This is a genomic window from Leifsonia sp. 466MF (assembly GCF_900100265.1).
GTDB lineage: Bacteria > Actinomycetota > Actinomycetes > Actinomycetales > Microbacteriaceae > Leifsonia.
The window spans coordinates 1,981,333-2,207,104 of record NZ_LT629696.1 but is presented as its reverse complement, the minus strand read 5'-3'; the positions used below and the strand labels follow the sequence as shown (position 1 = coordinate 2,207,104).

Below are 225,772 nucleotides of genomic sequence, written 5' to 3'. Positions count from 1 at the left end.
GGCCGAGCCCGTCCAGGCTGACGGCGGCGTGACGGTGGTGACGGTGCCGGTCGTCGTGCCGGACTCCGCCTCGACCACCGTCAGGCCCTGGGTCGCGGTCGTGCGGGTGAGGGCAGTGGCGGCGCGGGCGATGGCGGGATGCGCATCCAGCGCGAGCATGCTCAGCTGGGTGTGGATCACCGACTCGGCTCCGCAGTTGCGGTTCACGGTGCCGTCGGCCGCGATGCCGTCGACGCAGACACCGGTCGCCGGGTCGTAGGCCGGGACACCGGCGCGGTTGGCTCCGAAGTACCAGGCGGCCTGCGCTCCGGCCAGGGCGGCGAGCCCGCCGGCGCCGGTCGCGTCGGCCGCGGCGACGAGGCCCTCGAGACGCGAGTCGACGCCGTACGCGATCTGGGTGCGGTCGGCCGGGGTCGGCGTCCAGCCGTTGTCCGGTCCGCCGGTCGCGAGCAGCTGCGCGGTGAACTGGGCGAGGTCGGTGGTCGCACTGCGCTGCAGGGAGGCGTCGCCGAGGGTGGTCGACGCCGCGGTGAGGGCGGCGGGCTGCATCCCGGCCCAGGCGTGCCAGAAGGTGGGGGAGTTCGCCTCGGGCAGGAGGGCGCCGAACGGCCACTGGCCGATGCCGCCGCTCTGCAGCTTCGCGATCCCCTCCGAGTAGTGGGCGAGGGCGGTGCGCGCGGCTGTGTCCACCGGACGGGCGGAGACGTACGCGCTCAGGCCGAGCACGGCCTCCGCCGTCGCCCCGGCGCTGCCGACGATCAGCCAGCCGGGGACGGTGACGCCGTTCGCGACCTGCGTCTGCGGGTACTGGGCGAGCGACTGGCGGCCGAGGGCGCCGAGCGCCAGCTGCATGCGATCGCCGAGGAACGACGCGAAGGCGGGGTCGGCGTCGCGGAAGCCCGCGTAGCCCTCGCCGAGTGCCCAGACGGTGCGGGCGAGCCAGAACGACTCGGCCGAGTCGGACGGGTCGGGCAGCTCCTTCGGGATGGCGGACGGGTTGAGCGTGCCGTCGTGCTGCTGCCAGAGCACCACGTTGCCGGCGTTCGGGCCCTCCGTCGTCTGCAGGTAGGTGAGCGAACGGAGCAGTTCGTAGGCCGACGTGCGGCTGGATGCCGTGCCGTTCTGCTTCCAATCGCGGAGGTAGACGACCGCGGCGCGGGAGATGTCGTCGGCGTCGTACGCGCCCTGGGCGTACCAGCCGCGCGCGGCATCGGTGATCGGGCCGCCGCCGACGCGGTGGAAGGTGCCGTCGGACTGCCGGTCGGCGTACACCCAGGGGGCGCGGGCCACCGGCTCCTCGGCGGCACGGTACGTAGTGTGGCCGGCGACGCCCGCGAGGAGCGGGACATCGTCGAGCAGGAAGTCGAGGTGCGCCAGATTGGTGAGCTTCGGCGGTGCGGCGTCCGCGGTGGCGGAGGCGCTGCGGACGGTCGCCGGAGCGGTGGTCGCGGCCTGCGCGGGCAGGGCGACGGCGGTCACCGCCAGCGTCGCGCCCAGCGCGAGAGCGAGCGCAGCCCGCAGTGTCTTCAGTTCTCGGTTACGCATCGTCGCGACCCCTCATGGTGGAGCGGCCCCCGAGCGGGGGTCATTATCTAAACCGGTTTAAAGGACGGTAGGCGCGCTGGCGGCAAAAGTCAACGTGAGTCTTGTGAAGGCCCCTGTCGCGCGACGAGACTGGCCGCACCGTACCGCGATCGACCACGCCATGACGGCGGGGCAGGAGGACTTCCGTGGAGTACAAGGACATCCCGACCCAGGCCGACGTCGAACGGATAGCCGGCTTCCGGCAGCCCGGATGCGTCAGCGTCTACCTGCCGACCGGGACGACCCCGGCCGAGGCCGACCGCGCCCGCATCGAGCTGAAGAACCACCTGGCGTCGGCCCAGCGGGCACTCGAGAAGCTCGAGGTGCCGCGGTCGCGCATGCAGACCATCCAGGCCGAGGGGGAGCGGATCCTCGACGACCGCGACTTCTGGCGCTACCAGTCGCGGTCGCTCGCGGTGTTCCTCGACGGCGAGCTGGCAGAGACCTTCCGCCTACCGAACCGGCTGACCACCGCGTGCGAGATCGCGGACCGCTTCTACGTGAAGCCGTTGCTGCGTGCGCTCACGTTCCCGCAGACCGCGCTCATCCTCGCCCTCGCAGGCAACTCGGTGCGCCTGCTGCGGATCACGCCCGACCAGTCGCCCGAGCGGATCGACGTGCCGGGGATGCCGACGGATGCGGCCTCGGCCGTCGGGCTTCCGTCGATCAGTGGACGGCAGGCCGACGGGCGCATCCAGGGCTCCGAAGGGCACAAGGTGCGGATGCTGGAGTACGTGCAGGCGATCGAGCGCGCCCTGCACCCGCTGCTCGCCAACTCGACCGAGCCGCTCATCCTCGCCGCCGCGGAGCCGCTGCTGGGCATCTTCAAGGGGGCGGGGGAGCATCCGCACCTCGTCTCCGAGGTGATCGGCGGCAATCCGGAGGACAAGACCGACGAGGAGCTGGCGGCAGCCGCGCGCGGCGTGCTCGACCGGCTGTACGCGAGCAAGGTCGCCGCGCTCCGCGAGACGTACGAGGCGCGCATCGCCGCCGGGACGGCCCTCGTCGATCTCAGCGACATCGCGCGCGCCGCGACCTTCGGCGCGGTCGAGTCGCTCGTCATCGACATCGACCGCAGGGTGCCGGGCACCGTCGACGACGAGACCGGCGCGATCACGTTCGGCGATGACGACACCCCGGGCGAGTACGGCGTGGTGGATGAGATCCTCCGCCGCGCGCTCGCCTCGAAGGCGAAGGTCTATGCGCTCCGGGCGGAGGACGTGCCGGGCGGCGGCGCGGCCGCTGCCGCGGTCCGCTTCCCGGTCTGACGTCGCTCCGTGTGACCTCCCTTTCCGACGCCGTCGGAAACGGAGGTCATCGGGCCTGATCCCGGCCGCATCCCCTCCGTCCCCGGCGAAAAAACCGATCGACCGGGCGTTTCTCCTCCGTTTCCGGCGGCGTTGGAAAGGGAGGAGAAGGGAGACGACGCGCCGGCGCGAGGAGGGAAACGGAGGCTCCCCGGACCGGGTTTCGCCCGCATCCACCTCCGTTTCCGGCGGCGCGCGTCAGCGACGGGGACGGAGCGCCAGCACGAGGAACTCCTGCACCGCGGCCAGCCAGTCGTAGACCGCGCGCTGCATCGCCGACTCCTCGTCGTGGATGTCGCCCTCGTCGCCGTCCTCGTGGATGCCGAGCCGCGCCGCGAGGACCAGCCGGAGGTCGGTGATCGTCCGCAGCCACGCGCTCGCCTCGGCGTCGTCGAGCGCTACCTCGGTCCGTCTGCCGGCCGGCTCGCCGAGCGTCCGCGCCATCAGCCGCGCGTTGTGCTCCTTGCGGTCGGCGAGCCCCTCCGCGGTGAAGCGGCGGAACTCCGCCGACGCCTCCGGGTCGTCCGGATACGCGTCGGGCAGCAGGCGCCCGAGCGCGGGGTCCGCCTGCGGTCCGTCGGGGGTCGCGGCGGCACGCGCCAGCCCGGCCGCCTCGTCGGCGAGCGACAGCAGCAGCCGCGCTTCGTCCGCGGTGAAGGAGGCGACCACCCGACCGTCGCGCCGCCGCCGGTGGAACGGGATCACGCGTCCGCCTTCTGCAGCGTCGCCCACAGGCCGTACTCGTGCATGGCCTCCACGTGCCGTTCCATCTCCTCGCGGGTGCCCGTCGCGACGACCGCGCGGCCCTCCGTGTGCACCAGCATCATGCGCCGCTCCGCCTCTGCCTTGGGGAAGCCGAAGTACGTCTGGAACACGTAGGTCACATAGCTCATCAGGTTGACGGGGTCGTTCCAGACGATCGTCACCCACGGCGAGCCGAGTTCGAGAAGCTCATCCGTCTGCTCTCGCGTTCCGGTCTGCTCCAGAGTGCCGGCGTCGGTCATCCGGTTGCCTCCGCGATCGCGTCCGCTGCCCGCACCAGCGCCAGGTGGGTAAGCGCCTGCGGTGTGTTGCCCGCGTGGGAGCGGCCATCGACGTCGTATTCCTCGGAGAGCATACCGACATCGTTCGCCAGACCGACCAGCCGGTCCATGAGCCGCGTCGCGTCCTGAACACGGCCGGAGCGGGCGTACTGCTCGACCAGCCAGAACGAGCAGGCCAGGAAGGGATGCTCCCCGGGCGGCAGCCCATCCACTCCGGATTCGGTGCGGTAGCGCAGCAGCAGGCCGTCGCGCAGCAGATCCTCCTCGAGTGCGCGCACGGTGCCGAGCATCCGCGGGTCGTCCGCGTCGACATACCCGACCTGCGCCAGCTGCAGCAGCGAGGCGTCCACGGCGGTCGTGCCGTAGTGCTGCACATAGGTGCCGCGGTGCGGATCCCAGCCGTTCGCCTCGATGTCGGCGCGGATGGCGTCGCGCTCGCGCTTCCAGCGTTCGACCGGGCCGTCGAGGCCGTACTCCTCGACGCCGCGGATGGCGCAGTCGAACGCCGCCCAGACGAGCGCGCGCGAGTGCGTGAACTGCTGCGGCTTGTCGCGGATCTCCCAGATACCGTGGTCCGGGTCGCGCCAGTGCTGCTCCAGGTAGCCCATCAGCGCGCGCTGGAGTGCCCACGAGAAGCGGGTCTCGGCGTTTCCCGCGCGGCGGCCGCGGTCGAGGCCGAGCATCACCTCGCCGATCACGTCCGCCTGGAACTGAGTGGATGCGCCGTTGCCGATCCGCACGGGATGCGCGCCCTGGTATCCGGGCAGGCTGTCGATGATCCGCTCGGCGAGGTCGCGCTCCCCGGCGAGCCCGTACATGATCTGGACATCGCCCGGGTCGCCGGCGATCGCGCGGAGGAGCCAGTCGCGCCAGTGGTCGACGTAGTCGTTGTAGCCGTGATCGAGGAGCACGCCGATGGTGAGCGAGGCGTCCCGCAGCCACACGTAGCGGTAGTCCCAGTTGCGCTGACCGCCGAACGCCTCGGGGAGGGATGTCGTGGCCGCGGCGACGATGCCGCCGGTCTCCAGGTGCGAGAGCGCGCGGAGGAGGAGCAGCGACCGCACGACCTCGTCGCGGTACGGCCCATCGTGCGCACAGCCGCTTGCCCAGTCGGTCCACCACTCGCGGGTGTGCTGCAGCGCCTTCTCGACGTCGAGCGCGGGCGGGGCGTCGCGATGCGAGGGGAACCAGGTGAGCACGAGGTCGACGGTCTGGCCGGCGCGAACCGTGAACGACCCCTCATGCGAGTGGTTCGCCGCGTGCAGCTCGGAACCGCGCACGACGATCGCGTCAGGCCCGGCGACCGCGATGAGGGCGTGCGGCCGCTCGGACTTGTCCTGGCGGACCCAGGGGATGGCCGTCGCGTACCCGAACCGGATGCGCAGGTCCTGGCGCATCCGCACCGTGCCGCTGACACCGCGGACGCGGCGGATGATGTCGGCGCGGTGATCGCCCATCGGCATTACATCAACGACCTCGACCTCGCCGTCCGCGGTGCGCCACCGCGTGACGAGGATCATCGTGTCCTTCTCGTACTGACGCGTGCTGGTTGCCGAGGCGTCCTCCGGGGCGACGAGCCAGCGGCCGTGGTCCTCGGTGCCGAGGAGGGCGCCGAACATGGACTGCGAGTCGTAGCGGGGCAGGCACAGCCAGTCGATGCTTCCGTCCTTCCCGACAAGGGCCCCGGTGAAGCAGTCACTGATCAGGGCGTAATCCTCGATGGGGAGCGACATATTCCCAGTATGGACGTACTGTGAACGGCATGACGCAGTCCGTGGACACTCTTGTGATTCTCGGAGCATCCGGCGACCTCACGTCACGGCTCCTGCTCCCCGCCATCGGACAGTTGCTCACCGATCAGCCGGATCGCGCGTTCGCCCTGGTGGGTTCGAGCAGTGACGACCTCGACGACGACGCGTGGCGGAAGATCGTCACGACGTCGTTCGCGACGGTCGACGCGAAGGGGGATGCGGTGGAGCGTCTGCTCGCCGGCACCCGCTATGTGAAGGGCGACGCCACGAGCGCGGACGACCTGAAGTCGCTTCTCGCGAGTGTGGACGGCGTCCCGGCGCTGTACTTCGCCCTTCCGCCGGCCGTGACGGCGAAGGCGTGCGACGCGCTCGGCACGTTCGACCTGCCGAAGGGTCTCACGCTGGCCCTCGAGAAGCCGTTCGGCACGGACCGCCAGAGCGCCATCCGCCTGAACGCGCAGCTGGCGAAGCTCGTCCCGGAGGACCAGATCCACCGCGTCGATCATTTCCTGGGGCGTTCCAGCGTGCTCAACATCCTCGGCGTGCGGTTCGCGAACAGCATCCTGGAGCCGCTCTGGGACGGTCTGCACATCGAGCGCGTCGACGTCGTCTACGACGAGACGCTGGCCCTGGAGGGACGCGCGCGTTACTACGACGGCGCCGGCGCCCTCATCGATATGATCCAGAGCCACCTGCTGCAGGTCATGGCGGTGCTGGCCATGGAGCCGCCGTCGACGCTGGGCGAGGCGGACCTGCGCGACGCCAAGCAGCTGGTGCTGCGTGCGACGAAGGTGTGGGGCGGCGACCCGGTGACTGCGAGCAGGCGAGCCCGCTACGCGGCGGGGGAGATCGACGGCAAGACCCTGCCGGCCTACGCCGACGAGAGCGGCGTCGACCCGAAGCGGGAGACGGAGACCCTGGCCGAGGTCACGCTGCAGGTGGACACGTGGCGCTGGAAGGGCGTGCCGTTCACCCTCCGGTCGGGTAAGGCCCTCGGCAGCCGCCGACGCGAGATGGTCATCACCTTCGTGCCGGCCCAGCACGTGCCGACCGGGCTGAAGGGCGCGACCGAGCCGGCCCAGCTGCGGCTGATGTTCGCCCCGGATTCGATGTCCCTGGACATCAACATCAACGGCACCGACAACCCGTACGAGCTGGAGCGTGCCAGTCTGACCGCCGACTTCGGTCCCGGTGCGCTGCTGGCCTACGGCGAGGTGCTGGAGGGCATCCTCGACGGGGACCCGTCGCTGTCGGTGCGCGCGGACACGGCCGTGGAGTGCTGGCGGATCGTGGAGCCGGTGCTGACCGCGTGGCACGACGATCGCGTGCCGCTGGAGGAGTATCCGGCAGGGTCGGAGGGTCCGGAGGACTGGGCGCCGCTGAGTTGATCGGGGAGTGGGCTGATCCGGGAGTGGGTCGATCGGGGAGTGGACCGATCCGGCCGGCTCAGGCCGCGGAGCGGTGCGAGACGACCGGGAACTCGCCGGTGACCGGCTTGCGGAGGTCCGTCCACTGCGTGATCGGCGCGGGCTCCCAGCCGAAGGCGGCGGGCTCGGCCTCCGGCGTCGCAACCTCTGCGGCAGCGGTCTCGACGACAGGTGCGGCGGCCGCGGTCTCGACGACCTCGGCCGTGACGACGACGGGCTCGTCCGCGACGGCCGCGGCCAGGTGCTGCGGCTCGGTGAGGCTCTCACCGGCCTCGAGACGACGACGGGCCTCTGCGATCGCGGCGGCGATGCCGACCGAGACCGACTGGGCGAGGATCGAGTGGAAGATGGTGTCGGTGTCGTCGTGAGCGCGGCGGACCACAGTCCACTCGCCCTTCTCGCCGATGAGCTCCGCCACCTTGGTGTGCACGAGCTCGAGGATCTGGGCGTCCGTCAGCTGCGGAACAGGAGCCGCCGGCACTGCCGCAGCGTGTCGCCTCCGACCAAACATCGCGCACCCCTTCCAGGTTCACCGTTGTATACAAGTGTCCTGGACACATGTGTTGCGACACGGCGCAACACGCCGGGGATTTCGGCGGAAATCAGCGGGTCAACGCCCTTTTCGCGAACCGAGGGGGGTGGATTCGCGCTCGGACGCCTCCTTCGACTCCTGCAGCACCGCTCCGATCGCCAGCGTCAGCGAGATCGCCGCGTTGATCCACATCAGCGGGATGCGCCAGTCGCGCGGTCCGCTCTTGGACGACTGGATGGTGGTCCACAGGCCGATCGCCGCACTGATCACGGCTCCGTTGAAGAGGTACTTGCGCATGCCGGTCCTTTCGGGGTCGTCCCGTAGCGTACGCTTCCAAAGTCGGGACCGGGAGGAGGAGGATGCGCACCGCGATCGTGGGCGCCGTGCTCCTCGTGCTCGGCGGAATCGCCGTGGCCACCGGGCTGCTGCCCGTCCCTGAGGCCGTCGAGCTGTGGGACCGCGTGTGGCCCATCCTGCTGTTCGTCGTCGCCATCACGGTCGTGACGGAACTCGCGGCGGAAGCCGGCGTCTTCACCGTCCTCGCGCAGCAGACGGCGCGCTGGGGGCGGGGGCGCGCCTGGGTGCTCTGGCTGCTGGTCGTCGTGGTCGCCGCGCTCAGCACGATCTTCCTGTCGCTCGACACCACAGCGGTGCTGCTCACGCCCGTGGTCATCGTCATGGCGCGGCACGCCGGGCTCAACCCGCTGCCGTTCGCGTTGACGACCGTGTGGATGGCGAACGCCGGATCCCTGCTGCTCCCGGTCTCCAACCTCACCAACCTGCTGGCCCAGCACGCCATGGGCGACCCCACCCCTGCGGCCTTCGCGGCCCTCATGCTGGCGCCCGCGCTGGTGGCGATGATCGTGCCGATGGTCGTCGTGTTCGTGATCGCGCGGAAGTCGCTGCTGGTCCGGTACGAGACGGGCGAGGAGGACGGCATCGAGGACCCGGTGCTGTTCTGGATCTCCGGCGCCGTGGTCGTCGCGCTCGTCCCGCTTCTCGTCTCGGGTCTGCCGGTGTGGCTGCCGACGAGCATCGCCGCGGTCGTCCTCGGCGTGGTCTTCCTGTTCCGCCGCCGGCAGGTGCTGCGGTTCGGGCTGGTGCCCTGGCAACTGGTGCTGCTCGCCTCCGGCCTCTTCCTGTTCATCGAGGCGCTCCACGCAGCCGGCCTCGCCACGCTCATGGCGACGGTCTCGGGCACGGGGGAGTCGCCGCTGGCCCTGCTGCGCCTGTCGCTGACCGGGCTGGTCGGCGCGAACGCCATCGACAACCTGCCCGCATACCTGGCTCTGGAGCCGGTGGCCGACACCCCTGCGCGGCTGGCGGCGCTGCTGATCGGCGTCAACGCAGGTCCGCTGATCACGCCGTGGGCGTCGCTCGCGACCCTGCTCTGGCACCAGCGGCTGACGTCGTTCGACGTGGAGATCCGCTGGAGCCGGTACATGCTCCTCGGGCTGATCGTGGCGCCGGTCACGGTCGTCCTCGCGACCCTGGCGCTCTCGCTGACCGTCTAGCCCGGCCCCGACGGTCTGTGGGCCGCAACACGCCGTTATCGCCCGGCGATAACGGCGCGTCGCGCCCCACGGATGCGGCTACTCGGCCGGCAGCAGCTGCGCTGCGCGCACGACCCGGCGTCGGGCGACGGCGATCAGCGCGAGGGCGAACCCGAATGCGGCCCACAGCAGGAGCCCGCCCAGGCCACGCCAGGCGTCCGCCGAGCCGTCGATCGCCCCCTGCAGCGCGGTGATGGCCGGTGCGGTCGGCAGCCAGGGGAGGGCGGCGTCGAAGAAACCGGGAGCGGTCGACACGATGCCCGAGGCGAGGGTCACCACGACGACCAGCATCGACAGGAACCGTCCGACACCGCCGAGGAGGGCGACCAGGCCGTGGTTGACCGCGGCGAACGCGATGCCGGCGGCGGCCGCGAGTCCGGCGAAGCCGAACCAGTGGCCCGCGTCGACCGCGAGCGCCGGTGCCAGCACGGCAGCGACCAGCACGCCCTGCACGACGCCGAGTGCTGCGGCGGGGAGGAATCCGTCGAGCGCGATGCGTCCGGCCGCGCGCGAGGTCAGCAGCGCGCGGCGCGAGAGCGCCTGGAGCACGAGGAATGTGGCGAGCGCACCGAGCCACAGTGCGACGGAGGCGAACAGCGGGATGCTCGCCGTGCCGAACGCGGTCTCGCCGGAGGCCTTCTGCGTGACCGGCTCGGCCGCGACCTTCGCGAGGCTGGTCCGCTCGCCGCTGTCGTAGCTCGGGAGCTGCTTGACCGCGGTGTGCAGGCCCGAGGCGAGCGACGACGCGCCGGAGGCGGACTGGTCGGCGCCGGAGGCGAGGGCGGGGATGCCGTCGCTGAGCTGCTTCACGCCGGTCGCGAACTGCTGCGCGCCGTCCGCCGACTGGGATGCGCCGCTCGCCAGCTGCTGCGCGCCGGACGCCGACTGCGATACCCCGCCGGTGTACTGCCCGAGCTGGCCGGCGAAGGTCTGCGTGCCCGATGCGAGTCCGGCTCCATAGGCCTGCGCTGTGTTGAGGTCTTTCAGCTGCGCGGACAGCTGGGCGCACAGGGCGCCCACGGCGGGGTCGGCCGGCGGCGCGCAGTTCTGCGCGACGGCCGCATTGATCCCGTTCGTCGCGGTGGTGAGACTGGAGGACATCGTGGCGGCCGTCCCCGCGAGCTGTTGTGCACCTCCGTCGACCGCCGCGCCGTTGGACGCGAGCGTGTTCAGCCCGTCGGCGAGCCCCGATGTTCCGTCGGACAGCTGCGAGATTCCGTCGGCGAGCGACGACGCGCCCGTCGAGAGCTGCGCTGCGCCGTCCGCGAGCTGGTGCGTGCCGCTCGCCAGCTGTGTCAGGCCGCCGGCGAGCTGGTCGGCGCCCGTCGCCGCCTTGCCGAGCTGCTCGCCGAGGGTGTTGAAGCCGACGTAGACGTTCTCGATGTACGTGGAGGTCAGCTGCTTGTTGAGCACGGAGGTCGCCGTCGTCGTGACCGCCTGGCTGATGGCCGGGTCGACCAGCTTCGAGTCGGGACTGGTGCGGACGTCGATGGTGGCCTGCGTGGCGTCGGCCGCGGCTCCCGCGGTCGAGGTCGCCGCCTTCGAGAAGTTCTCCGGGATGGTGACCACCGACACGTACTCGCCGCTGTTGATGCCCTTGTCGGCATCCTTCTTGTCCGTCAGCACCCAGGTGAAGTTGTCGTTCTTGGAGTCGAGGAGGCCGGCGGAGAGCTGACGGCCGAGCGGCACCGTCTGCCCGTTCACCGTGACGGGCTGGTCGAGGTTCACCACGGCCGCCTTGACGTCGTGCAGGCGCTCGGTCGGGTTCCACAGCGCCCAGACGAGCAGCCCGCCGATGGTGATGGGGACGAGCAGGAGGCCGACGATCGTCAGCCAGGTGACGCGCTTGTCGGAGCGCATGCGCTCCAGCGAGAACAGCGAACGCGGGCGGCGGAGGCGGGAGGAGGGGGTGGTCATCAGGCGTTCGTCTTCTCGAGGTGGGCGCCGTGCTCGGCGCGGTCGGGGTCGGTGAGGTCGGGAGCCGTGACGGCGCGCGGGCCGGGGCCGGCAGAGAGGTCGACCTCGGTCGGTTCGGCGCTCTCGGGCAGCAGATCGTCGAGGCCCGCGGGCTCGACGCAGCTGACGACGAGCGCGAACGGGCGCTCCTCGACCCGGGCGCGGCTCAGCGCCGCGGTCAGTTCTGCCCGGATGCGGCGGCGTTCGATCGGGTCGGTGACGGAGTCGACGGCGTCGAGGGCCAGCAGCTGCGGGCGGCCGGCGAGCGCGTGGCGGAGGTCCTCCACCGGCGTCTCGGCCGCATCCAGCCGCACGATGGCGGTGCGCGAGCGGACGGCGGCGCCCCGGACGGGCAGCACCAGGCCCGCGACCTTGACGGTTCCGCCGTCGACCGGCGTGCGGCCCGTGACGGCCATCAGCAGCGCGACGGCCGCCGTGCGGTCGTCGCCGTGCACGACGAGCACCTCGCCGTCGGCGAGCCGGAAGGACACGTCGCCCACCAGGCGCCGCTTGCGGGTGCTGACGGTCAGCCCGTCGGCCGCGGCGACGAGGTTCTGCCCGCCCACCGGCCAGTTCGCGAGCTCCAGCTCCTTCTGCAGGCCGTCGCCCTCCACGTCGAACGAGGGGAGGATGCGGTCGAGCCAGCGCGGCATCCACCACGCCTTCTCGCCGAGCAGCTGCAGCACCGCCGGGACGAGCGTCATCCGGACGATGAAGGCGTCGACGAACACGCCGACGGCGAGGCCGAGCGCGATGGGTTTGATGGACGCGTCGCCCTCCGGGACGAAGGCGGCGAACACAGAGATCATGATGATCGCGGCCGCGGTGACGACCTTGGCGGAGCTGACGAACCCGCTCTGGATGGCGCGCCGGGCGTCGCCGCCGTGCACGTAGTCCTCGCGCATGCGGCTGACCAGGAACACCTCGTAGTCCATCGCGAGCCCGAACAGCACGCCCATCAGGATGATCGGCATGAACGAGATGATCGGCCCGGTCTTGTCGACGTGCAGCAGGTCGGCCAGCCAGCCCCACTCGAACACGACCGTGACCGCTCCGAACGCGGCGCCGACCGAGAGCAGGTAGCCCAGTGCGGCCTTGATCGGGACCGCGATCGAGCGGAACACCATCGTCAGCAGGATGAGGGAGAGCCCGACCACGAGGATGCCGAAGGGCAGGAGCGCGCCGGCCAGCCGCGACGACACGTCGATCTGGGCGGCGGTGTTGCCGGTGACCTTGAGGTCGACGCCGTACTCGTCGAGGAAGTGCTGGTGCTTCGCGCGGATCTCGGCGACCAGGTCGGCGGTCTTCTGGTCGTTCGGCCCGGTGGTCGGGACGACCTGCACGATGCCGGTGTCGGCGGTCGCGTTCGGCGTGGCGAGCGGGACGGAGGCGACGCCGGGGAGGTCGGCGATCTCATCCCCGATCTTCGTCATCAGACCGACCGGGTCGGTGCTGGAGATGATCGAGCCGGTGACGATCAGGGGACCGTTGTAACCGGGGCCGAAGTGGTCGGAGACGAGGTCGTAGGCGACGCGCGCCGGAGCGCCCTCGGGCTGCGAGCCGGCGTCCGGAAGCGCGAGCCGCAGCTGCAGGGCGGGAAGGGCGGCGATCCCCAGGGCGACGATGACGGCGACCACGGTGACGATCGGGAAGCGGATGACGGCACGCACCCAGCCGCGGAAGAACCCGGGCGGGATGTCGGCCTTCGCGGCGTGGGCGAACGACGGGGCGGACGCATCCACGGAGGCATCCACGGGTTCGGGGGAGTCCGCGGCGGAAGGAGCGGCCTGTGCCGTTCCAGCCTCCGTCGCCCCCTCGACCGCAGCCGCCGTCGCCCCGCGCTTCGCGGCGCGCGCCGCCTTCCGGCGACCCGGCGTGAGCCGCGCCCCGGCGAAGCCGAGCAGCGCGGGCGTCATGGTCAGTGCGACGAGCACGGCGACCGCGACGCCGACGGATGCCGCGATGCCCATGGTGGTGAGGAACGGGATGTTGGCGACGGCGAGGCCGGCCAGGGCGATGATGACCGTGATGCCGGCGAACAGCACGGCGGATCCGGCCGTCGCAACCGCCCGCGCGGCGGACTCCTCCGGCGGCACCCCCGACTTCAGCTGCGCCTGGTGCCGGGAGATGATGAAGAGCGAGTAGTCGATGCCGACGGCCAGGCCGAGCATCAGGGCGAGCATCGGCGTGGTCGACGAGATGGAGCCGAAAAGCGTCGCGATGAAGATCAGGCACATCGAGATGGCGACGCCCAGGATCGCGGTGAGCAGAGGCATCCCGGCCGCGAGGAACGAGCCGAACGTCAGGATGAGCACGACGAGCGCGATGAGCACGCCGACGAGCTCGATGACCGAGAGTGTCGGCAGGTTCTGCGAGAACAGCTGACCGCCGACGGCCGACTTCGAGCCGTCCGGCAGCTGCTTCGCCAGATCGGCCCCCGCATCCTTGACGGCCGTCTTGGTGGCGTCGGTGACCGTGGTCATCTGGCCCTTCAACTGGACCGTGATGATGGCCGCCGAGCGGTCGTCGGAGATCAGGTTCTTGACCTGAGTGGAGTAGGGCGAGCTGACGCCGGAGACACCATTGACGTCCTTCAGCTGGTCGACCGTGTCCTCGATCGGCTGCTTGATGTCGCTGTCGTCCACCGTCTGGCCGTCCGGCGCGACCACGACGATCTGGGCGGTGGTGCCGCTGACCTGCGGGAAGGTGCGGCTCAGCGTGTCGAGTGCCTCTTGCGACTCGGTGCCCGGAATGCTGAAGCTGTTGTCCGTGCCCTGATTGAAGAGGAGAGCGCCGCCGCCGAGGAGGGCCAGCAGGCCGATCCAGACGATGACGACGAGGGCGCGGGCGCGGTAGGCCCACCGGCCGACCGAATACAGGAGCGAGGACACGCGTTCTCCAGTGGATGAGTACCGAAAAGGGGTGAGGAGCGGTTCGATACACCTTTGTATCCGTACACGACCGTATCGGATACACTCCTGTATCGATAGCTCCTTCAGGAAGGTTTCAGCTTGGACAGCACGACTCTCAGCGAGGGCGTCACCACCGGCGTTCCCGAGGACATCCCGGCCGAGTCGGCGCGGCGTCAACGCACCCGCGCGCGCCTGCTCGACGCGGCCTTCGACGTGTTCGCGGAGCAGGGCGTCCGCGCCGCCAGCGTCGAGACGATCGCCGAGGCGGCCGGCTTCACCCGCGGCGCGTTCTACTCCAACTTCTCCAGCAAGGAGGAGCTGTTCTTCGCGCTGATGGAGCGCGAGAAGACCATGCGGCTCGAACAGCTGAACACCGGCGTCGCGCAGTTCCTGGCACCGCTCGTCGGTGCCGGGGGAGCCGGGCTCTCCGACGAGGATGTGCTGCAGACCATCACGCACATCCTTGAGCTGCAGTCCGACGACCGGCGATGGTGGCTCGTGCAGGCCGAGTTCCAGCTCATGGCGCTCCGCGACCACGCCATCGCCGCCGACTACCTCCGCTATCACGACGAGTTCTTCGCCGACCTCACCGAGATCGTCGTCGAAGCGCTCGCGAGCGCGCGGCGCCGCTTCACGATCGCCCCGGAGGAGGCCGTCCGCGTGATCGCCGAGCTGTGCGCGAGCGGCGAGGCCCGCGCGGTGCTCGCCGGGGACGAGCGGACGTTCACCGAGCGGCTGTCCGAGTCGGTTCCCGCGATCCTGCTGGCGCTGACCGAGCGCGTTTGAGCGTTCGCCAAGCGTCGGCGACTACCCTCGATGGGATGCGACCCGAAGCATCCCGGACCTCCCGTGCGCCCCTGCGCGCGCCGCGCTCCTCGCGTGTGCTCTGCTCGGTCGCACTGCTCGCCGCGGCGGCCGTCCTCACGGTCCTGACGGCGTGCTCGTCCGCGCCGACCAGCGCCGACACGCCGCATGCCGAGTCGACCGCCGTCCCGACGCCGACGGCGACTCCCGACCCGTTCCCCAAGGAGCCGCTCACCGCATCCACCCGGTACGTCGCCCTCGGCGACTCGTTCGCCGCGGGCATGGGCGGCGGCGACGAGAAGGGGAAGTGCCGGCTGAGCCCGCGCGCCTATCCCACCGTGTTCGCGCGCGACGCCGGCATCGACCTCGTCGTCAACGCGGCCTGCGCCGGGGCCACCACCTCCGACCTCCTGAAGCACCAGCTGATCGCGCTCGACGACCGTACGGACCTCGTGACCGTCAGCATCGGCGGCAACGACCTCGGCGTCGCCGCGATCGCAGGGGACTGCGCGGCGGGCAAGGCCACGGCGTGCCGCAACGAGGTCACGGCCGCCCTCTCGCTGCTGAACGTGCTGCCCGACCGGCTCGACACGGTCTACAGCGCGATCGCGCAGTCCGCGCCCAACGCGCGCATCGTCGTGACCGGCTACACCCTCCTGTACGACGCGTCCGACCCGAACGCACCCGACTTCGGCACGGCGGCGGCGATCAATGCCGCGACGCTCGGGCTGAACGAGGTGATCCGCCAGGCGGTCGACGAACAGAGGGCGGCCGGCAAGGCGATGACCTACCTTCCCGTCGACTTCGCCGGACACGCGATCGGCGATCGGAAGCCGTGGCTCAACACGACCGGCCCGGACGTCTTCCACCCCACCGGCGCCGGATACGCCGAATACGCGAGCCGGCTCATCCAGCTGCTCGGGAAGGCGCACTAGCCGCGAACGCCCCCTGAGGGGGCTCGGAGGACGCTGGTACCCTGGCTGGTGTCCACGTCCCGACCCCTCGAGGGAGTTGACCCACCATCACCGCAACGCCTGAATCGACGACGACCGCCGCGAGCACCACCGAGAACGACGACACGTACGACCTGGTCATCGTGTCCAACCGACTGCCCGTCGACCGGGTGATCGACGAGAGCGGTAACGCCGACTGGCGGCCTTCGCCCGGCGGCCTGGTGGCGGCGCTCGAGCCGGTGATGCGGTCGCAGGACGGCATCTGGATCGGCTGGGCCGGCGTCGCGGGGGAGGAGATCGAGCCCTTCGAGGCCGGCGGCATCAACATCCTGCCCGTCCCGCTGTCCGATCAGGAGCTGCAGGAGTACTACGAGGGCTTCTCCAACGACACCCTGTGGCCGCTGTATCACGACGTCATCGCGCAGCCGAGCTACCACCGCGAGTGGTGGGAGACCTACGTGAAGGTCAACCGCCGGTTTGCCCAGGCCGCCGCCTCCGTCTCGGCGCCCGGCGCCGTCGTCTGGGTGCACGACTATCAGCTGCAGCTCGTCCCCGCGATGCTGCGCGAGCTGCGGCCGGACCTCGTGATCGGCTTCTTCAACCACATCCCGTTCCCGCCGTACGGCATCTACTCGCAGCTGCCCTGGCGCCGCCAGATCATCGACGGCCTGCTCGGAGCAGACGTGATCGGCTTCCAGCGCGTCGCCGACGCCGGCAACTTCTCGCGCGCCGTCCGACGCCTGAAGGGCTTCGAGACGCGCGGCCCCATCATCGAGGTGCCGATCGACACGGACGACCCGGAGGCCGGCTCGCACCGACACGTCACCACCGACCGCCGCGGCGGCCTGGTGCGCACGGTCCTCGCCCGCGCGTTCCCGATCTCCATCGACGCCGACCAGTACCAGGAGCTCGCGCGGAAGCCGGAGATCCAGGCCCGCGCCCGTGAGATCCGCGAGGAGCTCGGCAACCCCGAGAAGATCATGCTCGGCGTCGACCGCCTCGACTACACGAAGGGGATCGGTCACCGGCTCAAGGCCTTCGGCGAGCTGCTCGAAGAGGGCCGGCTGAACGCGGAGGACGTCACGCTCGTCCAGGTCGCCAGCCCCAGCCGGGAGCGCGTCGAGACCTACCGGCAGCTGCGTGACGAGATCGAGCTGACCGTCGGCCGCATCAACGGCGACTACTCCACCCTCGGCCACACCGCGATCGCGTACCTCCACCATGGCTACCCGCGCGAGGAGATGGTGGCGCTGTACCTCGCCGCCGACGTCATGCTCGTCACGGCGCTCCGAGACGGCATGAACCTCGTCGCGAAGGAGTACGTGGCGACCCGGGTGGACGAGGACGGCGTGCTCGTCCTGAGCGAGTTCGCCGGCGCCTCCGACGAGCTCCGGCAGGCGCTCCTCATCAACCCGCACGACATCGAGGGCCTCAAGGAGACCGTCCTGCAGGCGCTCGCGATGCCGCGGCGAGATCGCACGCGGCGGATGCGCGCCCTGCGCAAGAAGGTGCTGACGAACGACGTCGCCCGCTGGTCCGCGTCCTTCCTCGACGCGCTGACCCGCAGCGCGCACGGCGACCACCCGCTGCAGAACCCGCCGGTCAACCGGCGCTGAACCGGCCGGCGCTGAGCCGCATCCCTCGCCCCACTCCCTGCAGGAAAGACGCATGACCGACACCGCTTCGCACCGCCCGCCCGCCTCCGCCATCGCCCTCGCGTCGGCCCTGCAGGAGCTGGCGCGTGCCGACCGACTGCTGCTCGCCCTCGACTTCGACGGGACACTGGCCCCCTTCGTGGACGTGCCGCGAGGCGCCCGGGCGCTGCCCGAGTCGAAGGCCGCGCTCGACCGGCTCGAGCACCTGCCGGACACCTGGGTCGCGTACGTCTCCGGCCGCCCGCTGTCGAGCCTCGAGACCGTCACGGAGGCGGACGAGGACGCGCTGCTGATCGGCTCGCACGGCGTCGAGATCCGCTTCGGCCGCGACGGCGTCTCCCTCGACCTGAGCCCGGAGGAGCAGGAGACCCTGGGGCGGCTCGGCGAGACGCTGCAGGCGCTCGTGGACGACATCCCCGGCACCAAGCTCGAGATCAAGCCGGTCGGCTTCGGCGTGCACTACCGCCTCGTGGCCGCCGAGCGAGGACCGGAGGTCGTCGCCCGCGCCCGCGAGGCCGCTGCGGCGGTCAGCGACGGCCTCACCATCCGCGACGGCAAGGACATCATCGAGTTCTCCGTGCGCTGCGCGAACAAAGGCGACGGCGTCGAGCGCCTGCGCGAGTACACGCACGCGACCGCGGTGCTGTTCGCCGGCGACGACGTGACCGACGAAGACGGCTTCGCTGTGCTGCACCCCGAGCGCGGCGACGTGGGCATCAAGGTCGGGACGGGCGAGACGGCCGCGCAGTACCGGGTCGCGGACGAGCGCGCGATCGCCACCCTGCTGGGCCTGCTGGCGCAGGCGCGCGAGGCGCACACGAACTCGTCCACAGACTGACGCCTTCGCGAGCTCTCCCCAGGCACGGGACGCATGGTCGGAGCGGCATTCGAGACGTCCTAGAGTTGTTCCATGCCAGAAGTCGATTGGAAGCCGCGTTCGCGCGTCGTCACGGACGGGATCGAAGCCACCACCAGCCGCGGGATGCTCCGCGCCGTCGGCATGGGTGATGAAGACTGGGAGAAGCCGCAGATCGGCATCGCCAGCTCCTGGAACGAGATCACCCCCTGCAACCTCTCCCTCGACCGACTCGCGCAGGGCGCCAAGGAAGGCGTCCACGCGGGCGGCGGGTACCCGCTCCAGTTCGGCACCATCTCCGTCTCCGACGGCATCTCGATGGGCCACGAGGGCATGCACTTCTCGCTCGTGTCGCGCGAGGTCATCGCCGACTCGGTCGAGACCGTCATGATGGCCGAACGCCTCGACGGCACCGTCCTGCTCGCGGGATGCGACAAGTCGCTCCCCGGCATGCTGATGGCGGCCGCCCGCCTCGACCTCTCCGCGGTGTTCCTCTATGCGGGCTCGATCGCCCCCGGCTGGGTGAAGCTCTCCGACGGCACGGAGAAGGACGTCACGATCATCGACTCCTTCGAGGCGGTCGGCGCGTGCAAGGCCGGCAAGATGAGCGAAGAGGACCTCAAGCGCATCGAGTGCGCCATCGCCCCGGGCGAGGGCGCGTGCGGCGGCATGTACACCGCCAACACCATGGCCTCCGTCGCCGAGGCGCTCGGGATGAGCCTTCCGGGCTCGGCCGCGCCGCCCTCGGCCGACCGCCGCCGCGACTACTACGCGCACCGTTCGGGCGAGGCCGTCGTGAACCTTCTCAAGAAGGGCATCACCGCGCGGGACATCCTGACGAAGGAGGCGTTCGAGAACGCCATCGCCGTCGCCATGGCGTTCGGCGGCTCGACCAACGTCGTCCTCCACCTGCTCGCGATCGCGCACGAGGCCGAGGTCGACCTCACCATCGACGACTTCAACCGCATCGGCGACAAGGTGCCGCACATCGGCGACCTGAAGCCGTTCGGCAAGTACGTCATGAACGACGTCGACCGTCACGGCGGCGTCCCGGTCGTCATGAAGGCGCTGCTGGACGCGGGCCTCCTGCACGGCGACTGCCTCACCGTCACCGGCAAGACCGTCGCCGAGAACCTCGCCGAGATCAACCCGCCCGCACCGGACGGCGAGGTCATGCGCTCGCTCGACAACCCCATCCACCCCACCGGCGGCATCACCATCCTCAAGGGCTCGCTGGCCCCCGAGGGCGCCGTCGTCAAGACCGCCGGCTTCGACGCCGAGGTGTTCGAGGGCCCCGCACGGGTCTTCGAGCGCGAGCGTGCCGCCATGGACGCCCTCACCGAGGGCAGCATCAAGGCCGGCGATGTCGTGATCATCCGCTACGAGGGCCCGAAGGGCGGCCCGGGCATGCGCGAGATGCTCGCCATCACCGCCGCCATCAAGGGCGCAGGCCTCGGCAAGGATGTACTACTATTGACGGACGGACGATTCTCAGGCGGCACAACCGGCCTGTGCATCGGCCACATAGCACCCGAAGCGGTGGACGCAGGTCCCATCGCCTTCGTGCGCGATGGTGATCTGATACGGGTCGATATCGCGGCTCGCTCCCTCGACCTACTTGTCGACGAGTCTGAGCTGACCGCCCGCCGTGAGGGCTGGGCGCCTCTTCCCCCGCGCTATACCCGTGGCGTTCTCGCGAAGTTCTCCAAGCTCGTGCGCTCCGCAGCTGAAGGAGCCGTCACCGGGTAGGGGCCGTTCGCACCACCACCCACCACCGCAGTATGTAAGGACTGATGACAGGCATGTCCACGGATGCAACCCCCAGCAGTGTGTTGCCGTCCGCGACGCCGTCCAAGGCGTCGCCCGAGATCCTGACCGGCTCGCAGTCGGTCGTCCGCACCCTCGAGCTCCTCGGCGTCACCGACGTCTTCGGGCTCCCCGGGGGTGCCATCCTCCCCATCTACGACGCGATCATGGACTCCACCCGGATCCGTCACATCCTCGTCCGTCACGAGCAGGGCGGCGGCCACGCCGCCGAGGGCTACGCGGTGGCGTCCAACAAAGTCGGTGTCGCCATGGCGACCTCCGGCCCCGGAGCCACCAACCTCGTCACGGCGATCATGGACGCGCACATGGACTCCGTCCCCGTCGTGTTCATCACCGGCCAGGTCTTCTCCACGCTGATGGGCACGGACGCGTTCCAGGAGGCCGACATCGTGGGCATCACGATGCCGATCACCAAGCACTCCTTCCTGGTGAAGGACGTCGAGGACATCCCCGCGACGATCGCAGCGGCGTACCACATCGCCGGCACCGGTCGTCCTGGCCCCGTCCTCGTCGACATCACCAAGGACGCGCAGCAGAACACCGCCCCGTTCGTGTGGCCGCCGAAGGTCGACCTGCCGGGCTACCGGCCGATCACCAAGGCGCACGGCAAGCAGGTCCTGGCAGCGGCCCAGCTGCTCGCCGAGGCCAAGAAGCCGGTGCTCTATGTGGGCGGCGGAGTGATCCGCGCCCGCGCGTCGCAGGAGCTGTTCGAACTCGCCGAGGCGACGGGCGCCCCCGTCGTCACCACGCTGACCGCGCGCGGCGCCTTCCCGGACACGCACAAGCAGCACCTCGGCATGCCCGGCATGCACGGGACGGTGCCCGCCGTGCTCTCCCTCCAGGAGTCCGACCTCATCGTGTCGCTCGGCGCGCGGTTCGACGACCGCGTCACCGGCAACACCTCCCTGTTCGCGCCCAACGCGAAGATCGTGCACGTCGACGTCGACCCTGCCGAGATCTCCAAGATCCGTGTCGCCGACGTCCCCATCGTCGGCGATGCCAAGGACGTCATCGTCGATCTGACCGCCGCGTTCCAGGACGCGACCCGCTCCGCCAAGCCCGACCTCGTCGAGTGGTGGACCTACCTGAACGGACTCCGCGAGGAGTTCCCGCTCGGGTACTCGGCCACCAGCGACGGCCTGCTGGCCCCGCAGTACGTCATCCAGCGGATCGGTGAGCTCACCGGGCCCGAGGGCATCTACACGGCGGGCGTGGGCCAGCACCAGATGTGGGCTGCCCAGTTCATCAAGTACGAGCGCCCCAACTCGTGGCTGAACTCGGGCGGAGCCGGGACCATGGGCTACTCGGTCCCCGCTGCCATGGGTGCGAAGGTCGCCCAGCCGGACCGCGTGGTCTGGTCGATCGACGGCGACGGCTGCTTCCAGATGACCAATCAGGAGCTCGCCACCTGCACGATCAACAACATCCCCATCAAGGTGGCGATCATCAACAACTCGTCGCTCGGGATGGTGCGGCAGTGGCAGACCCTGTTCTACGACGGGCGCTACTCCAACACCGACCTGAACACGGGCCACGACACCGTCCGCGTCCCCGACTTCGTGAAGCTGGCCGAGGCGTACGGCGCCCTCGGCATCCGCGTCACCAAGGAGGAGGAGGTCGACGCCGCCATCAAGCTGGCGCTGGAGACCAACGATCGCCCCGTCGTGATCGACTTCGTGGTCAGCGCCGACGCCATGGTGTGGCCGATGGTCCCGCAGGGCGTCAGCAACAGCTACGTCCAGTACGCCCGCGACCACAGCCCGTCGTTCGGAGGGGAGTGACCATGAGCACGCACGTTCTGAGCCTCCTCGTGGAGGACAAGCCGGGTCTGCTGACCCGCGTGGCCGGGCTGTTCGCCCGTCGCGGCTTCAACATCCACTCGCTCGCGGTGGGCACGAGCGAGGTCGACGGCCTCTCGCGCATCACCGTCGTGGTGGACGTCGAGGACCTCCCGCTCGAGCAGGTGACCAAGCAGCTCAACAAGCTGATCAACGTCATCAAGATCGTGGAGCTCGACCCCGCGCAGTCGGTGCAGCGCGAGCACCTGCTCATCAAGGTGCGGGTGGACAACTCCACGCGTTCGCAGGTGCTCGAGGCCGTGAACCTCTTCCGCGCCCGCGTCGTCGACGTCGCGACGGATGCGCTGGTGATCGAGGTCACCGGCGACAGCGGCAAGACGCAGGCGCTGCTCAAGGTGCTCGAGCCGTACGGCATCAAGGAGATGGCCCAGTCGGGCCTCCTCGCGATCGGCCGCGGCGGCAAGTCCATCACCGAGCGCGTCTTCCGGAACTGAGCCCGCCGCACGGCGAGCCGACCATTTCACGCACGAACCAACAAGCAAGGAGAAGCAGCAGTGGCTGAGATCTACTACGACAACGACGCGGACCTCTCGATCATCCAGGGCAAGAAGGTCGCCGTCATCGGTTACGGCTCGCAGGGCCACGCGCACGCGCAGAACCTCCGCGACTCGGGCGTCGAGGTCGTCATCGGCCTGAAGGAGGGCTCGAAGTCGAAGCCGAAGGCCGAGGAGGCGGGCTTCCGCGTCCTCAGTGCCTCCGACGCCGCGGCCTGGGCCGACGTCATCGTCATCCTCGCGCCGGACCAGGTGCAGCGTCACCTGTACGCCGACGACATCAAGGACAACCTGCAGGAGGGCAACGCCCTCGTCTTCGGGCACGGCTTCAACATCCGCTTCGGCTACATCGAGGCGCCCGAGGGCGTCGACGTGATCATGGTCGCCCCGAAGGGCCCGGGCCACACGGTGCGCCGCGAGTACGAGGCCGGCCGTGGCGTCCCCGTCATCGTCGCCGTCGAGGAGGACGCGTCGGGCAACGCCTGGCCGCTCGTGCTCTCGTACGCGAAGGCGATCGGCGGCCTCCGCGCCGGCGGCATCAAGACCACGTTCACCGAGGAGACCGAGACGGACCTCTTCGGCGAGCAGGCCGTGCTCTGCGGCGGTGTCTCGCAGCTCGTCCAGTACGGCTTCGAGACCCTGACCGAGGCCGGCTACCAGCCGCAGGTCGCCTACTTCGAGGTGCTGCACGAGCTCAAGCTCATCGTCGACCTCATGTGGGAGGGCGGCATCGCCAAGCAGCGCTGGAGCGTCTCCGACACGGCCGAGTACGGCGACTACGTCTCCGGCCCGCGCGTCATCGACCCGCACGTGAAGGAGAACATGAAGGCGGTGCTCTCCGACATCCAGGACGGCACCTTCGCCAAGCGCTTCATCGCCGACCAGGACGCCGGCGCGCCGGAGTTCCTGGCCCTCCGCAAGAAGGGCGAGCAGCACCCCATCGAGGCCACCGGCCGCGAGCTGCGCAAGCTCTTCGCGTGGAACGCGTCGAACGACGACGACTACGTCGACGGCGAGGTCGCGCGCTGATCGCAGCACGCACCACGCAGTAGTCTCAGGGTGCCGCACGCGACGCGTGCGGCACCCTTCTGCGTCAGGAGCCACATGGGCATCGCCGTCGAGATCGCCGTGCAGGACGTCGTCGGCGTTCGCGTCGCGCTGGCGGGGGGAGCCGACCGGGTCGAGCTGTGCAGCGCGCTCGGGATGGGCGGGCTCACGCCCTCCGCGGCCCTGATCGCCGGCGCGGTCGCCGAGGCGCGCGACACAGGTCGTGACGGATTCGTCCACGTGCTGGTCCGCCCGCGCGGCGGCGGGTTCGTCTACGACGCCGACGAGGTGGCGCTGACCGTCGCCGATGTGCGGTTCGCCCGCGAGGCCGGCGCTGCGGGCGTGGTCGTCGGCGCGCTGAACGACAGCGGGGCCGTCGATGCGGAGGCCGTCGCGGCCATCGTCGACGCGGCCGGCCCGCTCAGCGTGACGTTCCATCGCGCGATCGACGTCGCGCCGGACCCGGTGCGTGCGGCGGAGCGGCTGGCGGAGCTCGGCGTCGCGCGCATCCTCACCTCCGGAGGCGCGGAGCGCAGCATCGACGGCGTCGGGATGCTGCGGCAGCTGACGGACCGCGTTGGCGGCCGGGTGCAGGTGATGGCGGGCGGGGGAGTGCGCGTCGACGACATCCCCGACATCGTGGCGACCGGGGTGGATGCGGTGCACCTGTCTGCGCGCGACGCGGTGCACGGGTCGCCCAGCGGCCCGGGCGGAGGCGCGGCGACCTACGACATCACGGATGCCCGGATCGTCCGTGCGGCGGTGGAGACGGCGATGCGTCGGCGCTGAGGCGCTCCGCTGAACATGCGGCTACAGCGCGCAGAACACGCAGAGCGCGATCAGCACGATCTGCAGGACGAGGCGCGGGACGAGGGGCGTCGCGAACGCGCCGAACCGCTCGGTCTTGCCTGCGGCGTAGGCGTTGGCCGGGAAGACCGCCACCAGGAAGACCGCCAGGCAGAGGGCGGCGGGGACGCGCGTGGCCGGGATCAGGAGCCCGATGCCGCCGAGGATCTCGCAGACGCCGGTGAACGCCACCAGGAGGCCCGGACGCACCACCCGCAGGGCCGGCGGGACCATCGCCGCCATGCCGCGAGCCGGCCCCGGAACGAAGTGCAGCGTCCCCATCGCGACGAACACCACCGCGAGCAGGATGCGGACGATGAGCTGTGCGATCTCGAGAAGTGTCACCATGCCATCCTCCCCTGCGGTTGTCCACAGGCGGGCGTAACGCGGCGAAAGGCGGGGGTGGCGTCCCGCTAGAGTTAAGCCGTTCCGCGCCCCACCGACCGTGGCGCAGTCCTCCCAAGCCAGCCCTCGCACTCTGTAAGGAACTGCCACGTGACAAAGCCGGTCGTCCTGATCGCCGAAGAACTCTCGCCCGCCACCGTCGACGCCCTGGGGCCCGACTTCGAGATCCGCTCGGTGGACGGGACCGACCGGCCGGCGCTCCTCTCGGCGGTCGCCGACGCCGACGCCATCCTGGTGCGCTCCGCGACCAAGGTCGATGCCGAGGTCATCGCGGCCGCACCGGTGCTGAAGGTCATCGCCCGCGCGGGCGTCGGGCTCGACAACGTCGACATCAAGACGGCGACCAATGCCGGCGTGATGGTCGTCAACGCGCCCACGTCGAACATCATCTCGGCCGCGGAGCTGACGGTCGGTCACATCCTGAGTCTCGCGCGCCACATCCCGGCCGCGCACAACGCGCTCGCGCAGGGGCAGTGGAAGCGCTCGAAGTACACCGGCGTCGAGCTGTACGAGAAGACGATCGGCATCATCGGCCTCGGCCGGATCGGCGCGCTCATCACCGCACGCCTGCAGTCGTTCGGCACCAACGTCATCGCGTACGACCCCTATGTCACGAGCGCGCGGGCGCAGCAGCTCGGCGTCCAGCTCGTCACCCTCGACGAGCTGCTCGCGCAGTCCGACTTCATCACCATCCACATGCCGAAGACACCAGAGACGACCGGCATGATCTCCGACGACCAGCTTGCTCTGATGAAGAAGACGGCCTTCATCGTCAACGTCGCCCGCGGCGGCCTGATCGACGAGGATGCGCTCTACCGCGCCCTGACCACCGGCACGATCGCCGGCGCCGGCCTCGACGTGTTCGTCTCGGAGCCGCCGCAGGACTCGCCGCTGCTCGCGCTCGAGAACGTCGTCGTGACACCGCACCTGGGCGCCTCCACCGACGAGGCACAGGAGAAGGCGGGCGTCTCGGTCGCGCGCTCCGTGCGGCTGGCGCTGTCGGGCGAGCTCGTGCCCGACGCGGTGAACGTCGCCGGCGGCGTCATCGACCCGTACGTGCGTCCCGGCATCCCGCTGGTCGAGAAGCTCGGCCAGGTGTTCTCCGGGCTCGCCAGCAGCCCGGTGACGAGCGTCGACGTCGAGGTGCGCGGCGAACTGGCCGACTACGACGTCAGCGTGCTGAAGCTCGCTGCGCTCAAGGGCATCTTCACCAACATCGTCAGCGAGACGGTGTCGTACGTGAACGCACCGCTGCTCGCCGACCAGCGCGGCATCGAGGTGCGCCTCATCACCGACTCGGTGAGCGAGGAGTACCGCAACCTGATCACCCTGCGCGGCGCGCTCAGCGACGGCTCGCAGATCTCCGTGTCGGGCACCCTGACCGGGCCCAAGCAGATCGAGAAGATCGTCGGCATCAACGGCTACGACGTCGAGGTTCCGGTCGCCGAGCACCTCGTGGTCATGGTCTACGACGACCGCCCGGGCATCGTCGCGGTCTACGGCCGCGAGTTCGGCGAGGCCGCGATCAACATCGCGGGCATGCAGGTCGCGCGGACGTCGGCCGGCGGCAAGGCGCTCAGCGTCCTCACCGTCGACTCACGCGTGCCGGACGGCCTGCTCGAGAAGGTGCGGCTCGCGATCGACGCCGACCTGATGCAGGAGATCGACATCACCGAGTCCTGATCGGTGTCGCGGGTCTCCGGCCGCTACAGTCGGAGGCCGCCTCGCGCCAGCCGGGCTGAGCTCCGCGTGCGCTCAGACGTCGCCGGCGAACCGGCGGATCAGGGCGACCAGGTCGTCGATGTCCGTCTCGTCGCGCAGCACGTTGTTCGCCGCAGGGAGCAGCGCCGTGTTGTAGTACATCCCGTCGCCGATCAGCATGATGGTGCGCGCGACCAGCGGATCGCCGACGGCCTCCTGCAGCACCTCCAGCCAGCGCCGCTGTGCGCGGGCGAGCGCATCCCGGGCCTGAGGGTCGGCTGCCTGCGCGAGCCGGGCGATCGCCACAATCGCGCGCTCGAAGCGCGAGTCCGTCGGGATCGACGTCCGGAGGAAGTAGTCAACGGGGCCGTCCGGCGCTGCGCGCATCGCGGCGACATCCTCGTCGATGAGCGCGGCGAAGCGGTCGAGCACGCCCGCCGCCAGGGCCTCCTTGGAGGCGAAGTGGTAGAGCAGCCCGCCCTTGGAGACCCCGGCGCGGGCAGCGACGGCGTCGAGGGTCGCGGCACGCTCGCTCTGCTCGGCGAGCAGCTCCTCGAAGGCGTCGAGCACGCGGTCGCGGGCGGAGACCCGAGCGCCCGACGGCGTGATCGCAGCAGCTGCGGCGGCCGTGGCCGCAGCGGGTGCGGCGGACTCGCGCGGAGCGGGGGAGGAGGGCGCTGCGGCAGGCGGCATGACCCCATGGTAGCCGCATCGCCTTGATGCTGTACCGTCCAGACGGTACAGTAGTCCGCATGACCACGACACCGACCCTCCCGGCCCCGGCGATCACGCGTGCGGGCGTGCGCGGCTGGGCGGCGCTCGGCGTCCTCATGCTGCCGACGCTGCTCGTCTCCGTCGACAACACCGTGCTCAGCTTCGCCCTGCCCGCGATCTCCGAGGCGCTGCGCCCGTCGGCGACCGGGATGCTGTGGATCGTCGACATCTACCCGCTGGTCCTCGCCGGCCTGCTCGTGGCGATGGGCAGCCTCGGCGACCGCATCGGCCGCCGACGGCTGCTGCTCATCGGCGCCACCGGCTTCGCCGCCGTGTCGGCCGTCGCCGCCTTCGCCCCGACCGCCGAGCTGCTCATCGCAGCCCGGGCCGCGCTCGGCGTCTTCGGCGCCATGCTGATGCCGTCCACCCTGTCGCTGCTGCGGAGCGTCTTCCTCGACCGCGAGCAGCGCCGCCTCGCGATCGCGATCTGGGCGTCCGGCTTCGCGGCCGGCTCCGCGCTCGGCCCGATCGTCGGAGGGGTGCTCCTCGAGCACTTCTGGTGGGGCTCGGTGTTCCTGCTGGCGGTGCCCGTCCTCATCCCGCTGCTCGTGCTCGCACCCCTGCTGGTGCGCGAGTCGCGCGACCCGGCGCCCGGTCCGGTGGATGTGCCCGGCATCGTCCTCTCGCTCCTGACCATGGCGCCCATCGTCTACGGCATCAAGGCGCTGGCGGTCGACGGCTTCTCGCCGGTCGCGGTGCTGGCGATCGCGCTCGGCGCCGGCTGCGGCTTCCTGTTCGTGCGGCGGCAGTTGCGGCGCCCTGTTCCGATGCTCGACATGCGGCTGTTCACGCGACCCGCCTTCAGCGGAGCCGTCGTGGTCAACCTGCTGAGCGTGGTGTCGCTCGTCGGCTTCCTGTTCTTCGTCTCGCAGCACCTGCAGCTCGTGATCGGGCTGACGCCGCTGCAGTCGGGGCTCGTGCTGGTGCCGGGCCTCCTCACGATGATCGTCGCCGGCCTCGTCGTCGTCCCGATCGCCCGCCGCGTCCGGCCGGGTGTCGTGATCGCGGGCGGGCTGACGCTCTCCGCCGCGGGCTACCTGCTGGTCGCGCTGACCGGCGGGGGAGCGCCGTGGAGCATCCTGCTGGCCGCCTTCGTCCTCCTGGGCGCGGGGATCGGCGGGGCTGAGACGGTCTCGAACGAGCTCGTCATCTCGACCGCTCCCGCAGCCAAGGCCGGCGCCGCGTCGGCGGTGTCGGAGACGGCGTACGAGCTGGGCGCCGTGCTCGGCACGGCGACGCTCGGCACACTGATCACGGCCTCGTACCGGGCGACGCTCGTCGTCCCGGAGGGGCTGACCGCCGCGCAGGCCGACGCCGCGGGGGAGACCCTGGGCGGCGCGGTCACCGTCGCGGCCGGCCTGCCGGGCCCGCTCGGCGAGCAGCTGCTGGCCTCGGCGCGCGCCGCGTTCGACAGCGGCGTCGGGGTCACCGCGGTGATCGGCATCGTCCTGGTGGCGAGCGCCGCGCTCGTCGCCCTCATCACCCTGCGTCACGTGCGCTCCTGAGCGCGGGTGGATGTCGTGGCGCGGCGATAGGGTGGCACTACCGGTTCCGCCCATCGACCAGCGCAGGAGTGTCATGTCCCGTACCGTCAAGCTCGCCGTCATCCCCGGGGACGGAATCGGTCCGGAGGTCATCGCCGAGGCCGTCACGGTGCTCGACGCGGTGACGGAGGGGAGCGGGCTCTCATTCGAGAAGACGCACTTCTCGCTCGGGGCGGACCGCTACCTGGCGACGGGCGACGTCCTGACGGATGCCGACCTGGAGTCCATCCAGGCGCACGACGCCATCCTGCTCGGAGCGGTCGGCGGTGTCCCGGGCGATCCCCGCCTGGCGGGCGCGAACATCGAGCGGGGGCTCCTGCTGAAGCTGCGGTTCTCCCTCGACCACTACGTGAACCTCCGCCCGACGACGCTCTTCCCGGGCATCGCCAGCCCGCTCGCGAACCCCGGCGATGTCGACTTCGTCGTCGTGCGCGAGGGTACAGAGGGTCCGTACGTCGGCAACGGAGGCGCGATCCGGCAGGGCACGCCCCACGAGATCGCCAACGAGGTCTCGGTGAACACCGCCTACGGCGTCGAGCGCGTCGTGCGCTACGCGTTCGAGCAGGCCGCGCAGCGGAGGCGGAAGCTGACGCTCGTGCACAAGACCAATGTGCTCACCTTCGCGGGCTCGCTGTGGAAGCGGATCGTGGATGCGGTGGCCGCCGAGCATCCCGACGTCACGGTCGACTACCTCCACGTCGACGCCGCGACGATCTTCCTCGTCACGGATCCTGCTAGATTCGATGTGATCGTCACGGACAACCTCTTCGGCGACATCCTCACCGACCTCGCGGCCGCGATCAGCGGCGGTATCGGGCTGGCGGCCTCGGGCAACATCAACCCGGCCGGGGCCTTTCCGAGCATGTTCGAGCCGGTTCACGGATCGGCCCCCGACATCGCCGGCCAGCAGAAGGCCGACCCCACCGCCGCCATCCTCTCCACGGCGCTCCTGCTCCGCCACCTCGGCGAGAAGGAGCTCGCCGAACGCGTGGAACAGGCGGTGACCGCCGACCTCGCCGCCCGCACGGGCGCTGCGCGAACGACCTCCGAGATCGGCGCAGCGATCGCCGCGCGAGTGGCGCAGAATTGATTCACCGTCGCATAAAGGACCTGTCATGACTTCGACCAGCATCTCCCTCACCAGCGGACCCACCGAGACCTCGGGCCTGCTCTGGAACGTCACCCGCAACGACGCCGCCCGAGACGCGGCGACCCGGGCCGAGATCCTCGCGGACCCCGGCTTCGGCAACCACTTCACCGACCACATGGCCGACATCTGCTGGTCGGCCAAGGGCGGCTGGCACCGTCCGCGTGTCTCGCCCTACGGCCCCATCCAGCTGGAGCCGTCGGCCGCGGTGTTCCACTACGCGCAGGAGATCTTCGAGGGCCTGAAGGCGTACCGCCACGAGGACGGCTCGATCTGGGGTTTCCGTCCCGAGGCGAACGCCGCCCGCATGCAGCGCTCGGCCTACCGCCTCGCGCTCCCCGAGCTGCCGGTGGAGCACTTCCTCGACTCGATCAAGCAGCTGATCGCCGTCGACGGCGACTGGGTGCCGGACGCGCCGGAGACGAGCCTGTACCTCCGGCCGTTCATGTTCGCCAAGGAGGCGTTCCTCGGTGTGCGCCCGGCCAACAAGGTCGCGTACTACCTGATCGCGAGCCCGGCGGGCGCGTACTTCCCGAGCGGCGTCGCCCCGGTGTCCATCTTGCTGTCCGACCGCTGGTCGCGCGCCGGCAAGGGCGGGACGGGTGCGGCCAAGACCGGCGGCAACTACGCCTCGAGCCTGCTCCCGCAGTCGGAGGCGTACGAGCACGGTTGCGCCCAGGTGCTCTTCCTCGACTCGGTCGAGGGCAAGTACCTCGAAGAGCTCGGCGGGATGAACGTGGTGCTCGTGCGCAAGGACGGCACGCTGGTCACGCCCGAGTCCGACAGCATCCTCGAGGGCATCACCCTCGACTCGGTGCTGCAGCTGGCCCGCGACCGCGGCCACGCCGTCGAGCGCCGCAAGGTGACGCTCGACGAGTGGCGCGACGGCGTGGAGTCGGGCGACATCGTCGAGGTGTTCGCGTGCGGCACGGCCGCGGTGATCACCCCGATCGGCGAGCTCAAGTCGGACACGTTCACCGTAGGCGACATCACCGCGCCTCCCGGAGAGCTGACCATGTCGCTGCGCCAGGAGCTGACGGACATCCAGTACGGCCGCGAGCGCGACCGCCACAACTGGATGTACCGCCTCGACGCGTAGTTCTGACTTGTGCGGACGGAGGAGTTCGCGGTCCGTCCGTCGGTGTTTCGCGTGAAAGGGAGGAGTCTGCGGCCGGTTCGGCCGCAGACTCCTCCCTTTCACATACCGCCGGAACGCGATGCCCTCGGGCCGAACCCTGGCTAGCATCGAGGCATGGGTAACGGGACCGTGTTCGCCGTTGTCGGACCGGGCGCGGTCGGCGGCCTCCTCGCGTGGTTGTTGCACCGGGCCGGACACGACGTGGTCGCGGTGGGCCGCCCGGCCACCGTCGAGGCGATCCGGCGCGACGGCATCGAAGTGCGGAGCGAGCTGTTCGGCGACGGCGTCGAGCGTGTCCCGGCCGCGACGGAGGTGCCCGCCGGCGCGAGCGTCCTGCTCGCGACGAAGGCCTACGGACTGGATGACGTGCTTCCCGGCGTCGTGGCGGCGCGACCCGCCGAGGTGATCTCCTTCCTCAACGGCGTCGAGCACATGGAGCCGCTGCGTTCTGCGCTTCCGGGTGTGCCGGTCGCGGGCGCATCCATCGCGGTGTCGGCGCTGCGCGCATCCACCACCGTCATCGACCACCGGAGCCCGTTCGTCCGCATCGAGGCGCCGCAGGCGGCGGCCGGCTTCGCCTCGGTTCTCGCGCTCACCGACGCCGGCCCGAGCGTCCGCATCGGCGGGAGCGAGGCGGAGGTGCTCTGGGCGAAGTTCCGCCTGCTGGCCTCCCTCGCGCTCCTCACCTCGTATTGGCGGCAGCCGGCCGGGCCGGCCCTCAGCGAGGACCCCGAGCTGACCGAAGGGGTCGTCCGTGAGGTGGTCGCCTGCTCGGCCGCCGAGGGGGTCCCCGCGTCCGAGCTCGACCTGGTCCGAGCCCTCCACAGCGTCCCCGGCGGGATGCGCACCTCCCTCCAGGAGGACCTCGCCGCCGACGCCCCGAGCGAGCTCGACGCCATCGGCGGAGCGCTCCTGCGCATCGGCGAGCGGCACGGCATCGCGACTCCCTCCCTTGCGCGCATCCTGTCGGCGCTAGGCTCGAACGCGTGAAGATCGCACGTTTCAGCCACACCCGCGAAGGCTCGTCGACGCCCGCCATCGACTACGGCATCGTCGACGAGGACGCCCTGGTCGTGCTCGCCGGCGACCCGATGTTCGTGGGATTCGAGACCACAGGGGAGCGCGTCCCGCTGGGCAAGGTCGGCTCGCTGCTCGCTCCGGTCATCCCGCGGTCGAAGGTCGTCGCGGTCGGCAAGAACTACCGCGAGCACGCCGCCGAGATGGGTGGAGAGGCGCCGGGAGAGCCGCTGCTGTTCCTGAAGCCGAACACGGCCGTGATCGGCCTCGGCGACGCGATCGTGGTGCCGCCGCAGTCCGAGCGCGTCGACTACGAGGGCGAGCTGGCCGTGGTGATCGGCAAGATCGCCCGCAACGTCCGGGCGGAGGACGCCGCCGGCCACATCTTCGGCTACACCGTCGCGAACGACGTCACCGCCCGCGACCTGCAGGAGAAGGACGGCCAGTGGACGCGCGCGAAGGGCTTCGACACCTTCTGCCCGCTCGGCCCGGTGATCGAGACCGAGCTCGCGCCCGACGCCGTGCTGCGGACCCGCCTCAACGGCGAGCTCAAGCAGGAGGCGCCGATCTCGGACATGGTCCACGACATCCCGTCGATCATCGCGTACGCGTCGAGCGTGTTCACGCTGCTGCCGGGCGACGTCATCCTCACGGGGACGCCGTCCGGGATCGGCCCGATGAAGCCCGGCGACACCGTCGAGGTGGAGGTCGAGGGAGTCGGGTCGCTGGTGAATCCGGTGCGCGCCCCGAAGTAGCCTCCCCGGTAGGATCGAAGACGTATGTCTGACTCGATCGCTCACCCGTTCTCCGAGGCCACCGGCGCCGATGTGCGCGTGCGCTTCTGCCCGTCGCCGACCGGTACTCCGCACGTCGGCCTGATCCGCACCGCCCTGTTCAACTGGGCGTATGCGCGCCACACGGGCGGGAAGATGGTGTTCCGAATCGAGGACACCGACGCCGCCCGCGACAGCGAGGAGAGCTACCAGCAGATCCTGGATGCGCTGCGCTGGCTGCGCCTCGACTGGGACGAGGGCATCGACGTCGGAGGCCCTGACGGCCCTTACCGGCAGTCGCAGCGGTACGGCATCTACCGCGACCTCATCCAGAAGCTGCGCGATTCCGGCCACATCTACGAGAGCTTCGCGACGGCGGAGGAGATCGAGGCGCGCAACGTGTCGCTCGGCCGTGACCCGAAGCTCGGCTACGACAACTTCGAGCGCGATCTCACCGACGAGCAGAAGGCCGCCTACCGCGCCGAGGGCCGGGAGCCCGCCCTGCGGCTGCGCGTGCCGGACGACGACCTCAGCTTCGACGACCTCGTGCGCGGCGAGATCACGTTCAAGGCCGGCTCGTTCAGCGACTTCGTCGTGGTGCGCCCGAACGGCCACCCGCTGTACACGTTCGTGAACCCGGTGGACGACGCACTCATGGGCATCACGCACGTGCTCCGCGGCGAGGACCTGCTGTCGTCGACCCCGCGCCAGATCGCGCTGTACCACGCGCTGATCGACGCGGGGGTGACCACGTTCGTCCCGCGCTTCGGCCACCTCCCGTACGTGATGGGGGAGGGCAACAAGAAGCTCTCCAAGCGCGACCCCGAGTCGAACCTGTTCCACCACCGCGACCGTGGCTTCATCCACGAGGGCCTGGTCAACTACCTGGCGCTGCTCGGCTGGTCGCTGACGCACGACCGCGACGTCTTCTCGCTGGAGGAGATGGTGGCGGCGTTCGACGTGAAGGACGTCAACCCGAACCCGGCCCGCTTCGACCTGAAGAAGGCGGAGTCGATCAACGGCGACCACATCCGGCTCTTGGATGTGGCCGACTTCGCCGAGCGCACCATCCCGTACCTCGCCGCGGCCGGTGTGGTGGAGGAGCCGCTGACGCCTGCTCAGCACGAGGTGCTCGCGAAGGCGGCGCCGCTGGTTCAGGAGCGCGTGCAGCTGCTGGGCGAGACGCCCGGGATGCTCGGCTTCCTCTTCACCGACGCCGCCTCGCTCGTGGTCGAGCCCGACGCGCGCGCCTCGCTGCCGGACAACGCGGGAGAGGTGCTGGCCGCCTCTCTCGGCGCGCTGGAGCTGGTGCCCGAGGCGGAGTGGAACCACGAGGCCATCGAGTCCGCACTGCGCGACGCCCTGGTCGAGGGGATGGCGCTGAAGCCGCGCGTCGCGTTCGGCCCGCTGCGGGTGGCGCTCTCGGGCCGCCGCGTGTCGCCGCCACTGTTCGAGTCGATGGAGATCCTGGGCAAGGCGGAGACCATCGCCCGGCTCGACCGGCTGTCGGCGGACCTGGGCTAGCGCGATGACCGGTGTGACCGCGCCGCCGGCTCTCGAGCCGTCCTACGAGGTCGTCGTCATCGGCGGGGGACCCGCTGGCCTGTCCGCGGCACTCAACCTGGCCCGCGCCCGGCGCCGTGTGCTCGTGGTGGACGGCAACCGCCCGCGCCATGCTGCGACACTGCTCGCCCACGGGTTCCTCACCCGCGACGGGGTCAGCCCGCTGGAGCTGCGCCGCATGGGCCGGGAGGAAGTGGACGCGTACGACAACGCGACCGTCGTCTTCGCCCAGGTCGGCGCGGTCTCGGTGGAGGGCGACGGCTTCCGGGTCACGGCCCGCGGGGTGCGCGGCGGCTCTGACGTCGACGTACGCGCCGACACGGTGCTCATCGCGACCGGTGTGACGGAGACGATGCCGGCCATCCCGAGCATCCGCGCGTTCTACGGCACCCAGCTGCACAGCTGCATCGAGTGCGACGGTTTCGAGTCGGCCGGTCAGCCGCTCGCCCTGATCGGCGAGACCGACGACCTGGCCGAGCGGGCTCTGCTGCTCACCCAGTGGACGGACGACCTGATCGTCTTCACCAACGGCGTCGCTCCCATCGGCGAGGACGAGGAGCGCACGCTCGCCCGCCTCGGTGTGCGGGTCGAACGCCGCCCGATCGACGACGTGGTCGGCGAGAAGGGCGTCATGACCGGCGTCCGTCTCGCGGACGGCACCCTCGTCGAGCGGGCCGGCGGGTTCCTGCGCCCGGTATGGTCGCCCTCCCTGTCATTCGTGGATGCGCTCGACCTCGATCGCGACGCCGACGGCTACCTGCTGACCGACGCGGACGGCCGCACGTCGCTTCCCGGCGTGTACGCGGCGGGGGAGACGTCGGCACCCGGACCGCAGCAGCTGATCGTCGCCGCAGGCTCCGGTGCAGTGGTCGCCGCGGCCGTCAACCGCGACCTCATCGGGCTCTCGCTGGAGGACGCCGCCGTTTTGTAGTCCGGCCTGCCGGTAGGCTAGAGTTGTTTCTCGTGCCCGGACTACGGTTCAGGCCGGTGGGGTATGGTGTAATTGGCAACACGGCTGATTCTGGTTCAGTTGTTCTTGGTTCGAGTCCAGGTACCCCAGCAAGAAGCGCCCCGGTTCTCCGGGGCTTTTTTGTTGCCCTCGTGAGGGGTCAGGCGGCCCGTCCAGCCGCAGCGAGGATGAGGTCGGAGACCTCCGCCGGGTGCGAGACGAGCGAGACGTGGCTGGCGGCGAGTTCGATGGTGGTGGCGCCCATCCGTTTCGCCATGAAGCGCTCGAGGTCGGGGTTGATCGTCCGGTCCTCCGTCGAGACCGCGTACCAGCTGGGCTTGTGGCGCCAGGCGGCGTGCGTGGTCCTGCCGGAGAAAAGCGTGTCGGAGATCGGTCCCTGCACCGCACACAGCACCCGCGCCTCCTCCGGCGGGAGGTCGCCGGCGAAGTCGCGCAGGAACGCCTCCTCGCTGAGGCGGCCCCACCCCTCCGACCACACCACCCCGGCGGACGCGGGCGGCAGAGGGTAGGTCTTGGCGAGCGCGCCATAGTCTTCGCCGGCGTCGGGGGCGCGAGCCGCCACGTAGACGAGCGCTGAGACGGCCGGGTCGACCCCGGCCTCTGTGACGATCATCCCGGCGAACGAGTGCCCGACGAGCACGGTCGGACCGGGGTTCAGGGCGATGGCGCGCCGGGTGATCTCGACGCCGTCCTGGAGTGTGGTGAGGGGATGTTGCACCGCCGTCACCCCGAGACCGGCGGCCTGCAGGCGGGGGATCACCTTCGACCAGGACGATCCGTCGGCATAGGCGCCGTGGACGAGGACGACGTTGGTGGCAGCTTCAGGCATTCCGACCTCTTTCAGCCGAGCGGGTGGAGCGTGGCAGCACGGTAGCAGGGAGGATCGCTGCGACAACAGAAGCAGATCGTGGCGGATCTGGCGGGACGCTGGCGGAACCTGCTACTTTGGCGGCCACCCGAACGAGCACCGCTCCGGCACCATCGCCCCAGGGGAGATCGACCCATGACCGACGAACCGTCTCCGATCGGCCCGATGTGACCGGTACGCCGGAACTCGTCCAGTCGACGCATCCCGGACGGGTGCGCCGCATCCATCTGGCCCTGGTCCTGCTGTCCTTCTCGGCGGGCGCGGCCGACGCCTTCGCCTTCCTCGCCCTCGGCGGGATCTTCACGGCGAACATGACCGGCAACCTGATCCTGAGCGGTATGTTCACCCGGCCCCAGTTCGCGCTGACCCTTCTGACGGCCGGGGTGGCCATCGTCTCGTTCGTCGGCGTGCTCTACACCGCCTTCCGGCTCACGCGCGCCCCGACGACCGTCTCGGCGACGGCACGACGGGCGTTCGGTCGCCTGGTGCTGCCGTCTGCGGCCGTGCAGACCGTCGTCGTCGTGATCTGGATGGTGCTGCCGGGTGCAGAAAGCACGGTGGAGCGTTGCGTGGTGATCGCTCTCTCCGCGGCTGCGCTGGCACTGCAGACCGTGGCGGCGAAGAAGCTCTCCGATGTGGATGGCGTGACCACCACCTACGTCACGGGAACGCTGACCACCACGATGCAGGATCTTGCGCTGCGCACCGCCCACGGCCAGGGCGTCCGGGTGCTCTCGGTGCTCGCTCTGCCGGTCGGCGCGGTGTGCGCGACGGCGGCCCTGGCGCTCGCGCCGATCCTCGGACCGGTCGTCGCGTGGGTGGCGGCTCTCCTTGCGACGGGCCTCCTCATCCCCGGCCCCGGTTCGGACTTCGGCGAGTGACGATGGCTGACTGGGGTGTGTTCGCCACCATCGTCGGCGGCGCGGCGGCGGCGCTCCTCGGCCTGCTCTTCGTGGCCGTGTCCATCCGGATCCAGGTCATCGCCGGGTCCATGGAACTGCGTCTCCGGGCGGCTCAGACGCTGAGCCTCTTCACCGCGATGCTGCTGGTGGCGGTGCTCCTCGCCGTGCCCGGTCAGCCTGCGAGGGTTCTCGGCATCGAGGTGATCGTCCTCGCGGTGCTGACGGCTGTCACGCTGCTCGTGCTGGACCGGCGGGCGACTGCGCCGTCGCCGACCCCGCTCGGGCGCGCGATTCAACGGATCAACCCGAACGTGGTGACCTCCGTGACTCTGCTCGCGGCAGGCATCCTCATGGTCGTCGTCGGGGAGGCCGGCGTGTATGTGCTCGTCCCGGCGGTGTTCGTGGCCTTCGTCGGTGGGGTGCTCAGCGCCTGGGTGTTCCTCATCCACGTCGACGCGTGAGTCGGCCGGGCCGGGTTCCGCGCGCAACATGTACGGACTCTCAGGAGCCGTATCGTTGTTCCGCCTGCCGGGCAGGAGTTGGATTGACGCGCGCCGATCAGCGCGATTTCGCATCGATGAAAGGACATCCGTGCGCACGTCAACGAGAACCCTCCGGGCCGCAGCCGTCACCGCCGGCGCGGCCCTTCTGTTCGTCGCGGCAGCCGCGACACCGGCTGCTGCGGCATCCGGTCGCAGTGCCCTGCCGGGCAGTCAGCCGGCCTGGGCGAATGCGAAGGCGCTCCGCTCCGCCGCTCCCGCGACCGACACCGTCGACCTCCGGGTGTACCTCCCGTGGCAGAACGCCTCTGCCGCAGCGCAGACCGCGCTTGCCGTATCGACCCCCGGCTCATCCAGCTACCGCAAGTTCCTGACGCCGCAGGCGTTCCGGCAGCAGTTCGCTCCGAGCCAGTCGAGCGTGGTGGCGGTGCAGCAGTTCCTGCGCAGCGCGGGCTTCACCATCGTGGACACGCCCAGCAACAACCGCTACGTATCGGCCGAGGGCACCGTCGCCCAGGCGCAGAACGCGTTCGGCGTCACCCTCGGCGAGTACAGCGCGTACGGGACGACCCTGCGGGCTCCCGAGTCGGCCGTCACCGTCCCCGCGTCGCTCGCCGGCATCGTGGAGAGCGTCGCCGGCCTCGACCAGGGCGCGTCGCTCATCCAACCGACGAGCACCGACGGCTACGGGAACGGCAACAGCCCGAAGCAGAACCACGGCGCTCCCTCGGTCGGCTTCCGCGCCGGGCAGCCCTGCTCGCTCTGGTACGGCGAGAAGACGGTGGCCATGCCGAACGCCCCGGCGTACGGGACCAGCACGAAGCCCATCGCGCCGTGCGGCTACACCCCGGCCCAGGTGCGCGGGCTCTACGGCCTCGACCAGGTCGCCGCGAACGGCTCCGGGCAGACGGTCGCGTTCGTCGGCGCCAACGCGAGCCCCACGCTCGTGCAGGATGTGACGAAGTACAGCAGCCTCCACAACCTTCCCGCTCCGAAGATCACCCAGCTGGTCGCGCCCGGTGTGTACAAGCACCCGGACACCCCGCAGCAGGTGCCGGGGGACTACTACGGCGAGGAGACGCTCGACGCCGAGGCCATCCACACGACGGCCCCGGGCGCCGACCTGCTGTACGTCGCCTCCGCGAACGCGCGGCAGGACTTCGACGCGTCGGTGAACCACATCGTCGACAAGCACCTGGCGAGCATCCTCTCGATCAGCTACGGGTTCGCCGGTGAGGCGGTGCCGCAGGGCTTCGTAAACAGCCTCAACAACACCTTCATCGAGGCTGCGGCGACCGGGGTTGGCGTGTTCGTCTCCAGCGGCGACAGCGGTGACGAGGTCGGTTCGTTCGGTACGCCGACGGTGGACTTCTACGCCGACAGCCCGTGGGTGACCGCGGTCGGCGGCAGCTCCGCCTCCGTCGTGCCGACGGCCGCTCCGTCGGGGCTGAGCTACTCGGCCATCGACGACCCGGCGTCCCCGCTGAACAACACCGGCTGGAAGCGGTCGTTCGAGGTCGGGTGGGAGACCGGGCTCGACGCGGTGAATCCGACAGCGACGGACCACATGTCCGGCGCTCCGTACGAGTTGGACGGTACCCTCGCGTCACCGCTGCCCGGCACGTTCAACGGCGGCGGAGGCGGAGGCGTGAGCCGTCTGTTCGCGCAGCCGGCCTATCAGGCGGCGGCCGTCGGAGCGGCGTCGGGACGCCTGGTGCCGGACATCAGCGCCCTCGCCGACCCCAACACCGGGCTGCTCGTCGGTCAGACGCAGACGTTCAGCAACGGCACCTACTACGACGAGTACCGGATCGGCGGAACGTCGGTCGCCGCCCCGCTCACCGCGGGTATCGCGGCGGTCGCGAACCAGGTGGCCGGTGCGCCGCTCGGGTTCCTGAACCCGCGGATCTACGCGGCATACGCGGCCGGTGGCTCGGCGTTCTACGACGTCGACCAGGCGGACATGTTCGGCACCACCGTGCAGTCCCCGCTGCCGTCGGTGCTTCGCGTGAACTACGTCGACAGCGAGAGCGCTGCGGGAGGTCTGAGCTACAGCCTGCGCACGCAGGAGGAGCCGAACCAGACCCTCCACAGCACCAAGGGCTACGACACGGCCACCGGAGTCGGGACGCCCAACGGCGCCGCGTTCTTCGCAGGCATCACGAAGTAGTCCGCTCAGCCGAGGTGCACGTTGTTGCGGTCTCGCACGGCGTGTCGACCGCAACAACGTGCACCTCGGCGGCTTAGGGGGCGGCGGCCTCTTCGGCCTCCTCGCCGTGTTGGACGATGTCGCCGTGCTGGAACAGGATGCCCTTCGCCGTCTCCCGCCACTGCGGCTTCGCCCGCAGCAGGAACTCGAGCTCCATGCTGAAGTGCTTGTACTCCTCTGCGAGCGAGTCGAGCATGATCGCCTTCGCGACCTCGTCCTTCTCGACGGCGATGCGCTGCTCGTACCAGCCGATCGCCTCCGCCTCCTCGGACAGGCTCGCGCACATCCGCGCGAACGTCCGCGTCTCCTCGCTGAGCTCGCTCGGCGGCTCGTGGTACTGATCAGTCGACATCGCCTGTCGTCCTTTCGTCGTGGGGACTCCATCCAATGTCCGGATGCCGGATCCCTCAAGGGCCACCCGCTGCGAATGCGCAGAGGCACGGCGGGATCGTCGTCCGCCGCTCGATAGGGTTGCGGCATGGCAACGAGCGTGATCGTCATCGGCGCGGGTGTCGTCGGCGCGGCGACGGCCTTGTCGCTGGCGCGCGAAGGAGCGTCGGTGCTGCTGCTGGAGGCGTTCGAACGCGGCCACGATCGCGGGTCGTCGCACGGTGCGACCAGGATCTTCCGTCACGGCTACGCAGAGCAGGACTATGTGGAGCTGTCCGTCCGCGCGCTCAGCGGGTGGAAGCAGCTGGAGCGGATCAGCGGCCGCACGCTGCTCGACGCGACGGGAGCGGTCGACCACGGCGATCCGGTGGTGCTGAAGGCGATCGCCGAGGCGCAGGATGCGGCGGGGCTGCCCTACGAGTGGCTGACAGGTGCCGAGGCCGAGACGCGCTGGCCGGGCCTCCGGTTCGAGGACCACGTGCTGTTCAGCCCGGGCGGCGGCCGATTGCGGGCAGCCGACGCTCTGGATGCCCTGCTCGACGCTGCCGAAGGCGCGGGAGCAGAGCTGCGCTTCGGCGTCCGCGCGACGGGAGTGGAGGACTCCGGCGACAACGTGACGGTGGTGACCGACGGTGGCACCCATACAGCTGACGTGGTGGTGGTCGCGGCAGGCTCGTGGACGCCGTCACTCCTGCGTCCCTGGCTCTCGGCTCACGGCGTGGAGCTTCCCGAAGTCCGCGTGACGGAGGAACAACCGGCGCACTTCCCGGTACTTCCTGGCCTGGCGGACGCAGAGACGGCCTGGCCGAGCTTCGTGCACCACCCCACCCGCAACGCCGTGGCCAGCGCCTACGGACTGCTGACACCGGGGGAGGGCGTCAAGGTCGGTTTCCACGGCGTCGGCCCGGAGGTGGACCCGGACGGTCGCGATCGGCGCATCGATCCCGACAGACTGGAACAGTTGAAGCAGTACGTGGCCGAGTGGGTGCCGGGTGTCGATGCGACGCATCCCGAGGGCATCAGCTGCCTCTACGACAGCACCGAGCAGGAGGACTTCGTGCTCGACCGCGTCGGGAAGGTCGTCATCGCAACCGGGTTCTCGGGTCACGGATTCAAGTTCGGTCCTGCGCTCGGCGATGTGCTCGCCCGTCTGGCGCTGCACCGCGAGCCGGCCGCGCCGCGCTTCCGCGTGGCGGTCGCGCCGCCCGACGCATAGCCGCATCGTCCGCTCGTCGCGGTGGCGGCCCTCCCCGCCGGGCGCTCGATGGTGGAGGATGTCGCGCATGACGGACACGGAAGGCGCCGGCATCGTCGGCGTCAGCACCATCGGCATCCCGGTCTCCGACCAGGATCGCGCGCTCGCGTTCTACCGCGATGTCCTCGGGTTCGAGGTGCGGGTCGACGCGCCACTCCCGCAGCTCGGGAGCCGCTGGATCATGCTCGCGCCACCCGGCTCCGCGGTGTCGGTGTCCTTGGTGCCGGCCCAGCCGGATGCGCCCGCGGGCGTCGAGACGGGCATCCGCTTCGAGACGCTCGACGCGGAGCGCACCCACGAGACGCTGTCTCGCGCCGGTGCCGACGTGGGAGAGATGCTCCGTTGGCCGGACGTCCCGGCGATGTTCGCGGCACACGACCCCGACGGCAACCGGTTCGAGGTGGTCGAGCGCGTCTGAGGCCCGCTCACTCCCCGTTGCGGAGGTCAGCGAGCCCGTCGTGGCGGAGCGCGATCCGGTCGAAGGTCGCGGTGCAGGTGTCGCCCATCGGCGCCTGCGACAGGAAGCCGACTCTCCAGCCGTCCGCGCCGGCATCCAGCCGGAACAGGCGGACGAAGTCCCACTGGATGCCGTCCGCCGACGAGTGGAATGCCCATGCCTCCCCGATGCGCGCGACGCGCAGGAAGACCTCGCCGCTGGTGACGTGGGTGCTGTTGCAGTCGTCCGAGTACCGGTCGGTGACGACGCTCACCACCATCGGCTGACCCTGCGGCGAGAACTCGAAGCACAATTTCGCCCAGTGGTCGTCGTCGCTCCACAGCACGAGCGCGCCGGCATCGAACGTCGTGCGGGGCTCCGCGACGCGAACCCGGGCGGACAGGGTGAAGTCGCCCGCGGGCGCCTCGAGCGTGAGCGCGGTCGCGGCGTGCTGCGAGTGCGCGCCGAGCGCGTCGTTCGACCAGTCGACCCCGGCGGCGGCCGTCAGAGCGAGCACCTCGGTCGAGGGGTCGAAGTCGGCGTCGCCGGGCGTGTGGGTCCAGGAGAGCTCGGGCAGGGTGGGGATGCTGATCGGCATACCGAGAACGCTACGGCACGGGCCCGTCATAGGGTGGCGGGATGGGCGATATCGACGTGCGGCCGGCGCGGCCGACGGAGTGGGCGGCGGTCGGCGGGCTGCGCTGGGATTCGGTGTTCGAGTTCGGGGGTGAGGCCCTCGATCCGCGCGACGTGTTCGCGGAGCAGTTCGCCGAGTGGGCGCGCGACCATCAGGACACGCACGAGTGCTTCGTCGCCGTCGCGGACGGCGCGGTGATCGGGATGACGTGGCTGGCCGTCATCCCGCGGGTCCCGAGCGCACGCGCGTTCCACCGCGCATCCGGCGACCTGCAGTGCGCGTACGTCGCCCCCGAACATCGCAACCGCGGGATCGGCGGCCGGCTGATCGACGCCGTCGTGGACAGCGCTCGCGAGCGGCGGCTCGAGCGCGTGACGGTGCACTCCAGCCCACGGGCGGTGCCCGTGTACGAGCGGCACGGTTTCAGCTCGGAGGGGCGACTGCTCCATGTCTACGTCGTGCATCGGGATGCGCCGGGGGCTCCGGCGGGAGTGTTGAGGTGACCGGCGCACAGGTGCGAGCAGCGCGTAGCGAGGACGCCGAGGCGATGGCCCGCGTGCACGTGGACTCGTGGCGCGAGACCTATCGCGGCGTGATGCCCGATCGGGTGCTCGATGACCCGGGGATGCTGGAGATGCGTCGCCGGTTCTGGGCCACCGTGCTCGCCGACCGGCGCTTCGAGGGCACGACAGCCGTCGCGGAAGAGAACGGCCGGATCGTCGGGATCGCCCTGGCCGGACCGTCGCCGAACGCGGAGGAGGACGGCGCGGCCCAGCTGTATGTGCTGTACCTGCTTCACGGGCATCACGGCAGCGGTCTGGGCCGCGGGCTGCTCGACGCGGTGCTGGACGACGAGAGTCCCGCGACGCTGTGGGTGGCCGATCCCAATCCGCGGGCCCAGGCGTTCTACCGCAAGGCCGGCTTCACCGCCGACGGTGAAGAGAAGGTCGAGGACGGTGTGCGGGAGCTGCGGATGATCCGCCCGGCCGGGGGAGCGTCGCGCGTCAGCGGTTCGCCGGGTCGAGGGTGATCTCGACGTCGTACTTCAGCTGCGGTTCCGGGGAACCGAACAGGAGGGCGGGGTTCAGCCAGACGAGCTCGACCTCGGTGAGGCCGAAGCGACGCGAGACGGCGAAGAGGGTGTCGTAGGGGTTGGGGACGTAACCGGTCAGCACGCCGTCCTTCACGATCGCCTTCCCCCGGGCAAAGGACACGGGGCCGTGGTCGACGGCCTGGAGCTTCGGAAAGGGGGAGGGCAGGGTCCACGTCAACGGCGCGGCCGCGACGACGCCGGAGCCGTCGACCGTCTCCTCGATGGAGTGCAGGTACGATGGATCGCCTTCGGACGTGAAGCCCGGCGGGATGGGCAGCACGAGCTCGCCGTCGGGCGTGACGCTGACGAGGTCCGAGTCCAGGCCGAACACCATGGGCTGCACCGGATCCGGCTTGCCATCGTGGCGGGCGTTCGTCACGAGGAGGGAGTAGCCGTGCAGGCGGGATGCGTCGGCGCTCCCCGCCGGCAGCGGGGCGTCGGGCCGCACGTGCACCTCGACCCGGAGCGAGGAGTCGACCACCACTCGCACAGCACCGGTCAGTGGCGGCGCCACGGGCATCCCATCGCCGGGGTCGTGCTCCACGGCCTGCAGCTGACCCGTCGCGATGGTCTGCCCGGCCACGCGCAGCTCGGGGAGCTGCTGCGCGATGGGGACGGGATCCGGGGTCTCGGTCGACGTCGACGTCGGGCGGGATGCGGCAGGCGCGAGCAACGAGCATCCCGAGACGACCGCGGTGACCGCCACGATGAACAGAGCCGCGGCGACGCGACCCACCCCCCGATGAATCATGGCTCGACCCTAGCGCACCCCGCCGGCCCACGCAGAAGCCCGCCGGACGCACGCCGGACTACACCTGCGCGCCGAGCTTGAAGCCCTGCGCCTCTTCGCCCTTCCGGGTGTAGGAGAAGCCGTCGGCGCCGATGGTGACCTCCATCTCGGAGTCGTCGGTGCGGCTCGTCAGCGGCTGCGGGTTGCCGTCGAGGTCGAGGACGGTCGACGCCTCCGTGTACCAGGACGGTACGACGGGGTTGCCCCACCAGTCGCGGCGCTGGTTGTCGTGCACATCCCACGTGACGACCGGGTTGTCCGGGTCGCCGGTGTAGTAGTCCTGCGTGTAGATCTCGACGCGGTGGCCGTCGGGGTCGCGCAGGTACAGGTAGAACGCGTTGGAGACGCCGTGACGGCCCGGTCCGCGCTCGATGCAGTCGCTGCGGCGGAGGGCGCCCAGCTTGTCGCAGATCGCGATGATGTTGTGCTTCTCGTGGGTGGCGAATGCGACGTGGTGCATCCGCGGGCCGTCGCCGCCGGTCATCGCGGTGTCGTGCACGGTCGGCTTGCGGCGCATCCACGCGGCGTAGGTGGTGCCGTGCTCGTCCTGGATGTCCTCGGTGACGCGGAAGCCGAGGTCCTCCATGTACTTCACGGCTCGCGGCACGTCGGGCGTGACCTGGTTGAAGTGGTCGATCCGGACGAGCGCGCCGGGCGTGTACAGGTCGTAGCGCCAGGCGAGGCGTTCCACGTGCTCCACCTCGTAGAAGAACTCGTACGGGAAACCGAGTGGGTCCTCGACGCGGACCGAGTCGCCGACGCCCTTGGTGAAGCCCTCGGAGCGACGCTCCACCCGGCAGCCCAGCTCGGTGTAGAACGCGACAGCGCGGTCCAGGTCTTCCGGCGTCCGCACCCGGTACGCGAACGCCGCGACGGCCGCCACCGGTCCCTTGCGCAGCACGAGGTTGTGGTGGATGAACTCCTCGAACGACCGCAGGTACACGGCGTTCTCGTCCTCCTCGGTGACGACGAGGTCGAGCACGTCGACGTAGAACTCGCGACTGGCGGCGAGGTCGGTGACGACGAGCTCCATGTAGGCGCACCGCACGACATCCGGCGGGGTGGCCTTCGGCGTCGGGATGCGGTCGGTCGGCGCCGGGATGGGGTCGCTGCCGGTCACGGTGGGCTCCGGCGAGTCGGGGGTGATGGTCATGGTGGTGCGTCCTCTGCGTTGAGTCTGTGCGGGGTTCGTGATGGATGCGAGGTCAGGCGTCGCCGGCGTCTTCGGCCGCTTCCGCCGCTTCCTCCGGCTGGTGCGCGCTCGCACCGAACCGGGCGGTGTGGACGGGGCCCAGCGTGATGTGCACGGCCTGCTGGTCCGTATAGAAGTCGATCGAGCGGTATCCGCCCTCGTGCCCCAGCCCGGAGGCCTTCACTCCGCCGAACGGCGTGCGCAGGTCGCGGACGTTGTGCGAGTTGAGCCACACCATCCCAGCCTCGACGTTCTGGGCGAAGGTGTGCGCGCGCTCCAGATCGCTGGTCCAGATGTACGCGGCGAGGCCGTACTTCACGCCGTTGGCGAGGTCCAGCGCCTCCTCGTCCGAGTCGAACGGGGTGATCGCGACGACCGGGCCGAAGATCTCCTCCTGGAAGATCCGCGCGTCGGGCGCGACATCGGCGAAGACGGTCGGCGCGACGTAGTTGCCGTGCTCGAGACCCTCCGGGCGTCCGCCGCCCGCGAGCAGACGTCCCTCCTGCTTGCCGAGCTCGACGTACGACATGACCTTCTCGAAGTGCTCCGGGTGTACGAGCGCGCCGACCTCGGTCTTCGGGTCGTGCGGATCGCCGACGACGATGTTCTTCGCCCGCTCGGCGTAGCGCTCCAGGAACTCGTCGTAGATCGGACGCTCGACCAGAATGCGGGAGCCGGCCGTGCAGCGCTCGCCATTGAGCGAGAACACACCGAACAGCGTCGAGTCGATCGCCGCATCCAGGTCCGCGTCGGCGAACACGACGGCCGGCGACTTGCCGCCCAGCTCCATCGACAGGCCCTTGAGGTACGGCGCCGCGTTCGCGAAGATGATCTGTCCGGTGCGGCTCTCGCCGGTGAACGAGATGAGCGGGACATCGGGATGCTTCACCAGCGCGTCACCCGCCTCCTCGCCCAGCCCGTTGACCAGGTTGAACACGCCGTCCGGCACGCCGGCCTCACGGAAGATCTCCGCCCACAGGCTCGCCGACAACGGCGTGAACTCGGCCGGCTTCAGCACGACCGTGTTTCCGGTGGCGAGCGCCGGGGCGAGCTTCCAGCTCTCCAGCATGAACGGCGTGTTCCAGGGGGTGATGAGCCCGGCGACGCCGATCGGCTTGCGGTTGACGTAGTTCAGCTGGCTGCCGGCGACCTTGTAGGCGTCGTCGGCCTGCGCCACGATCAGGTCGGCGAAGAAGCGGAAGTTCTCCGCGGCACGCTGCGCCTGACCGAGCGCCTGGGTGATCGGGAGGCCGGTGTCGAAGGTCTCGAGCTCGGCGAGCCGCTCGTCCTGCTCTTCGACCGCGTCGGCGATGCGGTTCAGCACCCGCGCCCGCTCGCGCGGCTTCATCCGCGGCCACGGACCCTCGCGGAAGGCGCGGCGGGCGGCGGCCACGGCCAGGTCGATGTCCTCCTTCTGACCCGCTGCACCCTGCGCGTACGTCTCGTTCGACACCGGGTCGAGCACGTCGAACGTCGCGCCCGAGACGCTGTCGACGAAGCGGCCGTCGATGAAGTGCCGGATGGTGTCCGGGAGGTTCTCGGGGATGTGGTGCTGCGCCATGCGCGGCCTCCTGTCGGTCGTAATGGTCACGGCTGCTGCTGTTCGCTCGCGGCCGCCTGCTCCTGGCGGCGGTGGAGGGCGTCCAGGGTGGCGAGCCGGTGGCGCCGGGCGGCGAGCTCGATCTCGAGCGGCTCGGCGCCGGATTCGATCAGCTCGACGATGTGCTCGTGCTCGTCGACGGACTCGCGGGCACGGCCGGGCACGAAGCTGAACGTCGAGTCGCGCAGCACGGTCAGGCGGTTCCAGCCGCGGTGTACCAGGTCGAGGATGTGCGGGTTCGGGCACTCCTCGAAGAGGACCGCGTGGAACTGCTGGTTGAGCTCGGTGAACCGGTGCGGGATGAAGTCGTCGAGGCACGCGATCATCTCACGGTTGATCGCCCTGGCCCGCTCCAGGTGGTCGGCGGTCAGCAGGGGAGCGGACATCTGGGTCGCGGCGCCCTCGACGAGGGCGAGAGTCTCCATCGTGTACGTGTACTCGGCCTCGTGCAGCAGGGCGACCTGGGCGCCGACGTTCTTCTCGAACGTCACCAGCCCCTCCGCCTCCAGCCGGCGGATGGCCTCCCGCACGGGGACGACGCTGATGTCCAGCTCGCCCGCGATCTGCCCGAGGACCAGCCGGAATCCGGAGACGTACCGGCCGTCGTCGATGCGGGCCCGGATGAACTCGTATGCGAGCTGCGACTTGCTCGGGGCCGCGGCCTTCAGCGCTGCGTCTGCCATGCGCGGTACCTCTCTCTCCACTCGGCGTTCATCGGGAACAGCCCGTCGACGGGGTGGCCGGCCGCCACCTGCTCGGCGATGAACTCCTCTTCGCGTTCCTGCTCGATCGCGTCAGTGACGACCTCCTCGACCAGGGCGGGCGGGATGACCAGCAGGCCGTCCGCGTCGCCCACGATCACGTCGCCAGGCTGCACGGCCGCGCCGCCGCAGGCGATGGTCACGTCGGTGTCCCACGGCACGTGCTTGCGGCCGAGCACGGCCGGATGCGGGCCGTTGTGGTAGGTCGGGATGTCGAGGGAGGCGACCACCGCGAGGTCGCGCACGCCGCCGTCGGTGACGATCCCGGCCGCGCCGTTGACCTGCGCCCGCAGCGCGAGGACGTCGCCGACGGTTCCGCTTCCGCGCTCGCCGCGGGCCTCGATCACGAGCACCTCACCCGGCCCGACCGAGTCGAACGCGCGCTTCTGCGCGTTGTATCCGCCGCCGTGCGAGGCGAAGAGGTCCTCCCTGTTCGGGATGTAGCGGAGCGTCCGCGCCGTGCCGACGACCCGCGCGCCGGGCCGGGTGGAGGTCAGGCCGTCGATGGAGACGTTGTCGAGCCCGCGCTTGCGGAGCTGCGAGCTGAGGGTGGCGGTGGCGACGCTCGCGAGCTTCGCTCGCAGCTCGTCCGTCAGGGTGAACGACGGCTCCGGGGGTGTGCCGTACGCCTCGGAGCGCTGATGGTCGTCGACGCTGGGCTGGGTTCCGAAGTCGCCGAACGGGATGCTGCCCTCGGTGATGCGGGTGACCAGGCGGCCGGTGGTCGGCGCGCCCGGCGCTCTGGGCGCATCCACTTCGACCTCGACCGTGTCGCCGGGGGTCGTCACCGACGAGCCCGCCGGGGTGCCGGTCAGGATGACGTCGCCGGGCTCCAGGGTCATCAGCTGGGAGAGGTCGGCGACGAGGCGGCCGAACGGGAAGAGCAGGTCGTCGGTGGTGCCCTCCTGCACCAGGTCGCCGTTGAGCCAGGTGCGGACGCGGAGGGCGTCCGGGTCGAGGTCGGCGGCCGAGAGGACCGCGGGGCCGAGGGGTGTGAAGCCGTCGCCGCCCTTCGAGCGCACGTTGGAGCCCTTGTCGGCGGCGCGGAGGTCGTAGAGGCCGAAGTCATTCGCGGCGGTGACGCCGGAGACGGCCGCCCAGCCGTCCTCGGGGGAGACCCGGCGGGTCGGGCGGCCGATGATCAGCGCGATCTCGCCCTCGAAGGCGAGGAGTTCGGTGCCGGCGGGGCGCTCCAGCTCGCCGCCCGATTCGGCGATGGAGGAGGAGGGCTTGAAGAAGTAGGAGGGCTGCGCGGGTGTGCGTCCGCGCTGTGCGGCGCGCGAGCGGTAGTTCAGGTGCACCGCGATGATCTTGCCGGGGCGGGGGATGTCCGTCACGGGTGGTGCCTCCTCATCGTCGGGGACGGTCTGGGACCGTATTCGAGATCATATACAATCGCTGGAGCCTGTTCAAGCTAATACGCGGCCGGAGCGGGAGAGTCGGGCGTCGCGCCGATGAAACGGTCCGCAAGTGCCTCCGACGCCTGCGCGAGCAAGGTGACGTCGGCGCCGACGAGCACATACGCGGCACCGGCGGCCGCATAGCGGTCGGCCGTCGCCGGGTCGAAGGCGTTCACGCCGACGGGGGTGCCCGCCGCGCGGCCGGCGGCGATCACGGACTCGACGGCCGCGACGACGTCCGGATGGTTCTGCTGCCCGAGCAGGCCCATCGAGGCCGCGAGGTCGGCGGGGCCGACGAGCAGCGCATCCATGCCGTCGATCGCCGCGATCGCCGCCGCCTGCTCGAGCCCCTCTGTCGTCTCGATCTGCACGGTCAGCGAGACGAGGTCGCTCGCGCGGGCGAGGTAGTTCGGGATGCGGCTCCAGCGCGACGATCGTGCGAGTGCGCTGCCGACGCCGCGCACGCCGTGCGGCGGGTAGCGCACCGCGCGCACCATGGCCTCGGCGTGGGCGACGCTGTCGACCATCGGGACGAGGATGTTCTGGGCGCCCAGGTCGAGCAGCTGCTTGATCACGACCGGGTCGCCGATCGGGGCGCGCACCACCGGAATCGCCGGGTACGGCGCGACCGCCTGCAGCTGGGCGAGGATCGACTCGAGGTTCACGGGGGAGTGCTCGCCGTCGATCAGCACGATGTCGAGCCTGCTGCCCGCGCAGATCTCGGCGACCAGCGGGCTGCCCGCGCAGGACCACATCCCGAACAGCGTGCGGTCGGCGTCGCGCAGACGGTCGGCGAACGTCGGCGCGGCATCTAGACGAATCGGCATGTGACGGCTCCCAGGGTTCCGTAGTCGGCGTGGACGGTGTCGCCGCGCTCGACCCACATCGGGCGGGTGAACGAACCGGCGAGGACGATGTCGCCGGCCTCGAGGCGGCCGCCGTGCTGGGCGAGCTTGTTCGCGAGCCAGGCGACGCCGGTGGCGGGATGGTCGAGCACCGCCGCGGCGACGCCGGACTCCTCGATGGTCTCGTTGCGGTACAGCAGGGCGGAGACCCAGCGCAGGTCCACCGCATCCACCGCCACCGGCCGGCCGCCGACGACCATGCCGCCCATCGCCGCGTTGTCGGAGATGGTGTCGACGATCGTGCGGCCCTGCATCTCGATGCGCGACGACAGGATCTCGAGGGCGGGCACGACGTAGCGGGTGGCGTTGAGCACGTCGAACAGGGTGACGTCCGGGCCTTCGAGCGGCTCGGCGAGGACGAACGCGAGCTCGACCTCGATGCGCACGTTCGAGAACTGGTCGAACGGGATGACGGAGCCGGTCTCGTAGACCATGTCGGCGAAGATCGCGCCGTAGTCGGGCTCGGTGATGCCGGTCGCCTGCTGCATGACCTTGGAGGTGAGGCCGATCTTTCGGCCGATGAGCCTGCGTCCCTCGGCGAGTCCGCGTTCGACCCACAGGCGCTGGACCGCATACGAATCCTCGACCGTCATGTCCGGATGGCGGGCGGTGAGCAGCGGTACCGTCGTGCGGTCGCGTTCGGCGGTCGCGAGTTCGTCGGCGATGGCCTGGATGGTCGGGCGATCGAGCACTCGGAGTCCCTTCGACGTCGGAGGAGGGGCGCGATGCCCCGAGTGGATCGTATATCTTCCTGTACACCGCGGCCAGGCGGTGTGCCTGTGAATGCGCTCCGGCCGGGGAGGCGGGCGGCGCGGTCAGGCCGCGGGAGCGGGGAGCGCCGCGCGGATGAGGACCCGGGCGGCGGCGCGCGCGTCGGCCGCGGCGTCGGGTGTCCCGGCGATCGCGGCCGTGGTCTGCGCCCCCTCGGCGAGGATCGCCAGCTGCGGCGCGAGCGAGGGCGACGCCCCCGCCTCGGCGGCGAGCTCGGCGACGAACGTCTGGAACGACTCCTTGTGCCGCCGGGCGGCCTCCGCCACGCGCGGGTCGGCCGCGCCGAGCTCGCCGAACGCGTTGATGAAGCCGCAGCCGCGGAAGGTGTCCTCGATGAACCAGTCCGCCAGGTAGTCGTAGATCGCGAGCAGGCGCGCCTCGGCGCCGTCGACGGTCGCGACCCTCGCGGCGACGCCGTCGGTCCAGAGGTCGTGACGCTTCGCGAGCACCGCGAGCACGAGGTCGTCCTTCGAGGGGAACAGCTGGTACAGCCGTCGCAGCGACACGCCCGCCGCATCCCGTACCTGATCCATGCCGACGGCGTGGAAACCGCGCGCGTAGTAGAGCGCGTCGGCAGCGTCCACGATCCGGGTCCGCATCTCTTCATCCGCCATTCTCCGATTGTAGCTTGACTGAGAACGATAGTTCTCGCTAGAGTCGGATCACCGGCGAGAACGATCGTTCTCGCCCAGTCGAAGAAAGGATGCGACACGATGTCGTACATCACCGTCGGGACCGAGAACAGCACCCCCATCGAGCTCTTCTACGAAGACCACGGCTCCGGCCAGCCGGTCGTGCTGATCCACGGATTCCCGCTCGACGGCCACTCGTGGGAGAAGCAGACCGCCGCACTGCTCGACGCCGGCTACCGCGTGATCACGTACGACCGCCGCGGATTCGGCCGCTCCAGCCAGGCCACTACCGGCTACGACTACGACACGTTCGCCGCCGACCTCAAGGTCGTCCTCGACACCCTCGACCTGCGGGACGCCGTGCTCGTCGGCTTCTCGATGGGCACCGGCGAGGTCGGCCGCTACCTCGGCCTCTACGGCTCCGAGCGTGTCGCCAAGGTCGCCTTCCTCGCCTCGCTCGAGCCGTACCTGCTCAAGACCGACGACAACCCCGACGGCGCCGCGCCGCGCGAGTTCTTCGAGGGCATCGTGGACGCGGTGAAGGCCGACCGCTACGCGTACTTCACGCAGTTCTACAAGGACTTCTACAACCTCGACGAGAACCTCGGCACCCGCATCAGCGAGGAGGCCGTGCGCAACAGCTGGAACGTCGCCGCCGGCAGCGGGGCGGTGGCTTCGGCCGCGGCTCCGCTCACCTGGTTCACCGACTTCCGCGCCGACATCGCGAAGATCGACGTCCCTGCGCTCATCCTCCACGGCACCGCCGACAACATCCTCCCGATCGACGCGACCGCCCGTCCCTTCCACAAGCTCTTGCCGCAGGCGGACTACGTGGAGGTCGAGGGTGCGCCGCACGGCCTGCTGTGGACCCACGCGGCCGAGGTCACCGAGGCGCTCCTGACCTTCCTCCGGAAGTAACCCGCCCCCACGGGCCAGGAGTGGCGCGGCGCGGACCTCGGGCGGTCCGCGCCGCGCTTCGTCGTGCGTGCGTCAGGTGCGCAGTCGCCTGCGCTCCGCCCACACGTAGAGCGCCGCGTAGACGACGAACGAACCGACGAGTCCCCAGACGAGCAGAGCGGCGGACGGCCGAGACCACAGCAGCTCGCCGCCGCGGAGCAGGAGGGCGAGCAGCATCAGCGCGAGCGCCACCAGCTGCGCCTGGAAGATCTGCCGGAACGCGCTCCACCGGGAGTCGCCCAGCATCCACAGATTGACCATGCCGGGCAGAGTCAGGATGGCACCGCACACCCGCGCGGTGAGCGGCGTCAGTGGCCAGGCCCAGATCGAGATGGCCAGCTGCGGAGCCACGAACAGCACCAGGCCGACGACCAGCGAGCAGAGCCCGATGAGGGCGAGCAGGATGCGCACCCAGCCGGGCAGCACGGCATCCTGCCGGTCGACCGCTCCGGAGTCCTCCCTGCGGTTCACGATCATGGCGGCGAGCACCAGGAACGGCGTTGTCACGTACAGCGTCACCCAGACGATGAACGACAGGTGCCCGAAATGGAAGCGGTCCCAGTGCAGGAACGTCGCGACCGCGAGCAGGGTGGCGAACAGCAGGACAGCGGGGAAGCCGTGCCGGACGGCGTGCCAGCGGTTCGGCCGCACCACGTGGACGAAGAACACGATGCCTCCCGCATAGGCGCTGCCCAGCAGCATCGCGGTGATCGGCGGGCGGATGGTCCAGGCGAACAGCCGGTCGGTGGTGTCGGCCAGCGGGTAGAGCAGCACGAAGGCGGCGACCAGGAACGGGATGATGATCGCGCCGACGACGCGCGTGTACGGGTGCACGCGGTCGCTCATGCGTCGTGTCCCTCCGCTTCGGCGACGGCGCGATCGGCGGGCAGGGACCGGCCCTCCCCAATGGCGGACTCGAAGGCGACGGCATCTGCGGGCGAGGCGGCAGCCAGCATCCGGTCGACGAACAGCTGATGGAAGGAGAACACGGGCACGTTGTACAGCCCGGTGCGTTCCCGCAGCGAACGCGACGCCCCGAGCAGGCGGCCGGCCCGGCGGACGTCACCGGAGAGCGCGGCGACCGCGACCATCCCCTCCAGACCGTAGGCGATGCCCTCGACGTGGCCCAGCCTGGTGGAGAGCGCCAGGCAGGCAGAGAAGTCGGATGTCGCCCCGGCTGCATCGCCGAGGAGCAGCCGAGCCCAGCCGCGGTGGTGCTGGGCGATCGTCACGCCCAGCTCGTCGCCGTTGTCGTGGGCGAGGGCGAGGCTCTCCTCGAAGTGCCCGAGTGCCGCATCCACCCGTTCGCGCAGCAGGGCGACCCTCCCGAGCATGACGAGCGCCATGGCCTGGCCCCAGCGGTCGCCGCGGCCGCGGAAGAGCCGCAGGCTGGTGTCCATCGCGTCGTCCGCGGCGGACGGATCCGGTTGCGGCGAGGCGAGCACGGCCAGCGCGAACGAGATGAGGGCGAGCGCTTCGCCGTCCGGGTCGTCGGAACGGCCGAAGAGCTCGGCGCTCTCGGTGAGGCCCGCGGCGACGGTGCCGCCCGGATCCTGCCAGAACGTGATCGCCTGGGTGAAGTAGAGGGCGATGGCGCGCGTCCGGTCGTCCAGCGGTTCGTCGGCGGCGAGGACCTCGTCCATCCATCCGCGCACCTCGCCGAGCAGCCCCGCGACCCACCAGTACACGTAGAGCGCCCAGGCCAGATGTGCGGCCCGTGACCAGTCCCTCCGGTCGAGGAGGTGCCGGACGGCGGCGCGGAGGTTGCCCGTGTCGGCGCCGAGCCGCACCACCCAGTCGTGCTGCGCGGCGCCTTCGAGCCCCGCGTCGGCCCGGTCGGCGAGCGCGAGGAAGAAGGCGGCGTGCGCGTCGCGGACGGCGGGGAGCGTGCCCTCCCGCTCCAGCTGCTCGATCCCGTACTCGCGCACGACGGCGAGCAGCGAGAAGCGCGCGGCGGCGGTGTCCTCGTGCTGGCGCACCAGGCTGTTGTCGACGAGGACGGCCAGGGCGGAGAGCACGTCGGGTGCCTCGCCGTCTGCGGCCACCGCCCCGGCGACGGACTCCGCTGCCTCCAACGAGAAGCTGCCCGCGAAGACGCCGAGCTGGGCGAGGAGGGCGCGCTCGGGCGGGTCGAGGAGCTGGGCGCTCCAGTCGATCGTGGCGCGGAGGGTTCGCTGGCGCTCCGGGAGGTCGCGGGCGCCTCCGACGAGCAACGGGAGGCGGTGGTCGAGTCGTCGCGCGAGTTCGGACGGCGGCAGCACCCGCACGCGCGCCGCGGCGAGTTCGAGCGCCAGAGGGACGCCGTCCAGTGCCGTGCAGACGCGGCCGACGTCGCCACGGTTCGACGACGTGACCTCGAAATCCGGCCGGACGGCGTGGGCGCGTTCCACGAACAGCGACATCGCCTCGTCGGGCGGGAGGGGCTCGAGCTCGTACCGCCGCTCGCCGCCGACGCGGAGCAGCGACCGGCTGGTGACGATCGCCGAGACGCCGGGCGCTGCAGCCAGCAGGGAGGTGACGACCGGAGCCGCGGGGAGCGCCTGCTCGAAGTTGTCGAGCACCAGCAGCACGCGGCGATCGCGCAGCGCGGTGGTGACCTTGTCCGCGAGCGGTGCGTCGCCGGTGTCGCGGACCCCGAGAGCTTGCGCGAGCGCGCCGACCACACCGGCGGCATCGTGCGCGGGGGAGATGTCGACGAACACCGCGCCGTCCGGAAAGCGGTCGCCCGGGTCGGAGGCGGTCGCTATGGCCAGCCGGCTCTTGCCCATCCCGCCGGGACCCGTGATCGTGACCAGCCGGGCGCCGCCGCCGAGCATCGCGCGGACCGCCTCGACGTCGGCCTCGCGCCCGATCAGGCGGGTCAGCGGCGACGGAAGGGCCGGCGACGTGACGGGCGCGGTCGAGGCGACGGGATACGGCGGAGAGGTCGCGAGCCTGCTCAGCTCGAAACGTTCGGCGAGGAGGGTGGCGAGGTCCGCCTCCAGCAGCACCTGCAGCTCCTGGGCCGACTCGACGTACTTGAAGGAGGCGCGGTCGTCGGCACGGATGCGGTCGAGCAGCTCGGTCAGCCGCGGCTCGCGGGCGGGCGCCGGATCCTTGATGTAGATCAGGCGCGGCAGCTGCGGCGGGCACAGGTTGTACTCGTCCTCCAGGCCCGAGACCTGTTCGTCCGGCGCGACCCAGCCGTACCGCTCCCAGTAGAGCCCGACGAACACGTCGCTCTGGTCGAGGTAGGCGCGGTACAGCTCCCGCGGGGGATGCGGCCGGGCGCCGAGCTCGAACATGACCGGAGCGAGATGCAGGCGCTCGATGGCGGCTCGCGCGGCCCGGCGTTCCGGGGCGAGCTCTTTGAGGGTCGAACTGACGAAGACGCGCAGCCGCTGGTCCGGCGTGCGGATCACCCGCGGGACGCCGTTCATGCACGCATTCTGTTGCACGCACCCCGGGGTGCACCAGAGGTCTGTGCTGACGGCCCCGACAGGTCGGACTCAGCGCGAGTGGTGGGACGAGCGGACGGGCGCGGGCTCCGACTGCGTGGTCGCTTCGAGGGCGGACGCCGACGCACCCAGCTCGCGCAGCGCTGCGGCGGACGCCGAGCCCGCCTCGGCGTGATAGATCACCAGCAGCTGCCCGCCCGAGTCGCCGATGGGCAGCTTCTGCCGGGTGAGCTCCAGCATCCCGACCCGGGGATGGTCGAGCCGGGCGGCCCCACCGCCGAGCCCCCGCACATCGTGCCGCGCCCAGAGCTTGCGGAAGTGCTCGCTGCCCAGCGAGAGCTCGCCCACGAGCTGGGCGATGCGCGGGTCGTCGACGTCGCTGCCGATCGAGGCGCGGAACGACGCGATCAACCCGGCGGTCGCCTGCTCCCAGTCCGGGTACAGCGCCCGCTCGTCCTCGTCGAGGAAGAGGGAGCGCAGGCGGTTCTCGCCCGGGCGGATGCTGGGGGAGAGCGCGGTCGCGAGCGGGTTCGCGGCCAGCACGTCGAACATCCGGTCCTCCACGAACGCGGGAAGCTCGACCACCTCCAGCAGCTGGAGGATGCCCTTCGGCACCGTCCGACGGGCTGGGCGGCGGACGCGCGCGGGCTGCGGCTCGCCGAGACTCAGGAGGTACTCGGTGGCCGCCGCGTCGAGCGCGAAGACGCGCGCGAGCGCGGTCAGCACCTGCGCGGACGGGTGGCGGTCGCGGCCCTGCTCGAGCCGCAGGTAGTAGTCGGCGCTGATCCCGGCGAGCGTCGCGACCTCCTCGCGGCGGAGCCCGGGTGTGCGTCGGACACCCGTGACCCGGAGGCCGACGGACGCCGGATCGACGAGCTCGCGCCGGGCGCGGAGGTACTCGCCGAGGGAGTTCGGTTCGGAGCGGGAGGTGGCCACAGCGCGAGTCTAGGAGCGCGCGGTGAGCGCATCCAGGTCCTCCCATCCCCAGGATCGTCGCGGTACTGCCTGGCGCGCGGGCGAGGCCGGAGAGTGGATGCCATGACAGACATCGACACCACTCGCGCCGCCCTCCCCGGCGGCAGCTATCGCACCGGCGACCTCGACCTCACCCGCTTCGGATACGGCGCCATGCAGCTCGCCGGTCCGGGTGTCTTCGGGCCGCCGGCCGACCGCGACGGGGCCATCGCGGTGCTCCGAGCCGCTGTGGAGGCGGGCGTCACCCACATCGACACGGCCGAGTTCTACGGCCCGCACGTGACCAACGAGCTCATCCGCGAGGCGCTCGCGCCGTATCCCGACACGCTCCACATCGTCACGAAGGTCGGGGCGGAGAGGGACGCGGAGGGCAACTGGCCGCACGCGCGCTCGCCGCAGCAGCTGCGCGACCAGGTGCACCAGAACCTGCGCTCGCTCGGGGTCGACGTGCTGGATGTGGTCAACCTGCGCGTCGGCGGCTTCGACCGCCCGGAGCCCGGCTCGATCGCCGAGCAGTTCGGCACCCTCGCCGACCTGCAGCGGGAGGGGCTCATCCGGCACCTGGGGCTGAGCACCGTCAGTGCGGAGCAGCTGGCCGAGGCACAGGCCATCGCCCCGGTCGTCACCGTGCAGAACTTCTACAACATCGCCAACCGGGAGGATGACGCGCTGGTCGACCGGACCGCCCGCGAGGGGATCGCGTACGTGCCGTACTTCCCGCTCGGCGGCTTCACGCCGCTGCAGTCGGGCACGCTCGCGTCGGTCGCCGAGCGGCTCGGTGCGACGCCGCTCGCCGTGGCCCTGGCGTGGCTGCTCCACCGCTCGCCGAACATCCTGCTGATCCCGGGCACCTCGTCGGTGGCGCACTTGCGCGACAACATCGCGGGCGCCGGGCTACAACTGTCGGAGGACGCGATCGCCGAATTGGACGCGGTCGGCTGACCCCTGGGGGGATGTGCTCGCTCGATCTCACGGACCCCATTGCTTCGAATGCGAAATCGTATATCATTGGCGGATCGGAGCGCCGCTCCGGGACAACGATGTCGCAGCACTGGGAGTACACAACGATGAGCACATCCCCCTTCACGCCAACGGGCAGCATCCGCTCGCAGACGGATCGCCGCCGGGTCGTCTTCGCCACCGTCATCGGAACGACGGTCGAATGGTACGACTTCTTCATCTACGCCTCCGCGGCCGGCCTCGTCTTCGGCCAGCTGTTCTTCGCGCCCGCCGGGCCGCAGTTCGCCACGGTCCTGTCGTTCCTGACGGTCGGCGTGAGCTTCCTGTTCCGTCCGCTGGGGGCATTCCTCGCCGGACACTTCGGCGACCGCTACGGGCGGCGCCAGGTGCTCGTCGTCACGCTGATCCTGATGGGACTCGCCACCGCCCTCGTCGGCCTGCTGCCGACGTACGAGGCGATCGGCATCGCGGCTCCCATCCTCCTGGTGCTGCTGCGCGTGCTCCAGGGCATCTCCGCAGGCGGCGAGTGGGGCGGCGCCGTGCTCATGGCGGTCGAGCACGCGCCGACCGCGCGGCGCGGGCTGTTCGGGGCTTCGCCCCAGATCGGCGTTCCCCTCGGCCTGCTGCTCGCCTCCGGCGCGATGGCCCTGATGACGGTCATCGCCCCCGGCGACGCCTTCCTCGCCTGGGGCTGGCGGGTGCCGTTCCTGTTCTCCGTGGTGCTCATCGCGATCGGATACTGGGTGCGGCGTCGCGTCGAGGAGAGCCCGGTCTTCACCGAGATCGCGGAGCGGCGCCAGCGCACCCGCATGCCGATCGTGCAGGTGTTCCGCAAGCACGCGCTGCTCGTGATCGTCGCCGCCCTGGTCTTCGCCGGCAACAATGCGGTGGGCTACATGACGACCGGGGGATACATCCAGAATTACGCGACCAACCCGGAGGGGCCGCTGAAGCTCGACCGCGGACCGGTCCTCTGGGCGGTCGCGGCCTCCGCCGTGACCTGGCTGGCCGCCACCTGGTTCGCAGGCTGGCTGAGCGACCGCATCGGCCGCCGCACCACCTACATCATCGGGTGGATCCTGCAGCTGGTCGGCGTGTTCGCCCTGTTCCCGCTGGTGAATACCGGGAACATCGGCCTGCTGTTCCTCGGCCTCGCCATCCTCACCATCGGACTCGGCTTCACGTACGGGCCGCAGGCGGCGCTGTACTCGGAGCTGTTCCCGGCATCCATCCGCTTCTCGGGCGTCTCGATCTCGTACGCGATCGGCGCCATCCTCGGCGGTGCGTTCGCCCCGACCATCGCGACGGCGCTGGTGCAGGCCACCGGGAGCACGCTCTCCGTCACGTGGTACCTCGCCGGGATGACGCTCCTCGGTCTCATCGCGACCCTGCTGCTGCGCGACCGCACCGGCATCCCGCTCGGCCCCGACCACGAGGCGGAGCAGGCGGCCAGCCCGATCCGCGGCGTCGGCCGCCGCGCCGAGGCGCCGGAGCCCGTGCGCGGCTGAGCCGTCTCGCCTCCCTGCGTCGCCCATCCACGCGAGATTTGCGCCAAATCTCGGTTCTGAGCGCCCCAGAACCGAGATTTGCGCCAAATCGTGACGCGGTGGCGTTCAGGGACGACTGAGATTCGTGCCGAATGTGCGGAATGGCGCGCTGAAAGCGCACATTCGGCACGAATGTCGAGGGGTCAGCCCGCGACGAAGTGGATGAGATGGGGCGCCACGGCCTCGCCCGACACGTCATGCGTCTGGCCCGCCACGATCGCGAACTCGCCGTCCTGGGCGGCAGCGGCCACGCCCTCCGCGCCGAAGCGCAGGAAGCCGGGGCTCTGCTCGCCCGCGAGGCCGAGCACCGGCACGCTGATCGCCTGCAGCAGGTCGTCCGGGATGCGGCTGTCGCCCATCGCGGCGTCGTCGTAGGCGAGGGTCGGCGCGAGGGCGAGCGTGCTCTCCCACCCGGGCGAGCTCCGCATCCCCTCGATCCCGGCGTCGGGCACACCGACGCGGCGGAGGAACAGTTCGACGGCGCCGGCGCGGTCGTCCTCCGCGAGCGCCGCCCCGAGCTCGCTCGTGTAGGCCGTCGCCGAGGAGAGCATCGGGTCGGGCAGGTACGGCGGCTCGTAGACGGCGACGCGCGGGATGCGGTCCGGCCCGAGGGCTGCGGTGGCGGCCAGGGCCAGGGCGCCACCCGACGACATGCCGAACAGCGTCGCCGAGCCGCCCGCAGCATCCACGAGCGCGGCGATGTCCTCGATCTCGCGCGCGACCGCGTCCGCGCGTGCGGTCGGATCCGCGAGCCGATCCTCGCTCTCGCCACGACCGCGGCGGTCGTAGAGGACGACCGTGAGCCGGTCGCGGAGGGCGGCGGCGATCGGGCGCATCGGCCCGGCATCCCGGAAGCACATCGCGCCGTCGACGAGGATCACGGCGGGACCTGTCCCGTCGATCTCGTACGCGATCGTGCTGCCGTCGGCGGAGGCGAGGGTGCTCATGGTGTGCAGCGTAGCCCTGTCCTCAGGAGTGCCGACGCCGGCGCGAGCCGACGAGCGAGACGAGCCCGAGCATCAGCGCCGCGATACCGAGCAGCCCGGCCGGAGCGAACGCCCCTGCATCCGAGCCGCTCTCGGCGAGCTCGACCGTCGCCGACGAACCCGTCCCCGCCCCGGGACCCGCGGGGCCGGCGCCCGTCGGCGGCGGGGTGACCGGTGCGACGAGCGCGAAGTCCTGGTCGTCGACCGCCTCGCCCGCCGCGGTGATCGTGAACGTGCGCGTCGCCGCACCCGTGACGGTGTAGCCCGGGGGAGGCGTCACCGTGAGGGTGTAGGTCCCCGCAGGCAGGCCGCCGAGCGCGAAGGCTCCGTCGGCGCCCGTGGTGAACGCAGCGTTGACCGGGCCGGTCAGTTGCACCGCGGCGCCGGCCACGGGAGTGCCGACGGCGCTCACCACACCCTCGACCGCACCCGCGCGGGCGAGGGCGAAGTCCACGTCTCCGATGTCGGTGGATGCGACCGTCACGCTCTGCGACGCAGGGCCGACCACCGTCGTCCCGGGCGGGGGCGTGACGGTGATCGTGTACGAGCCCGGCGTCAGGCGCGGGAGCGTGTAGCTGCCGTCCGCGCCCGTCACGACGCTCACCGTGCCGCCGCCGGCGAGCACTGCGGTGACCACCGCACCGGCCACCCCGCCTCCCGCGTCGGTGACGCGGCCGGTGACGTCCGCGTTCTCCTGGAGCACCGCATCCACGCCGTCGATCGGGTCCTCACTGCCGATGGGCACGGCGAACGGCGGAGGTGGCACGGCCAACGTGTACCCGGCCGGGACCGTCACGGTCGCCGTGTGCGGACCGGTCGGCACCTCCTCGAACCGGTACACGCCGTCGGGGCCGGTGGTGGTCGTCGCGCCGGTGTCGAGCTGCACGGTGACTCCGGCGATCGGATCTCCGGCCGTGTCGCGCACGGTGCCGCTGACGCCGACCGGGATGATCACGTGGATGCCGAAGTCGGCCACCGCATCCTGCGTCGACAGGTCGGCGGGCAGGGTGACCGCGCCGTCGGCGATCGACCCGGCGGGCGGGGTAACCGAGACCGTGTAGCCCGAACTCGCCTGCACGCCCGTGAAGGCATATGTGCCGTCGGCGAGCGGCGTCGTGGTCGCGACGACCTCGCCGTCGGCGTCGCGGAGGGTGAGCACGGTGCCGGTGATCGACCCCGTGGAAGCGGTGACGGTCCCGGTGATGTCGCGTGTCAGTGCTGTGAACCAGGTCTGGAACACCGGGAATCCGGAGCGCTGCCGGTACACGAAGGTGAGAGCGCTGATCGGCGCGCTCGGCTCGAACCACGCGGCGGCACCACTGGTGTCGATCGCGGCTGCGTTGCCGGTCAGAGTCGTCGTCGCGGCATCCCAGACAGGCACGTCGGTGGCCGACCCGGTGCAGGACGGCTTGCCGGCGAGTCCGGGAGCGCAGTAGTTGAAGCCGCCGCGGAAGCCCAGCTGCGCGGCCGTCAGCGCGATCCCATCCGGCCCGATCGCGCGTACCTGGACGGCGTCGGCGTCGATGTCGCCCAGCACGAAGGCCCAACCGCTGATCGGCGTCGCTGCCGCGAACGCGTAGGTCGTCGTGGATGGCGCGGTCGGGGTGTCCGCCTTCGGCCGCAGGTTCAGGTACGGCTGGTTCTGGCTGGAGCCGTACTTCTGGCCGACCGGGGTGCCGGCGGCGAGCCAGGTGCTGGTTCCGGAGATCACGCCGATCTGCCCGCTCCGGGAGTCGGTGCTGACGGTCGCGCTGAGGCGCGGGGTGTTCGCGACCTGCATCGTGTACGACCCCGGTCCGGTGGTGGACCAGGACGCCCACTGGGCGACGGTGGCCGCGGAGGCGGGGGAGGTCAGGAGGACCGACGCGGCGACGAGGCCGGCGGCTACGGCGCCGGCGAGGGCGGATCGGGCGGTGGTGCGCGTCGGACGGCTCACCCGGCGAGGCTAGCCGTTGGTCTCAGGCCGCGTCTAGCACCAGCGGAGCAGGCGCCGACGAGGACCTCAGCGCCCCTGCCGCCGCCGCACGCCGAATCCGATCAGCACAGCACCGCCGATCGCCACGAGCACACCGGCGCCGCGCACGAGCCACTGCGTCTCTCCGGCCAGCGCATCCACCAGCAGCGGACCCGCGAGCCCGATGACGACGAGTGCGACTCCCAGGATGAAGAACCAGGGGGAACCGTTCGTCCGCTCGACCATGCTCCGAGCCTATCCGGGCGGGGATGGTTCGGTCACGGCCGAGCGGACGGCGGGTTACGGCAGGTAGTACGTCGGGTTCGGCAGCTTCACGGTCCGGTCGGCGTAGCCGCCGATCAGGTCGCTGAACTGGTCGCCGAAGTTGGCGACGATGTCGTAGCGGCCGCCGGAGGGCGACTCGATGTGCGCCCGCGTCTGCGACTTGTACTCGATGGTCGTGCACTTGGCGGTCGCGCAGGTGATGTACGACGGCTGCTGCGAGGCGCCGACGCCCGTCCACTTCGTGTAGAAGTTCTGCGCGGTGAAGCCGGTGTAGCCGACCTTCGCGAGGTTGGCGAGCGTCGCCGCCTTCTGGTCGTCGTTGCGCCCGGTGAGGCCGATCAGCGTGCAGCCGGCCTTCTGGGCGACGGCCGCCAGGGTCGTCATGTGCGGCGTGGCCGGGAAGCGCTGCTGCTGCACCCACACATCCTGCTCGGCCGGGTTGAACTGGAAGTGCATGTCCGCGACCTCCATGTCGTACGTCCAGAGCGTGGTGTCGTCCGTGTCGAGCACGATCGCCGGGTTCTTGTGCAGCTTCTTCTCGACGAAACAGGTCGCGGCCAGCACCGGCGCCTGGCGCAGCACGATGGAGCGGAGCTCACGGATGTAGGGCGAGTCGGTCTTGTTCGCGATGCCCGTGCCCGGGTCGCCGTAGTAGGTGGCGATGGTCTTCTTGACGGAGTCGATGTTCGGGATGCCCTCGCCGCCCTCGGTGGCTCCGCTCGAGCCGTCGGGTGCCATGGTGAAGTGGGTGCGCGGGGCGAGCTGCGGCTCGGAGACGCCGGGCAGGTCCGGAGACGGCAGGTAGTAGGTCGGGTTGGGGAGTTTGAGCGCCTCTTCCGCGTAGCCGCCCTGAAGGTCCGACCACTGGTCGCCGACGTTGAGTGTGATCGTGTAGCCGAGGTCCTGGATGTGCTTCCGCGTCAGCGCCTTGTACTCGACGGTCGTGCAGCTGGCCGCCGCGCACGTGATGTACGAGGGCTGCTGGGAGGCGCCGGTGCCCGTCCACTTCGTGTAGAAGCGGTCGGAGGTGAACGCGGTGTAGCCGACCTTGTCGAGGTTGCCGAGGGTGGCGGCCTTCTGATTGTCGTTTCGCCCGGTCAGCCCGAACACCGTGTACCCGAGCGCGGCGGCCTGGTTCACGAAGTCGACCATTCCGGGAGTGGCAGGGAAGCGCTGACCCTGGACCCACACATCCTGCTCGGCCGGGTTGAACTGGAAGTGCATGTCCGCGACCTCCATGTCGTACGTCCAGAGCGTCGTGTCGTCCGCGTCGAAGACGATCGCGGGCTTCTGACCCTGCTGCACGGCGCGGTCGTACTCGGCCTTGAGCTCCGTCTTCTCGCGGCCGAGGATGCCGCCGAGCTCGCGGATGTACGGCGAGTCGGTCTTGTTCGCGATGCCGGTCCCGGGGTCGCCGTAGTAGGTGGCGATCGTCTTCTTGTCGGAGTCGATGTTCGGGATGCCTTCGCCGCCCTGGGTCCCTCCGCTCGAGCCGTCGGGCGCCATGGTGAACGAGGTGCGCGGCGTGAGAGCCGTGTCGCCGTGGCCGTGCCCGTTTCCGGGCCCCGGATCCCAGGCGAGCGCTGCGGGGGCGTCCGCCAGGCCGACGCCGAGCGCGAGCACGAGAGCGCTCGCGGCGCCGACGAACACGCGGCGGAACCGGGAGGGGGAGTGGAGGGAGTCGGACATGATCGCACCTTCGCCATCGGGCGGCCGTCGTGTGGCCTGGATGTCTGCCCCCGTTCGGGGGCCGGGAGCAGCCTAGCGAAGGGTCGACGCGAGCGGAAGCGAAGGGACGTCGCCGGCGGTCGCGAACCGAACGACACACTCAGCGGGATTGAAGTCGGCGCCGGTAACGTTGACGCCCGTATGAGCACCGACACTCTCGACACGGCCGCCCTCCGTGCGGACTTCCCGATCCTCTCGCGAGAGGTGAACGGGCACCCCTTCGTCTACCTCGACTCCGGCGCCACGTCGCAGAAGCCGCGCCAGGTGCTCGACGCCGAACGCGAGTTCGCCGAGCGCTTCACCTCTGCCGTGCACCGCGGGGCGCACACGGTGGCGGGCGAGGCGACCGAGCTGTTCGAAGACGCCAGGGCGCGCGTCGCCGGCTTCGTCGGCGCACAGCCGGAGGAACTGGTCTGGACCTCCAACGCGACCGAGGGCATCAACCTGCTGGCGTACGGGATGTCGAACGCCTCGCTCGGACGCGGTGGCGCGGCGGCCGAGCGCTTCCGTCTCGGCCCCGGCGACGAGCTCGTCGTGACGGAGGCGGAGCACCACGCCAACCTCATCCCCTGGCAGGAGCTCGCCGCGCGCACCGGCGCGACCCTGCGCGTGATCGGCCTGACCGACGACGGGATGCTGCGGCTCGACCAGGCCGCTGAGATCATCGGTCCGCGCACGCGGGTCGTCGCGTTCGCGCACGTCTCCAACGTGCTCGGCGGCATCACCCCCGTCGCCGAGCTCGTCGCGCTGGCCCACGAACACGGCGCGCTCGTCGTGCTGGACGCCTGCCAGTCCGTCCCGCATCTGGCCGTCGACCTGCCCGCTCTGGACGTCGACTTCGCCGTGTTCTCGGGCCACAAGATGCTTGGCCCGACCGGCGTCGGCGCCCTCTACGGCCGCAGCGAGCTGCTGAACGCCCTCCCGCCCTTCCTCACCGGCGGCTCCATGATCACGCAGGTGACGCTGGAGGGCGCCGAGTACCTCCCGGCGCCGCAGCGGTTCGAGGCCGGGACCCAGCGCGTGTCGCAGGCCGTCGCCCTCGCCGCCGCCGTCGACTACCTCGATGCGGTCGGAATGCCCGCGATCGAAGCGCACGAGGAGGCGCTGGGGGAGCGGCTGCTCGCGCGCCTCGACGAGGTCGAGGGCGTGCGCGTGCTCGGCCCGGGTGCCGGTGTGCCGCGGGTCGGCCTCGCGAGCGTCGTGGTGGACGGCATCCACGCGCACGACGTCGGCCAGTTCCTCGACGACCGCGGTATCGCGGTGCGGGTCGGCCACCACTGCGCGCAGCCCGTGCACCGCCGTTTCGGCGCGACCGCCAGTACGCGCATCAGCACCTATCTCTACAACACCGCCGACGAGGTGGATGCGGCCGTCGAGGCGATCGCCGACGCCCGCGCCTTCTTCGGCGTCACGAGCGGAGGAGTCCGATGAGCGACCTGCAGAACCTGTACCAGCAGGTCATCCTCGACCACGCCCGCGAGAAGCACGGCTACGGCATCGCGGGCGACGAGGCCGCGACCTCGCACCAGTTCAACCCCACCTGCGGCGACGAGGTGACGGTCGGTGTGCGCACCGCGGCCGACGGGCGCATCCTCTCGATCGGCTGGGAGGGGCACGGCTGCTCGATCTCGACGGCCTCCGCGTCGCTGCTGAGCGACCTGGTCGAGGAGGTGGACCGCGAGCGGCTGTCCGCATCCATCGCCGCCTTCCGCGAGCTCATGCACTCGAAGGGCGCACTGGAGGGCGACGAGGAACTGCTCGGCGACGCGGTCGCCCTCGCCGGCGTCTCCAAGTACGTCACGCGGGTGAAGTGCGCGATGCTGCCGTGGGTGGCCCTCGAGGACGCGCTGCTCAAGTCCGCCTGATCGGAGCGGTAGCCGTCACGGCACCGGTGCCAGGTCCACCTCGTCGGCGATCGCCTCCAGCGCGGACGGCAGCGACGGGAACGTCGTGCCGTAGACGAGCCCCGAGGGGCCCGCGGCCGTCCACGCCTGGGCGCCCCGAGTGACGCGTCCCACGAGGTAGCGGCGATGGCCGCCCAGCACCTGCCGCTGCGCGAGCGGCAGGGTGAGCGGAAAGGCGTACACGTCGCCCTGCGGGCTGACGACCAGCTCCCAGCGGGCCCGTCCCGGGCTGAACTTGCTCGTGAAGATGCGCGACATGATCGACCGTTTGTACCGCGTGGCCGCGCGCCGCCGCCATGAAGATGACGACCTGTTGCGAAAACCTGCGTCGCGTTACGCGGGAGGTGTGTCGGGGCGTCTTCCGCGGGTGCTTCCGGTACCGGTCAGGGCTCCAGCCGGGAGAGCCAGACGGTGAGGATGCGCTCGAGCTCGGCCGCATCCCGCGGGCTCAGCTCGTCGACCAGGCGGTGCTCGTTGGCGAGGTGATCCGTGAACGCCGCGTCGATCGCCTCGCGTCCGCGCGGGGTGAGCGCGACGACCCGGCCGCGGCCGTCGGTCTCGGAGACGCGGCGGGTGACGAGGCCGGCGCGCTCCAGCCTGTCGATGCGTTTCGTCATACCGCCGGTCGTGATCATGGTGTGGTCGGCCAGTTCGCCGGGGGTCCGCTCGTAGGGCGCGCCCACGCGGCGCAGGGTGGCGAGCACGTCGAAGTCGCCCTCGGCGAGCCCGTGCGCGTCGTAGACGGCCACCAGCTCGTCGGTGAGCCGGGCGGCGACACGGTGCAGTCGGCCGACGATGCCCTGCGGCGACGGGTCGAGGTCGGGACGCTCACGGCGCCACTCGGCCTGGATGCGCGCGACGGCGTCGGTCTGCTCTCCGGTTTCCTGCTCCATCCCTTCACAATACCTTCCTTGGAAGCTAAAGTAGCTTCCATGGAAGATAATCGGTTCGCCGCGACCTGGCGATGGATGCTCGTCACCGCCATCGCGCCCGTCGCGTGGGGCTCCACCTACGTCGTCACGCGGGCCGTGCTGCCCGACCAGGCGCTCTGGGGAGCCGTCATCCGCGCGCTCCCGGCCGGGGTGATCCTCCTGGCGATCAGCCGTCGCCGTCCGCACGGCGCGTGGTGGTGGCGGTCCGCCGTGCTGGGCGTGCTGAACACCGGCGGCTTCTTCGCGCTCGTCTACGCGGTCGCACAGCGGCTGCCCTCCGGTGTGGCCTCGACGGTCATGGCGGCGTCGCCGCTCGTGATGATGGCGGCCGGACGGGTGATCCTCGGGCAGCGGCCGCGCGCGCTGGCACTCGCGGGAGGTGCCGCGGGCATCGTGGGCGTCGCGCTCATGCTGTTCGGGGGAGCGGACGCCGTCGACGGACTCGGTGTCGTCCTCGCGGTGACCGCCCTGGTCGGCTCGGCGATCGGTTACGCGCTCGCGACGCGCTGGGGAGCGGTCGATCTGGTCGCATCCACCGCCTGGCAGCTGCTGGCCGGCGGACTGCTCGTGCTGCCGCTCGCCGTGATCGTCGAAGGCGCGCCTCCGGCGCTGGACGGCGCGGCGATCGCCGGATTCGCCTACGTCACGGTCGTGGCGACCGCTCTGGCGTTCGTCGCGTGGTTCGCGGGTCTGCGGCACCTTCCGGCCGGAACGGTCGGACTGATCGGGCTGCTCAACCCCGTCACCGGCGTGGTGCTCGGTGCAGTGGTCGCGGGGGAGGCGCTGAACGGGCGGCAGCTGCTCGGACTCGCGATCGTGCTGGCCGGGATCGCGCTCGGTCGGCTGCCGAGGGCCGGTCAGCTGCCGAGGGACTCCAGGAAGCTGCGGGTGGGCGCGAAGAACGTCGAGCCGGTCGCCGCGGTCGAGAAGTCGAGGATGCGGTCGTAGCTGCCTGCTCGGCGTTCAGCTGCTCGGGCGGCGGAATCGGTAAATCTCATCGAGAACCCGCATCACGATCCGCCAATTCCCTCGTCGTATTCATACGACGGGATATCCCGTCCGGTCGTGGACGAAGCTCCTTCCGCTGAGCGGGTGAGGAGCAACGGGTCCGCGCGTTCGACGACGAACGAGAGGGAATCCATGCGGAAAGCTCCTGCCATGAGGGCGGTTGCGCTGCTCGCGTCTACGGAATCGGGGGCGCTGTGGTGCTCAGCGCGAAAGGTGCCGTCGCCTGGTTGGGGCTGGGGACGTCGGTTTACGGCCTGAAATAGTGTGCGGGATAACCCATGGGACCGACACAGGAAGTCGCCAGAGGGAGACGTTTGCGAGTCGCGGAGACTGTTGTGGCGGCGGCCATGGGCAGCTTCCTGGCGCTCCGCGTCATCCTGTCGATGACAGGCACTCTCCCTGGGTTTCTCAACAGCCCATTGGACGTTGCGGTGTACGCCCTGTTCTCACTTCTCTGCGTCCTGATGGGCGTGGAACAGGCAAGCCGAGGTAAACCGAAGCACGCGATGGCGTGTTTCGTCGGTGCTGCAGCGTGGTTGACGTTTGCCGCTCTGATTCTGACGTGACGTCGCCCTCAGCTGCCGAGCGACTCCAGGAAGCTGCGGGTCGGCGCGAAGAAGGTCGAGCCGGTCGCCGCGGTCGAGAAGTCGAGGATGCGGTCGTAGCTGCCCTCCGGGTCGCCAACGAACATCCGCTCCAGCATCCGCTCGATCACCCAGAGCGCGCGGGAGTACCCGATGAAGTAGGTGCCGAACTCGCCGTGTCCGGGGCGTCCGAACGGCATGTTGTCGCGCAGGATGTCGTGCTCGGTCCCCGCCTCGTCGACGATCGTCGCGAGGGTCTTGTGCGACTTCTGGCCGTGCTCGGCGTCGTCCAGCTCGATGTTCTCGACCTTGGTGCGGCCGATCACGCCCTCCTGCGACGGCACGGGCAGCCGGTTCCAGGCGCCCAGGTCGTGGAGGTACTTCTGGACGACGACGTAGCTGCCGCCCGCGTGCTCCGGGTCCTCGTCGCCGACGACGGTCGCCTCCGTCATGTCGCCGCCCGCCGGGTTGGCGGTGCCGTCGACGAAGCCGAGCAGGTCGCGGGCGTCGAAGTAGCGGAACCCGACCACCTCATCCACGACCTCGACGGCGCCGGCGAGGGAGTCGAGGAGCTGACGCTCCAGCTCGAACGTGAAGTCGCTCCGCTCGGCGCGGATGTGGAACAGCAGGTCGCCCGGCGTCGAGACGGCCGTGTGGACCGATCCGGCGATCTCGCGGAAGGGGTGCAGCTCGCGCGGGAGGGGCGTGTCGGTGAGGCGCGGCCAGAGGGCGGCGCCGATGCCGACGTTGCACGAGAGCCGGGCGCCGAGGTCGCGGAAGCCGACCGTCTTCACTTGGTCGGTGATGCCGCCGAGCACGTCCTTCACGGTGGCGAGCGCCTCCGGCGTGTCGTTGACCGTCACCACGAGGAAGACGGCGGCGCGCGACAGGGGTGCGTCGACGCTCTGCGGATCGATGGGGACGCGCTGCCAGGGCTGGTCGCCGGTGTTCGCCATGCCGCCATGCTGCCGTATCGGGGCGTCGCGTCGCCACTCGGGCGGACGCGCGGGCGTGCCGTCCGCGCCGACCTAGGCTGGAGGGATGAGCCTGCCCTCCATCGACACCGCCGTCACCTATCCCGACGGCGACCTGACCTCCACCGGAACCGTCGTCCTCGTCCAGCCTCTGCCCGACGGCCGCTCGGCCGTGGTGCTCGACCGGACCGCGTTCCATCCCGTCGACCCGGTGTGGCCGGATCAGCCCGCCGACGCCGGGACGCTGACCGTCGACGGGCGTGCGTACGAGGTGGTGGATGCGGTGGTCGGCGCGACCGACGGCACCACCCTGCACGTGGGCGACGCGCCGGTCCGCACCGGAACCGAGGGCTGGGCCTTCGTCGTGTGCCACCTGGTCGAGGATGCTGCGGGCATCGAGCCGGGAGCGGGTGTCGCCGTCAGCGTCGACCCGGCCCGACGCCGAGCCCTCTCCGCCGGGCACACCGCCTGCCATCTGGCGTCCCTCGCCCTGAACGACGCGCTCGCCGGCCTGTGGACGAAGGAGGTCGCCGTCGACGGTCGTGGCCGCCCCAACTTCGACCAGCTCGCGATCACCAGCTCGCGCATCCTCGAGGGCGGCTCGCTCGACGAGTACCGCATCGGCAAGAGCCTGCGGAAGAAGGGCTTCGCGGCCGCCGACCTCCCCGCGCAGTTGGACGAGGTGACCGCCGCGGCGAATCGCACCCTCGCCGACTGGATCGCGAGCGGCGCCGCCATCTCCATCGTGCGGGAGGGCGCTCGCCAGGGTCTCGGCGACCGGCGCCGCTGGCGGGCCGAGCTGCCGGAGGGCGTTGTCGAGATCCCGTGCGGCGGCACCCACCTGCGCTCGCTCACCGAGCTCACCGGCGCCGACATCCAGCTCGACCTCGCCGAGGCGGAGGGAGCCGTCACTCTGACGATGCGCACGACCGCGCACCTCGCCTGACCCCCGCGGCGCCTCTCACACCAACGGCTCCTGAGTTTTTCGGCCTTTCTTCGTCGAAAACGCGGAAAAACTCAGGAGCTGTCGGCGTGGGACCGTCAGTGGGGGACGAACGGGAGGGCGACGGCGAGGAGGCCGAGGCCGGCGGCGAGGCCCCAGCCGGCGCGCACCAGCTGCGCGCTGCGCACCTCGCGCTCGATCGCGCCGAAGCGCTCCGCGGTGTCGCCCGGCGACTCGACGGCCCGCCAGCTGGCCGGGTCGTCGAACAGGCGAGCCGCCCGCGCGACGGTCTCGTCATCCAGAGCCGCCGGCCGGCGGGTCAGCCAGCGCACGAGCGACTCCGAGCGCACCACGGCGGTGCGGACCGGCTTGCGATGGAGGCGCACCTCCTTCGCCCCGACGACCACGATCACCGCGTGGACGGGCGCCTCGATCCCGGCACGCAGCAGAAGCCCGCGGACCCGCGAGGCCTCGAGGTCGGAGTTGCGCAGGTACGGCTGCTTGACGCCGTTGACGAGCACCGACCGGTCGTACACCGCCAGGCGCGCACCGCGGTGATGCTTGGTGTTGACCACGAACACGCCGCCCGGGCCGACGACGAGATGGTCGACGTCCGCCTCACCGGAGCCGACCGGGACGGCGTGGAACGCGCTCCATCCCTTGGGGAGCCGTGCGAGCGTCGCGCCGACCTGACGCTCTCCGAGCGCACCGGCGAACCACGGCTGGGCGTCGGCCGGCAGCGGGTCCACCCCGAACGCGCGGGCCAGCGGTGAGCGCGGCGGAGACGCCTCCTGCAGCCGCACAACCTGCTCCATCACGGCCGTCCCGGGGGCGCGGTCGCGCATCCGCTGTGTACTCATCCGGCCACGGTATCGAGCCGGCGGGCGGTGCCCCAGTCCCCGGTCGGGGACGGATCGACGCGGCTACCCCTGCCCGGGGGTGCCGTGGGTGCGGGGGAGGTCGCTGTTGTCCGGGAGGCGTTCCTCCAGCGAGTCGTTCCGTTCCTGCACCGTCTCCAGGCGGTCGGTGTCGGTCTTGCCGAGGTCGCTGACGGCGTCGGTGAGCTCGTCGGCGTCGCGGGGTGCTGCGGTGTCATCCGATCGATCGGTCATGCGGGGCACTGTACCCGCGTCGGTCGCACCGGCCCACGCCCGCCGCCCTGGCCCGCGCCCGCGCCGGATCGGGGAGCCGGTTGACGATTCGCGGCCGGGACGGGCTAGCATGCGGCACATGAGCCGCATTGAAACCGGGATCGTCTCCTACACGCTGTCCGGCGACTATTACGCGCGCGTCGGCGCCGACTTCGACACGGAGGCGGTGGACGACGCCATCCTGGCCGAGCTCAACCGGATGCTGCCGCGCGGGGTCGTGGTCGAGCGCTCCGGACGGGTGCTCGCCGACGAGGAGGTCGCCGACGAGGCGCGCGCGATCGACTGGGAGGCGCTGCTGCGCAGCATCGATGTGGACCAGATCCTCGCAGAGCACGGACGCTGAGCGCTCGCTCGCGTCAGCGTGAGCGTTTGACCACGTCGTAGGCGGCGAGGGCCGCGCGACGCGTCTCCGCGAGGTCGACGATCGGCTCCGGATAGTCGGGGGTGTCCCATTCGGGAACCCAGCGGCGCACGTAGTCGCCGTGCGGGTCGAACTTCTGTCGCTGCAGCTCCGGGTTGAAGATGCGGAAGTACGGCGCGGCGTCCGCACCGCTTCCGGCGACCCACTGCCAGTTGAAGGCGTTGTTGGCGGGGTCGGCGTCGACCAGGGTGTCCCAGAACCACTGCTCACCGTGGCGCCAGTCGATGAGCAGGTTCTTGATCAGGAACGACGCGGTCACCATGCGCACCCGGTTGTGCATGACTCCGGTTCTCCACAGTTCGCGCATCCCCGCGTCCACCAGGGGCACGCCGGTGCGACCCTGTTCCCAGGCCCGCAGCGCAGACGGATGCAGCCGCGGCCACGGGAAGGAGTCGTACTCGCGATGGATGTTCACGGTCGCCAGATCTGGGTGCTCGAAGAGCGTGTGATAGGCGAACTCGCGCCAGCCGACCTCCGAGAGGAAGGTGGACGCGCTCTGCGCCGTCGCGCCCTGACGCTTCTCGATCGTCGCGTGCCACACCTGGTGGGGGCTGAGCTCGCCCCAGCGGAGCCGGGGAGAGAGCCGCGAGGTCGCGTCCACACCGGGTACGTCGCGCTGTTCGCGGTAGTCGCTCAGATCGTCGGCGAGAAAGTGCTTCAGCTGTGCGTGCGCCGCCTTCTCGCCCGGCTCCCACGTCTCGCGCAGGCCGCCGGCCCAGTCGGGATGGGTCGGGAGCAGTCCGAGCTCGTCGAGCGTCACGGTCTCGAGCGACCGGGGCAGGCTTCCGCCATGCACCCCCTGCGGCGCCGGGCCCGGCTTGCGCGGCGCAGGGGCCGCGAGACAGGCCCGCCAGAACGGCGTGTAGACCGAGAACGGGGTGTCCTGGCCGGTCCGGATCGTCCACGGCTCGAAGAGGAGGGTGGCGGCGAAGCTCGCCGCCTCGACGCCGGAGGCACGCGCCGCGGTCTTCACCGCCTCGTCGATGCGTCGCTCCGCCCCGCCGTACCGCCTGTTCCAGAAGATCGCCGATGCGTCGGTCTCCCGCAGCACCGTCTCGATGACGGTCTCGCTCCGCCCGCGCAGCAGGACGAGCCCGGCGCCCAGGCGCTCCAGCGACTGGGTCAGGGACGCCAGGCTGTGATGCAACCACCACCGGCTGGCGGCGCCGGGAGCGCGGAGCTCCGGCGTCTCGTCGTCCCAGACGAAGACGCAGAGCACCGGGCTGCCCGTCTGGACGGCTGCGTGCAGGGCAGGGTTGTCCGCGACCCGCAGGTCGTCGCGGAACCAGACGACCGCGGGGCGTTCGCTCACAGGTCGAGGGAGTCGCCGGGCTCCAGCGGGTAGAAGGTGCCGCCGTTCTGCTCGGTCGCCCAGGTCAGGCGTCCGTTCGACATGTCCTTGCCCGCCCGCGAGAGCACCATCTCGTGGATGGGGAAGGCGCGCTTCGGCTTCACCGCGAGCACGTAGTCCATGGTCTCGGCGATCTTCATCCAGGGTGCGCCCGCAGGGGCAGCCAGCACATCCACCTCGACGCCCTCCGGCACCGAGAACGAGTCGCCGGCGTAGTAGAGCACGTCGTTGACGAGCACGCCGACGTTGTCGACCACCGGGATGCTCTCGTGGATGACGGCATGGCGCCCGCCGAAGAAGCGGAGGGTGAACGGGCCGGCCTCCACCGTGTCGCCCGGGTGGACCACCGTGATGTCGAAGTCTGAGGCTGCGGCGGCCACGCCTTCCGGGCCGAAGATCGTCACGTCGGGGGAGAGGTCGAGAACGCGATTCAACTGCTCCGGGGTCCAGTGGTCGGGGTGCTCGTGGGTGATCACCACGGCGACGGCGTTCGCGGTGTCGGTGAGGGGAGAGGTGAAGCTGCCCGGGTCGACGAACAGCTTCTGTCCGTCCTGCTCGAGGAGGAGGCCGGCGTGCTCGAACTTGGTGAGTCTCATGGTTCCCAGGAAATACCGGATGGGATGCGCATGCAAGGACGACACGATTGAGGAATATACCCCTAGGGGGTACTGTTGCCGATGACATGGACGAGAAGAACAAGCACACGACGGTCCACGACGACGCCGGGCACGATCACGAGCACGATCACGCTGCGCATGACCACGCCGCGCACGCGGAGCACGATCACGCGGCGCACGACCACTCCGGGCACGACCACTCCGGGCATGCGGGCCATGACCCGGCGATCTTCAAGCGGAAGTTCTGGCTGACGCTGGTCTTCACCATCCCGACCCTCGTCTTCTCGCAGGGCCTGCAGGAGATCCTCGGGCTCGACGGGCCGCGATTCCCGGGCAGCCAGTACATCCCCGCGGTCTTCGGCGTCATCATCTTCTTCTACGGCGGGCTCGTCTTCCTGCGGGGCGCCGTGGATGAGCTGAGAGCCAAGCAGCCGGGCATGATGACCCTCATCTCGCTGGCCATCGTGGTCGCGTTCGGCTACAGCGTCGCCGTGACCCTGGGCCTCCCGGGCATGGACTTCTGGTGGGAGCTCGCCACCCTCATCCTGATCATGCTGCTCGGCCACTGGATCGAGATGTCCGCCGTCATGGGCGCGCAGGACGCGCTCGGCGAGCTCGCGAAGCTCCTGCCCGACACGGCCGAGCGCGTGTCCGACATCCACGCCGAGCCCGTCTCCGTGCCGGTCTCCGAGCTGCGCGTGGGGGAGCTGGTGCGCGTGCGCCCCGGTGCGGCCGTGCCTGCCGACGGCGAGATCGTCGACGGCCGGAGCGATCTGGATGAGTCCCTCCTCACCGGGGAGTCGAAGCCGGTGACACGCGGGCCGGGGGAGCAGGTCGTCGCCGGAAGCATCTCCGGGAGCGGTTCGCTCGTCGTCCGGGTCGGTCGCACGGGCGGCGACACCGCGCTCGCCGGCATCATGAAGCTCGTCGCGGATGCGCAGGCAAGCAAGTCCGGAACCCAGGTTCTCGCCGACCGCGCGGCGGCGTGGCTGTTCTACGTCGCGCTCGCCGTCGCCACCGTCACCCTGATCGTGTGGACGCTGCTGCGGCCGGGCGACCCCGCATTCATTCTCGAGCGGGTCGTGACCGTGCTCATCATCGCGTGCCCGCACGCGCTCGGCCTCGCCATCCCCCTGGTCGCCCAGATCTCCACCGCCATCGGTGCTCGCAACGGGCTGCTGATCCGCGACCGGCATGCCATGGAGGACGCCCGCCGCGTCGACGTCGTGCTGTTCGACAAGACCGGGACGCTCACCGAGGGCCGCCAGGGCGTGGCCGCAGTGGTCGCCGACGACGGCGACGTCGACGCCTTGCTGGCGCTCGCCGCGTCCGTGGAGGCGCCGGCGGAGCACCCGATCGGCGCTGCCATCGTCCGCGAGGCGCGCCGGCGCGGCCTGACGATCGCACCGGTCTCCGGGTTCGAGGCTCTGGGGGGCCGCGGAGCCGCCGCGACCGTCGACGGCGAGCGGGTCGCCGTCGGCGCGCCCCGGCTGCTGACCGAGGGCGGCGTGACGCCGGGAGACGCCGTCCGCACGGCCGCCGATCGAGCGTCCACCGAGGGGCAGACCGTCGTCTACGTTCTGCGCGGCGACCACGTCGCCGGCATGATCGCTCTCGCCGATGTCGTCCGACCGGAATCGCGGGAGGCCGTCCGGTCGCTGCGGGATCGCGGTGTCCGCGTGGCCATGCTGACCGGCGACGCGCATGCTGTGGCCGACGCGGTCGCCGCCCAGCTGGGCATCGACGAGGTGTTCGCCGAGGTCCTGCCTGGGGACAAGTCCGGGACGGTGGCCCGGCTCCAGGAGGACGGCTCCCGCGTGGCCATGGTCGGTGACGGCGTCAACGACGCCCCGGCCCTCGCGCAGGCGGACGTCGGGATCGCGATCGGCGCCGGGACGGACGTGGCCATCGAGTCGGCCGGCGTCGTCCTCGCCTCCAGCGACCCGCGCGGTGTCGCGAAGGTGATCACGCTCTCCGCCGCGACCTACCGGAAAATGCTGCAGAACCTCGCCTGGGCGACCGGCTACAACGTGATCGCCCTCCCGCTGGCGGCCGGTGTCGCGATCGGCGTCGGCATCGTGGTGTCGCCGGCGTTCGGTGCGGTGCTCATGTCGCTCTCGACGATCGTCGTCGCGATCAACGCCCAGTTGCTGCGCCGCGTCCGCCTCTGACGGCCGGCCGTCTGCTCCGACGCACCGGCGCCCCGCCTTCGGCAGGCGGGGCGCCGCCTGTGCCATCATCGGGACCGTGACCGCACTCCCGCGGGCCGTGGTCGTCGCGGTCAACCCCATGGCGTCCTTCGGCCATCGCCGCGAGGTCGGCCCGCGTGTCATCGAGCGCCTACGCGACGCCGGTCACCGCGTCGTCGCGATGGGGGAGGCGAACATCGAGCTGCTCCGTCGCGAGACCGCCCGAGCGCTGGCGGACGGCGCCGACGCGCTCGTCGTGGTCGGCGGCGACGGGATGGCCAACCTCGGCATCGACCTCGTCGCGAACACGGGCATCCCGCTCGGCATCGTCCCCAGCGGCACCGGCAACGACCTCGCCGACGGCCTCGGCATCCCGATCGACGACACCGAGGCGGCCATCGACCGGCTGCTGGATGCGCTGCAGCGCGAGCCGCGGACGATCGACGCGGGGACGATCCGTCACGGCGAACTGACCACGTGGTTCGGGTGCGTCGTCTCCGCCGGTTTCGACGCGACCGTCAACGAGCGGGCCAACCTGATGTCGCGACCGCGGGGTCGCAGCCGGTACATCATCGCGCTGCTGCGCGAACTGGCGACGCTGACGCCACGGCCGTACCGCATCCACGCCGACGGCCGGACGATCGACGTGGATGCCATGCTCGTCTCGGTCGCCAACAACCGGTCGCTCGGCGGCGGGATGCGCATCGTCCCGGACGCGGACCTCTCCGACGGCCTCCTCGACCTCTTCGTCGTCGGGCCGATGTCGCGCGTGCGCTTCCTCCGCATGTTCCCGAAGGTCTTCCGCGGCGAGCACACCGGCCTTCCGGAGGTCAGCATCCTGCGCGTCTCGTCCGTCCGGATCGAGGCGGAGGGCGTCGTCGCCTACGCGGACGGCGAGCGGATCGGACCCCTCCCCATCGAGGTCTCGGTCGCCGCCGGCGCGCTCCGCGTGCTCGCCTGAGCGACGCGCCCGGGACGCCGTCCCCGTTTTGGCACAGCACGCCCATCTGTGGCATGATCTTCTAGTTGCCAGACGGCCCCATCGTCTAGCGGCCTAGGACGTCGCCCTCTCACGGCGGTAACGCGGGTTCAAATCCCGCTGGGGTCACCAACAGCCCGGATGCCAGTCACTGACTGGCGTCCGGGCTTTTTTCTTGGGTCAAACCGGGCCGTCGGGAGCTTCCCACGCATGGACCTGCGGCCAGCCGGATGGGATCTTCCCCGTCGTGCGGCGATGCAGCCGGCCGGACTCGTCCACCCGAACATGCATCGTGCGGTAGACCGTGGGATAGATCGGTCCCAGAAACCACGCCACGGGGTTGACCAGCTCGAGGGCGACTCGCCAGGCGGGCGGCGTGACGAGGTGGACCAGCCGCATCTCCTCGGAGCCCATGTCGCCGTCGAGGTGCCAGCCGTCATTCATGCGGCGCATCATCTCCGAGCGCAGTCGCTGAGCCGATGTCGTGTACATGTCGACAATCATGCCCGGCGGGGGTTCAGCGCGGCTCCACACGTTCGAGGCATCACGGGGGCGACGGAGGCGAGCAGCAGGTGCCTCACAGCGTGATGACGCTGACCTGGTCCTTGCCGCGATCCTTCGACCGGTACATCGCCTTGTCGGCGACGCGCAGCAGCTCCGGGCCGCTCAGCACGCGGGCGGGTCCCGCCGCGTGGACGGTCACGCCGACGCTGGCGGTGATGACACGCTGCCAGCCGTCGTCGTGGAGGGGCTGCTTGACCGCGACGCGGATGCGCTCGGCGATCGCGGATGCGCGCTCGTGGTCGGTGTTCTGGCAGACGATGATGAACTCGTCGCCGCCGTAGCGGCACACCAGGTCGTCGCCGCGGACCGCCGAGACGAGGCGCGCGGCGATCAGCTTGAGGACGGTGTCGCCGGCGGTGTGGTCGAGTTCGTCGTTGACGGACTTGAAGTCGTCCAGGTCCACGAAGATCAGGGCGAGCGGCTCCTGCCGTTCCATCGCCGAGGCGACACTCGCCGTGATGTGGCTGCGGAGCAGCACCCGGTTGGCGAGCCCGGTCAGCGGGTCGTGCAGGGCGATCGCGGCCAGCTGCGCCTGCAGCGTCAGGCGGGCGACGGTCTGCGCCGCCTGACGGCACAGCGAGCCGAGCAGCTCGACCGCATGCTCGTCGAGCTCCGGCGGCCGCGAGAAGTAGCAGGCCAGCGTCCCGATCGCCGCGCCCGCGTGCACGAGGGGAGCGGTCAGCATGGAGTCGAGGCGCGCTGCGCGGAGGGCGGTCGCCACGTCCGGGTGCGCCAGTTCATCCCGCACGGACCAGGTCGCGAGCGCGGGGCCGACCGCGCCGAGCGCCGGCAGTCCGCCGGGCAGCAGAGCGGCATCCAGCGGGACCGTCCCTCCGACCAGGTGCGGTTCGTGGCCGTCGAGGAAGACGGCGGCCGCCATCGCGCCCAGACCCTGCTGCGCGCTCTCCGCCAGAGCCTGCGCCAGCATCTCCACGGTGTCGCTCTCGCCGAAGGCGGTGGTCGCGTTCTGGAGCACGCGGGTGCGCGCCTCCGACCCCTCCGCGATGCGGCGCGCGGCGAGCAGCTGGCGCTCGTAGTCCTGGCGGCGACTGGCATCGAAGACGGCGACGTGGATGAGCGGGCCGGCCTCGGCCTCGTCGACCACCGCGTTGACGAGCACGGGCAGGGCGTCGTCGTGGGCCGTGCGCAACGACAGGGCGACCTCGCGCACCTCACCCTGGAGATGGAGGACGGGGAGAAAGCGGGTCTCGTAGAAGATCCGCGCTCCCGGCTCGAGCAGATCGGTGAGAGGCGCCCCGACGAGTTCGTCGGCCGGGCGACCGGTCCACGCGGCGAAGGTGGCGTTGACGCGCAGGATGCGGCCGCCCTCGGTCAGCGTGACGAGACCGCACGGCGCGCGGTCGTAGAGCGCATCCGCGGCGGGTCCCTCGGACGTGATCTCCTCCGCCGTCATGCCAGCGAGCTCCGGATGGCCGCGGCCAGCTCGTCGGGACCGGACAGGTTCGGGCAGTGGCCGGTGGCGTTCAGCTGGACGAACACGCTGCCGGGGATTCGCTCGTGAACGTAGCGCCCGACCGGGCCGGGGGCGATCGCGTCCTCCGCGCACTGGAGCACGACGGTCGGCACGGTCACGTCGGGGAGGTCGGCGCGGTTGTCGGAGAGGAAGGTGACGCGGGCGAAGTGGCCGGCGATCGCCGGATCCGTCCGGCAGAAGCTCGCGGCCAGTTCCGCGCCGAGCTCCGGTCGGTCGGGGTTGCCGGCGATGACGGGCGCGATCGCCTCCGACCATCCCAGATAGTTGTCGTCGAGGGTGTCGAGCAGGCCATCGATGTCGGAACGCGTGAAACCGCCCACATAGTCGCCCTCGTCGATGTAGCGCGGCGACGGACCCACGAGCACCAGGCGCCCGAAACGTTCGGGGGAGCGGTTGGCGGCCAGCACGCCGATCATCGCGCTGACGGAGTGGCCGACGAAGACGGCGTCGCGGAGGTCGAGGGCCTCGACGATCTCGAGCACGTCGTCGGCGTAGCCGTGAAGCGAGTCGTACTTGGCCCGGTCGTAGGCGCTCACATCGGAGTCGCCCGCGCCGACGTGGTCGAAGACGATCACCCGGAAGTCGGACTCGAAATGCGGGACCACCCGCCGCCACATCTCCTGGCTGCAGCCGAAGCCGTGCGCGAAGACGATCGGGCGGCCGGACGGATCACCGGACTCGCGAACGCTGTTGCGACGTCGGACGTCGACAGCTTCGGTCGGTTGCAGCATCCCGGGTCCCATCTCGGTGTGAGGAACGGCCCCTCTCCGGCGTCACTGGGCCGTCTCCGCATCCCGAGCCTATCCGGGTTCGCAGGCGACCGGGAGCCGTGCCGGTCAGTCCGTCGCGCCGCCCGGCATCCACTCCTCCGGGTAGTGGTCGCGCACTGCGGCGTTGAAGTAGGAGCCCGCCGACTCGGCGCTGCGCAGCTCACGCCACACCCGCGCGGGCACGAGGAAGTAGCGGTACACCTCGCCCGACACGAACTCGACCTCGAGCGTCCGCACGGACGGGTCGTAGCCCGCCGTCGCGATCACCGTGCTGTCGAATGCCACCCGCTCCACGTCCGCACCCTACGCCGGACCTCCGACGGCACTAGGATGTCCGAAGCGAAGGGGAGTATCCCGGACGGCTCGGCGGCAGGTGAGAACCTGTGCCCGGTCGGCGCTGTGCACGTCAACACGGTCTGCGAGGCAGCGGACCCGGGCACAGCGGCACTCACAAGGTGCAGGAGAGACTTTCGGTGTTTTTCCGCGCCCTCCGAAAGGTCCCCCGTTGCACACCGCGCTTCCCCTCTGGTTCGAGATCGGCTCCTTCGTCGTCCTCCTACTGATCCTCGCCTTCGACCTCCTGATCATCTTCAAGAGGCCGCACATCCCGAGCCCGCGCGAGTCCGCCCTCTGGGTCGCCTTCTATGTGGCGCTTGCGCTGATCTTCGCCCTGCTGATGCTGGTGGTAGGGGATGCGGAGCACGCCGGGCAGTTCCTCGCCGGGTGGTTGACGGAGTACAGCCTCAGCATCGACAACCTGTTCGTGTTCGTGATCATCATGGGCCGGTTCGCGGTGCCGAGGAAGTATCAGCAGGAAGTGCTGATGGTGGGCATCATCCTGGCGCTGATCTTCCGCGGGGTGTTCATCCTGCTCGGGGCCGGTCTGATCGCCAGCTTCAGCGCGATCTTCTACCTGTTCGGCGCGTTCCTCCTGTGGACGGCGTTCAACCAGGCCTTCGGCAAGCATGACGACGAGGGCGCGGAGGACTCCTGGTTCATCAAGTTCGCCCGCAAGCACCTGAAGGTGTCGACCCAGTACAACGGCAACAAACTGCGCACGGTGGTGGACGGCCGACGGATGTTCACGCCGCTGATCATCGTGTTCATCGCCCTGGGCACCACCGACCTGCTGTTCGCCCTCGACTCCATCCCCGCCATCTTCGGCATCACCCAGAGCCCGTTCATCGTGTTCACGGCGAACGTGTTCGCGCTGATGGGCCTCCGGCAGCTGTACTTCCTGCTCGGGCACCTGCTCGACAAGCTGGTGTACCTCAAGTACGGGATCGCGTTCATCCTCGCCTTCATCGGTGTGAAGCTGGTGTTCCACGCCATGCACGAGAACGAGCTGCCGTTCATCAACGGCGGCGAGCACATCGAGTGGGCGCCCGACATCAGCACCTGGACCTCGCTGCTGGTGATCGTCGGCGCCATGGTTGTCGCTACGATTGCAAGTCTGGTGAAGCTGCGGATGAGCGGCACCAGCGTCGCCGAGGCCATTCACGGTGACGAATCCGACGAGGACGAGGCCGAGGAAACGGTCGCCGACGGCACGCAGGAGGACCCCCGCACATGAGCTCTCTCGTCGGCGTGACCGTCCGCAGCGACACGGGTGCGGTCCGGCACGTCAACGAGGACAGCGCTCTGGCGCAGGATCCGGTGTTCGTCGTGGCCGACGGCATGGGCGGTCACGCGCGCGGCGACCTGGCCAGCCGGACGGCCGTGGAGAGCCTGGCGCGCACGCTGCAGCCAGGCTCTCGGCCGACACCGGACGAGGTGATCCGCGCCATCGACGAGGCGAACGCGGCGGTGCGGTCGCTGTCGGGCGCCGACGAGTCGGGTGCTGCCGTCGCGGGCACCACGCTCGCCGGGATCGTCCGCGTCCGCGTGCCGGAGCTGGCGGCCGAGCAGTGGATGGTCGTCAACGTCGGCGACTCGCGCGTCTACGCATGGGACGGCCGGCAGCTGCGGCAGCTGACCGTCGACCACTCCGCCGTCCAGGAGCTGGTGGATGCCGGCCTCATCACCGAGGCGCAGGCGGCGGTGCACCCGGAGCGCAACGTCATCACCCGCGCGCTCGGGGCTGAGGATTTCGTGGACACGGACAGCGGGCTGGTCGCCGAGACCGGCCGGCAGATCTTCCTGATCTGCTCCGACGGACTGACGCGCGAGCTCAGCGATCAGCGGATCGCCGAGATCCTCGCGCAGGGGCCGTCCGATCCGGCGTCCGCGCTGGTGGATGCGGCGAACGAGGCCGGTGGCCACGACAACATCACCGTGATCGTGGTTGAATCGGTGACCGGGGAAGACGCCCCGGCCCCCGTCGACACGCGCGAACGCGCCGACGGCAGCGGTCGGGAGTTCGAAGACACGCAGCCGAGGGAGTAGGTCGTCCGTGTTCGAAGTGCAGCAGGCGGCAGCCGGGGAGTGGGCGGTCGTCGCGGGGGGTGCGCGGGCACTGCTGGTGGCCGAGTCCGACCCTGCGCGGCTGCGGGCGCTCTTCGAGGCGGTCCGAGCGGGCTTCGCCGAGACACTGGATGCCCTGGTAGCCGGTGGGCTGAGCCGCACGCCGTCCTTCGCGCTGCTGGACGCATCCACCGGTCCGGTGCTGCTGGCGGTGCGGGGTACGGCCAGCGCGACCATCGCGGACGGCGGACCCGAGCGCACCGTGCGGGCCTCCGGGGTGTCGTCGTGGGTCGAGACGCAGCTGACCGACGCGACCGCCGTGACGCTAGGCGCTGCCTCGGGGGAGACGCTCCCGCTCGTGGAGGGCGTCGTGCGGTCCGGCGGTGTGGTCTGGTCCGCCGCGGAGCAGGCGGAGGATGTCGGCGCGACCGTCGCGGCCCCGCCGCGTCGCGAGCGCGAGACCGGACCGGTGGATGCGCTGGCTGTGGATGTCGGCGCGGCCGGCTCCGAGCCGGTGATCGCCGGACCGGCCGTCGAGGCGTTCGAGCCCGCGCCCGCGGAGCAAGCGCCGGCCGAGCCCGACCCGCATACGCGCGTCCCCGAGGCCACATTCGCCGACGTCCCGTCCGCCGACGCCGCCCCGGCGCCTGCGCAGCCGTCAGAGGCGCCCGGCTACGACCACCTCTTCGGGGCGACGATGGTAAGGAGCGTCGAGGACGCGGCCGTCCGCCCGGAGGAGGAGGACGCGGCCCCGCCGAAGATCGACCTCCCCGGCTTCATCACCGACTCCTTCCCGCCGGCCGCCGGCCGCCTCGCGGGCGATCACGACGGGCTCACCGTCATGAGCGGCGACCTGCCGCAGCGTGCGCGACTGACGGAGACCGAGCAGGAGCCTGCGCGCGAGCCCGCGCCGCAGACGTTCGCGGTGCTGCTGTCCGACGGCCGCCGGGAGCCGCTGTCGGCGCCGGTCGTCGTCGGCCGCGCGCCGAGCGTGTCGGCCGTCCCCGCCCTCCGCGGCGCGCGTCCGGTCACGCTGACCACCGCCGAGGACGACATCTCGCGCTCCCATGTCGCTGTCGCGGTCGAGGGCGACAGTGTCGTGGTCACCGACCTGCACTCGCGCAACGGCACCGTGATCGTCCTGCCCGGCAAGACGCCGCAGAAGCTCCGCAGCGGCGAGCCGACCACGGTCGTCCTCGGGACCGTGATCGACCTGGGCAGCGGGGCGACGCTGACCGTCGAGGCAGCCGGATGAGGCGCATGGCCTCGCAGCCGCCCGAGCTCGACGGCTTCCACTTCATCCGCCTGCTCGGATCCGGTGGCTTCTCGGACGTCTTCCTCTACGAGCAGCAGCTGCCGAAGCGCAGCGTCGCCGTGAAGGTACTGCTGACGGACGGCGTGGACGAGTCGGCGCGCGCCCGCTTCGTCGCCGAGGCGAACGTCATGGCCCGGCTCTCCGCGCATCCCTACATCGTCACGATCTTCCACGCGGGCGTGGCCGGAGACGACCGCCCCTTCCTGGTCATGGAGTACTGCTCGGGGCCGTCGCTGGCCGACCGGCTGAAGCGCGAGCGGATCGGCGTCGAGGACGCCCTGCGCACCGGCGTTCGACTGTCCAGCGCGGTCGCGACCGCCCACGCGGCGGGCATCCTGCACCGCGACATCAAGCCCGCGAACGTGCTCACCAACGCGCTCGGCTGGCCGGCGCTCACCGACTTCGGCATCGCCTCCGCGCTGGAGGAGCTGCCGGTGCACACCACGACGCTGTCCGAACTGCGGAGCTCGCCGTCGGACACCGCGACCTCCGGCAGCCGCAGCGTCGGTCTCAGCGTGCCGTGGTCACCGCCCGAGATGTTCTCGGACGACCCGGATCCGGATGTGCGCAGCGACATCTTCTCGCTCGCCGCGACCGTGCACACCCTCCTCGCCGGGCGGACGCCGTTCGAGGTGCCCGGGCGCTCCAACGGCACCCTCGACCTGATGGGACGCATCGAGCGGGGGATGATCACGCCGCTCGACCGGCCGGATGTGCCGGCGTCGCTGGCCGCCGTCCTGCGGCGGGGCATGGCGACCCGCCGGGAGGACCGGTACCAGACGGCCGTCGACTTCGCCCGGGCACTGCAGCGCGTCGAGCTGGAGCTGGGCCTCGCGCCGACCAGCATCGACGTGCCGAACCTCAGCGTGGGCGATGCGCGGCCGGGACCGTCCGCGGACGGCGGGGAGCAGGAGACGCGCGCGCGGTCGGTGGCCACGATCCGGGCGCAGCAGCCGGCGCCCGCGCCGAGTACGGTCGACGCGCGCTCTGCCGAGCGGCCGCCCGCCCCTGCCACACCCGCAGCGCCCGAGCCCGAGGCCACCCGCGTCCGCGGGGTCGTTCCCATCTCGGCGCAGCCGCCCGCGCGCTCCGCCACGACCGACGACAAACCGTCGGCCGAGCCCGTGCAGGACCACACCATCCTCCGCTCGCGCCCTTCGTCCGAAGAGGGCGACGGGACGGCGCAGTCCGGCGCGGACGACGCATCCGACCCGGACGCATCAACTGGTCCGCGCGACCCGCGTCGACGGCTCCTCACGTGGATCGGCGTCGGCGCCGCAGCGGTCGTCGTCCTGGCGGTCGCGGCGGCCGTCGTGGCCAACCTCGTCGCCGCTCCCTCAACCTCCACCGGCCCCGGAGCGCAGCCGAGCGACGGCGGCAGCATCGCCGTCACCGTCGTGCCGCCGCCGGTGCTGGTCTCGGCCGTCCGCGCCCCGGACGGCGCCAGCGCCACCTTCACCTGGAAGACGGCGGACGCGCAGAAGGACGACCAGTTCACCTGGCAGCAGGAGGGCACGACCAACGGGCCGTCCGTCACCGCCGAGCGGAAGGTCACCCTCACGAATCTGACGCCCGGCGTCCCGGTGTGCATCGACGTCGCGACGGTCCGCGCCGGCCGCACCTCCGAGCAGCTCAAGGCGTGTGCGCCGTGACCGCCGCGAAGCCGCTCACGGTCGAGTTCTGCGGCGAGCTCTACAGCGTCGAGCCGGGCACGGAGTTCGGGATCGGCCGCGAGGCCGAGCTGACTATCGACGACAACCCGTACCTGCACCGCCGTTTCCTCACCGTCGGGCACGATTACGGGATGTGGTGGCTGAGCAACGTCGGCACGCTGCTGACCGCGACGGTCACCGACGCGACGGGGACGATGCAGGCCTGGCTCGCACCGGGAGCGAAGCTGCCGATCGTCTTCCAGACGATGCACGTGATGTTCAGCGCGGGTGCGACGACCTACGACTTCACCATCTCGAGCGACGAGGACTACTTCAACACGGCGGTCCAGGTGGATGCGGCGGCCGGCTCCACCACCGTCCTCCCGGTGACGCTGACCACCAGCCAGCGCCAGCTGATCGTCGCTCTCGCCGAGGGGGTCCTGACGCAGACCGTTCCCGGCCGCGGCACCATCCCGACCTCCGCCGAGGCGGCCGAGCGCCTGGGCTGGAGCATGACGACGTTCAACCGCAAGCTCGACAACGTCTGCGACAAGCTCGACAAGCTGGGCGTCGCCGGGCTGCGTGGCGGCCGCGGCAAGCTCGCGACGAACCGCCGGGCGCGGCTCGTCGAGTACGCGGTGACGACGCGTCTGGTCGGCGTCGAAGACCTCCCCCTGCTCGATCAGCACGACGACACCGATGCCCAGGCCGCACTTGACCGGACGGCATCCGGGGAGGACCGTGGCACCGACGACTGAGGCGCTTCCCGCGTGGCCCGGCGGGATCGGCCCGGTGTGCATGGGGAGTGCTCCCCATTCCGGACGCGTCGGGGGGTCGTGTTAGCGTAGACGCGTTTTCCGGCCCGAGGGATTGCAGAGTCTTGGTTTCAGTGAGTGCGTGGTTCCGGCAGCGGAAGACCGCCGCCGTCATCACCGCAGTCGCCGTGGTCGCCGGGGTCCCGCTGACGATCGCCGTCCTCCACAAGGGCTTCCCCGTCAACGCGGTCGAGCTCGACACCCGCGACGTCTGGGTCACCAACGGCGAGAAGCTGCTCGGCGGTCGGCTCAACCATCAGATCGACGAGCTGGATGCCGCCGTGACCGGCGCGAGCGCCGACCTCGACGTCCTGCAGGACGGCTCCGCGTACTTCCTCACCGACCTCCCGCACGGCACGGTGGACAAGATCGACCCGGCCTTCGTCTCGCTCGGGGGACGCATCCAGGTGCCGGAGGACTCGCAGGTCGGCTACGGCGGGACGACGCTCTCCGTGCTCGCGCCGAACGGCAACCTCTGGGTGCTGGATGCGTCCGGCCGTCTCGACTTCGACAAGTCCAAGACCAAGCCGGTCGTGAAGGCGGGAGCCGGCGCGAAGCTCGCCGTCGCGAAGTCGGGCACGACGTTCGTGGTCGCGCCGAAGGGCAAGCGGCTGATCACGGTGGACGGGCCGGGCGCGAAGCCGCAGACCCGCGACTTCGCGGTGCCGGGCGCGTTCCAGGTGAGCGCCGTCGGCGACCAGGCGGTCGTGCTCGACACGCAGCGCAACCGGATGATCACCGGCGGCGGAACCACGGTCGACCTCCCCGCGAAGGGCCTCAGGCTCCAGCAGCCCGGGCCAGACGACCACGCCGCCGTCGTGGCGACCGCGAACAGCCTCCTCAGTGTCCCGCTCGGCGGCGGGACCGTCACCGCGAGCCCCGCCGGCGCGACCTCCAAGGGCGGCGCCGACGCGGTGTCGGCCCCCGTGCGTCTCGGGACCTGCTCGTACGGCGCATGGTCCGGCTCCGGCCGCTACCTCTACGCGTGCGACGGCAAGAAACCGGTCGGCATCGACATTGACCAGCCGGTCGCGGGCGACGACCTCGAGTTCCGGGTCAACCACGGTGTCATCGCGCTGAACAACCTGCGCGACGGCAACGCGTGGGTCGTCTCCTCCAACATGCGGCTGGTGCAGAACTGGGCGCAGTTGAAGCCGAACGACACCACCGTGCAGGGCGAGACCGGCGAGGAGAAGCCGGTCGTGCAGTCCTTCGCCGACACTCTCGCGCAGCGGACCGACCAGAACCGGCCGCCCATCGCTGTGAACGACACATACGGCGTGCGCCCGGGGAGGTCGACGGTGCTGCACGTTCTCACGAACGACACCGATCCGGACGGCGACGTCCTGACGATCTCGGACGTCTCGGCGATCCCGGTGGATCAGGGCGTGTTACAGCTCGTCGAGGGCGGCCGCGCCATCCAGTTCACGCCGAAGGACGGCCTCAGCGGCACGATCTCGTTCCGCTACTCGGTCGACGACGGCCGCGGCGGAACGTCATCCGCCCAGGTGGATGCCACGCTCAAGCAGCCCGCCGTGAACGAGGCTCCCGCATCCACCCGGTCGAGCACGGCCCAGACCGAGGTCGGCCAGTCGGTCACCTACAACGTACTCAACGACTGGGCGGACCCGGACGGCGACGACCTGAGCCTGGTCGCCGCGTCCGCGACCACCGAGGACGACGTGCGGTTCAAGCCCAACGGCGACGTCATCTTCACCAGCAAGACCGGTCAGGCGGGCTCCAAGGAGGTGCGCGTCACCATCTCCGACGGGCGCGCGTCGGCCACGGGCAGCCTGATCGTGACGGTGAAGCCCGCCGGAACGCTCGACCCGGTCGCCGTGACGGACTTCGCCGACGGGTTCACCGGCCGTCCGGTCGTGCTGCATCCCCTCGACAACGACCAGTCGCCGTCGGGTGAACCCCTGTCGCTGGTCGGCGCGGGCCTCGACGGCGGCAGCGGCGCCCAGGTCACCGCGGACAGCACCCGCGGCACGATCACGGTCCGCAGCAACGCGCCGGGGGAGTACTACCTCGTCTACACGCTCGGGGCGGGGCCCAAGACGACGACGGGACTCGCGCGCGTCGACATCGCGCCGCAGGGTGCGAGCGAGGCTCCGCCGATCGCCGTCACCGACAAGGCGTACGTCCGGCCCGGCGAACCGACGTCCGTCGCCGTCCTCGAGAACGACGTGTCACCGTCCGGCCGGGTGCTCGCCGTGCGCTCGGTGTCGGTCGGCAAGGGCGCCGAGGACCTCAACGTGGAGGTGCTCGACAACGCCGTGGTCAAGATCACGGCGCCGACCGTCCTCACCCAGCAGGTGCAGCTGTCCTACGTCGTCTCGGATGGGATCAACGAGGCGACCGCCGGCATCACCGTCGTGCCCGTCCCGCCGCTCGTGCAGCACCAGCCGCCGGTGGCCGTCGACGATCAGGTGCCGGTCCGCGCCGGCGACGTCGCGACTGTTCCCGTCATGGACAACGACTACTCGCCGGACAACGCCCCGTTCACCCTCGACACGCAGCTGCGGGATGCGAGCGGCGCCGGTCAGGGCGCGACCGCGTTCGTCAGCGGCGAGACCGTCCGCTACCAGGCGCCGACGACGCCCGGCCAGTACAACGTGGTCTACGGGATCACCGACAAGTACGGCCAGAAGGCGCAGGCGACCGTCACCTTCGTCGTCGGCGCCCCCGACAAGGGCTCCGACCGTGCGCCGCAGCCGCAGCCGCTCACCGTCCGCGCCTTCGCGGGCTCGTCGGTGCCGGTGGAGGTGCCGCTCGACGGCATCGACCCGGACGGCGACTCCGTCTCGCTCTCGGGGCTCGCGACGCAGCCGACCCTCGGGCGGATCTCGGACTCCACCAGCCGCTCGTTCACGTACCAGGCGTATCCGGACTCCGCGGGCACCGACACCTTCACGTACCAGGTGAAGGACACCTACGGGAAGACGGCCACCGGCACGGTGTCGATCGCCGTCATCCCACGCCCGGACCAGGTGCGGCCGCCGATCGCGGTCAACGATCCGGTGCAGGTGAAGCCCGGCCGGACGATCGCCGTTCCCGTGCTCGACAACGACTCCGACCCGAACGGGTACGCGATCGCCCTGCAGAAGAAGCTGCTGCAGGTGGACGAGGGTCTCAAGGCATCCGTGCACGGCAAGATCGTGCTCGTCACGGCGCCCAAGGAGGAGGGCTCGTTCGTCGTCCGTTACCAGATCACCAACGGGCAGGGCGGCGTCGCCAGCGCGTTCATCCAGGTGACGGTGACCCCGAACGCGAAGGATGTGCCGCCGACCGCCGTGGACCACGTCCTGGAGCCGGACGAGGTGGCGAACAAGCAGAGCGTCAAGGTGAACGCGCTCGAGGGCGCGACCAACCCGTCAGGACTGGTCGACGACCTGAAGGTCGAGGTCACCGGGCCGAACGCCTCCGCCGCCGAGGTGGGCCAGGACGGCTCCATCACGGTGAAGCCCGGCGAGCAGCGGATCGCGATCGCCTACACGCTGACCGACACCGTCACCGGGCTGAAGGGGACCGCGTTCATCGTGGTTCCGCCGAAGGGCGACGCCACGGCACCGCCGCGGCTCAAGGACGGCCTGCCGCAGCAGATCGTGCAGGCCGACGGGTCGAAGAGCTGGAAGCTGTCCGACATCCTCACCGTCCCCTCCGGGCGCGACTACAAGCTCACGGGAGCTTCGGGCGTCAGCGCCACCAACAGTTCGGGTGGATCGTCGTACGGCGACGAGCAGACCCTCACGTTCACCGCCGCGAAGGGATACCGGGGACCCGCGGCCATCACCTTCAAGGTCAGCGACGGTCGAGAGGCCGGACAGAGCTCGGACCGCGTGACCACGCTGGTCCTTCCGATCACGGTCGGCGAGCCGGACCAGTCCGACGTCGCGCCGACGTTCACGTCCCCCAGCGAGAAGATCGAGCCGGGGGAGGCACCGCTCTCGGTCGACCTGCGGGCGTCGAGCTTCCACCCCAATCCCGAGATCCTCAACAAGCTGACGTACTCGGGCGGCACGTCGTCCAACCCGAAGATCCAGTCGGGCCTGAGCGGGTCGACGCTGACCCTCTCCGCGCCACTGGGCGTGCAGGCGGGGGAGACGGCGACGATCGCGGTGACGATCAGCTCGGGGACGCACACGATCTCGGGCACCGTCAACGTGCAGGTGGTCAGCTCGAGCAGGCCGGTCGCCACGCAGAAGAACCCGCCGCAGACGGCTGAGGTCAAGCGCGGACAGACCGCGACGGTCGACGGCGCGTCGAGCGACGCCCAGTGGGTGAACCCGTTCCCCGGGCAGCCGCTGACCATCACCGACGCGACCGCGCAGAGCGCGCCGGCCGGGGTGACGGTCACGCACACGGGGTCGTCGATCAGCGTCAGCGCGTCCTCGGGGGCCGCGATCGGTGCAGTGAACGTGGTGTACCACGTCGAGGATGCGACGAAGGACCCGAAGCGCACCGCGTCGGCCATCGGGCAGCTGCGTGTGACCATCCACGACGTCCCGTCGAAGCCGAGCGCGCCATCCAACCCGCGCGCGAGCGATGGGAAGGTGACCGTCTCGATCAAGGCGCCGGCGGACAACGGGAAGCCGATCACGCAGTACGAGGTGACGGACGGCAATGGGCACACGGTGAACACGGCGTCTGTCGGGGATGTGACGATCGGCGGGCTGACGAACGGCAAGTCGTACTCGTTCACCGTGCGGGCGCAGAACGCGGACGGATGGAGCGAACGGTCCGCCGGGAGCACGCCGGTCACCCCGTACGGCACGCCGACCAAGGTGAGCGGCGTCTCCCTGCAGAGCAGCGGGAACGCCCCGAGCGACCTGACCATGAGCTGGAACGCGCTCTCGGACCCGAATGGCACGGGTGGTGGCCAGGCGACCTACCACTATCGACTCAATGGCGGCTCGTGGCAGACCACGACGGGCACGAGCGCGAAGGCGAACAACAAGGGCGCGGGAACGTACTCCTTCGAGATCTACGCGTCGAACGCGGGCGGCAAGGATGGACCTCACGCGACCTCCAACAGCGTCGAGGTCAAGGATCCGCCGCCGCCCTCGCCGTCGATCGATCTGAGCAAGGGCGACCTGAAGCCCGGTTTCGTCCACAGCTACACGTACGACGTGACTCTCCACAATTTCCCGGCGAATCGATCGTTCTCCATGCAGGTGCACTGCAATGGAGGGACGTTGTCCAACAAGTCCATCTCGACCGATGGCAACGGGTACGGCCACTACCGGGGCAACCCGGGGAGCGACCTCGACCCGTGGTGCGGCTACCCGGGCGCATATGTGGTCGTGAACGGCGTGCAGAGCAGTGTTCAGGACTGGTCCAAGTAAGGAGATGCAGCAGTGGCAGTGACACAGGAGCAGGCGGACTGGTTCGCCGGGGCGTTCGCGCAATTGGTGGCGAACGTCGACAAGGCGATCCTCGGCAAGGAGCACAGCATCCGCCTGGTGATCACCGCCATGCTCTCCGGCGGCCACGTGCTCCTCGAAGACGTGCCGGGCACCGGCAAGACGGTGCTCGCCAAGGCGCTCGCCAACACGGTCGAGGGCACGCAGTCGCGCATCCAGTTCACGCCGGACCTGCTGCCGTCCGACGTCACGGGCGTCACGATCTACGACCAGTCCAGCGGCCGGTTCGAGTTCCATCCCGGCCCGATCTTCGCGTCGGTGGTGCTCGCGGACGAGATCAACCGGGCGAGCCCCAAGACGCAGTCCGCACTGCTCGAGGTGATGGAGGAGGGCGTCGTGACGGTAGACGGCGTCGGCCACCCGGTCGGCGCGCCGTTCATCGTGATCGCCACGCAGAACCCCGTAGAGCAGGCCGGAACGTACTCGCTGCCCGAGGCGCAGCTCGACCGCTTCCTGATCAAGACCTCGCTCGGCTACCCGGACCACGCGACGACCGTCGACCTGCTGCTCGACTCCTCCAACCGGTCGCGCGCGTCTGCCGTGCGGCCGATCATCGCGTCCGATTCCGTCACCACGCTCGCCCAGCTGGCGTCCGAAGTGCACACCGACGCCAGCGTCATGGGTTACCTCAGCGAGATCGTCACCGCGACCCGCGACGATAAGGATGCTGCGCTCGGCGTGAGTATCCGCGGCGCCCTGGCGCTGGCGCGTGCGGCGAAGACGTGGGCGATCTCGGCCGGCCGCACCTTCGTGACGCCCGACGACATCCGCGATCTCGCCCAGCCGGTGCTCGCGCACCGCGTCATCGTCGACCCCGAGTCCGAGTTCGCCGGGGTGAGCGCCGCCGACATCGTCGAGCGGGCCGTCGCCTCGGCCACCCCGCCCGCCTACCGCGCGGCCTGAGCCGCCGCCGCTCCCTTCTGACGCCGACCCGACAGGATCCTGCAGCCATGACCACCGACAGCCCCGCTCGCGGACGGCGTCGTCGCGCGCCCGGCGCCGACCAGGCGCGCATCGCGGCGGAGCTCGTCGGGGGAGCGGTCGCGCGCGCGGCCGGAGCGGTGACCTCGCGGGTCGAACCGTTCGGGCGCGCCGTCGGTCGTCGGATCGCGCCGGTGGTCGGCGTGGTCAGCACCCTCGGCTGGATCGTGCTCGCCAGCGCCGCGGTGTCGATCGTCCTGGCCGTCTGGCTCGGGTGGGTTGAGTTCGTCTACATCGCCGCAACGCTGCTCGCCGCCTTCGTGATCGCGGCCGCCTTCGTCTTCGGCCGCTCGACGTACCGCGTCGGAATCGAGTTGAACCCGCGGCGTGTCGTCGCCGGCGGGCGCGCCCTCGGGCGGCTGACCGTCGCCAACAGCGGATCCCGGCCGGTGCTGCCGACACGGATGGAGCTGCCCGTCGGGGAGGGACAGGCCGACTTCACGATCCCGCGACTCGCCCCCGGGGCCGAGACGGAGGAGCTCTTCGCCGTCCCCACCGAGCGGCGCGCGCTCATCCTGGCCGGTCCAGCGCTGTCCGTGCGTGGCGACCAACTGGGTCTGCTGCGACGAACGAACCAGTGGACCGAGCAGATCGAGCTGTTCGTCCATCCGAAGACGGTGCGGCTCGCCGCGACCGCCCGCGGCCTCGTTCGCGACCTCGAGGGGCAGACCACCAAGGTCATCACCGACAGCGACCTCGCGTTCCACGCGCTGCGGACGTACGAACCGGGCGACGACATCCGCAACGTGCACTGGCGTACCTCCGCCCGCACGGGGCAGTTGATGGTCCGGCAGTACCAGGAGACCCGCCGCTCGCAGCTGCTTCTGGCGTTCGATGCTGAACGCTCGCACTTCGCCTCGGACGATGAGTTCGAACTGGGCGTCTCCGTCCTCGCCTCGGTCGGCTGCCAGGTGATCCGCGAGGAGACGGAGATCCGCGCGCTGTGGCAGCGCGGGCCGATGCGCGTCGAGACGCCGACGGCTCTGCTGGACGACTCCTGCCGCATCCAATCGGTGGATGGGGTACACCCGACCCTGCGCGAGTTCCTGCGCCAGGCGACCCTGAGGCTGCCCGCTCCGAGCCTCGCGGTCACCGTGGTCGGCTCACAGGTCGACGCGGCCGAGCTGCGCGGCGCGTCCGCCCTGTGGTCGGCCGACACGGAGACCATCGTGATCCGCGTCGACGAGTCCGCCGAGCCGCGCCTCACCCGGCTCGGGCGCTCGATGCTGATCACCGTCTCCGCTCTGCCCGAGTTGCCGTCCCTGCTGAAGCGAGCGGGCCGATGAGCGCGGCGACGGGCACCGGCTCGGGCCGTCGGCGGGACGCGCGACCGGCACCCGCGACGACCCCGCTGTTCGACTCGCTGCCCCGGACGACATGGATAGACGTCGCCGTCCTCACCGGCCTCAGCCTGCTCGCTGTCGCCGGATTCGAGCCGGCGTTCGGGCACTACGCCTTCGCCCAGGCCGCGATCGGCGGCATCGTGGTCGGCGGGGGAGTCGCGCTGCTCGGCCGCCTGCTGCGACTGTCGTGGCCGCTGACGACCGTCATCGCGCTGGCCGCCTACTTCCTGTTCGGCACACCGCTCGCGCTTCCCGGCGAGGCGCTGTACGGGGTGCTGCCGTCTCTCGACAGCTTGTCCGGGCTGGTCATCGGCGCCGTGTTCGGCTGGTCCGACGCGGTGACCCTCCAGGCGCCGCTCGAAGCGCCTCCCTACGTCGCGGTGGTTCCCTACGTCGCCGGGTGGCTGGTCTCCCTGGTCTCCGTGACCCTGGCCGTGCGCTGGCTGCCGCGCGTGCGGCGTCCGTCGGCGGGGCGGGCGGCCGTGCTGCTCGCCGGGCCGGCCCTCCTCCTGCTCGCGGCCATCCTGCTCGGTACGCGGGATGCGTTCTTCGCCGGAGTGCGCGGCGTCCTGTTCGCCGGGGTCGCCCTCGTCTGGCTGGCCTGGCGCCGGGCGCGCTTCGCCCGCGACCGGGTGGAGACCGACTCGGGAGTCCGACGCAGCCGCCTGCTCGGCGGCGCCGCGGTGGTGCTCGGTGCGGTGCTCGTCGGTGCGCTGGCCGGGTCGGTTCTCGCACCACCCGCCGCGTCGCGGTTCGTCGTGCGCGACGAGATCACGCCGCCGTTCGACCCGCTCGACTACCCGAGCCCGCTCGCCGGCTTCCGGAAGTACACGAAAGAGCTGCAGAAGACGAAGCTCTTCACGGTGACCGGGCTCAAACAGGGCCAGGTGATCCGGCTCGCCACCATGGACAGCTACGACGGCATCGTCTGGTCCGTCGCGTCGCCGGGGAGCGACAGCGACGCGTCCGGAGCGTTCGAACTGCTCGGCAGCACCATCCCGCGGCCACCGCTGTTCACGCCCGGCGCCTCGTCGACGGCTGCCATCGACGTGCTCGGCTACTCGGACGTGTGGCTGCCGACCCTCGGCTACACGAACACGCTCACGTTCGACGCGCACACCGGGCAGGATCCGACGTCCACGGTGCGCGTCAACACCGCGACGGGAACAGCGGCCGTCACGAGCGGCGTGCGCAACGGCCTCGACTACACGGTCCGGGCGACGGCCCAGAAGATCCCGAACGACCGCGCCCTCGCGAAGGTCCCGCCGGCGAAACTCACGCTTCCGTCGGTGACCAACGTGCCCGACGTCGTGTCCGCCAAGGCCGAGGAGTACGCGGGATCGGCCGACACGGCCATCCAGAAGCTGCGCAACATCGAGCGGTCGCTCAAGTCGCTCGGCTACCTCAGCCACGGGCGCGCGTCCGACCCGGTGCCGTCGCGCGCCGGACAGGGCGCCGACCGCATGACCGACCTGCTGTCCAAATCGCCGATGGTCGGCGACCAGGAGCAATACGCCAGCGCCTTCGCGCTCATGGCCCGTCGGCTGGGCTATCCGACCCGCGTCGTGATGGGCTTCGCACCGAAGGTCTCCGGCAGCACCACCACGGTCACCGGCGACGATGTGACCGCCTGGGACGAGGTCGCCTTCGAGGGCGTCGGATGGGTCCCGTTCTTCCCGACGCCGACCAAGACGGATGCGCCGAAGAACCAGACCACGAAGCCGAAGCTCGAGCCGCAGCCCCAGGTCCGGCAGCCGCCGCCCGCCGACCCGCGCGCCGAAGACCTCCTGACGCCCGTCAAGACGAAGGACAACGACCCGAAGGACAAGGCGTCGGCGTTCCGGCTGCCGGTCTGGGCGTGGGTGGTGCTCGGCGTCATCGGCATCCCGCTGCTTGCGTACTTCATCCCCCTGCTGATCATCGCCGGCCTCAAACGCCGGCGACGGCGGAAGCGCGAGAGCGCCGGACCTCCCGACCGGCGCGCGGCCGGCGCCTGGGACGAGCTGACCGACGGATACGCCGAGCTCGGGCTCGCCGTCCCGGACCGCGCGACGCGGCTCCAGGCGGCCGCGGCACTGGAGGAGCAGTCCGCCGCCCAAGAGCTCCCCGTTCCCGACGGCGGCCTGCGCGACCTCGCCCGGCACGTCGACGCCGCGGTGTTCGACGGCAGCGTCGTCACGGAAGAGCGCGTCCAGCACGCGTGGACCACAGCCGACGACGCCCTGACCCGTGCCACGAAGGCGGCCGGCCCGCTCCGCTCGCGGCTCGCGGCGTTCCGCTACCGGCGCGCCCGCCGCGTGTGAGGCGGGCGCGCGCCGCAGACCCCTCGACCAGCCGCCCCGTTTCCGTATAGTGGGCGGCATGGACGACCGCGGGTTCATCGTTCCGCCACCGGGCCTCATCCCGTCACGTCCATCCGAGCCGACGCCCGCGCCCGCCGCCGAACGGATCGAGGCAGTCGCTCCCGGCCGGGCCCTTCCGGCCTTCACGCCGCCCACCGGACCGAACGGGCCCGCGGCGCCCGCGCGTCCCGTCTGGCGGCTCCTCCTGCCCGGCGGCCGCGCCGTCCCGCTGACCCGGGCCGTGCTCCTGGGCCGCAATCCGTCCCGAGGCGCGCACGCCGGCGACGCCGAGCCGATCGCCCTCGACGACCCGACATCGACGGTCTCCAAGACGCACGCGCTGCTCGTCGTCGACGGCGACACGCTGACCGTCACCGACCTCTATTCGACCAACGGCGTCGTCGTCGACGGAACCCGCGCCGAGCCAGGAGAACCCGCCGCCGTGCCCGACGGGGCGGAGCTGCTTCTCGGCGACCTCAGCATCCGCGCGGAGCTCGCCTGACAGAGGCCCGCCCGCGATCGGGTGATACCCTGTCAAACGTGTACGCGGGTCTTCTCCTCCTTAGCCGCCGCGGCGAGTCCTAGTCTCAGGCCACTCTCGCCGCGGAGTCCGTCGACGGCTGATCCGTTCACACGCTAAGGAGTTCGTAAGAGCATGAGCAACCCCACCGGGCCACTGACACTGGCCGAGAAGGTCTGGAACGACCACCTGGTCGCCAAAGGCGAGGAGGGCTCGCCCGACCTCATCTACATCGACCTGCACCTGGTGCACGAAGTCACCAGCCCGCAGGCCTTCGACGGCCTGCGCATGGCCGGCCGGCCGGTCCGCCGCCCCGACCTCACCATCGCGACCGAAGACCACAACACCCCGACGATCGGCATCGACAAGCCCATCGCCGACCTGACCAGCCGCACCCAGATCGAGACGCTGCGCCGCAACGCAGAGGAGTTCGGCATCCGCCTCCACTCGCTGGGCGACGTCGAGCAGGGCATCGTGCACGTCGTCGGCCCGCAGCTCGGCCTCACCATGCCGGGCATCACCGTCGTCTGCGGCGACTCGCACACATCCACCCACGGTGCGTTCGGCGCCATGGCGTTCGGCATCGGCACGAGCGAGGTCGAGCACGTGCTCGCCACCCAGACCCTCCCGCTGAAGCCGTTCAAGACCATGGCCATCACCGTCGAGGGCGAGCTGCGCCCCGGCGTGACCGCGAAGGACATCATCCTCGCCGTCATCGCCAAGATCGGCACCGGCGGCGGCCAGGGCTACGTGCTCGAGTACCGCGGCAGCGCCATCCGCTCGCTCTCCATGGAGGGCCGGATGACGATCTGCAACATGTCCATCGAGGCAGGTGCGCGCGCCGGCATGGTCGCCCCCGACGAAACCACGTTCGCCTACCTGAAGGGGCGTCCGCACGCTCCGGAGGGTGCCGACTGGGATGAGGCCGTCGCCTACTGGAAGACGCTCCAGACCGACGACGACGCGGTCTTCGATGCCGAGGTGTACCTCGACGCCGACGAGATCGAGCCGTTCGTCACCTGGGGCACCAACCCCGGCCAGGGCGTCTCGCTCAGCCAGGCCGTCCCGGACCCGGCCACGATCGTCGACCCCAACGCGCGGGCCGCTGCCGAGCGCGCGCTGGAGTACATGGACCTGCAGCCGGGCACTCCGATGAAGGCCATCCCGGTGGATGCGGTGTTCATGGGCTCCTGCACGAACAGCCGGATCGAGGACCTCCGCGCCTTCGCCTCCATCATCAAGGGCAGGAAGAAGGCGGACGGCGTGCGCGTCATGGTCGTCCCCGGCTCGGCGCGCGTGCGCATCGAGGCCGAGGCCGAGGGGATCGACAAGATCGTCGAGGAGTTCGGCGGCGAGTGGCGTTTCGCCGGCTGCTCCATGTGCCTCGGCATGAACCCGGACCAGCTGGCTCCGGGGGAGCGCTGCGCGTCCACCTCCAACCGCAACTTCGAGGGCCGGCAGGGCAAGGGCGGCCGCACACACCTGGTCTCGCCGCTCGTCGCGGCGGCCACGGCGATCCGCGGAACGCTCTCGAGCCCCTGGGACCTCGAGGCCGAAGGCGGCGACACGCCGCGCGATGGCGGCACCAGCACGCGAATCGGAGAGAAGGTGGGCGCCTGATGGAGAAGTTCGAGACCGTCACCGGAACGGCCGTCCCGTTCCGGCGCTCCGACGTCGACACCGACCAGATCATCCCGGCGGTGTTCCTCAAGCGTGTCACCAAGACCGGCTTCGAGGACGCCCTGTTCTACGCCTGGCGCCAGGACCCGGACTTCATCCTCAACCGACCGGAGTACCAGGGCGCGACCGTGCTCGTCGCCGGCCCCGATTTCGGCACGGGTTCGTCACGCGAACATGCCGTCTGGGCGCTCCGCGACTTCGGTTTCCGTGTCGTGCTGAGCCCGCGGTTCGCCGACATCTTCCGCGGGAACGCGGGCAAGCAGGGGCTTCTCACCGGCATCATCACGGAGGAGGACGCCGAGCGGCTGTGGGAGGCGATCGAGGCCCAGCCGGGAATAGCGGCGACGGTTGATCTGGTTGCCAAGACTGCGACCGTCGGTGAGGTCCAGGTGTCTTTCGACATCGACGACTACACTCGCTGGCGTTTGCTCGAAGGGCTGGACGACATCGCCCTCACCCTGCGCGACGAGGCGCGAATCTCCGAATACGAATCGGGCCGCGCAAGCTGGCGGCCCACGACCCTCCCGGTGAAACTTTGACATCTCTTCTTCAGGACGCACAGGCAGCAGGAGCACGCGTGGGCCTCAAGGGCGATCGCATCACGATCAACGGCGGCCGGCCCCTCGAGGGTCGCATCGAAGTGCGCGGCGCCAAGAACTTCGTCACGAAGGCCATGGTCGCGGCGATCCTCGGCGAGAGCCCGAGCGTCCTCCGCAACGTTCCGGACATCTCCGATGTCCGCGTCGTCCGCGGGCTGCTCGAGGTGCACGGCGTGAAGGTGACCGACGGCGCCGAAGAGGGCGAGCTGCTGCTCGACCCCAGCGCGGTCGAGTCGGCGCACATGGCCGACATCGACGCGCACGCCGGCTCCAGCCGCATCCCGATCCTGTTCTGCGGCCCGCTGCTGCACCGCCTGGGCGAAGCGTTCATCCCCGACCTCGGCGGCTGCCGCATCGGCGACCGGCCGATCGACTACCACCTGGAGGTGCTGCGGAAGTTCGGCGCGGTCGTCGACAAGCTGCCCAGCGGCATCCGCATGACGGCCCCGAACGGCCTTCACGGCGCCAAGCTGGAGCTCCCGTACCCGAGCGTCGGCGCGACGGAGCAGGTGCTCCTCACCGCAGTGCGGGCCGACGGCATCACCGAGCTCAAGGGCGCGGCCATCGAGCCGGAGATCATGGATCTCATCAACGTGCTCCAGAAGATGGGCGCCGTGATCTCGGTCGACACCGACCGCGTCATCCGCATCGAGGGCGTCGACTCGCTCTCCGGTTACACCCACACCTCGCTGTTCGACCGCAACGAGGCCGCGAGCTGGGCTGCGGCCGCGCTCGCGACCGGCGGCGACATCTTCGTCGGCGGCGCACGCCAGCCCGAGATGCTCACCTTCCTCAACGTCTTCCGCAAGGTCGGCGGCGCCTTCGAGATCCACGACGACGGCATCCGCTTCTACCACCCGGGCGGCGAGCTCAAGCCGGTCGTCATCGAGACGGACGTACACCCCGGCTTCATGACGGACTGGCAGCAGCCGCTCGTCGTGGCGCTCACCAAGGCGTCCGGCGTGTCGATCGTCCACGAGACCGTGTACGAGCAGCGTTTCGGCTTCGTCGACGCGCTCATCGACATGGGCGCGAAGATCCAGGTCCACAAGGAGTGCCTCGGCGGCCACCCGTGCCGCTTCGGTCAGCGCAACTTCAACCACTCGGCCGTCATCATGGGCCCGGTGGAGCTGAAGGGCGCCGACATCGAGGTCCCGGACCTTCGCGGTGGATTCAGCCACCTGATCGCAGCTCTGACCGCCGAGGGCCGCTCGACCGTGAGCAACGTCGGCATCATCAGCCGCGGATACGAGAACTTCATCACGAAGCTCCAGCTCCTCGGCGCCGACTTCGTCCTCGAAGGCTGATCCCGCGAGGTTATCCGCAGATCCTCTCCTGTATCACCCGTGATACCGTCCCCTCATGGAGACTGTCAGCGTGAGAGATCTACGAAACCACGGCGGGGACATCCTCGACCGAGTCGCCCGCGGCGAGCACGTGACCATTACGCGAGACGGCGCGCCCGTCGCCGAACTGTCGCCCCTGGCCGTGCCCCGCAGGGCGCTGTCGGTGCTCGTCGAGAGCCGGCGCAGCCTTCCCACGATCGACCCGGCCGCGCTCCGGGCCGACATCGACGAGATCGTCGACCAGCGATGGTGATGCGTCCGGGGCTCCTCGACACGTCCACCCTGATCCTGCTGGCGCGGGCGGATCCGGAGGCGCTGCCCGACATCCCCTCGATCAGCGCGGTGACCCTGGCCGAGCTCTCCGTCGGGCCGCTCGTCGCGCGTTCGGAGGAGGAGCGGGCGGCTCGGCAGGCGCACCTGCAGCTGGCGGAGGCCGACTTCGACCCGATCCCCTTCGATGCGGCGGCGGCGCGGGCGTTCGCCCGCGTGGCGCAGTCGTTCCGGGAGGCGGGGCGCAAGCCGTCGGCCCGCGCCTTCGACGCGCTCATCGCCGCCACGGCGATCTCACGCGAACTTCCGCTCCACACCTGCAATCCGGCCGATTTCGTGGGGATCCCGGCGCTCGACGTCCGGCCCGTGCCCGTGTCGGCATGACGGGGCGCCGTGCGGCATGCTCGGTGCGGGATGCCGGGTCACCGATAATGGGACGGTGCCAGAAACCGCTATGCCCGTGAAGAAGCAGCGCTCGGAGAAGAGCAGACCGTCGGTGTTCTGGGTGCTCGCCGGCCTCATCGTGCCGATCGGGAGCCTGCTCGCCCGCTTCCGGATCGTCGACGGCGACAAGTTCCCGCGCACGGGGGCGTTCATCCTGACGCCCAACCACTACAGCGAGATCGACCCGGTCATGATCGGCATGGTCGCCTGGAAACTGGGGCGCTTGCCGCGGTTCCTCGCGAAGGAGAGCCTGTTCCACGTTCCGGTCCTGGGCTGGTTCCTGCGGCGGTCGGGCCAGGTCCCCGTGTCGCGCGGAGGCAGCGCCCGCGGCTCGGCTCCGCTCGAGGCGGCGCAGAAGATCGCCGACGAGGGCAGGATCGTCGTCATCTATCCCGAGGGCTCGCTCAGCCGCGACCCGGACATGTGGCCGATGCGCGGCAAGACCGGGGCTGCCCGCATGGCTCTCGAGCACGACCTCCCGGTCATCCCGATCGCGCACTGGGGAACCCAGCAGGTGATGGCGCGTTACGCGAAGAAGATCAGCTGGTTCCCGCGCAAGACGATCGACGTCAAGGTGGGCGACCCGGTGGACCTGTCGGCGTTCCGCGGCAGACCCCTCGACAACTCCACCCTCACCGAGGCGACAGCGGTCATCATGGATGCGATCACCGCTCTGCTCGAAGACCTGCGCGGCGAGAAGGCTCCTGCCGAACGCTGGGACCCGTCGCAGCACAACCAGAAGGAGACCGGCCGCTTCGATGGCTAAAGCAGTGAAGGCTCCCATCGCGCGTCCCCGCCGCATCGCCGTCCTCGGCGCCGGCAGCTGGGGCACCACGTTCGCGAAGATCCTCGCCGACGGCGGATCCGACGTCGTGCTGTGGGCGCGACGGCCGGAGCTCGCCCGCGAGATCAACGAGGTGAAGCGCAACAGCGACTACCTGGAGGGCATCAACCTCCCGCGCAACCTCCGCGCCACCAGCAGGCTCGGCGAGGCGATGAGCGGAGCTGAGCAGGTGTTCGTCTCCATCCCGAGCCAGACCCTCCGCTCCAACCTCGAGGCGATGATCCCGTTCCTCGGACCGGAGACGGTCGTCGTCAGCCTGATGAAGGGCGTCGAGAAGGGCACCGGGCTGCGGATGAGCGAGGTCATCGCGCAGGGCCTTCCGATCGAGCTGGAACGGATCGCGGTGGCCTCCGGCCCGAACCTGGCGCTGGAGATCGCGCGCGAACAGCCCACAGCGGCCGTCGTCTCGTCCGCGAGTCTGGAGACCGCGCAGGCGGTCGCCATCGCGGCGACCAACCGCTACTTCCGGAGCTTCGTGAACACCGACGTCATCGGCACGGAGTTCGGGGGCGTCCTGAAGAACCTGATCGCCGTGGCGATCGGCATCGTCGACGGCGTCGGCTACGGCGAGAACACCAAGGCGTCGATCATCACGCGCGGCCTGGTCGAGATGACCGACTTCGCCGTGGCGTACGGCGCGAAGGCCGAGACGCTGTCCGGCCTCGCCGGCCTCGGCGACCTGATCGCGACGTGCGAGTCGCCGCTGAGCCGCAACAACACCGCCGGCCGGCTGCTGGGCCAGGGCTACGGCTTCCACGACGTCGTGAAGCAGATGAACCAGACGGCGGAGGGTCTCGCCTCCGTCGCGCCCATCCTGCACCTCGCCGAGGCCCGCGGGGTGGAAATGCCGATCGTGCGACAGGTGAGCCAGGTGCTCGCCGGTACGCTCGATCCGAAAGACATCGCACCGCATCTCACGACGGATTCGGACGAGCCGCAAGGCGAAAGGACAACGGATGACGGACAAGGTCGCGGTCGCACTTCTGTTTGGGGGTCGCTCAAGCGAGCATTCGATCAGCTGCGCGACGGCGGCAGGCGTCCTTGAGGCGATCGACCGCGACCGGTACGACGTCATCCCGATCGGGATCACACACGACGGAGCTTTCACGCTGCAGCCGGACGACGCATCGCTTTTCGCGCTGAACGCCGAGAAGCTGCCCGAGGTCGAGGACAACGGCTCGCGCATCCTGTGGCCGGACAGCGTCGCCACCCGCGAGTTGACGGTCGTCGACCGCGACGGCGTCCGCTCGTCCCTCGGCGACGTGGACATCGTGTTCCCGATCCTGCACGGCCCGTGGGGCGAGGACGGCACCCTGCAGGGGATGCTGGAGCTCGTCGGCCTTCCGTACGTCGGCAGCGGCGTGCTCGCCAGCGCCTTAGGGATGGACAAGCATTTCACCAAGACCGTGCTGCAGCAGGCAGGCATCCCCGTGGCGCCGTGGGTGACGGTCAGCGCCTACGAGTGGAACACCGATGCGGGCGCCGTGCGCGATGCCGCGCGGGGGCTGGGGCTCCCGGCCTTCGTGAAGCCCGCCCGCGCGGGTTCGAGCGTCGGCGTGACGAAGGTGAAGGACTGGTCGGAGCTCGACGCCGCGATGGAGATCGCGCTGGCGGAGGACGACCGCGTGCTCATCGAGTCGATGGTCACCGGCCGCGAGGTCGAGATCGCCGTCCTCGGCGGCCGGCCCGGTGAGCCCGCCCGGGCGTCGGTCGCCGGTGAGATCGTCGTCAGCGGACGCGACTTCTACGACTTCGCGGCGAAGTACCTGGATGCGCCCGGCATCGACCTGGTGTGCCCGGCCGATCTCACGGACGCACAGCTGGCGGAGATGCGCGAGCTCGCCATCCGGGGCTTCGACGCCATCGGCGGGGAGGGTCTCGCGCGCGTCGACTTCTTCCTGACGGTCGACGGCTTCGTCATCAACGAGATCAACACCATGCCCGGCTTCACCCCGATCTCGATGTTCCCGCGTTGCTGGCAGGAGTCCGGGCTGAGCTACCCGGCACTGATCGACGAGCTCATCCAGGTCGCCATCGCACGCGCCGCCTGACGGCGGGTCAGGGGTCCGGAGTCAGGGGCTCGGCGTCGCCGTCGGGTCGGTGTCGAGCGTCGACAGGCACTTCTGCGTCTGCTTGACGGTGGAGACGGCGCTCGCGAACTCGGGCAGCACCGACGAGTCGGACACTCCCGACACGTGGTCGATGATGACCTCCGTTGCCGGCACACGGCCGAAGGTCTGGTAGACGATCGTCTTGGCGGCCGGGTCCGTCATGAGCACCCAGTCGACGCCGTTGACGTTCACGCACGGCTTGGTGGTCGGCCCGATCGGCGGGACGCCACAGCGCAGGAGAACGACCGCCGGATCGCCCCATGCACCGGTCGCCTGCGCATCCGTCTCGCGCTTCGGCTTGTCGGCGACCGAGTCGGGCAGGCGCACACTGATCTCGGCACAGCCGGGCGCGTTGCTGTTCGCCGCAGGGTCGAGGGAGACAGTGGGCGCACAGCCCGCGAGGAGCAGGGCGGCGCCTGCGAGCAGGACGGCCGGGAGGGCGCGGCGACGGGACTTCATCGGTTTCAGGCTACCGTTTCAGATCATGGGAATCTCTGGGAGCGACGCGGCCGGCATCACCATCGGGGAGGCGTCGGAGCGGGAGGCGCTCAAGCGCATCTTCCCGCGGCTCCCGGAGTCGGACGCCACGCTCGTCGGTCCGGGTGACGACGCGGCGGTGCTCGCTGCCCCCGACGGGCGTTTCGTCGTCACGACGGACATGATGGTCCACGGCCCGGATTTCCGGCTGGCGTGGTCGGGCCCCGTGGATCTCGGCTGGAAGGCCGCGGCGACGAACCTGTCGGACGTGGCGGCGATGGGCGCCGTCCCGACCGCCCTCGTCGTCGCGATCGCGGCGCCGCCGGAGACCCCGGTCGCGTGGCTGGAGGGGGTCGCCGACGGCTTCCGGCTGGCGTGCACCGAGCTGGCTCCGGGCTGCGGCGTGGTCGGTGGCGACCTGTCGGTGTCGCAGACGCTGACCATCGCGGTGACGGCGTTCGGCGATCTCGGCGGCCGTCGCCCGGTGCTCCGGAGCGGCGCACGTCCGGGAGACGTCGTGGCCGTCTCCGGGGCTCTCGGGCAGGCGGCTGCCGGCCTGCGCACGCTGTTCACGGAGGCGGTGGATGAGGCGGGAGAGCCGGATGCCGCCCGTCTCGCGGCCGTCGTGGCCGCGCATCCCGACACCGTCTCCGCACAGCTGCGGCCGCGTCCGCCGATCGCCGACGGACCACTCGCGGCCGACGCCGGCGCGACGGCGATGCTCGACCTGAGCGACGGACTCGCGTTGGACGCCCGTCGCGTCGCCGAGGCGAGCGGTCTGGCGATCGACCTCGACCCCGCTGTCCTCGGCCCGGACCCTCGGACGGCGTTGACCGGGGGAGAGGACCACGGCCTCCTCGCGACCTTCCCGCCCGGCACCGCCCTCCCCGGAGGCTTCCGCCCGATCGGCACCGTCCGCGACGGCCGGGGCCTCCTCGTCGCGGGCACCCCCTTCGACGAGCGCGGCGGCTGGGACCCCTACCTCGAATGGGACGGCCGCCGCGGCTGACCCCCTCCGCCCCCCGCTGACCCCCACCCCCCACCGTCGAGTCCGCAAACTTTGCACACGATCCATCCCGAGAGCGTGCAAAGTTTGTGGACTCGACGGTGGGCGGAGCCGTGAGAAGAGGGGCTAGGGGCGGAGGGGGGCGAGCCAGTGGATGGCGGTCTCGCCGTAGGACTTGCGGCGCACGAGGGTGAGACCGGCGGGGAGGCTCGGATCCGGCGTGCGGGCGCTCCGCTCGACGCAGACCTCGGCGTCGTCGGAGAGCAGCGGCTCCAAGGCCGTGAGCACGGCGAGCAGTTCGGCGTCCGGCACGTCGTAGGGCGGGTCGATGAACACGACGTCGAACGGCCCGCGCGCTCCGGAGAGGTAGGACTGCACCGTGGACGACCGCACATCGATCTCCGGAACGGGGACCCGCGCAGCCCGCGCCGCCGAGACGACCGCCGCGGCGTTCCGTTTGCAGACCTGCGCCGCCGCCGCGCCCTTCTCGACGAGAACGACGGAGACGGCGCCACGGCTGGCGGCTTCCAGGCCCAGGGCACCCGATCCGGCGTAGAGGTCGAGCACCCGGGCTCCGTGCAGCGCGTCGCGCGCATCCAAGGCCGAGAAGATGGCCTCGCGCACCCGGTCGCTGGTGGGACGGGTGCCGCTCTTCGGCACCTGAAGGCTGAGCGAGCCGGCGAATCCGGAGACGATGCGGGTCATGGCTCCCCGAGCCTAGCGTCGGCACCCGGAGTGCCGCCAAGATATGGGGATGGAGGAACGCCTGGAGCAGGCAGAGCTCGACGCCCTGTGGCTCCCCGGTGACCCGATCGCCTCCGCAGAACGGCTGGCCGCGGCTGCCGCAGAACCGGACCGGTCGGAGGTCGTCCGGGCCGAGCTGCAAACCCAGCGCGCCCGCGCGCTCGGGCTGCAGGGGCGGTTCGACGAGGCGGAGGCCCTCCTGGAGTCGCTGGAGCCGGCGAGTGGCGTGCTGGAGGTTCGCGTCCTTCTCGAACGGGGACGGCTCCGATCCGCCGCCGGCCTCGCCGGGGAGGCGGTGCCGGTGCTGGAGGCCGCCTTGCGCACGGCCCGCCGGGACGGTGACGTGGCGCTGGCCGTCGAGTCGGCGCTGGCGCTCGCCGATGCGGACCGCCCGCACACCTTGCAGTGGATCGACGAGGGCCTCTCCGACCTGTCGGCCACCGGCGACCCGCGCACCCTCCGCTGGGGTGTCGTGCTGCACGAGCTGCGCGGGTGGGCACTGCTGCGCGAGGGGGATGCGCCGGCCGCTCTGGTGTCGTTCGAGAATGCTGTGGAGCACGCGGAGGCGTACGGAACGCTGGATCAGCAGTTCGCCGCGCAGTGGGCGTTCGCGCGTGGCCTCCGTGAAGCGGGCCGGACCGCCGAGGCGCGCGAGATCCAGCGACGGCTGGCGTCGGAACGCCCGGACGAGCCGGCCGTCCTGGCCGAGCTGGAGGCGCTGTCCGGCGCACCCGACGACGACGCACCCGAGGCGCGCGCACCCGACGACGGAATGCCGGAGGGGAAGCATACGATCGAGTCATGACCTCCGTCCCCGCCCCGGCCGGCTCCGGGTCTGCTGACGCCGGCACCGTCGGCCTCGATACCCGGCTGAGCGGCGTCCTCGGCGGCCGCACCGCGTCCGCGTTCGAGAAGGCGTTCGGGATGCGTACGGTCGCCGACCTGCTCAGCCACTTCCCGCGGCGCTACGCGAAGCGCGGGGAGCTGACGGCACTGGCGAACCTCCCGCTGGACGAGAACGTGACGATCATCGCCGAGGTGCTGCGGGTGCAGGAGCGCCCGATGCGGGCGCGGCGCGGCAGCATCCTCGAGGTGAAGATCTCGGACGGCGAGGGCATCCTCACTCTCACCTTCTTCAACCAGGCGTGGCGCTCCCGCGAGCTCCTGCCCGGCGTTCGCGGCATCTTCGCAGGCAAGGTGTCGGCGTACCGCGGCGCCCTGCAGCTCGCGCATCCCGACTACGAGCTGTTCGAGCCGGATGCGGAGAACGCCGTGAGCCCGGGCAGCGCGGCCGCGAAGGACTGGGCGCAGACGCCCATCCCGATCTATCCGGCGACGGGGACCGTGGCGAGCTGGCAGGTGCAGAAGGCCGTCGGGCTCGCTCTCGACGCGCTCGGGCCGGTGCCCGATCCGGTGCCGGATGCGATCGTCGTCGAGCGCGGTCTGGTGCCGTATCGGGACGCGCTGGAGGGCATCCACCGACCTCAGAAGGATGCGCAGTGGCAGCGCGCTCGCGACACGCTGCGGTTCCAGGAGGCCTTCGTCCTCCAGGCCGCGCTGCTGCAGCAACGTGCAGCATCGCGGGAGGCGGCGGCGACGCCCCGCGTGGCCGTCCCCGGTGGGCTGCTCGAACGGTTCGACGCGGCGCTGCCCTTCGCCCTCACCGGCGACCAGGATGTGGTGGGCGGCGAGATCGCGCGCGATCTGGCCGACACTGCGGCGATGCACCGTCTGGTGCAGGGCGAGGTCGGCTCGGGCAAGACCCTCGTCGCTCTCCGCGCCATGCTCGCCGTGGCCGACTCCGGCGGCCAGTCGGCCCTGCTCGCACCGACCGAGGTGCTCGCCGCGCAGCACGTGCGGTCGATCGCCGCGATGCTCGGCCCCGACCTCTCGGCCCAGCTCATGCCGACGCTCCTCACCGGCCAGCTCTCCGCCGCCGAGCGGAAGCGCGCACTGCTGCGGACGGTGTCCGGGCAGGCGCGCATCGTGGTGGGAACTCACGCGCTCCTCGGCGACGCGGTGACCTTCTTCGACCTCGGACTCGTCGTCGTCGACGAGCAGCACCGCTTCGGCGTGGAGCAGCGGGAGGCCCTCCGCGCGAAGGGCGGCACCCCGCCGCACGTGCTGGTGCTGACGGCGACGCCCATCCCGCGCACGGTCGCCATGACCGTCTTCGGCGACCTGGATGTGTCGACCATCGCGCAGCTGCCCGCCGGCCGGCAGGGCATCGAGAGTTTCGTGGTGCCGCTCGCCGACCGCCCCGGATGGGAGCGCCGGATCTGGGAGCGCGCGTCGGAGGAGATCGCGAAGGGCCGTCAGGTGTTCGTCGTCTGCCCGGCGATCTCCGGCAAGGATGCGGAGGACGACGGCGAGGAGCCGGAGCCCGACGAGCCAGAGGGTGACGGCGCTCCGCCCCGGCCGATCGCCAACGTCGAGTCCGTCGCCGCGCAGGTGCGCGCCGATCCCCTCTTCGCCGGCACCCGGATCGGCGTGCTGCACGGCCGCCTTCCGTCGGACGAGAAGGACGAGGTCATGCGCGCCTTCGCCGGCGGCGACATCGACCTGCTGATCGCGACGACGGTCATCGAGGTCGGCGTCAACGTGCCGAACGCCTCGGCGATGGTGGTGCTGGATGCGGACCGCTTCGGTGTCTCGCAGCTCCATCAGCTGCGCGGCCGCGTCGGCCGGGGCGACATCCCGGGCCTCTGCCTGCTGGTCACAGCCGCGGAGCAGGGGAGCCTGGCGCGCGAGCGGGTGGAGGCCGTCGCGGCGACGCTCGACGGCTTCGAGCTGGCGAACATCGACCTGGAGCTGCGCCGCGAGGGCGACGTGCTCGGGAGCCGCCAGTCGGGCGGCCGGTCGTCGTTGCGGCTGCTGCGGGTGGCCACGGACGGCGAGCTGATCTCGGAGGCGCGGGTCGCCGCCGAGGAGACGCTGGAGGCGGACCCGTCGCTCGCGGCGCATCCTGCTCTCGCCGCGGCGCTGGCCCGCCGGCTCGACGAGAGCGAGCGGGCGTTCCTCGGCAAGTCCTGAGTCGCACGGACGAAACCCGTTGGTAACGGATTCACAACGAAATGCCGGGAACCGCGGGATAGTCTGGGGGTCTATGAACAGGATCGCCGTTGTCCCTGGATCGTTCGACCCGGTCACCCTCGGGCACCTCGATGTGATCGAGCGTGCTGCCGGTCTGTGGGACGAGGTCCACGTCGTGGTGGTCCACAATCCGGACAAGTCGGCCCTGCTGCCCATCGCGCAGCGGGTGGCCCTGCTGGAGCGCTCGATCGAGGATGCCGGCATCGTCGGCAACATCGTCATCGCCTCCTGGTCGGTCGGGCTGCTTGTCGACTACTGCACCGACGTCGGCGCCCACGTGCTGGTGAAAGGCATCCGCTCGTCGGTCGACGTCGCCTACGAGACGCCGATGGCCATCGTCAACCGCCACCTGGCCGATGTCGAGACCGTCTTCCTGCTGCCGAACCCGGCGAACGCCCACGTCTCCAGCTCGCTGGTGCGTCAGGTGTCCGCGCTCGGCGGCGACGTGAGCCCGTACGTGCCGCCGGCCGTGCACGAGTACCTCCAAGAGACCTAGCCGGGGGAGTCATGAACAGTTACGCGACGCGCCAGCCCACCGAATCCTCCGTCGCGCCTGAGGAGGAGGCGGGGGATGTCACCCGCATGGACCTCGACGAGCTGAGGCGCGCCGCGGAGCAGATCACCGCCAATGTGGAGTCCGTCATCGACGGAAAGCACGAGGCCGTGCAGACCGCGCTGGTGGTGCTGCTGGCCGAGGGGCATCTGCTGATCGAGGATGTTCCCGGTGTCGGCAAGACCATGCTGGCGAAGTCTCTGGCGAAGTCGGTCGACTGCACGGTCAGCCGCATCCAGTTCACCCCGGACCTCCTGCCGTCCGACGTCACAGGCGTCTCGGTCTACAACCAGGCGGAGCGCCGGTTCGAGTTCAAGCCGGGCGCCATCTTCGCGAACATCGTCATCGGCGACGAGATCAACCGCGCGAGCCCGAAGACGCAGTCCGCCCTGCTGGAGTGCATGGAGGAGCGCCAGGTCACGGTCGACGGCTCGACCTATCCACTCGCTGCCCCCTTCATCGTGGTCGCCACGCAGAACCCGGTCGAGATGGAGGGCACGTACGCCCTGCCGGAGGCGCAGCGCGACCGCTTCATGGCCCGGATCGCCATGGGCTACCCGGACGAGGGTTCCGAGCTCGCGATGCTGACCACGCGGGATACGTCCAGTCCGCTGTCGCGCATCCGCCCGGTGGTCAGCTCCGACGAGCTGCGGGCCATGATGGTGACCGCTCGTGCCGTGTTCGCCTCGACGCCGGTCAAGCAGTACGCGGTCGACCTGGTGCGGGCCACGCGCGAGGACCGTGACCTGCGGCTCGGCGCGAGTCCGCGTGCCACGCTCCAGTTGATCCGTGCGGCGAAGGCGATGGCGGCTCTCGCCGGCCGCGATTTCGTCCTCCCGGACGACGTGGATGCGCTGGCCGTGCCGGTGCTCGGCCACCGGCTGCTGCCGACCAGCCGGGCGCTCGGGCACCACCACGAGAGTGCTCCGGTGATCGCCGACATCGTCCGGCGGATCGTCGCGTCGACGCCGGTGCCCGTCGGCTCCGGTTCTTCGGTCGGCGCCGGCGCAGCGGGCGCCACGGGACGCTGACATGCCCCCGGGCGGCCGTTCCTCGTCGCCGCTGAAGCGGCCGCGCCCGACCGCTCGCGGCTGGACGCTCGGCGCCGTCGGGGTGGTGGCGCTCGTCGCGTCGGCCGTCTTCGGGCGCACGGACGTGCTGTTCGTCGGGGTGTTCCTGACCGTGCTCCCGCTCGCCGCCATGATCTCCGTGACGGTGGACCGCCCCCGCCTGACCGTCACCCGCAGTTTCCATCCGGATGTCGTGGCGGCGGGGGAGAAGGCCACCATCGTCACGACGGCGCGCAATCAGGCGCCGCGCCCCAGCCCCGCAGCCCGATGGCGCGAGTCCGCTCCCGCCGCGGTCGGCGTGCAGGACTCCGCGCCGTTCCCACGGCTCGGTGCGCACCAGCCCGACGGCATGCTGGGCCGCGACACGGTCGTCCTCCGGCAGGATGTCGTCCCCGAGCGCCGCGGTGCGCATCCCATCGGGCCGCTGGTGGTGAGCCGCACGGACCCGTTCGCGATCGCATACGCCGAGTACGCGATCGGCCAGCCGCGGCAACTGCTGGTGACGCCGCGCGTCGTGCCGTTGTCGCGCGGCGAGCTGGATGTCGCCCACAGCGAGGGCACCGAGCATGAGCTGCTGCGCCACAGCATCCCGAGCGCCGACGAGCTGATCGCCCGCGAGTACCGGCCGGGCGACCCGCTGCGGCGCGTGCACTGGCGGGCCACCGCACGGCACGACCAGCTGATGGTGCGGCAGGAGGAGCAGCGCAGCAACCCCGAGGCGTGGATGCTGATGGACACCCGCCCGCTGCCCGCGCACGCGGAAGAGGCGGCCGACGAGTTCGAGACGCTGGTCGACCTGGTCGCCTCGATCGGCGTGCACCTGCTGGACGAGGGATTCGCGGTGAGCGTCGTCGAGACCGGCGACCGCCAGCTGTCCGGGCGCAGCGGCGCCGGACGGACAGGGACGATGGGCGCGACGACGGCGACCTACGACGTCGGGAGCGCCGACCGCATGCTCCTCGCAGACCTCGCGGCGGTCGAGACAAGTGTCACGGCCCGTGACGACGCGGTCGCCGAGCTCGGCGCCGGTCTGCGCCGGGCCGGTCGCCCGGTCCCCGTGTTCGCCGTGCTGGCCGGTGCGCCGCCCGCGGAGCTCGGCGCCCTCGCGGCCCTCCGTTCGATGGGCGACCCCGCGGTGGCATTCGTCGGCGCCTCCATGCCGACCGATACGGCCGAGGTGCTCGCGGACGCCGGATGGCTCTGCGTGACCTTCGCCGCGGGCGACGATCCCGCCGAGTGCTGGCAGCGTGCGCTCCGGCGACAGCGGGCGGGGGTGGTGGCGCGTGGCGACTGAGTCCGTGGCGTTCTCCGTCCCTCGCGTCGGTGTGCGACGGCGGGTCGGCTACTGGCGCATCACCGGAGCGCTCGTGCTGCAGGTTGTGGCGCTGAGTTATGCGCTGTCCGGCCTCATCCAGGGCATCGGATGGTGGTTCGCCTTGGTGGCGACCGCTTCGGCGGTGCTCGTCACCGGGGCGGGACTCCGCAGCCTCGGCATCCCGAGGGGCGTCGTCCCCGTGCTGCTGCTGGTGGAGTCGGCGGCGATCATGACCGTCGCGTTCGGTCGGGGGTCGGGCCTGCTCGGCATCATCCCCACGCCGACGACCGTGACCAACTGGATGCAGTACCTCCAGCAGGCCATGCTCTCCATCTACCAGCAGGGCACTCCGGCGGAGGCCCTTCCCGAGTTCCTGTTCCTCGTCGTCGGCGGCGGATGCCTGCTCGCGCTCATCCTCGACACGTTCGCCGTGGCCATCCGGACGCCCGCCTTCACCGCCATCGGCATCGCCGCGGTGCTGGTCGTGCCGGGAGCGCTGCTCGGCGACGGGCTCGACCCTCTGGCTCTGGCAGCGTCGGCGGCTGCGTACCTGTGGCTGCTGCGCTGCGACGTGCGCAGCAGACGCCCGGGCACACCGCGTCCGGGAGCCGCCCTGTCGGTCGGCGCCTCGGCCGTGACCATCGCGGTCGTCCTCGCCGGGACCGCGCCGGGCTTCGATCAGGGCGGTGCGACCTCCTTCACCGCCGGGGGGATCTCCATCGGCGGCACGGTCACGCCGCTTGTCGACCTCGGCAAGGACCTCCGCCGCCCCGCCGCGGTGCGCGCGCTCACCTACACGACGAGCGCTGCGAACGGGCAGTACCTCAAGCTCGCGTCGCTCGACCAGTTCACCGGCTCCGTCTGGAAGCACCGGGAGCGCGACACCAACCGGCTGAGCGATGGAGCCAAGATCGGACCGGTCGCCGGGCTCTCCGACACCGTGAAGACGACGAAGATCACGACGACGGTCGCGATCGACAACATGACGAGCCGGTGGCTGCCGGCCCCAGCGCCCGTCCAGTCGGTGAAGGGGCTCAACGGCACGTGGTCGTGGGATCCGGACGACCTCACGATCGGCGGCATCAACTCGACGACGCAGGGGCAGAAGTACACGGCGACCAGCCTCCTGCTCCAGCCGACGGCCGACCAGCTGAAGGCCGCGGGCGGCTTCGTCCCGGTGGAGGTGCAGCGCGACCTGTTCCTGCCGCCCAACCTGCCGTCGATCATCGAGGACACGGCGCTCACGGCGACGAAGGATGCGATCACCGAGTACGACAAGGCGGTCGCGCTGCAGGACTACTTCCGCGACAACAGCTTCGTGTACTCCACGCAGACACCGCTGAAGCAGGGATACGACGGCGACGGTGCGCGAGTGATCGCGAAGTTCCTCGAGGTCAAGAGCGGGTACTGCGTCCACTTCGCCTCGGCGATGGCGCTGATGGCCCGCACCCTGGGCATCCCGTCGCGCGTCGCGGAGGGCTACCTGCCCGGCGCGACCAGTGGAGGGACAGCGACCAACCCGGGCGAGTACACGGTGACGAGCGACGACCTGCACGCCTGGCCCGAGCTGTACTTCGCCGGCGTGGGCTGGGTGCCGTTCGAGCCCACGGTCGGCCGAGGGACGGTCCCGGACTACACCCGGCCGCAGACCGACCCCGCCGCGGCGCCCCCGAGCTCGGCCGCCACCTCCAGCTCCGCACCGCGGGCGCTCGTTCCGACCGACCCGGCCAACCCCGCCGGCTCGGCCACTTTCACACCGACATCGGGAGCCCAGCCGCTCGCGACCGGCATCGGCGTCGCCCTCCTCGTCATCGGCGTCCTGCTCATCCCCGCGGTGTGGCGCAGGATGCGACGGCGTAGACGGCTGCGCGAGCTGACCGACGAGTGGGGAGGGGCCTCCCTCGTCTGGGACGAGTTGCGCGACACCGTCCGCGATCTCGGCTGGACGGCGCCGCCGACGGAGACCCCGCGCGTGTTCGCCGGCCGGGTGGCCACCGCGGTCGCCGGCACGCCGGCGGAGGATGCGGTCCTCCGGCTCCTCGGCGAACTCGAACGCGACGCATACGGCCCGCCGACCCGCCGCTGGGCGGGCGGACTCTCCGACGACCTCGAGACGGTGCTGTCGGCCCTGGAGGCGCAGGCCGGCCCGGTGCTGCGGACGAAAGCGCTGCTCATTCCTGTGTCCTTGCTGCCAGCGGGCTGGCCTTCCGCCGTCCGTCCCCGTGGAGCGGCGTAAAATAGTCGCTCGTGACCCACAAGAACTCGCCGTACACCGTCAATGTGTACGACCTCATCCGCCGCCCAGGCACGATGCGCGAACAGCGCATCACCATCCCTGTCGCGGAGAAACTCGGCGAGGGCCTGATCAGCGTCCCGGAGGGCGAGACCATCGATCTCGACCTCCGGTTGGAGTCGATGCACGAGGGGATTCTCGCGACGGGCGACGCTCAGACGACAGCCATCGGCGTGTGCGGCCGCTGCCTGATCGACATCGAGCAACCTGTCCAAGTCGATTTCCAGGAACTTTTCGCGTATTCTTCTGACGAAGCTTTCGATCATGAGGTTCACGACGACCACGTGGATCTTGAACCTCTGATCAGGGATGCGGTAGTGCTGGCACTGCCGTTCCAGCCGGTGTGCCGGCCGGACTGCCCAGGTCTCGACCCCGAGACCGGGGAGAGGCTGGCGGATGTACCGGACCGCGAGCCGTCGCAGATCGTCGATCCGCGCTGGTCTGCGCTTGCGGCCTTCCAGGCTTCCGACACCGATGAACCCCGACCGAACACAGAGAAGAGATAGTCATGGCCGTCCCGAAGCGGAAGCAGTCGCGCGCCAACACCCACGCCCGTCGTTCGCAGTGGAAGGCTGAGGTCCCCACGCTCGTCAAGACGATCGAGAACGGCAAGGTCACCTACAGCCTCCCGCACCGCGCGAAGGTCGTCGAGGACTCTGCGGGCACCGCCCTCTTCCTCGAGTACAAGGGCCGCAAGGTCGCCGACGTCTGATCGTCGCTGACGATCGGTGAACGCTGTGGTCGGAGAGAACGCTGACCGCACAGCACTTCTGGAGAAGCTCGGGGTCGTCATCGACCCCGAGCTTCTCGAGCTTGCGCTGACCCATCGCTCGTACGCGTACGAGCACGGCGGCATCCCCAATAACGAGCGTCTCGAGTTCCTCGGCGACTCCATCCTGGGGCAGGCGGTGACGGTCAAACTGTTCCGCGAGAATCCGGACCTCGACGAGGGCGAGCTCGCCAAGCGGCGGGCCAGTCTGGTGAGCTCGGTCGCACTGGCCGAGGTCGCGCGCGGCATCGGCCTGGGGGAGTACATCCGGCTCGGCCGCGGCGAGAACCAGAGCGGCGGTCGAGAGAAGGCGTCCATTCTCGCCGACACGGTCGAGGCGCTCATCGGCGCCACCTACCTGGATGCCGGGGGCGACGCTGCGACGGCGCTCGTCCTGCGGCTGATCGAGCCGCTGCTCGACGACCCGGACCGCTTCGGCGCCGCCATGGACCCGAAGACCAGCCTGCAGGAGGTCGCCGCCCACCGCGGCGCCGGCCTGCCGGTCTACACGGTGACCAACAGCGGCCCCGACCACTCCAAGACGTTCCACGCCACCGTCGAGGTGGGCAGCCTCGTCACCGCCACCGGCGAGGGGACGAGCAAGAAGCAGGCCGAGATGGCCGCGGCGCTGAGCGCCTGGACGGAACTGACGAGACGACGTGCCCGAGCTTCCCGAGGTTGAGGTCGTCCGCGCGGGTCTGGCACCCGCGGTCACCGGTGCGACCATCCTCGGCGTCGAGGTCTTCGAGCCGCGGTCGCTGAAGCGCCACGATCCGGTCGCCGGGGCGTTCGAGACGTTGCTCACCGGACGGGTGATGGAGCAGCCGGTCCGGCGCGGCAAGTTCCTGTGGATCCCGCTCGCAGGCGTCCCGCGACGCGCCATCGTGGCCCACCTCGGGATGAGCGGCCAGATCCTCCTGCGCGAGCCCGGAACCGAAGAGGCCGGCCTGCTCCGCATCCGGCTCCACATCGAGCATCCTCTGCACGGCGAGCTGTGGGTGCACTTCGTCGACCAGCGGATCTTCGGGTCCATGGCGGTCGACGCGCTCGTCCCCACGGCGGACGGCGCGCCGGGTGGCCTCGGAACCGACGAGCCGCTCGTGCCGACACAGGTGACCCACATCGCCCGCGATCCGCTGGATCCCGCCTTCGACGACGCCGGCTTCGCCGCCGCGCTCGCCCGAAAGAACACCGGCATCAAACGCGCCCTGCTCGATCAGACCCTGGTGAGCGGCATCGGCAACATCTACGCCGACGAGGCGCTCTGGGCCGCGCGCATCCATTACGCCCAACCGGCGAACACGCTCAGCCGCGCGAAGGTGCGCACACTGCTCGCGGAGGTGCGCCACGTGCTCGAGAAGGCCCTCGCCGAGGGCGGCACCAGCTTCGACGCGCAGTACGTGAACGTGAACGGCGCCTCCGGTTACTTCTCGCACAGCCTCAACGCCTACGGCCGTCAGGGCCAGCCGTGCCCGCGCTGCGGCACACCGATCGTGCGCGAGCAGTTCATGAACCGCGGCTCGCACTTCTGCCCGCACTGCCAGCGGCTCCGACAGTCTCGGTCGGCGCCCGCAGCGAGTTGATCTCCGGAGCCTCCGCGCCCATCCCTCGGTCGATCAGCCGAGGGTCTTCTGCCAGTGCCCTGTCAGGGCGTGTGGGCGGAAGCCGAACGCGCGGTTGATCGCCAGCATCGGGTCGTTCTCGTCGGCGTTCCAGGTGAGGATGCGGTGGATGTGCGGAGCGCGCCGGCCGAGCTCCTGGATGTTCCGCAGCTTGACCGCGGTGCCCAGCCGATGGCCGCGGTGCGCGCGGGCCACGAGGGTGTCGTACTGCTCCGCCTTCGTGCCGTCGGCGGGGACCGCCAGCTCGGTGTACGCCGCGATCTCGCCGGTCGTCTCGTGCACCGCAGCCGTCACGAGCAGCGGCTCGCCGCGGGCGACGAGCGTCCGCTCCTGTGAGCGCACCCGTTCGCCGTCCCAGTCCTCCGGGTCCACGGCGATGCCGCTCTGCGGGATGTCGGTCGACATCCGGGCCTTCATCGCGGCGAACCGCTCCAACAGGTCCTCGGGTGCGGCACCCCACCACGACACCAGGCGGAAGCCGTTCAGTGTCATGGTCAGCCCGGCCTCGCGCTCCGGCGGGAGCGGAAGGTGCAGCTCGCTCGACCGCTCGATCTGGCCGAGCTGGTAGCCGTGGCGCAACGCGAAGCGCACATCCCGTGACGTCGCCGGCAGACCGGCTGTGCCCGCGGGAGCCCGCACCAGGCGGTCGGCGCCCTCCAGGGTCCGGATGGGGTGCTCGGTGTAGGTCGAGATGATCCGGCGGCCGCCCTCCGCGGCGAGCTCCTCGCCCTTCTCGAGCAGCGCGGAGCCGATCCCGCGACCGCGGAGCGCCGGGACGACGTCGACCAGCAGCGACACCGTCTCGGAGTCCTCGTCCAGCGGGAAGATCGCCTCGACACGGCCGACGATCACACCATCCTCGATCGCCACGAAGACGATCCGGTCCACGTAGTCCTGCTCACGATGGGCGGCCAGCGCCTGCTCGGCGGTCTCGACGAAGTCGTCGTCCCCCCACAGATCGACCACGATGCCGTTGAGGACGCCGACCAGCTCCTCGAAGGCGGCCGACCCGGGGGTGCCGAGCTCGTCGGGGATCTCCAGCCGGGTCACACGCATCCGATCGGACACCTCCTCGAGCCGTTCCACGCCGAAGGATCAGCCTACCCAGGCGCGGAGCACCGTGTGAAGGATCCCGCACGGTTTGGTTTCGATCGTGTAAATCTGCGTTCCGATCGTGGTTGCAAAACGTTGCGAGCCCTGTATTCTCAGCACACATATTCGTGGCACGAACCGGCGAAAACGGCGAGTTCGTGACGGATTAACGTCGAGAGGCAAGAGATGCTACGGAAGAAAGTCACCATCGGTGCGGCTGTTGCAGCGTCAGTCGCACTGTTCCTCGCGGGATGTGCGAACCAGCCGTCCACGGGAGGATCCACCAACGGCAATTCGTCGAAGGTCGACATCCCGGCGATCACGTCGGTCGATGTCCCCAAGGACGCGGTGCTCCCCGCGGGCGACGGAAAGGCCACCTGTCCTGCTGGCCTGACCATCGGCTACGTGGGTGCGGAGACGGGCCCGAACGCCCAGCTCGGTATCAACATCTACAACGGCATCCAGCTGGCCATCGACCAGCACAACGAGTCCAACAAGGGATGCCAGGTCGGCTTCAAGAAGTTCGACACCGAGGGCGACCCGAACAAGGCCACCGGTCCGGTGACCCAGGCCGTGAACGAGTCGGACATCGTCGGCGTCGTCGGCCTCCCGTTCTCGGGTGAGTCGAAGGCCACCGGCAACATCTTCGAGCAGCAGGGCCTCGTCCACATCACCCCGTCGGCCACCAACCCGGGCCTGACGCAGAACGGATGGAAGACCTTCTTCCGCGGCCTCGGCAACGACGCCGTGCAGGGTCCTGCCGCCGCGAAGTTCCTCACGGACAAGCTGGAGGCCAAGAAGGTCTACCTGGTCCAGGACGACTCCGACTACGGCATCGGCCTCGGCACCCAGACCTCGAAGGCGCTCGGCGACGCGCTCGTCGGCACCGACAAGGTGACCACCGGCCAGAAGGACTTCTCCGCGGTGATCTCCAAGATCATCAACGCGAAGCCCGACGCGGTCTACTACGCCGGCTACTACGCCGAGGGTGCTCCGTTCGACCAGCAGCTGGTCAACAAGGGCTACAAGGGCACGTTCGTCGGCCCCGACGGCGTGAAGGACGACCAGTTCATCAAGCTGGCCGGTGACGCGTCCGGCAACGCGTACTTCACCTGCCCCTGCATCCCGGGCGAGCTGATCCCCGACTTCGAGTCCGCCTACAAGAAGCTCGCGAACGCCGAGCCGGGCACCTACTCGATCGAGGGTTACGACGCCGCCACCGTCCTCCTCGCCGGCATCGACAAGGGCAAGACGTCCCGCGCCGACCTGCTGTCGTGGGTCAAGGACTACGACGCCGACGGCCTGAGCAAGCACTACAAGTGGGACTCCACCGGTGAGCTCCAGGCGCCGGCCGTCTACGGCTACAAGGTCGAGAACGGCAAGATCGTGCCGATCGGCACCATCGGCTGAGGCGACACCTGAAGGGTGCCGCGGGACACGACGGCCCGCGGCACCCTCGTTTTTCGACTACGCTCGCTTTGCTCGCCGGATCAACGAAGATCCGACACTGAACCCTGGATGCTCGAATGCTCGAAACCCTCCTCCTTCATCCCGCCCTCGACAGCTCCTGGATCAATTTCGACGTCAACGCGCTGGTCCAGAACTTCTGGAGCGCAACGTTCGACGGGCTCACCTTCGGCGCTGTCTACGGCCTCATCGCCGTCGGCTACACGCTGGTCTACGGTGTGCTGAACCTGATCAACTTCGCCCACTCCGAGGTCTTCATCGTCGGCGCCTACGGCGTCGTCGTGACCCTCACGACGCTCGGTTTCGGTCCGAGCGCGCCGAATCTGAGCGCCGGCGCCATCGTCGGGGACCTCATCCTGGCGCTCATCGTCGGTGTGCTGGCCTCGGCCGTCACGGCCTGGCTCCTGGAACGCGTCGCCTACCGGCCGCTGCGAAAACGCAACGCCCCACGCCTGGTGTTCCTCATCACGGCCATCGGCGCCTCGTTCGCGATCCAGTACGGGATCTTCCTGATCCGTGGCGCGAACGCCGAGCCTTCGGTGACCATGTTCATTCCGCAGCCCATCTTCGATGTGTTCGGGACGATCGTGAACAGCCAGCAGCTGATCATCGTCATCGCGTCGGTGATCCTCATGATCGCGACCGACTGGTTCATCCGACGCACCCGTACCGGCCGCGGTATCCGCGCGGTCGCGCAGGACCCGGACACCGCGACGCTGATGGGCGTGAACAAGGAGCGGATCATCCAGATCACCTTCATCACCGGCGGTATCCTCGCCGGCGCCGCGGCGCTGTTCTACGTGATGCTGGTCCCCTCCGGCGTGATCTACAACGGCGGATTCATCCTCGGCGTCAAGGCATTCGCCGCGGCCGTCCTCGGCGGCATCGGCAACGTCCGCGGCGCGCTGCTCGGCGGTCTGCTGCTCGGCGTGATCGGAAACTACGGCCAGATCCTCCTCGGTGACTCGCAGTGGACGGACGTCGTGGCCTTCGTGGTCCTCGTCCTGGTGCTGCTGATCAAGCCGAGCGGCATTCTCGGCACCTCGCTCGGAAGGAGCCGCGCATGAGCATGTCAGAAGGACCCAGGGTCCTGCCCGATGCTCGCGAAGAGCAGGCGGTCGACGCCCTCGAGGCGTCCCGCGGCAAGCGCAGCACCGGCCCGTTCGGTCAGCTCCGCGACCGCTGGAACAACCTCCCGCGCGCCGTGCAGTGGGCCTGGCTGCTCATCGTGGTGGCCCTCGCCTACGCCCTGCCGTACCTGAACTTCTTCCCGCTCTCCACCGCTCCCGGCAACGACTGGGCGCTGGCCTGCTTCTCGATGGCGGTCTACGCGCTCATCGCGATCGGCCTGAACGTGGTGGTCGGATACGCCGGCCTGCTCGACCTCGGCTACGTCGCGTTCTTCGCGGTCGGGTCGTACACGGCGGCGATGCTGACCAGCCCCGACTCGCCGTTCGTGAAGATCCCGTACCTGTGGACGATCCCGGTCGCCATCGCGGTGACGATGACGTTCGGCATCATCCTCGGTGTCCCGACGCTCCGGCTCCGCGGCGACTATCTGGCGATCGTGACGCTCGGCTTCGGTGAGATCGTCCGCATCCTTGCGACGATCATCCCGGCGATGAAGGGCCAGGTCGGCTTCCAGAACGTCGGCCACCCGCCGGGGGAGAACGCCGACGGCATCCCGATCTTCTCCAACTCCAACGGCGTGCCGTGGTACTGGCTGACGATCACCGTCATCATCGTGATCCTGCTGCTGGTCGGCAACCTGGAGCGCAGCCGCGTCGGCCGCGCCTGGGTCGCGATCCGCGAGGACGAGGACGCGGCGGAGATCATGGGCGTCCCGACCTTCAAGTACAAGGTGTGGGCGTTCGCGATCGGCGCCGGCGTCGGCGGCCTCTCCGGTGCGCTGTTCGCCGGTCAGGTCGGCTTCGTGAACAACCAGAAGTTCGACGTGCAGACCTCGATCCTGTTCCTCGCGGCCGTCGTCCTCGGCGGCGCGGGCAACAAGGTCGGCGCCATGCTCGGCGGCGCGATCGTGGCGTACATCCCGCTGCGGTTCACCGTCATCGCCGACTACAAGTACCTGATCTTCGGTATCGCCCTCGTGCTCATCATGATCTTCCGCTCGCAGGGACTGTTCCCGGCGCGGCAGAAACTGCTGGCGTATGGCAGGCATGCGTATCGCCGGGTGGCGGACGCAGCGAAGGGACGTCCGGGCCCGCGGACCGGGGCCACTCCGGTCGTCGACAGCGGGGCATTGGATGCGGATGGCAGCGCGAAGGGAGGCGCACGATGACGGATGCACAGAACACGGTTCCGGAGGAGGAGCCGGCCCTCGGCGTGAACGAGGACGAACTGGAGGCCGCGGGCATCGACCTGGAGGTCGCCGAGGCTGCAGCGCCCGACCGCGAGATCGCGGTCGAGGTCGGCGAGAACATCGTCGAGGTGCGCAACCTCACGGTGAAGTTCGGCGGCCTGACGGCCCTCGACGATGTCACCTTCGACATCCGCCGCGGTGAGATCCTCGGTCTGATCGGCCCGAACGGCGCAGGCAAGACGACCTGCTTCAACGCCATGACGGGCGTCTACAAGCCGACCAGCGGCGACGTGCTGCTGGAGGGCCAGACGATCAAGGGCCGCAAGCAGCACCAGATCACCCGGCTCGGTCTCTCGCGGACGTTCCAGAACATCCGGCTGTTCGGTGAGATGACGGCGCTCGAGAACGTCGTGGTCGGACTTGATGCGCGACACCGCACGTCGGTCCCCGGCGCGCTGCTGCGCCTCCCGCGGCACACGCGCGAGGAGAAGTCGTCGATCGAGCGCGGCATGGCCCTGCTCGAGTTCGTCGGCATCGCCGACCAGGCGGGCTCGCTGTCGCGGTCCCTGCCGTACGGCTACCAGCGTCGTCTGGAGATCGCCCGCGCGCTCGCGACCGACCCGAAGGTGCTGTGCCTCGACGAGCCGGCCGCCGGCTTCAACCCGGCGGAGAAGGAGGAGCTCATGGAGCTCATCCGCACCATCCGGGCCGACGGGTACACCGTTCTGCTGATCGAACACGACATGAAGCTGGTCATGGGAGTGACCGACCGGATCGTCGTGCTGGAATTCGGACGCAAGATCGCCGATGACACTCCGGAGGCCATCCGGAACGACCCTCGCGTGATCGCCGCCTACCTCGGGGAGCCCGAAGATGACGTTGCTTGAGCTGAAGAACATCAGCGTTTCGTACGGCCGGATCGAGGCCATCCACGACATGTCCTTCTCGGTCGATGAAGGCGAGATCGTCAGCCTGATCGGTGCGAACGGCGCAGGCAAGTCGACGACCATGAAGACGATCTCGGGCATCCTGAACCCGTCGAAGGGGTCCATCCTGTTCGACGGCGAGGACATCACCAAGATGAAGGCGCACATCCGCGTCGTCCGGGGCATCTCGCAGGCGCCGGAGGGCCGGGGCATCTTCCCGGGTATGACGGTCATGGAGAACCTCGACATGGGTGCGTTCGGCCGCAAGGACCGCTCGAAGATGGGCGAGGACTTCGACCGGGTGTTCGCGCTGTTCCCGCGACTCGCCGAGCGGAAGACGCAGGTCGGCGGCACGATGTCGGGTGGCGAGCAGCAGATGCTCGCCATCGGACGCGCGCTGATGTCGAACCCGCGGCTCCTGCTCCTGGACGAGCCGTCGATGGGTCTGGCGCCGCAGTTCATCCGGCAGATCTTCTCGATCGTGACGGAGATCAACAAGCAGGGCACGACGGTCCTGCTGGTGGAGCAGAACGCGAACCAGGCGCTGGCCCGCGCGCATCGCGGCTTCGTCCTCGAGACCGGCGTGATCACCCGTGCGGGCACCGGCAAGGAGCTCCTCGCCGACCCCGCGATCAAGGAGGCCTACCTGGGCGTCGCCTGACCCGCGCGTCCCACCCCCTCCCACCCCCGTCGAGTACACGAAAACTGCACGCCATCCGCCCGGATGGCGTGCAGTTTTCGTGTACTCGACGGGGGAGTCGTGCGGCGCTCCGGCGCGGCGGCGGCGTGAACGTCCGGTAAATTCGCCTGCGTGTACTTGAAGAGTCTGACGCTCAAGGGCTTCAAGTCGTTCGCTCAGCCGACGACGTTCGCCTTCGAGCCGGGCGTCACCTGCGTCGTCGGCCCCAACGGGTCCGGCAAGTCGAACGTGGTCGACGCGCTCGCCTGGGTGATGGGCGAGCAGGGCGCCAAGACGCTTCGCGGCGGCAAGATGGAGGACGTCATCTTCGCCGGAACGGCGACGCGCGGTCCGCTCGGCCGTGCCGAGGTGCAGCTCACCATCGACAACGCCGACGGCGCGCTGCCGATCGAATACTCCGAGGTGACGATCTCGCGCACGCTGTTCCGCAACGGCGGCAGCGAGTACGCGATCAACGGGCAGTCCTGCCGCCTGCTGGATGTGCAGGAGCTGTTGAGCGACTCGGGTCTCGGCCGCGAGATGCACGTCATCGTCGGCCAGGGTCAGCTCGACGCCGTCCTGCACGCCAGCCCCGAGGACCGCCGCGGCTTCATCGAGGAGGCGGCCGGCATCCTGAAGCACCGTCGCCGCAAGGAGAAGACCCTCCGCAAGCTGGAGGCGATGCAGACCAACCTGACCCGTCTGAGCGACCTGGCGGGCGAGGTGCGCCGCCAGTTGAAGCCGCTCGGACACCAGGCGGAGATCGCGCGCGAGGCGCAGTCCATCGCGGCCGTCGTGCGGGATGCGCGGGCGCGTCTGCTCGCCGACGAGGTCGTCACGCTGCGCCGTACCCTCGACGACCACGGTCGCACCGAGTCCGAGCGCCACAGCGAGCAGATCGTGCTGCAGGAGCAGCTCGAGCAGAAGCAGCTGCGCCGCACGCGACTCGAGCAGGCGCTGGTGGGGGATGCGGTGGATTCGGCCCGCAGCACCGCCTTCGCCCTGGAGTCGGTGCAGGAACGCCTGCGCGGGCTGTTCACCCTCGCCAATCAGCGGGTCGCGTTGCTCGGCAGCCAGGGCGACGCGCCGGACGCGAACCCGAGCGTGACCCCGCAGAACGTGCAGGACGCCCGTGACGAGGTCGAGCGCCTGCGCGGTGTGGTCGTCGAGGCCGAGGCCGCGTGGACGGCCGCGCAGGCGGCGACGCGCAGCGCGCGATCGCGTCTGGACGCGGTGGACGAGGAGATCGCGGCGCAGAGCGCCCTGGTCTCGCGCCATGACCTGGAGATCTCGAAGCTGAACGGCCAGGCCGACGCGGCCGCGCAGCGGCTGGCGGCGGTGCGCGGTGAGGTGCTTCGTCAGCAGAACGCGCTGGATGCTGCAACCGAGCGCCGCGAGCGCGCCCGTGCCGAGTTCGCCGCCCGGGAGGCCGAGGCCGCGACGGCCGACGTCGGAGAGGGCGACCTCGACGAGGCGTACGAGCTGGCGCAGGCGACGGTGTTCGAGGCGGAGGGCGAGATCGAGCGGCTCCGCGAGGAGCTGCACACCCTGGAGCGCGAGCGCGACGCGCTTGCTGCCCGGGTCAGCGCCCTCTCGCTCGCACTGGACCAGAAGGACGGATCGTCGGCTCTCGTTGCCGCGCGCCTGCCCGGCGTACGCGGGCTCGTGGCGGAGTACATCCGCGTGCATCCCGGGTACGAGGCGGCCATCGCCGCGGCTCTCGGAACTCTCGCCGATGCCGTCCTCGCCGACGATCGGGACGCCGCCGTCGCCGCGGTGACGCACGCGGCCGCCGACGACCTCGGCCGGGTCGAGGTGGTCATCGCCGACGCGCCCGCCGCCGACGTCGACCTCAGCGGCGTCGCCGGCGTCGTTCCGGCCACAGGCGTGGTGGATGCGCCCGACGGTGTCCGCGGCATCCTCGCGTTCACGGCCATCGCCGACGACCTGGACTCCGCGCGGCGTGCCTTCGAGGCGTTCGGCGGCCGGGGGACCGGCGGCCCGATCACGATCATCACGACCACCGGCGACGTGCTCACCGAGCATGTGCTGCGCGGCGGGTCCGGCGCGAAGCAGAGCCGCATCGAGTTGATCGCCGACCGCGACGCCGCGCAGGAGCGGCTCACCGAGGTCACCTCGCTGATCGACCGGGCGAAGTTCGCCCTGGCCGAGCAGCGCGGTGTGCTGCAGGTCGCCAAGGAGCAGTCGCAGGCCGCGCTCGCGACCCTGCGCGAGTTCGACGCGAAGCTCGCGGCCCAGACCGAGCAGGTCAACCGGCTCAAGGTCCAGCTGGAGGCCTCCCAGGCCGAGTTCGACCGGCTCAGCCGGGCGCTCGAGCAGGCGGGAGAGCGGGTCGCCGAGGCGGAGCAGGCGGCGGAGAAGGCGAAGGCGGAGCTGGAGGCGGCGCGTTCGCGTCCCCGTCCCATCCTCGACGTCAGCGCCCGCGACGCGCTGTCGACCGAGCTCGACGCCGCACGCGAGGCCGAAGTCGAGGCACGCCTGGCGGTGGAGACCGCGAAGGAGCGCGTCCGGGCCGAGCAGGCGCGCGGCGAGGCGCTCGCCCGGCGGATGGAGGCCGAGCGCGCCGCCGCCGAGGAGGCCGCCCGGCGTGCGGTGATCCGTCGTCGCCAGCTGGATGCGGCCCAGAGCGTCATCGGCGCCCTCCCGGCCGTCCTGGCATCCGTCGACCGGTCCGTGGCGCAGGCGCGGCTGGAGCTCGCCACCGCTGAGGCGGAGCGTGCCAGCCGCAACGACGAGCTCGCGACCCTGCGTCGCGACGAGAACGCGGTGCGCGAGCGCCTGCAGGCCATCACGGAGTCGGTGCACGGCCTGGAGCTGCAGATCTACGAGAAGAAGCTGCACCTGTCGAGCCTGCTGGAGCGGGCGGGCAGCGAGCTGGGCCTTGTCGAGGATGTGCTGGTCGCCGAGTACGGGCCGGAGGTGCCGGTACCGGTGGACCGTGCGCGCGACGAGGAACGCGAGCCCGACGCCGAGGTCGAGACCGTCCCGTTCTCGCGCGAGCAGCAGCAGAAGCGGCTGGCCGCGGCGGAGCGCAAGCTGTCGCAGCTGGGCCGCGTCAACCCGCTCGCGCTGGAGGAGTTCGCCGCGCTGGAGCAGCGCCACAAGTTCCTCACCGAGCAGCTGACCGACCTCACGAACACCCGCAAGGACCTGCTGACGATCATCGAGGACATCGACGAGCGGATGCAGACCATCTTCGAGTCCGCGTTCGCCGACACCGAAGAGGCCTTCACGAAGGTCTTCCCGATCCTCTTCCCGGGCGGCCAGGGCAGCATCAGCCTGACCAATCCCGACGATCTGCTGACGACCGGCATCGAGGTCTCGGTGAAGCCCGCCGGCAAGAAGATCGAGCGGCTCTCGCTGCTCTCCGGCGGCGAGCGGTCGCTGGCGGCGGTCGCGCTGCTGATCGCGATCTTCAAGGCGCGACCGAGCCCGTTCTACATCATGGACGAGGTGGAGGCGGCGCTCGACGACGCCAACCTCGGCCGCCTGCTCACGATCTTCGAGGACCTCCGCGAGAGCAGCCAGCTGATCGTCATCACGCACCAGAAGCGCACCATGGAGATCGCGGACGCCTTGTACGGCGTCTCGATGCGCCAGGACGGCGTCTCGGCGGTGGTCGGCCAGCGCGTGGCGCAGGAGAAGGCGAGCTAGGGAGCGAGCAGCCGCGCGCTCAGGGCTCGATCGCGGCGAGCTTGTCGTCGAGCCCGGCCAGGAGCTCCTCCGCCCTCAGGTCGCACTCGGCGGCGAGGAGCGCGATACCGGCGACGGCCGACGCACTGAGTTGCTGCTCGTCGGCCTTGTCGCGCAGGTGGCGTGCCAGGAGCACCAGATCGCGATGGTCGCCGAGCGCGTCCTGGACCGCTTCCGCTGCCGCGGCGATCCGCACCGCCTCCCGGCCGAGGTCATCGACGACGGCCTCGGCCGCGTAGCGCAGGCGCCGTGCCGCCTTCCGCGTCTCGTGCCGCTGCTCCAGCGTCTGGCCGGAGCGCTTCCTCACGCGCCGCGCGGCCTTCGCGAGCCCCTTCCTGACCACCCGCCGCGGGTGCTTCCGTCCCGGCTTCGCCAGCGGAGGATCGGCGGCGAATTTCTGCAGATCGGCGAGAAGGGTCCGGTGGGCCCGGCCGTGCAGGTGCTGGAGCAGCCCTCCCAGCGCCCGCTCGTGCTCGGCGCGGGCCTCCGCTGCCAGCGCCTCCACCGCGTCCACGAGCTCGGGCGTCGACTCGGCGCCCAGCAGTCCGTCGAGGTCGCGCGCCCGCACCTCGGCGTCGCGCACTCGGCCGAGCCGCTCTCCGAGCCGTTTCAGGCGGGCGCGCATCGCCCGCTGCTGCTCCCGGTCGAACGCCGAACGGTACACGCTCAGGATGCTGCGCAGCCGCCGCACGCGTGTCCGCGCCTGATGCACCGCATCCTCTCCGCCGGTCTCGATCGCCACCAGCTGCTCGGCCAGCTCCGCCGAGACCCCCACGAGCGCGTACATGAGCACACCGTACAACCGCGGCTAGTCTGAGTGTCATGGCTGACCGCACCCCCTGGTCTCTGTCGGGCGCCCTCCGTGGGCTGTTCGCCAAGAAGACCATCGACGACGACACCTGGGACGACCTCGAGACGGCGCTCATCACGGCCGACTTCGGTCCGGACGTGACAGAGGCGGTCATCGACGACCTGCGCGCGAAGGTGGAGCGGTATCACACGACCGATCCGGCCGACCTGCAGCGGATGCTGCGCGAGACGATGGAGGAGCGGCTCTCGAAGCTCGACACCACGCTGAAGCTGAGCGACCGCCCGGCGATCGTGCTGGTCGTCGGCGTCAACGGCGTCGGCAAGACGACCACCATCGGCAAGTTCGCGAAGTTCCTGCGCACCTACGACCGCTCGGTTGTCGTCGGCGCGGCCGACACCTTCCGCGCCGCCGCCGTCGAGCAGCTGGCGACCTGGGCCGAGCGCGCGGGCGCCGAGATCGTCCGGCCGCAGCAGCAGGGGCAGGATCCGGCCTCCGTCGCCTTCCAGACCGTCGAGAAGGCCAAGCGCGACGGCACGGAGATCGTCATCATCGACACCGCGGGGCGCCTCCAGACCAAGGGCGGCCTCATGGACGAGCTCTCCAAGATCAAGCGCGTGGTCGAGAAGCAGGCGCCCATCGCCGAGGTGCTCCTCGTCCTCGACGCGACGACCGGGCAGAACGGGCTGGCGCAGGCGGAGGCGTTCCTGGAGCACGCCGGCGTGACCGGGCTGGTGCTCACGAAGCTCGACGGCTCCGCGAAGGGCGGGTTCGTGCTCGCCGTGCAGGAGCGCACCGGCATCCCGATCAAGCTCGTGGGGCAGGGCGAGGGGATCAACGACCTGACCGGCTTCACACCGCACGTCTTCGCACAGCAGCTGGTCGGATAGGGGAGCGTCATGGCGATCGAGCATGATTTCTTCGGCCTCATCGACGAGACGGCGAGCGGTGGACTCGCCTGGGACGACACCGTCGAGCTGGGCGACCAGACCGTCGACGTCGAGCTCCTGGCCGACGACGAGAGCGGCGTCCCCGAGTTCGCCCTCGACTCTGCTGCTGCGCTCATCCAGGCGCTCGAGGGCTTCGACGCGCGGGCCAGGGATGCGCTGGTCGCCGAGCTGAGTTCGCGGCAGTCCGCGACCTCCAGCTACATCGACGAGCACGTCGACAAGCTGGGGGACAGCCTTGTCGACCTGCTGGTCTACAACTCGGGTGACATCGCCATCGACGTGCTGCGCTCCCTGCAGCTGATGAGTGTGATCATCCAGGCCGACCACTCAGACGAGGACGAGGTGTTCGCGACGTTCGACTACTCCATCGCCCCGGACGAGTCGGATGCGCTGCTCACCGTCGCCTTCGACGTGCGGGGCGACGTGGTCTCGGTGGAGACGTCGGGCGACTGACTGACCCTCACGGCGCTTAGCCGACGTCGCCCGATAAGATATACGGATCATGGCTACTTTCGGCACGCTGTCCGACCGTCTTGCGGACACCTTCAAGAACCTGCGCACCAAGGGCAAGCTGTCGCCGGCGGACGTCGACGGCACCGTGCGCGAGATCCGTCGCGCCCTGCTCGACGCCGACGTGGCGCTCCCGGTGGTCAAGGACTTCACCTCGAAGGTGCGCGAGCGCGCGCTGAGCGACGAGGTCAACAAGGCTCTCAACCCGGCCCAGCAGGTCGTGCAGATCGTCAACGAGGAGCTCGTCGCCATCCTGGGCGGCCAGCAGCGCCGGCTGCAGTTCGCGAAGCGGCCCCCGACGGTCATCATGCTCGCCGGCCTCCAGGGCGCCGGTAAGACGACGCTCGCGGGCAAGCTCGGCAAGTGGCTGGTGAAGGACGGGCACACGCCGCTCCTGGTCGCCGCCGACCTCCAGCGCCCGAACGCCGTGACCCAGCTCCAGATCGTCGGCGAGCAGGCGGGTGTCCCGGTGTTCGCGCCAGAGCCCGGCAACGGCGTCGGCAACCCGGTGAAGGTCGCCAAGGACGCCCTCAAGTTCGCGGAGACCAAGCAGTACGACACGGTGGTCATCGACACCGCCGGCCGTCTCGGCGTCGACGCCGAGCTGATGAAGCAGGCGGCCGACATCCGCAAGGCGACCGACCCCGACGAGGTGCTGTTCGTCATCGACGCGATGATCGGTCAGGACGCCGTCGCGACCGCGAAGGCGTTCCAGGACGGCGTCGACTTCACCGGCGTCGTGCTCTCCAAGCTCGACGGCGACGCCCGAGGCGGTGCCGCACTCTCGGTTGCCTCGGTCACCGGCCGTCCGATCATCTTCGCCTCGACGGGGGAGAACCTCGACGACTTCGAGCCGTTCCACCCGGACCGCATGGCGTCGCGCATCCTCGACCTCGGCGACATCCTCACCCTCATCGAGCAGGCCCAGCAGGCCTTCGACGAGGAGGAGGCGCGCAAGGTCGCCGAGAAGTTCGCGACCGACAGCTTCACCCTCGACGACTTCCTCAAGCAGATGCAGCAGCTGCGCAACATGGGGTCGATCAAGAAGATGATGGGGATGCTGCCCGGCGCCGGCCAGATGAAGCAGCAGCTCGACCAGTTCGACGAGCGCGAGATCGTCCGGACGGAGGCCATCATCCAGTCGATGACGACGGCCGAGCGCACGAACCCGAAGCTGCTCAACGGATCCCGCCGCCTGCGCATCGCGAAGGGCTCGGGCACGACGGTCACCGAGGTCAACCAGCTGGTCAGCCGCTTCGAGCAGGCCGCCAAGATGATGAAGACCGTCGCGAAGGGCGGCGTTCCGAACGTCCCCGGCATGGGCCCCATCCCCGGTGCCTCGTACGCCGGCCGCAAGCAGCAGAAGAACAAGAAGAAGGGCTCCCGTTCGGGCAACCCGGCCAAGCGCGCGGCGGAGAACGCCGCGCTGGCCACCGGCGTCAAGACGGCCGGTGCGCCGAGTGGCAGCGGGTTCGGGCTCGGTGGTGGCGCTGCAGCACCTCAGGGGGCGCCCGCGGGCGGGCCGTCCGAGGAGGAGCTGGCCGCTCTGCAGAAGTTCCTGGGTCGCTGACCCGGGGCTCGCTGCACGCTACAGCGCCAGGTTGAGCGGCTGGAGCTTCGACTCGATGGTCTGCGCCACGACCTTCTGACCGGCCGCGTTCGGGTGGATGCCGTCCGCCTGGAGCAGCTCCGGGTGCCCGACGAGCGGGAAGCCGATGTCGAGCCAGGTGCCGTCGACGCCGCGCACCGCGTCCCCGACGATGTCGTCGACGCGGGTCATGGTCGCGGGCGGCTGGTCGGAGCCCCAGATGCCGGTGATGCCGACGATCGTGGCGTCCGGGAAGCGCTCGCGCAGCTCTCGCAGCATCCGGTCGGCGTTTGCGGTCACCGCGGCCGGGTCCTGCTCGCGGTCGTTGCGTGTGGCGGCGAGGAGGATCACCTGCGGGTGGAGGCGGAGCGCCGCATCCACCTGCTGGCGGTAGGTCGTGCCGTTCCATCCCGGCTTGACGAAGCCGGAGCCGGACACCGCGAGGTCCGTCAGCTGCCAGCCGTGCGCCTCCGAGACGAGAGCGGGCCACGCCTGATCGGCCGTCACGCCCTTGCCGAAGGCGATCGAGTCGCCGATCGCGACGGCGTCGACGATGCCGGAGGCATCCCGTCCGGCGCTGCCGGCGTCCGGGGCGGCGACGGCGGTCGCCTGAGCGGCGACGGGGTGTGCGGCCGGCGCGGATGCGCAGCCGGCGAGGGCGAGAAGTGCCACCGTCAGGGCCGCGGGCGCGAGCAGGGGGAGCCGGGTGCTCAGCGGGCGCGAGCGGCGTCGGGTGAGGGTGCGCACGGGTGCGAGGCTAAACGGTCCAACCTGCGAGAACGCTGTGTCTCACTTCTCGGCGTGTCGCGCCGGTGGTACCCGAGGCCAAGTCACCCGATCACGAGGCGGCGAGAGATGGCCGCCGAGATGGTCGACGCCAGCAGCCGCTGGCCCTCCACGGTGGGGTGGACATGGTCCGCCAGCACGAGGTCGGGGCGCCCGGCGAACGGCTGGCCCACTTCGATCCACGACCCGCCGACCCCGAGAACGGCGGCCTTCACGGTGGAGGAGATCAGCGCGATTTGAGCAGGGGCCGCGTCCGATCCCCAGATGGCCCCGACACCGATGATGCGCGCCTCGGGGAGGGCGCTGCGCAGGCGCTCCAGTGCGGCGGTCGCGGCCGTGCGCAGGGAGGCGGTCGAGGCGAACAGGTCGTTGCGGGTCGCGGCGACGATCACCACGTCCGGACGCAGCCGGATCGTCGCGCTGACCTGGTCGTCGAACGTGTGCGTGTTGAGCCCTTTGACGGTGAAACCGGCGGCGCTCTCTCCGAAGTCGGTGAGCGTCCATCCCAGACGATCGGCCACCAGGAGCGGCCAGGCGTCCTCGGCCGGCACGCCGTTGCCGATCGCGATCGAGTCGCCGATGGCCACGGCCGTGACCTGCGCCGGAGTGGACGTGGGGGAGGCTGTCGGACTCTCCGTTCGAGAGGCGGGCTGCGCCGGTGCCATGCAGCCGACCAGCGATGCGGCCACGAGGGCGGCGGCAAGGAGGGTGAGGAGAGAACGTCGGGCCGTCACGCGTTACAGGATAAACAGGCGGGCTTGGAAGGCTCTCACAGGCTCAGTTTCGCGGCGACGACCGCCGCGATCGCCTGCTGGCCGGGGAGGGTGGGATGCTCGTCGTCGTCCTGCACCAGTCCGGCCTTGCCGCGATAGGGCTGCCCGAGGTCGAGCCACGTGCCACCGGCGTCGAGGACCGCCTGTCGCAGCGCCGCGTCGCCGCCGGCGAGCTCCTCGTCGCTCGCCTGGCCGCTGAGGGCGTTGAACCCGGCGATCCGCGCATCCGGCAGGGCTGCCGCGAGACGGTCGACCGTCGAGCGGATGGCCGTGCTCAGCTGGTCGGGGTCCGTACCGAGGTCGTTGTCGGACGCGCCGATGAGGACGAGGTCCGGCTGGGCGGCGATCGCCGCATCCACCTGGGCGGAGAAGTCATGACCGTCGGACCCCTGGGCCACGAAGCCGGCACCGGGCACGCTGAGGTTGTCGAGCCGCCAGTCATGGTCGGAGGCCACCAGCGCCGGCCACGCCTCGGAGGGGTCGAGCCCGAGGCCGGACTCGATCGAGTCGCCGATCACCGCGACGTGCTCTGCCGTGGCTGCGGACGATGTGGCGGCGGACTGCTTCCCCAGAGCGGCGTTCGAGGCCGCGTTGGCCGACGCGCAGCCCGAGAGGGCGGTGAGCGCCAGCAGGGCGGCCGTCATCGCGGTGGCCGCTGCCGCGAGGGGGCGTCGGGCGAGCATGACAAACACCGTACGCCCGGAGGCTATGGATGGGCTTTGGCGGATCGGTGGATCGGCTCGGGGCCCGTTCGCTGATCGATCAGCGGGCGAGGCCGTTGCGCAGCTCGTGCGTCAGCGAGCTGACCACTGCCTGCAGGCTGCCGCCGTTCTGCTCCGCGACGGCGAGCTGCCGCTGGTAGCTGGCGCCCGTGTCCAGGATGGTGAGGACCGTCGCCAGCTCGTCGACGCATCCCAGTCGCTCGGCCTCCGGCTGGAGGTCGTCCACCAGGTCGCGGAGGTCGTCGGAGACGAGCCGCTCGCTGCCGTCCGGCGCCTGGATGATCTCGGCGTCGAGGCCGTACCGTGCGGCGCGCCATTTGTTCTCGCGGACGAACCAGGGCTGCAGCGTGACCGGCTCGACGCCCGCGTCCAGCTGTCCCGACATCCGGTCGGTCAGACAGTGGATGAGCGCGGAGACGGCTCCGACCTCGTCGGGGGTGGAGAGGCCGTCGCAGGCGCGCATCTCGACCGTTCCCCACTTCGGCGACGGGCGGATGTCCCAGCGCACCTCGGAGTGGTCCTCCACGACGCCCGTCGTGACCAGGTCCTGGACGTAGGCCTCGTAGTTGGCCCAGGTGCCGAATTGCCAGGGCAGCCCGGCAGTGGGCAGCTGCTGGAACATGAGCGCGCGGTTGGAGGCGTAGCCGGTGCGGGCGCCCGCCCAGAACGGGCTGGACGCGCTGAGCGCCTGCAGATGCGGGTAATAGGTCAGCAGGCCGTTGACGATCGGCAGGGCCTTGTCGACCGAGTCGATGCCGACGTGCACGTGCACACCCCAGATCATCATCTGCCGCCCCCACCACTGGGTGCGGTCGAGCAGCCGGTCGTACCGTTCGTTCGGCGTCACCTTCTGGTCGAACCATTGGGCGAAGGGATGCGTCCCCGCGCACATCAGTTCGACGCCGAGCGGGTCGGTGACGCCCCGGACCAGGCCGATGAGCTCCTGCAGATCGGTGATCGCCGCCGGCACCGTGCGGTGGACGCGGCTGACCAGCTCCACCGTGTTCATCAGCAGCTCATGGGTGATCTGGGGATGCTCCCGGCCGTCGGGCGTGCCCAGTTCGCGCAGCACGTCGTCGGCGATCTGGACCAGGTCGCCCGTCGAGCCGTCGACGAGGGCGATCTCCCACTCGATGCCGACGGTGGAGCGCTCGGACTCCGAGAAATCGATCTGCATGCGGTCGTTCCATCCGTCCGATTGTTCAAAGCAGCGCAGTATCTGACAGAATAGCTAGTTGAGTTCGACGTACCCGACCCTCTATCCGGTGCGGCGGACGAACATAGACCTCCTGCCGCGTGTGCCCCCACGCCCACGGCAGTCAGTTCGATACAACTCATCCACTCACACAGGAGAATCGTGGCTGTCAAAATCCGTCTGAAGCGCCTGGGCAAGATCCGCGCTCCGTATTACCGCATCGTCGTCGCCGACTCGCGCACCAAGCGCGATGGTCGCGTGATCGAGGAGATCGGTCTGTACCACCCGACCGAGGAGCCCTCGCGCATCGAGGTCGACTCCGAGCGTGCGCAGTACTGGCTCGGCGTCGGCGCCCAGCCGACCGAGCAGGTCACCGCGCTGCTCAAGCTCACCGGCGACTGGGGTCGCTTCAAGGGCGACAAGAACGCCGTGAGCACCGTCAAGGTCGCCGAGGGCAAGGCCGAGTTCGTCGCCGACGAGAAGAAGAAGCCGGTCCTCAAGCCCAAGGCTGAGAAGCCGGCCGAGGTCGCCGCCGAGGCGGAGGCCGTCGTCGAGGCCGAGGTCGAGCGCGAGGAGGCCGACGAGGCCAACGTCGTCGCCGAGGCCGAGGCCATCGCTGACGACGCGTCCGACGAGAAGGCCTGACGTCTTGCTCGCACCCGCGCTCACGCACCTGGTCAAGGGGATCGTCGATCACCCTGACGACGTCCACGTCGTGGCCAAGAGCTCTCCGCGTGGCGAGGTCCTCGAGGTTCGTGTGAACCCCGAGGACCTCGGCCGGGTGATCGGCCGGTCCGGCCGCACGGCGAAGGCTCTCCGCACGCTCGTTGCCGCGCTGGCCGATGGCCGGCGCGTCCGTGTCGACGTCGTCGACGACTGAGGTGGCGGACCACAAACTGCCTCGCAAGGAGGTCGCCCCCCGGCCCGGTCAGACCGAGCTGCGCGTCGGGCGCCTCACGAAGGCGCACGGCCTCAAGGGCGCCATCAAGCTGGAGCTCTACACGGACGAACCGGAGAAGCGGTTCGTCCCGGGGGCGGTGTTCACCCTGCAGGTGCCCACCGCGTCCAAGTGGCACGGCAAGACGCTCGAACTCCGCGAACTCCGCTGGTACAACGGCCACCCGGTCGGGTTCTTCGCCGGCGTCGACGACCGCACGGAGGCCGAGACGCTGATCAAGGCGATCCTCTGGGTCAGCCAGGACGCCACGCAGCTCCCCGACGAGGAGGACGCCTGGTACGACCACCAGCTGGTCGGCCTGGACGCGGTGCGCGACGGCGTGACGGTCGGACGCGTGGCTCGCGTCGACCATCTGCCCGCGCAGGACCTGCTGGCGATCGCGACGGCCGGCGGCGAAGTGCTCGTGCCGTTCGTGAAGGCGATCGTCCCGGAGGTCGATATCGCCGCCGGGACCGTCACGTTGACTCCGCCCGCCGGGCTCTTCGAGGAGCTGCCGGACGACGAGCCGGAGGGCGACGACGAGCCGGAGGGCGACGCCGAGTCGGAGGCGGACTCGGAAGGCGAACCCGCCGCGCCTGCGTCCGACGACTGATCCACGACCCGAAGAGGGCGACCCGAACGGGTCGCCCTCTTCCTTTTGGCACCGGGTCGTGGACAGAATGCGGCATGACCGCGTACGTGATCGACGCTCCCGCAGCCGTCCGGCTGGCCGAATGCGGGTGGAGTGGATCGGAGGCGCTGCTGGCGCCGACTCTGCTGCGGTCGCAGACCTTGTCGCTCCTGCACGCGGACGTGCGCTCAGGGCGGCGTGAACCGGCGGAAGCCCGAACCCTGCTCGCGGCCGTCGACCGGCTTCCTGTGCGCTTGCTCGGTGACCGTGTGCTGCGGCGCAACGCCTGGCTGGTCGCGGACGAGCTGGGCTGGGCGCAGACGGAGGCCGCGGAGTATGTCGCGCTGACCCGATTGCACGGCGATGCCCTGGTGAGCGGCGATCCGCGGATCTATGCGGGAGCTGATGCACTCGTCCGGCTCGTGCCGGTCACCGACCTCGTCGGCTGACGGTCAGGAGACGATCGCGAGTCCGCGTCCGCGCAGCGAGCGCGCATCGGCGCCCAAAGCGGCCACCAGGCGGTCATGGGTTCCGACGACGTGTTCATGGATGCGTGCAGCAGCCTCGTCCGCCTGACGCGCAGCGACCAGGGCGAGGATCTCCCGGTGCTCGCTCGCGGCGTCCTCGTCGCGGGCGACCAGCCACCGCGCGCGGGCCAGGCGGGTCATGGCATCGGCGACCGCATCCGCGAAGAACGGGTTGCCCGAGAGGGCGGCGAGTCGGACATGGAACTCGGTGCCGGTCCGCACGGCGCCGTCAGGGGAGTGGTCCTCCGCCCACCCGTCCAGGTGCTCGCGCAGGGTGGCGATCGCGGCGTCCGTTGCGCGCGCGCAGCTGAGCCGGACGGCGGCGGTCTCGACCGCATCCCGGAACTCGCTCAGTCTGGCGATCTCGCCGAGGTCGATGGGCGTGACCTGCCAGCCGCGCCCCTCCCGGCCCACCAGTCCTTCGGACTCCAGCCGCATGAGCGCCGACCGCAGGGGAGTGCGAGAGGCGCCGAGCTCCCCCTCGAGGCCGCGCTCGGTGAGGCGCGAGCCGGGCACGCGGTCGAGGTCGAGAATCTCGGCGCGGAGACGGTCGTAGACGCGGGAGGCCTCGGCGACGGGCAGCTGCTCGGACATCAGACTCCTTTGGTATACCGGCTTGGTATACCGTTAGGGTATACCCATGTTCGCCCGAACCGTGCGCCGTCCCCGTCCGTGGCTCATGCTGGCCTTCGGCGTCCTCGCCCAGGCGAGCTCGACCGTCTTCGTCTCCACGCCGGCGTTCCTCATCCCGCTGCTGCACACCGAGCGCGGGCTGAGCCTGGCGCAGGCGGGTCTGCTCGCGTCCGCTCCCACTCTGGGCCTCGTGCTCACCCTGATCGCGTGGGGAGCGCTGAGCGACCGGATCGGCGAGCGCTGGGTCATCGCGTCGGGGCTCGCCCTCACCGCACTGGCGGCCGTCGCCGCGATGTTCGTCGACTCGTACGTCGCGCTCGGCGCGCTGTTCCTGGTCGGAGGGATGGCGTCCGCCAGCCCCAACGCGGCGAGCGGGCGCGTGGTCATCGGCTGGTTCCCGAAAGAGCGGCGCGGGCTCGCGATGGGCATCCGCCAGATGTGCCAGCCGCTCGGCGTGGCGATCGCCGCGGTCAGCGTGCCGCTGCTCGCGGCCAACGGCGGGATCGCCGCCGCGCTGATCGTGCCGGCCGTCCTCTGCGGCGTGTCCGCGGTGCTCTGCGCGATCGGGATCGTCGACCCGCCGCGGCCACCGCGGAAGGCCGCCGAGGGGGAGGACGCCCATCCTCAGGCCGTGTGGCGGCCGTACCGCGAGACGTCGCTGCTGTGGCGCATCCACGCCGTCTCCATGCTGCTCGTCGTCCCGCAGTTCACCGTCTCCACCTTCGGGCTGGTCTGGCTCGTGTCGCAGCTGCACTTCTCGTCGCTGGCCGCGGGCATCGTCATCGGGGTGAGCCAGTTCGCCGGCGCCATCGGCCGCATCGGGGTCGGCGTGCTAAGCGATCGGGTCGGCAGTCACCTGCGACCGCTGCGGTGGGTCAGTGTGTGCGCCGTCGCGGTCATGCTGCTGATGGCGGCGGCCTCAGCCCTCGGGTCTGTGGCGGCCGCCGTCATCCTCATCGTCGCGGCGATCGTCACGGTCGCCGACAACGGCCTGGCCTACACGTCGGTCGCCGAGATCGCCGGGCCCTTCTGGTCGGGGCGTGCCCTCGGGGCGCAGAACACCGGCCAGTTCCTCGCCGCATCGGTCGTCGGACCGGCCGTCGGGGCGCTGATCGGCTGGGTCGGGTATCCCGTCGCCTTCGCGGTCGTCGCGCTGTGCCCTGCGGTGGCGACGCCGCTCGTCCCGCGAGACCGCGAGCTGGCGGTCGTCCCGGCCTAGCGCCGGCGCCCTTCTAGACTTTCCCCATGCGCATCGACATCGTCACGATCTTCCCGACCTTCTTCGATGTGCTCGACATCTCCCTGCTCGGCAAGGCCCGGCAGTCCGGCCTCATCGAGCTCGGCGTCCACGACCTGCGTGACTACACGCACGACCGCCACCGGACGGTCGACGACACCCCGTACGGCGGGGGAGCGGGGATGGTCATGAAGCCGGAGCCGTGGGGCGAGGCGCTCGACGGCATCCTGGACGGCGCATCCGACCCCGTCGTGATCTTCCCGTCGCCCGCAGGCGAGGTCTTCACCCAGGCGATCGCGCGCGAACTGGCCCAGGAGCAGCACATCGTGTTCGGCTGCGGACGCTACGAGGGGATCGACCAGCGCGTCTTCGACGACACGGCTGCTCGCGCCCGGGTGCGGCTGATGAGCATCGGCGACTACGTGCTCAACGGCGGCGAGGTCGCGACGATGGCGATGATCGAGGCGGTCGGCCGGCTCATCCCGGGCGTCGTCGGCAACCCCGAGAGCCTCGTCGAGGAGTCGCACGAGGACGGCCTGCTCGAGTACCCCAGCTACACCAAGCCCGCCGTCTGGCGCGGCCGGGAGGTGCCTCCCGTGCTGCTCTCCGGCAACCACGGGGCCGTCGACGCGTGGCGTCGCGAGCAGCAGCTCGAGCGCACGCGCGCCGTCCGCCCCGACCTCCTCCCGTAACCCCTCCGCCCACCGTCGAGTACGCACAAATTGCACGCTCGCAATGTGATTCGCGTGCAGTCTTCGTGTACTCGACGGTGGGGTCAGGGGGCGGTGAGGACGAGGGGGCCGTCGTCGGTGATAGCGACGGTGTGCTCGGAGTGCGCGCCGCGGGAGCCGTCGGCGCTGCGGAGCGTCCAGCCGTCTCGGTCGGTGTAGATCTCGTCGGTCGTCTCCAGGAACCACGGCTCGATCGCGACGACGAGGCCCGGGCGCAGGGGATAGCCGCGGCCGGCGCGCCCGTCGTTCGAGATGTGCGGGTCGCCGTGCATCGTCCGGCCGACGCCGTGGCCGCCGAACTGCGTGTTGATCGAGTAGCCCTCCGCGTGAGCGACGGCGGCGATGGCAGCGGAGATGTCGCCGATCCTGCCGCCGGGCTGTGCCGCTTCGATGCCCGCCGTGAGCGCGCGGCGGGTGGTGTCGATCAGACGGAGGTCCTCGTCCCGCGGCGTGCCGACGACCAGGCTCACGGCCGAGTCGGCGACCCAGCCGTCCACGCTCGCGGCGAAGTCCAGGGTCAGCAGGTCGCCGTCCTGCAACCGGTAGTCGTGCGGGAGGCCGTGCAGCACGGCATCGTTGACGGAGGTGCAGATCACCTTGCCGAACGGGCTCGCCCCGAACGACGGATGGTAGTCGATGTAACAGGACTCGGCACCGCGGCGACGGATGAGGTCGTGCGCGAGCGCATCCAGCTCCAGCAGATTCACGCCGACGTGGGCAGCCGCAGCCGTCTGCGCGAGCACATCGGCGACGAAGCGGCCGGCCGGCCGCATCTGCTCGATCTCGGCGGGCGTCCTCAGCTCGATCACGGTGGCTCCTCTCGGTGTCGTACCCCACCAGTCTCGCAGGTGGGCGTCCGGCAAACGCGCAGCCGCAGCACAGCCGGCCCCGGCTACGCTGGGCGCGTGATCATCCGCAAGGCGTTCTACTGGTGGCTCTTCCCGTCCGCCGTGGTGCTCCCGGCGTGGCTGCTGGTCGGCTGGGCCGCCTTCAGCCAGGGGAGCGGCTGGTCGTTCCTCGGCCTCCTGCTGCTCTGCCCCATCCTGTTCGTCGCGATGCTGGTCGTGGGCGGCATCGTGATGGCCCGGCGCAGCGTACGCGAGAGTCGCGCGGTCTCCTGGTACGACGTCGGCCTGTTCGGCGCCTGGCATCTGGCGATCATCGCGTTCGGGTTCTTCCCGGCCGGGTTGACCGGCTGGCTGGCCGTGCTGGGCATCCTGCTGTTCATCGCCATCTTCTGGGTGGTGCTGTGGGAGCTCCTGACCGAGACGCGCGCTCGTGTCGCCATGACGTTCGAGGCCTACCAGCGTGCCGCCCAGCCCCGCGAGGTCCCGCCGCCACCCGGTGAGTCGGTCGACGGAGGCGAGTACATCGTCATCGAGGAGCGCCGCGACCGCGAGTGACGACCCGCGCGTCGGGTGTGCTGTTTCGGCATCCGATTCCGTGCGCTTTGGCAAACAGGTGCCGCGCATGGCACAATTGACCCTTGTGCCGCGGCCAGGCTCTGCCACGGGGGAGCCAGCACTTCTCGCGGACACCCACTTACCGAACCCAGACGGCCGACACTCCTGATCGGAGCCGGCCCCGAGTCCGTTCCCGACCTGTGGCGGGTACAGAGAGCGAACATCCATGCACATCCTCGACCAGCTCGACGCCGCGTCCCTCAAGCAGGACATCCCCGAGTTCCGCGCCGGCGACACCGTCAAGGTGCACGTGAACATCATCGAGGGCAACCGCTCTCGCGTCCAGGTCTTCCAGGGCGTCGTCATCGGCCGCTCCGGCGAGGGCGTCCGCGAGACCTTCACGGTCCGCAAGATCAGCTTCCAGGTGGGTGTCGAGCGCACCTTCCCAGTCCACTCCCCGGTCATCGACAAGATCGAGGTCGTCACCCGCGGTGACGTCCGTCGCGCGAAGCTCTACTACCTGCGCGAGCTCCGCGGCAAGAAGGCGAAGATCAAGGAGAAGCGCGAGAACTGATCTCCGCGCCCCAAGCGTCGAGAGCCCCCGAATCCTGTATGGATCCGGGGGTTCTGTCGTTTCCGGAGCTGCTGACCGCGTCGTGTACGAACGGCACCCGCCGATGAGTGACAATGGAACGCGAGGCTTCCCGCAGATCGAGAGGGCGGAGGACGAGGAACGCATGATGACCCCGGTGTCGCCGTCCCTGCGGTTCGAGAAGGCCCTCTATCGAGAGGGCGTGACCTCCATCGTCGCCGTCGACGAGGTCGGCCGCGGAGCGCTCGCAGGCCCCGTCGCGGTCGGGATGGTCGTCATCGACACGGCCGTGAAGCGCATCCCGCCGGGGCTGCGCGACTCCAAGCTCCTGCCCGAGCCTGTCCGGGAATCGCTCGACCCGCTGTGCCGCAAGTGGGCCATGCACCATGCGGTCGGTCTGGCGACGGCCGCCGAGGTCGACTCGCTCGGGATCATGCGCTGCCTCGGGCTGGCGGGCGCGCGCGCCCTCGCCCAGCTGGAGGAGCAGGGCGCCGTCGTGCACGACAGCACGCTCATCCTCGACGGCAACTACGACTATCTGAATCCGGCGCTGATGAGGCCGGCGAAGGTCGTCACGCGTATCAAGGCCGACCGGGACTGCGCTTCCGTCGCCGCGGCGTCCGTCATCGCCAAGGTGCATCGTGACCGCATGATGATCGCACACGACACCGAGTATCCGGGCTACGGCTGGGCGAGCAACAAGGGGTACTCGACCCCGGAGCACTTCGCCGCCATCGCAGAGCTGGGCCCGAGTGCGCTGCACCGGATGACGTGGCTGAAGCAGCCGGCGCTGATCGACATCCCCGAGTGATCCGGCCCGGTTGATCCGTCGGTTCGTCCACAGCGTGACCGCGACCGACGCGCGAGTCGTCCGAGCGGCATAGACTTGACGGACGATGGATGAAGACGAGTTCGACGACTACGACCGCGAGGTCGAGTTGGCTTTGTATCGCGAGTACCGGGACGTCGTCTCGCAGTTCAAGTATGTGATCGAGACGGAACGACGTTTCTATCTGGCGAACGAGGTGGAGTTCGTGCGCCGCGATACGGAGCACGACTTCTACTTCGAGCTGACCATGAACGACGTCTGGGTATGGGACGTGTACCGGGCCGACCGCTTCGTGAAGTCCGTGCGCGTCCTGACCTTCAAGGACGTCAACATCGAGGAGCTCTCCTCCAAGGAGTTCGAGCTGCCCAAGGAGCTCGCGCTCGACGAGTGATCGCCGTGCTCTCGTGAGCGACTGAGCGTTCACGCTCCACCTGTTCACAGCCCCTGCTCCTCGCGGTCTTTCCACAGATCTGTCCTTCCCGCTCCGCCGACCGGCCCACCAGCCGAGGCTGGATGCGGAGGTTGACATGGCTGAGAAAGACGAATTGGGCCGTCGCGGCGAGCAGGTCGCTGCCGAGTGGCTGCAGGAGAACGGGTACACCCTCGTCGACCGCAACTGGCGGTGCCCGTCGGGGGAGCTCGACCTGGTACTGCGGCGCGGCACCACGATGGTGTTCGCGGAGGTGAAAACGCGGTCGTCGCTGACCTTCGGGCATCCGTTCGAGGCGATCACGTCGCGTAAGGCGGCCCGCCTGCGGCGACTGGCGGCCGCGTGGTGTCGCGAACGGGAGCCCGGGGCTGTCGCGGTCCGCATCGATGCGGTCGCCGTGACCGATGCGTGGAGCGACCGGCCAGTCGTCGAGCACCTGACCGGGATCGCCTGATGGCGCTCGCACGCACGTTCGCCATCGCTCTCGACGGGTTGCGCGGCAACGTGGTCGAAGTGGAGGCCGACATCTCGGCGGGACTGCCGGCATTCGTCCTCATCGGGCTGCCCGACACGGCGCTGGGCGAGTCGCGGAAGCGGGTCGGAGCGGCCGCGGTGAATGCCGGTTGCTCCCTGTCGCAGAAGAAGCTGACGGTCAATCTGTCGCCGGCCGCGCTCCCGAAGCAGGGGTCCGGCTTCGATCTCGCCATCGCGATCGCCTCGCTGTCTGCGGCGGGCGTCGTGCCGCCGGTGTCGGCGGGGCGAGCGGTCCACCTCGGTGAACTGGGACTGGACGGGCGGCTGCGTCCGGTGGCGGGCGTGCTTCCGGCCGTCCTCGCAGCACGCGAAGCAGGGTTCGAGCGGGTCCTCGTTCCCGCGGGCAACCTCGACGAGGCATGTCTCGTCGAGGGCATCGAGGTTGTGGGGGTGACGGGATTGCGCGCCGCGGCGATCGTGCACGGCGCCGAGCTCGACCCGGTGGATGAGGAACCGGTTCTCCCGGCGGTGTCGGAACAACGAGCAGCACCGGAGCCGGACATGGCCGAGGTGTCCGGCAACGGCGAAGCCGTCGAGGCGCTGGTCGCCGCAGCGGCGGGCGGTCATCATCTGGCGATGGTCGGTCCTCCAGGGGCGGGCAAGACGATGCTCGCCCGGCGCCTTCCGTCCCTGTTGCCGGACCTGGCCGGTGCCGACGCCTTGGAAGCGACGTGCATCCGTTCGCTCACCGGTTTGGGTGTCGGCGCAGAACTGGTGCGGCGACCGCCGTTCGAAGCGCCTCACCACACGGCATCGGCCGTCTCGCTGGTCGGCGGGGGCAGCGGGCGGATCACCCCCGGCGCGATCGTCCGGGCTACGCACGGGGTGCTGTTTCTCGACGAAGCGGCCGAGTTCCCGCCGTCCGTGCTCGATGCGCTCCGGCAACCGTTGGAGAACGGCAGCATCACCATCCATCGTGCAAGTGGTGCCGCGTCGTTTCCGGCGCGGTTCCAGTTGGTGCTCGCGTCGAACCCCTGTCCGTGCGGCCACTACGGTTCGGCGGATGCGGAGTGCACATGCTCGCCGATGGCCCGAAGACGCTACCTCGCCCGGATGTCCGGGCCGCTGATGGATCGCGTCGACATCCGTCTCACCGTACGGCGATTGGGCCTGGCCGCCCTCCATGCGGCCTCGGACGTCCACGCGCCGGGCCTGACCAGCAGCGAACTCCGAGCTCGCGTCGAGTCGGCCAGGGCCAGCGCGCTCGAACGACTCCGCGGGACGGGCTGGGTGCGCAACGCTGACGTGGCCGGCAGCTGGCTGCGATCCGGCGACCGCCGGCTCGGGGCGTCGGCGATCGCGCCACTCGACCGGGCGTTGGAGCGCGGCGGCATCACGATGCGCGGCTACGACCGGACCTTGCGCCTCGCGTGGACCCTCGCCGACCTCGACGGCGCGGGGTCACCAGATGTGGACCACGTCGGCCGTGCGCTGTTCCTGCGGCGCGGGATCAGAGCATGAGCGCCGCGTGCGGCGCATGCGCGGTCTCCCGGCTTGCGACGGCTGGGCGAAGCGGGAGCGGGGCGCTGCCGGATGATACGGACGCGACGAACGGGCCGGCGTTCGACGGGGCGAAGGCATCGGACGAGAGAAGGGCGGAGGCGCCGGGAGCGGTGGATGACCCGCCGGTCGGGGGCGCACGCACCGGCGTGCCGTCGCCACCTTGCGGGGGACGTCGCTCCGGATCCGTATTCGCGGGCCTGTCCGATGGCGACGTGGCGCGCCTGGTTGCAGCGGTGTCCAGTTCGCCCGACAGGGGAGCGGAGTCGTCCGAGCTGAGCGCCGAGCGGTTCGCCAGAGCCGCGTTGACGACGGCGATCGAACCAGGAGACCTGGAGGCGGGGCGCCTGGTGGGTGCGCTGGGCGCGGTGGGCCTGCTCCGAGCGATCGTGGAGGGGCACGATGCGGAGCACGTGCTGCACGTATCGCGTCACGCCGACGTGGTGCCGCTCCCTCTTACGGAGGACTTGGCGCTCTCTCTGGAGGGTGCAGGCGAGCAGTTCGGGCACCGGTTCGACACCGACGGCAGCGGGGGAGCGGCCGGCAATTTCCTGTCGGCGTTCGAGAGCCTCTCGCCGGAGCGGCCGCAGGTCGATGCGCGGGCGGTTCGTCGGATCGCCGAATGCCTCGCACGGTGGCGGGTGCGGCTCTCCCTGGAGGAGTCGTGCCGAGCCCTCGAGCGGGCAGCGCGGCTGGGTGCGGTTCTGCTGACACCCGACACGGAAGTCTGGCCGGAGGGTTTCGCGGCGCTTGAGGACGGCGAGCCGCTCGCACTGTGGATCCGCGGCGATCCCGAGCGGTTGGCGCGGCTGGACCGTTCCGTCGCTCTCGTCGGCGCACGCGCGTCGACCGACTACGGAGAGCACGTGGCAATGGAGGCGGTGGCCGGACTGGTCGGGCGGGGGTTCGCCGTCGTGTCCGGCGGTGCATACGGGATCGACGCGGCAGCACATCGCGCCACGCTGGCGAGCGGCGGGCTGACCGTGGCGTTCCTCGCCGGAGGAGTCGACCGTCTGTATCCGGCGGGCAACAGCGATCTGCTCCGTCGTGTCTCCCGGGAGGGTGTGCTCGCGGCCGAACTCCCTCCGGGCAACGCGCCGACCCGGTGGCGGTTCCTGATGCGCAATCGGTTGATCGCCGCAGCGGCGAGCGCGACCGTGGTGGTCGAGGCGGGGCGACGGTCCGGATCCCTCAACACCGCAGGTCACGCCGCCCAGCTCGGGCGACCGCTGGGCGCTGTGCCGGGAAGCATCCTCTCGCCCGCGTCGGCCGGGTGCCACCGTCTCATCCGGGAATACGCGGCCATCTGCGTCACGTCTGCCGACGAGATGGCGGAGCTCGCAGATCCCCTGGGAACCGGCCCGACGGGCGAGCCGGGCGCGGCGGCCGTCGACACCGTCGAGGTGCCGCCGGAGGGTGGAGATGCGGAGGGCGCCGTCGTGTCGGCTCTGACATCGGCACGCGGCGCCAGTGCGGACGAGATCGCGGCGCGGTCGTCGCTACCCTTCACGACGGTCGCCGCGATCCTCGGCCGGCTCGACCTCGCCGGCCGAGCCCGCGAAAGCGGCGGAGGCTGGTCGCTCAGCGAACGGAGGCACGCGTGACAGCCAATCCGTGGGCGAGAGGCAAAGTGGCTCCGCTCCGTCGCGTCTCGCAGAACGCGCGTCGCTGCCCACCCCGGAGACGGTCCGGGGTCAAGCTGGGGAGGTGAGTCTGGATGCGGCCATCGAGCAGTACGAACGGCACCTGCGGGTGGAGCGCGGGTACTCGCCGCAGACGATCCGCGCCTACCGGTCGGACCTGGGGGCGCTCGCCGCCTTTGCGGCGGAACGGGGCGTCGCGACCGCGGACGCACTGACTCTCGACCTCTACCGTGACTGGCTCTGGGAGGGCTCCAAGCGGGGCCTCGCGAAGTCGACGCTCGCGCGGCGGGCGGCGTCGGTCCGCGGCTTCAGCGCATGGGTCACGCGCCAAGTCGAGACGCCCGGAAAGGCCGGCTCGACCGCTGGGGCGCTCGGCGGACGCGTTGCAACCGATAGTTCTGCCGGGGCAGGCGACGGGATCGGGGGTGCGTCCGCGGCAAGCAGCGAGCCCGCGGGGACGGCTCGGGATCACGCGGTCGTGGCCCCGGCAGCGTCGGCTCCAGGTCGCGCGGCCCTGGATCCGGAAGCGGCTGGGACCGCCGCCGAACATGCGGTCGTGGACCCGGCCGCGCGGTTGCGGTCCCCGAAAGCGGACAAGACGCTTCCGAGAGTCATCACGCGGGAGCAGATGGACGAGATCCTCGCGGCGCTCGCCGCACGGGCAGAGGACGGCGACCCCGGATCGCTGCGTGATGTGGCGGTGATCGAGTTGCTCTACGCGGCCGGGATCCGCGTGTCCGAGTTGACCGGGCTCGACGTCGACGATGTGGACCTCGACCGACTGACCGTCCGTGTGATCGGCAAAGGGTCGAAGGAACGCGTCGTGCCCTTCGGGGTGCCGGCATTGCGGGCCATCCGTGCGTGGCTGTCGGGCGGGCGTCCGCGGCTCGCCGTTGCCGGGTCAGGGCCCGCGCTGTTCCTCGGTGCGCGCGGGGCGCGGCTCGGGAGCCGCGCCGTCTACGAGCTGGTCGCCGGTCTTCTCGCCGACGTGCCGGGGCGAGGGCCGTCCGGGCCCCACGCCCTCCGCCACACGGCCGCCACGCACCTGCTCGACGGCGGGGCAGACCTCCGAGCGGTGCAGGAGCTGCTCGGCCACGCCAGCCTAGGCACGACCCAGATCTACACCCACGTCTCGACCGAACGGCTCAAAGAGGCGTACCGGATCGCCCACCCGCGCGCCTGAACCGGGCCGCCCCGCCCGGGCGCCCCAACCGGGCCGCTCCGCCGACCCGGGCGCTCGAACCGGACCGCTCCGCCCACCCGCGCGCCTGCACCGGGCCGCCCCGCCGACCCGGGCGCTCGAACCGGACCGCTCCGCCGACCCGGGCGCTCGAACCGGACCGCTCCGCCCACCCGCGCGCCTGAACCGGGCCGCTCCGCCCACCCGGGCGCCCGATCTGGGCCGCTCCGGCGCGCCCGAGCTCCCGCCAGCCCGGGCTGGCGGGCCTGCCTCATCATCCTCGACCCGGCCGGCCGGGTCGCATCCGCTGCTGCCAGGCGGAGCTCACCCGCCCCCGAGCGGCAAGAGGATGGCGGGCGGCACCCGCCCGAAGTACAGCATCGGCGACACGTACTCTCCGTTCACGCGGACACCCACGTGGACGCACGCCGTGCCGCAGTGCCCGCCCGACGCGACGACTCCGATGACCGCGCCTCGGGCGACCCGCGAACCCACCGGGAGGTCCGACGACGCCGGCTCGAAGCTCGACAGGACCCCGCCGCCGTGGTCGAGAGTCAGCACCGGGCGATCAACGACCATCCCGGCGAAGCGTACGGTCGCGCCATCCGGCGCGATCAGGGGAGCGCCCGCCGTCGCCGTCAGGTCGATGCCGCGATGACCCGCGGCGTACCGCGTCGGAGGTGCCGCATACGGCGCTGAAACCGCGGGGTCGGCGACGGGCCACATCCACTGCGCCCCGTGATCGGACGCCGCCGGCCGCTGTGCGGAGCCCGCCCGGTCGGCCAGGAGGTCCGTCGGCGGACTGACGGAATCACCCATCGCAGTCGCACCGGCGGCCCCGGCCGGAAGGAACAGCACGCACAGGATGAGCGCAGAGAGCACGACACACCAACGCGGCGGGGCCGCCCGCGATCGCCTTCGGCGCCAGCGCGCACCACGGTTGAGCCGCATGCCACGAGTCTCGTCGTGCAATCGCATCCGTCCGCCTTCCGTCGAGCCGTCCTTCCACCCTCCCTGGCGCGGCCACCGGTCGCTCGGGCGCATCCCGAACAAGTGGACAAGTCCGCACGGGACCCGTCTGTGGACACGCCAGTGGCCGACGGTTCTCCCCGGCCCGTTCGCGGCGTACCGTGATATTCGCCCTCGCCGCCCCCCGACCGGGAGCCGCGAACAGTGGGCCGCACAACCGAAAAAGGGATGACATGACTGAAGAGAGCAGGAACGCAGCCGCCACGAGCGACGAGAACGCACCACGGCCCACGGCGGCGATGCGGCGGAGAGTCACCGGACTGGCGATCGCAGCGGCGGTCGGCGGGTTCCTGTTCGGTTTCGACTCGTCGGTCATCAACGGCGCGGTCGACTCGATCCAGAAGAGCTTCGCGCTGAACGCCTTCGTCACCGGGTTCATCGTCGCCATCGCCCTGCTGGGCTGCGCCGTCGGCGCCTTCATCGCCGGTCGCCTCGCTGACCGCTGGGGGCGCCTCAAGGTGATGCTCCTCGGCGCGGTGCTGTTCCTTGCCAGCTCCATCGGAGCCGGCCTCGCGTTCTCCGCCTGGGACCTCGGGTTCTGGCGCGTCATCGGCGGTCTCGGCATCGGCATCGCTTCCGTCGTCGCGCCCGCCTACATCGCCGAGATCTCGCCGCGGCAGTCCCGCGGCCGACTGGCCTCCCTGCAGCAGCTGGCCATCACGATCGGTATCTTCGTCGCCCTGCTCTCGGACGCCCTCCTCGCCGGCGTGGCCGGGTCCGCATCCCAGCAGCTCTGGTTCGGGCTCGAGGCGTGGCGGTGGATGTTCCTGGTCGGCGTGATCCCGTCGGTCGTCTACGGCATCCTCGCCCTGACACTGCCCGAGTCGCCCCGCTTCCTGCTCGCCAACGGGCGCCACGACGAGGCACGGGAGATCTTCACCACGCTCGTCCCCGAAGAGGACATCGACCGCCAGATCGGCGACATCGAGCGCGCCATCCAGGAGGACAAGGAGGGCGCGAAGGCCACCCTGGCCGGCAATCGGCTGGGCCTCAAGCCGATCGTCTGGATCGGCATCATCCTCTCCGTCTTCCAGCAGTTCGTCGGCATCAACGTGATCTTCTACTACTCGACCACGCTGTGGAAGGCGGTCGGATTCACCGAGAGCAACTCGCTGCTCATCACCGTGATCACCTCGGTCACGAACGTCGTCGTGACGATCGTCGCCATCGTGCTCGTCGACCGCGTCGGCCGCCGCCCCATCCTGCTGACCGGCTCGGTCGGCATGGCCCTGTCGCTCGGCGTCATGGCGCTTTCCTTCGCCTTCGCGGTCAAGGTCGACGGCGCGGTGTCGCTGCCGAACCCGTGGGGCCCGATCGCCCTGATCGCCGCGAACATCTTCGTCATCTGCTTCGGCGCGTCGTGGGGACCGCTGGTCTGGGTGCTCCTCGGCGAGATCTTCCCGACCAAGATCCGCGGAAAGGCGCTCGGCGTCGCGGCGGCCGCGCAGTGGATCGCCAACTTCCTGGTGACCGTCTCCTTCCCGCCCATGGCCGACTTCTCGCTGCCGTTCACGTACGGCATGTACGCGATCTTCGCCGCCCTCTCGTTCTTCTTCGTCTTCTTCAAGATCCCGGAGACGAACGGGATGGCGCTGGAGCACGCCGAGACCCTCTTCCGCGAGGCGGGCGGCAAGCGCCGGGGCGTCCAGGTGCGCTCCAGCGGAGACTCCGCCTGACCCCCGCTTCCTGATAGGATGTCTGAAGCACTCCGCTCGTCGGAGTGACTACGCGTGCCCGTAGATCCTCGCAAGAGGCGCCTTTCACCGGGCGGGGCGCGCATCCACCGGTCTCCCACTCCACTCGACGGCCTCGCCGTGCGGGCGGTGGGATGCGGATGCGCGCGGGGCACCAGGAGTGGCGGCCGCCGGCCGTCGCAGACAACCGCAACCAAAGGAGAAACGGCAATGGCCGTCGTCACCATGCGCCAGCTGCTCGACAGCGGCGTCCACTTCGGACACCAGACCCGTCGGTGGAACCCGAAGATGAAGCGCTTCATCCTCACCGAGCGCTCGGGCAGCTACATCATCGACCTGCAGCAGTCGCTCGCGTACATCGACAAGACGTACGACTTCGTCCGCGAGACCGTCGCCCACGGCGGCACCATCCTCTTCGTCGGCACGAAGAAGCAGGCCCAGCAGGCGATCGCCGAGCAGGCGACCCGCGTGGGCCAGCCCTACGTGAACCAGCGCTGGCTGGGTGGTCTGCTGACCAACTTCTCGACCGTGTCCAAGCGCCTCGCCCGCATGAAGGAGCTCGAGGAGCTCGACTTCGAGGGCACCACCAGCGGCTTCACCAAGAAGGAGCTGCTGATCAAGAAGCGCGAGCTGGACAAGCTCCACAAGTCGCTCGGCGGCATCCGCAACCTCAGCAAGACGCCGAGCGCGCTCTGGGTTGTCGACACCAAGAAGGAGCACCTCGCGATCGACGAGGCCAAGAAGCTGGGCATCCCGGTCATCGGCATCCTCGACACGAACTGCGACCCGGACGAGGTCCAGTACCCGATCCCGGGCAACGACGACGCGATCCGCTCCGTCACCCTGCTGACTCGCATCGTGGCCGACGCTGCGGCCGAGGGCCTCATCCAGCGTCACCAGAAGCCCGAAGAGGGCGCCGAGCCGGCCGAGCCGCTCGCCGAGTGGGAGCAGGAGCTCCTGCAGCAGTCGTCCGACGAGGTGCAGTCGAGCGCCGAGACCACCAAGGCCGCTGACGCGGACCTGGCGGCCGCGAAGGCCGACTCCGCCGAGGTCGTCGCCGAGGGCGAGGCGGACGCTGTCGAGGCTGACGCCGTCGTGGCCGCCGAGGCCGACGCCGCCGAGGCCGAGTCGACCGTCGAGACCGACGCACCTGCGGACGCCGAGTCCAAGTAACCCGCGTCAACCAGAAGTCTTCGAGAAAAAGAAAGTTCCAGTCAGAACATGGCAAACATCAGCATCGCCGACATCAAGGCTCTCCGTGAGCAGCTCGGCACCGGCATGGTCGACACCAAGAAGGCCCTCGAGGAGGCCGGTGGCGACATCGAGAAGGCCACCGAGATCCTGCGCCTGAAGGGTGCGAAGGGCAACGCGAAGCGTGCCGACCGCTCCACCAGCGAGGGCCTCGTCGCCGCCAAGGAGAACGGCAACGGCACCGCCACCATGATCGAGCTCGCGTGCGAGACCGACTTCGTGGCGAAGGGCGACAAGTTCATCGCCCTGTCCGAGAAGGTTCTCGACGCGGCTGCGGCCGCCGGCGCCACCACCGTCGAGGAGGCCCTCGCGGCCCCCGCCGGCAGCCAGACCGTCGCCGAGCTCATCGGTGACGAGGCCGCCATCCTCGGCGAGAAGGTGGAACTCCGCCGCATCGCCGTCGTGAACGGCGATAACTTCGCGATCTACCTGCACAAGACCTCCAAGGACCTGCCGCCGCAGGTCGGTGTCGTCCTCGGTTACACCGGTGACGACGCGGAGACCGCTCGCAGCATCGCGCAGCACATCTCGTTCGCGAACCCGACCTACCTCAACCGCGAGGACGTCCCGGCCGACGAGGTCGAGAACGAGCGTCGCATCGTCGAGGAGATCTCGCGCAACGAGGGCAAGCCGGAGGCCGCGCTCCCGAAGATCATCGAGGGCCGCCTCGGCGCCTACTTCAAGCAGGTCGCCCTGCTCGAGCAGGAGTACGCCCGCGACAACAAGCTGACCATCGCCCAGGTGGTGAAGGATGCGGGCCTGACCATCACCGGTTTCGCCCGGTTCAAGGTCGGCGCGTAACAGATCATGAAGGAGTCCGGATCGTGAACACGATCCGGACTCCTTTTCTGTGCGCGGGAGGATGTCCCTCTCCCGCGAGCACCCACTAGCTTTAACCAGAACCACGCACGGAAGGACGCTATTCACGCATGTCGGCAGCCACCCAGAGACATCCTTCACAGCGACGCAGGGTCCTTCTCAAACTCTCCGGCGAAGCGTTCGGCGGCGGACAGCTCGGCGTCAACCCGGACATCGTCAGCAGCATCGCGCGTGAGATCGCGCAGGCGGCACAGGATGTGGAGATCGCCATCGTCGTCGGCGGCGGCAACTTCTTCCGCGGGGCCGAGCTCTCGCAGCGCGGCATGGACCGCGGTCGCGCCGACTACATGGGCATGCTCGGCACGGTCATGAACTCGCTCGCGCTGCAGGACTTCCTGGAGCAGGCGGGTGCCGAGACCCGCGTCCAGTCGGCGATCTCGATGACCCAGGTCGCCGAGCCGTACATCCCGCGCCGAGCGGAGCGGCACCTCGAGAAGGGCCGGGTCGTCATCTTCGGCGCCGGCGCCGGGCTCCCGTACTTCTCGACCGACACGGTCGCCGCGCAGCGGGCACTCGAGATCAGCGCCGACGTCGTGCTGGTCGCCAAGAACGGCGTCGACGGCATGTACGACGACGACCCGCGCACCAACCCCGATGCGCGCAAGATCGACCAGATCAGCCACCAGGAGGCCCTGCAGCAGAACCTGAAGGCGGTCGACTCGACGGCCCTCAGCCTGTGCATGGACAACGGGATGCCGATGCGCATCTTCGGGATCGAGCCGGCCGGCAACGTCACGGCTGCTCTGCTCGGCGCCGAGATCGGCACTCTCCTCGGCTGAACGGCCAGCGCTGGTCTTCAATGCCGCCGCCGGTCCGGCACCGGCGGCGGCGTGACCGCGCAATAGACTAGACAGCGACCCACCGATCTGAAGGAGAAACCGTGATCGCGGATGTGATTTCCGATGCCCGTCAGCGCATGAGCAAGACCGTGGACGCGGCGAGGGAGGACTTCGGCACCGTGAGCGCGGGCCGGGCCAACCCGGCACTGTTCCAGAAGGTGCTGGTCGACTACTACGGTTCGCCGACGCCGCTCGCCCAGCTGGCCGGCCTCCAGAACCCCGAGGCCCGCGTCCTGCTGGTCACGCCTTACGACAAGTCGGCGCTGAAGGACATCGAGAAGGCCATCGTCAACATGCCCAACCTCTCGGCCAATGTCGGCAACGACGGCGAGATCGTCCGGGTCACCCTGCCCGAGCTCACCGAGGACCGTCGAAAGGAGTTCGTCAAGATCGTCCGCGGCAAGGGCGAGGACGCCAAGGTCGCGCTGCGCAACATCCGCCGTCGGTCGAAGGACGACCTGGATGCGCTGAAGGGCGAGGTCGGCGACGACGAGCTTGCCCGCGCCGAGAAGGAGCTCGAGGCGATCACGCGCACTCACGTCGACGCGGTCGACGACGCCCTGAAGCGCAAGGAAGCCGAACTCCTCGAGGTCTAGCCGATGACCGACGAGAGCAGCCCCGGGGCGCCGACGCAGGGGGCGCCGACGCCGGGAGCACCGCTGCCTCCTGGCGGGCCCGAACTGCACGGTCGCAAGGGCAAGGCACGCTCGCGGGAGGAGTTCCGCGCCCAGGTGCAGGCCACCCGCGCCGACTTCGAGCGTCAGGTGCAAGCGCGGAAAGCGCAGCTCGATGCCACGAACGAGCGGATCGCCGAGCGCACGGGCCGCAACCTGATCCTCGCGATCGTGATCGGCCTCGCCGTGGGCGCGCTGGTCCTGGTGAGCCTGATCTTCATCAAAGAGCTGTTCCTGGTGTTCGGGATGGCGATGGCCGGATTCGCCAGTTTCGAGCTGGCGCAGGCGTTCCGCGGGTCCGGACGCCGTGTGCCCCGCATCCCGACCGTGATCGCCGCGGTCGGCATCGTCCCGGCCACGTTCTTCCTGCACGCGGGCGGCATGCTCGTCGCGCTCACCGCCGGCATCCTGCTCGTCGTCGTCTGGCGTCTGGTCGAGGAGTTGTTCGTCCCCGCCTCCCGGCGCGGCCCCGGCGCCCTCGGCCGGGACCTGCTGTGGTCGGTCTTCGCCCAGCTGTACGTGACCCTGCTGGCCAGCTTCGTCATCCTGCTTCTCGCGGAGCCGGGCGGCGAGTGGTGGGTGCTCGCGTTCCTCATCCTCGTCGTCTCGGTCGACACCGGCGCCTACGTGAGCGGCCTGTCGTGGGGCAAGCACCCGATGGCGCCGACCATCAGCCCGAAGAAGACGTGGGAGGGGTTCGCCGGAGCGGCCGCCGCGGCGATCATCGCGGGCGTCCTGCTGTCGGTGTTCATGCTGGGCGAGGTCTGGTGGTTCGGCATCGTCTTCGGCGTCGTCCTGCTGCTGACCGCGACAGCGGGCGACCTCGCCGAGTCGCTCATCAAGCGCGATCTGGGCATCAAGGACATGAGCTCGTGGCTGCCCGGCCACGGCGGTTTCCTCGACCGGCTCGACTCGATCCTGCCGTCGGCGGCGGCCACCTACGTCCTGTTCCTCATCTTCCGATGACAGAATGGGGGAGTGAGCACCTTCCCCCGCAGCCCCAAGTCCAAGCCGGGCTATGACGTCGAACAGGTGGATGAGTTCCTCAAGCTGGCGCGCCGGGCGTACGACGCCGACGAGGACGCTCCCTCGCTGACGGCCGCCGACATCCGCCACGCGGCGTTCTCGATGGCCAAGGGCGGATACTCCACGACGCACGTGGATGCCGCGCTGGAGCGTCTGGAGGACGCGTTCGCGGCCCGGGAGCGCGAGGCCATCCGCAGCCGCCAGGGCGATGCCTCGTGGTTCGAGGAGGCGCGCACGACCGCGCAGGTCGTCCTGAACCGCCTCGACCGTCCGCTCGGGCACCGGTTCGACCGGGTCAGCTTCCTCACGCTCGGCTACAACCGCAACGACGTCGACCGGTTCGCCAACCGGCTGGTCCGCTATTTCCAGGACGGCCGGCCGATGAGCGTCGAGGAGGTCCGGACGGTCACGTTCCGCGAGCAGCGGGGCGGATACCGGGAGGTCCAGGTCGATCTGCTGCTCGACAGCGTCACCGATGTCATGCTGGCGGTTCGCTGAGTGCGGGCGTCGATTCTTGGTTCTGAGCCCGATGTCCGTTATCGTTCTGTGATCGTGGGTAGACGAGCAGCAGCAGCAGAGATCGTGCCGCTGACTCCGGCCAACCCGGTCGGCGTCGCGTTCAAGCGATCCCGGCGACCGCACATCCGGTCGCGAGCGACCCTTCTGGGCTTCGCGTTCACCGCCGCCGTGGGGTTCGCACTGGTCAATGTGGTCGATCCGTTCTCCGGCACGACCACGACGCCGGCCTATGCCGAGTCGCTTCAGGAGATCCCCACCACGCAGCGCTACGACGGCGCTCCCACCCAGAACCTGACCGCTCCGGATGCGGCCGGCCCGACCATCACGCGCGATGCGGTCACGGTCAAGGAGAAGCCGAAGCCCACTCCGACGCCGACACCCACCCCGAAGCCGTCCGCCAAGAAGTCGTCCGGGGGAGGTGCCGCCCCGAGCGCACCGATTCCGACCGCCGGCACCGCCCGGGACATCGGCTACCAGATGATGCAGGCGCGCGGGTGGGGCGATGACCAGTGGGGCTGCCTCGACACCCTGTGGAGCCACGAATCCGGCTGGCGCGTCAACGCGTCGAACCCGAGCGGCGCGTACGGCATCCCGCAGGCGCTCCCCGGCAGCAAGATGGGGCCAGGCTGGGAGACCGACGCGTCGGTGCAGATCAACTGGGGTCTCGGCTACATCGCCGGGCGCTACGGCACTCCCTGCGGCGCCTGGGGCGTGTGGCAGAGCCAGGGCTGGTACTGAGCCTCGGCTCGAGCTGAGCGTCGCGCTGACCCGCGGTCACCCGTGACCGGCACGCACGATCCGCGTGCCTAAACTGGTCGTATGCCGCGTTCGAACCGTCCCCGAGGCCGCCAGGGCGGTCGCAAGGACGACGAGCCGGACGGCCTGGAGCGGCTGCTCTCCGGCTGGCGGCGCACCGAGGTGCGGCGCGGTGTGGAGTGGAACGTCCAACCCGTCTCGGCCGCGCAGGCGCAGAAGAGCTATCGGTGCCCCGGCTGCGGACGTGACATCGCGCCAGGCATCGCGCACCTCGTCGCGTGGCGCGCCGACGGCGTTCTGGGGGATGCGGCCGACCTGGCCGCACGACGGCACTGGCACGAGTCCTGCTGGAGGATCGCATGACGACCGAGAACGTGAGCACGCAGAGCACCAGCGGCGAGCCCGTCGAGATCCGCGGCGGCGTCGAGCTTCCCGCCCACCGCGAGGACATCGAGCTGCACACCGCCGACGGCCTCACGCTGGTCGGTGAGTTGGCGAGCCCGCTCGACCGCGAGCCGGTCGCGACCCTGGTCACGCTCCACCCGCTCCCGACCGGCGGCGGGTTCATGGACTCGCACATCCTGCGCAAGGCGGCCGGCCGGCTTCCCGCGCTGGCGGACATCGCGGTGCTGCGATTCAACACCCGCGGCACCACCTCGCCGCGCGGACGCAGTCAGGGCTCCTTCGACCACGGTGTCGGCGAGCGGTTCGACGTGGAGGCGGCGATGGCGTTCGTCGCCGAGCGCGGCCTCCCGCATCCCTGGCTCCTCGGCTGGTCGTTCGGCACCGAGCTGGCTCTCATGTACGGGCGCGAGTTCCCGGTCGACGGCGTCATCCTGCTGTCTCCGCCCCTGCACCGGGCGAAGCCGGAGCACCTGGCCGCGTGGGCCGGGGACCACCGCCCGATCGTCGCGCTGATCCCGGAACTGGACGACTATCTGCGTCCGGCGGAGGCGGCCGAGCGGTTCCGCCCGCTGCCGCAGATCGAGCTGGTCGATGTGGAGGGCGGGAAGCACCTGTGGGTGGGGGAGAACCAGACCCGCCGGGTGCTCAGTGAGATCGTTCAGCGGATCAACCCCTCCGCTCTGCCGCTGCCGACCGAGTGGCCGCCGCCCGCGTCCTAGAGCGTGAAGGTCGTCAAAGCTCGTTCTGACGCGGGATGACGACCTGCTTGACGATCAGCAGGATGGCCGCCGCGAACGGGATCGCGACGAGCGCCCCGAGGATGCCGAGCAGCGTACCGCCGGCGAGAGCGGCGACGACGACGAGGGCGCCGGGAACGGAGACCGCGCGGTTCATGATGCGCGGGCTGAGCACATACGCCTCCACCTGCATGTAGATCAGGTAGTAGATCGCCGCGGCGATTGCGGTCGGTGTTCCGGACAGGAAACAGACCGCGACGATGATCACGGAACCGGTGATCGTTCCGACCAGCGGGATCAACGAGAAGAAGAACGCGATCGACGCGAGCAGGATGGGGAACTTCGCGCCGATCACCGTCAGGAAGATCGCGCTCAGGATGCCGTTGACGAGGGCCAGCAGGACCTGCCCCATGACGTACTTGCCGACGGAGTCCGTAATCTGGTCGCCCAGGTCGGCGAACCGCGCCCGGCGGGAGGCCGGCACGAGCTGGTATGCGGAGCGCTTGATCGCCGGCAGCGAAGCCGTGAAGTAGATGGTCAGGATGAGGACGATCACGACGCCGAACACGCCCTGGACGATGCCGACACCGGTCTGCAGCACCTTGGACGTGATGTCCGGCAGGTTCTTCTGCAGCCACTCGGTGACCGCGTCGATGTTCTGCTGGTTGACGATGCCGGGGAACTGATGCTGGAGGCTGAGGAACCACTTCTCGGCGTCGCCGTTGTTCACCCAGGTGATGGTGTTCTGGACGAGCTGGGTGGCCTGGCTGATCGCGACCGGGACGATCGCCCAGATCAGGCCGATGAAGGCGCCGATAATGACCACGAGCGAGACGACGAGGGCCAGCCAGCGCGGGAACTTGCGGCGCTCGAGGAACGAGATCAGTGGCTCGATGCCGAGCGCCAGGAACAGCGCGGCACCGATGTACGTGATGATCGTCGCGAGGCTGGTGATCGCGCTGAGGATGAGGATCCCGAGCCCGACTCCGAGGGCGCCGATGAGGCCGAGGCGGAACGGGTTCTGGATCTTCATGGTTCCCCCTGGGTCAGTCGCGGTCGGCAGTCACGCTTTCGGCCTGCTGAAGGACGCCGCGCAGGTTCTCGAAGTACCCGGCCACAGCCTCGCGCTCAATCCTAATCTGGGCGAGGCGCTCTTCCGCGTCCGCCACGAGGCGTTGTGTACGCTCCTCCGTCTCCTCGAGCAGAGCCGCGGCCCGCTCCTCGGCGTCGTGGATGACCTGCGTGGCGGTCTCTTCGGCCTTCTTCCTCGCCTCGGTGACCGTGCGACGGGCCTCCGCCTCGAATGCCTCGGCTTCGGATCGGGCCTGCGCGGTGCGCTTGACCGCGTCCGCCAGCTGCACGTTGGCCTCGTCGAGGTACTTCTGCGTCTGGGCGACCGCCTCCTGGTGCCGCGTGAGGTACTCCTTCTCGGCCTCGTCGCGGCGGGCCTTCAGCTCGACGTCCAGGTCGATGCGGGCCTGCGCGATCTCGCGCGTGCGCGCATCCAGCTCCTCCAGGGTGGAGGTGCGCAGCTGCGTGAGCTCGTTGTCGAGCGCGGCGCGGGCGTTCGCCGCCTCCTGCTCGAACTCGGCCGTGCGCTGAGCGATCTCCGCCTCGAGCGCCGTGCGGGCCTCGGCGGTCTCACGGGCGACCTCGGCGCGGGCCTCCGCGGTCTCCTTCTCGAGGGCGACCCGCGTCTGCTGGGCCTCGTCGGCGAGCGCGACGCGGGTGCGCTCCGCATCCCGTTCGAGCTCCAGCCGCTGCTGCTCACGCTGGCCGGCGAGCTCGTTCGCGGTCGCCTCGCGCTGATCGGCGAGCTCGACCGTGGTCCGGCGCACGTCCTCCGCGAGCCGGCTGCGCGTCTCTTCGGACTCGGCGGCGAGCGCCGACTTCGTCTGCTCCACCTCGGCGGCGAGCGCCTTCTTGGTCTGCTCGACCTCGGCGGCAAGCGCGGACTTCGTGGTGGTGACCTCGGTCTCCAGAGCGGACTTCGTCTGCTCCACCTCGGCGGCAAGCGCCTTCTTCGTCTGGTCGACCTCCGCGGCCAGCTCGGTCCGCGTCCGCTCCACCTCATCCGTCAGAGCGGACTTCGTCGTGGTGACCTCGGTTTCCAGGGCGGACGTGGTCTGCTCGACCTCCGCGGCGAGTGCGGCCTTGGTCGTGGTGACCTCCGTCTCGAGGGCGGACTTCGTCTGCTCGACCTCGGCGGCAAGGGCGGAGGTCGTCGACTCGACCTCCGCAGCCAGACGGGCGCGCTCGGCGGTGAGCTCGGCCTCGACGGCGCTCCGCTCGCGAGCGATCTCGTCGGCGAGCGAGGTGCGGGCGGCATCCACCTCGGAGGCGAGCTGCGCACGCAGTTCGGCGGCCTCGGCCTCCAGCTCGCGGCGCTGGCGGTCGGCCTCCGCGGCCAGGCGGGCGCGCGTGCTGTCGACCTCGGCGGCCAGTTCGCTCGCCGTCTGCTCGCGGTCGGCGGCGAGCTGGGCCGCGGTCGCGGCGCGGTCGGCTTCCAGCCGTGCTCGCGTCTCCGTCGTCTCCTTCTCCAGGGTGGTGCGGGTCTGGAGGGTGTCGTCGGCGAGCTGCTTGCGAGTGCGCTCGACCTCTTCTGCGAGGGTGGATCGGGTCGTGGTGACCTCGTTCTCGAGCGCGGCGCGGGCGGAGGTCACCTCGTTCTCGAGCGCGGAGCGCGTAGTGGTGACCTCGGTCTCCAGCTCCGACTTGGTGCGCTCGACCTCCTCGGTGAGGGCGGAACGCGTGCGGGTGACCTCGTCGGCGAGCTCGGCCTTCGTGCGGTCGACTTCATCGGTCAGGGCGCTTCGGGCGCCGGTCACCTCGGCGTCGAGGGCCGAGCGGGTCTGCTCGACCTCGGCGGCCAGGGCGGCTTTGGTCTGCGCGACCTCGGCGGCGAGCGCCTTCTTCGTCTGCTCGACCTCCGTGGCCAGAGCGAGGCGGGTCGTCTTGTCCTCGTTCTCGAGATCCGCGCGGGTCTGTGCGGCCTCGGCGGCGAGGGAGGAGCGCTGCTCCTCGACCTCTGCGGCGAGGTCGGCGCGCGCCTGGGCGGCCTCGGCGGCGAGCGCGTTGCGGGTCTCCGCCTCCTCGGCCGCGAGCCGGTCGGCGGTCTCGGCCACGCGCTTGTCGAGGTCGAGACGGATCTGCGCGGCCTCGCGCTCGAACGCGGCGCGGTCGTCGGCGAGGGCGTTCTCGAGCTCCGCCTTCCGGGCGGCGATCGTGCGGTCGAGCTCGGCCGCCTCGGCGCGGGCAGCCTCGGCCTCGCGCGACGCGACCGCTTTGAGCTCCGCCGCCTCGCGGTCGGCCTCGGCCCGAACGGCCGCCGCCTCGCGCTTGCTGGTGGCACGCAGCTCGGCGGCCTCCGTCGCGACGGCGCCGCGGATGGCCGCGGCCTCGCGCATGGCGTCGTTGAGCAGGGTCTCCTTGTCCGAGCGCGTCTTGGCGAGCAGCTCGCCCGACTCGATCTGCGCATCCTCCAGCAGCGTGGTGGCGCGCGCCTGCGCGTCGGCCAGGATGCGCTCGGCCTGCGCGGCGGCCGCCTTCTTGACCTTCTCGATCTCGGCGGCGACGCCCGCGCGCAGCTTCTCGGCGTCGATGTCGGCCTGGGCGATCAGGCGGGTGGACTGCTCCTCCGCGACGCGCAGCGTGTTCTCGAGCTTGGTGCCGAGGCCCGAGTAGGTGGGGCTGCCGACCTCTTCGATCTCGGCGTTGAGGTCTTCGATGCGCGCCTGGAGCCGCTTGATCTCCTTCGCCGACTCCGCGGACTGCGTATTCGACTTGATGAGCTCGCGCCGCAACTCCTGCAGAGCCTTGTCGACCTCGTCCTTGTCGTAGCCGCGGAAGACCTGTGTGAAGTTGGATTCGTCGGTGGCCACTGTTGTTACTCCTGAGGGATTCGGGTCGACCCGCTGCGCGCGTGCCGGGTCGATCCTACAATTCGTGGGTCTACGCCCGCACGGGGGGCTGCGTGAGCGTCCAGACAAGGGTTAGCTGCCTTTCAGGCACGTCCGGTATCGTCGTGTGACTGTGCCCGCCCCCGAACTTCGGCACACGAGGAGTCCTGTTTGCGTTTCGTACTCGCCATCGTCGCGTTCGTCGTCGCCGCGGTCATGATCGTGGCCGGCATCGCGCAACGCACCGTCTTCGCTCCGCCGACCCACATCGAGGCCGGCACCTCCGTCTCCGGCGACCCGCGGTATGTGGTCGTCGACGGGTCGGTGCTGAACGCGCACCCGGGCCAGCAGACGCTGACCGTGACGGGCGTCCCCGACGGCGCGAAGCAGGTCGTGGCTTACGGCCGTACAGCGGACGTGAAGGCCTGGCTCGACGACCAGAAGTATGTCGAGGTGGGCTACCGCACCGCCACGGGCAAGCTGACCACCAAGAACGTGACGCCGAAGGCGGCCGACACGAAGGGCGACGGCACGAAGGATGACGAGGGCGCGGCATCCGGCTCGACCGCGACACCGACCCCCGCTGCCACGCCGTCTCCGTCCGCGTCCGCCGGGGCCGCATCCGGGTCGACGAACGGTGCCGCCGCGACGACCGCCGGACCCAATCCGGCCGGCTCCGACCTGTGGCTCGAGGAGTTCGACGGCCAGGCCGCCCAGGTCACCCGCATGAACATCCCCGACGACGTCAGCGTCATCGTCGCCTCCGACGGCACGAAGGCCGCACCGTCGCGCGTCACCGTCACCTGGCCCGTCGACTCCAGCACCCCGTGGGCGTTCCCGCTGATCATCGGCGGCATCGTCCTGCTCCTCATCGGCATCGCCCTCTACCTCTGGGGTCTCTACACGCACCGCCGCTCGCGCGGCCCCCGCCGGAAGAGCGGACCGAAGATGCCCAAGCTGCCCAAGGCCCCCAAGTACAAGCCCACCGCCATGATCGAGACCACCCCGCGCGGCCGCCGCTCGACCCGCCGGGCCCGCGTCATCATCCCCGCCGCCCTCGCCGGAGTCCTCGCGCTGACGGGCTGCACCACGGGTACGGACGCCGCGACGACGCCGACGAAGACCTCGACCCCTCTGGCCACGGAGGCCCCCGACGCCAAGGATCAGCTGCCTCCCGCCGTCACTGTGCCCCAGCTGGAGCGCATCGTGAAGCGCGTCTCCGAGTCCGCCGCGCAGGCCGACGCCAAGGCGAGCCCCGACCTCGCCAAGGAGCGCTTCACCGGTCCCGCCCTTCAGCTCCGCGAGGCGAACTACGCCATCCGCGCGAAGAAGGCCGACGAGCCGCCGCTGCCGGCCATCCCGGCGAGCCCGATCGTCCTGTCGCTCCCACAGGCCACCGACGCCTGGCCGCGCACGGTCGCCGCCGTCATCGAGACGCCGAAGGACGCGAAGGGCACCGCCCAGGCGCCGATCGCGATCACCATGGTGCAGGAGACGCCGCGTGACAACTACCAGGTCGAGTACGCCGTCTCGCTCGAGCCCAAGGCCAAGGTCCCGAACCTGGCGCCGGCGAGCATCGGCTCCGCGGTCGTGCCGCCCGACTCCAAGCTCCTCGCCCTGCCGCCGCAGAAGGTGGCCGCCGCGTACGGCGACATCCTGATGAACGGCGACAAGAGCCAGTACGCGAACCTGTTCAGCGCGGAGGGCGACACCCTGCGGACCCAGGTGGGAGCCGAGTGGAAGGCCAAGCAGAAGGCCGCCGTCCCAGCGACGGCATCGCTCGCGTTCACGAGCCAGCCCGGGGCAGGGACGGACGTGGCCATGGCCACCAACGACTCCGGTGCGATCGTCTGGACCGATCTGCAGGAATCGCAGGTGCTCAAGGTCGTCGAGGCCGGTGCCGAGGTGAGCGCGGGCGCGACCGCCGCGGCGCTGACCGGCGTCGCCTCGTCGAAGACCGGCATCGAGTCCACGTTCGGCTACCAGCTGGCGTTCTACGTGCCGCCCGCGGGCTCCAATGCGAAGATCACGCTGCTCGGCTTCTCCCAGGGAATGATCTCCGCCAAGCAGCTCTGATCCGTCCACCGTCGAGTACGCAAAAACTGCACGCTTTCCCCCGATGAGCGTGCAGTTTTTGTGTACTCGACGGGGGTGCGGAGGGTGCTGGGGCGCGCGAGGGCGGCAGGGACGCGAGTATCCTTGATTCTCGTGCGCACGCATCTGGAGGAACAATGAGCAACGTCCCGCCGCCGCCCACGAACCTGCGCGGAGCTGTCGATCTGAGCTCCCTCGTCAACCGTCCGCCCGCGGGTGAGGCGCCGGAGGGCCAGGCGCCCGCCGGGGCGCTGACCCTTCCGAGCCTCTACTTCGAGGGCACGGACGCGAACTTCAACGACTTCATCGACCTGTCCATGCGGGTGCCTGTGGTCGTCGACCTCGGCACCGAGCGGTCCGACCAGTGGAAGCAGTTCACCGCCCTCCTCGACCGCGTTGTGGCCGGCTTCGGCGGGCGTCTGGTGCTGGTGAAGGTGGATGTGGATGCCAACCCACAGCTGGCGCAGGCGTTCCAGGCGCAGTCCGTTCCTGCGGTCGCCGCGCTCGTGGCCGGGCGGCCCGTCCAGCTCTTCGTCGGCGCCCTGCCGGAGTCGCAGATCACGGACGTGTTCGAGCAGCTCCTGCAGCTCGCCGCGCAGAACGGCGTGACCGACACCGTGACCGTCGAGGGCGGCGCGGCCCCCGACGCCGACGCAGCGGCGGCAGAGCCCGCGCCGGAGGCGCCGCTCCCTCCACTTCACGCCGAGGCGTACGACGCCATCGAGCGCGGCGACTACGACGGAGCGATCCGCGCCTACAAGACCGCGATCGCGCAGGATCCGCGCGACACCCTGGCGGTCGCCGGCCTCGCCCAGGTGAGCCTCCTGGCACGCCTCAGCGGCCATACCGCCGACGAACTCCGCTCGGCCGCGGCGCAGGCGCCCGACGACGTGGATGCGCAGCTCGGCGTCGCCGACCTCGACATCTCGGGCGGCCACGTCGACGACGCCTTCGACCGCCTGCTCACGCTCTTCCCGAAGCTCGACGCGAGCGGCAAGGAGACCGTGCGCACGCGCATCCTCGACTATTTCGAGATCGTCGGCGTCGACGACCCGCGTGTCGGCAAGGCCAGGGCTAGGCTGGCTTCGCTGCTGTACTGAGCCCGTCCCCACCGGGCACCGGGCGGCGGCCCATCGTCGTGCCGGCGATCTCCGGCAGTCGAAGCTGAGGGAGTGACCCCGCATGTCCCGTGTGCTCGTCATCGGAGGCACCGGCCTGGCCGGACGAGCCGTGACCGCCGAAGCCGTCGAACGCGGCCACCAGGTGGTCGTCGCCGCCCGCCGCGTGCCGGACGACGACTCCGACCGGTTCGTCCTCGGCGCCACCTACGTCACGGCGGACATCGTGACCGGCGACGGGCTCGAGGAGGCCGTGGACGGCGTCGACGTCCTGATCGACGCCAGCAACGCGGTCGGCAAGCAGGCCGCCCACGTCTTCGCCACGGGAGCGCAGAACCTCCTGCACACCGCCGCCCGCTTCGGCGTGCAGCGTGCCGTGCTGCTCTCCGTGGTCGGCACCGACCGCTCGGCGTACGGCTACTACCGCGCGAAGGCGGCACAGGAGCGCGCCTATCTCGAGTCGCCGCTCGACACCCGGGTGGTGCGCGCGACGCAGTTCCATGACTTCGTCACCGCGATCTTCGACCGGGGGAGGCCGCTGGGCGCCATCCTGTCGCCGTCCGGTGTGCGGTTCCAGCCCATCGCGGTGACCGATGTCGCTCGCGTGCTCGTCGACGTCGCCGAGGGCGCGGGGGAGCCGGACAGCGTGATCAGCATCGGCGGACCCCGTGTGGAGTCGGCACGCGACCTGGCCGAGCAGCGCAAGCGGGCCAGCGGGAGCCGCCGCTACATCCTGCCCGTCCGGCTGGGCGGCGCGCTCGGGACGACGTGGCGCGCCGGACGCAACCTGGCGCCGGAGCACGCCGTCGACGGCGTCGGCTACGGCACGTGGCTCGAGACCGGCACCTGACAGCCGCCGACCGGCGACCCGGCTAGCGGCGCGGCTTCAGCCAGAGGGCGCCGAGCGGCGGAAGCGTGAGCACCGCCGACGCGGGGCGGCCCATCCACGGCTCGTCGAGCGCCGTCACGGAACCGAGATTGCCGACCCCGGAGCCTCCGTAGGCCTCCGCATCGGTGTTGAGCAGCTCCTCCCACTCGCCGGCGAACGGCAGCCCGACGCGGTACCCGCTGTGCGGCGCCCCGGAGAAGTTGAACAGCATCACGATCGGGTCGCCGTCGCGGTCCTTCCGCAGGAACGCGATGACGTTGCCCTGGGCGTCCGACCCGTCGATCCACTCGAAACCGGCCGGCTCGTTGTCCAGCGCCCACAGCTGCGGGTGCTCGCGGTAGAGGGCGTTCAACTGCGAGACGAGGTTCCAGAGGCCCTGATGCGCCGGCTGGTCGAGGATCCACCAGTCGAGGCCGCGTTCCTCGCTCCACTCGGACGGCTGGCCGAACTCCTGACCCATGAACAGCAGCTGCTTGCCCGGGTGCCCCCACATGTACGCGAGGAACGCGCGCACGTTCGCCAGCTGCTGCCAGTGGTCGCCGGGCATCTTGGTCAGCAGGGAGCCCTTGCCGTGCACGACCTCGTCGTGGCTGATCGGCAGCAGGAAGTTCTCGCTCCAGGCGTACACGAACGAGAACGTGATCTCGCTGTGGTGGTAGCTGCGGTACATCGGGTCCTCGTGCATGTACTGCAGCGAGTCGTGCATCCAGCCCATGTTCCACTTCAGCCCGAAGCCGAGGCCGCCGGACGATGTCGGGGCGGTCACACCGGTGTAGCTGGTCGACTCCTCGGCGATCATCACGGTGCCCGGGTTGCGTTTGTAGGCGGTCGCGGTGACCTCCTGCAGGAAGCCGATCGCCTCCAGGTTCTCGCGGCCGCCGTGGATGTTGGGCACCCACTCGCCGTCGGCACGCGAGTAGTCGAGGTACAGCATGGAGGCGACGGCATCGACCCGCAGGCCGTCGATGTGGAACTCCTCCAGCCAGTACAGTGCGTTCGCGACCAGGAAGTTGCGCACCTGCGAGTTGCCGTAGTCGAAGATGTAGGTGCCCCAGTCCTTGTGCTCGCCGCGGCGCGGGTCGGCGTGCTCGTAGAGCGGCTGTCCGTCGAAGCGGGCGAGCGCCCAGTCGTCCTTGGGGAAGTGCCCGGGCACCCAGTCGAGGATGACGCCGATGCCCGCCTGGTGCAGCCGGTCGATGAGGTACTTGAGGTCGTCAGGGGAGCCGAACCGGCTCGTCGGTGCGTAGTAGCCGGTGACCTGGTAGCCCCACGACCCGCCGAAGGGATGCTCGGCGAGCGGAAGGAACTCGACGTGCGTGTAGCCGAGGGCTCCGACGTAGTCGATCAGTTGGTCGGCTGCGTCGCGGTAGCCGAGTCCCGGCCGCCACGATGCGAAGTGCAGCTCGTAGACGCTCATCGGGCCCGCGTGCGGGTCCGTCTCGGCGCGGCCGCGCATCCATTCGTCGTCCGCCCATTCATGGCGGCTGACGGTGATGCGGGAGGCGGTTGCGGGCGGTGTCTCGGCGAACTGGGCCATCGGGTCGACCTTGCGCACCCAGCGGCCGTCCTGCGCCAGCAGGTCGAACTTGTAGATCTCGCCCTCGCCGAGGCCGGGGACGAACAGCTCCCACACGCCGGAGGCGCCCATGTTGCGCATGGAGTGGAGGGTGCCGTCCCAGCCGTTGAAGTCGCCGACCACGCGGACGGCGCGGGCGTGCGGCGCCCAGACGGTGAACGCCGTCCCGACGACGCCGCCGAGGTCGCGCACGTGCGCGCCCAGCGCCGTCCACAGCGTCTCGTGCCGGCCCTCGCCGATCAGGTGCAGGTCGAGCTGGCCGATGGTCGGCAGGAAGCGGTACGGGTCGTCGGCGGTCCAGGTGCTCCCGCCGTCGTAGCGCGCCTCGATCAGGTACGCCCCGGGACCGACGATGTCGATTCCCTGCCAGATGCCGTGGCCGACGTGCGCCAGTTCGATGTGGGCGCCGTTGGGCAGCACCGCGAAGACCTCGGTCGCAAGCGGGCGGAGCGCCCGGATGACCGTGATCGGGTCGGCCACCCCCGGCGCCCCGACCTGGTGCTGGCCGAGGACCGTGTGCGGGTCGTGGTGGCTGCCCGTCGCGACGGCCGCGAGCAGCGCGTCGTCCAGGGTGGGCAGGTCGACGGCGGCGGCACCTTCGGGGATCGGGGACATGGCGGTACTCCTCAGGTTGTCTTCTGGTCGGTCAGAGCGGTCGGACGGCCAGGATGTGCACGGGCTCGGTGAATGCGTCCAGGCGCACGTAGTCGTCGGCGCCCCAGGTCCAGCGCTGGCCGGTCACCCGGTCCTTCACCTCGAACTGGGAGCCGAGCGGGAGGCCGAGCGCGGTCACGTCGAGGTGCACGATCGTCTCGCGCACCGAGTGCGGGTCGACGTTGGCGACCACGATCACCGCATCCGGCTTGCCTGTGCGGGTGAACTTGCCGTCGAGGTACTTCGAGTAGACGAGGATGCTGTCGTCCTCGCTGTAGTGGAGGTGCAGGTTGCGCAGCTGCCGCAGCGCCGGGTGCTCGCTGCGCGCCCGGTTCAGCATGGTCAGGTAGCCCGCGAGCGAGCGGCCCTGCGACTGCGCCCTGGCGTAGTCGCGCGGGCGGTACTCGTACTTCTCGTTGTCGATGTACTCCTCGGCGCCGGGCCGGGCGACGTTCTCGAACAGCTCGTAGCCGGAGTAGACGCCCCAGCTGGGCGCTGCAGTGGCCGCGATTGCGGCGCGCACCTTGAAGGCGGCTGGCCCGCCGAACTGCAGGTACTCGGTGAGGATGTCCGGTGTGTTCACGAACAGGTTCGGCCGCAGATAGTCGGCGGTCTCGTGCGCCAGCGAGTGGAGGAACTCCTCGAGCTCCTCCTTCGTGTTGCGCCAGGTGAAGTACGTGTACGACTGCTGGAATCCGGCCTTCGCCAGGGTGCGGAGGAGTGCAGGGCGGGTGAACGCCTCGGCGAGGAACACCGCATCCGGGTCGGTCGCGTTGACCGTGTGGATGAGCCACTCCCAGAAGTGAAGCGGCTTGGTGTGCGGGTTGTCGACGCGGAAGATGCGGACGCCGAGCGACATCCAGTGCCGCACGATGCGCAGCACCTCCTGCCGGAGCCCCTCGTAGTCGTTGTCGAAGTTGATGGGGTAAATGTCCTGGTACTTCTTCGGCGGGTTCTCGGCGTACGCGATGGTGCCGTCGGGGAGGGTCGTGAACCACTCCGGATGCTCGGTCACCCAGGGGTGATCGGGGGAGGCCTGCAGGGCGAGGTCGAGGGCCACCTCGAGACCGGCCTGCTTCGCCTTGCCGAGGAAGAAGACGAAGTCCTTCTCGGTGCCGAGATCCGGGTGGATGGCGTCGTGGCCGCCCTCGGCGCTGCCGATCGCCCAGGGCGAACCGGGGTCGTTCTCGCCCGCGTCGAGCGTGTTGTTGGGGCCCTTGCGGAATGTGCGGCCGATGGGATGGATCGGCGGCAGGTACACGACATCGAAGCCCATCGCGGCGACCTCGGGGAGGCGCTTCGCCGCGGTGCGGAAGGTGCCCGACTTCCAGGAGCCGTCGGGCAGCTGCTTCGCGCCCTCGGAGCGCGGGAAGAATTCGTACCAGCTGCCGACCCCCGCACGGGTCCGCTCCACCTGGATGGCGCGCGTGGCCGAGAGCGTGGGAAGGCTGACGACCGGGCGCTCGGTGAGGACCTGCTGGATGCGCTCGTCGACGGCGGCGGCGAAGCGCTCATCCACTGGCCGGTTGATGTCCGCGACGACCTTGGCCGCTTCGGAGAGGTGGCGACGCTCAGCGGTGCTGCGGCGCTTGTCCTTGGATGCGGTTACCAGGAGGTCGTGGCCCATCCGCAGCATCAGCTCGACGTCGATCCCGGCCGGGACCTTCACCTCGGCGTTGTGGTGCCAGGTGGCGTACTCGTCGGCGTATGCCTGAACGCGGTAGCGCCAGAGACCGGTCTGGTCGAGCTGCACCTCCACCTCCCACCGGTCGGTACCGGCGGTCAGCGGGTGCATGTGGTGCTCGGTCTGCTGCCCAGCGGGGTCGAGCAGGATGAGGTCCACCCCGATCTTGTCGTGCCCCTCGCGGAACGCGGTCGCGCGGAACGGGATGACCTCCCCGCTGAACGCGGTCGCGGCCCAGAGCCCCTCATCCACCTGGGGGGAGAGCTCGAGAATAGGGATGCGGCCGAGCAGGGGCTCGTACGGGCCCGGTTCCGGGGCGCTGGGGGCCGCCTCCGTCGCGGCGGCTGATGACCTGGTCGCTGCGTTCTTCACCACGCACCCGACCGTACACTCATTAACCCGCCCGTCATGAGGCTCGTTTACAGTGGACCGAGTGAAGGCCATCCGAAGATTCACCGTCCGCGCCGTCCTCCCCGAGAACCTCTCAGCATTGGAGGAGATCGCAGGCAACCTCCGCTGGTCCTGGCACGAGCCCACCAAGGAGCTGTTCGCCCGCATCTCACCCGAGCTGTGGCAGCAGGTGAGGCATGATCCCATCGCCCTCCTCGGCGCCGTCGAGCCGTCGCGGCTCGCCGAGCTCGCCGCCGATCAGGGCTACGTCGACTGGGCGAACCACATCCGCGACGACCTGCGCGCGTACATCCACGACCCGCGCTGGTACCAGTCGCTCGGGGATGCCGCGCCGCAGACCATCGCCTACTTCTCGCCCGAATTCGGCATCGCCGCGACCCTGCCGCAGTACTCCGGCGGCCTCGGCATCCTCGCCGGCGACCACCTGAAGGCGGCCAGCGACCTCGGCGTGCCGCTCGTCGCCGCCGGGCTGTTCTACCGCTCCGGGTACTTCTCGCAGGCGATCACGCCCGACGGCTGGCAGCTGGAGAGCTACCCGGTGCTCGACCCGGACGGGCTGCCGCTCAGCGTCCTCCGCAACCCCGACGGCACGCCCGTCCAGATCTCGCTGGCCTTGCCGGACGGCGTGCTGCACGCCCGCGTCTGGCAGGCGGCGGTCGGCCGGGTGAAGCTGCTCCTGCTCGACACCGACATCCCCGACAACGAGGAGCGCCTGCGCTCGGTCACCGACCGCCTGTACGGCGGCGGCGGTGAGCACCGCCTCCTGCAGGAGCTCCTGCTCGGCATCGGCGGCGTCCGCGCCGTGAAGGCGTGGACGGAGCTGACCGGCGCACCCGAGGCGGAGGTGTTCCACACCAACGAGGGGCACGCCGGCTTCCTCGGACTGGAGCGCATCTCCGACCTGATCGGCGAGGGGCTCACCTTCGACCAGGCGCTGCAGGTCGTGCGCGCCGGGACGGTGTTCACGACGCACACGCCCGTACCCGCCGGCATCGACCGGTTCGACAGGGCGCTGGTCCAGCGGTACTTCTCCACGTCCCTCCTCCCGGGCGTGAGCGCCGACCAGGTGCTGCCGCTCGGCGCGGAGGACTACCCGGGCGGCTCGCCCGACGTGTTCAACATGGCGGTCATGGGCCTGCGCCTCGGCCAGCACGCGAACGGCGTCTCCAAACTCCACGGCGACGTCTCCCGTCACATGTTCAACGGCCTCTACCCGGGATTCGACCCGCAGGAGGTGCCGATCGACTCGGTAACCAATGGCGTCCACGCGCCCACCTGGACCGACCCGATGCTGCGCGCCCTCGCGCTGGAGCGCCTGGGCACCGAGGACACGACGCACGCCGACTGGGGCAACGCGTCGGCCGTGGGCGACGCCGACCTGTGGGGCGTCCGGACCCGGATGCGCGAACAGCTGGTGCAGGACGCGCGGCGCCGCCTCATGGCGGCGTGGGAGGACCAGAACCCGGGCGGCATCGCGCCGGCGTGGATGAGCGACCTGCTCGACCCGAACGTCCTCACCATCGGCTTCGCACGGCGCGTCCCGACGTACAAGCGGCTCACCCTGATGCTGCACGACCCGGACCGGCTGCGCCGCATCCTGACCGACCCCGAGCGGCCCGTGCAGTTCGTGATCGCCGGCAAGTCGCATCCCGCCGACGACGAAGGCAAGCGCCTCATCCAGAAGCTCGTGCAGTTCGCGTCGGAGGCGGACATCCGCCAGCGCATGGTGTTCCTGCCCGACTACGACATCGGGATGGCGCAGCTGCTCTATCCCGGAACCGACGTCTGGCTGAACAACCCGCTGCGACCGCTGGAGGCGTGCGGGACGTCCGGCATGAAGGCGGCCCTCAACGGCGCGCTCAACCTGTCGATCCTCGACGGCTGGTGGAACGAGTTCTACGACGGCGAGAACGGCTGGGCCATCCCGTCCGCGGATGCGGCCGGAGACGGCGCCGAGCGCGACGCGCTCGAGGCCGAGGCGATGTACGACCTGATCGAGCACCAGATCGCGCCGCGCTTCTACGAGCGCGACGGCGACGGGGTCCCGACCGCGTGGGTCTCGCGCATCCGCCACACGCTGGCCACGCTCTCGTCGCCGCTCTCGGCCGAGCGCATGGTGCGCGAGTACGTCGAGCGGCTCTATCTCCCGGCCTCGAACTACGAGAACCGGCTGAGCGAGAACGACTACGCCGAGGCGCGGTCGCTCGCCGCCTGGAAGCAGCGGGTCGAGGCCGCGTGGCCCGGCGTCGCGGTGACGCACGTGGACGCGGGCGGAGTGGATGCGGTGCCGCAGGTCGGCGACGAGCTGCACGTGCGCGCCCTGGTCCAGCTGAACGGGCTCTCGCCGGACGACGTCGAGGTGCAGGTCGTCTACGGCCGCAGCCAGGAGGGCGACGAGCTCACCGACGTGCACCGGCAGGCGCTGACGGTCGACAACGGCGTGCCGGGCACGCACGACGCGTCGGTCGCGCACGAGTTCGTCGGCACGGTCCGCCTGGGCTGGGCGGGATCCTTCGGCTACACGGTCCGCGTGGTGCCGGTGCACGACCTGCTGCTCACCCCCGCCGAGCTCGGCCTCGTGACCACCGCCTCCTGACCCAAGCCAACAGCTCCTGAGTTTTTCGGCCCCCGAACGGCGTGTCGGGGCGAAAAACTCAGGAGCTGATGGCGGGGCGACGGCTGGAAGACCTCAGCGCGTCATGCGGACGGCGAGGATGGTGGCGTCGCCGGCGGGATGCGTCATGGTCGCGCCGTCGCGGGTGAAGCCGTTGCGGCGGTAGAAGGCCTCGGCCCGGCCGTTGCCGTCCATGACCCAGAGGTATGCGGGTGCGTCGCCGACCGCGGCGTCGAGCAGCTGCTGGCCAGCCCCCGAGCCGTAGGCGCTCGCGAGCAGATAGATGCCCTCCAGCTCGCGGTCGCGCGGCGCGTCGTCGTCGCGTCCTCGACCTGCGGTCGCCCAGCCGACGATCGTGCCGTCGCGCTCCGCGACGAAGGCGTCGGTCTCGCCGCGCTCCAGGATGCGGGTCCAGCCGGCGGCGCGGCGATCGACATCGAGGGAGGCGAGGAAGTCGGCAGGCATCCGTCCGGCGTACGCCTCGCGCCACGCCGTGACGTGCACCTCGGCGATGCCACGCGCGTCGTCGACGGTCGCCCGTCGCACCGTCACCGCGGTCATTTCGCGATCGCCCCGAAGGTTCCGTCGGTCGCGCGCAGCAGGTCGTCGGGGGAGAGCTCCACATCGAAGCCGCGCTTGCCACCGGAGACGAAGACGGTGTCGAACAGCTGCGCCGTCTCGTCCACCACCGTGCTGTGGCGCGTCTTCTGACCGATCGGGCTGATCCCGCCGACCACGTATCCGGTGCGGCGCTCAGCGACCGCCGGGTCGGCCATGGTCGCCCGCTTGGCGCCGACCGCGGCCGCGAGCGCCTTGAGGTCGAGCATCCCGGTGACCGGGACGACGCCGACGACGAGTCCGAGGTCCGTGTCGGCCAGCAGCGTCTTGAACACGCGGTCCGGCTCGACGCCCAGTGCTTCCGCCGCCTCCAGTCCGAACGACGGCGCGGCCGGGTCGTGCTCGTACGGATGCGCGGTGAAGGGGATGCCCGCAGCGGTCAGCGCAACAGTCGCCGGAGTCCCCGCCGGCGCCTTCTGCCGGGCCATCAGACGCGCGGTCCGTTCGCCCGGTACAGCTGCATCGACGTGCCTCCGACGAGTCGCGTGTCGCCGGGGGCGAACTCGGTCGCGTCCTCGGGGATCGGGACCTCGGTCGCCGAGTCCCACAGCAGTTGGTACGAGGTGACGCCGGGAGCCGCAGGGAGCGACACCTCCACGTCGTCCTCCACACCGTGCACGATGAGCAGGATGCGGTTGAACTCCTCCTTGTCGGGCGTCGACGCCGCGAGGTACTGCAGCGTTCGGTTCTCGGGGGAGTTCCAGTCCTCGTCGTCCATGCGCTGACCCGTCGCGTCGTACCAGTCCATGTGGCTGGCGTTGGGCGTCGTCTGGCCGTCGACGGCGTACCGGCTCGGGCGGAGCGCCGGGTTCTCGCGCCGCAGCTGCAGCAGCCGCTTCGTGGTGTCGTACAGCTCCCGCTGCTCGCGTGTGCGCAGCCAGCTCAGCCAGGTGAGCTCGCTGTCCTGGCAGTACGCGTTGTTGTTGCCGCGCTGACTGCGTCCGTACTCGTCGCCCGCGGTGATCATCGGGACGCCGGCGGAGAGCAGCAGCGTGCCCAGCAGGTTCCTGATCGCCTTGCCGCGCATGAGCAGGATGGCCTCATCCGTCGTCGGGCCCTCCACGCCGTGGTTGAACGACCGGTTGTTGTCGGTTCCGTCGCGGTTGTTCTCACCGTTGCCGAGGTTGTGCTTGACGTCGTAGGCGGTGAGGTCGGCCATGGTGAAGCCGTCGTGCGCGGTGACGAAGTTCACCGAGGCGAGCGGTCCGCGCTCGGGCGAGAAGGTGTTGGAGGAGCCGGCCAACCGGGTGGCGAACCCGCCGATGCCGACCGGCGCCTGCCCGTTGCGGCGGGCCTCGGCGATGTCGGCGAGCCAGAAGTTGCGAACGCGGTCGCGGTAGCGGTCGTTCCACTCGGACCAGCCGGCGTGTCCGTCGGACGGCCCGGGGAAGTTGCCGGTCTGCCATCCGCCGAGCCCCACATCCCACGGCTCGGCGATCAGCTTGACCCCCTGGAGTGCCGGATCGGCGGCCGCGGCGAGGAGCAGTGGATGGTCGCGATGGAACGACGCGTCCGTGCCGCGCCCGAGGGTCGCCGCCAGGTCGAACCGGAAGCCGTCGATCTGCATCTCGTTCGCCCAGTAGCGGAGCGAGTCGAGCACCAGCCGCTGCGGGACCGGATTGCCGAAGTCGACCGTGTTGCCGCATCCCGTCACGTCGATGTACGCGCCGGTCTCGTCGTGCCGGTAGTAGGTCGCGTTGTCGATGCCGCGGAAGCTGGTCCGCGGACCGCCCATGCCCTCTTCGGCCGTGTGGTTGTAGACCACGTCGAGGATCACCTCGATGCCGGCCAGGTGCAGCAGCTTGACCATGCCCTTGAACTCGGCGAGGACGGCCTCCGGGCCGGCTGCCTGCGCCGCGCGCGACGCGTACGGGCCGTGCGGCGTGAAGAAGTTCAGAGTGTTGTAGCCCCAGTAGTTGGTGAGGCCCTCCTGCTGCAGGCGCTGCTCCGACACGAAGGCCTGAACCGGCAGGAGCTCGACCGCGGTGACGCCCAGATCCTTCAGGTAGGCAATGGTCGACTCGTGCGCGAGCCCGGCGTAGCTGCCGCGCAGCTCCTCGGGAACCGACGGGTTCAGCCGGCTGATGCCCTTCACATGCGCCTCGTAGATGACCGTGTGGTCGAGGGGGGTGCCGGGCTTGCGTGCATCGCCCCAGTCGAAGCCGTCGGCCACGACGACGGAACGCCAGCCGTCCGAGCTCACGTGCAGGAGGCCGCGCGCGTACGGGTCGATGAGCAGGGCCTCGGGGTCGAACAGGTTGCCGGGCGCCTGTGGGCCGGAAACGCGGACGGCGTACCGGCTGCCGACGGTGAGCGAGCGCGAGCGGCCCACCCAGACGTTGTTCGCATCCCGGGTCATCGGCACGGTCTTGACCAGCCAATCCGGGTCGTGCTGGTCGAACAGGCACAGCTCCATGGCATCCGCGTTGGCCGAGAAGACCCTCAGCTCACCCCCGTGCGGCCCGACACGGACACCCAGGTTGCGCAGGGGATCGGTCGAGGTCATGCGATCTAGAGTAGTGACACACGCCTGGATACTTCGGAGGGCACCGTGCCGGTCTACCTCGACCACGCCGCCACCACGCCGATGCGCCCGGAGGCGATCGCCGCCTACACCGAGGCCATGGGCGTCGTCGGCAACCCGTCGAGCATCCACAGTCAGGGGCAGCAGGCCAGGCGGATGCTGGAGGAGGCCCGCGAGACCGTCGCTGCCACCCTCGGCGCCGACCCGATCGAGGTGGTGTTCACCTCCGGCGGCACGGAGGCGATCAACCTCGCGATCAAGGGCATGTTCTGGGCACGCAACGACGGGGCGCGCCGGCCGCGCATCCTGGTCCCCGGAGGGGAGCACCACGCCACGGTCGACACCGTCGAGTGGCTGGAGCGCGCCGAGGGAGCCCAGATCTCGTGGCTGCCCCTCGACGGTGACGGCCGCATCCTCGTGCCGGAGCGGATCGCGGGAGACGACGCGGCTCTGCTGACCTTCCTCGCGGTCAACAACGAGGTCGGCACCATCCAGCCCGTCTCGGCGCTCGCAGCGGCCGCGCGGTCGGCGGGCGTCCCGGTGCATGTGGATGCGGTGGCCGCGTACGGGCACCTGGCCATCGACTTCGCCGGGCTGGGCGTGGATGCGCTCAGCGTCTCGGCGCACAAGATCGGCGGACCGGTGGGGATCGGGGCGCTCGTGCTGAGCCGCGCATCCACCGTCGTCCCCCTGATCCACGGAGGAGGTCAGCAGCGGCAGGTGCGCAGCGGGACGCAGGACGTCGCCGCGGCCGTGTCGTTCGCAACCGCCGCCCGGCTGGCGGAGGCAGAGCGCGAGGCGGAGACGGCGCGGCTCTCCGCGCTGCGCGACCGTCTGATCACGGGTGTGCGCGCGGCGGTGCCGGAGGCGGTGCTCAGCGGGCCGGATCCGGTGTCGGGGGAGCGGGTCACCTCGAATGCGCACTTCACCTTCCCCGGGGCGCAGGGCGACTCGCTGCTGTTCCTGCTCGATCTGGCGGGTGTGTCCGTGTCGACCGGTTCGGCGTGCCAGGCGGGCATCCCGGAGCCGTCGCACGTGCTGCTCGCGATGGGACGCGACGAGACGGAGGCGCGCAGCGCCCTGCGGTTCACGCTGGGGCGCGGGTCGACGGACGCCGACGTGGATGCGCTGCTCGCGGCCCTCCCGGGCGCGTACGCGCAGGCATCGCGCGCGGGACTCGCGGAGCGGGCGCCGCGCCTCGGCCGCTAGCGTCCGCCGTCCTCGTCCGTGTGGACCGAGATTTGGCGCAAATCGTCGTTATGCGGCGGCGATAACCGAGATTTGGCGCAAATCTCTCGCGTGGTGGGCGGCGGGTAGAATCGGCGGGTGAAAGTTCTGGCGGCGATGAGCGGTGGTGTCGACTCCGCAGTGGCGGCGGCGCGGGCCGTCGAAGCGGGGCATGACGTGGTCGGAGTGCACCTGGCGCTGAGCCGGATGCCCGGGACGCTGCGCACCGGGAGCCGCGGCTGCTGCACGATCGAGGACTCGATGGATGCGCAGCGCGCCGCGAACATCATCGGCATCCCGTACTACGTCTGGGACTTCTCCGAGCGCTTCAAGCTCGACGTGGTCGACGACTTCATCGCGGAGTACTCGGCGGGCCGGACGCCCAACCCGTGCATGCGCTGCAACGAGCGCATCAAGTTCGCGGCGCTCCTCGAGAAGGCGCTCGACCTCGGCTTCGACGCGGTCTGCACCGGCCATTACGCGGCCATCGTCACCGACGAGGACGGCAACCGCGAGCTGCACCGAGCGAGCGCGTGGGCGAAGGACCAGTCGTACGTGCTCGGCGTGCTGACCGCCGAGCAGTTGGCGCACGCGATGTTCCCCCTCGGCGCGACTCCGTCGAAGGCGGAGGTGCGGGCGGAGGCCGCCGCGCGCGGCCTGAGCGTCGCGAACAAGCCGGACTCGCACGACATCTGCTTCATCCCCGACGGCGACACCCGCGGCTGGCTGGCCGAGCGCGTCGGCACCGCGACGGGCGACATCGTCGACCGTGAGGGCAACCGGCTCGGCACGCACGAGGGTGCGCACGCCTACACGGTCGGTCAGCGGAAGGGCCTCAACGTCGGCTACCCGTCTCCGGACGGCCGCCCGCGGTTCGTCCTGGAGGTGCGGCCGAAGGAGAACACGGTCGTCGTCGGCCCGCGCGAGGCGCTCGACATCGCCGAGATCGCCGGCTCTCGCTTCACCTGGGCCGGGATGCCGCCAGCGGACCCGTCCACGCCGTTCGCCTGCGAGGTGCAGATCCGCGCGCACGCCGACCCGGTGCCCGCCGTCGCGTCCGTCACCGGCGGCGAGCTCCTCATCCGCCCGGATGTGCCCCTGAACGGCGTCGCCCCCGGCCAGACCGCCGTCGTCTACGTCGGCACCCGCGTCCTCGGCCAGACCACGATCGACCGCACCGTCTCCGCCGTCCCCGCCTGACCCTCCGCCCCGCCGTCGAGTCCGCGAACTTTGCACGCTGCGACGGCGTTTCGCGTGCAAAGTTTGCGGACTCGACGGTGGGCGGAAGCCGCGGGGGGAGACGGAGGGCGGAGGCCGCGGCGTCGGGGGTCGCGAATAAGCTTGGGGGGTGGCGATCGAGACGACGACCGACGACCAGCTCGCGGAAGCGCGAGCCGAGGCGCAGCAGCTGACGACACGCATCCTGGAACTCCGGGACGCGTACTACGAGCGCGACACGGTGCTCGTCAGCGACGAGGAGTACGACCGCATGATGCGGCGGCTCGAAGAGCTGGAGCGGCTGCATCCGGAGCTCCAGTCGCAGGACAGCCCGACGCAGACGGTCGGCGGCCGCGCCCAGACGACCCTGTTCGCGCCGGTGCAGCATGCCGAGCGGATGCTGAGCCTCGACAACGTCTTCTCGTTGGAGGAGTTCGAGGCGTGGGCTGCGAAGGTCGAGCGTGACGCCGGCCGGCGCGTCGACTACCTGTGCGAGCTCAAGATCGACGGCCTGGCGATCAACCTGCGTTACGAGAACGGCGTGCTCGTCACGGCGGCCACCCGCGGCGACGGCGTGGTCGGCGAGGACGTGACTGAGAACATCCGTTGGATCCCGGCGATCCCGGCTCGACTCGCCACCGACGACCCCCCGGCGCTCGTGGAGGTGCGTGGCGAGGTCTTCTTCCCGGTGGCCGAGTTCGAGGAGCTCAACGCGCACCAGCAGGAAGCGGGCGAGCGCGTGTTCGCCAACGCCCGCAACGCGGCGAGCGGTTCGCTCCGGCAGAAGGCCGAGGGCAAGAACCCCGCGCAGCTGGAACTCATGCGCAACCGCCTGCGCCGCCTCCACATGCTCGTCCACGGCATCGGCGCCTGGAACAACCCGCCCGTCGATGCGCAGTCGAAGGTCTACGACCTGCTGAAGGGATGGGGCCTCCCGACCTCAACGCACTACCGGGTCGTCGACGAGCTGAAGAAGGTCGATGAGTTCATCGAGTACTACGGCCAGCACCGCGGCGCGGTCGAGCACGAGATCGACGGCATCGTCATCAAGGTGGATGAGCTGGCGCTGCACGACGAGCTGGGCGCCACCAGCCGTGCGCCTCGCTGGGCCATCGCGTACAAGTACCCGCCGGAGCAGGTGAACACCAAGCTGCTCGACATCGTCGTCAGCGTCGGTCGCACCGGCCGGGCGACGCCCTTCGCCGTCATGGAGAAGGTGCGCGTCGCCGGGTCCGAGGTGCGCCAGGCCACCCTGCACAACCAGGAGGTCGTCAAGGCGAAGGGCGTCCTCATCGGCGACACCGTCGTGCTGCGCAAGGCGGGGGATGTGATCCCCGAGGTCCTCGGCCCGGTGGTCGAGCTGCGCGACGGCACGGAGCGCGAGTTCGTCATGCCCGAGAACTGCCCCGAGTGCGGCACGCGTCTCGCGCCCGCCAAGGAGGGCGACATCGACCTGCGCTGCCCCAACGCCGAGTTCTGCCCGGCGCAGGTGCGCTGCCGTGTCGAGCACATCGGCTCGCGCGGCGCCCTCGACATCGAGGCGCTCGGGGAGGTCGCGGCCGCCGCACTGACCCAGCCGCGCTTCCCCGCGGAGCCGCCGCTCCCGACGGAGGCCGGGCTGTTCGGGCTGACCCTCGCCGACCTGTTCCCGATCGAGGTCGTGGTGCGGGATTCGGAGACCGGGCTGCCGAAACTGACCGACGCGGGGGAGGAGAAGGTAGACACTCCGTTCCGCCGTCGCCGCCAGAAGAAGGACGGCGAGTTCGACCCGGCCGCGGAGGAGTTCTTCGGCGACGAACTGTACGTCCCGTCCAAGAACGCGGTCGAGCTGCTCGCCAACCTCGCTGCGGCCCGCGAGAAGCCGCTCTGGCGCATCCTGGTCGCCCTGAACATCCGCCACGTCGGCCCGGTGGCGGCCCGCGCGCTCGCGAACCACTTCGGATCGCTCGACGCGATCCGGTCCGCCTCGCGCGATGAGCTGGCCGCGGTGGATGGCGTCGGCGGCATCATCGCGGACGCCGTCCTCGCCTGGTTCGAGGTCGACTGGCACCGCGAGATCGTGGAGAAATGGGCCGCGGACGGCGTGCAGTTCACCACGCCGGGGCACCCCGGTCCTGGCCGAGTGGATGACGCGGGCGGCGTGCTCGCGGGCCTCACGATCGTGGCGACCGGGTCGCTCGAGGGCTTCACCCGGGAGGGTGCCCAGGAGGCGATCATCGCCGCGGGAGGCAAGGCGGCATCCAGTGTCTCGAAGAAGACGGATTTCGTCGCTGCGGGGCCGGGTGCGGGGTCGAAACTCGCCAAGGCGGAGGAGCTCGGCGTGCGCATCATCGACGCCGCCCAATTCAAGACGCTGGTCGAAGAAGGGCCCGCAGCACTCGATTTGTGACGTTTTCGGTCCTCCTTCTCGCGGACAGGAGAGAAATTCTCCCCCTGAATCGGGGGTAGAACGGCTCGCCGTCGGCCACCCGTTCATGGGTAGAGTCAATATGTGCGCTCCCCCCGGACGCACACGCAAAAGGGCTTAGCTCGCTCGCTCTCGGAGGGACCCGGACGGAGTGCTGGTCGGCTTTGCAGCTGTTCTCACTGTTACCTCGGCGGTCTCCGGACTGACTGGGGTTTCCGTGCTGCCCGCAGACACCCCGACGGCACCCATCTCGGCGGTCTCGTACGCGTCCGTCCCGGCCCTGAACACCTCCGCTTCCGGCCCCGTCTCCGACGTCCCCGCCGGCCCTGCGGCCCGCTCCGCGTCGACCGCATTCCTCGGCGCCATCGCCAGCGTGGACGCCTCGGCTCTGCCGTCCTTCCTGGACGCCAACCGCGCGAAGCTCGACGCGCTCCTCCTCGACGCCCCGGCGGCGGTGGATGTGAGCCGCCTCTGGAACCTGATCGACCCCGACAAGCAGAAGGCGCTGATCGAGGCCGCACCGCACGTCATCGGCAACCTCGAGGGCGTCCCGTACGACGTCCGGGGTCGCGCGAACACCGTCGACCTCAAGCAGACGATGGCGAGCATCACCAAGACTCTCAAGACGGAGCACGGGCGCGCGGAGCGTGTGGCCCTGCAGCGCCAGCTCGACACCCTGCACAACGTCTCGACCGCGCTCTCGAAGCACGACGGGGTCAAGCGGACGTTGGTGACCCTCGACCCGTCGGCCGACGCGAAGGCCGCGATCGTCGTCGGCGATATCCGCACGGCGAAGTACGTGAGCGTGCTGGTGCCCGGCATGTACATGTCCGTCGGCGAGCAGATCGAGTCGTGGGCGAAGGTCGCCCAGGAGCAGTACGACCTGCAGACCGGGTTCCTGCGCCGCGTCCTCGGTCCGCGCGGCAACGGGGGAGCGCCGGGCGTCGCCGTCGTCGCGTGGATCGGCTACCAGACGCCCGTGCTCACCAACATCGGCGGGACCGCCTTGGCGGAGCAGGGCGCCGACAGCCTGGAGCGCACGCTCGAGGGCATCCGGGCGCTCCGCGGCGCCGACCAGCCGTACCTGAGCGTCTTCGCCCACTCCTACGGCTCCACGGCCGCCCTGATGGCGCTCGAACGGCACACCGTCACGGTGGATGCGCTGGCGCTGATGGGATCGCCGGGGAGTGCCGCGCAGTCGGTCGCCGGACTCGCGGTGAGCAACGGGAACGTCTTCGTCGGCGAGGCCCCGATGGATCCGATCGTCAACAGCGCCTTCTTCGGCAGTGACCCCGGCTCGCCGGGGTACGGCGCGAAGCCGATGGGGGTGGGCGGCGCCGTCGACCCGCTGACGCATGCGTCGCTGGCCGGGTCGACCGGTCACAACGAGTACTTCACCGCGGGGACCGAGTGCATGCGCAACCTGTCCATGATCGGCATCGACCGCGGCGACCTGGTGATCAGCGGGACGACGTCGGGCGCCTCGGACCCGAAGGCCGTCGCGGCCTCCTCGCGCTGACCGCATCCTGAGCCTCCGCCCCGTTGTCGGCGGCGGAGCACATAATGGATGGGATGCGACCGGACGACGACCCTTCCCCCACACAGCGGGGATCGAGCCGCCGCGCCTTCCTGAAGGGCGCCGGCCTGGTGGCCGCCGGTGCGGTCGCGGGCGGCGCGGCCGGCGGTGCGGCGGGCGCGAGTCTCGGCGCGGCAGCGGGCCGCACCTCTCCGACCGCGGACGAGTCGGGCGAGGAGTACCCGCCGCTTCCTCCGCGCGGCGACGGGCCGGGGTTCGACCACCTGGTCGTGCTGATGTACGAGAACCGCTCCTTCGACAACCTGCTCGGCCATCTCTACGACGACGAGACCCTGCCGAAGGGCAAGCGGTTCGAGGGGCTGGCGTTCGGCGACTACAGCAACCCGGACCCGGCGGGCGGGCCCGACATCCCCGCGCACATCTACCAGGGCACCACCGACTTCGTGATGCGCCAGCCGTCGCCCGACCCCGGCGAGGTCTACCCGCACGTCAACACGCAGCTCTACGACATCGTCGACCCGCCGTCGAACGCCGATGCGCGCCTGCGCGAGATGCAGCCGCCCTACAACGCACCGCCTCCGGGAGCGCGCCCGGCCATGCGCGGCTTCGTGCGCGATTACATGGGCGTGCTCCGCAAGGACACCGGCCGCGAACCGGCGGTGGACGACTACCGTCGCGTGATGGGCGGTTTCTCGCCCGACATGCTCCCGGTCTTCTCGACCCTGGCGCGCCAATTCGCGGTCTACGACGACTGGCACTGCGCCGTGCCCTCGCAGACGTTCTGCAACCGGTCGTTCTTCAACGCGTCCACCTCGCACGGGTACGTCGACAACGGCGGCGCCGAGGGGCTGCGCAAGTGGTTCGACCCGAAGAACGACGCGCCGACCATCTTCAACCGGCTGGAGGAGGCGGGGCGGAGCTGGCGGGTCTACTTCGACGACCGGCAGCTGATCTCCCTGACCGGATTCATCCACGCCCCCGCACTGGAGCCCTACTGGAAGACGCACTTCCGCACGATGTCGCAGTTCTACGCGGATGCGGCCGAGGGAACCCTGCCGGACTACGCCTTCGTCGAACCGCGGCTGCTCTACGACCACAACGACATGCATCCCCCGGGCGGCCCGATGACGGGGGAGGACGTGGCCGGCGAGGTCGTCGTCGGAGGCGCGATCTCCGACGTGCGCGCAGGCGACCTGTTGCTGCACAAGGTCTATTCGGCCATCCGCTCCGCGCGCAGCGCGAAGGGTTCCAACGCGCTCAACACCCTGCTGCTGGTGACGTTCGACGAGCACGGCGGCACCTACGACCACGTCCCGCCGGGTCCGGCGACTCCGCCGGACGACAGCGGCCCGGGCGAGAACGGCTTCGGCTTCGACCGTCTCGGCGTGCGTGTGCCCGCCATCGCGATCTCGGCGTACACGGCGCGCAACACGATCATCCACGAGGAGATGCACCACTCGGCGGTCGTCGCGACACTGTGCAAGAAGTTCGGGATGAGGCACCTCACCGAGCGCGACCGCGGCGCCAGGACGATCGACAACGCGATCAACCGCACGACCCCGCGGCAGCCGGGCACCTGGCCGGACACGCATCCCCAGTACCTCCCGGCGAACCCGGAGTCCGACGCACCGGCGCCGGAGGACGAGGACCGTCCGCTCAGCCCGCCGGGCATCGGCCTCGTCGGTCTGCTGATGGCACGCTACGGCGCGCCGGGCGCGGCGGTGCCGCGGACCTACAAGGAGGCGTACCAAGCGGTCAACGGGCTGGGGCGCGGGCTGTTCGGCGCGCCCTAGAATCGATAGGGCGGGCCGCGACGCGAGCTCCCGTCACCCCAACACCGAATCCACGGAGACGCACCTTGTCTGAAACCAGCGCAAGCGAGATCAGCGCAGAGCAGGTCGCGCACCTGGCGAACCTCGCCAGGATCGACCTCAGCCCGGAAGAGCTCGAGAGCCTCACGAAGGAGCTCGGCCAAATCGTCGAGTCCGTCGCGAAGGTCCAGGAGGTGGCCGGGCCCGACGTCCCGGCGACCAGCCACCCGCTCCCGCTCACCAATGTGTTCCGGAAGGACGAGGTCCGGCCGTCGCTGACCGTTGAGCAGGCGCTGTCCGGTGCTCCCGAGCGCGAGGGCGACCGCTTCAAGGTGCCCACCATCCTGGACGAGGAGTAGGACGACATGACCGACCTGATCAGGCTCTCCGCCTCCGCCCTCGCCGAGAAGCTCGCCGCGGGCGAGGTCTCCTCCGTCGAGGCCGTCCGCGCCCACCTCGACCGCATCGAGTCCGTCGACGCGGACGTGCACGCGTTCCTGCACGTCGCCGGCGAGAAGGCGATCCGCACGGCTGCCGAGATCGACGGCCGCCGCGCGGCGGGCGACCCGCTCGGCCCGCTCGCCGGTGTGCCGATCGCGATCAAGGACGTCCTGGCGACGGAGGACATGCCGTCGACCTCCGGCTCGAAGATCCTCGAGGGCTGGATCCCGCCCTACGACGCCACCGTCGTCCGGCGGCTGCGTGAGGCCGACCTCGTGCCGCTCGGCAAGACGAACATGGACGAGTTCGCCATGGGCTCCTCGACGGAGCACTCGGCGTACGGCCCGACCCGCAACCCGTGGGACCTGGAGCGCATCCCCGGTGGATCGGGTGGAGGCTCGGCCGCGGCCGTCTCCGCCTTCGAGGCCCCGCTCGCGCTCGGCTCCGACACCGGCGGCTCGATCCGCCAGCCCGCCGCGGTGACCGGCTCGGTCGGCGTGAAGCCGACGTACGGCGGCGTCAGCCGATACGGCGCGATCGCCCTGGCGAGCTCGCTCGATCAGGTAGGCCCCGTGTCCCGCAGCGTGCTCGACGCCGGCCTACTGCACGACGTGATCGCCGGTCACGACCCGCTCGACTCCACCTCGCTGGCCGACACCTGGCCGTCGATGGCCGATGCCGCCCGCGCCGGACACCGGGACGGGGCGCTGAAGGGCGTCCGTGTCGGCGTCATCCGCGAGATCGCCGGCGACGGTTTCCAGTCGGGCGTCAAGCAGCGCTTCGACGAGGCGCTCGCTCTGCTCGAGTCCGCCGGGGCCGAGATCGTCGAGGTCAGCGCTCCGAGCTTCGAGTACGCGGTCTCGGCGTACTACCTGATCCTCCCGGCGGAGGCCTCGAGCAACCTGGCGCGCTTCGACTCGGTGCGCTTCGGTCTGCGCGTCAACCCGGCCGACCCGCCGGTGACCGTCGAGCGCGTGATGGCGGCGACCCGCGACGCCGGCTTCGGCCCGGAGGTCAAGCGGCGCATCATCCTGGGCACCTACGCCCTGAGCGCCGGCTACTACGACGCCTACTACGGCAGTGCGCAGAAGGTGCGCACGCTCATCCAGCGCGACTTCTCCGCCGCGTTCGAGAAGGTGGATGTGCTGGTCAGCCCGAGCGCGCCGACCACCGCCTTCAAGCTGGGCGAGAAGATCGACGACCCGATGGCGATGTACCTGAACGACATCACCACCATCCCGGCGAACCTCGCCGGCGTTCCGGGCATGGGCCTGCCGATCGGCCTCGCACCGGAGGACGGGCTGCCGGTCGGCATGCAGCTGATGGCGCCCGCCCGTGCGGATGCCCGCCTCTACACGTTCGGGGCGGCGCTCGAGCAGCTGCTCGAGCAGAAGTGGGGCGGCACACTGCTCAGCCAGGCGCCGGATCTGAGCGCCACCGAGATGTTCGCGAGCGAAGAGGGAGCCGTCTGATGGCGAACGCCACTGCCCACACAGCAGAGCTGATGGACTACGAGAAGGCGCTCGAACTGTTCGAGCCCGTTCTCGGCTTCGAGGTCCACGTCGAGCTGAACACCAAGACCAAGATGTTCTGCGGCTGCGCCAACGAGTTCGGTTCTGGCGCCAACACGAACACCTGCCCGACCTGCCTCGGGCTCCCGGGCGGCATGCCGCAGGTGAACGAGAAGGCCATCGAGTCGAGCATCCGGCTCGGCCTCGCCCTCGGCTGCGACATCGCCGAGTCGAGCCGGTTCGCGCGGAAGAACTACTTCTACCCGGACCTGGCCAAGAACTTCCAGACCTCGCAGTACGACGAGCCGATCGCGCACGACGGGTCGATCACCATCGAGCTGGAGAACGGCCGCGAGCTGACGATCGAGATCGAGCGCGCGCACATGGAGGAGGACGCGGGCAAGCTGACCCACGTCGGCGGCGCCACCGGCCGCATCCAGGGCGCCGACTACTCGCTGGTCGACTTCAACCGCGGCGGTGTGCCGCTGGTCGAGATCGTCACCAAGATCATCGAGGGCGCCGAGGCGGACGCGCCGGAGGTCGGGCGCACGTATGTGCGCGCCATCCGCGACATCGTGAAGGCGCTCGGCGTCTCGAACGCCCGCATGGAGGAGGGGAACGTGCGCTGCGACGCCAACGTCTCCCTCCGCCGCCGTGGGTCGACCGAGCTCGGCACGCGCACCGAGACGAAGAACGTGAACTCGTTGCGCTCCATCGAGCGGGCGGTCCGCTACGAGATCCAGCGCCAGGCCGCGATCCTCGAGGCGGGCGGCACCATCGTGCAGGAGACGCGCCACTGGCACGAGGACTCCGGCACGACGAGCGCCGGCCGCCCCAAGTCGGACGCCGACGACTACCGCTACTTCCCGGAGCCCGACCTCGTGCCGGTCGCCCCGGCCCGCGAGTGGATCGACGAGCTCCGTGGCACGCTCCCTGAGCAGCCGTCGCTGCGCCGCAAGCGCCTGACCGCCGAGTGGGGCTTCACGGCTCTCGAGTTCCAGGACGTCGCCAACGCCGACCTTCTGGACGAGGTCGAGGCCACGATCGCCGCCGGCGCCGACCCCGCCGCCGCCCGCAAGTGGTGGACGGGCGAGATCGCCCGCCTCGCGAACGCGCAGAACGTTCCGGCGGGAACGCTGGTCAGCCCGCAGAACGTCGCCGAACTTGCCGCACTGATCGAGGCGGGGACGCTCACCGACCGCCTGGCTCGCCAGGTGCTCGAGGGCGTCATCGCGGGGGAGGGACGGCCCCAGGAGGTCGTCGATGCCCGCGGCCTCGCGGTGGTCTCCGACGACGGCGCGCTGATCGCGGCCATCGACGAGGCGCTGGCGTCGCAGCCGGATGTGCTCGCGAAGATCCGCGACGGCAAGGTGCAGGCCGCCGGAGCCGTCATCGGCGCCGTCATGAAGGCCATGCGCGGCCAGGCGGACGCGGCACGCGTGCGCGAGCTGGTGCTCGAGCGCGCGAGCGCAACGGAGTAGCCAGGCCCGTGGGCGGCATCCTCGTCGAACGGGTGACGGCGGAGAGTGCGGAAGCCGACGCCTCCGCACTGTCCGCCGTGCTCGCCGAGACGGTGGAGGGCGGCGCGAGCGTCGGCTGGATCGTACCGCCGTCGCCCGAGGAGGCGACCGCCTGGTGGCGCGCGCTGTTCGCGGATGCGGGAGCCGCGACCTGGGTCGCCCGCGAGCCGGACGGGCGCACCGTCGGCACGATCACGCTACTGCGTTCCCCGAAGCCGAACGGCCCTCACCGCGGGGAGGTCGTCAAGCTCATGGTGCATCCCGCCGCCCGAGGCCGCGGTGTCGCTCCCGCGTTGATGGCGGCGCTCGAACGGCACGCTCAGGAGACCGGGCTGACCCTCCTCGTGCTCGACACGGAGACCGGCAGCCTGGCGGAGACGCTGTACCGCCGGTGGGGCTGGAGCGCGGTCGGCAGCATCCCGGACTTCGCCGTCCGCCCGTCCGGACTGCTCGGCGGCACGACGATCATGTACAAGCGTCTGGGCCCGGCGGCCCCGGCACCGGAGCTGTTTGCGGACTCCCAGGCGACGCGTGCAGAGTAGGCGCATGGGCGTCTTCACTCTCGGGGGTCTGACCTCCGCACCGGCCTCCTCCCGCACCGACCTCCTCGCTCCGGCCACCCTCGAAGCGCTCGAGGCGCTCGGCTGGCTGGACGAGGTGGGCATCGTCGAGATCGACCCCGACGTGTCCGACACGTCCGCGACGCGCGATCAGTTCGGTCTGGATGCCGCCGACCTCGCCAACTGCGTGGTGGTCGCGGGCAAGCGCGAGGGCGTGGAGCGGATCGCCGCGTGCGTCGTCCTGTCGACCACCCGGGCGGATGTCAACAACACCGTCAAGCGCTTCCTGGACGTGCGCAAGGCGTCCTTCCTGCCGATGGACCGCGCCGTGGAGCTGACCGGCATGGAGTACGGCGGGATCACCCCGATCGGCCTTCCCGCCGGCTGGCCGGTGCTCGTCGACGCGCGCGTGATCGACGACGGCGTGGTGATCATCGGGTCCGGCGTCCGCCGCTCCAAGATCCTTCTCCCCGGCCGCCTGCTCGGGGAGCTGCCCGACGCGCAGGTCATCGACGGTCTGGGCCTCGAGATCCCGGGATGAGCGTGGCCGCATGATCGGAGCCGCCGTCGAACGGGTGCTCGCACCTGTCCGCTCACGTCTGATCGAGACCCTGGCCGGGCGATCGGATGAGGTGCCGGCCTGGATCCTGCGGCTGGAGGACGGCGAGGACGAGGGCTTCTTCGGTCCCGACAGCGCTGCCTGGGCGGTGCACGGCGGCATGCCGACGCTCGTCGCCGGGGTGCGCGCCCTTCTGCTTCAGGCCCTGCACCCGGGCGCGCTGGCCGGAGTGCGCGACTTCTCCCGCTACCGGGAGGACCCGCTCGGCCGGCTTGCGGGGACCATCCAATGGATCCACACCGTCACGTTCGGCAGCCGGGGACAGGCCGTCGCGGGGAGTGAGATGGTGCGGTCCCTGCACCGCCGGGTCTCCGGCACCTACGTCGACGGGCACGGCGTCGAGCGGCCGTACTCGGCCAACGACCCCGACCTCGCCCGCTGGGTGCACCTCGCCTTCACCGACGCGTTCCTGACGGCGCACGAGCACTGGGGCGGTCCCATCTCGGGCGGAGCGGACGGTTACGTGGCCGAGTGGGCCACGGCGGCGGAGCTCATGGGGGTGCCGGATGCTCCGCGATCCGCAGCGGCGTTGCGGGCCGAGATCGACGCGGTCAGCGACGCGGGGGAGCTGCGCGGTGGTCCGGAGGTCGAGGAGATCGTGCGGTTCATCCGCCGGGCTCCGCTCCGCCGCACGCTGCGACCGTCGTACCGCATCGTGTTCCGTGCCGCCGTGTCCACGCTCGAACCGCGGCACCGCGACCTCCTCGGGCTGCCGACCACGGCGGCCGAGCGCGTGCTTCCGCTCCACGGTGCGACCTCCGCGGTGCTCGCCGGGGCCCGCACTCTGCTCGGTCCGCAGCCGCAGGCGGAGCTGGCGGCACGGCGACGGCTCGCCCGGCTCGGCGCGGCCTGACCCGCGCAGCCTGACCTGCGGGCGCCGCGCGTGCGAGGATGACGGCATGAGCGACGCCGGCGCCGAGAAGACCCAGACCCAGACCGAGACGCAGACCCGCACTCGCACCGTCCACTGGGAGGACCCGGCTCCGGGCGTCGCCCGGATGCCCAGCATGACCGGGCTGGAGTACCTCCGGTCGATGCTGCGCGGCGAGCTGCCGCCGCCTCCCATCACCGAGCTGATGCGCATGACGCTGGTCGCAGCCGACCCGGGCACGGCCACGTTCGTGTGCGAGCCGGACGAGTCGCACTACAACCCGATCGGGACGGTGCACGGCGGGTTCGTGTGCACCGTGCTCGATTCCGCGCTCGGCTGCGCCGTGCAGACGACGCTGCCGCAAGGTCAGGGGTACACATCCATCCAGATCACGGTCAACTATCTGCGCCCGGTGCACGCGGGGACCGGTCCACTGACCTGCACCGCGACCGTGACGAAGCCCGGCAACCGCGTCGCCTTCGCCGACGGAGTCATCACGGATGCTGCGGGCAAGACGGTCGCGACGGCGACCGGTTCGCTGCTGGTGTTCCCGATCGGCGGCTGACGCCCGACCGCGCGGCTATCTCGCCTGTGCGGCGAGCAGCTGGTCGCGCACCTTGCGGCGGATGACCTTGCCGACGATCGAGCGCGGCAGCTCGTCCACCTGCACCACATGCTTCGGGACCTTGTACGGGGTGAGGCAGTCGCGGCCGAATGCGCGGATGGCCTCCTCGTCGAAGGATGCGCCGGGCTCCATCACGACAGCGGCGACCACGTCCTCCCCGCCCCGGCGGTGGGGGAGCCCGACCACGGCGATGTCGGCGACGCCCGGGAAGGAGCGCAGGGCGTCCTCCACCTCGGTCGGCGACACGTTGAAGCCACCGGTGACGATGAGCTCCTTGATGCGGTCGACGATGCGGACGAAGCCGTCCTCATCCATCGTCACGATGTCGCCGGTGCGGAACCAGCCGTCGTCGGAGAACACCTTGGCGGTCTCGTCGGGCTTCCGCCAGTAGCCGGAGAAAACCTGCGGACCGCGCGCGAGCAGCTCGCCCTCCTCGCCGAACGGGCGGTCCACCGAGGGGTCGTCCGGGTCGGCCACGCGCAGCTCCGTGCTCGGCAGCGGGAGGCCGACCGTGCCCTCGCGGCGGGTGGCGCCGACCGGGTTCGCCATCAGCACCGGCGAGCACTCGGAGAGGCCGTAGCCCTCGACGAGGTAGCCGCCGGTCTCGTGCTCCCAGAGGTCGACGATGCCCTGCGGCAGGCTCATGGCGCCCGAGATCGCGATCTGAATGCCCGACAGGGACACCTTCCGCTTCTCGGCCGCCTGCACCAGCCGTTCGTAGATCGGAGGGACAGCGGGCAGGAAGGTCGCCGGGTGCTTTTTCACCACATCCAGCACCAGGTCGGGGTCGAACTTCGGGAACAGCACCAGCCGCGCCCCCATGCTCATCGCGAAGGTGAGGCAGAGGGTGAGCCCGTACGCGTGGAACAAGGGGAGGACCGCGTAGACGACCGACGTGCCGCGCTCGATGGTCGGCACCCAGGCGCGGGACTGCGCCGCGTTCACGTTCAGGTTGCCGTGACTGAGCATGGCGCCCTTCGGTGTGCCGGTGGTGCCGGAGGTGTACTGGATGAGGGCCAGGTCGTCACGCTCCGGCCGCGGGGAGGACTTCGCGATCCGGCGGGAGGCGACCAGCGAATCCCAGGAGATCGTTCCGGACACTTTCGCGGTCAGCTGCTCGCGGGCCTTGCGCGCCGCCGGGACGGGGAGCCGCAGCGCGAACCGCTTGGAGGCGGGCATCGCGCGGGTGAGGTCGACGGAGATGATCGTGGTGACGCCGAGGTCGGCGGGGAGGTCCTGCACGGTGGCGGCGACCTTGTCCCAGACGATGGCGACGGTCGCGCCGTGGTCCTCGAACTGGTGGCGGAGCTCGCGCGGCGTGTACAGCGGGTTGTGCTCGACGACCACGGCGCCGAGGCGCAGGACGGCGTAGAACGCCGCGACGTGCTGAGGACAGTTCGGCAGCACGAGCGCGACCCGGTCGCCCTTCGAGACGCCGAGTTTCCGCAGGCCCTCGGCGGCGCGCGCGATCTGGTCGCCCAGCTCGGCGTACGTCGTGGTCGCGCCGAAGAACTCCAGGGCGACGTGCTTGGCGTACGTCTTCACCGACTCGTCGATGAGGTGCGAGAGGGACCCGGCGGGCACCTCCACGTCGGCCGGGACGCCGGGCGCATAGCCGGCGATCCAGGGCTTCGTACTGTACGGGAGGTGCTCGGCGCCCGCGGTCGCGGCTCCGTCGCTCGTCGCGCTGTCGGTGGTCACGGCGGCAAGCCTACGCGGAGGCGACCTGCGCCCGCACGGCGTCCTCGATCGGGGTGTCGCCGCCGATGACCTCCCACTGCCGGCCGATCGCCGCGGGCTCGTCGAGCACGACGGCGATGAGGGTGGCGACGTCCTCGCGGGCGATGCTGCCGCGCGGAACGCTGTCGCCGAGCGTGATCCGTCCGGTGCCCTCGTCGATGGTGAGGCCGCCCGGGCGGAGGATGGTCCAGTCGAGCCCGGAGGCGCGGAGCGCCGTGTCGGCGTCGCGCTTGGCCTCGACGTACGCCTTCCAGACCGGGTCGGCGTCGTCGACCGGAGCGTCGACGCCCCAGGCCGAGACCTGCACGAACCGCCGGATGCCCGCCTTCGCGGCCGCCTCCTGCGACTTCACGGAGCCGCCGTAGTCGACGGTCCTTTTCCGTTCGATGCCCGAGCCCGCTCCGGCCCCGGCGGTGAACACGACCGCGTCGCAGCCGCGGATCGCCTCGGCGAGGGTGTCGGCGTCCGCCTTCTCGATGTCGACCAGCGCCCCGAGGCCGCCGAGGCGGTAGACATCCTCGGCGTGCTCGTCGCTGCGGACGACGCCGACGAAGTCGTCTCCGCGGTCGTAGAGCACCCGCATGAGCTGCTGGGCGACTTTTCCGTGGGCTCCGATGATCGCGACTCGAGTCATGACCCCATCCTTCCACCGAGCATCGGCGGGAGGCGACACGCGTCCGCCTCGCGCGAACGCTCTCGGCGTTCGGGCCGGGCTCTGTTACCGTCGTCTGCATGACCGCCCTGCTCGAGCTCCTCGGACGCGCTTTCGCGTCCGCGCTCGGCATGCTCGGCGGCGGCAGCCCCGCCGGCGTCGTCGCGCTGGCCGGTGTGGCCGGTGCCCTCGGCCTGGTTGCGGTCGTCGCCGCAGCGGCACTCCGGTCGGTGGCGGCTCTCGCCGCCTCCCTGCGGGTGCGCTCCGCGTGGTCCCGGCCGATCCTCCCCGTCGCGGGATGGCTCGCCGAGAGTCAGTCGGCTCCGGACGCCGACGGCCGGCCGCGCCCCAGAGCGCCCGGCGTCTCCCTGCCGGCCGCGTAACCGCACCCCGTATCCCGCCACCGGGCGGACGGCGGCGCCTTCGCGACCAGACGCGTCCGCATCCGTCCGAATCGCAGGGATCACACACTCATGGACTTCTTCTCCTGGCCGCCCATCGCGGCCCTCCTCGACGGGGCATACAGCCTCGTCACCGCTCTCTCCACCGCCGTCGAACCGATCGCCGGAACCGCCGCCGGCCTCGTCGCCGTCGTCGTCCTGACGCTGCTCGTCCGCGTCGTCCTCATCCCCGTCGGCGTCAGCCAGGTGCGCGCCGAGTACAGCCGCCGGCGGATCGCTCCCCGCCTCGCCGAGCTGCAGCGCCGGCACAAGGGCGACCGCGAGACGCTCGCCCAGAAGACGATGGAGCTGTACCGCGAGGAGCAGGTGTCGCCGTTCGCCGGGATGCTGCCGCTGCTCGCGCAGATCCCCGTCGTGACGCTGCTGTACGCCGTGTTCACGCATCCGACCATCGCCGGGCACGCCAACACGCTGCTCGGGGAGCACGCCTTCGGGGCGCCGCTCGGAACCAGCTTCGTCGGGCTCACCGGCGCGGGGGCCGGGGTCTGGCCGGGGATCCTCGTCTACTTCGGCGTCCTCGCGTTGATCGCGATCGTGACCACGGTGTCCCGACGGGTGCTGACGCTGCCGCAGCCGGAAGGTTCGACGGCACCGGTCGGGATGCTGCGCGCGCTGTCGTTCCTGCCCTATGTGACCGTGGTCTTCGCGGCGTTCGTCCCGCTGGCGGCCGCCGTCTACATCCTCACGTCGACGACGTGGACGGTGGCCGAGCGGTGGACGCTGCGCCGGCTTCTCGACCCGGCGCGCCGCGCAGGGGGTTCGACGCGGCCGACGACGTCGCACTGACCGCAAGCACTGAGCGGTCGCACAGCCCGGGGGTGGCACGATGGACGGCATGTGGAGACGCGCATCCGGTGATCGATCGGCGACGGGCGGGAGCCCGGAGACCACGGGCCGCCGCAGTCCCGGGCTTGGCGTCGGAGTGCAGGTCTACGTCCGTGAGCATGATCCTGTGTCGTCGGACGACTGGATCGGCGAGCCGACGGGCGTGATCATCGCGCCGGGCGACCGCGGGCTGCGCAACGTCTACGGGCCGCAGGACGGCCTGACGACGTGGACGGTGTCGTTCTTCGAGCCCCAGCACCGACGCGACGGACGCGGACCGTACGAGACGGCGATCATCCCGGCGTCGCTCCTCGTGGCCGAGGAACCGTACGACCGCTGAGGTCCCGCATCCTGCCGCTCCGCTGAACCGGTTCGGCACCCACTACCTCCCGGCGCGCCGCGAACCTACAATGTCGGCATGTTCGTCGAGGGCACCCTTCGATGGCAGGTCACGGAGGACTGCCCGTGGGACCTGCTCGTCGCCCTCGCCGTGCGCGAGCTCGCCGGTCTCCACGGCCGGGTGGAGCCCGCGCTTCCGCGACTCGAGCCGACGGTGCTCCCGGTGCTGCATTCCGGGCGGGCGGAGGCGGTGGACGGGCGTAGTGCATCCGCACCGGTGCCGCGCACGCGGCCGGCTCCGTTCATCCATCCCGCTCGTCCCGCCGGACGACCGGCTGCGCCCGCCGCCGACCCGGATACGGCGCGGGAGGATGGCGCTGCCGCCCTCGCCCGGCAGTGGGAGGCGTGGTTCGAGGTGGCGGCCGACCGGCACCGCCGGCTCACGGCGCCACTGCTGCGGCCTCCGCATTTCGAGGCGTTCGACCGGGTGATCGAGCTGCAGGATGCGGTGATCGCCCACTACGAGGCGGCCGCCGGGTGGGCGACCGCGCGGCACGCCGAGTACCTGGTGGACAGCGCCGAGCACCACGCCCGCCGTGCCGCCGACATCGTCGACGTCGTCCGGGAGCGCGAGCACGAGCTCCGGCGTCAGGCCGGGTACTTCCGGCTCGACATCGACGTGCTCCCGCTCGCCGAGAAGGGCACCTGGATCGTCGGCCCGCACACGGTCGTGGTCAGCGCGTCGCTGCGAAACGACTCCGTCGCCTTCCGCGACTGGCTGCGCCCGTTGGTCGCCGCCCTCGTCTGACGCCCGAGCGGCGGATCAGGCCGGGCGCTTGGCGGGGGAGACGGTGAGCGCCGGGTCGGTCTGCGCCACGTCGCCGACGGCCTCGTCGATGCGTCCCATGATGTCGCCGGATAGACGCACGCCGGCGGCCGCGGCGTTCGACCGCACCTGCTCCGGGCGCGACGCGCCGACGATCGCGCCGGACACGTTCTGGTTCTGCAGCACCCACGCCACGGCGAGCTGCGCCATGGTGATGCCGAGCTCGTCCGCGATCGGCTGGAGTCCCTGCACCGCGGTCAGCACCTCGTCGCGCATGAATCCGCGGATGGCGTCGGCGCCGCCCTTCTCGTCGGCCGCGCGGCTGCCCTCCGGTGCCTGCTGTCCCGGCTTGTACTTGCCGGTGAGCACGCCCTGGGCGACCGGCGACCAGACGATCTGCGAGATCCCGAGCTCGCCCGAGGTGGGCACGACCTGCTTCTCGATGACGCGCCACAGCATCGAGTACTGCGGCTGGTTCGAGATGAGCTGGATGTTGAGCTCCTTGGCGAGCGCGTGTCCCGCGCGCAGCTGGTCGGCCGTCCACTCGCTGACGCCGATGTAGAGGGCCTTGCCGGCGCGGACGACGTCGGCGAACGCCTGCATCGTCTCCTCGAGTGGGGTCTCGTGGTCATACCGGTGCGCCTGGTACAGGTCGACGTAGTCGGTGCCGAGGCGCTGCAGCGATCCGTCGATCGATTCGAGGATGTGCTTGCGTGAGAGCCCGACGTCGTTGTGGCCCTTGGGGCCCGTCGGCCAGTAGACCTTGGTGAAGATCTCGAGGGAGGCGCGGCGCTGGCTCTTCAGGGCGTCGCCGAGCACCTGCTCCGCGACCGTGTTGGCGTACGCGTCCGCGGTGTCGAACGTCGTGATCCCCGCGTCGAGGGCGGCGTGCACGCACTCGGTCGCCGTGTCGTTCTCGACCTGCGAGCCGTGGGTGAGCCAGTTGCCGTAGATGATCTCCGAGATCTTGAGACCGCTGTTGCCGAGGTACCTGAATTCCATGCCCCCAAACGTACGTCGCCGAGTCCGCGAAGTGCACGTCGTGGTCGCTATTCGCCGGTTTTAGGCGCCACGACGTGCACTTCGGCGGAGGAGGGTCCCGCGTGTCGGCGGCGGGTGAGAAGCTGGAGTCGTGGGACGAGCGGATGGCAGCCAGCGGCAGGTGAGCGCGGCCGACGTCGACGACTCGGAGTCCGCCATCCTGCATGTCGACATGGATGCGTTCTTCGCGTCCGTCGAGCTGCTGGAGCGCCCCGACGCCCGCGGCAAGCCGGCGATCGTCGGGCATGCGGGCGGCCGCGGCGTCGTGACGAGCGCGACCTACGAGGCGCGGCGGTACGGCGTGCGCAGCGCGATGCCCATGTCGCAAGCGCTCCGGCTGTGTCCGAACGCGATCATCCTCCCGCCCCACTACGACCGGTACACCGAGTACTCGGCGAAGGTGATGGACATCTTCCGGGAGGTCACACCGCTGGTGGAACCGCTCAGCATCGACGAGGCGTTCCTCGATGTGTCGGGCGCCCGCCGCCTGCTCGGGTCGCCGCGCCGCATCGCCGAGCTGATCCGGTCGCGGGTGCAGGAGGAGACCGGGCTGACCTGCTCGGTCGGGGTGGCGGCGACGAAGTTCATGGCGAAGCTCGCCTCGGGCCGCGCCAAGCCGGACGGCCTGCTGGTCATCCCGCGCTCCGAGACGCTCGCCTTCCTCCGCCCGCTCCAGGTGGGCGCGCTGTGGGGCGTCGGTGCGAGCACGCAGGCGTCGCTGGAGCGGATGGGGCTGCTCACGGTCGGCGACCTCGCGGACGCCCCGCTGCACGTGCTTCAGAAAGCCGTCGGAGACGCGAGCGGCCGCAAGCTCCACGAGCTCGCGAACGGCCGGGACGACCGCGGCATCGTCACCGAGTCGCGCGAGAAGAGCATCGGCCACGAGAACACCTTCGGAACGGATGTCGGCGACCTGGACGTCCTCCGCCGCGAATTCCTGCGCTTGTCGGGCCGGGTCGGCGAGCGGCTCCGCAAGCACGCGATGATCGCCCGCACGGTGTCGATCAAGGTGCGGTTCTCCGACTTCCGGACGATCACGCGGTCGCGCACGCTGGCGGAGCCGACCAACGTCGGCAGGCGCCTGTTCGAGGAGGCGTGGGATGTGTTCGGCGCCCTCAACCTCGACGTGCGGCAGACGCCGCTGCGGCTCATCGGCGTCCGCGCAGAGCAGCTGCTCGAAGCGGGCGGCGACGCGGTCGCCCTGTGGGACCCGGATGAGGAGTGGCGCGAGACCGAGCGCACCCTCGACGCGGTGAGCGCGCGGTTCGGCCGCGGGATGATCGGACCGGCCTCCCTGGTGCGCCGTGCGCGCGACGCCGACGAGGAGGAGCGCGACGGCCGCAACCCGAAGTACGTGAGCGACTGAACGGGCCTGGTCGCACGGGAAGCCGGGGGCTACGCTCAGGCGTATGACGAACATCTCGCTCAAGCTCGCGGAGACCCTCAGCGCCTCCGGCATCAAGTCGGTCTACGGCGAGCCCGTCGTCGTCGACGGGACCACCATCGTGCCGGTGGCGGCCGTCCAGTTCGGTTTCGGCGCGGGAGTCGTGGGCGAGGGCGGCGAGGACGCCCCCGGCGGCGGTGGCGGCGGCGGATGGGCCGTGCCCTTCGGCGCGTACGTCTCCGACGAGACCGGGGTCCGGTTCCGTCCGAACCTGATCACGCTGCTGGCGATCGGCATCCCGTTCGTCTGGGTGGCCGGTCACGCCTGGTCGCGCGTGATCCGCGCGCTCAAGAAGTAGCACCGTGCCCTCAGCGGACTAGTATTGGGGGCGAACACGGGAGTCCGGTGAGCCGGGCTGAGAGGAGACTTCTCCAAGTCTCGACCGTCGAACCTGATCTGGGTCATGCCAGCGCAGGGAGGCCATCTCACATCCCGTGCCCTGTTTCGCTGAATGAAAGGGCACGTCCAGTGCATGCAACCATCACCTCCACGTCCACCGGCGCGCGTTCGCGCGTCTTCCGCTGGCGCGTCGTCGACATCGTCGTCGCCAGCGTCGTCGCCGTCGCGTCCGGCGTCGTCTTCTGGGTCTGGGGCATCGTCCAGAACCCGATCTCGGGCCCGGTCGGGGCCGTCCTCCCGGGCTTCCAGGGCATCCTGAACGGCCCGTGGCTGTTCGCCGGGGTACTCGTGGCACTCATCGTGCGGAAGCCCGGCGCCGCGCTGTTCGGCGAGGTCGTCGCGGCCACCGTCTCAGCGCTGATCGGCACGCAGTGGGGATTCGCGACCCTGCTCTCCGGCGTCGTGCAGGGACTCGGCGCCGAGATCGTCTTCGCGCTGTTCCTCTACGCGAACTGGCGCCTCGTACCCGCCCTCCTGGCCGGCGCCGGCGCCGGGATCGCTGAGTCGATCCTCGACCTCCTGTACTGGTACCCGGGGTCCAAGCCGGAGTTCGCGATCACGTATGCGATCACCACGACGATCTCGGGCATCGTGGTCGCGGGCCTCGGCTCGTGGCTGCTCGTCCGTGCACTCGCGAAGACGGGGGCGCTCAGCCGCTTCGCCGCGGGCCGCGAGTCGCGGACGGCGTCGCGGGCCTGACGGCCGTGGAGTCGGGACTGACCGCCCCAGCCGGGGTCCGGGTCGACGGGTGGGGCTGGCGTTACGCCGGACGGGACGCCTGGGCGGCCCGCGGGGTCGATCTGCGGATCGAGCCGGGGGAGCGCGTGCTGCTGCTCGGCGCGTCCGGCGCGGGCAAGAGCACGCTCCTCGCGGGCCTGGCCGGTGTGCTCGGCGGGGATGACGACGGCGAGGCCGAAGGGTCGCTGACCGTCGGCGGCCGACCGCCTGCGTCGGCGCGAGGGACGGCGGGACTGCTGCTGCAGGATCCGGACGCCCAGGTCATCCTCGCCCGGGTCGGCGACGATGTGGCCTTCGCGTGCGAGAACCTCGGGGTGCCGCGCGACGAGTTGTGGGCACGCGTCCGGCGGGCACTGAGTGACGTCGGCCTCGACGTGCCGCTCGACCGGTCGACGAGCCAGCTCTCCGGCGGTCAGAAGCAGCGCCTGGCGCTGGCCGGCCTTCTCGCCATGCGGCCCGGCCTGCTGCTGCTCGACGAGCCGACCGCGAACCTCGACCCCGACGGGGTGCTGGAGGTTCGGGATGCGGTTCGCTCGGCCCTCGACGCCACCGGCGCCACCCTGGTCGTCGTCGAGCACCGCGTGGCGGTGTGGCGCGACCTGGTGACGCGCGTCGTGGTGCTCGGGGCCAACGGCGGTGTGCTGGCCGACGGCGAACCCGGCAAGGTCCTCGCCGATACGGCCGGAGAGCTGCGGCGCGCCGGCGTGTGGCTGCCCGGCACGCCGGTGCCACGCTCGCCGTCCGTCGCCGAGGGCACCCCGCTGCTGACGGCGCGGTCGCTGGTGTTCGGCCGGGGGCCGGCGGTGACGCGGGGCCGGAAAGGCGGGCGTCCGCCGGTCGGGGCCCCGGTCGGCCGTCCGGTCGACGCCGCCGTCCGCGAGGGTTCGGCCCTGGCGCTGACCGGAGCGAACGGAGCCGGCAAGTCGACCCTCGCGCTGACTCTCGGCGGCCTGCTGCCGCCGCTCGGCGGCGCGCTCGTCGCCGAGCCGGACCTGGCGGCCGGAGCATCCACCGACCCGGCGACCTGGCGCTCGCGCGAGCTGCTCACCCGCATCGGCAGCGTCTTCCAGAACCCCGAGCACCAGTTCATCGCCTCCACGGTGCGGGAGGAGCTCGCCGCGGGGCCCCGGGCACTGCGTCTGGCGGCCGACGATGTCGAGCGCCGGGTGGACGAGCTGCTCGACGGGCTCGCGCTGACCGACGTGGCCGACGCGAATCCGTTCACGCTGTCCGGTGGTCAGAAGCGCCGGCTCTCGGTCGGCACCGCGCTCGCGACCCGGCCACGCCTCCTGGTGCTGGACGAGCCGACCTTCGGCCAGGACGCGCGCACCTGGGACGGCCTCGTGCGGATGATCGCCGACCTGCGGCGGGACGGTCACGCCATCGTCGCGGCGACGCACGACGCAGAGTTCATCGAGGCCGTCGGTGCCGCCGCACTCCGCCTCGACGTCGCGGAGGTGCGCGCATGACCCTGCTGCAGCCCCTCCGCACCGGCCCGCTCGCGACGCTCAATCCTGTCGCGAAGCTGGGCGCGGCGCTCATCGTCACGGTCGCCCTGCTCCTGTCGATCGACCCGGTCTCGGCCGGCGTCGCCCTGGGGCTGGAGCTCGTGCTTCTGACGCTCGCGCGCATCCCGCTCCGCTCCGTCGTCGTGCGGACCGCCCCGGTGTGGATCGCAGCCCCGCTCGCCGGGCTCACGACCGTGCTCTACGGGCAGACGTCCGGCACCGTCTACGTGCAGTGGTGGGCAATCGAGATCAGCGACGGCTCGATCGCCCTCGGCGTGGCGACCGCCCTGCGCGTGCTCGCCATCGGCCTGCCCGCGGTGCTGCTGTTCGTCACTATCGACCCGACCGACCTGGCGGATGGATTGGCGCAGCTGGTGCGCCTGCCCGCGCGTTTCGTGATCGGCGGGCTCGCTGCTCTCCGTCTGGTCGGACTGTTCGCGGAGGACTGGCGCGCCCTCACCCTGGCGCGCCGTGCGCGCGGCGTCGCGGAGTCGGGCGCCTTCCGCCGGTTCCTCGGGCAGTCGTTCGCCCTGTTCGTGCTGTCGCTGCGCCGCGGCACGAAGCTGGCGACGGCGATGGAGGCGCGCGGCTTCGGTGCGCCCGGGACGCGCACGTGGGCGCGCCCCTCCGTCTTCCGCGGGCGCGATTGGGCCGCCCTGGTCGTCGCGGCGCTGGTCGCCGGGCTCGCGATCGCGGCGGCCGTCGCAGCGGGGAGCTGGAATGCACCGCTCAGCTGACGACCCGATCGGCGTGCTCCGCTCAGCCGTCGCACGGGCCGTCGCCGACGCGACGAGCGCCGGCCGGACCCCGATCGTGCTGATCGACGGACCGAGCGGCGCCGGCAAGAGCACCCTCGCCGACCTCCTCATCGCGCGCTGGCCGGCGGAGGGGCGCCCGCGGCTCGTGCGCATGGACGACCTGTACCCGGGATGGGACGGCCTCGATGCGGGAAGCGAGGCGCTCGGCCGTGACCTCCTCGAGCCGCTCCGGGCGATCGGCGCGGGTAGCTGGCGGCGCTGGGACTGGGCGGGCCATCATCCGGCCGGGGCCGAGCTGGTGGCCGGCGGCGAGCCGCTCGTGGTCGAGGGATGCGGCACGCTCTCGCGCCGGAACGCCGCCTGCGCGGACCTGACCGTCTGGCTGGAAGCGGACGACGCCCTGCGCAAAGAGCGCGCGCTCGCCCGTGACGGTGAGACGTTCGCGGCGGAGTGGGACCGCTGGCAGGCGCAGTTCGAGCGGTTCGTCGCCCGCGAGCATCCACGTGCCGCCGCGAACCTCGTCCTGGACGTGACGGGACTCGACCTGCCGGGTGGGATCACCGAGGTCCGATCGGGTACTACGGTGGAGTCATGACCGACGCACGACAGGACCCCGAATACATCGTCGAGTACGCCGACGGGCCGCTCGTCGGCCAGAGCGACCGCCGCTTCCTCGTGGACGGCAAGGTGGACGAGCGCATCGGCGTGATCGCCGCCGTCGAAGGCCTGGAGTCGACGTTCTGGTACGTCGCGGGCGAGGAGCGCGAGGTCGAGGGCCAGAAGCTGGTGTCGTACCACTTCGACGCTCCGGACTCCGACCCGGTGGAGGCCGACAAGGAAGACGAGTCGATCTTCGGGAACGGCGCCTGACCTCCCGCTGATGCCGGCCTCCCGCTGATTCCCGTGGGTTACGCCGGTCGTCCTGGCTAAGCCCAGCCCAGCTCGTGCAGACGCTCGTCGTCGATGCCGTAGTAGTGGGCGATCTCGTGCACGAGCGTGATGTGGATCTCGTCGCGCAGTTCGTCCTCGTCGGCGCTGATCGCGAGGAGCGGCTCTCGGTAGAGCACGATGCGGTCCGGCATCTCGCCGAAGCCGTACGTGTCGCGCTCGGTGAGGGCGACACCCTCGTACAGGCCGAGCAGGTCGAGGGAGCCGTCCTCCGGGCGGTCCTCCACGACGAACACGACGTTGTCGAGGCCGTCGACCATCTCATCCGGGAGCTGATCGAGCTCGTCCGTGACCATCGCCTCGAAGGCGTCCTGGTCGAGGTCGAGCGTCACGCGCGGCTCACCACGCCTCGGCGACGGCGGCGTGGAGGTCGAGCAGCCCGGCCGTGCGCTCGCTCGGGCCGCGGCCGAACCCGCACTCGGTCGCGACGCCGAAGCGGGGCTGCGCGGTCGCGGCCGCCTGCGCCCGGCGACGCGCGCCCTCCACGCCGTCCTCGTGATGCAGCAGCCCGAGGTACAGCTCGGTCTCCGCGGGAACCACGACGTCGGCGAGCGGTGCGAAGTACTCCGCGTCGTCCCGTTCGATCGGCACCGGGAGGTGCACCCACGTGACGGGGCGCGGAGAGGCGTCGAGGATGCCGCGGAGCACCGCGGCGAGGCGCCCCGCATCGGTGGGCTGAACGAAGTGCTGCTCCTCCACATCGCCATAACAGAGGTGATAGCCGAGCTGCACGTCGGCGGGCACCGCCGCGGCCTGCCGGACGGCGCGCTCGACGACGCCGTCGAGCACGTCGGCGCCGAACCACGACGGCATCCGCCCTTCGAGCAGCGCGAACTCGACGGCGGTGTCCCACTGGATCGCGAGGTCGTCGTGCGGGATGCCGTCGAGGATGCGCCGCAGCTCGCCGAAGAGTGCCCGCTCGTAGGCGGGTTCGACAGCGGCGCGGTCCTCCGGCACGATGAACGGCCCGACCACGCCGGCCGGTGTCGGCAGGGACACCTGGAAGCGCACGCCCGCCGGGATCACGCCATCCTCGCGGAGGCTGCGGAACACGCCGTACGAGTCGAGAGCCGCCTCCGCATAGCCGAGGTCGGGGAAGACGAGGTCGTCGGCGGACACACCCTCATCGAGATGGAACGGACGCGGGTCGAACACGCCGCGCAGCAGCGGCGCATCACCGGGGATGCGCGAAAGGCCGCTCATCGTGTCGAGGCGGCCCGTCTGGAACTGCACCCAGTAAAAGCGTTCGCCCACCTCGCCGTCCGGGATGCGGCGCATCCGGTCGCCGAGATGGGCGTTCACGGTGCGGAACACCGTCTCGGCGTCCGGCAGGTTGACGCTGCCGACGAGATGGGCTCCGCGGATGGCGGGGGAGACGGGGGCGTGCTCGGTGCTCACTCGCGCGAGTCTACCGGCGGCCGCCGCCCGCCTTCCCGGCTCTCAGGTCAGTACCAGTTGACGGCCTCGGAGTGGCCCCACGCGGCGCACGGAGTTCCGTACCCGCGGGAGATGTAGTCGAGTCCCCACTTGATCTGGGTGGTGGCGTTGGTCGCCCAGTCGGTGCCGAACGACGCCATCTTGCTGCCCGGGAGGGCCTGCGGGATGCCGGTCGCACCGCTGCCGGGGTTGGACGCCTGGTAGTTCCACTGCGACTCGCGCTGCCACAGCTGCTCGAGGCACTGGAACTGGTCGGCGCCCCAGCCGTACTGGCTGGCGGCGAGGCTCGCGGCCGTCGCCTTCGCGCCCGCCGGAGTGTTGGCGTTGGCGAGAGCGGCGGCGGCAGCAGCGGCGGCCTCGGCGGCACGGCGGTCGGCCTCGGCGCCGGCGGCGGCCAGGGCGTCGGACGCGGCCTGGGTCGCCACGATGCTGTCGCGGAGGGTGTCCTCGTCGAGCTTGGTGTAGCCGCTCAGGCCGGCGATCGCGGTCTTCGCCGCCGACGCGTCGGCCTTGGCCTGGTTCGCGTTGACGGTGGCCTCTGCTCCGGTCAGCGTCGTCTTCGCCTGGCGCTCGAGACGGTCGCGCACGATCGAGTCGTACACGGAGAGCTGCTCGTGGCGCATCCCGGTGGCCTCGGAGAGTTCGCGGGTCTTCCGCTCGCTCTCCTGCTGCTGGGCCATCGCGGGGGCGAGGAGGCTGGCGCTGACCAGCACGGCGGCGGCACCGGAGACGATGCGGCCGAAGGGAATGGGACTGCTCTTGAGGGTGGTACGGAGAGAACTCAGCATGCTTTTCCTGGATCGGGCTTCCCCGCCTGACGCATGGCGACGCCGTGGGCGTCCATGCGACCGGACCGTGTGTTTTCGGGTGGTCCTGCGGGCTGACTGCCGCGCGGCACGCGCGGAAGCGCCTCGTGGACCCGTGGTCCGGAAGGCGCGGCATGCGGCGCGGGTGTGCCGGGCGTGGGAAGGGCTGCGTGTCCAGGGCGACGCCGGGGGACGTCTCAGGTTGGGGGCCTTGCGGGTTCGGGGCCTGGATGCGCGCCTGCGCGGCACGGACGGCTTTCACTGCCGTCGGTAAATGACCCTAGGCGCTGTTTCTGGACGGTTCGGGCATAGATCCTGGCAAACTCGTGTACGCGTCAACGACCTGTCGGCGAGTCGGTCGGAGCCTCCGCGCGCTCCTCGGCCTCCACCTCGGCTTCTGCCGCATCCATGCGCCGGTCGGTGACCCAGAGCATCGGGATGAGCTGCAGCACGACCAGGATGCCCATCACGAGGAAGACCCAGCGCACGCCGAACAGTTGACCGATGAGGCCGCCGGCGAGTGCGCCCAGCGGCATCGTGCCCCAGGCGAGCAGGCGGTACGCGCTGTTCACGCGCCCGAGAAGGCGCGTGGGGGTGACGCGCTGCCGCAACGAGACGGTGATCACGTTCCAGATCGAGACGGTGACGCCCCCGATCAGCATGCCCGCCGCGATGACGAAGGGGTTCGTGGTGAAGAACGGCGTCGCGACGGTGAGGAGGGAGCCGACGATGGTCAATGCGAGGCCGCGCGCCCGTCCGAGTAGGCGCTCTGCCGGCTCCGCGAGGAAGGTGCCGAGCACGCTTCCGACGGCCGACGCCGTCAGCAGCAGCCCGTATCCCGGGTCGGTCAGCTTCATGGCCGACTGCGGGCCGACGGCATACAGCACGAACACGGTGAAAACGGCGGAGCTCGCGAAGTTGAAGACGCCCACCATGATGGCGAGCGTGCGCAGCAGCGTGCTGCCGCGGAGGAAGCGGAGGCCCTCGGCGATGTCGGCGCGGATCGTCGTGCGCTCTGGGCGATCGGCCCGGTAATGCCCGCGGACGAGCAGCAGCATCCCGATCGCCGCGAGCCACAGCAGGACGGGCGCGCCGAACGCGAGTGCGACACCGGTCGCCACCAGGAAGCCTCCGAGCGGAGGGCCGACGAACTCGTTCGCGGTCAGCTCTGCCGCGTAGAGGCGCCCGTTCGCCCGGGAGAGGCGGTCGCGCGGGACGAGCTGCGGCAGGATCGACTGGGATGACGTGTCGTACACGGTCTCCGCGACGCCGATGCAGATCGCCGCCGCGTACAGCATCCAGATGGACCCGATCCCGGTCAGCGTGGCCATCGTCAGGAAGGCGAGGAAGAGCGCGCGGGCCGCGTTCGCGACGAGCATCAGGCGCCGGCGATCCAGCCGGTCGGCGAGCGCTCCGGCCGTCAGCGCGAACAGCAGCCAGGGGAGGGTGAAGGCGAACGTGAGGCCGGCGATGATCGCGGGGGAGTCGGTGTAGCGGATTGCGACGAGTGGCAGTGCGACCTTCATCACGCCGTCGGCGAGGTTCGAGAGGCCTGCCGAGGTCCACAGCTTCCAGTAGCGTGCGCCGAGTCCGTTCGCGGTCATACGGCAAGGGTTGCACAGTGATTGAGAAAACTCAATCGATGGATGAAACCCCAATCCGCGCTAAGGTCGGAGCGTGACCGACGAAGCCAGCACCGACGCAGGACCGGACGCCAAGCGCCGCCCGGCGACGCCGCAGGAGCTCAAGGCCCTGTCGCATCCGCTGCGTGTCCGCATCGTGCGGCTCTGCGGCGACCGCGAGCTCACCAACAAGCAATTGGCCGACCGCTTGAGCGTCGACCCGGGCACGGCGTACTACCACGTGCGCCAGCTGGTCGACGCGGGGTTCCTGGAGCCGGCGGAGGTGCGGACGGGGGAGACGGGCGCTCTCGAGAAGCCCTACCGCTCCACCGGGCGCACCTGGTGGCTGTCCGTGCCTCTGGAGGACCTCGACCTGAGCGACGGCTTCGCGCCGGTGGATGCGTTCCAGCAGGAGCTCGCCGAGGCCGGTCCCGCATCCATCGCGACGTACGCGCGCTTCTCGCTGCATCTCTCACCCGCGGACGTGGCCGAACTCGACCGGCGCATCGTCGCCGTCATCGACGAGTACGTGGAGACCGACGCCGAGCGGCGGCACCTGCCCGCGCACGGCGGGCTGTTCCTGCTGCACAGGACGGCCTCCCCGGCCGACGATGAGGGAGAGGACGCCGGGAAGGCGTCCTAGAGCGCCGTCGCGGCGGCCGCGAGCACCTGCGCCAGGGTCGGCACGCCCTCCGCGCGGAAGACCTCCGTGCCGTCCGGCGCTTCGACGACCACCGTCGGGGTGGAGCGGATGCGGTCGTGCTCGGCGCGCTCCAGGTTGCGTGCCACATCCAGCTCAGTCACCACGATCCGCGGCGCGAGTCGCGTCGCCTCGGCGAGCACGGCACGCGTCTGCATGCACGGCTCGCAGAAGGCGGACGTGTAGAGAGTGAGCTGCGCCTTCCCGGTGACCTCCGGGACAACGGCCGGTGTCGAATCCACACCGTCAGTGTACGTCCGGGGAAATCGCGGCGACGATCGCGCGGAGCGGGCCGTCGGCGCCACCGCCGGGGGAGCGGGACGAACAGAATCGTCCCGTGAGCCGAACGACCTTCACGCGCTACGTCGCCCTCGGAGACTCGCTCACCGAGGGCCTCTGCGACCGCGCCCCCGGGCACGCGGACGCCTTCCTCGGCTGGGCCGACCGCCTGGCCGGAATCCTCGACGGCGACGCTCGGCTCGCCGGCGCCTCGCTGGAGTTCGCCAACCTGGCCGTGCGCGGTCGCCGCATCGCCGACGTGGTGGATGCGCAGATCCCGCACGCGCTCGACCTGCGGCCCGACCTCGTCTCCGTGATGATCGGCGGGAACGACCTGATGAGCCCCGCGGCCGACCCGGACGCGCTCGCCACGCGGCTCGAAGCGGGCATCCGCGACCTCCGGGCCGCGGGGACGACCGTCCTGCTCGCCAACATCTTCGATCCGCAGTTCGCCTTCTTCCTCAAGCCGTTCCGCGGGCGCGCGGCCGTCTTCAACGCGAACATCTGGAGCATCGCGCGGGATCAGCGCGCGATCGTGCTCGACGTGTGGGGCGTCCGCGAGTTCCGCGACGCGGCGATGTGGGCATCCGACCGCGTGCACCTGAGCACGCGCGGCCACCGGCTCCTCGCCGCGCAGGCCGCCCACGCCCTCGGGGTGCCGTACGCCGAGGTGAGCGGGCCGGAGACGACGGTCGCGCCGGAGGCGACGGCGCCGATGCCGCCCGACTCGGTGCCGTTCCGGACCTGGTTGCGGGTGTACGCCATCCCGTGGATCGCCCGGCGGGTGCGGCACGTGTCGACCGGCGACGGGATGGGGCCGAAGCTCCCGGTGCCGCAGCGGGTCGACTTCGGGGCACTGTCCGGCCCTGTCGGGGGCCAGCATTAGACTCCTGTTATGGCTACTTCCTCGGATCGACTGGTCTGGATCGACTGCGAGATGACCGGCCTCGACCTCGAGGTCGATGAGCTCGTCGAGATCGCGGTGGTCATCACCGACTTCGAGCTGAACGTGCTCGACCCCGGTCTCAGCATCGTCATCAAGCCCGACGACTCCGCGCTCGAGAACATGGGCGACTTCGTCCGGCAGATGCACACCACCTCGGGCCTGATCGAGGAGATCCCGAACGGCAAGAGCCTCGCCGAGGCCGAGTACGAGGTGCTCGAGTACGTGCTGAAGTTCGCGCCGACCGCTCGGACGGCCCCGCTCGCCGGCAACACGATCGGCACCGACCGCATGTTCATCGCCAAGTACATGCCGCGGCTCGACAACCACCTGCACTACCGCAACGTGGATGTGTCCTCGATCAAGGAGCTCGCTCGCCGCTGGTTCCCGCGCATCTACTTCAACGCCCCGGAGAAGAACGGCGGCCACCGGGCGCTCGCCGACATCCTCGAGTCGATCCGCGAGCTCGACTACTACCGCTCGGCCGCGTTCGTCGCACCGCCCGGGCCCACAACGGAGGACACCCAGGCGCTGGCCGCGGGCGTGGTGGAAAAATGGGCTCCCCGCATGTACTAGAATCGATGAGTTGCTTCGGTCGATCCGCGTGATCGGCGAGGCGCCGTGGTGGGTATAGCTCAGTTGGTAGAGCGCCTGGTTGTGGTCCAGGAGGTCGCGGGTTCAAGCCCCGTTACTCACCCCACACAGGGCCGGACTCCCGTAGTCCGGCCCTTTTTTCGCATCCCCACGCCCCCGTCGAGTCCGCAAACTTTGCACGCTCGGGGCGCCGAAAACGTACAAAGTTCGTGTACTCGACGGTGGGGGATGCGCAGAGGAGTGAGGGTGCCCCCGGCAGGAATCGAACCTGCGACCAAGAGATGAGAAGCACCGCGAGAGTTGCTCCACGGTGCCCCCGGCAGGAATCGAACCTGCGACCAAGAGATGAGAAGCACCGCGAGAGTTGCTCCACGGTGCCCCCGGCAGGAATCGAACCTGCGACCAAGAGATGAGAAGCACCGCGAGAGTTGCTCCACGGTGCCCCCGGCAGGAATCGAACCTGCGACCAAGAGATTAGAAGGCTCCTGCTCTATCCGCTGAGCTACGGGGGCGTCGAGTCAACGATACCGGAGCGCTCCGCTGCCGCCGCGTCAGAGCGTCTGGCCGGTCTTCCCCGCGCGGGTGACGATCGCGATCACGGGGCGGCGCCCGCGGAGGCCGAAGCGGAGGCGGAGGCTCGCCTGCCGGGCGACCAGCACGGCGATCACGGCAGCCGCCGCGGCGGGCACGAGCCCGGAGATCGCCATGGCGACGTGCGGGCCGACCTGCTCCACGATCCACCCCATCAGCGGGCCGCCGAGGGCCTGCCCGCCGAGCAGCACGAGGATGTACAGCGAGATCACGCGCCCGCGGATCTGCACGTTCGACGACATCTGCACCAGGGAGTTGGCCGCGGTGATGAAGAGCAGGTTGCCGACGCCGATGGCGACGAGCAGTAGCCCGAAGGCCAGCTCGCCCGGCGCGAATCCGGCGAGTGCCTGCACGATCCCGAGGGCTGCGGCGGTTCCGACGACCATGGACAGCCGGACGCTGGTGCGGCGCGTCGAAGCAAGTGCGCCGGTGAGCGCGCCGGCGGCGACGAGCGCGTTGAACATCCCGTAGCCCTGCGCGCCGACGTTGTAGACGTCGTTCGCGTAGGCGGCGAGGAACACGGGCATGTTGAAGGCGAACAGGGCGACAACGGCGACCATGACGATCGTCCAGAAGATCACCGGCTTGCGGCGCACGTACCGCATCCCTTCGGCGAGCTGCCCCTTGCCGCGGGGAGCCGCGGGCGACGCGTGCAGCTCCGACCGCTTGAGCGTCGCCACGGCGAACACCACGGCGAGGCACGCGACGGCGTTGATGGCGAACGACCATCCGCCTCCGACCGCGGTGATGAGGATGCCGCCGACGGCCGGCCCGATGAGCCCGCCGAGCTGGAAGATCGACGAGTTCAGGCTGATCGCATTGCGCAGGTAGCGCGGACCGACGAGCTCGTTGACGAACACCTGACGTGCCGGGTTGTCGACGACCGTGACGAGACCGAGGGTGAACGAGATCGCGTAGACGTGCCAGACCTCGATGGTGCCGGTCAGCGTGAGCACGGCGAGCAGCGCCGCGAGCGCGGCCGCGCACGACTGCGTGATGACGAGCAGCCGCTGCTTGGAGTAGCGGTCGGTGATCACTCCGCCCCAGAGGCCGAAGAGCAGCATCGGCGTGAACTGCATGAACACGGTGACGCCGACGGCGGCGACGCTTCCGGACAGCTGCAGCACCAGCCAGTCCATCGCGATGCGCTGCATCCACACCGCCGTGTTGGCGACCAGGTTGCTCGCCGCGAACCGGCGGTAGTTCGGCACCCGCAGCGAGGCGAACGTCTCGCGCCACGGCGGCCGGGTGGAGAGGACCGGCATGGGTCCGGTGGGCGGGGCGGCTGCGGGGGAGTGCGCCACTGCGTGTTACCTCGATGTCGTCGCTGGTTCCGTATGAAGTCTCCCTTCGACCCTACGCAATCCGGACTATTCTTGGAGCCGATCACGGCTATAAGTCCCATTGGCTTTTCGAATGGATGCGGAATGTTCGACCCGGTACTGCTGCAGACCTTCCTCGCCGTCGCCGACACGCGGAGCTTCACCAAGGCCGCCGGGCGGCTGGGCATCAGCCAGCCGACCGTGAGCCAGCACATCCGCAAACTCGAGCAGGCGGCGAAGCGTCAGCTCATCGCCCGCGACACGCGTGAGGTGCGGCTGACGGACAACGGGGATGCGATGGCCGGCTTCGCCCGCACCATCCTGGCCGCGCACGCCGAGGCGGAGAGCTACTTCAGCGGGTCGGCCATGCGCGGGCGCCTGCGTTTCGGCGCGGCAGACGATCTCGCGATCACGACGCTCCCGCGCATCCTTCGACATTTCCGCCAGCAGAACCCGCAGATCAACCTCGAGCTGACCGTCGACCAGTCCGGCCCGCTGCACCGCAAGCTGAAGGCAGGCCAGCTCGACCTCATCTTCATCAAGCAGACGCCGGGCACGACGGAGGGTGCGGTCGTGGCGACCGACGAGCTGGTGTGGATGGGGCAGGAGAAGACCGTGCTCGATCCGGACGGGCCCGTGCCGCTCATCTCGTACCAGGGTCCGAGCCTCAGTCGTCAGGTCGCGATCGACGCGCTGGAGGCGGCGGGCCGCACCTGGCGGATCACGTGTAACACCCGCGAGGTGAACGGCGTGCTCGCCGCGGTCCGGGCGGGAATCGGTGTCGCCGTCTTCCCGCGGTCGCTCATCCCCACCGATCTGATCAAGGTGACGAACCGCTTCGGGCTGCCGGAGCTCGGCCACGTCGACTTCACGCTGCTGTCCAACCCGTCGGCCGCTCGGGAGCCGGTGGATGCGCTGACCACCGCGATCCTGGCCCGCGCCGTCAGCCGCGTGGCCTGAGCCGGCTCAGCCTTCGATCGGCACCGCGTCCGGATCTGAGGGCCGCACGCCGCCGTCCGCCGACTTCCGGCGGAGGGTCAGCGCGATCAGCGGGAAGAGCAGCACCGACAGCATCCCCGCTCCGACCAGGGCCGTCGCGGTCCCGACCTGCAGATCGTGTTCCCGCACGCCGATCGCGGTCACCGCGACGATGATCGGCAGCCCGGTCGCGCTGAACAGCGTCAGTGCCGCCCGGTCGCGGAACGTCGAGCCCGGTGGCACGAGGAACGACGCGGGGACACCGCGCAGGAGGAGCAGCAGGACGAGGAAGATCGGCAGCAGGATCAGTGCCCGCGGGTCGCCGAGCAGCGCCTTCAGGTCGAAGCCGATGCCCGTGTTGATGAAGAACACCGGCACCAGCACGCCGAAGGCGACGGCCTCCAGCTTGCTCTCGATGTGATGCGCGTCCTCCGGCTTCGCCCCGGAGAGCAGGATGCGGCAGAGCACCCCCGCGGCGAACGCGCCGAGCAGCATGTCGAGTCCGAGGGCGATGCTCAGCCCGACGAGGGCCGCGATGACGCACACCACGAACCGAACGGCGAACTGGCCGCTGGTGTGCAGCGTCGCCCGGACGAGCCGGTGGAAGCGCTCGTGGCCGCCGCGGGAGGCGAACCAGATCGCTGCGCCGGCGATCACGGCGAACCCGATCAGCACCAGGGCGGCGGCGAACGGTTTCCGGCCGCTGAGGAACAGCGAGATCGCGAGCAGCGGGCCGAACTCGCCGACGGCGCCGACCGCGGTGACGACGCGTCCGAACGGCGTGTGCATCTCGCCGGCGTCGCGCAGCACCGGCATCAGCGTCCCGAGGGCCGTCGACGTGAGTGCGATGCCGATGTAGACGCCGGGGACGATCGATCCCGCGATGAGCGTGGCGAGCACGATCGCGAACACCAGCGAGAACAGCCAGCCCAGTGAGGCACGTCTCAGCGGCCGGCCGGCGATGGCCGGAAAGTCGATCTCGTTGCCCGCCATGAAGAACAGGAAGGCCAGGCCGAAGTTGGCGATCGCATCCAGGCCGGCCGTCTCCGGCACCCAGCCGAGGACGCTGGGGCCGATGATCAGGCCGAGGACGATCTCGAACACCACGAGCGGGATCTTCACGAACCGCCCGACCGCCGTGGTGAGGAGCGCGGCCAGGACGCCGAGGAGGGGGACGAGCACGACGCTCGATACGGCGGGTTCCATGGGCGCATGCTAGCGACCGGCACGGCGTTCGCGGCAGACCGTTCGTGAGAGAACGGTCGCGTTCACATGGGCGAAACCGGACGGGGATAATCTGGCGTCATGCGCGAACTTCAGGCACAGATCATCGAAGAGCTGCACGTCCGTCCGGAGATCGACCCCGCCGCCGAGATCGAGCGACGTGTCGGCTTCCTGGTCGACTACCTCCGGGCGACGGGTGCGGCCGGTTTCGTCCTCGGCATCAGCGGTGGCCAGGACTCCAGCCTCGCCGGGCGGCTCGCCCAGCTGGCGGTCGAGCGTCTCGCGGCGGAGGGGACGGACGCCGACTTCATCGCGGTCCGTCTGCCCTACGCCGTGCAGCGGGACGAGGAGGACGCGCAACTGGCGCTGTCCTTCATCCAGCCGAAGAGCTCGGTCGTCTTCAACATCCAGCGCGGCACCGACGGCGTCGAGGACGAGTACGCGGATGCGCTCGGGGAGCCGATGACCGACTTCGTGAAAGGCAATGTCAAGGCGCGCATCCGCATGGTCGCCCAGTACGCGATCGCCGGCCAGCGCACTCTGCTCGTGATCGGCACGGACCACGCGGCCGAGGCGGTGACCGGTTTCTTCACCAAGTACGGCGACGGCGGCACGGACATCCTCCCGCTGAGCGGCCTCACCAAGCGGCAGGGCAAGCAGCTGCTCGCGCACCTGGGTGCACCCGCCCGGCTGTACGAGAAGGCGCCGACGGCCGACCTGCTCGACCTCAACCCGGGCCAGACCGACGAGGACAACCTGGGGCTGACGTACGTCGACATCGACGACTTCCTCGAGGGGAAGGACGTGTCGGACGAGGTCGCGGAGGCGCTGGAGGCGCGATACCGGGCGACCGAGCACAAGCGGCAGCCGCCGGCGAGCATGTTCGACTCGTGGTGGGGCGAGACCGCGTACAGCCGCTGAGCTGTCCGAGGAACGACGAAGGGCGCCGGCGTGATGCCGGCGCCCTTCGTGTCGGGTGGAGTGCGTTGCCGCCGAAGCGGAGGTCGTCAGACGGGCTGGCCCAGGCGGCTGGTAGGCGACGTGTCCTGCTGCTGAGCGCCGGCCGCCGCGGCCTGGACGAACGGGTTCGTCTCGGCGGTGTCGTCCCGCGCGGGCGCAGCCGTCGCGGGAGCCGCCGCGGTCGCCGGTGCGGCGTACTGCTCGTGGTGCTGCTGGGCGACCCAGGCATCCTGCTGGGCGATCAGCGAGCGCTCGGTGTCGGTGTTCTCGAACCGCCACCGCTCGAGGTCGCTCTGGAAGATGCGGCGGGCGCGGCGCGGGTTGTTCTGCCACTCGAGCAGGCGGTCGCGGAACTCCGCGATCGCGGGATCGAGCTGGTAGCCGAAGGTGGCCGACGCGCGCTTCATCTCGGCGAGCTGGTGGCCCGCCCAGGTGGCCGCGAGGCCTGCCGTCTTGATCGGGAGCAGCCGGACCATGATGTCGGCCTGGCCGACGGCGCGGTCGGAGAGCACCTGCTCGGCAGGGGTGAGGGAGTTCCAGACGGAGGCCTCGGTCGCGGCGTCGACGAGCGCGGCGATCGCGGACGCCTTCTGCTGGCGGTCGGTGCGGGAGAGGAGTCTCTTGAGGGCGCCTCGGGCGATCCATGCGGAGATCAGGCCGGAGACGATCACGGCGACCGCGAGGACCGCCGCGTAGAAGATCGCCGGGCGCGCGGCCGGCGACGTGAGCCAATCGACGAAGTCATTCCACCACTGCATGCCGTGATGGTAGCCGCGGTTGTCCACCTCGACGCGGACCCTTTCCGTCGTGTCGTCAAACGGGCACGGCGTCCGCCGCGCACGACGTCCGCGCCGCGCGGCAGAATGGAGGCGACGATCGAAAGGGGACCCCATGCAGACCTTCGTGCTGGCAGGCGGATGCTTCTGGTGCCTGGATGCCGTGTACCGCGTGCTCCGCGGCGTGCAGGATGTCGTGTCCGGCTACACCGGCGGGACGACCGTCGATCCGACCTACGAGGAGGTGTGCACCGGCCGCACCGGCCACGCGGAGGCGGTGGCGGTCACGTTCGACCCCGAGGTCATCCCGCCGAGCGTCATCCTCGACGTCTTCTTCACGCTGCACGACCCGCGCCAGCTGAACCGGCAGGGCAACGACATCGGGACCCAGTACCGCTCGGCGATGTTCTACGACAGCGAGCACGAGCGCGAGCTGTTCGAGGGTGCGCGCGACCGCGCTGCCGAGTACTGGGACGGCGGGATCGTGACAACGATCGACCCGCTCGGGCCGTTCTACCGCGCCGAGGAGTACCACCAGGACTTCTTCGCGAAGAACCCGGGCCAGGGGTACTGCCTCGCCGTCGCCCTGCCGAAGGTGAACAAGATCCGCGCCTCCTACGCGGACTACGTGGCGGCCTGAATCCGTCCACCTCTTTCGGGTTCCGCCCGTTCTCCACAGATCCGCTGATCCCCGGCCGCCGACGCACGCGACCGGCGAGGCTGGGGTTGTGCCCGCCGCAGGAGCGGGCGCAGAGAAGAGGAGAACATGTCCGACACCGTGGCCGTCCGCGGCTTCGTCGCCACCGAGCCCCGTCACCTCGTCACCGAGGGCGGCGTGCCGATCACGAGTTTCCGGCTCGTCACCACGCACCGCCGCTACAACCGCCAGGCGTCCTCCTGGGAGGACGGCGGCAGCAACTGGTACACCGTGAGCGCCTTCCGGCGTCTCGCTCTGGGCACCGCGGAGTCCATCACGAAGGGCGATCCCGTGCTGGTCGCCGGGCGGCTGTGCCTGCGCGAGTGGACGGGCGAGAAGCAGGGCATGACGGTCGAGATCGAGGCGGAGTCGATCGGGCACGACCTCACCTGGGGGCGATCGCGGTTCACGCGGGCGGCCGGAGCGGATACCGACGGTGATCCTGTATCGGCACCTCCCGAGGGAATCCCAGCGGCGGCACCCTAAGATGCCGGATATGCCGTCTTCCGTGGTCCGCCGGGCTGGTTCGCCCGCCGCGTCAGCTCTCACACTGGTGGCCGGACTGACCGTTGCGCTCGCCCTCGCCGGGTGCACGGGCTCCACGCCCAAGGCGTCCGTGACACCCACCGCGACACCGACGGCCACGAGCACGGCAACACCGACGCCGGCTGGGCTGGTGCCGGGCGGCACGGCGCAGGAGAACCTCGCCTACTTCGACACGGTGAACCATGCGACGCTCGCTGCGAACCCGAACGCCCAGGGTCGTGACTTCATCGACGCGCTCGTCAAGGCCGGTTTCACCAAGGCCGACATGCAGGTGACCGTCGACACGACGACCATCGGGCTCAAGGCGAACTCGATCCAGTTCTCGGTGCGGATGGGCGACACCTGCCTGATCGGCCAGAACGGCGCCGACGCGGGCGGATACTCCAGCATGGTGACGCCCGTGCTGTCCACCGGGAACTGCCTTATCGGGCAGACCCGTCCGATCGACTGGTAGGGCCGGAGCCGCCCGGGAGGCGGCGCAGGGCCGGTATCCTCGAATACGGCAGTAAGCCGACGACAGGGAGTTGAAGAAGAAGAGTGGCCGAATACATTTACTCGATGGTGCGCGCCCGCAAGGCGGTCGGCGACAAGGTGATCCTCGACGATGTCACGATGGCGTTCCTGCCGGGAGCGAAGATCGGCGTCGTGGGTCCCAACGGCGCCGGTAAGTCCACCATCCTGAAGATCATGGCCGGTCTGGACACGCCCTCCAACGGCGACGCCAAGCTCAGCCCCGGCTACACGGTCGGCATCCTCATGCAGGAGCCCGAGCTCGACGAGAACAAGACCGTCCTCGAGAACGTCCAGGAGGGCGTGGGAGAGATCAAGCAGAAGGTCGACCGCTTCAACGAGATCTCCGGCCTGCTCGCCGACCCGGACGCCGATTTCGACACGCTCCTCGCCGAGATGGGCACGCTGCAGGAGCAGATCGACGCCGCCGACGCCTGGGACCTCGACTCGCAGCTCGACCAGGCGATGGATGCGCTCCGCTGCCCGCCGGGGGACTGGCCGGTCCACACGCTCTCCGGTGGTGAGAAGCGCCGTGTCGCGCTCTGCAAGCTGCTGCTGCAGAAGCCGGACCTCCTGCTCCTCGACGAGCCCACCAACCACCTCGACGCCGAGAGCGTGCTCTGGCTCGAGCAGCACCTGGCCAAGTACCACGGCGCCGTTCTCGCCGTGACCCACGACCGGTACTTCCTCGACCACGTGGCCGAGTGGATCGCCGAGGTCGACCGCGGTCACCTGTACCCGTACGAGGGCAACTACTCGACCTACCTCGAGAAGAAGCGCGAGCGCCTCGAGGTCCAGGGCAAGAAGGACGCGAAACTCGCCAAGCGCCTCTCCGAGGAGCTCGACTGGGTGCGCAGCAACGCCAAGGGGCGCCAGGCCAAGTCGAAGGCCCGTCTGGCCCGCTACGAGGAGATGGCAGCCGAGGCGGAGCGCACGAGGAAGCTCGACTTCGAGGAGATCCAGATCCCGCCGGGCCCGCGCCTCGGTCAGATCGTGATCGACGCGAAGAACCTCGAGAAGGGCTTCGGCGACCGCAAGCTCATCGACGGCCTCACGTTCACGCTGCCCCGCAACGGCATCGTCGGCGTCATCGGCCCGAACGGTGTCGGAAAGACGACGCTGTTCAAGACGATCGTCGGCCTCGAGCCGCTCGACGGCGGAGACCTGAAGGTCGGCGAGACCGTGCAGATCTCCTACGTCGACCAGACGCGTGGCGGCATCGATCCCAACAAGAACGTCTGGGAGGTCGTGTCCGACGGGCTCGACTACATCCAGGTCGGCAAGACCGAGGTGCCGTCGCGGGCCTACGTCTCCACCTTCGGCTTCAAGGGACCGGACCAGCAGAAGAAGGCGGGCGTGCTCTCCGGTGGTGAGCGCAACCGCCTGAACCTCGCCCTCACCCTGAAGCAGGGCGGCAACCTGCTGCTCCTCGACGAGCCGACGAACGACCTCGACGTCGAGACGCTGTCCAGCCTGGAGAACGCCCTGCTCGAGTTCCCCGGCTGCGCTGTGGTCATCACCCACGACCGGTGGTTCCTCGACCGGATCGCGACCCACATCCTGGCCTACGAGGGCACCGAGGAGAACCCGGCTGACTGGTACTGGTTCGAGGGAAACTTCGAGGCGTACGAGGAGAACAAGGTCGACCGCCTGGGCCCCGACGCCGCGAAGCCCCACCGCTCCGCGTACCGCAAGCTCACGCGCGACTGAGTCGGCCGGCCATGCGACTGCACGTCCCGATCAAGCTCCGCTGGAGCGACCTCGACGCCTACGGCCACGTCAACAACGCCGAGATGCTGCGCCTCCTGGAGGAGGCGCGCATCGAGGCGTTCTGGGCGACGGACGATTCCGATGGCGACGCCAACGGCGCGGCGGCCGGGAGCGGCGAAGCCGTAGGCGGGTCGACCGCGGTCCTCGACGGCCGTCCGGGTGCGGACACGCTCACGCTGATCGCGCGGCAGGAGATCGAGTACCTGGCGCCCATCCCTTACCTTCGTCAGCCGCTCGACGTGCAGCTCTGGTTGGGCCGCCTCGGCGGCGCGAGCCTCGAGGTCTGCTACGAGGTCTGGTCGCCGGAGGGCACGGAGCCGAAGACGTTGTTCTCGCGCGCGGCCACCACGATCGTGCTCGTCGACGCGACCACACAGCGGCCGCGCCGGATCAACGAGCGCGAGCGGGACGCCTGGACGCCGTACCTCGACGAGCCGGTGGCGTTCGCCAAGCGGTCCTAGACGACGCCCCGCTCCTCGCTCACGGGGTCGGTGTCGGTGCCGGGTTGCTCTGCACCGGGTTCGGGCTGAAGGAGTTCTCCCACACCGCCCGAGATCCCGCCTCGCCGATCACGATCACCTCGACGACCGTTCCGACGGCCAGCACGACCGCGATCACCGTCAGCACGATGATCGCGATCCGGCGCACCGTCACGCTCGGCCGACGCGGCGAGTCCGGCCGGTCAAAGAAGAAGAACCACGCCCACTGCACGACGGTGAACGCGAACAGTGCGATCACCCACGGCAGGAGTATCCGCCCGAGGGCCGCGTGCTGCTGGATCAGCGGTGTAGCGGGCAGACGCGCCTGCAGCCACTCGCCGGCCTCCATGACCACGGGGACCAGGATCAGGTCAGCCAGCGCGAGCAGCGGCACCACGATCCCGAGCCGTCGGCGTGCTGCCGGCCAGATCGGCACCAGCAGGGCGGCGATCGCCGTCAGCGGCACCAGAACGACGACGAAGTGGACCAGGAGGACGTGCAGCGGCAGTCCGTTGACCTCCACGGCGCGCCCTACGCGGTGACGGTGACGGAGTCGCCCGACACGGTCGCCTTCAGCTTCGGCAGCGGATCGCGCGCAGGGCCGTTGAGGACATCACCGGTCGTCGCGTCGAACTTCGAGCCGTGGCACGGGCAATCGAACTCCTTGCCCTGCGGCGCGACCGTGCACCCCTGATGCGTGCAGACGGCGCTGAACGCCACCACCTGACCGGCGGACGGCTGCGACACCACGATGGGCTTTCCCGCGAGCGTGGCCGACACGGCGCCGCCGACGGGGATGGACGCGAGCGAGACCTCGGCCGTTCCGCCGCCCGCGGACGAGCCGCCGTCCCCGGACCCGGATCCGGATCCGTTCGCGTCCTGTCCGCCGCCGGGTGTGCAGGCGGCGAGCAGGACCGCGCCGGCGGAAGCCCCGCCGATCGTGACGAGGGTGCGGCGGGTGAGCGGTGCGTGGTCGTTCATGCGGATTCCTCCCGTTCGGCGGATACGTCTTCTACGGTTATCACGAGACGGTCGCGCGGTCGGTTCAACCGTTCCGCATGAACCTTTCCGTCGGCTGCATCGTGTACGAGGTGGAGGTGAACATGCCGGAGGAGGACGCCCGCCTGCTGCGCGAGCTGCACGACCAGCACGCGCAAGCCGTATGGCGGTACGTCGTGCACCTCACCGGCGACCGTGCGATGGCCGACGACGTGGTGCAGGAGACCCTCCTGCGCGCCTGGCGGAAGCCATCCGTGCTCGACCAGTCGCAGCAGTCCGCGCGCACCTGGCTCTTCACCGTGGCCCGCAACCTCGTCATCGACGGCCGCCGCAGCGCCGCCCACCGGCACGAGTTCGGCACGGACACGCTGCCGGAACATCCAGCACCGGACAGCGAGGCGGACGCCGTCCTCGACGCCTGGCTGGTGTCGGACGCGCTGGCGGAGCTGTCCGTCGAGCATCGCGCGGTCATCGTGCACGCCTACTACGGCGGACGCTCGATCGCCGAGATCGCACGCGAGCTCGACATCCCGGAAGGCACGGTCAAGTCGCGCCTCCACTACGGTCTGCGAGCGCTGCGGCTCGCACTTCAGGAGAGAGGGGTGACGGAACGATGACCACGCACGACGAGTTCGCCACCTGGGACGCCGCGTACGTGCTCGGCGCGCTCTCACCGACGGAACGCCGCGCCTTCGAGGCGCACCTGCGCGAATGCGACCGGTGCTCCGAGGCGGTCGCCGAGCTGGCGGGCATGCCCGGCATCCTCAGCCGCGTCCCGCGCGAGCAGGCCGCAGCGCTGCTGGAGGAGCCCCTGCCCGCGCCGAGCGCGACTGACCGGCCCGAGGCCGGGGGACCGGGGCCCGACGTGCTCCCGTCGCTGCTGCACCAGGCGCGCCGGCGCCGCATCCGTTCCCGCTGGCTGGTCGCCGGGCTGTCGGCGGCCGCTGCCGCGATCGTGGTGGGGTTCGCCGCCTTCGCCCTGCCCGCGATCCTGCAGCCCGCATCCACGCCCACCGCAGCCGTGGTCATGAAGCAGGTCGAACCGAGCCCGCTCACCGCCGACCTCCGGCTGACCGCCGAGCCGTGGGGCACCCGCATCGACTCCGACTGCCGCTACGCCCACCTCGGGGGCGACGACGGCGACCGCGCGTGGACCTACGCGATGGTCGTCACCGACCGCTCCGGCAAGCAGCACGAGATCTCGACGTGGACGGCCGAGGCGGGGACCGTCGCCACCCCGGTCGCGACCACGAGCATCCCGATCGCCGACATCGCTTCGGTCGACATCCGCGCAGCAGGAGGCACGGTGCTGCTGCGGAGCACGTTCGACTAGTCGTCGGCGCGCGGAAGGCGGATCGTCGCCTCCTGAGCGACGCTCGCCACCAGGACTCCGTCCCGGGTGAAGATGCGGCCCTGCGAGAGCCCGCGCCCGCCACCGGCGGTGGGGGACTCCTGCACGTAGAGCAGCCACTCGTCCACCCGGGCGGGTCGGTGCCACCACATCGCGTGGTCGAGGCTCGCGGCCTTGAGCCCCGGGGTCGCCCAGGCGATCCCGTGCCGGCGCATGACCGACTCCATGATCGTGTAGTCGCTCGCGTACGCCAGCGCGGCCCGATGCAGCCCCGGGTCATCGGGCATGTCGCCGATCGTGCGGAACCAGACCGCCTGGTGGGCGACGCGATCGCCCTCCACCGAGAGGTAGATCGGCGAGGTGACGTGCCGCATGTCGAACGGGCGCTGGCTGGCCCAGTACTGCGCGACGGGATGGCGCACATCCTCGAGGGAGGTGGCGGTCGACGGCAGGCTCTCCGGCTCCGGGAGTCCCTCGGGCATCGCATCCTGGTGCTCGATGCCCTCGTCCTCCGTCTGGTACGAGGCGATCATCGACAGGATGGGCAGCCCGTTCTGGTACGCCTGGGTGCGGCGTGTGGAGAACGAACGGCCGTCGTGGATGCGGTCGACCGAGAACGTGATCGGGAAGTTCACGTCGCCCGGACGCAGGAAGTAGCCGTGCATCGAGTGGATGCTGCGGTCGTCCTCGACCGTCCGGGTGGCCGCAATGATCGACTGGGCGAGCACCTGGCCGCCGAACACGCGGCCCAGCGGCATCCACTGCGACGGGCCCGTGAAGATGTCCTCACTGGTGCGGGCGCCGGTGTCGGTCAGATCGAGCGCGGTCAGTAGGGAAGCCAGGGGCTCGGTCACGGTGCCTCCAAGTCGGTGGTGTGTTGGTAGTTTAGACATCCGATGAGCCAGTCGTTTTCTCTAGTCGATCTCCTCGCCGTCGCCGATCTGCAGACTTATCTGTCGCGGGCCGCCCGCGTCGAGGAGGGTTCCGTGCGCCTGATCGCCGGATCGGGGGTGCTGGCCGTCTACACGGCGATCCTGTATCCGCGCGGGCTGATGGATGAGACGCCGACCGTGCTGGGCCTGCGGACCTTCGCGACGGGCGCGGACGTGGAGTTCGACGTCGTCGTGCCCATCCGCTCGCTGCTCGACCGCGTCGCGCGGGTGCGCGAGAACGCAGAGGCCGCCGAGTCCGAGGGCGCGGGCGCGGAGGGGGCCGCCGAGCCCATTGAGATCCGCCTGCCGCTCGAGGTCTCGACCGTGACGTGGGCGGGCATCTCGCCGCCGCGGGGCGGCTGGCAGAAGGTCGGAGAGACGTCCTCCGCGCTTCTGCAGTCGACCGCCAAGGCGGGAGTCGCAGAGGTCGCCGAGGCCGTTCCGACCGGCACAGGCGAGCAGTTGGTGCAGCGTGTCCGCGCCGAGGTGTGGGGCCGTCCGATCGACGACCTCGAGTACATCCCGGCGGGCGCCGCATTCGCCGCGGACAGCCTCGGCTTCGTCGGCGACGACGACACCGTCACCATCTACGAGACGGGCCCCTGGACGCGCCTCACCACGCGCCGCGGCCACACCCTCGTCCGCCGCCAGGCCTGGACCCTCCGCCGCTGACCCACACCCCCGCCGTCGAGTCCGCAAACTTTGCACGCTCGGCGGGGCTTCAGCGTGCAAAGTTTGCGGACTCGACGGCGGGCGGAGGGGCGCGCGACGGAAGGGACGGGACGGGAGCGCGGATCAGGCGCGAGCGGCGGCTCGGCCGGCCTGGCGGCCCGAGAAGAGGCAGCCGCCCAGGAACGTGCCCTCCAGGGCGCGGTAGCCGTGCATCCCGCCACCGCCGAAGCCGCTCGCTTCTCCGACCGCATAGAGGCCCGGGACGACCGAGCCGTCGGCCGACAGCACCCGCCCGTCGAGGTCCGTCTCGATCCCGCCGAGGCTCTTCCGTGTGAGGATGTGCAGCTTCACCGCGATCAAGGGTCCCGCCGCCGGGTCGAGCAGCTTGTGCGGCGTCGCGACGCGGATCAGCTTGTCGCCCCGGTACCGGCGCGCCGCCCGGATCGCGGCGAGCTGCAGGTCCTTGCCGAACTCGTTGTCCAGCTGGCGGTCGCGCTCGTGCACGTGCCGTGCGACCAGCTCGGTGTCGAGCGGGACGTCGGCGATGCGCTGCATCCCGGCCAGCAGTTCGTCGAGCGTGTCGGCGACCACGAAGTCGGCGCCCTTCTCCTTGAACGCCTCCACCGGCCCGGGCGCGCCGGGAGCGACCCGCTTGGCGAGCAGCCGCACGTCTTTGCCGGTCAGGTCGGGGTTCTGCTCGCTGCCGGAGAGTGCGAACTCCTTCTCGATGATCTTCTGGGTCAGCACGAACCAGCTGTAGTCCGAGCCCGTCCGCCGCAGGTGCTCCAGCGTCCCGAGCGTGTCGAATCCCGGGTACAACGGCGACGGCAGTCTGTCGCCGTGCGCATCCAGCCACAGGGATGACGGGCCGGGCAGGATGCGGATTCCGTGCCGCTCCCACACCGGGTCCCAGTTCTGGATGCCCTCGGTGTAGTGCCACATCCGGTCGCCGTTGATCAGGTGGGCGCCCGCGGTCTCTGCGATCCCCAGCATGCGGCCATCGACGTGGGCCGGCACTCCGGAGAGCATGGATGCGGGCGGCTCGCCCAGCCGCGCAGGCCAGGCGGCTCGGACGAGGTCGTGGTTTCCGCCGATCCCGCCGGAGGCGACGATGACGACCGGCGCGCGGAGCTCGAAGTCGCCGACGACGTCGCGGTTGCTGGGCGCACCACGGCCGGCGACGTCGGGGGCGAGCACCGCGCCGCGCACGCCGACGACCCGGCCGTCCTCGACGATCAGCTCGTCCACCCGGTGCCTGTTGCGGATCGCCGCGCGTCCGTTCGCCGCCGCCGACTGCACCCGGCGGGCGAACGGCTCGACGACGCCGGGTCCCGTTCCCCAGGTGATGTGGAAGCGGGGGACCGAGTTGCCGTGACCGCCGGCTCTGCCGTCGCCGCGCTCCGCCCATCCCACGACGGGGAAGAAGCGGACGCCCTTCTCGTGCAGCCACGCGCGCTTCTCGCCGGCCGCGAACTGCAGGTACGCCTCCGCCCACTGCCGTGGCCAGTGGTCCTCGTCGCGGTCGAAGCCGGCGGTGCCGAACCAGTCGTCGCGGGCGAGCGCGAGGGAGTCGTGCACGCCCATCCTGCGCTGCTCGGGGGAGTCGATGAGGAAGAGTCCGCCGAACGACCACCACGCCTGCCCGCCGAACGACGCCGACGGTTCCTGCTCCACGATCGTGACCCGGCGCCCCGCGTCCAGCAGTTCGGATGCGGCGACCAGGCCCGCAAGGCCCGCGCCGACGACGATCGCGTCGGGTTCGTAGGTCATCCGTGTCTCCTTCGGCACCGGGATGGCGGGAGGAGCGCTACTCCTCGAATGTGTTGACCATAGCGAACGCGGCCCGCTCCAGGTAATTCCAGAGCGTCTCCTCCTGCAGCGGCGGGAGCTCGAGCTCGCCGACCGCGGTCCGCATGTGGGTCAGCCAGCGGTCCCGGGCGTCCGGGTTCACCTTGAACGGGTTGTGACGCATCCGCAGCCGCGGGTGTCCGCGCTGCTCGCTGTACGTCGTCGGACCACCCCAGTACTGCTCCAGGAACAGCGTCAGCCGCTCCTTCGCCGGGCCCAGGTCCTCCTCCGGGTACATCGGTCGCAGCACCGGGTCGTCGGCGACGTCGCGGTAGAACGCGTCAACCAGCCGGACGAACGTCTCGTGTCCGCCGATCTGGTCGTAGAAGCTCGGCTGTGGGCCGACGGGGATGCTCATCGGGCGGGTCCGTCCGTGTCGGGGCGGGCGTCGGGCGCGGCGTCGGCGTCCGGCTTCGGCGTCGCGGGCTTGCGGGGCGCGGGCTTGTCCGCCGGCTTGTCGCCCGCCGGCTTCTCGACCGGCTTCTCCGCGCCCGCCTTCTCCGCAGCAGCCCGCACCGACGCACCGCCTTCGACCGCCGGCGTGATCCGGATCGCGCCGGGATCCGCCACGCGTCCGCTCGCTGCCTGCTGCCGCTTCGCCGCCGCGCGCGCCTTGCGCCCCTTCAGCGGCGGCTCCGGCGTCACCGCCTGGCTCGGCCGGGTCCGCGGCGGCTTCGCGCCCGTGACGCTCCCGGCGCTGTCGAATCCGCTCAGCACGACGGCCGAGAGCGACGGGAGCTTTACACCCATCTCGTCCAGCGCCTGCTTGAGGCGGAGGCGCAGTTCGCGCGAGACGTCGTCCTTCGCGGTCGTGCGGGTCTTCAGCACGATGCGGATGACGATGGCGTCGGCCGAGATCGACTCGATTCCCCACAGCTCCGGCTTCTCGAGGATGCGCGAGCGCCACTTGGCGCTCGTCGCGAGCGCCGTCGCGGTCTCCAGCATCTTCGCTTCGACCGCCTCGACGTCCGCCTCGTAGGGCACGGCCAGGTCGATGATGACGCGCGCCCAGCCCTGCGACATGTTGCCCACGCGGAGGATCTCGCCGTTGCGGACGAACCACAGCGTGCCGTTCACGTCGCGCACCTGGGTGACGCGGATTCCGACCGCCTCGACGACGCCGGTCGCGGAGCCGAGGTCGACCACGTCGCCGACACCGAGCTGGTCCTCCATGACCATGAACAGGCCGTTGAGCACGTCCTTGACGATGTTCTGCGCGCCGAAACCGAGACCGGCGCCGATCGCGGCCGTGAGCAGGGCAAAGGATCCGAGCACGTCGGGGACAAAGACGTTGAGGATGAGGATGATCGCGATGATGCCGATCGTCACGTTGACGATGTTGGTCAGCACCGAGCCGAGCGTCCGGGTGCGCTGCACGACGCGGACGGCCGCGAGCGGCGACGCGACGAGCGCCTGCGTGTCGCTGACGTTCTGGCCCTTCTTGACGCCGCTGACGATCCGGCCGACCACCTTGCGGATGACGACGCGCAGGATCCAGCTGAGGAGGAAGGCACCGGCGACGATGCAGACGGCGTTGACGATGTTCCAGCCGGCGTCGACCGCCCAGGATCCGAGATCGGTCCAGAAGTTCGCTTTGAGGATTTCCATACCCCGTCGAGCCTAGCGAGCCGCGCCTTGGCGGTCGCTGGAATCGGGGGCGCGGCGGTTCATCGCTCCAGCAGCCCGTGCTCGTACGCGAAGATCACGGCGTGCACGCGGTCGCGCAGCTGCAGCTTCGAGAGCACGCGGCCGACATGCGTCTTCACCGTCGACTCGGTGAGGTAGAACCGCGCGCCGATCTCACCGTTGCTCAGGCCTTCGCCGATGGCGAGCAGGATCTCGCGCTCGCGCGGGGTGAGGGCGGCCGCCGGGTCGTGCCCGGTCTGGTTCGGCGACGATCCCGATGGGAGCCGGTCGGCGAACATCTCCAGCATCGCCCTCGTCACCCGGCCGGAGACCG

At 70.5% G+C, this 225,772-nt stretch carries 214 protein-coding genes, 4 tRNA genes, 1 pseudogene and 1 riboswitch (2 of these 220 running past the window's edge); of the genes and pseudogenes, 143 read left to right on the top strand and 76 right to left on the bottom strand.

Annotation, left to right across the window (positions count from 1 at the left end):
• Positions 1-1,545, bottom strand: the 5' portion of a protein-coding gene (locus BLR91_RS10520; protein ID WP_089875383.1) for a hypothetical protein. Its footprint begins 543 nt before the window's first position; only the first 1,545 of its 2,088 coding nucleotides appear in the window; the start codon lies at positions 1,543-1,545; the stop codon falls past the left edge of the window.
• Between the two features lie 185 nt (positions 1,546-1,730).
• On the opposite strand from BLR91_RS10520, the gene BLR91_RS10515 reads away from it, so the two are divergent.
• Entirely contained in the window at positions 1,731-2,852 is a 1,122-nt protein-coding gene (locus tag BLR91_RS10515; RefSeq protein WP_089875384.1) for a baeRF8 domain-containing protein, read from the top strand.
• A 237-nt stretch (positions 2,853-3,089) separates the two neighbouring features.
• Here BLR91_RS10515 and BLR91_RS10510 read toward each other — a convergent pair whose 3' ends face one another.
• The 3 genes from BLR91_RS10510 to BLR91_RS10500 are packed head-to-tail and all read right to left on the bottom strand — an operon-like array spanning position 3,090 to position 5,667.
• Positions 3,090-3,596 carry a DUF2017 family protein gene (locus BLR91_RS10510; RefSeq protein ID WP_089881437.1) on the bottom strand — a complete coding sequence of 169 codons (507 nt, stop codon included), beginning with the start codon at positions 3,594-3,596 and terminating at the stop codon, positions 3,090-3,092.
• Entirely contained in the window at positions 3,593-3,895 is a 303-nt protein-coding gene (gene clpS, locus BLR91_RS10505; protein ID WP_018190564.1) for an ATP-dependent Clp protease adapter ClpS, read from the bottom strand. The genes BLR91_RS10510 and clpS overlap by 4 nt, the downstream gene beginning before the upstream one ends.
• On the bottom strand, positions 3,892-5,667 hold the full coding sequence (locus tag BLR91_RS10500; protein ID WP_089875385.1) for a glycoside hydrolase family 15 protein: 1,776 nt from the start codon (positions 5,665-5,667) through the stop codon (positions 3,892-3,894). Before BLR91_RS10500 ends, clpS begins: the two co-directional genes overlap by 4 nt.
• 29 nt (positions 5,668-5,696) lie before the next feature.
• Here BLR91_RS10500 and BLR91_RS10495 point away from each other — a divergent pair, with 29 nt between their 5' ends.
• Positions 5,697-7,073, top strand: a complete 1,377-nt coding sequence (locus BLR91_RS10495; RefSeq protein WP_197674294.1) for a glucose-6-phosphate dehydrogenase — start codon at positions 5,697-5,699, stop codon at positions 7,071-7,073.
• A 58-nt stretch (positions 7,074-7,131) separates the two neighbouring features.
• Here BLR91_RS10495 and BLR91_RS10490 read toward each other — a convergent pair whose 3' ends face one another.
• Positions 7,132-7,593: a hypothetical protein gene (locus BLR91_RS10490; RefSeq protein ID WP_089875387.1), complete on the bottom strand. Its 462-nt coding sequence runs from the start codon at positions 7,591-7,593 to the stop codon at positions 7,132-7,134.
• Between the two features lie 129 nt (positions 7,594-7,722).
• Entirely contained in the window at positions 7,723-7,941 is a 219-nt protein-coding gene (locus BLR91_RS10485; protein WP_018190568.1) for a hypothetical protein, read from the bottom strand.
• Between the two features lie 62 nt (positions 7,942-8,003).
• On the opposite strand from BLR91_RS10485, the gene BLR91_RS10480 reads away from it, so the two are divergent.
• Positions 8,004-9,158 carry an SLC13 family permease gene (locus BLR91_RS10480; protein ID WP_089875388.1) on the top strand — a complete coding sequence of 385 codons (1,155 nt, stop codon included), beginning with the start codon at positions 8,004-8,006 and terminating at the stop codon, positions 9,156-9,158.
• Positions 9,159-9,236: 78 nt separating this feature from the next.
• Here the strand turns inward: BLR91_RS10480 and BLR91_RS10475 are convergent, their stop codons facing one another.
• Positions 9,237-11,114, bottom strand: a complete 1,878-nt coding sequence (locus BLR91_RS10475) for a YhgE/Pip family protein (protein WP_089875389.1) — start codon at positions 11,112-11,114, stop codon at positions 9,237-9,239.
• The gene (locus tag BLR91_RS10470; RefSeq protein ID WP_089875390.1) at positions 11,114-14,044 is read right to left on the bottom strand and encodes an MMPL family transporter; all 2,931 of its coding nucleotides are present in this window, start codon (positions 14,042-14,044) and stop codon (positions 11,114-11,116) included. Before BLR91_RS10470 ends, BLR91_RS10475 begins: the two co-directional genes overlap by 1 nt.
• Positions 14,045-14,164: 120 nt before the next feature.
• Between BLR91_RS10470 and BLR91_RS10465 the strand changes: the two genes are divergently transcribed.
• The 9 genes and pseudogenes from BLR91_RS10465 (at position 14,165) to BLR91_RS10425 (ending at position 24,349) form a co-directional block, all read left to right on the top strand.
• Complete coding sequence (locus tag BLR91_RS10465) at positions 14,165-14,851, top strand: TetR/AcrR family transcriptional regulator (RefSeq protein ID WP_020075056.1); 687 nt, start codon at positions 14,165-14,167, stop codon at positions 14,849-14,851.
• A 35-nt stretch (positions 14,852-14,886) separates the two neighbouring features.
• The gene (locus tag BLR91_RS10460; protein ID WP_089875391.1) at positions 14,887-15,804 is read left to right on the top strand and encodes an SGNH/GDSL hydrolase family protein; all 918 of its coding nucleotides are present in this window, start codon (positions 14,887-14,889) and stop codon (positions 15,802-15,804) included.
• 161 nt (positions 15,805-15,965) lie between these two features.
• On the top strand, positions 15,966-17,438 hold the full coding sequence (gene otsA / locus BLR91_RS10455) for an alpha,alpha-trehalose-phosphate synthase (UDP-forming) (RefSeq protein ID WP_089875392.1): 1,473 nt from the start codon (positions 15,966-15,968) through the stop codon (positions 17,436-17,438).
• Positions 17,439-17,490: 52 nt separating this feature from the next.
• On the top strand, positions 17,491-18,315 hold the full coding sequence (gene otsB, locus BLR91_RS10450) for a trehalose-phosphatase (protein WP_089875393.1): 825 nt from the start codon (positions 17,491-17,493) through the stop codon (positions 18,313-18,315).
• 72 nt (positions 18,316-18,387) lie between these two features.
• Positions 18,388-20,082: a dihydroxy-acid dehydratase gene (ilvD, locus tag BLR91_RS10445; RefSeq protein WP_018190576.1), complete on the top strand. Its 1,695-nt coding sequence runs from the start codon at positions 18,388-18,390 to the stop codon at positions 20,080-20,082.
• A gap of 44 nt (positions 20,083-20,126) precedes the next feature.
• Entirely contained in the window at positions 20,127-21,941 is a 1,815-nt protein-coding gene (locus tag BLR91_RS10440) for an acetolactate synthase large subunit (protein ID WP_442911254.1), read from the top strand.
• A gap of 2 nt (positions 21,942-21,943) precedes the next feature.
• Positions 21,944-22,453: an acetolactate synthase small subunit gene (ilvN, locus tag BLR91_RS10435; protein ID WP_026307135.1), complete on the top strand. Its 510-nt coding sequence runs from the start codon at positions 21,944-21,946 to the stop codon at positions 22,451-22,453.
• A gap of 45 nt (positions 22,454-22,498) precedes the next feature.
• Positions 22,499-23,542 (top strand): annotated as a pseudogene (gene ilvC / locus BLR91_RS10430) (ketol-acid reductoisomerase); the annotation flags it as partial.
• 75 nt (positions 23,543-23,617) lie between these two features.
• A complete protein-coding gene (locus BLR91_RS10425) occupies positions 23,618-24,349 on the top strand; it encodes a copper homeostasis protein CutC (protein WP_089875395.1) in 732 nt (243 codons plus the stop codon).
• Between the two features lie 21 nt (positions 24,350-24,370).
• Here BLR91_RS10425 and BLR91_RS10420 read toward each other — a convergent pair whose 3' ends face one another.
• The gene (locus tag BLR91_RS10420) at positions 24,371-24,754 is read right to left on the bottom strand and encodes a DoxX family protein (RefSeq protein ID WP_089875396.1); all 384 of its coding nucleotides are present in this window, start codon (positions 24,752-24,754) and stop codon (positions 24,371-24,373) included.
• Positions 24,755-24,901: 147 nt separating this feature from the next.
• Between BLR91_RS10420 and serA the strand changes: the two genes are divergently transcribed.
• On the top strand, positions 24,902-26,494 hold the full coding sequence (serA, locus tag BLR91_RS10415) for a phosphoglycerate dehydrogenase (protein WP_018190582.1): 1,593 nt from the start codon (positions 24,902-24,904) through the stop codon (positions 26,492-26,494).
• A gap of 72 nt (positions 26,495-26,566) precedes the next feature.
• Here the strand turns inward: serA and BLR91_RS10410 are convergent, their stop codons facing one another.
• Positions 26,567-27,205 (bottom strand): TetR/AcrR family transcriptional regulator, encoded by a 639-nt coding sequence (locus BLR91_RS10410; protein WP_157694642.1) that lies wholly within the window; start codon positions 27,203-27,205, stop codon positions 26,567-26,569.
• A 59-nt stretch (positions 27,206-27,264) separates the two neighbouring features.
• Here BLR91_RS10410 and BLR91_RS10405 point away from each other — a divergent pair, with 59 nt between their 5' ends.
• The 8 genes from BLR91_RS10405 to BLR91_RS10370 all read left to right on the top strand — a co-directional run bounded on the left by BLR91_RS10405 (position 27,265) and on the right by BLR91_RS10370 (position 35,528).
• Positions 27,265-28,791, top strand: coding sequence for an MFS transporter (locus tag BLR91_RS10405; protein ID WP_089875397.1), 1,527 nt, complete (start codon positions 27,265-27,267; stop codon positions 28,789-28,791).
• A gap of 73 nt (positions 28,792-28,864) precedes the next feature.
• Positions 28,865-29,920: a 3-isopropylmalate dehydrogenase gene (locus BLR91_RS10400; RefSeq protein ID WP_089875398.1), complete on the top strand. Its 1,056-nt coding sequence runs from the start codon at positions 28,865-28,867 to the stop codon at positions 29,918-29,920.
• Between the two features lie 25 nt (positions 29,921-29,945).
• Positions 29,946-31,076 carry a branched-chain amino acid aminotransferase gene (locus BLR91_RS10395; RefSeq protein ID WP_089875399.1) on the top strand — a complete coding sequence of 377 codons (1,131 nt, stop codon included), beginning with the start codon at positions 29,946-29,948 and terminating at the stop codon, positions 31,074-31,076.
• 153 nt (positions 31,077-31,229) lie between these two features.
• Entirely contained in the window at positions 31,230-32,105 is an 876-nt protein-coding gene (locus tag BLR91_RS10390) for a ketopantoate reductase family protein (RefSeq protein ID WP_089875400.1), read from the top strand.
• The gene (locus tag BLR91_RS10385) at positions 32,102-32,887 is read left to right on the top strand and encodes a fumarylacetoacetate hydrolase family protein (RefSeq protein ID WP_018190588.1); all 786 of its coding nucleotides are present in this window, start codon (positions 32,102-32,104) and stop codon (positions 32,885-32,887) included. Before BLR91_RS10390 ends, BLR91_RS10385 begins: the two co-directional genes overlap by 4 nt.
• A 24-nt stretch (positions 32,888-32,911) precedes the next feature.
• Positions 32,912-34,429 carry a glutamate--tRNA ligase gene (gltX, locus tag BLR91_RS10380; protein ID WP_089875401.1) on the top strand — a complete coding sequence of 506 codons (1,518 nt, stop codon included), beginning with the start codon at positions 32,912-32,914 and terminating at the stop codon, positions 34,427-34,429.
• A 4-nt stretch (positions 34,430-34,433) separates the two neighbouring features.
• Positions 34,434-35,399: an NAD(P)/FAD-dependent oxidoreductase gene (locus BLR91_RS10375; protein WP_089875402.1), complete on the top strand. Its 966-nt coding sequence runs from the start codon at positions 34,434-34,436 to the stop codon at positions 35,397-35,399.
• 57 nt (positions 35,400-35,456) lie between these two features.
• Positions 35,457-35,528: transfer RNA gene (locus BLR91_RS10370), tRNA-Gln, on the top strand.
• Positions 35,529-35,577: 49 nt separating this feature from the next.
• Here the strand turns inward: BLR91_RS10370 and BLR91_RS10365 are convergent.
• The gene (locus tag BLR91_RS10365) at positions 35,578-36,267 is read right to left on the bottom strand and encodes an alpha/beta fold hydrolase (protein ID WP_089875403.1); all 690 of its coding nucleotides are present in this window, start codon (positions 36,265-36,267) and stop codon (positions 35,578-35,580) included.
• 206 nt (positions 36,268-36,473) lie between these two features.
• Between BLR91_RS10365 and BLR91_RS10360 the strand changes: the two genes are divergently transcribed.
• The 3 genes from BLR91_RS10360 (at position 36,474) to BLR91_RS10350 (ending at position 39,878) form a co-directional block, all read left to right on the top strand.
• The gene (locus tag BLR91_RS10360) at positions 36,474-37,187 is read left to right on the top strand and encodes a DUF1275 family protein (protein WP_089875404.1); all 714 of its coding nucleotides are present in this window, start codon (positions 36,474-36,476) and stop codon (positions 37,185-37,187) included.
• Positions 37,188-37,189: 2 nt separating this feature from the next.
• Positions 37,190-37,669, top strand: a complete 480-nt coding sequence (locus BLR91_RS10355; RefSeq protein ID WP_231918882.1) for a hypothetical protein — start codon at positions 37,190-37,192, stop codon at positions 37,667-37,669.
• Positions 37,670-37,799: 130 nt separating this feature from the next.
• Positions 37,800-39,878 (top strand): S53 family peptidase, encoded by a 2,079-nt coding sequence (locus BLR91_RS10350; RefSeq protein ID WP_197674293.1) that lies wholly within the window; start codon positions 37,800-37,802, stop codon positions 39,876-39,878.
• A gap of 73 nt (positions 39,879-39,951) precedes the next feature.
• Here BLR91_RS10350 and BLR91_RS10345 read toward each other — a convergent pair whose 3' ends face one another.
• Positions 39,952-40,269: a ferritin family protein gene (locus BLR91_RS10345; RefSeq protein WP_089875406.1), complete on the bottom strand. Its 318-nt coding sequence runs from the start codon at positions 40,267-40,269 to the stop codon at positions 39,952-39,954.
• Positions 40,270-40,395: 126 nt separating this feature from the next.
• On the opposite strand from BLR91_RS10345, the gene BLR91_RS10340 reads away from it, so the two are divergent.
• Complete coding sequence (locus tag BLR91_RS10340) at positions 40,396-41,523, top strand: FAD-dependent oxidoreductase (protein ID WP_089875407.1); 1,128 nt, start codon at positions 40,396-40,398, stop codon at positions 41,521-41,523.
• 67 nt (positions 41,524-41,590) lie between these two features.
• Entirely contained in the window at positions 41,591-41,980 is a 390-nt protein-coding gene (locus BLR91_RS10335; protein WP_089875408.1) for a VOC family protein, read from the top strand.
• Between the two features lie 7 nt (positions 41,981-41,987).
• On the opposite strand, the gene BLR91_RS10330 is transcribed toward BLR91_RS10335, so the two are convergent.
• Complete coding sequence (locus BLR91_RS10330; protein ID WP_089875409.1) at positions 41,988-42,596, bottom strand: DUF1349 domain-containing protein; 609 nt, start codon at positions 42,594-42,596, stop codon at positions 41,988-41,990.
• Between the two features lie 41 nt (positions 42,597-42,637).
• Here BLR91_RS10330 and BLR91_RS10325 point away from each other — a divergent pair, with 41 nt between their 5' ends.
• Both BLR91_RS10325 and BLR91_RS10320 read left to right on the top strand, forming a co-directional pair.
• Positions 42,638-43,138, top strand: a complete 501-nt coding sequence (locus BLR91_RS10325; protein WP_089875410.1) for a GNAT family N-acetyltransferase — start codon at positions 42,638-42,640, stop codon at positions 43,136-43,138.
• Positions 43,135-43,665: a GNAT family N-acetyltransferase gene (locus tag BLR91_RS10320; protein WP_197674292.1), complete on the top strand. Its 531-nt coding sequence runs from the start codon at positions 43,135-43,137 to the stop codon at positions 43,663-43,665. The genes BLR91_RS10325 and BLR91_RS10320 overlap by 4 nt, the downstream gene beginning before the upstream one ends.
• Here BLR91_RS10320 and BLR91_RS10315 read toward each other — a convergent pair.
• From BLR91_RS10315 to BLR91_RS10280, 8 genes are all read right to left on the bottom strand, one after another.
• A complete protein-coding gene (locus BLR91_RS10315) occupies positions 43,640-44,479 on the bottom strand; it encodes a hypothetical protein (protein WP_231918881.1) in 840 nt (279 codons plus the stop codon). The two genes, BLR91_RS10320 and BLR91_RS10315, sit on opposite strands and share 26 nt — an antisense overlap.
• A gap of 58 nt (positions 44,480-44,537) precedes the next feature.
• Positions 44,538-45,671: a 3,4-dihydroxyphenylacetate 2,3-dioxygenase gene (hpaD, locus tag BLR91_RS10310; protein ID WP_089875413.1), complete on the bottom strand. Its 1,134-nt coding sequence runs from the start codon at positions 45,669-45,671 to the stop codon at positions 44,538-44,540.
• A 52-nt stretch (positions 45,672-45,723) separates the two neighbouring features.
• On the bottom strand, positions 45,724-47,271 hold the full coding sequence (hpaE, locus tag BLR91_RS10305; RefSeq protein ID WP_089875414.1) for a 5-carboxymethyl-2-hydroxymuconate semialdehyde dehydrogenase: 1,548 nt from the start codon (positions 47,269-47,271) through the stop codon (positions 45,724-45,726).
• Between the two features lie 26 nt (positions 47,272-47,297).
• Positions 47,298-47,993 (bottom strand): GntR family transcriptional regulator, encoded by a 696-nt coding sequence (locus BLR91_RS10300; protein ID WP_089875415.1) that lies wholly within the window; start codon positions 47,991-47,993, stop codon positions 47,298-47,300.
• Positions 47,975-49,408 carry a fumarylacetoacetate hydrolase family protein gene (locus BLR91_RS10295; protein ID WP_089875416.1) on the bottom strand — a complete coding sequence of 478 codons (1,434 nt, stop codon included), beginning with the start codon at positions 49,406-49,408 and terminating at the stop codon, positions 47,975-47,977. Before BLR91_RS10295 ends, BLR91_RS10300 begins: the two co-directional genes overlap by 19 nt.
• A gap of 77 nt (positions 49,409-49,485) precedes the next feature.
• On the bottom strand, positions 49,486-50,298 hold the full coding sequence (locus BLR91_RS10290; RefSeq protein WP_089875417.1) for an HpcH/HpaI aldolase family protein: 813 nt from the start codon (positions 50,296-50,298) through the stop codon (positions 49,486-49,488).
• Complete coding sequence (gene hpaH / locus BLR91_RS10285; RefSeq protein WP_089875418.1) at positions 50,283-51,068, bottom strand: 2-oxo-hept-4-ene-1,7-dioate hydratase; 786 nt, start codon at positions 51,066-51,068, stop codon at positions 50,283-50,285. Before hpaH ends, BLR91_RS10290 begins: the two co-directional genes overlap by 16 nt.
• Before the next feature lie 123 nt (positions 51,069-51,191).
• Complete coding sequence (locus BLR91_RS10280) at positions 51,192-51,761, bottom strand: TetR/AcrR family transcriptional regulator (protein ID WP_089875419.1); 570 nt, start codon at positions 51,759-51,761, stop codon at positions 51,192-51,194.
• A gap of 99 nt (positions 51,762-51,860) precedes the next feature.
• Between BLR91_RS10280 and BLR91_RS10275 the strand changes: the two genes are divergently transcribed.
• Entirely contained in the window at positions 51,861-52,697 is an 837-nt protein-coding gene (locus BLR91_RS10275) for an alpha/beta fold hydrolase (RefSeq protein ID WP_018190611.1), read from the top strand.
• 72 nt (positions 52,698-52,769) lie between these two features.
• On the opposite strand, the gene BLR91_RS10270 is transcribed toward BLR91_RS10275, so the two are convergent.
• The 3 genes from BLR91_RS10270 to BLR91_RS10260 all read right to left on the bottom strand — a co-directional run bounded on the left by BLR91_RS10270 (position 52,770) and on the right by BLR91_RS10260 (position 57,109).
• Positions 52,770-53,582 (bottom strand): hypothetical protein, encoded by an 813-nt coding sequence (locus BLR91_RS10270; RefSeq protein WP_089875420.1) that lies wholly within the window; start codon positions 53,580-53,582, stop codon positions 52,770-52,772.
• Complete coding sequence (locus BLR91_RS10265; RefSeq protein WP_089875421.1) at positions 53,579-56,155, bottom strand: DUF4062 domain-containing protein; 2,577 nt, start codon at positions 56,153-56,155, stop codon at positions 53,579-53,581. The genes BLR91_RS10270 and BLR91_RS10265 overlap by 4 nt, the downstream gene beginning before the upstream one ends.
• A gap of 69 nt (positions 56,156-56,224) precedes the next feature.
• Positions 56,225-57,109: a helix-turn-helix domain-containing protein gene (locus tag BLR91_RS10260; protein ID WP_089875422.1), complete on the bottom strand. Its 885-nt coding sequence runs from the start codon at positions 57,107-57,109 to the stop codon at positions 56,225-56,227.
• A 102-nt stretch (positions 57,110-57,211) separates the two neighbouring features.
• Between BLR91_RS10260 and BLR91_RS10255 the strand changes: the two genes are divergently transcribed.
• Both BLR91_RS10255 and BLR91_RS10250 read left to right on the top strand, forming a co-directional pair.
• Entirely contained in the window at positions 57,212-58,090 is an 879-nt protein-coding gene (locus BLR91_RS10255) for an oxidoreductase (RefSeq protein WP_089875423.1), read from the top strand.
• A gap of 125 nt (positions 58,091-58,215) precedes the next feature.
• Positions 58,216-59,616 carry an MFS transporter gene (locus tag BLR91_RS10250; RefSeq protein WP_018190615.1) on the top strand — a complete coding sequence of 467 codons (1,401 nt, stop codon included), beginning with the start codon at positions 58,216-58,218 and terminating at the stop codon, positions 59,614-59,616.
• Between the two features lie 182 nt (positions 59,617-59,798).
• Here the strand turns inward: BLR91_RS10250 and BLR91_RS10245 are convergent, their stop codons facing one another.
• The 4 genes from BLR91_RS10245 to BLR91_RS10230 all read right to left on the bottom strand — a co-directional run bounded on the left by BLR91_RS10245 (position 59,799) and on the right by BLR91_RS10230 (position 64,569).
• Positions 59,799-60,602, bottom strand: coding sequence for an alpha/beta fold hydrolase (locus tag BLR91_RS10245; protein WP_089875424.1), 804 nt, complete (start codon positions 60,600-60,602; stop codon positions 59,799-59,801).
• A 22-nt stretch (positions 60,603-60,624) separates the two neighbouring features.
• Positions 60,625-62,577 (bottom strand): MSCRAMM family protein, encoded by a 1,953-nt coding sequence (locus BLR91_RS10240; RefSeq protein ID WP_089875425.1) that lies wholly within the window; start codon positions 62,575-62,577, stop codon positions 60,625-60,627.
• 66 nt (positions 62,578-62,643) lie between these two features.
• On the bottom strand, positions 62,644-62,841 hold the full coding sequence (locus BLR91_RS10235; protein ID WP_018190618.1) for a hypothetical protein: 198 nt from the start codon (positions 62,839-62,841) through the stop codon (positions 62,644-62,646).
• A gap of 54 nt (positions 62,842-62,895) precedes the next feature.
• The gene (locus BLR91_RS10230) at positions 62,896-64,569 is read right to left on the bottom strand and encodes an HAD family acid phosphatase (protein ID WP_089875426.1); all 1,674 of its coding nucleotides are present in this window, start codon (positions 64,567-64,569) and stop codon (positions 62,896-62,898) included.
• Positions 64,570-64,749: 180 nt separating this feature from the next.
• Here BLR91_RS10230 and BLR91_RS10225 point away from each other — a divergent pair, with 180 nt between their 5' ends.
• Positions 64,750-66,039: a SufS family cysteine desulfurase gene (locus tag BLR91_RS10225; RefSeq protein ID WP_089875427.1), complete on the top strand. Its 1,290-nt coding sequence runs from the start codon at positions 64,750-64,752 to the stop codon at positions 66,037-66,039.
• Positions 66,036-66,473 carry a Fe-S cluster assembly sulfur transfer protein SufU gene (gene sufU / locus BLR91_RS10220; RefSeq protein ID WP_018190621.1) on the top strand — a complete coding sequence of 146 codons (438 nt, stop codon included), beginning with the start codon at positions 66,036-66,038 and terminating at the stop codon, positions 66,471-66,473. The genes BLR91_RS10225 and sufU overlap by 4 nt, the downstream gene beginning before the upstream one ends.
• Positions 66,474-66,488: 15 nt before the next feature.
• On the opposite strand, the gene BLR91_RS10215 is transcribed toward sufU, so the two are convergent.
• Both BLR91_RS10215 and BLR91_RS10210 read right to left on the bottom strand, forming a co-directional pair.
• Complete coding sequence (locus BLR91_RS10215) at positions 66,489-66,770, bottom strand: hypothetical protein (protein ID WP_018190622.1); 282 nt, start codon at positions 66,768-66,770, stop codon at positions 66,489-66,491.
• Positions 66,771-66,895: 125 nt separating this feature from the next.
• On the bottom strand, positions 66,896-67,405 hold the full coding sequence (locus BLR91_RS10210) for a MarR family winged helix-turn-helix transcriptional regulator (RefSeq protein ID WP_089875428.1): 510 nt from the start codon (positions 67,403-67,405) through the stop codon (positions 66,896-66,898).
• Positions 67,406-67,480: 75 nt separating this feature from the next.
• On the opposite strand from BLR91_RS10210, the gene BLR91_RS10205 reads away from it, so the two are divergent.
• Positions 67,481-68,392, top strand: a complete 912-nt coding sequence (locus tag BLR91_RS10205) for a DMT family transporter (protein WP_089875429.1) — start codon at positions 67,481-67,483, stop codon at positions 68,390-68,392.
• 407 nt (positions 68,393-68,799) lie between these two features.
• Positions 68,800-69,018, top strand: coding sequence for a hypothetical protein (locus BLR91_RS10200; protein WP_157694643.1), 219 nt, complete (start codon positions 68,800-68,802; stop codon positions 69,016-69,018).
• An 8-nt stretch (positions 69,019-69,026) separates the two neighbouring features.
• Here BLR91_RS10200 and BLR91_RS10195 read toward each other — a convergent pair whose 3' ends face one another.
• The gene (locus BLR91_RS10195; protein WP_089875431.1) at positions 69,027-69,992 is read right to left on the bottom strand and encodes a Dyp-type peroxidase; all 966 of its coding nucleotides are present in this window, start codon (positions 69,990-69,992) and stop codon (positions 69,027-69,029) included.
• Between the two features lie 85 nt (positions 69,993-70,077).
• Here BLR91_RS10195 and BLR91_RS10190 point away from each other — a divergent pair, with 85 nt between their 5' ends.
• Positions 70,078-70,956 carry a metal-dependent hydrolase gene (locus BLR91_RS10190; RefSeq protein WP_089875432.1) on the top strand — a complete coding sequence of 293 codons (879 nt, stop codon included), beginning with the start codon at positions 70,078-70,080 and terminating at the stop codon, positions 70,954-70,956.
• Between the two features lie 95 nt (positions 70,957-71,051).
• Here BLR91_RS10190 and BLR91_RS10185 read toward each other — a convergent pair whose 3' ends face one another.
• Together BLR91_RS10185 and BLR91_RS10180 are read right to left on the bottom strand one after the other, a co-directional pair.
• Complete coding sequence (locus tag BLR91_RS10185) at positions 71,052-71,813, bottom strand: nuclease-related domain-containing protein (protein WP_231918879.1); 762 nt, start codon at positions 71,811-71,813, stop codon at positions 71,052-71,054.
• Positions 71,814-71,876: 63 nt separating this feature from the next.
• Positions 71,877-72,065 (bottom strand): hypothetical protein, encoded by a 189-nt coding sequence (locus tag BLR91_RS10180; protein WP_089875434.1) that lies wholly within the window; start codon positions 72,063-72,065, stop codon positions 71,877-71,879.
• A gap of 118 nt (positions 72,066-72,183) precedes the next feature.
• Between BLR91_RS10180 and BLR91_RS10175 the strand changes: the two genes are divergently transcribed.
• A complete protein-coding gene (locus tag BLR91_RS10175; RefSeq protein WP_018190629.1) occupies positions 72,184-72,447 on the top strand; it encodes a hypothetical protein in 264 nt (87 codons plus the stop codon).
• Positions 72,448-72,460: 13 nt separating this feature from the next.
• Here BLR91_RS10175 and BLR91_RS10170 read toward each other — a convergent pair whose 3' ends face one another.
• Together BLR91_RS10170 and BLR91_RS10165 are read right to left on the bottom strand one after the other, a co-directional pair.
• Positions 72,461-73,837 (bottom strand): cryptochrome/photolyase family protein, encoded by a 1,377-nt coding sequence (locus tag BLR91_RS10170; RefSeq protein WP_089875435.1) that lies wholly within the window; start codon positions 73,835-73,837, stop codon positions 72,461-72,463.
• Positions 73,834-74,472 carry an MBL fold metallo-hydrolase gene (locus BLR91_RS10165; protein ID WP_018190631.1) on the bottom strand — a complete coding sequence of 213 codons (639 nt, stop codon included), beginning with the start codon at positions 74,470-74,472 and terminating at the stop codon, positions 73,834-73,836. The genes BLR91_RS10170 and BLR91_RS10165 overlap by 4 nt, the downstream gene beginning before the upstream one ends.
• Before the next feature lie 86 nt (positions 74,473-74,558).
• On the opposite strand from BLR91_RS10165, the gene BLR91_RS10160 reads away from it, so the two are divergent.
• The 3 genes from BLR91_RS10160 to BLR91_RS10150 all read left to right on the top strand — a co-directional run bounded on the left by BLR91_RS10160 (position 74,559) and on the right by BLR91_RS10150 (position 77,793).
• The gene (locus BLR91_RS10160) at positions 74,559-76,664 is read left to right on the top strand and encodes a copper-translocating P-type ATPase (RefSeq protein ID WP_089875436.1); all 2,106 of its coding nucleotides are present in this window, start codon (positions 74,559-74,561) and stop codon (positions 76,662-76,664) included.
• A gap of 76 nt (positions 76,665-76,740) precedes the next feature.
• Positions 76,741-77,643 carry a diacylglycerol kinase family protein gene (locus BLR91_RS10155; RefSeq protein WP_089875437.1) on the top strand — a complete coding sequence of 301 codons (903 nt, stop codon included), beginning with the start codon at positions 76,741-76,743 and terminating at the stop codon, positions 77,641-77,643.
• 74 nt (positions 77,644-77,717) lie between these two features.
• Positions 77,718-77,793, top strand: a tRNA-Glu gene (locus tag BLR91_RS10150).
• Between the two features lie 48 nt (positions 77,794-77,841).
• Here the strand turns inward: BLR91_RS10150 and BLR91_RS10145 are convergent.
• The 4 genes from BLR91_RS10145 to BLR91_RS10130 all read right to left on the bottom strand — a co-directional run bounded on the left by BLR91_RS10145 (position 77,842) and on the right by BLR91_RS10130 (position 80,784).
• Positions 77,842-78,153 (bottom strand): hypothetical protein, encoded by a 312-nt coding sequence (locus BLR91_RS10145; protein WP_090042384.1) that lies wholly within the window; start codon positions 78,151-78,153, stop codon positions 77,842-77,844.
• A gap of 85 nt (positions 78,154-78,238) precedes the next feature.
• Positions 78,239-79,639, bottom strand: a complete 1,401-nt coding sequence (locus tag BLR91_RS10140) for a sensor domain-containing diguanylate cyclase (RefSeq protein WP_089875439.1) — start codon at positions 79,637-79,639, stop codon at positions 78,239-78,241.
• A complete protein-coding gene (locus tag BLR91_RS10135) occupies positions 79,636-80,451 on the bottom strand; it encodes an alpha/beta fold hydrolase (RefSeq protein ID WP_089875440.1) in 816 nt (271 codons plus the stop codon). The genes BLR91_RS10140 and BLR91_RS10135 overlap by 4 nt, the downstream gene beginning before the upstream one ends.
• 105 nt (positions 80,452-80,556) lie before the next feature.
• Positions 80,557-80,784: a KTSC domain-containing protein gene (locus tag BLR91_RS10130; protein ID WP_089875441.1), complete on the bottom strand. Its 228-nt coding sequence runs from the start codon at positions 80,782-80,784 to the stop codon at positions 80,557-80,559.
• A gap of 211 nt (positions 80,785-80,995) precedes the next feature.
• On the opposite strand from BLR91_RS10130, the gene BLR91_RS10125 reads away from it, so the two are divergent.
• The 18 genes from BLR91_RS10125 to BLR91_RS10040 all read left to right on the top strand — a co-directional run bounded on the left by BLR91_RS10125 (position 80,996) and on the right by BLR91_RS10040 (position 104,521).
• The gene (locus tag BLR91_RS10125; protein ID WP_018190640.1) at positions 80,996-82,063 is read left to right on the top strand and encodes a TerC family protein; all 1,068 of its coding nucleotides are present in this window, start codon (positions 80,996-80,998) and stop codon (positions 82,061-82,063) included.
• Positions 82,060-82,875 carry a PP2C family protein-serine/threonine phosphatase gene (locus BLR91_RS10120; protein ID WP_018190641.1) on the top strand — a complete coding sequence of 272 codons (816 nt, stop codon included), beginning with the start codon at positions 82,060-82,062 and terminating at the stop codon, positions 82,873-82,875. The genes BLR91_RS10125 and BLR91_RS10120 overlap by 4 nt, the downstream gene beginning before the upstream one ends.
• A 7-nt stretch (positions 82,876-82,882) precedes the next feature.
• A complete protein-coding gene (locus BLR91_RS10115; RefSeq protein ID WP_089875442.1) occupies positions 82,883-84,148 on the top strand; it encodes an FHA domain-containing protein in 1,266 nt (421 codons plus the stop codon).
• Positions 84,149-84,153: 5 nt separating this feature from the next.
• On the top strand, positions 84,154-85,860 hold the full coding sequence (locus BLR91_RS10110; RefSeq protein WP_089875443.1) for a serine/threonine-protein kinase: 1,707 nt from the start codon (positions 84,154-84,156) through the stop codon (positions 85,858-85,860).
• A complete protein-coding gene (locus BLR91_RS10105) occupies positions 85,848-86,618 on the top strand; it encodes a hypothetical protein (RefSeq protein ID WP_089875444.1) in 771 nt (256 codons plus the stop codon). Before BLR91_RS10110 ends, BLR91_RS10105 begins: the two co-directional genes overlap by 13 nt.
• A gap of 131 nt (positions 86,619-86,749) precedes the next feature.
• Positions 86,750-92,023 carry an Ig-like domain-containing protein gene (locus tag BLR91_RS10100; RefSeq protein ID WP_089875445.1) on the top strand — a complete coding sequence of 1,758 codons (5,274 nt, stop codon included), beginning with the start codon at positions 86,750-86,752 and terminating at the stop codon, positions 92,021-92,023.
• A gap of 18 nt (positions 92,024-92,041) precedes the next feature.
• Positions 92,042-93,004 carry an AAA family ATPase gene (locus BLR91_RS10095; protein WP_089875446.1) on the top strand — a complete coding sequence of 321 codons (963 nt, stop codon included), beginning with the start codon at positions 92,042-92,044 and terminating at the stop codon, positions 93,002-93,004.
• A 47-nt stretch (positions 93,005-93,051) separates the two neighbouring features.
• On the top strand, positions 93,052-94,368 hold the full coding sequence (locus BLR91_RS10090; protein ID WP_089875447.1) for a DUF58 domain-containing protein: 1,317 nt from the start codon (positions 93,052-93,054) through the stop codon (positions 94,366-94,368).
• Positions 94,365-96,728 carry a transglutaminase-like domain-containing protein gene (locus BLR91_RS10085; protein ID WP_089875448.1) on the top strand — a complete coding sequence of 788 codons (2,364 nt, stop codon included), beginning with the start codon at positions 94,365-94,367 and terminating at the stop codon, positions 96,726-96,728. The genes BLR91_RS10090 and BLR91_RS10085 overlap by 4 nt, the downstream gene beginning before the upstream one ends.
• A gap of 58 nt (positions 96,729-96,786) precedes the next feature.
• Positions 96,787-97,269 carry an FHA domain-containing protein gene (locus BLR91_RS10080; RefSeq protein WP_089875449.1) on the top strand — a complete coding sequence of 161 codons (483 nt, stop codon included), beginning with the start codon at positions 96,787-96,789 and terminating at the stop codon, positions 97,267-97,269.
• 153 nt (positions 97,270-97,422) lie between these two features.
• The gene (gene leuC, locus BLR91_RS10075; protein ID WP_089875450.1) at positions 97,423-98,907 is read left to right on the top strand and encodes a 3-isopropylmalate dehydratase large subunit; all 1,485 of its coding nucleotides are present in this window, start codon (positions 97,423-97,425) and stop codon (positions 98,905-98,907) included.
• Positions 98,907-99,506 carry a 3-isopropylmalate dehydratase small subunit gene (gene leuD, locus BLR91_RS10070; RefSeq protein ID WP_018190650.1) on the top strand — a complete coding sequence of 200 codons (600 nt, stop codon included), beginning with the start codon at positions 98,907-98,909 and terminating at the stop codon, positions 99,504-99,506. Before leuC ends, leuD begins: the two co-directional genes overlap by 1 nt.
• Positions 99,503-100,873, top strand: coding sequence for a UDP-N-acetylglucosamine 1-carboxyvinyltransferase (murA, locus tag BLR91_RS10065; protein ID WP_166645316.1), 1,371 nt, complete (start codon positions 99,503-99,505; stop codon positions 100,871-100,873). Before leuD ends, murA begins: the two co-directional genes overlap by 4 nt.
• 55 nt (positions 100,874-100,928) lie before the next feature.
• Complete coding sequence (locus BLR91_RS10060) at positions 100,929-101,165, top strand: type II toxin-antitoxin system Phd/YefM family antitoxin (protein ID WP_269457358.1); 237 nt, start codon at positions 100,929-100,931, stop codon at positions 101,163-101,165.
• On the top strand, positions 101,159-101,566 hold the full coding sequence (locus BLR91_RS10055; protein WP_018190653.1) for a type II toxin-antitoxin system VapC family toxin: 408 nt from the start codon (positions 101,159-101,161) through the stop codon (positions 101,564-101,566). The genes BLR91_RS10060 and BLR91_RS10055 overlap by 7 nt, the downstream gene beginning before the upstream one ends.
• Positions 101,567-101,636: 70 nt before the next feature.
• Complete coding sequence (locus BLR91_RS10050) at positions 101,637-102,392, top strand: lysophospholipid acyltransferase family protein (RefSeq protein ID WP_018190654.1); 756 nt, start codon at positions 101,637-101,639, stop codon at positions 102,390-102,392.
• A complete protein-coding gene (locus BLR91_RS10045) occupies positions 102,385-103,515 on the top strand; it encodes an NAD(P)H-dependent glycerol-3-phosphate dehydrogenase (RefSeq protein WP_172823204.1) in 1,131 nt (376 codons plus the stop codon). The genes BLR91_RS10050 and BLR91_RS10045 overlap by 8 nt, the downstream gene beginning before the upstream one ends.
• The gene (locus BLR91_RS10040; protein ID WP_089875451.1) at positions 103,427-104,521 is read left to right on the top strand and encodes a D-alanine--D-alanine ligase family protein; all 1,095 of its coding nucleotides are present in this window, start codon (positions 103,427-103,429) and stop codon (positions 104,519-104,521) included. The genes BLR91_RS10045 and BLR91_RS10040 overlap by 89 nt, the downstream gene beginning before the upstream one ends.
• Positions 104,522-104,542: 21 nt before the next feature.
• Here BLR91_RS10040 and BLR91_RS10035 read toward each other — a convergent pair whose 3' ends face one another.
• The gene (locus BLR91_RS10035) at positions 104,543-105,040 is read right to left on the bottom strand and encodes a DUF3515 family protein (protein ID WP_089875452.1); all 498 of its coding nucleotides are present in this window, start codon (positions 105,038-105,040) and stop codon (positions 104,543-104,545) included.
• Positions 105,041-105,065: 25 nt separating this feature from the next.
• Between BLR91_RS10035 and thiL the strand changes: the two genes are divergently transcribed.
• Positions 105,066-106,067, top strand: coding sequence for a thiamine-phosphate kinase (gene thiL, locus BLR91_RS10030; protein ID WP_089875453.1), 1,002 nt, complete (start codon positions 105,066-105,068; stop codon positions 106,065-106,067).
• 123 nt (positions 106,068-106,190) lie between these two features.
• On the opposite strand, the gene rsmD is transcribed toward thiL, so the two are convergent.
• A complete protein-coding gene (gene rsmD, locus BLR91_RS10025) occupies positions 106,191-106,769 on the bottom strand; it encodes a 16S rRNA (guanine(966)-N(2))-methyltransferase RsmD (protein WP_089875454.1) in 579 nt (192 codons plus the stop codon).
• Positions 106,770-106,818: 49 nt separating this feature from the next.
• Between rsmD and BLR91_RS10020 the strand changes: the two genes are divergently transcribed.
• From BLR91_RS10020 to mutM, 10 genes are all read left to right on the top strand, one after another.
• Positions 106,819-107,613 (top strand): hypothetical protein, encoded by a 795-nt coding sequence (locus BLR91_RS10020; protein WP_089875455.1) that lies wholly within the window; start codon positions 106,819-106,821, stop codon positions 107,611-107,613.
• Positions 107,610-109,841, top strand: a complete 2,232-nt coding sequence (locus tag BLR91_RS10015; RefSeq protein WP_089875456.1) for an ATP-dependent DNA helicase RecG — start codon at positions 107,610-107,612, stop codon at positions 109,839-109,841. The genes BLR91_RS10020 and BLR91_RS10015 overlap by 4 nt, the downstream gene beginning before the upstream one ends.
• Positions 109,842-109,914: 73 nt before the next feature.
• Positions 109,915-110,397 carry a pantetheine-phosphate adenylyltransferase gene (gene coaD, locus BLR91_RS10010; protein WP_018190662.1) on the top strand — a complete coding sequence of 161 codons (483 nt, stop codon included), beginning with the start codon at positions 109,915-109,917 and terminating at the stop codon, positions 110,395-110,397.
• A gap of 11 nt (positions 110,398-110,408) precedes the next feature.
• Positions 110,409-111,485, top strand: coding sequence for an AAA family ATPase (locus tag BLR91_RS10005; protein ID WP_020075006.1), 1,077 nt, complete (start codon positions 110,409-110,411; stop codon positions 111,483-111,485).
• A gap of 1 nt (position 111,486) precedes the next feature.
• A complete protein-coding gene (locus BLR91_RS10000; RefSeq protein WP_089875457.1) occupies positions 111,487-112,818 on the top strand; it encodes a DUF58 domain-containing protein in 1,332 nt (443 codons plus the stop codon).
• Positions 112,808-115,075 carry a transglutaminase family protein gene (locus tag BLR91_RS09995; protein WP_231918878.1) on the top strand — a complete coding sequence of 756 codons (2,268 nt, stop codon included), beginning with the start codon at positions 112,808-112,810 and terminating at the stop codon, positions 115,073-115,075. The genes BLR91_RS10000 and BLR91_RS09995 overlap by 11 nt, the downstream gene beginning before the upstream one ends.
• 11 nt (positions 115,076-115,086) lie before the next feature.
• Complete coding sequence (locus BLR91_RS09990) at positions 115,087-115,638, top strand: YceD family protein (RefSeq protein WP_089875459.1); 552 nt, start codon at positions 115,087-115,089, stop codon at positions 115,636-115,638.
• 2 nt (positions 115,639-115,640) lie between these two features.
• Positions 115,641-115,844 (top strand): 50S ribosomal protein L32, encoded by a 204-nt coding sequence (gene rpmF / locus BLR91_RS09985; protein WP_018190667.1) that lies wholly within the window; start codon positions 115,641-115,643, stop codon positions 115,842-115,844.
• A gap of 25 nt (positions 115,845-115,869) precedes the next feature.
• Entirely contained in the window at positions 115,870-116,583 is a 714-nt protein-coding gene (gene rnc / locus BLR91_RS09980; RefSeq protein ID WP_089875460.1) for a ribonuclease III, read from the top strand.
• The gene (mutM, locus tag BLR91_RS09975; protein WP_089875461.1) at positions 116,561-117,484 is read left to right on the top strand and encodes a bifunctional DNA-formamidopyrimidine glycosylase/DNA-(apurinic or apyrimidinic site) lyase; all 924 of its coding nucleotides are present in this window, start codon (positions 116,561-116,563) and stop codon (positions 117,482-117,484) included. Before rnc ends, mutM begins: the two co-directional genes overlap by 23 nt.
• A 33-nt stretch (positions 117,485-117,517) precedes the next feature.
• Here the strand turns inward: mutM and BLR91_RS09970 are convergent, their stop codons facing one another.
• Positions 117,518-118,609: a GNAT family N-acetyltransferase gene (locus BLR91_RS09970; RefSeq protein WP_089875462.1), complete on the bottom strand. Its 1,092-nt coding sequence runs from the start codon at positions 118,607-118,609 to the stop codon at positions 117,518-117,520.
• 192 nt (positions 118,610-118,801) lie between these two features.
• Here BLR91_RS09970 and BLR91_RS09965 point away from each other — a divergent pair, with 192 nt between their 5' ends.
• The 6 genes from BLR91_RS09965 (at position 118,802) to smc (ending at position 127,682) form a co-directional block, all read left to right on the top strand.
• On the top strand, positions 118,802-120,025 hold the full coding sequence (locus BLR91_RS09965) for a branched-chain amino acid ABC transporter substrate-binding protein (RefSeq protein WP_018190671.1): 1,224 nt from the start codon (positions 118,802-118,804) through the stop codon (positions 120,023-120,025).
• Between the two features lie 116 nt (positions 120,026-120,141).
• Entirely contained in the window at positions 120,142-121,149 is a 1,008-nt protein-coding gene (locus tag BLR91_RS09960) for a branched-chain amino acid ABC transporter permease (RefSeq protein WP_018190672.1), read from the top strand.
• On the top strand, positions 121,146-122,381 hold the full coding sequence (locus BLR91_RS09955; RefSeq protein ID WP_018190673.1) for a branched-chain amino acid ABC transporter permease: 1,236 nt from the start codon (positions 121,146-121,148) through the stop codon (positions 122,379-122,381). Before BLR91_RS09960 ends, BLR91_RS09955 begins: the two co-directional genes overlap by 4 nt.
• On the top strand, positions 122,378-123,289 hold the full coding sequence (locus tag BLR91_RS09950) for an ABC transporter ATP-binding protein (RefSeq protein ID WP_018190674.1): 912 nt from the start codon (positions 122,378-122,380) through the stop codon (positions 123,287-123,289). The genes BLR91_RS09955 and BLR91_RS09950 overlap by 4 nt, the downstream gene beginning before the upstream one ends.
• Positions 123,276-123,989, top strand: coding sequence for an ABC transporter ATP-binding protein (locus BLR91_RS09945; RefSeq protein ID WP_018190675.1), 714 nt, complete (start codon positions 123,276-123,278; stop codon positions 123,987-123,989). Before BLR91_RS09950 ends, BLR91_RS09945 begins: the two co-directional genes overlap by 14 nt.
• Before the next feature lie 150 nt (positions 123,990-124,139).
• Entirely contained in the window at positions 124,140-127,682 is a 3,543-nt protein-coding gene (smc, locus tag BLR91_RS09940; protein WP_089875463.1) for a chromosome segregation protein SMC, read from the top strand.
• 19 nt (positions 127,683-127,701) lie between these two features.
• Here smc and BLR91_RS09935 read toward each other — a convergent pair whose 3' ends face one another.
• Positions 127,702-128,508 (bottom strand): CHAD domain-containing protein, encoded by an 807-nt coding sequence (locus BLR91_RS09935; RefSeq protein WP_231918877.1) that lies wholly within the window; start codon positions 128,506-128,508, stop codon positions 127,702-127,704.
• Between the two features lie 35 nt (positions 128,509-128,543).
• Between BLR91_RS09935 and ftsY the strand changes: the two genes are divergently transcribed.
• Genes ftsY through ffh form a run of 3 tightly spaced genes read left to right on the top strand, consistent with a single transcriptional unit; the run spans position 128,544 to position 131,559 of the window.
• Positions 128,544-129,419, top strand: coding sequence for a signal recognition particle-docking protein FtsY (gene ftsY, locus BLR91_RS09930; protein WP_018190678.1), 876 nt, complete (start codon positions 128,544-128,546; stop codon positions 129,417-129,419).
• A gap of 9 nt (positions 129,420-129,428) precedes the next feature.
• A complete protein-coding gene (locus BLR91_RS09925) occupies positions 129,429-129,932 on the top strand; it encodes a DUF2004 domain-containing protein (protein ID WP_018190679.1) in 504 nt (167 codons plus the stop codon).
• A 49-nt stretch (positions 129,933-129,981) separates the two neighbouring features.
• Positions 129,982-131,559, top strand: coding sequence for a signal recognition particle protein (gene ffh, locus BLR91_RS09920; RefSeq protein WP_089875465.1), 1,578 nt, complete (start codon positions 129,982-129,984; stop codon positions 131,557-131,559).
• An 18-nt stretch (positions 131,560-131,577) separates the two neighbouring features.
• Here ffh and BLR91_RS09915 read toward each other — a convergent pair whose 3' ends face one another.
• The 4 genes from BLR91_RS09915 to BLR91_RS09900 all read right to left on the bottom strand — a co-directional run bounded on the left by BLR91_RS09915 (position 131,578) and on the right by BLR91_RS09900 (position 135,035).
• Positions 131,578-132,324, bottom strand: coding sequence for an SGNH/GDSL hydrolase family protein (locus tag BLR91_RS09915; RefSeq protein WP_018190681.1), 747 nt, complete (start codon positions 132,322-132,324; stop codon positions 131,578-131,580).
• Positions 132,325-132,407: 83 nt separating this feature from the next.
• Entirely contained in the window at positions 132,408-133,097 is a 690-nt protein-coding gene (locus BLR91_RS09910; RefSeq protein WP_231918876.1) for an SGNH/GDSL hydrolase family protein, read from the bottom strand.
• 35 nt (positions 133,098-133,132) lie between these two features.
• Positions 133,133-133,819: an SGNH/GDSL hydrolase family protein gene (locus BLR91_RS09905; protein ID WP_089875467.1), complete on the bottom strand. Its 687-nt coding sequence runs from the start codon at positions 133,817-133,819 to the stop codon at positions 133,133-133,135.
• Between the two features lie 79 nt (positions 133,820-133,898).
• Positions 133,899-135,035: a glutamate--cysteine ligase gene (locus BLR91_RS09900; protein ID WP_089875468.1), complete on the bottom strand. Its 1,137-nt coding sequence runs from the start codon at positions 135,033-135,035 to the stop codon at positions 133,899-133,901.
• A gap of 180 nt (positions 135,036-135,215) precedes the next feature.
• Here BLR91_RS09900 and rpsP point away from each other — a divergent pair, with 180 nt between their 5' ends.
• The 4 genes from rpsP to BLR91_RS09880 all read left to right on the top strand — a co-directional run bounded on the left by rpsP (position 135,216) and on the right by BLR91_RS09880 (position 137,070).
• Entirely contained in the window at positions 135,216-135,698 is a 483-nt protein-coding gene (gene rpsP / locus BLR91_RS09895) for a 30S ribosomal protein S16 (RefSeq protein WP_018190685.1), read from the top strand.
• Between the two features lie 4 nt (positions 135,699-135,702).
• Positions 135,703-135,933 (top strand): RNA-binding protein, encoded by a 231-nt coding sequence (locus tag BLR91_RS09890; protein WP_018190686.1) that lies wholly within the window; start codon positions 135,703-135,705, stop codon positions 135,931-135,933.
• A complete protein-coding gene (gene rimM / locus BLR91_RS09885) occupies positions 135,896-136,603 on the top strand; it encodes a ribosome maturation factor RimM (protein WP_231918875.1) in 708 nt (235 codons plus the stop codon). The genes BLR91_RS09890 and rimM overlap by 38 nt, the downstream gene beginning before the upstream one ends.
• 74 nt (positions 136,604-136,677) lie before the next feature.
• On the top strand, positions 136,678-137,070 hold the full coding sequence (locus BLR91_RS09880; RefSeq protein ID WP_089875469.1) for a hypothetical protein: 393 nt from the start codon (positions 136,678-136,680) through the stop codon (positions 137,068-137,070).
• Between the two features lie 3 nt (positions 137,071-137,073).
• Here the strand turns inward: BLR91_RS09880 and BLR91_RS09875 are convergent, their stop codons facing one another.
• Entirely contained in the window at positions 137,074-137,742 is a 669-nt protein-coding gene (locus BLR91_RS09875; protein WP_089875470.1) for a GntR family transcriptional regulator, read from the bottom strand.
• A 46-nt stretch (positions 137,743-137,788) separates the two neighbouring features.
• Between BLR91_RS09875 and BLR91_RS09870 the strand changes: the two genes are divergently transcribed.
• Positions 137,789-139,000, top strand: coding sequence for an MFS transporter (locus tag BLR91_RS09870; RefSeq protein ID WP_089875471.1), 1,212 nt, complete (start codon positions 137,789-137,791; stop codon positions 138,998-139,000).
• Between the two features lie 26 nt (positions 139,001-139,026).
• Positions 139,027-139,710, top strand: a complete 684-nt coding sequence (gene trmD, locus BLR91_RS09865; RefSeq protein ID WP_089875472.1) for a tRNA (guanosine(37)-N1)-methyltransferase TrmD — start codon at positions 139,027-139,029, stop codon at positions 139,708-139,710.
• Positions 139,711-139,793: 83 nt separating this feature from the next.
• On the opposite strand, the gene map is transcribed toward trmD, so the two are convergent.
• On the bottom strand, positions 139,794-140,558 hold the full coding sequence (gene map / locus BLR91_RS09860; protein ID WP_089875473.1) for a type I methionyl aminopeptidase: 765 nt from the start codon (positions 140,556-140,558) through the stop codon (positions 139,794-139,796).
• A 96-nt stretch (positions 140,559-140,654) separates the two neighbouring features.
• Between map and BLR91_RS09855 the strand changes: the two genes are divergently transcribed.
• From BLR91_RS09855 to BLR91_RS09820, 8 genes are all read left to right on the top strand, one after another.
• A complete protein-coding gene (locus BLR91_RS09855; protein WP_089875474.1) occupies positions 140,655-141,152 on the top strand; it encodes a hypothetical protein in 498 nt (165 codons plus the stop codon).
• Positions 141,153-141,378: 226 nt separating this feature from the next.
• Positions 141,379-141,726 (top strand): 50S ribosomal protein L19, encoded by a 348-nt coding sequence (rplS, locus tag BLR91_RS09850; protein ID WP_018190694.1) that lies wholly within the window; start codon positions 141,379-141,381, stop codon positions 141,724-141,726.
• 103 nt (positions 141,727-141,829) lie between these two features.
• Positions 141,830-142,555, top strand: coding sequence for a ribonuclease HII (locus BLR91_RS09845; RefSeq protein WP_089875475.1), 726 nt, complete (start codon positions 141,830-141,832; stop codon positions 142,553-142,555).
• Positions 142,556-142,640: 85 nt separating this feature from the next.
• Complete coding sequence (locus BLR91_RS09840; protein ID WP_018190696.1) at positions 142,641-142,964, top strand: DUF2469 family protein; 324 nt, start codon at positions 142,641-142,643, stop codon at positions 142,962-142,964.
• Between the two features lie 136 nt (positions 142,965-143,100).
• Positions 143,101-143,457 (top strand): YraN family protein, encoded by a 357-nt coding sequence (locus tag BLR91_RS09835; RefSeq protein WP_089875476.1) that lies wholly within the window; start codon positions 143,101-143,103, stop codon positions 143,455-143,457.
• A complete protein-coding gene (locus BLR91_RS09830; RefSeq protein ID WP_089875477.1) occupies positions 143,457-144,998 on the top strand; it encodes a YifB family Mg chelatase-like AAA ATPase in 1,542 nt (513 codons plus the stop codon). Before BLR91_RS09835 ends, BLR91_RS09830 begins: the two co-directional genes overlap by 1 nt.
• A 254-nt stretch (positions 144,999-145,252) precedes the next feature.
• Entirely contained in the window at positions 145,253-146,641 is a 1,389-nt protein-coding gene (gene dprA, locus BLR91_RS09825) for a DNA-processing protein DprA (RefSeq protein WP_231918874.1), read from the top strand.
• Positions 146,642-146,744: 103 nt separating this feature from the next.
• Positions 146,745-147,863 (top strand): tyrosine recombinase XerC, encoded by a 1,119-nt coding sequence (locus BLR91_RS09820; protein WP_089875478.1) that lies wholly within the window; start codon positions 146,745-146,747, stop codon positions 147,861-147,863.
• Between the two features lie 321 nt (positions 147,864-148,184).
• Here the strand turns inward: BLR91_RS09820 and BLR91_RS09815 are convergent, their stop codons facing one another.
• A complete protein-coding gene (locus BLR91_RS09815) occupies positions 148,185-148,742 on the bottom strand; it encodes a murein hydrolase activator EnvC family protein (protein WP_089875479.1) in 558 nt (185 codons plus the stop codon).
• Between the two features lie 320 nt (positions 148,743-149,062).
• Here BLR91_RS09815 and BLR91_RS09810 point away from each other — a divergent pair, with 320 nt between their 5' ends.
• From BLR91_RS09810 to BLR91_RS09765, 10 genes are all read left to right on the top strand, one after another.
• Positions 149,063-150,565: a sugar porter family MFS transporter gene (locus BLR91_RS09810; protein WP_081626599.1), complete on the top strand. Its 1,503-nt coding sequence runs from the start codon at positions 149,063-149,065 to the stop codon at positions 150,563-150,565.
• A 228-nt stretch (positions 150,566-150,793) separates the two neighbouring features.
• Entirely contained in the window at positions 150,794-151,756 is a 963-nt protein-coding gene (gene rpsB / locus BLR91_RS09805) for a 30S ribosomal protein S2 (protein ID WP_018190703.1), read from the top strand.
• Between the two features lie 48 nt (positions 151,757-151,804).
• Positions 151,805-152,635, top strand: coding sequence for a translation elongation factor Ts (gene tsf, locus BLR91_RS09800; protein WP_089875480.1), 831 nt, complete (start codon positions 151,805-151,807; stop codon positions 152,633-152,635).
• A 128-nt stretch (positions 152,636-152,763) separates the two neighbouring features.
• Positions 152,764-153,492 (top strand): UMP kinase, encoded by a 729-nt coding sequence (pyrH, locus tag BLR91_RS09795; RefSeq protein ID WP_018190705.1) that lies wholly within the window; start codon positions 152,764-152,766, stop codon positions 153,490-153,492.
• Positions 153,493-153,593: 101 nt separating this feature from the next.
• Complete coding sequence (gene frr, locus BLR91_RS09790; RefSeq protein ID WP_018190706.1) at positions 153,594-154,148, top strand: ribosome recycling factor; 555 nt, start codon at positions 153,594-153,596, stop codon at positions 154,146-154,148.
• Positions 154,149-154,151: 3 nt separating this feature from the next.
• A complete protein-coding gene (locus BLR91_RS09785) occupies positions 154,152-155,192 on the top strand; it encodes a phosphatidate cytidylyltransferase (protein WP_018190707.1) in 1,041 nt (346 codons plus the stop codon).
• Between the two features lie 12 nt (positions 155,193-155,204).
• Positions 155,205-155,750 carry a DivIVA domain-containing protein gene (locus BLR91_RS09780; RefSeq protein WP_018190708.1) on the top strand — a complete coding sequence of 182 codons (546 nt, stop codon included), beginning with the start codon at positions 155,205-155,207 and terminating at the stop codon, positions 155,748-155,750.
• Between the two features lie 54 nt (positions 155,751-155,804).
• Positions 155,805-156,509, top strand: coding sequence for a lytic transglycosylase domain-containing protein (locus BLR91_RS09775; protein WP_231371045.1), 705 nt, complete (start codon positions 155,805-155,807; stop codon positions 156,507-156,509).
• Positions 156,510-156,590: 81 nt separating this feature from the next.
• The gene (locus BLR91_RS09770; RefSeq protein WP_020074981.1) at positions 156,591-156,890 is read left to right on the top strand and encodes a hypothetical protein; all 300 of its coding nucleotides are present in this window, start codon (positions 156,591-156,593) and stop codon (positions 156,888-156,890) included.
• Positions 156,887-157,651: an alpha/beta hydrolase gene (locus BLR91_RS09765; protein ID WP_089875481.1), complete on the top strand. Its 765-nt coding sequence runs from the start codon at positions 156,887-156,889 to the stop codon at positions 157,649-157,651. Before BLR91_RS09770 ends, BLR91_RS09765 begins: the two co-directional genes overlap by 4 nt.
• Before the next feature lie 13 nt (positions 157,652-157,664).
• Here BLR91_RS09765 and BLR91_RS09760 read toward each other — a convergent pair whose 3' ends face one another.
• Positions 157,665-158,702, bottom strand: coding sequence for an AI-2E family transporter (locus BLR91_RS09760; RefSeq protein ID WP_089875482.1), 1,038 nt, complete (start codon positions 158,700-158,702; stop codon positions 157,665-157,667).
• A gap of 13 nt (positions 158,703-158,715) precedes the next feature.
• The gene (locus BLR91_RS09755; RefSeq protein ID WP_089875483.1) at positions 158,716-161,550 is read right to left on the bottom strand and encodes a DivIVA domain-containing protein; all 2,835 of its coding nucleotides are present in this window, start codon (positions 161,548-161,550) and stop codon (positions 158,716-158,718) included.
• Positions 161,551-161,739: 189 nt separating this feature from the next.
• Here BLR91_RS09755 and BLR91_RS09750 point away from each other — a divergent pair, with 189 nt between their 5' ends.
• From BLR91_RS09750 to BLR91_RS09740, 3 genes are all read left to right on the top strand, one after another.
• A complete protein-coding gene (locus BLR91_RS09750) occupies positions 161,740-163,644 on the top strand; it encodes a hypothetical protein (RefSeq protein WP_089875484.1) in 1,905 nt (634 codons plus the stop codon).
• 155 nt (positions 163,645-163,799) lie between these two features.
• Positions 163,800-164,762 carry a tetratricopeptide repeat protein gene (locus tag BLR91_RS09745; protein WP_089875485.1) on the top strand — a complete coding sequence of 321 codons (963 nt, stop codon included), beginning with the start codon at positions 163,800-163,802 and terminating at the stop codon, positions 164,760-164,762.
• An 82-nt stretch (positions 164,763-164,844) separates the two neighbouring features.
• Positions 164,845-165,630: an SDR family oxidoreductase gene (locus BLR91_RS09740; RefSeq protein WP_018190716.1), complete on the top strand. Its 786-nt coding sequence runs from the start codon at positions 164,845-164,847 to the stop codon at positions 165,628-165,630.
• Positions 165,631-165,652: 22 nt separating this feature from the next.
• Here BLR91_RS09740 and glgB read toward each other — a convergent pair whose 3' ends face one another.
• Both glgB and BLR91_RS09730 read right to left on the bottom strand, forming a co-directional pair.
• Positions 165,653-167,860 carry a 1,4-alpha-glucan branching protein GlgB gene (gene glgB / locus BLR91_RS09735; protein WP_089875486.1) on the bottom strand — a complete coding sequence of 736 codons (2,208 nt, stop codon included), beginning with the start codon at positions 167,858-167,860 and terminating at the stop codon, positions 165,653-165,655.
• A gap of 31 nt (positions 167,861-167,891) precedes the next feature.
• Positions 167,892-169,856, bottom strand: coding sequence for an alpha-1,4-glucan--maltose-1-phosphate maltosyltransferase (locus BLR91_RS09730; RefSeq protein ID WP_089881453.1), 1,965 nt, complete (start codon positions 169,854-169,856; stop codon positions 167,892-167,894).
• Positions 169,857-170,016: 160 nt separating this feature from the next.
• Between BLR91_RS09730 and glgP the strand changes: the two genes are divergently transcribed.
• The gene (gene glgP, locus BLR91_RS09725; protein ID WP_089875487.1) at positions 170,017-172,590 is read left to right on the top strand and encodes an alpha-glucan family phosphorylase; all 2,574 of its coding nucleotides are present in this window, start codon (positions 170,017-170,019) and stop codon (positions 172,588-172,590) included.
• A 93-nt stretch (positions 172,591-172,683) separates the two neighbouring features.
• Here the strand turns inward: glgP and BLR91_RS09720 are convergent, their stop codons facing one another.
• The 3 genes from BLR91_RS09720 to glgX are packed head-to-tail and all read right to left on the bottom strand — an operon-like array spanning position 172,684 to position 175,732.
• Positions 172,684-173,169: a GNAT family N-acetyltransferase gene (locus tag BLR91_RS09720; RefSeq protein ID WP_089875488.1), complete on the bottom strand. Its 486-nt coding sequence runs from the start codon at positions 173,167-173,169 to the stop codon at positions 172,684-172,686.
• Positions 173,166-173,654, bottom strand: a complete 489-nt coding sequence (ybaK, locus tag BLR91_RS09715) for a Cys-tRNA(Pro) deacylase (protein ID WP_089875489.1) — start codon at positions 173,652-173,654, stop codon at positions 173,166-173,168. The genes BLR91_RS09720 and ybaK overlap by 4 nt, the downstream gene beginning before the upstream one ends.
• Positions 173,654-175,732 carry a glycogen debranching protein GlgX gene (glgX, locus tag BLR91_RS09710; protein WP_089875490.1) on the bottom strand — a complete coding sequence of 693 codons (2,079 nt, stop codon included), beginning with the start codon at positions 175,730-175,732 and terminating at the stop codon, positions 173,654-173,656. The genes ybaK and glgX overlap by 1 nt, the downstream gene beginning before the upstream one ends.
• 45 nt (positions 175,733-175,777) lie before the next feature.
• On the opposite strand from glgX, the gene BLR91_RS09705 reads away from it, so the two are divergent.
• The 12 genes from BLR91_RS09705 to BLR91_RS09650 all read left to right on the top strand — a co-directional run bounded on the left by BLR91_RS09705 (position 175,778) and on the right by BLR91_RS09650 (position 190,037).
• Positions 175,778-176,959: a cysteine desulfurase family protein gene (locus tag BLR91_RS09705; protein WP_089875491.1), complete on the top strand. Its 1,182-nt coding sequence runs from the start codon at positions 175,778-175,780 to the stop codon at positions 176,957-176,959.
• 117 nt (positions 176,960-177,076) lie between these two features.
• Positions 177,077-178,177: a tRNA 2-thiouridine(34) synthase MnmA gene (mnmA, locus tag BLR91_RS09700; RefSeq protein ID WP_172823203.1), complete on the top strand. Its 1,101-nt coding sequence runs from the start codon at positions 177,077-177,079 to the stop codon at positions 178,175-178,177.
• A gap of 148 nt (positions 178,178-178,325) precedes the next feature.
• Entirely contained in the window at positions 178,326-180,584 is a 2,259-nt protein-coding gene (gene ligA, locus BLR91_RS09695) for an NAD-dependent DNA ligase LigA (protein WP_089875493.1), read from the top strand.
• Positions 180,585-180,819: 235 nt separating this feature from the next.
• Positions 180,820-182,121 carry an alpha/beta hydrolase gene (locus BLR91_RS09690; RefSeq protein ID WP_089875494.1) on the top strand — a complete coding sequence of 434 codons (1,302 nt, stop codon included), beginning with the start codon at positions 180,820-180,822 and terminating at the stop codon, positions 182,119-182,121.
• A 53-nt stretch (positions 182,122-182,174) separates the two neighbouring features.
• The gene (locus BLR91_RS09685) at positions 182,175-183,932 is read left to right on the top strand and encodes an alkaline phosphatase family protein (protein ID WP_089875495.1); all 1,758 of its coding nucleotides are present in this window, start codon (positions 182,175-182,177) and stop codon (positions 183,930-183,932) included.
• Positions 183,933-183,997: 65 nt separating this feature from the next.
• Entirely contained in the window at positions 183,998-184,309 is a 312-nt protein-coding gene (gene gatC / locus BLR91_RS09680; protein WP_018190728.1) for an Asp-tRNA(Asn)/Glu-tRNA(Gln) amidotransferase subunit GatC, read from the top strand.
• Between the two features lie 6 nt (positions 184,310-184,315).
• Complete coding sequence (gene gatA, locus BLR91_RS09675; RefSeq protein WP_018190729.1) at positions 184,316-185,863, top strand: Asp-tRNA(Asn)/Glu-tRNA(Gln) amidotransferase subunit GatA; 1,548 nt, start codon at positions 184,316-184,318, stop codon at positions 185,861-185,863.
• Positions 185,863-187,383: an Asp-tRNA(Asn)/Glu-tRNA(Gln) amidotransferase subunit GatB gene (gene gatB, locus BLR91_RS09670; protein WP_089875496.1), complete on the top strand. Its 1,521-nt coding sequence runs from the start codon at positions 185,863-185,865 to the stop codon at positions 187,381-187,383. The genes gatA and gatB overlap by 1 nt, the downstream gene beginning before the upstream one ends.
• A gap of 8 nt (positions 187,384-187,391) precedes the next feature.
• Positions 187,392-187,964: a GNAT family N-acetyltransferase gene (locus tag BLR91_RS09665; protein ID WP_089875497.1), complete on the top strand. Its 573-nt coding sequence runs from the start codon at positions 187,392-187,394 to the stop codon at positions 187,962-187,964.
• Positions 187,965-187,968: 4 nt separating this feature from the next.
• Positions 187,969-188,523 carry a YbaK/EbsC family protein gene (locus tag BLR91_RS09660; protein ID WP_089875498.1) on the top strand — a complete coding sequence of 185 codons (555 nt, stop codon included), beginning with the start codon at positions 187,969-187,971 and terminating at the stop codon, positions 188,521-188,523.
• A gap of 10 nt (positions 188,524-188,533) precedes the next feature.
• On the top strand, positions 188,534-189,454 hold the full coding sequence (locus BLR91_RS09655) for an oxygenase MpaB family protein (RefSeq protein ID WP_089875499.1): 921 nt from the start codon (positions 188,534-188,536) through the stop codon (positions 189,452-189,454).
• A 46-nt stretch (positions 189,455-189,500) separates the two neighbouring features.
• On the top strand, positions 189,501-190,037 hold the full coding sequence (locus tag BLR91_RS09650) for a PaaI family thioesterase (protein ID WP_089875500.1): 537 nt from the start codon (positions 189,501-189,503) through the stop codon (positions 190,035-190,037).
• A 15-nt stretch (positions 190,038-190,052) separates the two neighbouring features.
• On the opposite strand, the gene BLR91_RS09645 is transcribed toward BLR91_RS09650, so the two are convergent.
• Complete coding sequence (locus BLR91_RS09645) at positions 190,053-191,798, bottom strand: long-chain-fatty-acid--CoA ligase (RefSeq protein WP_089875501.1); 1,746 nt, start codon at positions 191,796-191,798, stop codon at positions 190,053-190,055.
• Between the two features lie 10 nt (positions 191,799-191,808).
• Positions 191,809-192,471 carry an SDR family oxidoreductase gene (locus BLR91_RS09640; RefSeq protein ID WP_089875502.1) on the bottom strand — a complete coding sequence of 221 codons (663 nt, stop codon included), beginning with the start codon at positions 192,469-192,471 and terminating at the stop codon, positions 191,809-191,811.
• Positions 192,472-192,569: 98 nt separating this feature from the next.
• Here BLR91_RS09640 and BLR91_RS09635 point away from each other — a divergent pair, with 98 nt between their 5' ends.
• The 4 genes from BLR91_RS09635 to BLR91_RS09620 all read left to right on the top strand — a co-directional run bounded on the left by BLR91_RS09635 (position 192,570) and on the right by BLR91_RS09620 (position 194,922).
• Positions 192,570-192,872, top strand: coding sequence for a DUF6412 domain-containing protein (locus tag BLR91_RS09635; RefSeq protein ID WP_018190737.1), 303 nt, complete (start codon positions 192,570-192,572; stop codon positions 192,870-192,872).
• A gap of 90 nt (positions 192,873-192,962) precedes the next feature.
• On the top strand, positions 192,963-193,736 hold the full coding sequence (locus BLR91_RS09630; protein WP_089875503.1) for a YidC/Oxa1 family membrane protein insertase: 774 nt from the start codon (positions 192,963-192,965) through the stop codon (positions 193,734-193,736).
• A 166-nt stretch (positions 193,737-193,902) separates the two neighbouring features.
• Positions 193,903-194,115 carry a hypothetical protein gene (locus BLR91_RS09625; protein ID WP_231371044.1) on the top strand — a complete coding sequence of 71 codons (213 nt, stop codon included), beginning with the start codon at positions 193,903-193,905 and terminating at the stop codon, positions 194,113-194,115.
• Positions 194,116-194,193: 78 nt separating this feature from the next.
• Entirely contained in the window at positions 194,194-194,922 is a 729-nt protein-coding gene (locus BLR91_RS09620) for a hypothetical protein (protein ID WP_089875504.1), read from the top strand.
• Between the two features lie 15 nt (positions 194,923-194,937).
• On the opposite strand, the gene BLR91_RS09615 is transcribed toward BLR91_RS09620, so the two are convergent.
• Complete coding sequence (locus tag BLR91_RS09615; RefSeq protein ID WP_089875505.1) at positions 194,938-195,942, bottom strand: aldo/keto reductase family protein; 1,005 nt, start codon at positions 195,940-195,942, stop codon at positions 194,938-194,940.
• Positions 195,943-196,072: 130 nt separating this feature from the next.
• On the opposite strand from BLR91_RS09615, the gene BLR91_RS09610 reads away from it, so the two are divergent.
• The 7 genes from BLR91_RS09610 (at position 196,073) to BLR91_RS09580 (ending at position 201,698) form a co-directional block, all read left to right on the top strand.
• Positions 196,073-197,347, top strand: coding sequence for a DNA polymerase IV (locus BLR91_RS09610; protein ID WP_231918873.1), 1,275 nt, complete (start codon positions 196,073-196,075; stop codon positions 197,345-197,347).
• 43 nt (positions 197,348-197,390) lie between these two features.
• Positions 197,391-197,723 carry a spore germination protein GerW family protein gene (locus tag BLR91_RS09605; protein WP_018190743.1) on the top strand — a complete coding sequence of 111 codons (333 nt, stop codon included), beginning with the start codon at positions 197,391-197,393 and terminating at the stop codon, positions 197,721-197,723.
• A 26-nt stretch (positions 197,724-197,749) separates the two neighbouring features.
• Positions 197,750-197,860, top strand: a riboswitch (TPP riboswitch).
• Positions 197,861-197,893: 33 nt separating this feature from the next.
• Positions 197,894-198,523, top strand: coding sequence for an ECF transporter S component (locus BLR91_RS09600; protein ID WP_089875507.1), 630 nt, complete (start codon positions 197,894-197,896; stop codon positions 198,521-198,523).
• A 5-nt stretch (positions 198,524-198,528) separates the two neighbouring features.
• Positions 198,529-200,031: an ABC transporter ATP-binding protein gene (locus BLR91_RS09595; protein WP_172823202.1), complete on the top strand. Its 1,503-nt coding sequence runs from the start codon at positions 198,529-198,531 to the stop codon at positions 200,029-200,031.
• On the top strand, positions 200,028-200,807 hold the full coding sequence (locus BLR91_RS09590; protein WP_089875508.1) for an energy-coupling factor transporter transmembrane component T family protein: 780 nt from the start codon (positions 200,028-200,030) through the stop codon (positions 200,805-200,807). The genes BLR91_RS09595 and BLR91_RS09590 overlap by 4 nt, the downstream gene beginning before the upstream one ends.
• Positions 200,791-201,423: an ATP-binding protein gene (locus BLR91_RS09585; RefSeq protein WP_089875509.1), complete on the top strand. Its 633-nt coding sequence runs from the start codon at positions 200,791-200,793 to the stop codon at positions 201,421-201,423. Before BLR91_RS09590 ends, BLR91_RS09585 begins: the two co-directional genes overlap by 17 nt.
• Complete coding sequence (locus BLR91_RS09580) at positions 201,420-201,698, top strand: hypothetical protein (RefSeq protein ID WP_018190748.1); 279 nt, start codon at positions 201,420-201,422, stop codon at positions 201,696-201,698. The genes BLR91_RS09585 and BLR91_RS09580 overlap by 4 nt, the downstream gene beginning before the upstream one ends.
• 56 nt (positions 201,699-201,754) lie before the next feature.
• Here the strand turns inward: BLR91_RS09580 and BLR91_RS09575 are convergent, their stop codons facing one another.
• The 4 genes from BLR91_RS09575 to BLR91_RS09560 form a co-directional block, all read right to left on the bottom strand.
• Entirely contained in the window at positions 201,755-202,072 is a 318-nt protein-coding gene (locus BLR91_RS09575; RefSeq protein WP_039731272.1) for a metallopeptidase family protein, read from the bottom strand.
• A 43-nt stretch (positions 202,073-202,115) separates the two neighbouring features.
• The gene (locus BLR91_RS09570) at positions 202,116-203,174 is read right to left on the bottom strand and encodes a hypothetical protein (protein WP_089875510.1); all 1,059 of its coding nucleotides are present in this window, start codon (positions 203,172-203,174) and stop codon (positions 202,116-202,118) included.
• 47 nt (positions 203,175-203,221) lie between these two features.
• On the bottom strand, positions 203,222-204,001 hold the full coding sequence (locus BLR91_RS09565; RefSeq protein WP_018190751.1) for a hypothetical protein: 780 nt from the start codon (positions 203,999-204,001) through the stop codon (positions 203,222-203,224).
• A 353-nt stretch (positions 204,002-204,354) separates the two neighbouring features.
• Entirely contained in the window at positions 204,355-205,623 is a 1,269-nt protein-coding gene (locus BLR91_RS09560; RefSeq protein WP_089875511.1) for an MFS transporter, read from the bottom strand.
• A 73-nt stretch (positions 205,624-205,696) separates the two neighbouring features.
• Between BLR91_RS09560 and BLR91_RS09555 the strand changes: the two genes are divergently transcribed.
• The gene (locus BLR91_RS09555) at positions 205,697-206,284 is read left to right on the top strand and encodes an ArsR/SmtB family transcription factor (RefSeq protein WP_089875512.1); all 588 of its coding nucleotides are present in this window, start codon (positions 205,697-205,699) and stop codon (positions 206,282-206,284) included.
• Here the strand turns inward: BLR91_RS09555 and BLR91_RS09550 are convergent.
• A complete protein-coding gene (locus BLR91_RS09550; RefSeq protein ID WP_089875513.1) occupies positions 206,281-206,583 on the bottom strand; it encodes a thioredoxin domain-containing protein in 303 nt (100 codons plus the stop codon). The two genes, BLR91_RS09555 and BLR91_RS09550, sit on opposite strands and share 4 nt — an antisense overlap.
• Before the next feature lie 95 nt (positions 206,584-206,678).
• On the opposite strand from BLR91_RS09550, the gene BLR91_RS09545 reads away from it, so the two are divergent.
• From BLR91_RS09545 to BLR91_RS09535, 3 genes are all read left to right on the top strand, one after another.
• Complete coding sequence (locus BLR91_RS09545) at positions 206,679-207,506, top strand: SGNH/GDSL hydrolase family protein (protein WP_089875514.1); 828 nt, start codon at positions 206,679-206,681, stop codon at positions 207,504-207,506.
• 9 nt (positions 207,507-207,515) lie between these two features.
• Positions 207,516-208,139, top strand: a complete 624-nt coding sequence (orn, locus tag BLR91_RS09540) for an oligoribonuclease (protein WP_029042786.1) — start codon at positions 207,516-207,518, stop codon at positions 208,137-208,139.
• A gap of 48 nt (positions 208,140-208,187) precedes the next feature.
• Positions 208,188-208,263: transfer RNA gene (locus tag BLR91_RS09535), tRNA-His, on the top strand.
• Positions 208,264-208,596: 333 nt separating this feature from the next.
• Here BLR91_RS09535 and BLR91_RS09530 read toward each other — a convergent pair.
• Together BLR91_RS09530 and BLR91_RS09525 are read right to left on the bottom strand one after the other, a co-directional pair.
• Positions 208,597-208,669: transfer RNA gene (locus BLR91_RS09530), tRNA-Arg, on the bottom strand.
• 39 nt (positions 208,670-208,708) lie between these two features.
• Positions 208,709-210,013 (bottom strand): MFS transporter, encoded by a 1,305-nt coding sequence (locus tag BLR91_RS09525; protein ID WP_089875515.1) that lies wholly within the window; start codon positions 210,011-210,013, stop codon positions 208,709-208,711.
• Between the two features lie 162 nt (positions 210,014-210,175).
• Here BLR91_RS09525 and BLR91_RS09520 point away from each other — a divergent pair, with 162 nt between their 5' ends.
• On the top strand, positions 210,176-211,030 hold the full coding sequence (locus BLR91_RS09520; RefSeq protein WP_018190758.1) for a LysR substrate-binding domain-containing protein: 855 nt from the start codon (positions 210,176-210,178) through the stop codon (positions 211,028-211,030).
• Between the two features lie 6 nt (positions 211,031-211,036).
• Here the strand turns inward: BLR91_RS09520 and BLR91_RS09515 are convergent, their stop codons facing one another.
• Positions 211,037-212,254, bottom strand: coding sequence for a cation:proton antiporter (locus BLR91_RS09515; RefSeq protein ID WP_089875516.1), 1,218 nt, complete (start codon positions 212,252-212,254; stop codon positions 211,037-211,039).
• A 99-nt stretch (positions 212,255-212,353) separates the two neighbouring features.
• Between BLR91_RS09515 and nadE the strand changes: the two genes are divergently transcribed.
• Positions 212,354-213,193, top strand: coding sequence for an ammonia-dependent NAD(+) synthetase (gene nadE, locus BLR91_RS09510; protein WP_089875517.1), 840 nt, complete (start codon positions 212,354-212,356; stop codon positions 213,191-213,193).
• Between the two features lie 86 nt (positions 213,194-213,279).
• Here the strand turns inward: nadE and BLR91_RS09505 are convergent, their stop codons facing one another.
• Positions 213,280-213,990: a hypothetical protein gene (locus tag BLR91_RS09505; protein WP_231918872.1), complete on the bottom strand. Its 711-nt coding sequence runs from the start codon at positions 213,988-213,990 to the stop codon at positions 213,280-213,282.
• A 133-nt stretch (positions 213,991-214,123) separates the two neighbouring features.
• On the opposite strand from BLR91_RS09505, the gene msrA reads away from it, so the two are divergent.
• The 5 genes from msrA to BLR91_RS09480 all read left to right on the top strand — a co-directional run bounded on the left by msrA (position 214,124) and on the right by BLR91_RS09480 (position 217,992).
• Positions 214,124-214,648: a peptide-methionine (S)-S-oxide reductase MsrA gene (msrA, locus tag BLR91_RS09500; RefSeq protein WP_089875519.1), complete on the top strand. Its 525-nt coding sequence runs from the start codon at positions 214,124-214,126 to the stop codon at positions 214,646-214,648.
• Positions 214,649-214,774: 126 nt separating this feature from the next.
• Positions 214,775-215,191, top strand: a complete 417-nt coding sequence (locus BLR91_RS09495; RefSeq protein WP_020074938.1) for a single-stranded DNA-binding protein — start codon at positions 214,775-214,777, stop codon at positions 215,189-215,191.
• A 10-nt stretch (positions 215,192-215,201) separates the two neighbouring features.
• The gene (locus BLR91_RS09490) at positions 215,202-215,705 is read left to right on the top strand and encodes a DUF6993 domain-containing protein (protein ID WP_231918871.1); all 504 of its coding nucleotides are present in this window, start codon (positions 215,202-215,204) and stop codon (positions 215,703-215,705) included.
• A gap of 83 nt (positions 215,706-215,788) precedes the next feature.
• The gene (ettA, locus tag BLR91_RS09485) at positions 215,789-217,471 is read left to right on the top strand and encodes an energy-dependent translational throttle protein EttA (protein ID WP_089875520.1); all 1,683 of its coding nucleotides are present in this window, start codon (positions 215,789-215,791) and stop codon (positions 217,469-217,471) included.
• 11 nt (positions 217,472-217,482) lie between these two features.
• Positions 217,483-217,992: an acyl-CoA thioesterase gene (locus tag BLR91_RS09480; RefSeq protein WP_089875521.1), complete on the top strand. Its 510-nt coding sequence runs from the start codon at positions 217,483-217,485 to the stop codon at positions 217,990-217,992.
• A gap of 19 nt (positions 217,993-218,011) precedes the next feature.
• Here BLR91_RS09480 and BLR91_RS09475 read toward each other — a convergent pair whose 3' ends face one another.
• Entirely contained in the window at positions 218,012-218,533 is a 522-nt protein-coding gene (locus BLR91_RS09475; RefSeq protein ID WP_089875522.1) for a hypothetical protein, read from the bottom strand.
• Positions 218,534-218,541: 8 nt separating this feature from the next.
• Positions 218,542-218,991, bottom strand: a complete 450-nt coding sequence (locus tag BLR91_RS09470; RefSeq protein ID WP_089875523.1) for a QcrA and Rieske domain-containing protein — start codon at positions 218,989-218,991, stop codon at positions 218,542-218,544.
• Positions 218,992-219,068: 77 nt separating this feature from the next.
• Between BLR91_RS09470 and BLR91_RS09465 the strand changes: the two genes are divergently transcribed.
• Both BLR91_RS09465 and BLR91_RS09460 read left to right on the top strand, forming a co-directional pair.
• The gene (locus BLR91_RS09465; protein WP_020074936.1) at positions 219,069-219,626 is read left to right on the top strand and encodes a sigma-70 family RNA polymerase sigma factor; all 558 of its coding nucleotides are present in this window, start codon (positions 219,069-219,071) and stop codon (positions 219,624-219,626) included.
• Entirely contained in the window at positions 219,623-220,342 is a 720-nt protein-coding gene (locus BLR91_RS09460; RefSeq protein ID WP_089875524.1) for an anti-sigma factor family protein, read from the top strand. The genes BLR91_RS09465 and BLR91_RS09460 overlap by 4 nt, the downstream gene beginning before the upstream one ends.
• Here BLR91_RS09460 and BLR91_RS09455 read toward each other — a convergent pair.
• A complete protein-coding gene (locus tag BLR91_RS09455) occupies positions 220,339-221,214 on the bottom strand; it encodes an acyl-CoA thioesterase (protein WP_020074934.1) in 876 nt (291 codons plus the stop codon). The genes BLR91_RS09460 and BLR91_RS09455 overlap by 4 nt on opposite strands.
• Before the next feature lie 42 nt (positions 221,215-221,256).
• Here BLR91_RS09455 and BLR91_RS09450 point away from each other — a divergent pair, with 42 nt between their 5' ends.
• The gene (locus BLR91_RS09450) at positions 221,257-221,964 is read left to right on the top strand and encodes a hypothetical protein (protein WP_089875525.1); all 708 of its coding nucleotides are present in this window, start codon (positions 221,257-221,259) and stop codon (positions 221,962-221,964) included.
• Positions 221,965-222,087: 123 nt separating this feature from the next.
• Here BLR91_RS09450 and BLR91_RS09445 read toward each other — a convergent pair whose 3' ends face one another.
• The 4 genes in view from BLR91_RS09445 to BLR91_RS09430 are tightly spaced (at most 59 nt apart) and all read right to left on the bottom strand, a layout consistent with a single transcriptional unit that may run on beyond the window.
• On the bottom strand, positions 222,088-223,734 hold the full coding sequence (locus tag BLR91_RS09445; protein WP_089875526.1) for an FAD-binding dehydrogenase: 1,647 nt from the start codon (positions 223,732-223,734) through the stop codon (positions 222,088-222,090).
• Positions 223,735-223,771: 37 nt separating this feature from the next.
• Positions 223,772-224,170: a globin gene (locus BLR91_RS09440; protein WP_020074931.1), complete on the bottom strand. Its 399-nt coding sequence runs from the start codon at positions 224,168-224,170 to the stop codon at positions 223,772-223,774.
• Complete coding sequence (locus tag BLR91_RS09435; RefSeq protein WP_089875527.1) at positions 224,167-225,420, bottom strand: mechanosensitive ion channel family protein; 1,254 nt, start codon at positions 225,418-225,420, stop codon at positions 224,167-224,169. Before BLR91_RS09435 ends, BLR91_RS09440 begins: the two co-directional genes overlap by 4 nt.
• Before the next feature lie 59 nt (positions 225,421-225,479).
• Positions 225,480-225,772, bottom strand: the final stretch of a protein-coding gene (locus BLR91_RS09430; RefSeq protein WP_018190776.1) for a response regulator. Its footprint extends 382 nt past the window's final position; the window shows 293 of its 675 coding nt (coding positions 383-675); its start codon lies off the right edge, out of view; its stop codon occupies positions 225,480-225,482.

What these genes read in the sequence shown, in the direction of transcription:
- BLR91_RS10265 (WP_089875421.1), bottom strand. Translation starts at nt 56,155, where the DNA reads ATGAACGGCGTCCCGCGGGTGATCCGCACGCCGGACCAGCGGCTGCGC.
- BLR91_RS10090 (WP_089875447.1), top strand. Translation starts at nt 93,052, where the DNA reads ATGACCACCGACAGCCCCGCTCGCGGACGGCGTCGTCGCGCGCCCGGC.
- BLR91_RS09935 (WP_231918877.1), bottom strand. Translation starts at nt 128,508, where the DNA reads ATGTACGCGCTCGTGGGGGTCTCGGCGGAGCTGGCCGAGCAGCTGGTG.
- nadE (WP_089875517.1), top strand. Translation starts at nt 212,354, where the DNA reads ATGCGCGAACTTCAGGCACAGATCATCGAAGAGCTGCACGTCCGTCCG.
- BLR91_RS10035 (WP_089875452.1), bottom strand. Translation starts at nt 105,040, where the DNA reads ATGAAGTCCCGTCGCCGCGCCCTCCCGGCCGTCCTGCTCGCAGGCGCC.
- BLR91_RS09655 (WP_089875499.1), top strand. Translation starts at nt 188,534, where the DNA reads ATGATCGGAGCCGCCGTCGAACGGGTGCTCGCACCTGTCCGCTCACGT.
- BLR91_RS10015 (WP_089875456.1), top strand. Translation starts at nt 107,610, where the DNA reads ATGACCTCCGTCCCCGCCCCGGCCGGCTCCGGGTCTGCTGACGCCGGC.
- ilvN (WP_026307135.1), top strand. Translation starts at nt 21,944, where the DNA reads ATGAGCACGCACGTTCTGAGCCTCCTCGTGGAGGACAAGCCGGGTCTG.
- tsf (WP_089875480.1), top strand. Translation starts at nt 151,805, where the DNA reads ATGGCAAACATCAGCATCGCCGACATCAAGGCTCTCCGTGAGCAGCTC.
- BLR91_RS10250 (WP_018190615.1), top strand. Translation starts at nt 58,216, where the DNA reads ATGAGCACATCCCCCTTCACGCCAACGGGCAGCATCCGCTCGCAGACG.
- BLR91_RS10485 (WP_018190568.1), bottom strand. Translation starts at nt 7,941, where the DNA reads ATGCGCAAGTACCTCTTCAACGGAGCCGTGATCAGTGCGGCGATCGGC.
- BLR91_RS10180 (WP_089875434.1), bottom strand. Translation starts at nt 72,065, where the DNA reads ATGACCGATCGATCGGATGACACCGCAGCACCCCGCGACGCCGACGAG.
- BLR91_RS09875 (WP_089875470.1), bottom strand. Translation starts at nt 137,742, where the DNA reads ATGTCCGAGCAGCTGCCCGTCGCCGAGGCCTCCCGCGTCTACGACCGT.
- BLR91_RS10480 (WP_089875388.1), top strand. Translation starts at nt 8,004, where the DNA reads ATGCGCACCGCGATCGTGGGCGCCGTGCTCCTCGTGCTCGGCGGAATC.
- BLR91_RS10500 (WP_089875385.1), bottom strand. Translation starts at nt 5,667, where the DNA reads ATGTCGCTCCCCATCGAGGATTACGCCCTGATCAGTGACTGCTTCACC.
- BLR91_RS10140 (WP_089875439.1), bottom strand. Translation starts at nt 79,639, where the DNA reads ATGACGGCGGAGGAGATCACGTCCGAGGGACCCGCCGCGGATGCGCTC.
- BLR91_RS10315 (WP_231918881.1), bottom strand. Translation starts at nt 44,479, where the DNA reads ATGATTCATCGGGGGGTGGGTCGCGTCGCCGCGGCTCTGTTCATCGTG.
- BLR91_RS09965 (WP_018190671.1), top strand. Translation starts at nt 118,802, where the DNA reads ATGCTACGGAAGAAAGTCACCATCGGTGCGGCTGTTGCAGCGTCAGTC.
- BLR91_RS10375 (WP_089875402.1), top strand. Translation starts at nt 34,434, where the DNA reads ATGACCGGTGTGACCGCGCCGCCGGCTCTCGAGCCGTCCTACGAGGTC.
- BLR91_RS10335 (WP_089875408.1), top strand. Translation starts at nt 41,591, where the DNA reads ATGACGGACACGGAAGGCGCCGGCATCGTCGGCGTCAGCACCATCGGC.
- BLR91_RS10300 (WP_089875415.1), bottom strand. Translation starts at nt 47,993, where the DNA reads ATGGCAGACGCAGCGCTGAAGGCCGCGGCCCCGAGCAAGTCGCAGCTC.
- BLR91_RS10190 (WP_089875432.1), top strand. Translation starts at nt 70,078, where the DNA reads ATGAGCCTGCCCTCCATCGACACCGCCGTCACCTATCCCGACGGCGAC.
- BLR91_RS09465 (WP_020074936.1), top strand. Translation starts at nt 219,069, where the DNA reads ATGAACCTTTCCGTCGGCTGCATCGTGTACGAGGTGGAGGTGAACATG.
- ybaK (WP_089875489.1), bottom strand. Translation starts at nt 173,654, where the DNA reads ATGGCCCGGCAGAAGGCGCCGGCGGGGACTCCGGCGACTGTTGCGCTG.
- BLR91_RS09630 (WP_089875503.1), top strand. Translation starts at nt 192,963, where the DNA reads ATGGACTTCTTCTCCTGGCCGCCCATCGCGGCCCTCCTCGACGGGGCA.
- BLR91_RS09785 (WP_018190707.1), top strand. Translation starts at nt 154,152, where the DNA reads ATGACCGACGAGAGCAGCCCCGGGGCGCCGACGCAGGGGGCGCCGACG.
- BLR91_RS09480 (WP_089875521.1), top strand. Translation starts at nt 217,483, where the DNA reads ATGCGACTGCACGTCCCGATCAAGCTCCGCTGGAGCGACCTCGACGCC.
- BLR91_RS09560 (WP_089875511.1), bottom strand. Translation starts at nt 205,623, where the DNA reads ATGACCGCGAACGGACTCGGCGCACGCTACTGGAAGCTGTGGACCTCG.
- BLR91_RS10475 (WP_089875389.1), bottom strand. Translation starts at nt 11,114, where the DNA reads ATGACCACCCCCTCCTCCCGCCTCCGCCGCCCGCGTTCGCTGTTCTCG.
- BLR91_RS10040 (WP_089875451.1), top strand. Translation starts at nt 103,427, where the DNA reads ATGACGGACAAGGTCGCGGTCGCACTTCTGTTTGGGGGTCGCTCAAGC.
- BLR91_RS10225 (WP_089875427.1), top strand. Translation starts at nt 64,750, where the DNA reads ATGAGCACCGACACTCTCGACACGGCCGCCCTCCGTGCGGACTTCCCG.
- BLR91_RS10235 (WP_018190618.1), bottom strand. Translation starts at nt 62,841, where the DNA reads ATGGTCGAGCGGACGAACGGTTCCCCCTGGTTCTTCATCCTGGGAGTC.
- coaD (WP_018190662.1), top strand. Translation starts at nt 109,915, where the DNA reads ATGAACAGGATCGCCGTTGTCCCTGGATCGTTCGACCCGGTCACCCTC.
- BLR91_RS10060 (WP_269457358.1), top strand. Translation starts at nt 100,929, where the DNA reads ATGGAGACTGTCAGCGTGAGAGATCTACGAAACCACGGCGGGGACATC.
- BLR91_RS10280 (WP_089875419.1), bottom strand. Translation starts at nt 51,761, where the DNA reads ATGGCGGATGAAGAGATGCGGACCCGGATCGTGGACGCTGCCGACGCG.
- BLR91_RS10345 (WP_089875406.1), bottom strand. Translation starts at nt 40,269, where the DNA reads ATGTCGACTGATCAGTACCACGAGCCGCCGAGCGAGCTCAGCGAGGAG.
- BLR91_RS10365 (WP_089875403.1), bottom strand. Translation starts at nt 36,267, where the DNA reads ATGCCTGAAGCTGCCACCAACGTCGTCCTCGTCCACGGCGCCTATGCC.
- leuD (WP_018190650.1), top strand. Translation starts at nt 98,907, where the DNA reads ATGGAGAAGTTCGAGACCGTCACCGGAACGGCCGTCCCGTTCCGGCGC.
- BLR91_RS09955 (WP_018190673.1), top strand. Translation starts at nt 121,146, where the DNA reads ATGAGCATGTCAGAAGGACCCAGGGTCCTGCCCGATGCTCGCGAAGAG.
- BLR91_RS09745 (WP_089875485.1), top strand. Translation starts at nt 163,800, where the DNA reads ATGAGCAACGTCCCGCCGCCGCCCACGAACCTGCGCGGAGCTGTCGAT.
- BLR91_RS09905 (WP_089875467.1), bottom strand. Translation starts at nt 133,819, where the DNA reads ATGCTCGCCCGACGCCCCCTCGCGGCAGCGGCCACCGCGATGACGGCC.
- BLR91_RS10085 (WP_089875448.1), top strand. Translation starts at nt 94,365, where the DNA reads ATGAGCGCGGCGACGGGCACCGGCTCGGGCCGTCGGCGGGACGCGCGA.
- BLR91_RS09945 (WP_018190675.1), top strand. Translation starts at nt 123,276, where the DNA reads ATGACGTTGCTTGAGCTGAAGAACATCAGCGTTTCGTACGGCCGGATC.
- BLR91_RS09435 (WP_089875527.1), bottom strand. Translation starts at nt 225,420, where the DNA reads ATGGAAATCCTCAAAGCGAACTTCTGGACCGATCTCGGATCCTGGGCG.
- rpmF (WP_018190667.1), top strand. Translation starts at nt 115,641, where the DNA reads ATGGCCGTCCCGAAGCGGAAGCAGTCGCGCGCCAACACCCACGCCCGT.
- BLR91_RS09640 (WP_089875502.1), bottom strand. Translation starts at nt 192,471, where the DNA reads ATGACTCGAGTCGCGATCATCGGAGCCCACGGAAAAGTCGCCCAGCAG.
- BLR91_RS09580 (WP_018190748.1), top strand. Translation starts at nt 201,420, where the DNA reads ATGACCGACGCACGACAGGACCCCGAATACATCGTCGAGTACGCCGAC.
- BLR91_RS09575 (WP_039731272.1), bottom strand. Translation starts at nt 202,072, where the DNA reads ATGGTCACGGACGAGCTCGATCAGCTCCCGGATGAGATGGTCGACGGC.
- BLR91_RS09770 (WP_020074981.1), top strand. Translation starts at nt 156,591, where the DNA reads ATGCCGCGTTCGAACCGTCCCCGAGGCCGCCAGGGCGGTCGCAAGGAC.
- BLR91_RS09900 (WP_089875468.1), bottom strand. Translation starts at nt 135,035, where the DNA reads ATGCAGATCGATTTCTCGGAGTCCGAGCGCTCCACCGTCGGCATCGAG.
- BLR91_RS09660 (WP_089875498.1), top strand. Translation starts at nt 187,969, where the DNA reads ATGGGCGTCTTCACTCTCGGGGGTCTGACCTCCGCACCGGCCTCCTCC.
- rpsB (WP_018190703.1), top strand. Translation starts at nt 150,794, where the DNA reads ATGGCCGTCGTCACCATGCGCCAGCTGCTCGACAGCGGCGTCCACTTC.
- BLR91_RS10425 (WP_089875395.1), top strand. Translation starts at nt 23,618, where the DNA reads ATGGGCATCGCCGTCGAGATCGCCGTGCAGGACGTCGTCGGCGTTCGC.
- BLR91_RS10245 (WP_089875424.1), bottom strand. Translation starts at nt 60,602, where the DNA reads ATGAGCACCCTCGCCTCCGCCGACGGCAGCACGATCGCGTACGAGATC.
- BLR91_RS10120 (WP_018190641.1), top strand. Translation starts at nt 82,060, where the DNA reads ATGAGCTCTCTCGTCGGCGTGACCGTCCGCAGCGACACGGGTGCGGTC.
- BLR91_RS10080 (WP_089875449.1), top strand. Translation starts at nt 96,787, where the DNA reads ATGGACGACCGCGGGTTCATCGTTCCGCCACCGGGCCTCATCCCGTCA.
- BLR91_RS09840 (WP_018190696.1), top strand. Translation starts at nt 142,641, where the DNA reads ATGGATGAAGACGAGTTCGACGACTACGACCGCGAGGTCGAGTTGGCT.
- BLR91_RS10420 (WP_089875396.1), bottom strand. Translation starts at nt 24,754, where the DNA reads ATGGTGACACTTCTCGAGATCGCACAGCTCATCGTCCGCATCCTGCTC.
- BLR91_RS09845 (WP_089875475.1), top strand. Translation starts at nt 141,830, where the DNA reads ATGAGTGACAATGGAACGCGAGGCTTCCCGCAGATCGAGAGGGCGGAG.
- hpaD (WP_089875413.1), bottom strand. Translation starts at nt 45,671, where the DNA reads ATGACCATCACCCCCGACTCGCCGGAGCCCACCGTGACCGGCAGCGAC.
- otsB (WP_089875393.1), top strand. Translation starts at nt 17,491, where the DNA reads ATGACCGACACCGCTTCGCACCGCCCGCCCGCCTCCGCCATCGCCCTC.
- BLR91_RS09870 (WP_089875471.1), top strand. Translation starts at nt 137,789, where the DNA reads ATGTTCGCCCGAACCGTGCGCCGTCCCCGTCCGTGGCTCATGCTGGCC.
- BLR91_RS09490 (WP_231918871.1), top strand. Translation starts at nt 215,202, where the DNA reads ATGCCGTCTTCCGTGGTCCGCCGGGCTGGTTCGCCCGCCGCGTCAGCT.
- msrA (WP_089875519.1), top strand. Translation starts at nt 214,124, where the DNA reads ATGCAGACCTTCGTGCTGGCAGGCGGATGCTTCTGGTGCCTGGATGCC.
- BLR91_RS10230 (WP_089875426.1), bottom strand. Translation starts at nt 64,569, where the DNA reads ATGTCCGACTCCCTCCACTCCCCCTCCCGGTTCCGCCGCGTGTTCGTC.
- BLR91_RS10175 (WP_018190629.1), top strand. Translation starts at nt 72,184, where the DNA reads ATGAGCCGCATTGAAACCGGGATCGTCTCCTACACGCTGTCCGGCGAC.
- BLR91_RS10325 (WP_089875410.1), top strand. Translation starts at nt 42,638, where the DNA reads ATGGGCGATATCGACGTGCGGCCGGCGCGGCCGACGGAGTGGGCGGCG.
- BLR91_RS10110 (WP_089875443.1), top strand. Translation starts at nt 84,154, where the DNA reads ATGGCCTCGCAGCCGCCCGAGCTCGACGGCTTCCACTTCATCCGCCTG.
- BLR91_RS09515 (WP_089875516.1), bottom strand. Translation starts at nt 212,254, where the DNA reads ATGGAACCCGCCGTATCGAGCGTCGTGCTCGTCCCCCTCCTCGGCGTC.
- thiL (WP_089875453.1), top strand. Translation starts at nt 105,066, where the DNA reads ATGGGAATCTCTGGGAGCGACGCGGCCGGCATCACCATCGGGGAGGCG.
- BLR91_RS10460 (WP_089875391.1), top strand. Translation starts at nt 14,887, where the DNA reads ATGCGACCCGAAGCATCCCGGACCTCCCGTGCGCCCCTGCGCGCGCCG.
- BLR91_RS09880 (WP_089875469.1), top strand. Translation starts at nt 136,678, where the DNA reads ATGACCGCGTACGTGATCGACGCTCCCGCAGCCGTCCGGCTGGCCGAA.
- gatB (WP_089875496.1), top strand. Translation starts at nt 185,863, where the DNA reads ATGGCGAACGCCACTGCCCACACAGCAGAGCTGATGGACTACGAGAAG.
- sufU (WP_018190621.1), top strand. Translation starts at nt 66,036, where the DNA reads ATGAGCGACCTGCAGAACCTGTACCAGCAGGTCATCCTCGACCACGCC.
- BLR91_RS10045 (WP_172823204.1), top strand. Translation starts at nt 102,385, where the DNA reads ATGGCTAAAGCAGTGAAGGCTCCCATCGCGCGTCCCCGCCGCATCGCC.
- BLR91_RS10210 (WP_089875428.1), bottom strand. Translation starts at nt 67,405, where the DNA reads ATGGAGCAGGAAACCGGAGAGCAGACCGACGCCGTCGCGCGCATCCAG.
- BLR91_RS10135 (WP_089875440.1), bottom strand. Translation starts at nt 80,451, where the DNA reads ATGCTGCAACCGACCGAAGCTGTCGACGTCCGACGTCGCAACAGCGTT.
- BLR91_RS09520 (WP_018190758.1), top strand. Translation starts at nt 210,176, where the DNA reads ATGTTCGACCCGGTACTGCTGCAGACCTTCCTCGCCGTCGCCGACACG.
- BLR91_RS10215 (WP_018190622.1), bottom strand. Translation starts at nt 66,770, where the DNA reads ATGTCGCGCATCTTCACGAGCAAGTTCAGCCCGGGACGGGCCCGCTGG.
- BLR91_RS10160 (WP_089875436.1), top strand. Translation starts at nt 74,559, where the DNA reads ATGGACGAGAAGAACAAGCACACGACGGTCCACGACGACGCCGGGCAC.
- BLR91_RS10000 (WP_089875457.1), top strand. Translation starts at nt 111,487, where the DNA reads ATGCCCCCGGGCGGCCGTTCCTCGTCGCCGCTGAAGCGGCCGCGCCCG.
- BLR91_RS10290 (WP_089875417.1), bottom strand. Translation starts at nt 50,298, where the DNA reads ATGCCGATTCGTCTAGATGCCGCGCCGACGTTCGCCGACCGTCTGCGC.
- BLR91_RS09810 (WP_081626599.1), top strand. Translation starts at nt 149,063, where the DNA reads ATGACTGAAGAGAGCAGGAACGCAGCCGCCACGAGCGACGAGAACGCA.
- BLR91_RS09960 (WP_018190672.1), top strand. Translation starts at nt 120,142, where the DNA reads ATGCTCGAAACCCTCCTCCTTCATCCCGCCCTCGACAGCTCCTGGATC.
- BLR91_RS10410 (WP_157694642.1), bottom strand. Translation starts at nt 27,205, where the DNA reads ATGCCGCCTGCCGCAGCGCCCTCCTCCCCCGCTCCGCGCGAGTCCGCC.
- BLR91_RS09760 (WP_089875482.1), bottom strand. Translation starts at nt 158,702, where the DNA reads ATGAAGATCCAGAACCCGTTCCGCCTCGGCCTCATCGGCGCCCTCGGA.
- BLR91_RS10195 (WP_089875431.1), bottom strand. Translation starts at nt 69,992, where the DNA reads ATGGCGAACACCGGCGACCAGCCCTGGCAGCGCGTCCCCATCGATCCG.
- BLR91_RS10390 (WP_089875400.1), top strand. Translation starts at nt 31,230, where the DNA reads ATGGGTAACGGGACCGTGTTCGCCGTTGTCGGACCGGGCGCGGTCGGC.
- BLR91_RS10270 (WP_089875420.1), bottom strand. Translation starts at nt 53,582, where the DNA reads ATGAGCGACCGCGTGCACCCGTACACGCGCGTCGTCGGCGCGATCATC.
- BLR91_RS10185 (WP_231918879.1), bottom strand. Translation starts at nt 71,813, where the DNA reads ATGAGTACACAGCGGATGCGCGACCGCGCCCCCGGGACGGCCGTGATG.
- BLR91_RS10395 (WP_089875399.1), top strand. Translation starts at nt 29,946, where the DNA reads ATGACTTCGACCAGCATCTCCCTCACCAGCGGACCCACCGAGACCTCG.
- BLR91_RS09525 (WP_089875515.1), bottom strand. Translation starts at nt 210,013, where the DNA reads ATGCCGGTCCTCTCCACCCGGCCGCCGTGGCGCGAGACGTTCGCCTCG.
- BLR91_RS09505 (WP_231918872.1), bottom strand. Translation starts at nt 213,990, where the DNA reads ATGCAGTGGTGGAATGACTTCGTCGATTGGCTCACGTCGCCGGCCGCG.
- ffh (WP_089875465.1), top strand. Translation starts at nt 129,982, where the DNA reads ATGGCTACTTTCGGCACGCTGTCCGACCGTCTTGCGGACACCTTCAAG.
- BLR91_RS09685 (WP_089875495.1), top strand. Translation starts at nt 182,175, where the DNA reads ATGCGACCGGACGACGACCCTTCCCCCACACAGCGGGGATCGAGCCGC.
- BLR91_RS09590 (WP_089875508.1), top strand. Translation starts at nt 200,028, where the DNA reads ATGACCCTGCTGCAGCCCCTCCGCACCGGCCCGCTCGCGACGCTCAAT.
- BLR91_RS09925 (WP_018190679.1), top strand. Translation starts at nt 129,429, where the DNA reads ATGGCGATCGAGCATGATTTCTTCGGCCTCATCGACGAGACGGCGAGC.
- BLR91_RS10330 (WP_089875409.1), bottom strand. Translation starts at nt 42,596, where the DNA reads ATGCCGATCAGCATCCCCACCCTGCCCGAGCTCTCCTGGACCCACACG.
- ilvD (WP_018190576.1), top strand. Translation starts at nt 18,388, where the DNA reads ATGCCAGAAGTCGATTGGAAGCCGCGTTCGCGCGTCGTCACGGACGGG.
- glgB (WP_089875486.1), bottom strand. Translation starts at nt 167,860, where the DNA reads ATGTCCCCGATCCCCGAAGGTGCCGCCGCCGTCGACCTGCCCACCCTG.
- glgX (WP_089875490.1), bottom strand. Translation starts at nt 175,732, where the DNA reads ATGACCTCGACCGATCCCCTGCGCAACCTGGGTGTCCGTGTCGGGCCG.
- BLR91_RS10205 (WP_089875429.1), top strand. Translation starts at nt 67,481, where the DNA reads ATGCTCGTCACCGCCATCGCGCCCGTCGCGTGGGGCTCCACCTACGTC.
- BLR91_RS09615 (WP_089875505.1), bottom strand. Translation starts at nt 195,942, where the DNA reads ATGGAATTCAGGTACCTCGGCAACAGCGGTCTCAAGATCTCGGAGATC.
- BLR91_RS09440 (WP_020074931.1), bottom strand. Translation starts at nt 224,170, where the DNA reads ATGAGCATCCCCGTCGGCCCACAGCCGAGCTTCTACGACCAGATCGGC.
- BLR91_RS10165 (WP_018190631.1), bottom strand. Translation starts at nt 74,472, where the DNA reads ATGAGACTCACCAAGTTCGAGCACGCCGGCCTCCTCCTCGAGCAGGAC.
- orn (WP_029042786.1), top strand. Translation starts at nt 207,516, where the DNA reads ATGGCTACTTCCTCGGATCGACTGGTCTGGATCGACTGCGAGATGACC.
- BLR91_RS10255 (WP_089875423.1), top strand. Translation starts at nt 57,212, where the DNA reads ATGACAGACATCGACACCACTCGCGCCGCCCTCCCCGGCGGCAGCTAT.
- BLR91_RS10050 (WP_018190654.1), top strand. Translation starts at nt 101,637, where the DNA reads ATGCCCGTGAAGAAGCAGCGCTCGGAGAAGAGCAGACCGTCGGTGTTC.
- BLR91_RS10405 (WP_089875397.1), top strand. Translation starts at nt 27,265, where the DNA reads ATGACCACGACACCGACCCTCCCGGCCCCGGCGATCACGCGTGCGGGC.
- leuC (WP_089875450.1), top strand. Translation starts at nt 97,423, where the DNA reads ATGAGCAACCCCACCGGGCCACTGACACTGGCCGAGAAGGTCTGGAAC.
- rsmD (WP_089875454.1), bottom strand. Translation starts at nt 106,769, where the DNA reads ATGACCCGCATCGTCTCCGGATTCGCCGGCTCGCTCAGCCTTCAGGTG.
- BLR91_RS10055 (WP_018190653.1), top strand. Translation starts at nt 101,159, where the DNA reads ATGGTGATGCGTCCGGGGCTCCTCGACACGTCCACCCTGATCCTGCTG.
- ftsY (WP_018190678.1), top strand. Translation starts at nt 128,544, where the DNA reads ATGGCTGACCGCACCCCCTGGTCTCTGTCGGGCGCCCTCCGTGGGCTG.
- gatA (WP_018190729.1), top strand. Translation starts at nt 184,316, where the DNA reads ATGACCGACCTGATCAGGCTCTCCGCCTCCGCCCTCGCCGAGAAGCTC.
- BLR91_RS09585 (WP_089875509.1), top strand. Translation starts at nt 200,791, where the DNA reads ATGCACCGCTCAGCTGACGACCCGATCGGCGTGCTCCGCTCAGCCGTC.
- rimM (WP_231918875.1), top strand. Translation starts at nt 135,896, where the DNA reads ATGGCCGGCGCGTCCGTGTCGACGTCGTCGACGACTGAGGTGGCGGAC.
- BLR91_RS10440 (WP_442911254.1), top strand. Translation starts at nt 20,127, where the DNA reads ATGACAGGCATGTCCACGGATGCAACCCCCAGCAGTGTGTTGCCGTCC.
- BLR91_RS10145 (WP_090042384.1), bottom strand. Translation starts at nt 78,153, where the DNA reads ATGTACACGACATCGGCTCAGCGACTGCGCTCGGAGATGATGCGCCGC.
- BLR91_RS09740 (WP_018190716.1), top strand. Translation starts at nt 164,845, where the DNA reads ATGTCCCGTGTGCTCGTCATCGGAGGCACCGGCCTGGCCGGACGAGCC.
- BLR91_RS10020 (WP_089875455.1), top strand. Translation starts at nt 106,819, where the DNA reads ATGGAGGAACGCCTGGAGCAGGCAGAGCTCGACGCCCTGTGGCTCCCC.
- BLR91_RS09635 (WP_018190737.1), top strand. Translation starts at nt 192,570, where the DNA reads ATGACCGCCCTGCTCGAGCTCCTCGGACGCGCTTTCGCGTCCGCGCTC.
- BLR91_RS09650 (WP_089875500.1), top strand. Translation starts at nt 189,501, where the DNA reads ATGAGCGACGCCGGCGCCGAGAAGACCCAGACCCAGACCGAGACGCAG.
- BLR91_RS10400 (WP_089875398.1), top strand. Translation starts at nt 28,865, where the DNA reads ATGTCCCGTACCGTCAAGCTCGCCGTCATCCCCGGGGACGGAATCGGT.
- BLR91_RS09565 (WP_018190751.1), bottom strand. Translation starts at nt 204,001, where the DNA reads ATGCTGAGTTCTCTCCGTACCACCCTCAAGAGCAGTCCCATTCCCTTC.
- BLR91_RS09620 (WP_089875504.1), top strand. Translation starts at nt 194,194, where the DNA reads ATGTTCGTCGAGGGCACCCTTCGATGGCAGGTCACGGAGGACTGCCCG.
- BLR91_RS10495 (WP_197674294.1), top strand. Translation starts at nt 5,697, where the DNA reads ATGACGCAGTCCGTGGACACTCTTGTGATTCTCGGAGCATCCGGCGAC.
- BLR91_RS09605 (WP_018190743.1), top strand. Translation starts at nt 197,391, where the DNA reads ATGACGAACATCTCGCTCAAGCTCGCGGAGACCCTCAGCGCCTCCGGC.
- BLR91_RS09495 (WP_020074938.1), top strand. Translation starts at nt 214,775, where the DNA reads ATGTCCGACACCGTGGCCGTCCGCGGCTTCGTCGCCACCGAGCCCCGT.
- BLR91_RS10355 (WP_231918882.1), top strand. Translation starts at nt 37,190, where the DNA reads ATGGCTGACTGGGGTGTGTTCGCCACCATCGTCGGCGGCGCGGCGGCG.
- BLR91_RS09950 (WP_018190674.1), top strand. Translation starts at nt 122,378, where the DNA reads ATGACGGATGCACAGAACACGGTTCCGGAGGAGGAGCCGGCCCTCGGC.
- BLR91_RS10005 (WP_020075006.1), top strand. Translation starts at nt 110,409, where the DNA reads ATGAACAGTTACGCGACGCGCCAGCCCACCGAATCCTCCGTCGCGCCT.
- hpaE (WP_089875414.1), bottom strand. Translation starts at nt 47,271, where the DNA reads ATGGCGCAGCACCACATCCCCGAGAACCTCCCGGACACCATCCGGCAC.
- BLR91_RS09460 (WP_089875524.1), top strand. Translation starts at nt 219,623, where the DNA reads ATGACCACGCACGACGAGTTCGCCACCTGGGACGCCGCGTACGTGCTC.
- gltX (WP_089875401.1), top strand. Translation starts at nt 32,912, where the DNA reads ATGTCTGACTCGATCGCTCACCCGTTCTCCGAGGCCACCGGCGCCGAT.
- pyrH (WP_018190705.1), top strand. Translation starts at nt 152,764, where the DNA reads ATGTCGGCAGCCACCCAGAGACATCCTTCACAGCGACGCAGGGTCCTT.
- clpS (WP_018190564.1), bottom strand. Translation starts at nt 3,895, where the DNA reads ATGACCGACGCCGGCACTCTGGAGCAGACCGGAACGCGAGAGCAGACG.
- BLR91_RS09445 (WP_089875526.1), bottom strand. Translation starts at nt 223,734, where the DNA reads ATGACCTACGAACCCGACGCGATCGTCGTCGGCGCGGGCCTTGCGGGC.
- trmD (WP_089875472.1), top strand. Translation starts at nt 139,027, where the DNA reads ATGCGCATCGACATCGTCACGATCTTCCCGACCTTCTTCGATGTGCTC.
- BLR91_RS10275 (WP_018190611.1), top strand. Translation starts at nt 51,861, where the DNA reads ATGTCGTACATCACCGTCGGGACCGAGAACAGCACCCCCATCGAGCTC.
- BLR91_RS09720 (WP_089875488.1), bottom strand. Translation starts at nt 173,169, where the DNA reads ATGACCGCGGTGACGGTGCGACGGGCGACCGTCGACGACGCGCGTGGC.
- BLR91_RS09450 (WP_089875525.1), top strand. Translation starts at nt 221,257, where the DNA reads ATGAGCCAGTCGTTTTCTCTAGTCGATCTCCTCGCCGTCGCCGATCTG.
- rplS (WP_018190694.1), top strand. Translation starts at nt 141,379, where the DNA reads ATGCACATCCTCGACCAGCTCGACGCCGCGTCCCTCAAGCAGGACATC.
- BLR91_RS09765 (WP_089875481.1), top strand. Translation starts at nt 156,887, where the DNA reads ATGACGACCGAGAACGTGAGCACGCAGAGCACCAGCGGCGAGCCCGTC.
- BLR91_RS09830 (WP_089875477.1), top strand. Translation starts at nt 143,457, where the DNA reads ATGGCGCTCGCACGCACGTTCGCCATCGCTCTCGACGGGTTGCGCGGC.
- BLR91_RS09470 (WP_089875523.1), bottom strand. Translation starts at nt 218,991, where the DNA reads ATGAACGACCACGCACCGCTCACCCGCCGCACCCTCGTCACGATCGGC.
- BLR91_RS10200 (WP_157694643.1), top strand. Translation starts at nt 68,800, where the DNA reads ATGGGCAGCTTCCTGGCGCTCCGCGTCATCCTGTCGATGACAGGCACT.
- BLR91_RS10340 (WP_089875407.1), top strand. Translation starts at nt 40,396, where the DNA reads ATGGCAACGAGCGTGATCGTCATCGGCGCGGGTGTCGTCGGCGCGGCG.
- BLR91_RS09835 (WP_089875476.1), top strand. Translation starts at nt 143,101, where the DNA reads ATGGCTGAGAAAGACGAATTGGGCCGTCGCGGCGAGCAGGTCGCTGCC.